The organism is Bradyrhizobium sp., assembly GCF_035935975.1.
Classification (GTDB): Bacteria; Pseudomonadota; Alphaproteobacteria; order Rhizobiales; family Xanthobacteraceae; genus Bradyrhizobium.
Window position 1 is genome coordinate 1 of the sequence record NZ_DASYWN010000057.1, and the last position, 230,686, is coordinate 230,686.

The following is a 230,686-nucleotide window of genomic DNA, read 5'->3' on the forward strand; positions in this document are numbered from 1 at the left end:
ACCTTCGTAACCCTCCTGCAGGGCATAAAGGTTGCTCTATCGACCTCTTGGCGAATATTCCAGCCCCAGATCGCAATCGCCCGGTTCGCTACGGCCTAGGACAGCCAACAAACCAATTCTTGCTCAGCCTCGTCGGGCAAAGCAAAGTCCCGTAGCCCGGATGAGCGACTTGTCCGACGTAGCTCGAAGAGCGAAGGCGGAAGCGACATCCGGGGTCTTGCCACAAGCAACAGCGGCCCCGGGTGTCGCTTCGCTCACCCGATCACGCGCTCGGACGGGAACCGAACGATACGGATGGTTCTTGAAGACCAGCCGTCGGCCGACTGCGCCGACTTCACGGAACGGTTGTCACGCCATCCGGCGCTCGGCCACGCGATCCACGTCTAGGCTTTATCCGTTCAGGGCGCCTGCGGCGCCGAGCCTTGCGCGTCGCCTGATCGGCGATAGACGTGACCCGGCTCGGCCCACAAGAACCCATTCGAGAAGGCCACGCCGGGATAGGCCGCGGCAAGGCGGCGGTTGCCGCCATCAAAATCGTCGCGACCGTCGAGCACGTCGCGAAAGATCCTGGTGACGGCGACCATATCGCAATCCTGCGGCGACAGGCGCAGCGAGCCGACCTGGCTCTCGCGCAATATATCAGCCTCTCCCAGCAAATTGGCGCAGGTGTGAGACAGGGTTTGCACGCCGTTGATGGTCAGGAAGTCCTGCTGCTCCAGCGTGTTCACGAGCAGGCCATCCGGGTCCTTCTCGCAGACGAAGCGGCAATTGTCCTTGGCGAGCTTGTGAAGGCGCGCATGATAGCAGCGGGCGGAGATCGCCAGCGGCACCCTGCCGAACGCGAACACCTCAATCGTGACGTCGGGAATCGCTCTCGCGATTGCCGCCACCGAGGACAGCGGCAACTCCGGCGGCAGGCAGATGCGCGTCGCCCCGCGCGCGGCGTGAAACGCAGCGCTGGCCTCGTTGTAGATGTTGACGAACGGCCCGATCGCGTGTGGGCGGCCGGTCAGCGCCCTGAGACAGGTCAGATCATTCACCTCGATCGATACGCCTTCGGCCGCGGCAAGCTCCTCGGTCTGGCGGCGCTCGCGCCGCTGCGAGACCAGGATCAGCGACCCCAGCAGAACCTGCTTGCCCGCCTTTTGCAACCGTTCGACCACGGCCGGGATGTGGTCTGCGAAGAACGGCGAGCGTTTCGAGCAGACGATCTCGCCGACGGAGACGACATCGACCGGCGCCTCGTCGGCGATCCGGAAATAGAAGTCGCGCCAGCGTTCCGGCGCCCAATTGTAGAGAACTGGACCGAGGCTGAGTTGCATCGCTGGATCTCGCTTGTTCGACGGGTTAGCGCCACGTCTTGCGATAGGCGCCGAGCGTGGAGGCCTGCCCTTCGGTGAACGGCTTCAGGCTCGCAATGTCCGCCTCGCTCCCGCTCTCGAGCGCGGCGAGCGCATGGCGGAAATGGCGCACCACGCTTTCGACATAGGCGCGGCCGCGCTGGCGGCCCTCGATCTTGAGCGCGGTCACGCCGGCATCGCGCAAGCCCTTCAGCAGCGTCGTGGCATCGAGGCTGACGGGATCCTCGAAAATGTAGCCGGCGCCCTGCGCGGTCGAGAAGCGCCCCTTGCACAGCGTCGGATAGCCCGTAGGCTCGCGTGGCCCGAACCGGTTGATGGTGAAGCCGCCCAGCCTGGAGTTCGTCCCCTGCCCGGTCTGCTCGTAGGCCACATGACTTGGCGGCGAGCAGACGCCCTGCATGTTCGGCGATTTGCCGGTGGCATAGGACGACAGCGAGCAGCGTCCCTCGGCCATCACGCAGAGGCCACCGAACACGAAGACCTCGGTCTCGTAAGCCGACTCCCGGGTGATCTCGGCGATCTCCGGCACGCTCAGGACGCGGGGCAGCACGACGCGCCGCGCGCCGAACGTCTCGGCATAGAAGGCGATGGCATCCGGGTTCGCGGCCGCCGCCTGCACCGAGACATGCAAACGCTGGTTCGGATGGCGCCTCGCCGCATAATCCATCAATCCGACATCGGCGAGGATCAGCGCATCGGCACCGGCCCCCGCCGCATCGTCCACCGCGCGCTCCCAGATGTCGACGGCGGAGGCGCGTGGAAAGGTATTGATGGCGACCAGGACCTTTGCACCGCGGCTATGCGCAAGGGCGATCCCCTTGCGCAGCTCGTCGCGGCTGAAATTCAGCCCCGGAAAATTGCGCGCGTTGGTTTCGTCGTTGAAGCCGCAATAGATGGCGTCGGCGCCGGCATCGATGGCGCTCCTCAGCGCAGCCGGCGTCCCGGCGGGACAGATCAGCTCCATCATCTCGATTCCTCGCCCTGACGCGGCGTGCCGATCACGCGACCACGCGCGACCTCGAAGGCACGCCGCGCCGGCGCCCCCAGCGGGCCAAACAGCGATGACAGCTCCGCGGCCAGATCGAGCTCGGCGTCGTCGATCGCATTGCGCAGCGCAAGCACCGCCTCGACATCACCCTCGACGACGAGCTCCCGCGAAAACAGTAACGCATCGCCATCGACCCTGCCTTCGAGCAGGGCCATGAGATTGGCGAGCGAGGCCGAGATCCGCGCATCCAGACCGCGCGGCAACTCGCGCACGACGGACAGGCGCGGCGGCATGGCCTCGACCACGAAGGCAAACGGCAGGTCGGTCGGCTTGATGCCGAACCGCGCCCGGGCGTGATCGCCGAGCCGGTCGAAGAGTGCAGGATTGCGCCGATGGATCCGCTGCAGGACGCCGGCGAGAACGAGCTGCAACGGCAGCAGAGGCAGGGGACGCATGGCAAGCGCGACGAGCGGCGGGATCGTCGGCAACGGGCCGGGCGGTGCGGCGATGGGATCATTCATGGGCCGACATCTGGACGGATTGCGCGCCGTTGTATTTGAGCCGGAACAATGAAGGCCGAGATCAACATCGCTAGCTCTGACTTTTTGAGGAGCTGGTTCAGTTGCAACGTGATGTGCCGCGCTTTCGCGACCTGCCCGACTTTCTGCGCTTCATCGAAAGCCGCGGGCAATTGCGACGTATTCGCGAGAAGATCTCCGTCGTCCACGAGATCACGGAAGTCCACCGGCGCGTGCTCGCCGCGGACGGACCGGCATTATTGTTCGAGCAGCCCGTTAGGGCGGACGGCCGTCCATCGGAGATGCCGCTCCTTACCAATCTGTTCGGCACGGTCGAACGGATCGCATGGGGAATGGGCATCGTGCCAGATCGTCTCGAGCAGCTTGGGACGCTGATGGCCGAATTGCGCGCGCCGCGGCCGCCGCATGGCATCAGGGATGCATGGGACAAGATCTCGCTTGCGCGCGCCGCGCTTTCGACACGTCCACGCACACGCGCGGCGGCGCCGGTGCAGGACTGCGTCGTCATGGGACCGGACATCGATCTCGAAAGACTGCCGGCGCAGATTTGCTGGCCCGGCGAGCCGGCACCGCTGATCACCTGGCCGCTCGTCGTCACCATGCCGCCTGAAACCGCGGCGGCCGACCAGGAGGAGAATGTCGGCGTCTACCGCATGCAGGTGCTCGGCCGCGACCGCGCCATCATCCGCTGGCTCGCGCATCGCGGCGGCGCCCGCCATCACCAGCAATGGAAGGCGATCGGACGTGACATGCCCGTCGCGGTCGTCATCGGGGCCGATCCCGCCACGATCCTTGCCGCAGTTCTGCCGCTGCCCGAAACGCTGTCCGAGCTGCGCTTTGCCGGCATCCTGCGCGGCGAACGGCCCGACCTCACACCATGCCTCACCGTCTCGCTGGCCGTTCCGGCCGCGGCCGAAATCGTCATCGAGGGCTTCGTCTCCGCGAACGAAACCGCGCCTGAGGGACCCTATGGCGATCACACGGGGTATTACAATTCCGTCGAAGAGTTCCCGGTGATGCGCGTGACGGCGATCACCAGCCGGCGACAGCCGCTTTATCTCTCGACGTTCACGGGCCGGGCGCCGGACGAACCGTCGCGGATCGGCGAGGCGCTCAACCGCCTGTTCGTGCCGCTGATCCGGCAGCAATTCCCGGAGGTGACCGACTGCTGGCTGCCGCCGGAGGCCTGCTCCTACCGGATCGCGATCGCTGCGATCAAAAAGCGCTATCCCGGCCAGGCGCGGCGGCTGATGCTCGGCCTGTGGTCGATGCTGCCGCAGTTCAGCTACACAAAACTCCTGATCGTGGTCGACGACGACATCGACATCCGCGACTGGCGTGCCGTGATGTGGGCGGTCGCGACGCGCAGCGATGCCTCGCGCGATCTGGTGACGCTGTCAGACACGCCGATCGACTATCTCGACTTTGCCTCGCCGAAATCCGGCCTCGGCGGCAAGCTCGGCATCGACGCCACGACGAAGATTCCGCCGGAGACGGATCGGGACTGGGGTGTTCCCCTGGCCATGGATCCTGCCGTGGTCGCGCGCGTCGATGCGATGTGGTCAAGTCTCGGACTCTCCGGCATGCCGGCACGCGCGCCGGTGCTCACATGACCGAGCGGCAAGGCATCATCGTCGGCGTCAGCGGCGCATCGGGTGCTGCGATCGGCGCGCGCATCGTCGAGCTGCTGGCCGACAATTCCGACTATGCGGTGCACCTCGTGGTCTCGCCGGCGGCCGAGCGGACGCTGCAGGAAGAGATCGGCGATGGCGCGCTCGCGCGGCTTCGCGCCCTCGCCTTCCGCCACCATCCTCATTCGGACATCGGCGCCTCCATCGCCAGCGGCTCCTATTCGGTCGCGGGCATGATCGTCGCTCCGTGCTCGATCCGAACGCTCTCGGCCATCGCCTGGGGACAGCTCGACAATCTCCTGGTCCGTGCGGCCGACGTGCAGCTCAAGGAGCGCCGCAGGCTGGTGTTGCTGGTCCGCGAGAGCCCGCTGCATCTCGGCCATTTGCGGGCGATGGTGCAGGCGACCGAGATCGGCGCGATCATCGCCCCGCCGATGCCGGCCTTCTATCTGAGGCCGCAATCGCTGTCCGAGGTGATCGACCAGATCGCCGCCCGGGCGATCAACCTGCTCGGCCTGCCAAGCCTTCGCGCACCGGCAGCCGCCTGGCCCGACACGAGCGTCGAAGGCGCGTAGAGAGCGAAGTCCTTAACTCAGGCTGGCTGCAAAACGCTCGATCTCGCCGATCTCCTCGGACAATTCGACGGAGAGCGTGCCGGCAAAATCCCGCCAGGCCTGCAAATTCGCCTTCGGCACGCCGATGACCACCGTAATCTCACGATCCATCGCGCTGGCGATCAGGTCGAGCAGTCCGCCGCCGGAGCACTCGGCCTTGCCGAATTTGTTGAGGACCAGCAGGTCCGGCCTGTTGTCCATGTTTCCCTCGATGCGGGCCGCGGCTTCGGTCAAGGCCGCCTCATCCAGCCTGCAGCCCGCGGCGCCCGCGCCGCGATCCTCGAAGATCGAGGTGCAGCGACCGGTGCCGAGATCTTCCAGCAGCACATCGCATCGCCGGTCGGGAGCCTCCGACACGCGGCGCTGGAGCACGCCGGCCAGCGACAGCCCAAGGCTGCGGCATCGCGCCACGAGGGCGGCAAAGGCCGCATCGGGATAGGCGTTGTCAGTGTAAACGATCGCGGCAAGCGATGGTGCAGTCATGGGAATTCACCTCGGTCCAAGTCACTTCGGCAGAGCCGATTGTGGCCGCGACGACGATAAGAGGTTGCAGCCACGACCTCTTTGTCGAGGCACAAACCCCGGCGCCTTTCGCGATGGTCTTTGCGCCGGCGCAAGGATCGCTGCGTGACAGCGACCGATGAATGGCTGCTACAGGAATCGGGAGGGCGGATTGCGAAAATTGCGAAGGCTGCGCTGGCGGAGCCGCAAGATCGCCAGGATCGAACGGAGGCTGTTCGAGACCGTCATCGTTGGTCTATTGCGCGAGCTGACCGTCGAGATCGAGCCTGGCCGTCTGATCGACCCGGCCGGAGCCGCTGCCGAGCGCGTGCCCGACAAACCAGCGAACTGACCGATTCGTCGCCACAAGCCTTTGGCACGCGAGAAGCCTTTGGCACGCAAGAAGCCTTGGGCACGCGAGAAGCCTTGCGCACAGCATCCGCGAGGACGCCGCGCCAGCTTCGCGCCAGCCTCACGCCATAAACAATCTCGACGGGACGCTGCGGTCGCGCTCGGTGAACTCCGTTGGCATAGCGGACGCCCCTTCCCGTGACCGAGAACCGGCTAGTATTTTTATAGTCATCTTCTGGTCAGCTTATGAATCGCCAAGAGCGCCCGGCCGCGGTCAAGCCATCTCAAACGGTCGTACCTCAACGTCTGCCGCAACATTTCGAGGCGTTGAGACAGGGCCAGTCGCTGTTCAATGTCGGCCGGTATGCCGAGGCGCTGGAATGCTTCAACCTGTTCGAGAGGCATAATCCGGATATCGCACCGCTCTATCAAACGCGCGGCCTTTGCTTCCAACGGCTGGGCCGGTTTGCGGAAGCGCAGGCCGACTTCGAGAGGTCCATTGCGCTGAGCCCGGGCGAGGCGGAGACGCACAAGAACCTCGGCACGCTTCATTCGCGATTGGGGCGGATGGAGCAGGCCTTCGCGAGCATCGACCGCGCGCTCAAGCTACGTCCGAATTTTCCCGCGGCGCTCAACGAGAAGGCGCGGGCGCTGTGGAGCCTGCAATTGCTGGATGAGGCCCTCGCGGCCTTTCACCAATCGCTGGCGCTCGACCCGCACAATGCGCACACGATCTGGAACCTCGCACTGCTTCAGATGCTGACCGGCGATTTCGAGCGGGGCTTGCCCGGGCGCGAAGCCCGCTGGAAGGCATCTCTCGGCCTCATCGAGCGCGGCTTTTCCGCGCCGCTCTGGCTTGGTGACGAACCGATCGAAGGCAAGACCATATTGCTTCATGCCGAGGAGGGGTTGGGCGACTCGATCCAGTTTGCGCGCTACGCACCCCTCGTGGCCGCGCTTGGGGCTCACGTCATCCTGGAGGTGCAGGCACCGATCCAGCAATTGCTCGGCGGCATCACCGGCGTCGCAAATTGCATCGGCCGATCGTCGACGCCGTCGCTGGCGTTCGACCTGCACTGCCCGCTCGGAAGCCTGCCGCTGGCGCTCGGGACGCGGCTCGATACGATCCCGTTCGCGGATCAGTATCTCCCCGCGCCCCCGGAGGCCCGCGTGAAAGCGTGGGACGACCGGCTTGGCCCTCACGATCGTCTTCGCGTCGGCCTGACCTGGTCGGGCAATCCGGACCACAACAACGATCACAACCGATCGATGGCGCTGCGCACGCTCGCACCGCTGCTCGATTGCGACGTCCAGTTCATCAGCCTGCAGAAAGGCGCGCGGGACCAGGACCGGGCTTTCCTCGGCGAACACCCCGATATCGTCGACCTGACCGAACATCTCACGGATTTCAGCGAAACAGCGGCGCTGGTGTCCTGTCTCGATCTGGTGATCTCGGTCGACACCAGCGTCGTTCATTTGGCCGGCGCGCTGGGCGTCCCGGTCTGGACGATGTTGCCTTTCAACCCGGATTGGCGCTGGCTGGTCAACCGCGACGACAGCCCATGGTATTCGTCCATGAGGTTGTTCAGGCAGCCGAAGCGAGACGACTGGGCGAGCGTGGTGGATCGTGTTCGCCTCGAACTCGGGCAGTTGGTTTCAGCATGGCGGTCGGGAACACCGCAACACCGGAGCAAGGCGGCGATACCACAGGATGCGGCCGCCTCTCATTGCCTCGGCAATCTGCTCTGGCAGCGCGGGCGCATGGACGAGGCTGTGCGGCATTTCCAGCGGGCGCTGCGGTTGCATCCGCAATACCTCAAGGCGGCGACCAACTGCGGAAGACTGTTGTTCAATCTCGGCCGGTATGCGGAAGCCCTCGACTGCCTGGACGTGGCCGCGAAACTGGATCCGAATTCCGCCCCCCTGTATCAAATGCGCGGCGCTTGCCTCCAGGAGGCGAACCGGTTCGAGGAAGCGGCGGCCGACTACGGGAAGTCCATTGCACTGGACCCCGGCCAGGCGGAAACGCACAACAATTTTGGCTTGCTTCATTCGCGACTTGGCCAAGCCGAGCAAGCACTTGCGCGTTTCGATCGGGCGCTTGAACTTCGTCCGGATTTTTATGTAGCGCTCAACAACAAGGCATTGGCATTGTTGAATCTGCAATTGCTGGATGAAGCCTCCGCGACCTTTCACAGATCGCTGGAGGTCAACCCGGGCAATGCGCCGGCGACGTTCAACCTGGCGACGCTTCAGCTGGTGACCGGAGACCTCGAGCGAGGTTGGCCTGGGCGCGAAGCGCGCTGGAAACTTCCTGTCGGCTTGCCCGATCGCGGCTTTTCCCAGCCACTCTGGCTCGGTGACCAGCCGATCGAGGGCAAAACCATATTGCTTCACTCTGAAGAGGGGATGGGCGACGCAATCCAGTTTGCGCGCTATGCGCCCATGGCGGCCGCACGCGGAGCGCGAGTCATCCTGGAGGTCCAGCCTCCGATCCAGCAGCTCTTGGGTGGTGTCGCCGGAGTCGCTGCGTGTATCGACCAATCCTCTTCAACGTCGCTGGCGTTCGACCTGCACTGTCCTCTTGGAACTCTGCCACTCGCGTTCGGGACACGGCTCGATACCATCCCGCTCGCGGAAGGCTACCTTCCTGCGCTTCCGACGGCGCGCGTGAAAGCCTGGGAAGACCGGCTTGGCCCCCGCAATCGCTTCCGCGTCGGTGTTGTCTGGTCGGGGAATCCGGGTCACAAGAACGATCACAATCGATCGATGGCGCTGCGCACGCTTGCTCCCGTCCTGGATTGCGATGTTCAGCTCGTCAGCTTGCAAAAGGACGTCCGGGATCAGGACCGTGCCTTCCTCGGCGGACACCCCGATATCGTCGACGTGACGGCACATGTCGCGGATTTCAGCGACACGGCCGCGCTGATGTCCTGTCTCGACCTGGTGATCTCGGTCGACACCAGCGTCGTTCATCTTGCCGGCGCGCTCGGCGTTCCGGTCTGGACGATGTTGCCGTTCAACCCGGATTGGCGCTGGCTGCTCAATCGCGACGACAGCCCTTGGTATCGATCGATGCGGCTATTCAGGCAAAACGCCTCGCGCGACTGGTCTGACGTCATCGCGCAGGTGTGCGCCGAGCTGCACAAGGTCGTTGCGGGCTGGAGCCCGGCGAAAAGGACGGTCGGCGCGGACTAGGGCGTGCACTCATAAATCCGCGATGTCCGCTTATCCCTCAACAGCGGCCATAGCACGAGGTCCGAGAAGGGCCAACAGGCGACGTTCGTTAGCCGGCACGGCGACCGTCAGGGAAAGGCCACTCTGGTGTCGGTCCCCGAAGGCCATCTCCGGAGATGGCGAAGTTTATTTCTGCCCGCCCTGAGGTAGTCTCAAGGCCATCGTTGGATACTGGCTCGCCTCTTGCGGCGCGGACGATCTGGGGGCAGCTTTCACGGGTCAAGCAGGTACCGGCGGACGATGATTTCTGTTGTTGTCCGGTCACAACAGCATGCCGGTTGACCGACGATCTTTACGTTGGAGGGTCGAACTATTTCGCTTCGCACGCCTCTGGCGCTTCTCATCATATCCCTGGGTGCGATCGCCGCGGTGTGGTGGTGGCTGGCCATACCGATCAACCTGGCGCGCGCACCGATCGATCCGGATGCCAAACTGCAATGCATATCCTACGCGCCCTTCCGCAACAACCAAACGTCAGAGTCGCCGACACCAGTGCCGCGAGACCAGATCGCGGAAGATCTCGCCCAGCTTGCCAAAATAACCGACTGTATCCGTACCTATGCGACTGATCTTGGTCTCGATCAGATCCCCGAACTCGCGTCCAACGTGGGGCTGAAAGTCATTCAGGGAATTTGGCTCGATAGGGACCGGCAGAAGAACGCGACGCAGACATCCACGGGCATACGCCTTGCCCGGCAATATCCGGAAACCATCATCGCACTCGTAGTCGGCAATGAGGTTCTGTTGCACCGGAAGATGACGCCTTCCGACCTTGCTGCCTTAATCCGCTCGGTCAAGGCACAGGTGCCGGTCCCGGTTACCTATTCCGACGTCTGGGAGTACTGGCTGCGCTATCGGGAACTCGATGACGCCGTCGATTTCGTCACCGTTCATATCCTGCCATATTGGGAAAATGTCCCGGTCCCGGCGAAATCTGCCGCTGCTCACGTCGACGCCGTCCGGAAGCAGGTGGCGTCAGCGTTTCCGGGCAAGGAAATCCTGATCGGAGAGACAGGTTGGCCGAGCCAAGGGCGGATGCGCGATTCGGCGCTACCGTCGCGTACCAATCAGGCGCGGGTGATCTCGGAGATCCTCGATCTTGCCCGGCGCGAGAATTTCCGCGTCAACCTGTTCGAGGCGTATGATGAATTGTGGAAGCATGAGTTCGAGGGCACCGTCGGCGGATCGTGGGGCTTATTCGATTCCGCGCAGCGCACGCTGAAATATCCGCCCGGCATCCCCGTCAGCAATTATCCGCTCTGGAAACTGCAAATGAGCAGCGGAATGGCGCTGGCGATCCTGGTGTTCGGAGTTGCGTGGCTGACCTCGCGCCGGAAGCCCTCGCAGCCAAGGCTCGTCTCATGGTTTGCGGTCGGAATATCGGCAACCACCGCCGGGGTCCTGTTTGGGGTGGCCGCTCAAAAGATGTTCTATGAAAGCTACGACGCGGGCGGCTGGCTTCTGGGGGGCGCACTTCTGGTGGCGGCAACTGCCTCGCCGCTGTTCGGTGCCAACGCCCTGATGTCCGGGCGCGCACCGCCCACCTTTCTGGAGTTGCTGGGTCCGGAGGACTACCGGACCCCATCGGGGCTGGCGATCATGCACGGATTGATCTTGATCGTAACCATCGTGATCGGCACGCAGACCGCGCTGGCCCTTGTGTTTGACCCGCGCGAAAAGGATTTTCCTTTTGCGGCCCTCACTATGGCGGCGGTCCCTTTTGCGGCTATGACTCAGCTCAATCGCCCCAAGAAAGGAATCCGCCCCATGGCGGAAGCGATATTTGCCGGCGTATTCCTGGTGGCGGCCATCTATGCGGCGCTGAACGAAGGGCCGGACAATTGGCAGTCGCTGTGGACTTGTGCTGCCTATATGCTGCTTGCGGTTACGCTGTGGCGGGCGCGCGCTTGAGAAAACCTGGTCGGCCGACTTTCGTTTTGGGTCAAAATCGGAAATGCTCTGATTGAGCAGAAAATTTCTGCTTAGGCCCCAAAGGCTGACGTCTTCGCGTTTATGAGTACACGCCCTAGGCGCCTGCCCGCCATTACCTCTTATCGGCCCTCTTCAACCGATCCGCCATGCGCTCGGCGATGGCGACCGTGGTCAAATGGGTGTTGGCGCGCGGCACTTCCGGCATGATCGAGGCATCGATCACGCGCAATCCCGTGCATCCGATCACCCGGCATTCGGGATCGACGACCGAGCGCGTATCGTCCAGCGCGCCCATCCTGCAGGTTCCGCTCGCGTGCTGCGCGTCGCTGCACTCGGCGAACAGCCAGTCGTCGAGCTCTGCGTCGCTGAAGGGCTCGTCCATGGAGCGTCCGCTGGCGCCATAGTCGACGCGGTCAGCAATCTCTTTCACTGCAGGCCGCAAACAGATTTCGCGCAGGCGGCGGACGCCGTCGCGCATGCGCGCGAGATCGCTGGGGTCGGACAGCATCCGCTCCTCGACTTCAGGATCGACCCCGGGGTCGATCGAGACGATGCGGACGTGCCCCTGGCTGAAAGCCTGGTAGACGGAAACGGCGATGCGTCCCAGCGCGACTTCCACCATCGATTGCTGGGATCGGGCAAGATTTCCGGCGATCATGATCATGTCGTTCTCGCCGGCGCCCGCGAGGCCGGACGAGTAGCGCAGGCAGCAATTGGTGTGCCGGTGCATCAGCGTGCTGACCTGGCTGCCGTCGCGCAGATGCAGCAATGCATTGACGATGGGATGATCGAGCAGATTCTCGCCGACCGGCAAGTCGGCGCGGACGGCAATGCCGAGCTTCTCCAGCAGGGCGGCAGGCCCGATGCCGGAGCGCTGCAAAATGGCCGGCGAATGGATGGCGCCTGCGCAGAGGATGACGTCGCGCGTTGCGCGCGGTGTGTAGGACCGGCCATTCACGCGGACGTGGACGCCATTGGCGTGCAGCCGGTTGCCTTCGAAAGTGATGGTGTCGACCAGCGCATGACCGACGATGGCGAGATTGGCGCGATCGCGCACCGGCTCCAGATAGCCGTCATTGGTGGAGATGCGTAAGCCCGCCTCGCTGTTGATGGCGTAGGGCGAGACGCCGGTGCCCACAGGCGCGTTGTGATCCTCGCACCAGCCATAACCGAGGCCGAGCGCCGAGGCGCGCAGCGCGCGGTCGACATTGCCCCAATCCGGAATCGGCGCGCGATACACCGGGATCGGGCCGCGATCGCCGTGATAGGGCGCGTCGGGGAAATTCTTGTCCGTCTCCAGCTTGCAGAAATAGGGCAGAAGCTCGTTCCACGACCAGCCCGTGCAGCCCGCGGCCGCCCAGCGGTCGATGTCTTCAGGGACGGCGCGGATCGCGATCTGGCCATTGATGGTCGAACTGCCGCCCATGGCGCGGCCGCGCCAGAGCAGCAGCGGCTGCTGCCGCTCGGTGCGTCGCGCCAACAATTTCGGCCAGCGGAAATCGTCGTCACCGATCGCGCGCATCGGATTGGGGATGCGGATATGTTCCGGTGTGGTCGCGGTGCGCAGATCCTGCCCGGCCTCGAGCAGCAGCACACGATGCGACGGATCTTCGCTGAGACGGGCGGCCAGCGTCGCTCCGGCGGAGCCTCCGCCGATGATGATCGTGTCGTATTCCTGTTCAATCACGTCCTGCGCGCTCCTTCGGCCGCCCCGTGGGACGCGGCGATCATTCCTTCAAACCTGTTCCAGCGACGCCACGTACGAAATTCCGGCGCATCAGCGAGAAGAACAGCGCACTGGGCACGAGGGCGACCGCGGCGGCCGCGCTGAGATGACCGATGTCCACGGTGAAGCCGGTCTGGAACAGCGCGAGCCCGACTTCGAGCGTATACGTATCCTTGTTGGTCGTCACGACGAGCGGCCATGCGAACGCGGTCCAGGCCTGGAAGAACGCCAGCACGCCCAGCGCTCCCAACGGCCCCCGCATCAGCGGCAGCACGATCCGCAGAAAGATCCAGCCCTCGCCTGCCCCATCCACGCGCGCGGCCTCCAGGAGCTCGTCGGGGATCGATGTCGTCACATATTGCCGCACCAGGAAGATGCCGAAGCTCATGACGAGGTAGCCGACCAGCAGCCCGGGCAGCGTGTTCAACATCCCCGCGGCCTGAACGTTCAGATAGAGCGGGATCATGTAGACTTCGAACGGCACGACCGATGTCGCGATGATGACACCGAAGACGGCGGGGAACCAGGGCAGATCGAACTTGCCGAGCACGTAACCGGCGATTGCCGAGGTGCAGACGATGCTGGCCGTCGAAATCCCGGCAAAGATCAGCGTATTGCCGATCCAGTGCAGCAGCGGTGTCTCGTGCAGCACACCGAGAATGTTCTCCAGCGTCGGCTGGTTCGGAATGATGGTCGGCGGCCAGGCCAGCAATTCGGGCGGCGTCTTGAATGCATTGCTGATCAGGAAGACCAGCGGCAGCAGCATCGTCAGCCCGACAACGGAGAGAACGACGTCGGTCGCAAGGCCGGCCGGCGTGTTGCGATCGATATCGTTGGACGGATGATCTGGATCGCTCACGCGCGGCTCCGATCCCGAAACAGCCTGAACTGCGCGCCCGTCAGAACAAGCACGATCACGAGAAGCACCACGGCTTCGGCCGCGGCATAGCCGACCCGGTAGTTTCGAAAGCTGTTTTCGAGCATGTCGAGCACGAGCACGCGAACCAGATGTCCCGGCGCGCCTTGCACGTCCGATGCCAGGACGAAGGCCTGCGCATAGATATTGTACGACGAGATCAGCGTGATCACCGACACGTACAGCATGACAGGCTTCAACAGCGGTATCGCCACGTAGCGGAAGGCCTGGAACGAGGACGCGCCGTCGAGGCGCGCCGCCTCATAAAGCGCCTCCGGAACGTTCTTCAGGCCGACGAGGAAGATCAGGACGGCGTAGCCGATCGCCTGCCAGGAGCACAGGACGATCAGACACACCACCGACAGGACGGGATCGAACAGCCAGGACTGCGCCGGGATTCCGAACCATCCAATGAACGCATTGAGCGGCCCGAGCCGCGCATCAAAAATCCATTTCCAGGCCATCGCCGCCGGCACCAGCGACACCACGTGGGGCAGGAAGATCGAGGTCTCATAGAAGCCGCTGCGCCGCAGCCCCTGCCGGCTGTTGATCAGCGCGGCGAGCGCGAGCCCGACGGGAATGGTGATCAGCAGGACACCGAAGGCGACGACAGTGGTGTTGAAGATCGCCTCGAGAAACAGCGGATCGCTCATCAGCTCGACAAAGTTGTCGAGCCCGACGAACGGCTTGCGCCGCGAGATGATGTTCCACTTGAACAGGCTGAGACGCAGCGTCTCCGCGATCGGGTAGATGCGCAGGCAAGCATAGAGGCCGAGAACCGGGAGCAGCGCCAGAACCGGAAACAGCCATTTCGGCTTGGAACGCATGAAGTCTCCCGGAGGGCGCCGGCTAGTGCTGCAATTGTGTCGTCGTGACCATTGATTGCGAGCTTACTTGGCCAGCAGATCTTCCCGGGCGAGGATCTTGTCGCTTTCCTCGGCCGCAGATTTCAGGAAGGCGTCGATGGCGGCATCGTTTCCTGCGAGCGACTTATCCGTGTATGCCTTCTCGAGACGGGCAGCGAGCCGGGTGAGGATTTCGCTGGCCGGGCTGATCGCGGGAACGGTGAAGAAGACGTGGTCGGCGGGGGTGTTCACGAACGCGCCGAGCTGCGGGATCTTGGCGAGGACCGCGGAGTAGTCGAGGCCCTTGCGATTGGGCACCCACGCCGTGTTCTCGAGCAGCCACAGCAGGTTCTCCGGCTCGTTCGCCTTCTGGACGAAATCCCAGGCGATCTGGCTCTTCGGCCCCTTGTTGGGAACGTAGAGGTCCACCGGGACCATCAGCGTTCCCTTCGGCAACGGCGCCGTCGCATATTTCAGGTTGGGCGCCTTCTTGGCGACGTCGCCGATCACCCAGGATTCGCGGATGAACATCGCGGTCTGGCCGAGCTCGAAGGCCTCGGCGTCCGCCTTCATCTCGGGCAACACCGTCCGGTAGGTCACGACATTGTCGAGATATTGCTTGAGCGCGTTGCGGCCGGCCTCGTTGGCATAGGCCGCGCGCCACTTCCCGCCCTTCTCCTCCAGCAGCGTGCCGCCGAAATTATAGAGGATGGTCCAGTATTTCTCGGCGATGCCTGAGCCGCCGCCGCTGAGACGCAGGCTCCAGCCGCTGACCGTCGGCGCGCCGGACGCGTCACGCTGAACGAGCTTCTGCGCATAGGCCGTGTATTCGGCCATCGTCTTCGGCGGCGAAGTGAGACCAGCCTTGGCAAACATCTCGGTGTTGTAGAACAGCGCGCCCTGCCCCTGGAACAACGGCACGCCGTAGATCTTGCCCTCGTACATGGCGGTCTTCACGCGCGTCATGTCGTAATTGGCCTTGACGAAATTCACGATCGAGGCCGGCGGCTCCGGAATGAGGCCCGCCTCCAGATATCGCGCCGCCTCGACCTCCATCTCGATGACGTCTCCGGCCGCGCCGGATGGAAGCGACAGCGCCAGCCGCTTCTCGTGCTCGCGCAAGGCGATGGCTTCGACGCTGACATCGAGATCGGGATACTTCGCCTTCAACTGGTCGCCGACGCGCTTGTAGAATGGGGCGAGATCAGGCCAGCCGCTCCAGATGGTCAGCTTCTCCGCGGATGCGGGCGAGGCCAGCATCGGCAGGGCGGCAGCCAGCACCAGCAAACGCGCAGCCGACAACCATGAGCGGCGCTTCTTCTGGGGAGAGGTTGGATATCCAAACGTGCCGACCGATGTCGCGATGAAGGCCATGTCCCCGCTCCCAGAACTACACAAATCCCGACCAAAGGCTGTCATGCAACCGGTTGCGTGTCAATTGCGATCCGTTGCCGCTTTCCAAGGCGATTGACCAAATCGTCAGCGGCTTTTCCGTTTGGCGGGAGCCGGACCGGTGCTCGCGCGAACGACGAGATGAGAGTTCAGCTTGTGACGGATCTCGCCCGATGCGCCGTCATTCATCTGGCTGAGCAGCAGTCCAACCGCGACGTCGCCGGCATCGGCGCAGCGCGCCGACACCGTGGTGAGCGGCGGATACGTGGTCTCGCCGAGCACATCGTCGCAGCCGACCACGCTGAACGATCTGGGCACGTCGACGTCGAGGGCCGCAAGCCCCGCCAGCAGACCCTGGGCAACGAGGTCGTCGAACGCGATCGCGGCGGTCACCCCGCTGGCGACGATCGGGGCAGCGGCGAGACGGCCGGTGTCGTAGGACGGCGGACGTGCCGGAATGGCGATCACCTTGATCCCGCGTTTTGCCGCCTCTTTCCGGACCGCGTTGCGCCGCTGCTGGTTGGACCATGAGGTCGTGGGGCCGCTGACATAGGCGATGTGCCGATGCCCGAGTTCAGCAAGATGTGCGATCGCGGCTGCAACGCCGGGCGCCGTATCGATCAGGACCCGTGTAATTCCTTCGATATCGCGATTGATCAGCACCAGCGGCCGGCGCGCTGCATAGGTCCGGATCTGCGCTTCGTCGAGACGGGACGAGGCGAGCACGAGCCCCTCCACCTGGCCGATGAAGCGGCCGAGCAGCAATTCCTCTCGGGCGGGATCCTCGTCCGAATTGCCGAGAAAGACGCACAGCCCCGCTTTGTCCGCATGAAGCTGTGCGGCCCTGATCAGCGGCGGAAAGAACGGGTTCGCGACGTCGGAGACGATGAGCCCGACATTGCCGTGCCGTCCGGTCGAGAGCGCGCGCGCGACCTGGTTCGGCACATAGCCGAGCTTGTCGGCGACCGCCTTGACGCGCCGGACGGTCTCCTCGCTCAGCATTCCCGGTCGCGTGAAGGCGCGCGAGACGGTCGCGCGCGAGACCCCGGAGAGCTTCGCGACCTGGCTGATGGTCGGCGCGACCTCTGGGCGCTGCTCCCTGCCGTCGGGATCGCATTTCACCGGGGGCGTCTCCTGTGCGGGATCTCAAGACTACACATGCCCTAAATCATCGCTCGCGCGCAAGCTTGACATGCAACCGATTGCATTACATCCTTGAACGCGCGGAGTGACAAGGCCCCGGCAAGAACCACGGATGAGCATGATGGCTTCGGTCGCTCCAGGAATCCCGACATCAGGAATCCCGACATCGGGGATCGCGATATCAGAGACGCGGGACGCGATGGGCCGGGCTGCGGCGTCGGACGTCGCCGCCGCGCTGCGCGAGCGCCTCGCCCGGCAAGGTCGTGTGCGGATGGTGTTCGCCGCCGCGCCGAGCCAGGCGGAGATGCTGGATGCGCTTGCGGGCGAGCGCGATATCGACTGGCGACGCGTCACCGCCTTCCACATGGACGAATATCTCGGGCTTGCCGCGCAGGCGCCCGAGCGCTTCGGCGCCTGGCTGACCCGCCATTTCTTCTCGCGCGTCCCGCTCGCCGCCGTCCATCTGATCGGACAAGAGCCGGATCCGGACCGCGAAGCGACGCGTTATGCGGCGCTTCTCAGCGAGGCCCCGATCGACCTCGTGTGTCTCGGCATCGGCGTCAACGGGCATCTGGCGTTCAACGATCCGCCCGTCGCGGATCTGCGTGACCCGAAGCAGGTCAAGATCGTCGAGCTCGACGCGATCTGCCGTCAGCAGCAGGTCGACGACAAGTGTTTTGCGACACTGGGCGACGTCCCGACGCATGCGATCACCCTGACGATCCCCCGGTTGCTGGACGCAAGCCAGCTCTTCTGCGTGGTGCCCGGCGCGGCCAAGCGAGCCGCCGTCGAGCAATCCCTGTACGGCCCGATCGGCGAGGCCTGTCCGGCCAGCGCATTGCGGACGCATCCGCGATGCACGCTGTATCTCGACCGGGATTCGGCACCGCCCCGGCTGCAAGCGCCGGCACGCGCATGAGCAGCCGGGCGACACACATCTCGGGCCGCGATCCCGAAACCGGACAACCTCACACGATCACGATTGCCGATGGCCGTATCTCAGCCATCGTCCCTGGTGGAGCCGACGACGGGCATTGGTTGTCGCTCGGGCTGTTCGATCTGCAACTGAACGGCTTTGGCGGCCACGACCTCAATGGCGGCACCGATCCACAGACGGTTCGCGATCTCGCGCTGACCGTCCATGGCAGCGGCGTATCGCGCTTTGCGCCGACGCTGATCACGGCATCGCGCGCGGCATTCATCGATGCGTTGAAGGCGATCGCGCAGGCGCGCGACAGCAATCCGCTGGTCAGGCACGCAATCCCCTTCGTCCATGTCGAAGGGCCCCATATCGCACCGGAGGACGGCCCGCGCGGCGCGCATCCCGCCGAGCATGTCAGGCCGCCTGATCTCGATGAGTTCGACGCCTGGCAGGCGGCCTGCGGAAACCTGGTTGGCCTCGTGACCTTGTCACCGCATTGGCCGGAGACGGCCGATTATGTGCGAGGGCTCCGGGCGCGCGGCGTTCATGTTGCGCTCGGCCATACCAACGCGACGACGGATCAGATCTCCGCCGCGGTCGAGGCCGGCGCCATGCTGTCGACGCATCTCGGCAACGGCATCGCGGCGCAGTTGCCGCGGCATCCCAACCCGATCTGGACGCAGTTGGCGGAGGACAGGCTATGGGCGAGCTTCATCGCCGATGGCCATCACCTTCCGTCCGAGACCTTCAAGGCCATGCTGCGTGCCAAGGGCCTCGAACGATCCATGCTGGTCTCGGACGCCGTCGCGCTCGCCGGTTGTCCGCCCGCGATCTACGACATGCCCGTGGGCGGACGCGTCGAGCTGAAGGCAAATGGCCGGCTCGAAGTCGTGGGCACGCCGTTCCTGGCGGGCGCAGCGGCCAGCCTGCCGCTCGGGATCGCGACGGCGAAACGCATGGCCGGATTAACGCTGGCCGAGGCATTGAGGCTGGCAACGATCAATCCCCGCGCGCCATTCCAGCTTCCGGCTCTGGCAGTCGGCGCGCCCGCCGATCTGCTGCGATTTCGTCTCGGCGGTGATGGATCCATCATCCCCGAGACCACCTATGTTGCCGGTCAGCCCTTTCCAGCGAAACCTTGAGGAATTGAGATGAGCCAGCTTCGCATCGGGTTGGTCGGTCCGGGCGCGATCGGTGAAACCCACGCGCGTGCAATCAATGCACTCGACGAGACCGTTCTGGCCGCCGTCGCCGGCGGCACGCCCGAGCAAATCGCCGCCTGCATCGACGGCAAACCTGTTCCGACATTTGCAACCACCGACGCCATGCTGGCCGGTGCAGACATCGACGCCGTCGTCATCTGCACACCGAGCGGCGCCCATCACGACGCAGCCCTTGCCGCCATCCGCTCCGGCCGGCATGTGCTCGTCGAAAAACCGCTTTGCGTCGATCCGGCCGAGGCCGCATCCCTGGTCCGTGCGGCCGAGAGCTCGCAGCTGACCTGCGGCGTGGTCTCGCAGCGCCGGCTCGAGCCGCAACATCTGGCGATCAAGGCGCTGCTCGATGCGGGCCAACTCGGGCAACCGCGGCTGATCGAGGCGGCGATCCATTGGTACCGCTCCGACGCCTATTATGCGGAGAAGCCATGGCGTGCCGAAGCCGATCACGGCGGCGGCTCGCTGTTCAACCAGGGCGTCCATAATCTCGACCTGATGCTCTGGCTGTTCGGACCGGTGACGAGCGTTCAGGGCAAGACGGCGACGCTCGGACATGCGCACGCGATCGAGGACACCACGGCGGCGCTGCTGTCCTTCGCGTCGGGCACGCTCGGCGCGATCGTGACGAGCACCGCGCTGCCGCCGGGACGGCCCGCCATGCTGCGATTGTTCACCGATCGCGGCAGCTGCGAGCTCGCCCACGACAGCATCGTTCGCTGGGATTTTCCCGGCGTCCCACAGCCGGCGAGCGCGACGGGACCTGGAAGCGCCGCCAACGATCCCAAGGCGATCGGCATCGAGGGACATATCGCGCAATGGCGCGACTTCGCCCAGGCGGTCCGCGAGCGACGGGCCCCCGCCACGCCGTTCAGGGATGGGTTCGAGGCTACGCGCGTCGTCACCGCCATCTATCGCTCGGCCGCGGACGGCCGGGCCGTCACCCCCAACGACATCTCGCCACTGGTGTAGCCCGATGGCCGGCAATGCTTCTTCCACGCTCGACATCGCCATCATCGGTGCGGCTCATCCGCACGTCGAATACGTTCTCTCGGAGATCGCTGTCAGGGCCGATGTCAGGATCGCGGCGGTCGCCGATCACGACGCGGCACGCCTCGCCGAGCTCGAACGACGCACCCAGGCACCCGGCTACGCCGACCCGATCGCGCTTCTGGACGCGCACAAGGTCCAGGCCGTCGCTGTTTTCACCGAGTTCGGTCTCAGGGCTCCGCTCGTGGCGGAGCTGCTGCGCCGGAACATCTTCGCGATCGTCGACAAGCCGATGGCGGTGACGCTGCCACAGCTCACCCTGATCGAGGACGCCCTTGCCGGGCGCAACCTGCTGACGCTCCTGCTCGAGAAGCGCTTCTATCCGGTGACGCTCGCGCTTCGTTCGGTGCTCGCGAGCGGCGAGTTGGGCGACATCGTCTCGATCAGCTCGACCGGGCCGCACAAGCTCGTGCCGAGCCGCCGTCCGGCATGGATGTTCGATCCGTCCATCTATGGCGGCATTCTCGCCGACCTGACCGTCCACGACATCGACCTGGCGCTCTGGCTGACCGGGTACACCAGCGGCACGATCAGCGGCTGGGTCTCGCCCACCCCGGCAGCCGGCACGACGAACTTTCCCGCACTGGGACGCGCCATCCTCGCCTGCGACAACGGCCCGCAATTTTCAATCGAGGTGGACTGGATCCAGCCGGAAGCCTCTCCCCGCCATGGCGACTACGCCATGCGGATCTCGGGGACACGCGGGCGCGCGGACGTTCTTTTCGCCGAGAACCGGCTTCTCGTTGAAACAGCAACACGACCGCGACGCGAGGTCGACCTTCCCCAGGGCGCCTCGCCTGCCGGCTTTGTCTTCGATCACCTCGCGCGCGGCGAGGCCCTGCAGATTTCGGCCAAGGACGCACTTCGAGCCACGCGTATCGCGATCCTCGCCGAGGACAGTGCGAAACAAGGCGGCAAACCCATACGGTGGGGTTGAGAGGCAAGGCCGCGGGCATGGCGGGAGAGACCGCCAAAGCTATCTGGACAGCAGCGTTCCAATACTCGAAAGAAGTACCCCCGGCAGGCAGCCTTCGCATTCCGGTGCAGCAGCAGCCCCGCCAACGCGCTGACAGTATGGCGGGGCCGCCTGCTCTACGGACTTCAGTGCTTAGCCTCGACCCGAAAGCCAACACATTCTACGCTCGGCGGCCGATAATGAGGATTGCTCCGAAGAGGCAGCCCGTTTGGAGCACTTCAGTCCGTCGCGCGGGCATGCTTCGGACAGCGCCTCGCCTTGCGAGCCGCGGCGCTGCGGAATCGGCGCAACCGGACGGACTATTCGACAGTCACGGACTTGGCGAGATTGCGCGGCTGGTCGACATCGGTCCCCAGGATCGCGGCGCTGTGATAGGCGAGAAGCTGAAGTGGCATCGCAAAGACCAGCGGCGTCACGATCTCCGGCATATCCGGCAAGCTCAGGACCGTGTCCGCACTGGATGCGGCGAGTGAAGCACCTCGCTGATCCGTCAACAGTACTGTCCGGCCGCCACGGGCGATGACCTCCTGCATGTTCGACATGGTCTTTTCGAACGTCGCACCGCTCGGCGCTATCACGATGACGGGCATGTCCTGGTCGATCAGGGCGATTGGCCCATGTTTGAGTTCGCCGGCCGCATATCCCTCCGCGTGAATGTAGGTGATCTCCTTGAGCTTGAGGGCTCCCTCCAACGCCAGCGGATAGTTGGTGCCACGGCCAATGAACAGCGCGTCGCGCGCCGTACAGATCTTGCGCGCGAGCTCCAGGACCTTCGGCTCCAGTTCGAGCGCGCGGTTCATATAGGTCGGAAGCTGGGCGAGAGCTCGAGCACATGAGCTTTCGTCTTCCGCCGAAAGCACGCCGCGGCTGCGGCCCGCCGTGATCGCGATGCAGATCAAGGTCGCCAGCTGACAGGTAAACGCTTTTGTGGATGCAACCCCGATCTCAGGGCCAGCCAGCGTCGGCAGCACGGTATGGCTCGCACGCGCCATCGTCGAGGTCTGCACGTTGACGACGGAAAGAACACGCTGATCGTGGCTCTTCGCGAATTCCAACGAGGCGAGCGTGTCGGCCGTTTCACCCGATTGCGACACGAAAATCGCCAGATTGCCCGCGCCAAGTGGAACATCGCGATAGCGGAACTCCGACGCGATATCGACCTCGACCGGGAGCTTGGCGTAGCGCTCAATCCAGTACTTCGCGACCAGACCAGCATAGAAGGCAGTGCCGCAAGCAACGATCGAGATGCGGTTGATCGCCTTGAAGTCCACATCCACGCCTTCCGGCAGCCTGATTGTACCGTCGCGCCCGACATATTGCGCAAGCGTCTCCCCGACCACCTTCGGCTGCTCGTGGATCTCCTTGGCCATGAAGTGGCGATGCTCGCCTTTGTGAACGATCACAGCCGACCGGCCGATTTTGGCCGACGCACGCCGCAGAGTAGCGCCATTCACGTCGAGAAACTCGATCTGGTCTCGCGTCACGACGGCGAGATCGCCGTCCTCGAGGTAAGCCACGATGTCCGTCAGGGGTGCGAGCGCGATCGCGTCCGAACCCAGGAACATCTCGCCGCGCCCATAACCCACGGCAAGAGGCGAGCCTTTCCGGGCGCCGATCAAGAGATTCTCATGCCCTTCGAACAGAAAGGCGAGCGCGAACGTTCCGTTCAAGCGGGGAAGCACTTTACGTACCGCGGCGACCGGCTCGCATCCGTTATTCCGCTCGCGGCTGACGAGATGCGCAACCACCTCCGAATCGGTTTCGGTCGTAAGGCGGGCGCCGGCCGCCTCGAGCTCATTGCGCAACTCGCGATGATTCTCAATGATTCCGTTGTGCACAATCGCAACGCCGTCGACCATATGAGGATGGGCATTGTTCTCATCCGGACGGCCGTGCGTCGCCCAGCGCGTGTGACCGATTCCGATCTGCCCCGACAGCGGCTCCGAAACGAGCAGGCTTTTGAGGTTGACGAGCTTTCCGACGGCACGACGCCGGGTCAACGAGCCGTTCTCGAGAGTCGCAATTCCCGCGGAGTCGTATCCGCGATATTCAAGCCGTCTCAACGCATCCAGGAGAACCGCAGAGGCAGGGCCACGCCCGACGACACCAATGATTCCGCACATATTCCGCCTCCGCGCATTTAACGGCCCGACCAATTGCAGGCCAAAGCTCACTGCGTCACGCTGCTAAGGCCCGGCTTCCTTTCGGCCGTCCGCGCGCTTGTCGATATCGTGCCACGCCCTGATCAGCATCCCCCAACCCGTAGTCCATTCGAAGAATCAACCATGCGCTGGGTTTGCTGCGGATCGCTCGCGAGCTCGGCCGCGATGCGATTCAACGGCTGAAACATCGGCAGTTGCGCCAAGCGACGCAGGTTGAACGCAAGGTGCTCCTGCTGGAACATCGAGAAAAGCGCGACCCCTGACGGATTTGCCGCAAGCGCATAATCCACCGCGAACGCGGCAGCAATTTCGGTGAGATCGCCCCGGTATCCCAGTTCGTGCAGCTCTTTCCGTAGCTGTTGCCTCGCACCTATTCTCGAGGCGAGCTCACCGACACACGAAAATGATCCATAGGTCACAAACGTCCTGTTCCGCGCGAAATGTCCCGATCTCAGAAGATTCGGCTCGAGCGGGTTGTTGGCGGTCTGTACCAGGCGGTATGGCAATGAATCATTCAGGCCATCTATTCCCGCCACGTCGTTTCCCGCAATCGAGATTGCAAGGGCTTTCCCATCCTGGACGATGCGCTCAACCGTCCGAATGATGTCTTCGCGAACAACTTCCTCGCGAGTGGGACGGTGGAGAGCCAGCACGTCCACATAGTCCGTCCGAAGACGTCGCAAGCTTTCCTCGAGGCTCGTCCTGATCAGTTCGGCCGAAAGCGGCACCTTGAACGGCTTTGGCTTGACTGCCGAGAGACGCGATTTCATCCCGGGAAACATCGCCAGACAAGCGCGCGCCATCGGCTTCAGGGCCCGTATGGTGGCGCCGGCAGCACTCGGGCGCATTCCGACCTTGGTGCAGATATGAACACTGCCGCGCCTCCTGGAGGCGAACTGGCCGCAAATCGATTCTGCCGTCCCATCGCCGTACGAAGGCGCCACATCGTACCAGGTTATTCCGGCCTCGTATGCGCGCTCCAGCGCCTCGATGCCGGCGCGCGCCCCAATGCGCCCTCCGAGAGACGCACAGCCGAAGCCGATGCGCGATACGCTGGTGCCGAGAGCATCAACATAGACCGTCTTCATCGCAGGCACTCTTGATAGGTCGCGGCCACGCACACTCCAGGCAGACCGTCACGTCATTCACGCCGGCCGTCGCACAACTCTGCAGGTTGTGCGCGGCCTATTCCTCATGCAAATGGAGGATGACCGGCTCGTTCAGGACATTATACGCGTGCCCATCGAATTCACGACGGTGGCAATGATGTGCGGAGTAGTCCGTTCGAGCAATCAGCCGCCGGCTGACTCGACCGCCATCGTCGGCTGCGTGCATTTGAGCACTGGCGAAACGGCAAGATTGAGCGTCCATTTGCGCGATCGATGAACTCCGACCGTTTCGACGAACGACATAACCTGGACATCAAGTGTCATTGCGCTCAGAACCAGCCTCCAACGACGTCCTGGTGACGGGAGCCGCCGGCTTCATCGGCTTTCATGTTGCACGTCGATTGCTCGATGAGGGACGCCGGGTCGTCGGATTGGACAACCTCAACGACTATTACGACCCCGCCTTGAAGCGCGCTCGTCTCGACATTTTGCGGCGCGATCCGCGTTTCTCCTTCATGCAGATCGACCTCGGAGATCGGTCGGCAATGGCGGAGTTGTTTGAGAATCATCGCTTCAAGCGTGTCATCCATCTTGCCGCCCAGGCCGGCGTTCGGCATTCGATCGATCAGCCGCACGCCTATGTCGACGCCAATCTAGCGGGTTTCCTGAATGTCCTGGAGGGATGCAGGCATCACGCCTGTGGTCATTTGATCTACGCCTCGTCGTCGTCCGTCTATGGCGCCAATACCGAGCTGCCGTTTTCGACGCGAGACAAGACCGACTTCCCCATCAGCTTCTATGCCGCGACCAAGAAAGCCAATGAGCTGATGGCCCACTCTTACAGCCACCTGTATCGTCTCCCGGTCACCGGCTTGCGGTTCTTTACGATCTACGGCCCGTGGGGCCGGCCCGACATGGCGATATTCCTGTTCGCCGACGCCATCGTCAAAGGCAGGCCGATCAAGCTCTTCAATCATGGGAAGATGCGGCGCGACTTCACCTATGTCGACGACGTCACGCGCGTTATTTCACAGCTGATTGATCGCGCTCCGGAAGACGGAGCTGATACGGCGGCCGCACCGGCCAAACTCTATAATGTCGGAAATCACCGCCCGGAAGCGCTCATGCATGTCGTCAACTTGCTCGAGAAGGAGCTTGGACGAACGGCCGACAAGGAGATGCTGCCGATGCAGCCCGGAGATGTTCCGGAAACCTTTGCCGACGTCGGCGATCTGATGCGCGATGCCGGCTTTTCGCCGTCCACACCGATCGAAACGGGCGTACGTAACTTCGTCCGCTGGTACCGCGACCACTATGAAGTATGACGCGTCGGCGATCCGCGGTCGCGCCCTCACGGGGCATCAGGACGGAACATCTGCGCGGCGGATTGCGATGGATGACCAGGCTCACCTGCAAAAGATCGCGGCCCCGGCGGGGGGCTAGGATTAGCAGGCCGGGGCCGCAACGCTGCGCCGAAGTGGGCTCCGTCGACGCACCACCATCGTAAACATGGAGGAGCGACCGTTCATGTCGAATTCGTGATCATTCCCGTTAACATTGGGGGTACCCATCCATGATGATGTATCCTCCTAGAATAGCGACTTGCCACGTGTGCCATTGTGGTGCGATGAGCCCACTCGATGCATAGGGCTCGGTGCAGTCATCGGGATGTGGGCGTGTGGGATGTGGGCGTTGTCCGGAGACATCGATGCCGCGGTATTTCTTTCATATCCACGACGGCGCTTCCGTGCTCGACGACGTCGGGCTGGATCTGCCGGACATTTTCGCAGCGCGCTCCGCGGCTGTTGAGCTGAGCGGCGAAATACTCAAGCATGACCTGGCGGATCCGCTCTTGCCCCACGTCTCCTGGCAAGTCGAGGTCAGCGACAGCCCCAGGCTTGGCGGCCGGTCGCTGCTCATTCTTCAGTTCTCAGTCGCAGGGTAGCCGACAAGAAGCTGAAGAGGCTGCGAATGGGACGGGTTGTCGCATGTTGCATTGCGGTCAGCGCGGAAAGGCATGCTAGCGCTCTCCCGTCACTGGATCTGATCCTGCCTGCGCGGGCCTGTCCTGCGCGGAATGGCCGCGGTCATCGTGGGAGATGGCGAGAGCAGCAAGCGCCGTACGATTACCGACCTCGAGCTTCTGGAAAATGTTGTGGAGATGCACCTTGATGGTGCCGTCGGCAATGTTGAGTCGGCGGCCAACTTCCTTGTTGGAGAGGCCGCGTGAGACGAGGCGCATGATCTGCCGCTCACGATCGGTGAGCACCGCGAGTGCAGTTTCCGGATTCGGACTCTGCTCCCGAGCCTGGGCCTGATCGGTGGGCGGTCCTGGAACGACGGTCTCGCCATTAACGATCGCGCGCAAGCATTGCAGCAAGTCCTGCCCCGCCGTCTCCTTCAGAAGAACACTGTGCCCCGCAGGAACGGCCGGCAAAACGAGATCACTATCGTCGCCGGACACGAAGAACGCCAAGCGCGTCGATCGAGCTTCCGAACCGTTGAACGAATTGTTCAACAGCGCCGCAAGCTCCGGCATTGCCGCATCCACGATGGCGACGTCGGGTGCGAGAGCCAAAATTGACTTGATACAGCTCGCAGCATCGAGGCAGGACGCAACGATCTCAAAATCGGATTCTGAACCAAGTATGCTTGCGAGACCTTGCAGTACAACGGGATGACGATCCGCAATAACTACAGTCGCTCGAGACATCGGGCGCTCCTGAATCTGCCGCCCCCCAAATTTTGCCGAAACAAGCAACAGACCCCAGCCGTTGCCGCTTCGAAATTGATTGATCACCAAAAACTTTTTGCCGAACCTAAAAAACAACGTCCCGCCAGAGCCCAGTGTTCCACTCGATTGAGTAAAACCTATGACGCGGTGGCGGTATGGGTCCGCAACCTCAGATAATACACCAAATTGCCTAACCCGGAGACAGTATGAAACCGGGGGTAGCCCGGATTCCGGTAAACCAAATTAACCAATTGGCCCCTCCAAATGCACGGAGACGGGAATATGCAGGCGTCGACTGGTCGTTATCTTACGACCGACATTCAAAGGTTGAACAGGTATTCCCGTTCGATCCCAGATCAAATCTTAACTGCGGCAACATAGCTCACCCAACACGCAGAAAGCCGTAGAATCCGGACGCGGTCTATAACGAAAGGTATATAGGCAACATCGAACAATTGAATCTAACCTTCGGCAAAGGCTAACAAAAGCCCCACTTCTATAAATCGGTAATCCCGGCGGCTTATTGAGCTTTGTTCTTTTTATCCGGGCTTCGTTTCAGGTCGCGTCATTGCGTTAGTTGCGGAGGTAAATATGAGGAGGCGACAATCTGGTCGAGTCGTTTTAATCGGTCGGAACATTTTACTTCGAGAAGGAATTTCAAGAATACTGCATTCAGCAGATTTCCACATTGCGATGTCGGTCTCGAGCACCGATGAACTCCCAAGCGCACTACAGGGATGCCAGCTCCTATTTGTGATCGTCCACAATCCCGACGAATTCGAGCTCGCACTGAAGCATATCGGATTTGTAAAGGAGCATTATCCAGAGGCCCGCGTGGCGATCGTCTCGGATCACCACCGGCCGCATGAGCTGATCTCGGCCTACAAGGCCGGGGCGAGTGGCTACTTCGTCGACGTGAATTCCTGCGACGCTTTTGTTAAATCCATAGAGCTCGTGACCATGGGCGAAACCGTGTTTCCGCCCGCATTTCTATCATTCGTGCTCGATGGTAGTCCCGATCGCGAGCCTCAATTGCAACCGACGGGTGATACGAGCGAGGAGCGATCGAGCTTCATCGTTACGGCTGAGCAACGGATTGCCCCTCATCTGTCGCCGCGAGAGCAGGCAATTCTCTCGTTTCTGATCGAAGGCAATTCCAACAAGTGCATTGCGCGAAAGATCGATATCGCGGAAGCAACGGTGAAGGTTCACGTCAAGGCGATCCTGCGCAAGATACGAGTCCAGAACAGGACGCAGGCCGCCATTTGGGGAATGAACAACGGATCGCTGGTCAAGCCTTCCAATGGTCACGCCCTGGCACTGGCGATCGATCGGACCGATGCTCCTGACCTGGCGCCACACAAGCGCGGAGGTCACGAAGCCGGCATCTCCAACCTGGACTAGGCTGGACTATCGGCTCTGACGTTCATCGAGTCCTCAAGGAAGCACGGGGCGGCGCCCGCCCCGTGCTCTGCAATGAACTTCGCCGGAATGCTCCATCAATCGAGGATCTGCACTTGCGCGAGGATCACGAAGCTTCGCGAGGTGGTTTTCCTGCATTCAGATGATGCGCATCGAGATGTGACGGATACAACGGATCAACGCGACCTATCCCAGGTCGCGGTGAGAGCGGCATGGCCGGCGGGCCCCTCAGCTCGGCCGTTTGCCCGCCTGAATGATCCCTGCCGCTGCTTGCTGTGGAGCATGAATCGATGTCTCCGTCCGTCCGCATCAAAGTTGGCATCGCCGGAGTTGCGGTGGTCGTGCTCGCATTGGCTGGCATAGCCGTCGCGCAGACGCTGGCAAAGGCGAAGCTTACAACACCCAGCAGCCTGGACCTGCCCGACTATCTCGTTCCGGTCACCGACCCTGACACCGGCGCCACGATCGTCCGGGTAACGACCCCCGGCCCTCTGGGCGCCGGCCTCGCCTGTCAAAAAAACTATTGCACCCACCGCTATTCGAGCGCGCAGGCCTGGAACGCCGACCAGACTCTGCTTCTGATCGCCAACGGCTGTAACGGTCTCTGCTTTCTCGACGGACGGACCTACGCTCCGTTGTTCCGCCGGCAACGCGAGGACGAGTGCGAATGGCACCCGCGGGACCCGGAGCGCATGATCTGCGTGATCGGGCGCAAGATCTCGCTCTGGACGCCGCGAACCAATGCCGAAGAGGTCTTGTTGATGGCCGAGGGCTATCGCAGCCTCCAGTTCGGACCAGGCAAGGGCAATCCTTCTCAGGACGGCGGACGCATCGCCGTGCGCGGCACACGTGTTGCCGACGGCGCGGTCGTCGCATTCGCGTTCGATCTCGTGAGCCGGCAGAAGTTTCCTGATATCGAGGTGGGAAAACTGCCCGGGCGAGACGGTGTGTGCGAGATATCTCCTCTGGGCCGCTACGTCAGATGCAGCCGTTGGGTCGACGGCAAGGATGAAGCATTCATCTTCACCGTCGCAGGCGATCTGGTGCAGAGCTGGACCGAACATCATCGGCCGAGTCATGGCGACATGACCGTGGACGCGGATGGACGCGAGGTCTACGTCGGAATCAGCAAATCTGATCCGTACATATACCAGGTGATCAAGCGCCGGCTGGATGACGGCCTGGTTACCGCCCTCGCTCCGCGCGGAGAGGCCTCACATGCGTCCACACGCGCGATCCACTCGCCTGGCTGGGTGATTCTGAGCTATGGCGGCGACCCGGCCGAGATTGCGCAACTCCCGACGTTTGCCCCCTTCGCCCGGGAAGTCATTGCCCTGCGCATTGACGGCAGCGGCCAATTCAGGCGCATCGCGTACACACGCAACGTCCCGTACAATTACTGGAACGAGACCCACGCTTCGCCGTCGCCCGATGGATCCCAAATCATCTGGTCAAGCAATTGGGGGGTACCGGGCGGCCCTGTATACGACTTTGTAACGCGCCTCGATCAACCTGGTCAGACCAGCGCTTTGTCCCGATAGCAGCCTACGGCGGCTGCGTCAGGCGCGACTCACGCGAGCCGGTGAGCCGCCGTCGGTGTATGCGTTCGCGCCCGCATGGCCTTTCTGCCGGCCTTGATCACCGAAGGACGCAGGATCTGGAACGCGTCTCCGACCGATGTGAGCCAGGATTGGTGGCGAAATCGTCCACGCAATCTTGCGACCCGCAACGCACGTACGATCGTGTCGGGATCCGGAAGCCCTTGCTTGTCCTCGAGGAGGCTCCACGTCAGATGCTTGAGATCAAGGGTCTCCTGATCGATCTGCGAGAACGATTTGGCACCGCTAATGCTCGCGTGAGACGTCATGTCGTAGAAGATCAGACCGTCGTCGATCGCCACCATGTCGCCACGACAGGCGAGATCGACGAAAAACAGCTGGTCCACTCCCCACGTGATCGACTTGTAGTTTCGCATCAGGCAACCGGCCCGGATGACCTCGCTGTTGATCAGCAGAGTCGACGGAACAATTCCCAGCGCTCGGGTCTTGCCGACCAGGTAGAGATCGGTCAGGCATTGCTGGCCCGAATAGAGCGTGACGCGCCCTCCACGTCGGTATCTTATTCCGCTGTCCAGGAGGAGATGAGATGTGGAGGTTATGAACGCGACAGTGGGGTACCTCCTCGCCAATTCCGCAAAAGTCTCGAGCGAACCTGGCGTCAGCCAGTCGTCGTCGTGCAGCACTTTGATCCAGTTGCCGCGGCCTGCGAGCATCGCGTTGTTCGTATTCTCGACTTGACCTGGAGGACGGAGGTTCTCGACAACCCGAATGCGCGAATCGATCCGCGCGTATTCGGATAGAACATCCCAGCTCATACCATCCGGCCCTTCGTCGTCGCTGATCACCATTTCCCAGTCGGAGTACGACTGCTGCAGCACACTTTCGATCGTGCGGCGCGCCAGGTCCGGCCGACGGAAAGTCGGAATCGCGATCGAAATAAACGGGCGAACCTCCCGAGCTCGAATGCTGTCGGACTCGTCGAGCTGCAACGGGTTCATCGCTTTTCCCTCAGGCTCAGTTTATCAAAGTGTCGGGCCTTGACGAACCCGCAATGCCTTTCGACTCTGCGAAGAAGTCTGGCCTCGTCACGCGGCAAGAAGGCACGCTAGTAGCTGGGTGGCGCCGGTCATCCTTCATTCGCATGACGCGATCATCGCGAAGCGCGACGCTTCGAAGCGGTCAACTCGGGTGGGGGAATGATCGTCAAACCGCCGGATTTCAGATTTCATGCAAACGAAGGATGGCCGGTCGCTCCTACGAGCTTACGTTCCGCAGCAAAGCCCACCGCACGAGATAAGATAGGTGAAGAACCCTTTGCGCAGATTGAATCAAATGCTCACGCGAATCCGTCAGGAGCCTGACAAGATTCGGTTCCTGCTGTCGCGCGCACTGTGGGTGACCGGATTGTGCCGGTTCATCACCTTCGGCTTTCCGGCCGGATACAGAATGCGCTTCTATCCCAGCTCCATGTCTGCGGGACTCTGGCGAAACCGGAACTTCCGCACTGAAGACGCCGACTTCGTGGCTGCCTACCTGCAACCCGGGGAGACCTTCGTCGATGTCGGCGCGAACGTAGGACAGCTGAGCCTCGCCGCCGCCATGCGGGTTACAGGATCCGGACGAGTCATCGCGATCGAGGCCCATCCGCGCATCTGCAAATATCTGCTGGGCAACGTTCGCCTGAACGGATTCGCGATTGAAGTCCACAATACCGCCATCGGCAGTACGGATGGAGAGATCGTTTTCACGGACTTTCGCAGCGACGACATGAATTTCGCATGCGCCAATCCTCCGCCCGGCAGCGCAGCGCTCCGGGTTCCGGTTCGTCCCCTCGATTCCATCATTGGAAATCGGACGGTGGATCTCCTGAAGGTCGATGTCGAAGGGTTCGAGGTTGATCTTCTCAAGGGCGCCGTGAAGACCATTTCCAATTGCCGCTGTCTCTACATCGAGGATTCCGAGCTCAACCTTCGGCGGGCCGGCACCTCGCGTGCAGAGCTATACTGCCGGCTGATCGATCACGGGTTCGAGCTCTTTCATCTCAGGGCGGGACAACTCGAGCGGGCCTCTCCGGACATTCCGGGACCCGACGACGATAACCTGATCGCCGTCAGACAACCTGCCCTGCTCGACCTGCTCGCGCGGACCGGCCTTCGACTTGCGCAGTCCACAGCCCGATGGCCGGTCGATAGCCGGCTGCGGTCCGAGCGGCTTGCTTGAATCACGATAGGGCTGCCCGCATCGTCTGCGAGCGCAAGCTGATCGTGCAAGCTTTCGATCGATTCCGGCGACAACTCGGTGATCTTCCTGCAAACGAATGATGGCGCGCGCCGCGCCCCATCCTACGATCCGACAAGAGCAGATCGCTCAGCCGTACGATCCTGCCTTGAACTTAATTCTGGGACTGAGGAAACTTCTCATGGCGGCGAAAACGGCTACCGCTCCGTCACGGACAGGGGCTCTCGTTCGTGCAGCGGCGGGCGTCTCCGCCCTTGCGCTCACCGGACAACTCACGCTCGTCGCGGCCATTCCCGTCCTGACTCGGCTGTATTCGCCGGAAGAGTTTGGCGTCTTCACGATCTATCTCTCGATCGTGAACATCCTTGGCGCGATAGCAGGGCTTCGCTTCAGCACCTCCCTGTACGTGGTCGAGGACAGAGCCCAGGCGCTGGTCGCCCTCAAGCTCATCTTTCTCGCGATCTGCGCTACGGCCTCTGCCGCGCTTGCCGGCGGATACCTGTTGTCAACCGTGATACCAGAACGACTGCAACATCTCGTCTACCTGATACCAGTCGGTATGGCGGCGGTCGGCGTTGCCGACGCCATGAACTGCTGGTGCTTGCGGTTCAATCATATCCGCGACTTCGGCATGGGCCGCTTGATCCTGCCGGCGACGATGGCAGTGCTCCAGGTGGCCTTCGGCATCGCCCACCTCGGGGACGATGCCATGATCCATGCGCACATCCTGAGCCAGGCTGTGCTGATCGCATTTCTGTGGGCTCGGCTTCTGAAGCGGGATGACATCCGCCGCATCATGCAAGTCTCATGGGAGGCCGTCGTGGCGACCGCGCGGCGAGAGTACAAGTTCCCCTTGTTCGAGCTGCCCTCGGCCCTTGCCGGATTTGCGATCATCAATCTCCCCGCCATCTTCATCGGCTCGTTGTTTGGTACAGCATTTGCCGGGCACTTTGGCGTCGCAGCCCGTCTCGTGACGGGTCCAGTCACTCTGATCGCCCTGCCGCTCAGCAATGTCTTCGTCGCCGAAGCCAGCAAAGGTTTTGATCGTCAGCATCTGATCGGCACCGCATTGGGCCTGTTGGCCGTTGCGGCCGGCCTGATCGCTCTGCCGGTACTCGGCCTTGGGTTCGTTTCACCCTATGTCGTCGTTCCGTTGCTCGGGCCGTCCTGGATGCCTACGGGTCAGATCATGGCCGCCCTGGCGGTCATGTGCGCTGCACAGGCCCTGTCGACCCCCATTCAAGAGGTTCCGACGCTCTTTCGTCGCCAAGAACTGCGCCTGCTCGTCGACCTGGTGCGGGCCCTGCTTGTATTTGCTCCGCTCCTCATCGGGGCACGTCTAGGCCACGATCCGTTGCAGGTGATCTTCACGATGGCTGCCGGAGGAGCGACCGGCTACGCCTTGGGAATTGGCGTGGCGTTATTCCTTTTGAACGGCCCCGGCGGCGCGCAGCGGTCGAGCGCACCGGTCAATGGGCCTGTCTGATCCGGAAGGTTGCGGGGGCGCATCCTTGGTGTGAGGCACGACAATGGACGACGGATGTACTCGGACCAGAGCAAACAATTCACAAGGTGCGACGATATGCATCATGCATATGAACGATGAGAGGATTCCGTCCGTCTCCATACTGCAACTTTTGAAACCCTGTCGGTCGGTTGTATTCTGATGACACTGCGGCCATTGATTGATGCGGGGCAGACTCCGGATTCTCCGCCTTCCCGTGTCGTGGCGGCGGCGCTACCCGTGCTTTTCCTGCTGCCCGGATCACTTGGTTATGGAGCGAGCCTATCGGCTCTGGCCGCCTCGATGCGGGAAATGGCTCATATCGTTCCGATTCGATATCCAGACCTCGGCAAGATGTTGCAGGGCCAGGACAGCGTTCGCGATATGGCCGCTGCCGCGCTGGAGCAGATCAATTGCGTCCAGCCGCGCGGCCCCATCAGGCTTCTCGGCCACTCCCTCGGTGGGGCTGTCGCTTTCGAGGTCGCAACGCGACTGTTTGCCTCTGGCCGATCCGTGAAGTTCTTCGGGATTCTCGACACCAGCCTCATGGGCGAGCGCAGTTCCGCATGGGACACGTTGAGCCGGACAGTTCACCGAATCCGCAACAACCGGGTAACCGCGTCCCGGATGGCGTGCCGGGCCGTCGCCAAGGCAACCGTTGCGATCGGCCGCGAAGCCAAGCTGGCTCGACTGATTGATCAGCGCGCGAACCGCCAGTTCAATCTCACGTCTTTCAGGCTCAAGCAGGAGTTGCAGGAGGTCTTGCGCGCCAAGGCCTACTTCCGCTGGTTGGCGGAGCCGAAGTCGATGCTGCCTATTTCCGCCGTTCTGTTCCGATGCGAGCGGAAGGAGATGCCGCCAGCTCTGGGGTGGGACCGTGCGTTTGCCCAGGTCGACGTCGTCCCAAGCGCAGGCAGTCACGTTGACCTCGTCGTGCCACCTTACCTCGCAATGAATTTGCACCTCGTACAGAACGCGCTGACGCGAACCTACTCCCTGGCCGAGTTCTCCAATACAGACGGATTGTTCACGTGACCATGCAGGCAGCTCCCGAACGGACCGAACGACAGTTCAGTGAGGACGTCCTGACCCTGGACGCGCCACTGGAAGTGGCGCGCATTGTCGCGTTCTTGCGCGACCGGGTTCTTGGCGCGCTTGGCCGACGCGGCGCCGTTGTCGGACTTTCAGGCGGCATCGACAGCTCCGTCGTCGCGGCGCTGTGTGTGCGCGCATTTGGAAGTACGAAAGTGCTCGGGCTGCTCATGCCCGAGCGCGATTCGTCCTCGGATTCACTGAGGCTCGGCCAGGCCGTTGCTGCGCAGCTGCGCCTGACGACGGTTGTCGAAGACATCGCGCCGGCTCTCGAAGCATTGGGTGCATACCGCCGGCAGCGGGAGGCAATCCAGGCGGTCGTACCCGAATACGACAACGATTGGAAATGCAAGTTGGTTCTCGGCTCGGTTCTGGAGCGCGATGGCATCAACATCACGCGCCTGACCGTACAGGACCCGACCGGCGAAACTTCCAGCGTGCGTCTCCCCCCCGAGGTCTACCTGCAGATCGTCGCCGCGACCAACTACAAGCAACGTGTCCGCAAGATGACCGAGTACTACCACGCGGACCGCCTGAAATACGCGGTCATCGGCACGCCAAATCGGCTGGAGCACGATCAGGGCTTCTTCGTCAAGCAGGGCGACGGCGATGCGGACGTGATGCCGATCGCGCACCTCTACAAGAGCCAGGTCTATCAACTGGCCGAATACCTCGGCGTCGACGAGGAGATCAGGCGACGACCGCCGACATCCGACACGTTCTCGATGCCGCAGAGCCAAGAGGAATTCTACTTCGCCGCTCCCTATCGCTTGACCGACGTCTGCCTGTACGCGGTCAATCACGGTGTTTCCGCCGATGACGTGGCCGAGGCGGTCGGCCTGCCGGCACGGCAGGTACAGAAGGTATTCAACGATATCACTTCGAAGCGTCGAGCGACACGCTATCTCCACACGCCGCCCCTGCTTGTTGACGTGGCGATCGAGGACTTGACGGCATGTGCGGTATCGCAGGCATCGTTGCGCTGAACGCAAACGCTCCGGGTCCTTCGCGGAACGCGCTGTTGCGCATGGTCGGCGCGCTTGCACATCGCGGGCCCGAAGAGCAGGGCCTGTACCGGGACCAACGCGCGGGCTTGGCGCATGCCCGCCTCTCGATCATCGACATAGCGGGCGGACAACAACCACTCGCTGATCCCGACGGGCCCTCCTGGATCGTGTTCAATGGCGAGATCTTCAACTACGTCGAGTTGCGCGAGCAGTTGATCCGGCTCGGCCATCGCTTCCGTACCCGGAGCGACACCGAGGTCGTCATTCAGGCCTATCGCGCCTGGGGCGAGGCAGCCTTCGAGCGGATGAACGGGCAATGGGCCGTCGGAATATGGGACGCCTCCGCCCGCCGCCTCGTCCTGTCGCGTGACCGGACCGGAATCTGCCCGCTCTACGTTTGCAGCCATCAAGGTCAGCTCTACTTCGCCAGTGAAATCAAGGCGATCTTCGCAGCAAATCCGGCAATTCCGCGGGCGATAGATCCGGCCGGCATCGACCAGACCTTTACGTTCTGGAGTACCGTGCCGCCGCAAACCGTGTTTCAGGGGATCACGGAAATTGAGCCGGGACACGTCCGCAGTTACATCCGCGGCGAGGTCAGGGATCGTGCATTCTGGGCTCCACGCTATCCGCCTCGCTCCGATCGGCATTTGATTTCATCCAGCGCCTGCAATGACGATGTGATCGATGCCGTGCGTGCCGCACTTGAAAGGGCTACTGCGCTTCGCGTGGTCCGCTCCGACGTCCCCGTGGGAAGCTATCTCTCCGGCGGGCTCGACAGCTCGCTTGTTGCGGCATTCGGGAGCCGATGCGCAGGCCGGCGGTTCCAGACGTTTTCCGTACGCTTCGCCGACGCCGAGTATGACGAGACGCCCTATCAGCGCCTCATGGCCCGCACGATCGCGAGCGAGCATCACGAACTCATGGTCACGCGGCAGGACATCGCCGAGGCATTTTCCAAGGTGATCTACCACACCGAGCGCCCCATCCTGAGGACCGCTCCCGTGCCACTGTTTCTGCTCTCGAAATTCGTACGGGAACGCGGCATCAAGGTTGTCCTGACCGGCGAGGGCGCCGACGAAATGTTCGCCGGCTATGATTTGTTTCGCGAAGGCAAGATCCGTCGCTTCTGGGGCCGCAACCCGGCCTCAATGCGGCGAGCCGCTCTCCTGAAACGACTCTACCCCTACATCTCCCGATCACCCGTCCATATGCAGGCCATCTCGCTCAAGTTCTTCGGCCACGGCATCTCTGACGTTGATATGCCCGGCTTTGCTCACCAACCGCGTTGGCGCAGCACGAGCACCATCAAGCGCCTGCTCTCGAGCGACATGCGTGATGCGTGTTCGCGGCGGGACCCCGTGTCCGAATTGCTCGACGAGCTGCCGGCGGATTTTTCCCGCTGGACACCGCTTGCACAAGATCAATATCTCGAGAGCAAGACCCTTCTGGCCGGCTATCTGCTCTCCTCGCAGGGAGACAGGATGCTGATGGCGCACTCAGTCGAGGGGCGCTTTCCATTTCTTGACAATGACGTCGTCGAGCTCGCGAACTCGCTTCCCGACGCCTGCAAGCTTCGTATCCTCGACGAGAAGCATGTCTTGAAGCGTGTAACGCAGTCGCAGGTTCCCCACGAGATCCTCAAACGCAAGAAGCAACCCTACCGCACCCCCAATGCACTCTGCTTCGCCGGCAAAGACAGCCCTTCATACGTGGACGAAGTGCTCTCAGATACAAGCATTCGCGCCGCGAACATCTTCGATCCGACGGCCATTGAGCGGTTACGCAGCAAGTGCCGAGCGCACGCGCAAACCGGCGATGGCGACCTGTCGAATTTCGATAACATGGCGCTGGTCGGCGTCTTGTCCAGTCAGCTGCTGTTCCAGCAATTCGTCGCAGACCGCCCGGAGGGACGTCACCGCCTCCGGCTCAGCGTGGACGTCGACCGCCAAGAGCTATCGGGAGCTTATGCCTGATGAACGATCCTGTACCGCTGCTGCACGATTACCTGATCCATTCAGCGCGGTGCAAAGGCGCGAAGACTGCACTCGTGTGCGACGGCCACCGGGTCACCTACAACCAGCTCGAGGCGTGGTCGAATGCGGTCGCACATCACCTGGTCGCGGCCGGCATCGAGCGCGGCGACCGCGTGATGATCTTCGCCGACAACACGGTCGAGGCGGCCGTCAGCTTCTGGGCCGTGCTCAAGGCCAATGCCGTCGCATGCATCATCAATCCGCTCACCAAGAGCGACAAGCTCGGCTATCTCCTGGACGACTGCCAGCCGACCGCGCTGATCACACAGTCGCGCCTCTACGTAACGTTCTGCGAGCCTGCACGACGCTGCCCGTCCTTGCGCCGTGTCATCATCTCCGGCGCTATCGGCGACGCCGACTTGAACGCATTGCCTCATGCCGTGCGATGGAGTGCGGCAACAGCCACCGAGCACAACACGGCACCCGCACGGCGCTGCATCGATATCGATCTCGCCGCCATCGTCTACACTTCCGGCTCGACCGGCGAGCCGAAGGGCGTCATGTTGACGCATCGGAACATGATGGTCGCTTGTACGTCGGTCGCGTCGTATCTGGATGTGCGCGACGACGACATCATCCTCAACGCCCTGCCACTCGCGTTCGACTACGGCCTGTATCAGATGATCATGGCCGTCCGCGCCGGCGCCCGTCTGGTTCTCGAACGCTCGTTTGCCTTCCCCGCCGAAGTGCTCCGGCATGCCGCCGAAGAGAGGATTACGGGTTTCCCGGGCGTCCCGACCATGTTCTCGACCCTTCTGCAGCTCGAATCGCTGAAGAGTTACGATCTATCCAGCATTCGCTACGTGACGAACACCGGCGCCGCATTGCCGGTTCGGCACCTGTTCCAGCTCAGGGACAGATTCCCCGGCGCACGCATCTACTCCATGTACGGCCTCACCGAATGCAAACGCTGCACTTACCTGCCGCCGGAGGATCTCGATCGGAAGCCCGAGAGTGTCGGAATTGCCATCCCGAACACCGAAATGTGGATCGTCGACGAGCGTGATCAACGGGTCGGCGCCGGCGTCGTCGGACAACTCGTGATCCGCGGCGCGACGGTCATGAGGGGCTATTGGCGAAAGCCCGAAGCTACTGCGCGGAAACTCAAGCCCGGACCGTTACCGGGCGAGCAGGTGCTGTACACGGGCGACTACTGCCGGATGGACGCCGACGGATATCTGTACTTCGTCAGCCGAAGCGACGAGGTCATCAAGTCCCGCGGCGAGAAGGTTGCGCCCAAGGAGGTGGAGAGCGCGTTGCTGGACATTCCCGGCATCAGGGAGGCCGCGGTCATTGGCGTCCCTGACGAGCTGCTGGGCCACGCGCTCAAGGCCTACGTGGTGGTCGACCAGGGCTGCCCCATCGGCCCAAAGCAGATTCAGCGAGAGTGTCAGAAGCGCCTCGAGAGCTTCATGGTGCCAAAGCATGTCGTCATCGTGCCGGAGCTGGCGCGCACCGACACCGGCAAGATCAACAAACGAGAACTCATCGCCGCATCGCTCTTGAGCGACCAATGAACCCAGTGCTTTTGTATGGAGCCCGAATGCAATGACACTCGCCTTGGCACCCGACCGCTGCAAGGAACAGATCCGCGCTTTCCTGACATCGAATTTCTACATCAGCGACGTCAAGACGTTGGAGGACGACACCTCCCTTCTCGACCAGGGCATCATCGACTCAACCGGAGTGCTCGAGGTGGTCGGGTTCATCGAGACGACCTTCGGCATCGTCGTCGACGACAGCGAGATATTGCCAGAGAACCTCGATTCCATTCGAGGCATGGCGCATTACATCGCCAGCAAGGTTCATGCGGCCGCCGATACCTGACCGGCCAGCGACCTCCGCAGGCATAGCGAGCGAGCTCTCGGGAGCTCGGATATCGGCGCGCCGCCCGAAATTGGCTTGGCCGCCCAGGGCTACCCTTTTGCTTTCACGCATGATCCTTTCCGCGCTGGCCTCGTCGCCAAGATCACGCCCGTGTCTTTCGAAAGGTATACGTCTCCGCTGCGCGGCGGCATGGTCCAACTGACGGAATGCGCTTCCGTCAATCGCGATGCTCTCATGCAAACGCACGAAGACGCAGGTTCGGTTTTGCTCCTAATTTTACTCCAGCGCGACGATACCCGTTTTTAAAATTTTTTTGAGTACAAGGAGGTAAAGATGAAGGCGGTAGTTCAATGCGGCGGCAAAGGAACTAGGCTTCGCCCACACACGTCCATTTTGCCGAAACCTCTCATGCCGATCGGTGCGCGTCCCGTGCTTGAGCTCGTTCTCAAGTGGCTGAGACGAAACGGGATCCGCGAAGTTTTCGTCACGACCGGCTATCTCGGCCACCTGATCCGCAGCGTCTGCGGTGACGGCAGCCAGTGGAATATGCAGATCACCTACACGCAGGAAGTCGAGCCCCTCGGCACGATCGGCCCGTTGTCCCTGCTGCGCGAACAGCTCAATGAGCCGTTCCTGGTCCTCAACGGCGACGTGTTGACTGACCTGAACCTGAACCAGCTCATCCACAATCACCGAAAATCAGACGCCAGCATCACCATCGGCACTTCCGTTCGCAGCACGAAGATGGACTTCGGCGTGATCGACGAAACGGACGGCAAGGTGACCGGATTCCGCGAGAAGCCGGAGCTGACCAACCTCGTTAGCATGGGAATCTACTGCATCAACCCCGTTGTCCTCGAACGTATTCCGTCGGGCGTTCCGTTCGGCTTCGACGATCTGATGTTCCAGATGCTCGAGGACGACGTCCGCGTCAACGTCTTCAAGCACACCGGCCTGTGGCTCGACATCGGCCGCGTCGACGACTTCCTCAAGGCCCAGGACATTGCCTGGGACGAGCAGTCGCCTGCGTTCGCAACTGCGGCTGCGTGACGCAGCGCCGTCTTCTGCACAAAAGAATGAACGGGAAGAGGAAGCCATGCTGTTGGTATCAGAGCCGACATTAGGAAGCGATGAGAAGGAAGCCCTTGCCGCCGCAATCGAGAGCGGATGGATCACCATGGGCGACCGGGTGCGGGAGTTCGAGCAAACGTTCGCCAGCATGCATGGCGCCGATGAAGCGATTGCCGTCGGCTCGTGCACGGCGGCACTTCACCTGATCCTGCATGCGCTCGGGATCGGCCCCGGCGACGAAGTGCTCGTTCCATCTCTCACGTTCGTCGCCACTGCCAATGCCGTGCTCTACGTCGGAGCACGGCCGGTATTTGTCGACGTCGAGTCCGGGGCGGTTCCCCTGATGTCGGTGGCAGACGCGAGGCGCAAATGCACTTCGAGGACGAAAGCCGTGATCCTCATGCACTTTGCCGGCTACCTCGCCGATCGGGACGAGTGGCAAACCTTCGCTCGCAGCAAGGGCCTGCTCTTGATCGAGGACGCCGCACATGCGCCCGGCGTCAAGGGCGTCGGCACGTACGGCGACGCAGCCGCATTTTCCTTTTACGGCAACAAGAACATGACGACGGCTGAAGGCGGCGCAATCATAACGCGTCACCGGATCCTGAACGACATGATCAAGCGTGCCAGATCGCATGGCATGAGCAGCAACACGCGCCAGCGTCTGGTCAGCCGCAGCCCCGAATACGACGTGACGCTCCTGGGATTCAACTATCGCATGGACGAATTGCGCGCCGCGGTCGGCCTGGTGCAGCTCAAAAAGCTGCTTGGTTGGAACGACACGAGGCGCCGTCTGTCGCTTCACTATCGGCGGCGCCTTGCCGAGCGTTGTCCGTCGGTCCTGGTGCCGTTCAAGGGGTCATGGGTATCGGCTCACCATCTGCTCCCGGTCGTGCTCCCCGCCGCAAGCGCGCGGCAGCCGCTGATCGAGCACCTCAGCAAACGCGGCGTTCAGACGACGATCCATTATCCTCCTGTTCATCGATTGACGTTCTACCAGGATCTTTATCCAGGCATCAGCCTGCCCAACACCGAGGATTTTTGCGGACGCGAGCTCACCTTGCCGCTCCATCCCGCCATGACCCCCGCCGATGTCGATCACGTGGCGGACAGCCTCGCAGAGGGACTTCAGGCAAGCTATCCCGCGGAGGTCGTCCAAGCATGAGTGAAACCGTAAATGCGGGATGCGCACAGGCGGCAGCTCCGGCCGTGCGCTTGCGACGCCTCGTCGATGTCTTCGGTGCCGCAGCCGCGATCACTGTCATGCTGCCGGTCCTTCTGCTCATTGCGCTCGCAATCTGGATCGAAGGCGGGCGACCAATCTTCTATTCGCAATTTCGCCTCGGACTGAACGGGACGCCGTTCCGCATGTACAAGTTCCGGAAGTTCAGAGCCGATTGCGATGATCGCGGAAGTCCGCTCACGATGGTGAACGACGACCGCATGACAACGATCGGCGAAGTGCTGGCGGCATTCAAGCTGGACGAACTGCCGCAGCTCTGGAACGTCCTGCGTGGCGACATGTCATTCGTCGGTCCGCGGCCCGAGTCGCTCGCATTTGCCGATTGCTTCAGAAACGGATTTGAAAAGATTCTCGAGCACCGGCCAGGCCTTATCGGGCCGTGCCAGATTCTGTTCCGGCACGAAAATACGCTATTCCCGCAGGGCGGCAATGCGGCGGATTTCTATCGCGAGGTCCTGTTTCCCGCCAAGGCGAAGATCGACCTGGCATACTACCCCAATCGAACCGTCGGGTCGGATCTCAAGTGGGTCCTTCATACCGCCTGGATCATTGTCGGGGAGCCGCTTCTCCGCCTCGCGCGAAAACCCCGGCACAACAACCAGAGTGGCATGGCGCCAGGATCTTTCGGTACGAACCTTATTTCAAAAGCAGACGGGTGCTCAAATGGCGATTGATAGGCGAACTGTGCTGCTCGTTGGTGGCGCTGGCTACGTGGGCTCGGTGATCACCGACCATCTCCTTCGGAATGGTTGGCACGTTCGGTGCCTCGATCAGCTCATCTACCGAAACGAGAGTTGTGTCTGGCCTTATCTGAGCTATCCGCACTACGAATTCATGCACGGTGACATTCGCGATCCGCATATCACTTCCCGGGCGTTGAAGAACGTGGACGCTGTCGTCGTCCTGGCCGGCCTCGTTGGCGACCCGATCACGAGCAAGTATCCCGACGAAAGTCATGCCATCAATCGAAACGGGGTCGGGTCCTTCGTCGACGCCATCCAGCGTCACCCGGTCGACCGGCTCATCTTCGTCTCCACCTGCTCGAACTATGGACTGGTGGAGGAAGACAAGGCCGTCGATGAGAACTACCCTCTTGCGCCACTTTCTCTTTACGCCAAGCACAAGGTGGAGATGGAGCAGAAGATCCTGGGTCTCAAGGGAAAGGTCGGATTTCATCCGACGATCCTCCGCTTCGCGACCGCCTTTGGTCTTTCCTCGCGGATGCGCTTCGATCTCACGGTGAACGAGTTCGCGCGGGAGCTTCATCTGGGGAAGGAACTGCTGGTGTTCGATCCCAACACCTGGCGTCCATACTGCCATGTTCGCGATTTTGCTCGCGCAATCGAGGAAGTGCTCCGCGCGCCTGCCGATGACGTCGGCTTCGAAGTCTTCAACGTCGGCTGCGAGGAAAACAACTTTACCAAGCTGATGGTCGTCGAGGAGATCTTGAAGCACCTTCCGCGATCGAAGGTGACCTATCAGGAGCGCGGCGCCGATCCCCGGAACTACCGCGTGAATTTCGACAAGATCCGCCGCGTGCTGAATTTCACCCCTGAAATCGGCGTTCAGCAAGGCATCGGCGAAATACTCGCCGCCTTGAGCCAGGGTCTGTTCGACCACGTCGAAGAGCGGAAACACTTCTTCGGAAACTACCGGATATTTCTTCCGACCGCCCACATCCCGGACCTGAAGAGGGCCGTCTAGGAAGGGCTGCAGTCAGCATCGCGCAAAGCGTCCAGGATCGTTGCAGTGGGAGTTTGTTCGTGAAATCCAAGAAGCGAGGCAAGCCCTCAGGAACGCTCCTGTTCACTCCTTTCGCGGCGCTGCTGTTTGCCGCCGCGAATGGGACATCCCTTGCCGCTCCGTACAAGCTCGGACCGGGCGATACGATCGAGATTTCGATCGGCGGCCTCCCCGATCAGCGTAACCGTACGCAGATCCAGATCGACGGCACCATCCCGCTTCCGGGAGGGGGGACCGTAGAAGTTGCGGGCTTGACCCCGGCGCAGTTGCAGAGCCGCATTGAAACGCTGCTGCAGGCCAGGATACTGCGTCAGCGACTAACTGATGGACGCGATCAGGCGTTCGTGGTCAAGCCCGGCGACGTCATGGCAAGTGTCGTGGAATATCGCCCGGTCTATGTATCCGGCGATGTACTCACGCCCGGGCAGCAGACGTATCGGGCTTCGATGACGGTGCGTCAGGCCGTGGCGGTTGCCGGCGGTTTCAGCCTGCTGCGATCGCGCGGCGTGCAACCGGGCGCCATCGACCCGGCGGATCTCGTGCGGGACTACCAGTCTCTCGCGACGGAATACACCAAGGAATACTTCCATATCGTTCGAACCGTCGCAGAGCTCGACGGCCGCGACACATTCGATGCCACGCCCCCAAACGACATTTCGCTGCCTGCGAACGTGATCGCTTCAGTCGTGCAATCCGAGAGGGACTCTCTGAAAACGTCGCAAAACGACTACCGCACGGAACAGCGCTTTCTGGAGGACGCCGTCAAGCAAACGGATGCGCAGTTCGCGACCCTGAAGAAGCAACAGGAAGGTGAAGAGAAGGGCGTACAGGCCGACGAGGAGGAACTCGAACGGGTGATGAAGGCTTTCGGCTCCGGTTTGCTGGCAAGCCCTCGCGTGAGCGAAAGCCGGCGCGCCCTTCTGCTGTCCTCAACCCGGCGCCTGCAGACGAGCGTCGAGCTCATGCGGCTCCAGCGCCAACGCGAGGACTTCCTGCGGCAAAACGAGCGCGTGACGAGCCAGCGGACCATCAATCTGCTCAGAGAGCAGAAAGACTCCAACGTTCGGTTGGCAGATCTCCGCGTCAGAATGCAAGCGCTCAGTCAAAAACTGCAACCGATCGGCGGCTCGGGCGCCATCCCCGTCAATGCGGGCGAGCTCAATCCCGACGTGATCGTCGTGCGGCGGCTCGGTCAGCAATGGGACAGGATTCCGGCGTCGGTCGACTTCGATGTCGAGCCCGGAGACGTGATCGAAGTCACGTTGCGCCCGGCCCCCAGGCTCTCGAACTGACGTTGCGAGAATAGGTACCCCCTTAAGGGTAAGCTCCACGCCCTCCCTCCGGAGTAGGCTGCCAGTACCCTGCGGGGTGTAGACCCGCCTCGTTACCCCTTCCTTGATCAGAACAGGTCGAAGCCCGAACGACGGACCGACCGCCGCCCTCTCCTGCCCCGCGGAGTACCCCCCATTCAACGTTTACCGCTCGGGGGAATTTTGGAATCTTTGTGGCACATTCACTCCATCGGCTGGGGAATAACAATGTTGAGCTTGAGCCAATCGGCGCCAAGGACCATTGCATTGCAAAATCATTCGACTGAATCGATATTCAACATTTCAACTGCTCTACCGTCCGTTCATTCTGAAGCTAGCAACAAATACGACGGTCTGCGCGGAGTGCTCGCGCGGATCGGATGCGGGCAGGTCATGCTCAGGCGCGGTCGGGTCGTCGAACTCAGTCCAGCCGGACGCGCAATTCTGGAACGTGAATCGCGTGCCAATGCGAGCAACGAAACCCTCTATGGCGCGGTGAAACAACTGGTCAGCCGCGCAGGCGCTCAGTTTCCGGCAGGCTCGACATCCTGGCTGGCGACCTCCACCAAGGAAGGGTTCACCTCCCTGATCAACCAGGTCGCGAACGCATGGTCGGACGAGACCATCGCGTTGATCCTGTTGGATCTTGACGCGCATCCGGAGCCTTCGCCGCGAACCCTGCAGCGCCTGTTCGGCTTCACCGCCGCAGAAACCCAGCTCGCCATCGAGTTGGCGCGAGGCAACAATGTGATCGACATTGCGCGTGCTCGAAAACTAAGTCGAACGACAGTACGTTCCCAGCTGGCTTCTCTGTTCGTCAAAACGCAGACACGCCGGCAGGCCGACCTGATCGCACTGCTCGGACGCCTCGCCGTCCTGCCGTAGCCGGGCGCGGCATGCGATATCGCGCTGCCTCGAACAGGGGGCATCGAAGTTACTCGTGGCGCGTGCGGAAAACACGCACGCGCTGCGTTGTCCGCGCGAAAACCCCTATCCGAGCAGGTTCGTGAAGCGCGCGTCGCTGCTGTCATTCGAACGCATGAAGACAGGGCACGGACACGTCCTAACCTGCTTCTGTGCAAGCTTTGCCGAGAGGGTTAGCGCCCTTCGCAAAGAACCGATGCCTCGGCGAAATTGCTCAAAGGTCTGAGAGAGGAACGAACATGGCGCTGCACTTGCTTTGCGTAGGAGGCGAGGATCACGCGCTGCGTATCCCGTTCCTGGCGGCGCTGCAGAACCGCGGCCTGCGCGTGAGTGCGGCCGGCACCGGTGCCGTATCCGCATTCGCGAAGAATGGCATCCCGTACCATCGATATCAGTTCGACAGATTTGGCGTCAGCCTCTCCGATCGCGCTGCCATGGGTCAACTGGCACAGGTTGTGAAGCACGCTCGTCCCGACGTGATCCAGACGTTCGACACCAAGCCAAACCTGTTTGCACCGTTGGCCCTTCGCGGTTCCGTCCCCATCGTGCGCACGATCAACGGAATGGGATGGGTGTTCTCCTCGACGGAGCTGAAAGCCCTCGCCTTTCGTCCCGTCTATCTGGCCATGCAACGCCTGGCGGCGTGCTGGACCGCAGCGACAGTATTTCAGAACAAGACGGACAAGAACTTCTTCCACCGGTACGGTCTGCTTGGAAAGAGCTCGTCTGTCGTGATCGGAGGCTCGGGGATCGATGTCGGCGCTTTCGAGGCAACACGAGCGCACATGGCCTCGCCTGCCGAGCTGCGCGCCGAACTCGGGCTGGGCGATGCCGAAATCGTCCTGACGGTAAGCCGGTTAACCGTACAAAAGGGCATCGCGACGCTGCTCGAAGCAGCGAAGATCGTTCATCAGGCACGCCCCAAGGTTCGCTTTCTGCTCGTCGGTCCGCGCGAAAGCGAGGGTCCGTTCGCGATAGATCAGGCACTGATCGAGGGGCACGCGCCCTACGTGGTTGCGACCGGTGCCAGAACGGATATTCCCGCTCTTCTGGGACTCGCCGACCTCTTCGCCTTTCCAACCGAATATCGGGAGGGTATTCCCCGCGTTCTGCTGGAAGCCGGATTGGCCGGCGTGCCGATCGTCGCCTCCCGCATGCCGGGATGCGACGACGTGGTCACCGATGACTGGAACGGCCACCTTGTGCCGCCGCGCGACCCGCGCGCGCTCGCGGCCGCGATTCTCGACCTTCTCCAGGATTCCGCGCGGGCAAAGACAATGGGGCAGCGCTCGATCGGCGTGGTGCGCCGCGAGTTTGACCTGAACTTCGTGGCGGATCGCTATGCAGAGCTTTACAGGCAGCTGCTTTCCCGAAGCCGTTCGAATGACATGCCGGCGGCAGCCTGCAGCAGCAGTGAAGTACAATGATCAGTAGTGCTCTTCTTGCGCTTGGCCTCATACTTGGGACGGCTTCGCAGCTGCGCCTCCCCGGCGTTCCCTTGGGGCTCGGTGAGGCCTGCCTCGTGCTGTGGATCGGTCTCGCATCCCTGCGTCTCCTGGCCGATTCAAGGATTTCAAACCCCAATGCGCTGCTCTGGCTCCTTGCATTCTGGGTCTGCTTCATCTTCATCCAGAGTTTCGGGGCATTCCTGGCGTTGCTGCGCCCGGAGATCATCGACCCCGAGCTCGTTGCGCACGATATCTTCGCATACCTCCTCGTGGCGGCCATCACTTGCCTGGTCGCGGCCACGTTGAAACCCGAAGGCACGCTGCGCCAAGCGCTGTGGTTCCTCATCGGATTCTGGATCATTGCCATGGTTGCGCAGCTGGCATTGGGCTGGGAATACGTCCGCATAGCGTCGGTGGATCCATGGTACTGGGACCGCTTTCGCGGATGGTCGGAGAATCCCAACCAGCTTGCGATCTACTGTGCGGTCTTGACGCCGTTATCGCTTCACATGGCTCTGACATCCAAGGGATTTGGCCGTCTCGCTGCGGTGTTCAGCTGTGTCGCCACATTCGTCGTAGGCCGGCTGACGAAGAGCGATACCTTCCTCATCTCGATGTCGCTCTCGATACCCCTGTTCGTTGGGCTGCGGTTGCGAGGCTGGCTGACGTCACCCGAGCATCGATTGAGTCTGCGTTTTGCGGCCGCAATGCTCGCCGTCGTGGCCTTTGTGCCCCTTGCTCTCTCGCTGCTCCCCTACGGGGTGGCAACGGCGAATGACGTCGAGGGACTGGCTGCCGGCATGATGAAGGATCGTGGCGGTGAGGCAACGAAAGCCACCGCCAACCTGCGGCTGAGCCTTTGGCAGGACGCCCTGCAAGCCGGACTGGAGTCCGGATCGCTTGGGCTTGGTCCCGGTCCGCACTTGGAGAAACCAACCGGCATCACGGACAAGGGCGTACCGCTTCCGGTGGAAGCTCACAGCACTATTCTGGACGTGTTCACCCAGGGCGGTCTGCCCGGGGTGATCATCATTTTCGGCCTGCTGGCAGGAACGCTTCTGCTCCTGCTGCGCGCGCGGCTTGACGCCTTGGCCGTTCTGATCTTTGCGCTCGCCATCTTCAGCATCAGTCATTTCGTCCTTCGGCATCCGACCGTGTGGTTCGCAGTCACACTGGGCCTCGTCCTGGGCTCGGCGCGGCGATCACCGGCGCATGCGCGCATTGGAAATTAGGCCATGTGTGGGATTACCGGAATACTTCAGACGCAGCAGGCTTCTCGATCCGCCGACCTGGCGGCGATCGGACCGATGACGGCTCGCCTGCGCCACCGCGGTCCCGATGCGGACGGCTTCTGGAGCGACCGGGACGCCGGAATTGCGCTCGGGCACCGCAGGCTCGCCATCGTCGATCTGTCCGATGCCGGGCGACAGCCGATGCTTTCGAGCGACGGGCGCTTCGTCATTACATTCAACGGCGAGATCTACAACTACAAGCCCCTGCGCCGGGAGCTCGAGCGCGAAGGCAAGCACTTCACCGGCAATAGCGACACGGAAGTGTTGCTGGCCCTGATCGAGAGATGGGGGCTTGAGAAGGCGCTCCAGCGCACCAACGGCATGTTCGCGATCGGCTTGTGGGACCGCCGGAACCGCATGCTGCATCTGGCCCGCGATCGAATGGGAAAGAAGCCGCTCTATGTCGCGCGGACGCCAGGTGCGATCGTGTTCGCATCCGAGCTGAAGGCCATCGCTGCATTCCCCGACTTCCACCAGGAGATCGACTCTCGCGCGGTCGCGGAGTTTCTGGCTCGCGGATGGTTGCCGGAGGATCAGTGCATATGGCGAGGCGTCTTCAAGCTTCCCCCCGCCGGCGTCCTCTCCATCCGTGCCGAGGACCTTTCGGTCATGCGGGACGTCGCCGCGCTACGGGAAAACACACGCTCGTGGTGGTCGTTGGCCGATGTCGCGCGCGCGGGTCGCGCAGCACTGGCAACCGCGGATGACCAGCAGCTCGTGTCCCAGCTTCACGGTCTGCTGGAAGCCGCAGTCGCCGACCGAATGGTTGCCGACGTACCGGTCGGGCTGTTCCTGTCGGGCGGGATAGACAGCTCGACCGTCGTAGCCCTGATGCAGGCCCAGTCGGCCCGGCCGGTGCAGACATACACGATCGGTTTCGGTGAGCGCGCCTTTGATGAGACGGCCAACGCCGCGGCCGTGGCGCGGCATCTCGGCACCAGCCATACCGAGCTGCGTCTCACCCCCGCAGAAGCCAGAGCGGTCATTCCCGAACTTCCGACCATCTGGGACGAGCCGTTTGCTGATGAATCGCAGATCCCGACGCTGCTTCTGTCCCGGCTTGCAAGACGGGAAGTCACCGTTGCCCTGTCCGGCGACGGAGGTGACGAGTGCTTCGCCGGATACTCCAGACATGTTCTGTCGGCCCGCCTGGCGCCTCTGCTGAAGTCCAACCGGCCAATACGGACGATGGCCGCAAGCGGCGTGGCGCTGCTTGGACGCGGCATGCGCGAAAGCGTCGTCGAAGCGCTTCGTCTCCCGGATTGGTTGCAGCGGATGACCCACGGCGACCGGATCAACCGCCTGGCAGACCTTATCGGCAGCAATGACGTCGACGAGATGTACCGCCGATCGACACGACTTTCCGAACTACAGTTGACGCGCGAGCAGGCGGAGGCCGATTCCGATGCGATCCCTCCGCTCAACGATCTCCTGTCCGATTTCATCGTCCGGGATATGCTTGGATACCTCCCGAGCGATATTCTCGTGAAACTCGATCGGGCCAGCATGGCGACCAGCCTGGAGGCTCGCTGCCCGATTCTCGACCATCGCGTTGTCGAGTTCAGCTGGACGCTGCCGAACTCCGCGAAGGTGCGTCACGGCCAGGGCAAATGGCTCCTCCGCCAGGTTCTCGGCCGCTACGTGCCCCCTCACCTGTTCGAGCGACCGAAACAGGGCTTCGACGTACCGATCGGCGCCTGGCTGAAGGGACCTCTTCGTTCATGGGCATCGGACCTCATTTCCGAGTCGCGTCTTCGTAACCAGCAGCTTCTGGACGTCGCGCGCGTGCAGGACTGCTGGCAGCAACATCTTAGCGGGCGCCGCGATTTCTCACGACCGCTATGGGCCATCCTGATGCTGCAGTCCTGGCTCGATTCATCAGTTGCTTCCGAAACGTCCCGAATGGCGGACGCGATGGAACCGGCGCAGTAGAGGAGCACGCGATGGACGCGTACGCAGGTAAACGAATTTTGCCGGTAACTGTCCTGTCCCAGGGACGGTCGAGCGCCGACGAGCCTCCTCCCGATGACGCCATCGCGGCCTTCAAGCACGTTCTGGAGAGCATCAGGCGATACCGGCGCTTCATCATCAAGATGATCAGCGCAGGCGCGCTGCTCGCGGTGCTGGGTAGCCTTTTCATGTCCCCGTCCTATCTCGCGACGGCCCAGCTTGTCGTGAACGCCCCAGGCGCAACCATTCCAGGAGCGCCGGGGAATGCCTCTGCGACCGGCGGCTCGGACGATCCGACCATCGACACGCACGTGACCGTCATGTCGTCCGACGCTTATCTGCGGCGGCTTGTCCCGGCAGTGAGGCTGCTCGACAACCCCGCCGGGGGCAAAGCGAGCGAGTCGCTTCTCGGCTCCTTATGGTCGAGGGTGAAGGTGCTGCTCCCGTTCCGGAAACATCAACCGAGCGATGGCGCGGCGGTGGGGGCCTTGAAGAGTCGCTTGAAGATCAGTCAGGAACGCAGGTCCAGAGTCATCAGCATCATTGTCAGCGACGCCAATCCGCAACGGGCCGCCGATCTCGCGAACCTGGTTGCACGATCCTACGCCGACGAGCTGGTCCGGCAAAAACAGGCTGTGGAGCAGCAAGCCCTGGACGCGATCGCAACACAATCGGCCATCGTGCAGAATGACCTGTCCAAGGCGAAGGAGGAATGGGACGCCAGCCATTCAGGTCAGGCCCCGTCATCACAGAGTGCCGCTGCGTTGGAGTGGAAGATCACCACCCTGGCGCAGCAATATGAAACCCTGCTGCGCAAACGGCAGGAACTGACCACGAAGGGCGTCGTCGCCGAACCGGACATCACGGTCATCGCGGATGCTACGGCATCGGACTCCCCCAGCTCGTTGAATCCGCTCCTCCTCGTTCCCCCGATCACGATTGTCTTCGCTCTCCTTGCTTGTTTCGTCGCCATCATCCTGCGTCACTTCGATCGAAGCCTGCACACGGAGGCCGAAGCTGCTGAAGCCCTGGATATCCCGTGCGTCGGGTTGATACCTTCGATCCCTCTGGAACTGAGCAGCTCGCCGCGGCGGTTCATAAAGGACTCGGCCATCTCGTATGACAGGGCCGTCCGCTCTACTGTCGTATCCCTCATGGCCGCGGATCGGGTCTCGCCACGGGCGCAGCACGTTGTCCTGGTGACGTCCAGCTTGCAGGGTGAAGGCAAGAGCGCGATCGCCTGGAGTTTCGGCTCTTGCGCGGCACAGCTCGGACAACGCGTCCTGTTCCTGGATTTCGCCCAGATACCGCGACGCGCCGGCGGCGAATCTGCCGATCTGTTCAAGCTGCTGGCGCACGACGGAGCCGCGGCCAAAGCCATCCAGCACATCCCGGAGCTCGGTATCGACTACATATCGTCGAGCCTGTCCGAGGGAAGCCGCCTGGGGCCGCTGGCGGGGCCGAAGGTCGCTTCGCTGTTCGAGCACTTCAGAAATGCCTACGATCTCGTCGTCATCAATGCGCCTTCGCTGGATGATGCGCCGGAAGTACGACTTCTCGCCTCCTGGACCGATCACGTTCTACTTTGCGTCCGCGCCGGAAGCACGAGCCGGGACGTCGTACGGAGCGCTCTGAACCGCTTCGCCCGGTCGTCGGACCTGGATAGCCATATCAAGTTCTGGTGTGTCCTCGCGCACGGCGTGCCGACCGAGGTCGCCCCGTCCGACACCACGCGATCGTCGACTTCGACTCTCATGCTCTACTTCCACCGTTTCACAACGGCGGCGGCACGGTGGATGAGCATAGAGCCGGTCATCAATGCTGCCGAGCGAGCCGAACCTGGTTTGAGGGCACGGAAATGATCAAGCTGGGTGAACGTTAATCACCCGGCCCATTAAGGCGGCAAGAAACCGATAACCAGGCGGCGACGGCGGGCCGTCTCCTGGATCCGATGCCGTGTAGTTCTCAATCACACAACCGCATCCTTCGTTTGAAGTATGCGTCCCCAAGCCGGGGTGGCATACGTTAGGGCAGGAACATGACGGGGACGGTGATGCAGCTTCAAACCCTTAGCGGTAGCCATCCGTCTGGTGGTTCAAGCGACGCTCTCGACACGCACCCGTCCTCGACCGTTCAGCAACTTCCTGAGCGCTGGCTGAGCCCCGTGGAAGTGCCTCTCGATCTGAACGGCCCGATCGATCAAGCATTCGATCCTCTTGGCGCAGGCTTTGCCGACATCTGTGCGCTCGACCACCTGATCGCGGTGAATGCGAGGTTTGGCAACAAGATCGCACTCGACGACGGCACCTATTCCTTTACGTACTCACAACTGTTGTCCAGGGTCCTGACCTTGGCTCAGGCGATCGAGGCTCTCATCCCGGAGGGCGAGGCCGTTGGATGGCTGCTGCGCGCATCGGCCTGGCAGCCAATCGTCATGCTCGCCTGCATGGCGGCCGGACGAATCCTGGTCCCGCTCAATCCACGCGATCCGGTTCAGCGGCTCATCGGCATCGCCACTGCCGCACGAATTTCCGTACTGGTCGGACGGGATCCTGGCGATTCCGCCGAGTGGGTCGAGCAAACGGGCTTGCTCTGGCTTGACGCTGCGAGTGCCAGCGAACGTTCCGCAGAACACTCCGCGATCGCGAAGGTTTCCGTCGATGCGCCCGCCGTCGTGCTCTACACCTCCGGCAGCACCGGTGCGCCAAAGGGCGTCGTGAACAGCCAACGCAACCTGCTCCAGCGCGTCCAGCAATATGTGGACGCATGTCACATAGGCGCCGCCGACGTTTTCATGCCTCTGAGCGGCCCCACGACGATCGCCGGTTGCCGAGAGATGCTGTCAGCCGTGTTGACGGGGGCGAAACTGCACATCGTCGACGTCGAGCTCCTCGGGTTGCGCGGCGTTCTTCGCCAGATCGTTACGCAACAGGTGACGATTACTTACGTTGTACCAGCCTTGGTTCGCGCACTGATCAGCGCAAGCCGGCAAGCCGACTTCGAATCGCTTCGCTTGATTCGCATCGGCGGCGAGAAGGTGCTGTGGACCGATATCGCGCTGGTTCGAAAAGCGGTGAAGCCGAGTTGCTTCATTCAGGTCAGCTATCTGTCGACGGAAACCACCGGCACCCAGTGGTTTCTGCCCAAGGACTGGCCAGAGGACGGCGCCAGCGTTCCAGTGGGCTATCTTCTTCCGGGCATCTCCTATGCCCTGGTGGACGAAAACGGAAAGAACGTCCCGTGCGGTGAAGTCGGCGAACTGGTTATCAAGAGCAAGTACGTCATGCTCGGATACTGGGAAGGCGGACGGCTTTCTCCGGCATTGCCGGCCCCGAACGGCCCAAAATGCCGCATCTACCACACCGGCGATCTCGCCGTCGTGGATAGCCATGGGCTGATGCGGATCGTTGGACGCAAAGGGCGGCAACTCAAGATCAACGGTCAGCGTGTCGAGCCGGCCGAGCTCGAGAGTGCGCTACGCAAGCTCGCTTATGTGAAAGATGCTGTGGCCGTCGTGACGGATGCGAACGAACTGGTTCTTTTTGCGTCGCCGGTCAATCCACTGAGGCCCCACTTCAAGACCGAAATTCGCGACTCGATCCGACAGGCCGTTCCTGCGGCCTTGCATCCGACCAGGCTGCACGAAGTCATGGAGATTCCCCGCCTTCCGGGAGGAAAGATCGATCAGGCCAAACTGAAACTGCTCGATCTGGAAAGCAAGACGAGCTCGCCGGCGCCTGCGCCGGCTGCGCCGAGAATGGCCGATGCCAACAAAGCCGTGCAACAGGTGTGGAGCAGCATCCTCGGCGTCCCGGAGGCTGCCGGACGCTGGGACGAGGCCGGCGGCGATTCCCTGAAGCTTCTGCGCTGCGTCATGGATCTCGAAGAGCTGATCGGCCGAGAACTCAACATGGCAGCGTTCACGGTCGATATGAGCGCTGAAGACATGATCCGGGCTGTCGCTTCGGTGGATGGACCGGCGCAGCAGCGTCCCGACCACCAGCTCCTCCCAAGTCTGGTCATACTGCCGGGCTCCATGGGGTACGGCCCGAGTATGGCAGCCTTTGGCGCTCAGCTGGGCAAGGTGGCGCGGGTCATACCTATTCGCTATCCAGACCTGAGCTGGAGCCTCGCTGGATCCGATTCAGTCCAGGAAATGGCCGCCCTCGCGGTTGAACAGATCAATGCGGCCCAGTCACTCGGCGATGTTCGCATGATCGGCTACTCCCTCGGCGGCGGCGTCGCTTTCGAGGTTGCAAGCCGATTGATTGAACAGGGGCGCGCGGTCAAATTCCTGGGCATCCTCGACACCAATGTGGGTCCTCGCAAAGCAAATCACCGCGAAGCTTTTTCCCGCACGCTGCAGCGGATTCAATCTCATCGCGTGACGATCTATCGCATGTTTTGCCGCTCCGTAGCCAAGCTTGCCGCTCGTACGGGCCAGGAGGTTCGATTCTGCAGGCTGATCGACGCCATTCATTGGTCTCGCCTGGCAAACACATCTTTCATGCTCAAGCTGGAACTGGAAGAAATCCTCCGGATGCGCGCGTTCGGACGATGGCTTTCGGATAGCAAAGCTCGTCTGCCCATCAAGGGAACGGTCTTCGCCTGCCATCGGCCGGGCGTAACGCCGCGCCTCGGATGGGACTCTCTCTTTGAAGAACTCGAGGTGATTCCGATCGCCGGCGGGCATCTCGACCTGGTGGTCGAGCCGCACCTCTCGGTCAACCGACCCGTGATCGAGCGCGCGATCACGGCGTCCTGCCCTTGATCCACGACAAGTGCGTTTGAGGTTGCGCTCGTGGCGCGACAGCAAGATACGGAACAGTTGCGCCGGCAGCCCTCGAGCCGGCTCCGAACCGTCTTCTCCTCCGCGTGCGGCGTGCGACCGTCAGGGCCGCAGGTAGCTCCAGCCTTGCTCCTGAAGCTCCATCAGGCGGACGACCCCGGATTTGGTCATCTTCGCCTGGGAGATGATCGGAACGTCCTTGCCCTCGTTCTTCGTCATGTTTTCGCGCGTATTTCCACATGCCGAAAACGTAAGTCCGGGCGTGGTCTCGCTCATCGCCTTGATACGCCCTTTTACGGGGGACGTGTCATCTCGCAGCATGTGCAGTCCCGGCCCGTACGCGACGACTTCTATCTCCACCTTCTGGTTGAGATCGCTGTAGTACTGAGCCACGTTGCTGGCGTTGTTCAGAGCGAGATTCATCACGGCCGGATCGTTGACGTCGACATGGATGACAAGCCGGTGCGGAAGCTGCGTCCGCGACGTCGCCCTGGTCATTGCGGCATTTGCGTTTCTGGCTGAAGCGCCGGGAGGCCTGGTCGAGGGGGCGGATTGCGCAGAACCGGAGGCTTCGATTCCGCTGACGAGGATCAGTGCGACTGCCGTCACGCCGGCAACAATGGCGAATGATCTGCTCATGTCGAGCTTCCTGCGCGTGTGATGAATTGTGCCCGCAGGCTATTGAAGCTGGATCGCCGGGGTCAATACGATTTGGACACGGATCCGGTTCATCTACTTAATACCCTTATGCTGCTCCCCTACTCCATTTTGGCTACCGCGACTGCGATATCGACAGCACGCCAATGAAAGCGGTGTCATGAACGCAATGTCATGGTCTCCATCGAGCATTGGGCTGCAGTAATGGGGGTGCACGGATTCGATTCGCCGAGACAAGCAGCTGTCGCGCCGACCACCGCGCGCCGGCCGCACGCATGCGCCCTGGCTGGCACGTTCGCAGTGCTTCTGGCGACCTGTGTTCTGCCGCTTCCGATTGGAGCCGCCGACGCAAAATCCCGGGACGAAGGAGACCGTGGCGCGCACTTGATCGCAATGGCCGAGCTGGAACGAACGAGCTCCGCCCCCCCACAACGACAGATCGACGGGATCGTACGGAAGTTGATCCTGGCTCAACGCACAGACAAGGCGCAGCCTGCCGAAGCACAGCCAGTCCGCGGGCCCGCGGCAGCCGGCCCCGACGGGGCGCTGACTGCGAAGGAGAGGCAACCCGCTCCGGCTGACAGTCCTGCGCGCGAAGCGGCACCTTCATTGCCCGCCAACCCAAGCGCCGTTCAATCGGCTTTTGAAGCGGAGCGGGTCAGCCAGAGGCTGTTGCTGGATCAGGAGCGGGAACGAAGGGACCAGCTTGCGCGCGAATTGGCCGCGGTCCGAGCGGAGCTCGGCTCGATGCGGCAGGTCCAGGCGCACAACGCCCGCGCCATTGAGATCGGCATCCAGCAGACGCAGGCGCTCGAACAGGAACGGGAGAAGACGAACAATCTATCGCGTGAGCTCTCCTTCCTGAAAGCGGAACTCGAGGTCGCGCGGGTCGCGGCTTCGAAGGCTATGCAGGCGTCCGCACCCGAGCTCAAGCAAGAGCTCCCCCACGACCGGCGGAACGGAGCGAAACGTTTTGCGCTCCAGCTTGCGTTCCTACGCTCTGAACTGGACGCTGCGCGAGGCGCAGCATCAGAATCAGCGAAATCCACCGCGACCGAGATTGCACAAAAACAAGCTCTCGAGCGCGAACTGAAGCAGGAACAGGACAAGACGGAGGCCCTGATCAACGAACTTGGCACCCTCCGGACCGCAACCTCGGAGACCGCCAAGGCGAACGCGGCAGATGCCGATCAAAAGCAGGTCCTGACACGCGAACTCGAGACGCAGCGAGACAGAGCGGAGAGCGCTGTCCGCCAGCTGACCTCTCTTCGCTCGGAACTGGACGCCGCGCGGAGCGCAGCATCAGAATCCACGAAATCCAATGCGACCGAGGCTGCGCAAAAGCAAGCTCTCGAGCGCGAACTGAAACTGGAACGGGACAAGACGGAGGCCCTGACCAACGAACTCGGCCCCCTCCGGACCGCAGCCTCGGAGACCGCCAAGGCGAGCGCGGCAGATGCCGGTCAAAAGCAAGAACTGACACGCGAGCTCGAGAAGCAGCGGGACAGAGCGGAGAGCGCTGTCCGCCAGCTGACCTCTCTTCGCTCCGAACTGGACGCCGCGCGAAGCGCAGCATCAGAATCCACGAAATCCAATGCGACCGAGGCTGCGCAAAAGCAAGCTCTCGAGCGCGAACTGAAACTGGCACGGGACAAGACGGAGGCCCTGACCAACGAACTCGGCACCCTCCGGACCGCAGCCTCGGAGACCGCCAAGGCGAACGCGGCAGATGCCGGTCAAAAGCAGGCACTGACACGCGAACTCGAGAAGCAGCGGGACAGAGCAGATAACGCTGTCCGCCAGCTGACCTCTCTTCGCTCTGAACTGGACGCTGCGCGGAGCGCAGCATCAGAATCCACAAAATCCAATGCGACCGAGGCTGCACAAAAACAAGCACTCGAGCGCGAACTGAAACTGGAACGGAACAAGACGGAGGCCCTGATCAACGAACTCGGCACCCTCCGGACCGCAGCCTCGGAGACCGCCAAGGCGAACGCGGCAGATGCCGGTCAAAAACAGGTACTGACACGCGAGCTCGAGCAGCAGCGCAGTCGTGCGGACACTCTCGCACGTGAAGCGGCGTCGCGACAAAATGAACGCGACGCGGCACGGATCGAAGCATTCGAGGCCACCGCACGTGCGGACAGGGCGGAAGCAGCACGCGAAAAGGAGCCAGCAAGCAGCGGCAAGGCGCCGCCGCCGGCCCTTGCTTCCGCCGGGGATCGTTTGGCCGCATGGAATGCGTCCGCGGCCGTGGTGGCGCCCTCGCCTGGCGGTTCGGCGCGCGCACCGAGCCAAGGCGTCGTCCAGCCTCCCGCCTCACCTTCACCCAAGCCTCCCGCTTCGGCCGCAACGCCGCCGGAAGCCAAGCTGACAACTGGCGCCTCGTCCGCCCCTGCTGCGACAAACATCGCGGCGGCGGAGCGATCGATCGGCACGACTGCAGCGCCGCGTGCGCTTGCCAATGAGGAGCGGCTGCTCGCTCGCGCCAGCACATTGCTACGTCAAGCGGACATCAACGCTGCTCGCGGGTTGCTCGAATACGTTCTTGAACGTGGCAGCGCAAAGGCCGCCTTCATGCTGGCCGAAACTTACGACCCTCACGTGCTGCAATCCTGGGACGTCCGCGGTGTCGCCGGCGATCCGGTGAAGGCGCGCGAGCTGTACGAACGAGCTCGGGCTGGCGGCATTCGCGATGCGGACGGACGGATCGTGGGGCTCAGATAGCTGCGGGAGCGAGCCCTCGAAAACTTTTGCCAAAAGAGTGGAGAGACTCATGTCCCTGAGCAAGCTCGCATTCGTGGTCGCCCTGGCAATCCTCGGCTTGCAGCCGACCGCCAGCGCCCAATCTCGTCAGGCACGCGAGTCACAGGCGCCTGCGGCACAACGATCGGCCGAGGCGATCGCAAAAGAACGTATCAATGCATGGACGGTCGGGCTCGCCGGAGGATTGATCGAAGGCGCGCCGCTTCGCCTCGCCGCAGAAATCGCCCGGGTCGTCAATGAGGACGACAAGCTGCACGTCATTCCGATCGTGACGACCGGTGCAACCGAGAACGTCAATTCACTGCTCTATCTCAGGGGCGTCGACGCGGCGATCATCAACACGGATGCCCTCGAAGAGTACAAGGCACAGGTGCCGACGATCCAGCAGCGCATCGTCTATGTCCTCAACCTCTTCCCGGCCGAACTGCATGTCTTCGTGCGCCCGGAAATCAAGTCCCTCGACGACCTCCGGGGAAAGAAGGTCAACTTCAACACCCAGGGTACGGCGGCTGCCTATTCCGGACCGCTGATCTTCAGCCGGCTGGGATTGAATGTCGAAAAGATGTTCATCCCGCATCAAGTGGCATTGCAGCAGATGAAAAGCGGCGAAATCGCTGCGGTCGTCTTCATCACATCGAAGCCGGTCGACGCATTCCTGAAGGGACGCTGGGAAGAGGGCTTCAAGTTCCTGCCGATCGAATATGACCCCAGGTTTGAAGACTATTATCTTCCGTCATCCCTCGATTCAAAAGATTATCCAAACCTGGTTCCGGAGGGCAAGCGGATTGCAACCATCGCCGTTCCCACAGTTCTTGCCGCCTACAATTGGCAGCCGCAGACCGATCGCTATCGGCGCATGGCGCGCTTCGTGGAGCACCTGTTCGGACGGCTCGACCGGCTGCAATCTGCCGGCTTCGATACCAAATGGAAGGATGTGAATCTCCGCGCCAGTGTGCCCGCCCTGGCCCGGTTTGCTCCGGCGCAGGAATGGCTCGATCGCTCGCCGGGTGCGACAGTCGGATTATCGCGATGAAGCGCGCAGGTACCCTCGCAGCCTTCGCGCTCGCGGGTATCGGGTATCTGAACTACGCACTGGCGGAAGATAGGCCGGATCCTTTGAGAGCTTGTGCGAAGTTTGAGGGGATGGAGCACATGATATGCGTCGACGATCAGATCGGGAACGCACTTGGGCAATTCGTCGAGGCGCCGCCTCCAGGTCCGAACTGGATCGTGAGCGAAACCACGTCGCCGGTGGACTACAAACCACAGATCGCCGCGCAGACGACTTCACGGGCCGGCTCGAATAATCCGTCGTCCTCGCTCGCTATTCGTTGTCACGCCAATCGGACCGAGCTGTTGCTATCCGCGGCGAATTCCTGGACCAAGACCCCGGCCACCGACATCAAGGTCACATTCCAGTTCAATGGCCAGCCGCCGGTCGACGGGCGCTGGAGGGTTGCCGACGGCGGACGAAGTCTTGCTTTCCCGGGCGACGTCGTCCGCCTCGTACGCACCATGCCGAAAGCCGGCCTGTTTCTGATCAAAGTGTTTGCCGAAGCGGCTCCCGCTTACGAGAACCTGTTTGAACTGACCGGTATCGACGCCGTTCGCCGGCGATTTGTAGAGGTCTGCAGTTGGCCGCCAGGCTGAATAGCCTCGGGTTGGACTGAACGCTGTAGTTGACGCGTCACGTGGGAGATCTGACTGCGATGAGCGAAACGATCAATGTCGCCGAGGCGTATGAGCGAGGGCGCAGCCGGTTCATGGGCATCGAGCTTCTGGTTGGTCCTGGCGCACTGGTGCCGCGGCCGGAGACGGAGCTGCTCGGCAGGACCGCGATCGAAGCCACGCGCATCCCCGCGCCGCGGGTCGTCGACATGTGCTGCGGCGCCGGCAACCTGGCATGCGCGATCGCCCTCAATATCCCCGGCGCTCGCATCTGGGCCAGCGATTTGACGGACGGGTGTGTCGAGCTCGCCCGGCGCAATGCCACGTATCAGGGCGTCGCGTCCCGTATCACCGTGCTCCAGGGCGATCTGTTCGCGGCTCTGGCAGGTCTGCAGCTCGAACGAACGATCGATATGATCGTCTGCAACCCGCCCTATATCTCGGAGTCCCGGCTCAAGGGTGATCGCGCTTCTCTGCTCGCAGACGAGCCGCGCGAGGCGTTCGCCGCCGGGCCCTACGGGCTGAGCATCCATATGCGCGTGACGAAGGACGCGCCTCGCTACTTGCGGCCGGGAGGATCGCTGCTGTTCGAGGTGGGCCACGGTCAGGATCGACAAGTGGCAACCCTGCTCGAACGCAACGACGCCTACGAGAACGTTCGCATCATCATGGACGAGACGGCCACCGGTCGTGTCGTCATGGCGTATGCAAAGGGATAGCGAGGTTTGCGCGCTAAAGCGCGATGAGATGAGGATGAATCGTCATCACGCTTTAGGCTGTTGTTTGAGCATGATCTCTTCGGAAAACCGCTGCGCACTTTTCCGGATCATGCTTTAGTCAGCTCTCCCGCATGCCGCGCCGGATCGCGTCCGTGATCGGCTGGGTCAGATAAGCCAGGATCGTGCGTTCACCGGTTGCGATCAGAACGTCGGCCATCATGCCCGGCTTGAGCTTCTCGCGGACCTTCTCGGGGAATTGCATCACCTGGACCGAGACCTTCACCTCGTAATAGGGTTGATGCGTGGCATCGTCGCGCGTGGCGTCTGCCGCGATCGAAAGAACCTCCCCGACGGCGATCGGGGTGGAGCGCGCCTTGAACGAGGGAAGCCGAACCTCGGTCGGAAGGCCGAGCTGGACGTGGTTGATATCGAGCGCCGACACCCGTGCAGCCACGACGAGAACGTCGTTGTCCGGCACGATCTCCATCAACACGTCGCCCGCCTTGATCACAGCACCAATCGTGTGAACCTTGAGGTTAACGATCCGGCCGGATCGCGGCGCGCGGACTTCCATCCGGGCCAGGACATCGACCGCGACGCGCAGTTTCTCTCGCGCGTCGGCAAGCTGGGCGCGCGTGTCGGCGAGCTTTCCGGTCGCTTCCTCCAGCACCTTCTGTCCGACCTGGTCGATCTGGAGCCGCGACTCGTCGACGACGCGGCCGTAGCGCGCGATGTCCGCTTCATATGCTCCGATCTTGCCCTCGAGATCGGCCTTGGAGCGCTCCAGCGTGGCGACGCGCGCGAATGGCACGATGCCCTGGTCAGCGAGCGGCTTGAGCTTGGTGTATTCCTGAGTCACACTGTCAAACTGCGCGAGCGCGCCCTTGTTTTGCGCAATATTCCCCTGGATCTGCCGCTGTGCCTGTGCGATTCGCTCCTCCAGGATGGAGACCTCGATCTTTCGCGCAGCACGGCGTTCATCGAAGCGCCGCTTCTGGTCACCCATGGCGCGCATCGCGCTCGGATCGGACGTCTTCTGCAGCAGCTCGGCCGGAAATGCGATGCTGTCCTTTCCTTCGGCTTCCGCCTGCAGGCGTGCCTCCTCGGCAACCGCCGAGTACACCGCCGAGCGGGCGATCTCTTCCTTGGCCCGCTCCTGGGTCGGGTCGAGCCGCAATAGGACCTGACCTTCCGCAACATGCGCATCACCCGTCACCAGCAGGTTCTGGACGATTCCACCCTCGAGGTGCTGCACTACCTTGCGATCGCTCTCGACAACGACGGAGCCGTTCGCCACCACGGCGCCGTCGATCGACGCGAGGGCGGTCCAGCCACCGAACACGCCAAAGGTGAGGAAGACGATCAGGAAGCCCCGGCGCGCGGGTGTCTTCCAATCGCCGGACGGGCCCTCATTGTCGCCCGTTGAGTCCCTTCCGGACCAGAGGGCCGGCAGACTCGTCTTTGCAAGATGGATCAGCGACTTTGTCATGGTCTCCGCCCTCCCAAACAGTTTAGCCGGAGCGTGCGGCGCGCGCGCCGGTTCAACGGTTCTGTTGAACTGTCTCAGAAGCTCCGCCAGTTCATCGTGAATGGCGTCAGCCCCCCGTCGCAACATATTGTCCATTATTGCCTCGTCGCGTGCGCCGGACGCACTTGATTTGAAAGCTGCACGGGGCCGTGAGCACCGTCGGCATGATGATGGCGGTCGGCCTGATGTTCGGCGGGCCCGCGTACGTCGCGCCGCATCGGCGCAACCGTTTTTCCAAGCAGCGCAGGCAGCATCTCCTCGCGCGTGCCGATTTGCCCGATCCGCCCCTCGTGCATGAACACGATCTTGTCGACCGCGGCGAGCAGGTTCGGGCGGTGATTGATGATCACGATCGTCACCTTGTGCTGCCTCAGTCGCTGGATCGCGTCGGCCAGCGCGCGATCGCCGTCGCCGTCGAGATTCGCGTTCGGCTCGTCGAGCACGATGAGCACCGGCTTGCCGAACAATGCGCGCGCGAGCCCGATGCGCTGCCGCTGACCGCCGGAAAGGCCTGCGCCGTTATCCCCGATCACGGTGTCATAGCCCTTCGGAAGACGCTGAATCATCGCGTGCGCCGAGGCCAATTGCGCCGCTTCGATGACAGCCTCGTCGGAAGCGTCGTCGCGGAAACGCGCAATGTTGTCGCGCACGGTACCGGCGAACAGCTCGACGTCCTGCGGCAGGTAGCCAAGATTCCGGCCGAGGAAATTGGGATCGAAATGCCTGATATCGTTGCCGTCGATACGCACGCAGCCGTGTACCAGCGGCCAGGCACCGACCAGAGCCCGCGCCAGCGACGACTTTCCGGAGCCGGACTGGCCGACGACGGCGACGACCTCGCCGGGCGCCAGACGGAACGAGACGTCGGCAATAGCCGGCAATTGCGATCCGGGAACGAGAACCGTCGCGGCCTCGAGCGAGACCTCGCCCACCAAATCCGGCAGCCTCGTCGGCCGTCCTTCCGTCGCGCGCGACTCGAGCGCGCGATTGAGCCGGGCATAGGAGGTCCGCGCTGCGACCAGGGCCTTCCACTGCGAGACCGCAGCCTCCACGGGTGCGAGGGCGCGTCCCATGATCAGCGAAGCGGCGAACAGCACACCGCCCGAGACCTCCTGCTGGATCGCGAGGTAGGCGCCCACGCCCATGATGCTCACCTGAAGCGCCATGCGCAGGAATTTGGAGATTGCGAGCAAGGTCCCGCCGCGCTCACCGGCCGTCGCGCCTTCCAGCAGGCCCTGCCCGTGAGTTTGCGCCCAGGCCGCGCGGACCGCGGGGGCCATTCCAAGCGCCCGGATCGCTTCGGCGTTGCGCAGCGACGAGGTCAGGCGGTCGAGGGCATGGAGATTCTTCGACGCAGCCGCATTCAGCGGCGCCTTCGTCAGGCGCTCGTTGAGGAAGGCCAGCGTCAGGATGATGGCTGCTCCGATCAGGGCGACGAGGCCAATGAGCGGATGGAGCAGAAAGCAAATCGCGAGGAAAATCGGCGTCCACGGCACATCCATCAGCGATGTGATGACACCGCCCGACAGCACCTCTCGCAAGGTGTCGACGTCGCGCAGCAGCTGCACATGATGCGAGCTGCTCGTGCTCAGCGCCTGTCCGAGTGCAGTCTCGAACGTGTCCCCCGAAATGAGCCGATCGAATTGAAGGCCGGTTTGCACCAGAACCCGGCTACGAAAATGCTCGAGCGCCGCGTAGCTGATGAAGAGCACGAGCGCGATCACCGAGAGCAGCAACAGCGTCATCCCGTTGCGGCTCGTCAGCACCCGATCGTAGATCTGCATGCTGTAGAGCGGCGAGACGAACACCAGCAGATTGATGAAGATGGATAGTCCGCCGGCCGCGATCAGGCCGGGACGTATCCGACGGAAAGCGTCCGTGAGCGCAGATTGTTTTGCCGAAGCGTGCATGTGCATATCCGGGCCGCCCGTGATCGGGGCGGCGGTAAGCGGGTTGAAAATTGCATGCAATCGAGCGTCAGGACGCCCGCATTCCAACATTCCGCCGCGCGCGGAATGGCACCCCACCTCTCGACCACTGCGGTCGCGAGGAATTCCCCCAAGATCGAGCATACGCGCGGCGAACCGCGCGTATGCTCTTGTTGCAAACTACGCTACGAACTCACGAATGCCAGGCGTGATGGTCGTGATGGTGGGACACGAAGTCGGCCAGCTGCCCGACGAAGGATCCCGTGTCCGCCGTCGCCGTCTGGTCGGTAGTTGCCGCATCCGATGTCGCGGATGCCGCCGTGCTCGCACCTCGCCACGACCCATGACCTCCGGTCCAGGACGACGTGGCGTCACTGATCCACTGCGAGAAGTCGAAGCTCCCGTGGTGTCCACCGGTATCACCGCCCGTCGACGCAGACGACCAGCCACCATGGTGACCGGAGCCCGTCGTACCGCCAGTCGTCGGATCCGTCGTGCCGGTCGTCGGGTCCGTCGTACCGCCGGTCGAGGGGGCCGTCGTTCCGTCCGAACCGGAAGCCGTTGTCGTGCCCCCGTTCGAGCCGGTCGTCGGCGGGGTGGAGCCCGTCGAATCACCGGTGCTTCCGCTGGAGCCGGTCGTGCTGCCATCCGTCCCCGTGCTTCCATCGGAAACCGGAGTGGTGCTGCCGTCGGTGGGGTCCGAAACCGGCGTGGTCGGATCCGTCGCCGGAGGAGCACTCACGACGGGCGTCGCTGTGCTCGTATTGTGCGCGAGGAACACCTGCTGCAATTCCGGCAAGTCTTCGAGCGCCGTATCGCCGTTCTGCGAACCCCAGGCATAGGCATAATCGAACGCCGGGTTGGGAACGAGGTCCGCCCAGTGATTGATCATCGCCTGCTCTTGCTCGGCAGTGGGCACAGCGACCGAGCTACCGGTTTCGGTCTGCCAGCCGCCGCCGCCGAACGCCTGGTACACAGGAACGATCGAATCGAGCGGAATCCCGGCCTGCTCTGCAGCAGCAACGTACTTGTCGATCGTGCTGAGATCGACATTCGGACGGTCCGACCACACCGGATACCAATCGAGACCGAAGTAATCGATGTGGGTATTCGCCTGGTTGTAGCTGTTCATGTAGCTCGGATCGTCCGATGAGCCCATGTTCATCAGGACGGTGAACGTCTTGAGGTTGGGATCGTGCGCGTGAATCCAGTCGGATTCCGCCTTCAAGTCCGCCGCGCTGGCCTGCGGCCCCCACTGTCCGGTGGGATCCGGCTCGTCCACGAGGTAGAAGCCGAACACCTTCGGATTATTGAGGAAAGGCGTCACCTGATCGATGAAGTCCTGAGTCACGCCTTGGTACTGATCGAGCCAGACCAGACCCTGCACGCCATCGGGCAGTGCATTGACCTGATCGACATACGAGACGTCTGCAAGGTTGAAACCAGCTGCTGCTGGTGTGAAGTTACCTTGATCGTCCAGGCCCCCGCCCGCGGCGTAGTGTAAGGTAGCCAATGATATTCCCCTCTCTGCGTTGAAACCCCCAGTGACCCCTTGGGGTCAGAGCGCCGACAACCGATCGGGCGTCCCACGAAGGTGAACGTATGTTTACGTTTGAGGCGGTAATTTCTGTATCGTTGGGCAGAACCAAGGGATTGTTGTGCCCAAAATCTGCACAACCACCCGTTGGCCCCCGCTGCGTCATTTACGGGGTCTAGCCGTTTCAAAAGACGCTTCAATGATATGCGGCAGATTGAGCCGAGCAGATTCACACAAGACCCGGGCACAACGCCGCCCAAATTGCTTCAAGTGCCGAGGGCTGACGGCGAACCGGATGCCCGCGGAGTACTCCCGATGACGGATGTTCTCATCGACGCGTTTCCGTTGTTCAGTATCAAATGGTGCTCGACGGATTGAACTCATTGCGGACCCGCTTCGCTATGAATCGGTACTGAGACACCGAAGTCGATTTCGAGCCACAGTCGTGAACTTGCGGAAGCAAGGAATTCAGTCTTAGGCGCCGGGTTGCGTTTCGTCTTCAGTCCCTTTGTTGAAGAGTTCTTTTTTGCCTGGCGCTCAATCGAACAGGCCCGGTCCAATGCGCCCGTTCGCTTTGCCTTGGCGCGTCGTCGCGATTGTTCGAGCAGGGTAAGCTTATTCGCTGCCGAGGACACGATGTCAGGATCGGCCCAAACCGAGCGCAAGTTTCCGCCGAGCTCACGAATTCAGGTCAAGCCAGCAGCTGGCCCTCGCTTGGCCGGAAGGACCGGGACCGTGATTGGGGCCGGATACTACCCCAAGAGCCTCCGCGTGATCTTGGATGGCTCGAAGGGTCCGATCACTCTTCACATGGACTACGTGGCCATGATCAACACGTGACGCGGACCGCATCTTCAGCCCACCCGCAAGCATGAGGTCTTCTTCAGCGAACGGCGCCTTGGGAGTTACCCCAGAGGTATAGTCGGCCTCTCGTCCGGCGTTAGGCCGCATTTCCGGCCGATTTCAGCCAATCTGTGTTGGTTGCTCATTGGCCGGGGGCAGGATCCTTCAATCCGGAGCCTGCGATGTTCAAACAAGTTATTGCTGCGTGCTGCTTCGTTGTAGTCACCTCCCTCAATTCGGAAGCAAGACCTTCTCGACTAGAGCGCGCCTCCGAATGCAACGTTACTATGCCGTGTGACTTCTCATACTCCTCGCAAGTCTTGAATCAGCGAAAGGAGTTGACGCATTCATTACGGACTTACCGTTCAAAACAACTCGCCGTCGTGGCGGTTACAGATACTGCTGCAGATACTGCGTCGCCTGGTAATCCCGTCAACGCTCGGATCGTTGGTGGCCGCCCCGCGGGTTGCCCCTCGTCATTCTGCGGGTGTGGCGCCGCCCTGCGCCTGTTTGGCCGCATCGTGCCGGAGTTGAACCTCGCGGCCAACTGGCTGCGGTTCCCGCGCACGTCGCCGGCACCAGGGATGGTCGCGGCAAGGCGCGGGCACGTCTTCGTCCTGGAGCATCACATCGCGGGCGACGTGTGGATGGCATACGACGCCAACTCAGGTGGACACACAACGAGAATACACGCGCGCTCATTGAGAGGGTACACCGTCGTGAACCCGCGTGGCGCGTGACGTGAACCCTGATCGATCGGCAACACAACTGCCGAACACCGGCATGCCTTCGCCGGGGTTCCAAGCGATGACGTTCTGAGCGGGGATCATTCATCAATCTCCGGATAACGGCACAATCACGCGCCAACGCTCGCTGCGCTCAACAGGCGTGTGCTGCGCTGAATGCCGGCGTTTCGGAGGAGCGCCAGCACCGCCTGCGGATACGCGCTCGGCACCATCTTTCAATCCTCTAGAACTGAACACCGCGCGTCAGGGCACCGTCGACGACGAGGTTCGTTCCCGTGATGAAGCTTGCAGCGCGGCTGGCGAGGAAGACGACTGCGTTGGCCATTTCCTGCGGCGTGCCCATCCGCCCCGTCGGATTGAGAGCCAGCGCGGTCTTGTAGAGCTCGGGATTGTTGTCCTTGATCATGTTCCAGACGCCACCATCGAAGTACGTATTGCCCGGCGAGACCGAGTTGGCGCGAATGCCCTTCCCCGCGAGCTGATTGGCGAGTCCCTGAGTGTAGTGGATGATCGCTGCCTTGAAAGTTCCGTAAGGACCGGCCGCGAAATCGACCTCCCGCCCGGAGACGCTCGATATGGTGACGATCGCGCCGGCGGCGCTCTTCTCCAGATAGGGCATGGCCGCGTTCACCAGCCGAACCGTGCCCATCATGTCGGTCGAAAACTCCTTCTCCCAGCTTGCGTCGTCCTGTCCGATCGCAAGCGCGCTCACGTTGGCGACGACGACATCGATACCGCCGAGCTTTGCCGCCATATCGGCGACCCAGGCCTTCAACACGGCCGCATCGGCGACGTCGACCGCGCCGCCATGGGCCGCGACGCCCCTGGCCTTGAGCGCAGCGACCGTGCTCTCGACTTCAGACAGATTGCGCGAGCACACGCCGACATCGGCACCTTCGGCGGCAAATGTCTCGGCGATCGCGCGGCCAATCCCCTTGGTGCTTCCCGTGACGAGAACTTTGGCGCCCTTGAGTCCCAGATCCATGGTCGGTTTCCTCTTCCTGGCTTAATGGTTGTTTGCGGCAGCCTTGACCAATCCACGATAGCTGTGCGGCATTCGCATCGAAACCAAATCCTTTCGTCGCACGACATTGGTCGGATAGAGGCTGTCAAGATTCGTGGTGTCAACCAGCGCGGTAGCAAGGCCCATGCCGCCGGTCGCGATCGCCTCCCGCCGTGGAAACGCGAATGTATCAGGGCCAAATACACCGCTCAGCCCGGGATAGCCGCGCTTGGGATCAACGACATTGGCGAAGGCGAAAAACAGGTTGTTTTCGCCGGCGCGAACGCGGAAATGATGCCAGTGATGCGGATCCGGACCGGTCGGAATCGGCCTTGGCTGCTCGACTTGCGTGCCGGCATGCGACGAACTGAAGCCTCCCTTGATCGCGGCAGGACACGCAATGAGGTCGCAGCCGCGCAGCGCGAGAATCCGGCCCGCTTCCGGGAACGATGCGTCGTGGCCGATCAGCAACCCGATGCGGCCGATCGGCGTGTCGACGACGGTCCAGCCATCGCCGGACGTCGCCCAGCTTCGTTCGTCGGCAGCGAGATGCGTCTTCCGGTAGACCGAGATCTCCCCATCAGGCGCGACGAGGCAGGCGCTGTTGTAGATCAGATCGCCGTCCCGCTCGGCGAGGCCGCAAACCAGATACAGGTCGAGCTCCTCTGCGAGCTTGGCCAGGCTGTCGGTCGCCGGCCCCGGAACCGGTTGCGCGGATGTCGCGGGATCCGCAAGTCCCGTCAGGGCAAGCTCCGGAAAGACGACAAGCTCCGCACCGTCGGCCTTCGCCTCGCGCGCGAGCGCTGTGATCTCTCCGAGATTCTGGCGGCTGTCATCGCCAGGTGAAAACTGCGCGACGCTGACCCGCGACGTCTTGCCGGCCGGCCAAGGCTCATGGCCGTAGAGGCCGAAGAAGTCGCGCGGGTTCCAGCTGAAAGTATCGGTCAGCAGTTCCGGATAGAGCTCCGGCCGCCGCTGCGCGAATACCGTTTCACCGAGCACGCGGCGCGCGCGCGCGGCGTCGAGGTCGATCTCCGACATCAGCACTCCGTCGCCCTTGTCAAGCACGGCCGTCACCTGCCCGTCCGGCGCAATCACGCAACTGCCGCCGCTGAACTGCACCGTGCGCTCGAGACCCCATCGGTTGCTCTCGATCACATAGCAGCCGTTCTCGAATGCGCGGCTGATCCAGTATGGCGCCGGCGTGCGCTCCGCCAGCCAGTTCGAGATGTGGCAGATGACATCCGCCCCGCCCAAGGCCATCAGCCGCGCAGTTTCGACGAAATGGATGTCCATGCAGATCAGAAGCGCGATCCGCCCGATCGGCGTCTCAAACACCTGATTGTGCAAATCGCCGGCCGCCGCCCATTTCGGCTCGGAAATATAGGGATGCGTCTTGCGGTGGCGGCCGACGATGCCGTCGGGCCCGATCAGGACGGCCGTGTTGAAGTAAATGCCGTCCTCGTCGACCTCCGGCATGCCGACCACGATGTAGCAGCCATGCTTGGCCGCCAGCTCCGCAAAGCGGTTCGTGGTCGGGCCCGGGATAGTCTCGACGAAAGGCGCAACCTCGGCGCGGTCGAACCAGCAATAGCCGGTCGTTCCCATCTCCGGGGTGACGATGAGTTTTGCACCGGCCTCCGCCGCCTGCTCGCAGAATTCGAGCAGGCGCGCGATGTTACGCTCCTTCTCGAACATGGTCGGCTCGAACTGGACGGCGGCGACCTTGTGCCTGGTAGACATGATCCGGCTGGCCTCAGACGAGATAGGACTTCTTGATGGAAGCGCCGAGCGTGTATTTGGGATCGACCATGTTGCCGAGGCGGACACGACCGGCCTGGGTCAGCAGCATATAGGCGTCGATCTCTTCGAAGCCGTAATCTGCGGCCATCCAGCGGCAGAGCTCGCGATAGGCGATGCGGGCCGCATCCTCCATCGGCCGCGCCGAACCGATCGTCATGATGAAGTCCTTGGTCTCGAGCCTTGGCCAGGCGATGGTCCAGTTCTTGATGAGGTCGATCTGCACCGTCGTCACGGTCGGGTGCTCGATGGCGACGCCGCAGAGCTCGCCATCACCTTGCGCGGCGTGGCAATCGCCGAGGTAGAGCAGCCCGCCCTTGGTGTTGACCGGCAGGTAGATGACGGCGCCGACGCCGACATCCGGCAGGTCCATGTTGCCGCCATAATAATCCGGAACCAGCGACGAGATCGCCTCGATCTCCGGCGAGGTGCCGATGGTGCCGATGAAGGGCTCATAGGGGAGCGTGATCTTGTCGTTCCATTTCGTGCCCGTCTTGGCGTCGATCTCGAGCTTCTTGACGCGCTCCGGGAGCGCCGGATTGAGCAGCGCAGTGTTACCCGTGCTGACGAGACCGCCAAACTCCGGCATGATCACCGTCGTGCCGCGCGGCTGCGGCCCACGTGGCACGATGCTCTCGATGTAGACGGCAAGCGCATCGCCCTTCTCCGCGCCGTTGACGTGGATCGGCCCATTCTGCGGGTTGAGGAACGGGAAGTTGAGGATTTTTGACGGGCTATCCGTCTCCTTCTTGATGGCGCCTTCGAACGCGTCGTGCGTCTCGGCCGAGACGACCGCGCCGGGATCGACGGTCAGCACCGGGCTTACATAGGGCCCATAGACATAGTGGTATTTGCCCTGCTCGATCTCGGTGATCGTGTATTCCTTGCCGCGCTCGCCCCTCGCGACGCCTTTGCGTGCCATGATGGAATTGTTTTGCCAGGCCATTGCCGTTCTCCTTGGTTGGGCGTCGTTTCTTTCAAACTGCCAGATGCCGGCGCATTTCCGCTTCGTCGTCGAGCGCGGAGTGATCGAGACTTGCGACGATGCGGCCCTTGTCCATGACGTAGCAGCGCTGCGCCATGGCACGGATCATGTCGAGATTTTGCTCGACCAGGATGACGGTCACCCCTGTCCTGCGATTGAGCTCGACCATGTTGCGCGCGATGTCCTGGACGATATTGGGCTGGATGCCCTCCGAGGGCTCGTCGAGCAGGATGAGATTGGGATCGGCGATCAGCACCCGTCCGATCGCGAGTTGCTGCTGCTGGCCTCCGGACAAGGTGCCGGCGCGCTGATGCCAGCGCTCTTCGAGGATCGGAAAAGCCTCGACGATCTTGCGCCGGCCAGCCTCGGGAATGCCGCCGCTCTTGATCGCAGCGCCGACGGCGACGTTCTCGCCGACGGTCAGGCGCGGAAACACGTCGCGCCCCTGCGGCACATAGCCCATGCCGAGCCGCGCCCGCTTGTGCGCCGGCAGCGATTCTACGGCTTCACCGCGATAGACGATCGATCCGCTCATCGCCGGCACCAGCCCGATCAGGCTCTTCATCAAGGTTGACTTGCCGACGCCGTTTCGTCCGATCACGGCAACGATCTCGCCTTCCCGCACCTCGATCTCGAGGCCCTGGAGCACCGGCTTGCCGCCGTAGCCGGCGCGCAGACCCAGTGTCGAGAGGATCACTTCCTTGCGCGGCATATCAAGCATGGGCCTGCCCCAGATAGATCGCCGCCACGCGCTCGTTGGCCACGATCTCGTCGATCGAGCCCTGCGCAAACACCTGGCCGAGATGCAGCACCGTGACGCGCTGGGCGACCTGGCGCACGAACGCCATGTCGTGCTCGATCGCCAGCACCGTCATGCCGTCGGCATTGAGACGCTGCACCATCTCGCCGGTCATGTGGGTTTCCTCCGGTGACATGCCGGCGGTCGGCTCGTCCAGTAGCAGCAGGCGCGGCTTCAGGCTGATCGCCATACCGATCTCCAGCCATTGCTTCTGGCCGTGGCTGAGATTGCCGGCTGTCTGCGCCTGCTCGGCTTCGAGGCCAAGGAAGCCGAGCAGCCGATCGATCTCGGCTTCGAGCTCGGCGCCACGATGCCGGCTTTGCAAGGCGATCTCGAGGTTCTGACGGACCGACAGGCCCTTGAAGACACCCGGCACCTGGAACTTGACCGACAGGCCGCGGTGAATCCGCGCAAAGGATTTGAGTGACGTGATGTTCTCGCCGGCGAAGAGAATCTCGCCGCTACCGGGGTGATGCTCGCCCAGGATCAGACGGAACAGCGTGCTCTTGCCGGCGCCGTTCGGGCCGATCAGGCAATGGATCTCGCCAGGCTCGAGCGTGAGGTTCACGGCGTTCGTGACGTGCAGCCCACCAAAATGCTTGTTCAGTTCGCGCAATTCGAGCAGCGACATCAGCCGCCCCCCTGCGTAAAGCGGGCCGCGAGACGGCCAAGCCAGTTCATGAGCCCGAGCACGAGGCCGTTGGGCGCGATCAGGACCGTGAGCACGAGCAGCACGCCCATGAAGATCAGCGCATACTGGCTGCCATAGATCGTCAGCGCCTGGAACACGGCGAGCACCACCAGCGTGCCGATCACGGTCGAGGTCAGATCGCTGCGGCCGCCAACGGCCACCCAGATCAGCGGCAGCGCCGCCGCCGTCATGCCCATGCTCGACGGCGTGATATACTGCCCCCACACCGTGTAGAGCACGCCGGACAGACCTGCGAGCGCGGCGCCGATGACGAAGGTGATGAGCTGGTATTTTCGGATGTCGTAGCCCAGCATCTCCGCGCGCTCCGGATTTTCTCGGATCGCAACGATGACGTTGCCGAACGACGAGTTCATCAGGATGCGCAAGGCCAGATAGACGAAGACGAGCAGGCCGAGCACGAGGTAGTACAGCCCGACATCGGCGAACAGCACGATCGGCTCGCCCGGCCACGGGATGGTCAAGGGCGGCATCGCGCTCATGCCGTTGAAGCCGTTGAGCCGCGCGCTGCCGATGTGCCATTCCGGCCCGGCGGTCTGCGCCATGAAGCGTTCCAGCATCAAGGTTACGGCCAGCGTGACGATGCCGAGGAAGACGCCGGCGATGCGGCCGAAGAACATGAAATAGCCGAGCAGCACCGCGAACAGCGCGGCGATCGCGACCGCAATCACCAGCGCCAGCAGCGTGAAGCCGTAGGCCGAGCCGAAATTGATGGTGAGGACGCCGTAGCCATACCCTGCGATGCCGAAGAACGCCGTCTGGCCGAAGGACAGCGAACCGCCATAGCCCCAGATCACGCAGAGGCTGAGGGCGATGAACACCCAGACGAAGAAGTAGACGGTGTTGCCGACCGTGTAACCGTCGCTGAACAGCGGATAGGCCAGCGCAACAACGAGCACGAGTGCAAACAGCCCCCAGAAGGCCGGACCGCGACCGACGGTCTGCGGGCCTTCGAGACGGCGAAACAGCGAGAGGAAACCGGTCACGACGCCATCACTCCGTCAGGTGCGCTCGCGCAGCACGAAGCCGGAGATGCCTTTCGGCAGAACCCGGACCACGATGATGACGGCAACCAGGAGGCCGATCTGGCCGAACAGCTGCCCCTGCCAGGACGTCATCACCGATTTCACCACCGCAAGCACGGTGCCTGCCGGCGCCGTGCCGAGGAACACATCCGCCCCGCCGATCACCACGGTGACGAAGGCCTCCATGATGAAGGTCGCGCCCATGGTCGGCACCAGCGTCATGGTCGGCGCATAGAGCCCGCCGGCAAGGCCGGCGAGTCCTGCGCCACAGGCGAAGGTGAGGCTGTAGATCAGGCGCGTGTCGACACCGAGCGCGGCCGCCATGTGCGGCACCTGGATGGTGGCGCGGGCCAGCACGCCGAAGCGCGTCCAGTTGAACAGTGCATAAAGCGCCGCGAGCACACCAAGCGCAGCGCAAAACAGCACGATGCGGTAGATCGAGTAGGAGTAGTCACCGACCTGGAAACTGCCGAATGGCGTGCCGACACCCGCCATGGTCGAGCCGACCATGATCAGCGTGCCCTGCGTGGCGATCAGGCTCAGCCCCCAGGTGGCGACGATGGTGTCGAGCGGCCGGTCGTAGAGATGGCGGATGACCGCGAGCTCTACCAGCACACCGACCAGCGCCGACACGACGGTGCCCGCCAGAATACCCAACGGCAGCGGCAGGCCGGCATGCACCGTTGCCGCCGTCACATAGGCGCCGCACATGATGAACTCGCCGTGGGCGAGATTGATCACGCCCATCATGCCGAAGATCACCGCCAGTCCGCAGGCCGAGAGCACCAGGAACGCAAAGGCGTCACCAAATTGATAGAGCGCCGAAAAGACGTGGGTCGCGATGTCCATGAGCCAACCGATATCTGGGAAGACGCGACGTTGCCGTCGCAGGTATCCGTGATCGCCCCGGCCCGCCGGCTGCGCCAGGCGCGTGCCGGGAGGGCCGGAGCGATCAGCCGCCGGGTCAGGGTTTCGGCGGGGGATTCGACGGCGTGTACTGCGCCATCGGATCTTTCTTGGTGAGATCGCAGCCGGCTTCACCGAGCCAATACGGCTTGATGTCCTCCCAGACCTTCGGGAAGGAGATCGAGTGATCGGCACCGACCTTGGCGAGGTAGATCGTGTGCGACATGTGCTGGCTCTTCGGGTCGATGCAGACCTTGCCTTCCGGCGCATCCATGCAGACGTCGCCCATCGCGATCACCTTGCGGATGTCTTCGCGCTTGGTCGATTTCGCCCGTTCCACCATCTGCTTGTACAGATAGACGGCGAGATAGGAGTTCTCCGCCTCCTGGTTCACATAGGGCTCGCTCGGGAATTTCGCCTTGAACTTGGCGTAGAATTCCTTGCTCTTCGGCGAGTCGATTTCTTCGATGTAGTTGGTGGTGACGTACATGTCCTTCAGGCTCGGCGGCTTGAAGCGCTTGTGCTCGTAGCCTTGGCCGACATTGACCGAGGAGGCCATCGGCAGGTTGACGTTGGCGGAAGCCGCCTGCTCGTAGTAGGAGGCCTGCGCGGTGCCGACCAGCAGCGTGACCACGAAGTCGGGCTTGGCCTTCTGGATGTTCTGGATGCTCTGGGAGAACTGCGACACGCCGAGCGGGATGAACTCCTCGCCGGCCATCTTGCCGCCGTTCTCCTTGACGATCTTGCGCACCCATTCCGCCGAGATCTGGCCGAAATTATAGTCGGCGGCGAGCGTGTAGACGTTCTTGCCGTACTTCTCCATCATGTAGGGAATGAGCGTCGAGAACTGCTGCTCCGGCACCGCGCCGGTGACGATCATGTGGCCGTCGCAGACGCCGCCTTCGTACTGGTTGTTGTAGAAGGCAAAGCCGTTGAACTGGTCGACGATCGGGCGATACGCCTCGCGCGAGGCCGAGGAGAAGCCCGCGAACACCACGTCGACCTTGTCGCGCTGGAGCACGCGTCGCATAAACTCCTGGTAGCGGGTGTTGTCAGACTGCGTGTCGTAGGGAACGAGCTCGAGCGGCCGGCCCATGATGCCGCCGGCCTTGTTGATCTCGTCGGCAGCGAGCTGGATCGCGTGGACCTTGCCGATCGTCGCCGCGGCGAAGTCGCCGGATTGATCCTCGAGCACGCCGAGCTTGATCGGGTTTTCCGCCGCGAGTGCCGAGTGTGATCCAATGGGTGATCCGAGGACAAGCGTCCCCGTGAGGGCTGCGGCACGCAGCCCCCGCAATACAGACTTGCTCATTTTGCTTCTCCTAGATGGCTTGCTTGTTGCCGCCTTGCAGCATGGTGCCGGTCGTGCGGCCGGTCGTGTCGGGCGGCTTAGCCCGCTTGCTCAGAAACTCCTCGCAATAGAGTTCCATGTTCTGCCGCGCGCGCATGCTTTCGCGACGGAGCTGGGAATAGGCACCTTCCTCGTCGAGGGCGCCCTGCTGCATCAGCAGGATCACGGCCCGGATCACCGCGCGGCGACCGCGACGGCGTTCCTCGAGGTCCTGCAGCCGCTCGCTCATTTCGGTGCGCAGCAGGAACTGGTTGATGCCCATGAACAGGGACGTGTAGACCGCGCCGCCATGCACCGGCTTGCGCAGAAACGAGGTCGCGCCGAGATTGACGAGCGCCTTCAGCCGGCTTGGAGCCTCGACGCCAACGAGGCCGATCACCGGAACCGGCGGCAGCCGCGAGGCCGGATTGACCTCGATCGCGACGGCATCTTCGAGATCACCGTCGATGAACAGGATATCGCGGTCGGCCTGAAGGCCTGCAATCTCGATCTGCGCGCGGCCGTCGATGATCTCGGGATATTCGGTGGAGACGCCGAGCTTGGCGAGCGTCGTTTCGAGCGCGCTCTCCCATCCTCCACGACGGGTGACGACGATGGCGCGGCCGCCCTTGAAATTCTGCAGCAGTCGAGAGCTCATGATTGCACCACTTTCAACAGCGGAGCGCGCATTGCGCTGGCAAAGCGCGGCGACGACTGGACGAGATAGGGATCGGGCGCGATCGGCTCGCGGGACTCCAGCAGAACCTCGAACTGCCCGCTGGGAGATGAGCGGCCGATCCGCGGCGTGAGCCAGGCGTGAAAGGTCTGCCGGTCGATACGGACTTCGCCCTGCGGAGCACGCAGCCGCTGGTCGGCGACGGCGGCGCGCACCTTGCGCGCGTCATCGGTCCCGGCCTGCGACAACGCGGCTGCGAGCAGCTTGACGGCGATGTAGGACGACTCGGCATCAGCCGACGAGACCGGCCCGTCCGGAAAGGATCGTGTATAGGCATCGATGAAGGCGGCATTCTCCGGCGAATTCAGCGACGAGAAATAGACGCTCGACGACAGATGCCCGTCGACCGCATCGGGCCCGATCTCCGGCAATTCGGGCTCGGACAGCGTGCAGCTCGCAACCGGAATTTCCGCAGCCTGATCGATGCCGCGCGCCCGGCAGGCGGCCCGGAACGCACGGAAGAAGGCATAGGCACTCGTACCGATCAGATTGTTGAAGACGAAGTCCGGGCGCTGGTCGATGATCGCGGCAATGACCTGGTCGACCTCGGTATCGCCGACCGAGAGATAACGCTCGGCGAGCACGCTTCCGCCGCGCGCAATCAGCGCCTCGCGAAAGATGCGGTTGTTTTCCCAGGCCCAGATGTAGTTCGACCCGATGCAGAAGGCGCGCGAGCCGACCCGGGACGCCAGATAATCGACGAGCGGCAGCACGTGCTGGTTGGGTGCGGCGCCGGTATAGATGACGTTATCGGAGCTCTCGAAACCCTCGTAGTGCGAGGGATACCACAACAGCCCGTCGAACTTCTCGAAGCAAGGGATCACCTCCTTGCGGCTCGACGAGGTGTAACAGCCGACCACCTGCCGGATGCCAGAGCCAAGCAGTTCGAGGCTCAGCGAACGATAGCGCGCGAGGTCGCCGGAGGGATTGACCACGACCGGCTCCAGCTCGATATCCTGGCTGTTTGCATTGACCTCCTGAAACGCGAGCAATGCGCCATTGAGGATCGAGCGCGCGACGACGCTGTAGGAGCCCGTCGTCGAGAACATCACACCGATCCGATAATGCTTCCGCGTCATCACTCGATCCAAAAACAAAAAAGCGCCCGCCGGCTGTGAAGCCGAGGGCGCCCTCGCCGCCAACCAAACACGCTTGCGCGTGGCGTTGGAAATGGTTTGAACTTGTCGCGTTGACGGGCTGGCTTGCCCGACGCTTGTCCGTTACGGTCGTTGAGATCGATTGCGATGTCAAGCGCGTTGTTGCAGCGGAAATTGCCGCAATTCTTATCGGCCTGTAGCAAATCTGTGCAAGCGAGCGGCAAACCCGGCGCCGGCCCGATCAACGCGATCGTCGGTCAGCAGCAAGGATTGGGAGCGCGAGGCAAGCGCCTCAGCGAATCTCGTTCACATAATGATGGTGCTCAGTCGTGGCCCGGTGCTCGCTCAGAAGCGCAAGCGCACCGGCCTGATCGTACGCCTCCTCGCGGATCACCAAAACGGCGCTCGGAGAAGGTAGACCAAGCAGACGCCGATCCTCCTTGTCCGCAAGCTCCGCCAAGAGCTTCTCTCGCACCGCAGCGATGCGAATGCCGTAGGCATCGAGCAGGTGGAGATAGAGCAGCGCGGGCACGCTCGCCGCCTTGCGTGGAAACTCGGGCACGCGGCGCGCAACTAGCTGAATCCGCGAATGCATCACCGGCACGCGGCCGACGCGTCGGACGCGATGAAGACAGAGCAGCGGCTCGCCGACGGCTTCCGCAAACAGCACCGCCTCCTCCGCACTGGCAGGCCGCAGCAGCACGGACAGGACTTCAGGAACGGAACGCTGGAGGCTTCCGTTCTCGCCATGCAACCGGAAATACTGGAAGAAAAAGCGCAGACTGTGTTGCGGCGCGCGGCCCGTCACCACCGTCCCGGTCTTGCGCCGGCGCACCAGCATGCCGTCGGCCGTCAAGTCCGCCAATGCGCGGCGGATGGTCCCGACCGCAACGCCATATCGTGCGGCGAGCGCGACTTCACCGGGCAGCACCGTGCCGGGAGACATTTCGCCGACCAGGATCGCCTCGGCGATCTGCCGCTTGACGTGCTCGTACAACGGAACTGGCAGGCTCGATGGCTCGCTCATCGCTGCTTTTGCCTGTTTACCGGTCACGCCTGCCTCATTCTTTGGAATTGACAGCCATCGGCTTCGCCTATTTCTATATAGAATATAGAAATGAGCCAGTGCAAATGGTTTCTCCGCCGCCAAGTCCAGGACAAGCGAACCCGACACTCGTCGACGGTTTCGCCGAAATCGAGCGCACCGCCGAACATGCGGTCGACGATCTCGCGCGGATGGTGGCGGTCGACACGACCTTCCCGCCGGGTGCAGGATATGAGGCCTTTGCGGGACTGATGCAGAGCGCCGTTGCGGCGCTCGGTCTCGACTGGCAGCGCGTCGATGTGCCCGAGCATTTGTGGCGCGTGGCCGGCGGCCCCGCGCATGGGCGCAGAACCAATCTCATCGGGCGTCGCCGCTCCGGCAAGCCGGTGCTCGGACTCTATTTCCACATCGACACCGTGCCGGCAGCACCCGGCTGGACCACCAACCCATTCCGGTTGACCCGTGACGGCGATCGCCTGATCGGCCTCGGCGCCGCCGACATGAAGGGCACCATCGCAGCCGTGCTGCTGGCACTGCGCGCGGCCGACACGATCGGCCTTCCGCTCGGTTACGACCCGATGCTGCTGCTCTGCACCGACGAGGAAGGCGGGCTCTACCCGGGCGTGCGCTATCTCGCCGAGCAGGGCTTGCTCGAGGGACATATTCTCAATTTCAATGGCGCAGCCGCACCCCGCATCTGGGCCGGATGCTTCGGCCTCTTCACGCTCCTGCTGCGCGTCCACGGCAAGACCGTTCACGCCAGCGCAGCGGGGAGCGCGGGCGCGAGCGCCAACGCCATCGAGGCTGCGCTGCCGATTCTCAATGCGCTTGCGGCACTGAAACCCAAGATCGCCGCGCGAACGTCCACCCTGCCCGCGCCACCGCAAGCGACGCATCCGCTCGCGGCCCAGCTCGATATTTCCGCCGCCCATGGCGGCCAATGCGGCGGCCAGATTCCGTCGCTGTTCGAAATCCTCGTCTGCCGGCGCTATGCGCCGGAGGAAGATTTTCAAACAGCGCGCGCCGAGATCGAGAACGCCATCGCCGCGGCGGCGCCTGGAGCCGACGTCGAGGTGCTGCTCACCGGTCATCTGATGCCGACCTCCGACCCTACGGGCCCGCACTGGCCGCGCTGGCAGGAGGCGATGTCAGCCGGGTTCGGCTACGCGCCGGACGAGTTCGCCAAATGGGGCGCGACGAGTTGTTCCGATTTCGGCTGGGTGCAGCAGACCGGCATGCAGGAGATTCTGCTGACCGGGCTCGGCCGGCCCGACAACAAGGTTCACGCCCCCGGCGAATTCACCACACGCGCCGACATCGTCGCACTGGCGAAATCGGTCCTTGCCTATCTGTCCGCCGAATTCCGTCCCGACCTGTCTCCCGAGACAGCCGTCATCCACTCATTCTAGGGAGCACGCCCCCATGCTGTCCGTCACGCGCCGTCACTTCCTCGCCGGAACCGCAATCGGCCTCGCCATCCTGCCGAGGATCGCCCTTGCCGAGGCCCCCAAGCGCGGCGGTGTCCTGCGGATGTCGATCGACCAGGCGGCATCGGTCATCCATCCGATGCAGGCACGCGTCAATCCGGAATACCTCGTCACCGAACTGCTCTACTCCAACCTCACCCGGCTGAAGCCGGACATGACCGTCGAGCCGGACCTCGCTCTGTCATGGGAGCCGAACGCGGCACTGACCGAGTGGACCTTCAAGCTGCGTCCGGGCGTGACGTTTCACGACGGCTCGCCGCTGACCGCCGACGACGTCGTCGCCACCATCAACGCCATCCTCGATCCGAAGACCGCCTCCCCCGGCCGCACCAATGTCGGCCCGATCAAGGAGGTCGCAGCAGTCGATCCCTTGATGGTCAAGTTCACGCTCTCCGGCGCCTATGCCGACCTGCCCGTGGCTCTCACCTATCTCAACGCACGCATCGTCCCGGCCAAGGTCGTCACCGGCGACCTCGCCAGTCTCTCGACCAGCGCCAACGGCACCGGCCCGTTCAAGCTCACCTCCTACGAGCCCGATCGCCGGATCATCGTCGAACGCAACCCCGCTTACTACGATCCGGTACGCCCCTATCTCGACCGCATCGAGCTGCTGGTCTATCCGGATCGTACCGCCGAAGCCTCCGCAATGATCTCCGGCGAGATCGATTTGCTGCTTACGACGACGCCGGGCGAGTATGAGCGCCTCGTCAAGGCAAACGGCGTCAAGGCGCTGCGCACGCCCTCCGGCCAGTTCCTCAACGTCAATCTCGGCTGCGACCAGAAACCGTTCAACGACGTGCGCGTTCGCCAGGCGCTGGCCCTGGCCGTCGATCGCGAGGCGACGGTGGGCTTCGTTGCGGGCGGTTACGGCACGCCGGGCAACGACACGCCGCTCAGCTCCGCCTATCACTTCTACAAGAACATTCCGCTGAAGAAGCCCGATATCGCCAAGGCGAAGCAGCTTCTCGCCGATGCAGGCTACCCCAACGGCATCGACCTGACGCTGGTCGCCTCCGACCGGCCGGCAACCCGCACCCAGCTCGGCGTTGCCGTCCGCGAGATGGCGGCGGCCGCGGGCTTCCGCATCAACGTGCAGACCATGCCGCACGCCACCTATCTCGACCAGGTCTGGAAGAAGGGCAATTTCTACGTCGGCTTCTACAACATGCAGCCGACGGCGGACGCCATCTTCAACCTGCTCTACACGTCGAACGCGGCCTGGAACGAGACGCGCTGGAACAACAGCGAATTCGACGCCGTCATCAATGCCGCGCGCGTCGAGAACGACGAGGCCAAGCGCACCGCGCTCTACGCCAAGGCGCAAGACCTGATGAACGCCGAAGTCCCGACGGTGATTTCAGCGTTCTTCGACCTGCTCGCTGCGCAGCGCTCCTACGTCGACGGCTACGTCCTCCATCCGCGCGGATCGGTGTTCCGCCTCGACCTGGTCTCGCTCGGTGCCGGCGCGCCGAAGCGCGCCTGAGGCCGGAGTTGTCTGGTGTCGCTGGCCTGGTTTGCACGCCGCTTTCTGCTGATGGGCTACACCATCATCGTGGTCTCGATGCTGGTGTTCGCCATCACGCAGGTCCTGCCGGCGGATGCGGCCCAGTCACTGCTGGGGGAAAACGCGACGCCCGAGGTATTGGCTGCACTCCGGACCAAGCTCGGGCTCGGTGATCCCGCCTGGCAGCAATATGCGCGCTGGGCCAGCCACGTCTTCACCGGCGATTTCGGCGTCTCGATGCGCACGAGCCAGCCGGTCGGCCCGGAAATGCTCGCCGCGCTGTCGCGCTCGCTGCTGCTTGCGGCCTCATCCATCCTGGTCACGCTTGCGATCGCCGTGCCGCTCGGCGTCGTGGCAGCGGTGCGCCAGGGCCGGATCGCCGACACCGGCGTCAGCCTGATCGCCTATCTCGGCGTCTCGCTGCCGGAGTTCGTCACCGCAACGCTCCTTGCCCTCCTGCTTGCCGACACACTGCATTGGCTGCCGGCGACCGGTTATGTGTCGCCACTGGAGGATTTCAGCGGCGGCATTCGTCATCTGGCGCTGCCGGTTCTGACCGTCTCGGCGATCCTGATCGCCCACGTCATGCGCATGATGCGCTCCGAGACGCTCGACGTGCTGAAATCCGACTATATCCGCGCCGCACGATTGAAAGGGCTGCCGGGACGAACCGTGCTGTTTCGCCACGCCTTGCGCAATGCGCTGCTGCCGGTCATCACCATCATCGCGCTCGATGTCGGCTATCTGCTCGGTGGCATCATCGTGATCGAGGAGATCTTCGCCCTTCCCGGCATCGGCCGTGCGCTGATGGTCGCCATCACCACGCGCGACCTGCCGTCGATCCAGGCCGGCGCGTTGATCATGGCAACAACCTATGCCCTCACCAATACGCTGGCCGATATGGCCTATGCGCTTCTCGACCGGCGGATCCGCTATGACTGAGCTGTTCCGCCGCCTGATCCGGAAGCCGCAGGGTTTTGTCGGCATCGCGCTGCTCGCGCTCATCGCGTTCACCTGCCTGTTCGGGCCCGCGTTGACGCCTTATGCGCCGGAGAAGATCGATTTTCTCGGCAGGTTCCGCGCACCCGGCTGGCAGAACTGGCTCGGCGCGGATCAGTTCGGCCGCGACATCCTGAGCCGCTTGATGATCGGAGCACGGTCGACCGTGCCGATGGCTCTCCTCGCCACCCTGGTCGGCAGCGCGGCCGGTGCGGTCATCGGCGTCGGCTCTGCCTATCTCGGCGGGCGCGCCGACGAGACGATCATGCGTACCAACGATGCCGTGATGGCGATCCCGGGCCTCCTGATGGCGCTGCTGCTGGTCTCCACCCTCGGCAACGGCACCGGCAACGCGGTCATTGCGATCGCGATTGCCTTTGCGCCCGGCATGGCGCGGGTGACGCGCTCGGTCGCGCTCAACATACGAAATCAGGACTACGTGAAAGCCGCAATCGCGCGCGGCGAAGGCGCGCTCTGGATCATCTTCCGCGAGATGCTGCCGAACGTCATGGCGCCGATCGTGATTGAATCCACCATCCGCGTCTCCTTCGCCGTGATGCTGTTCGCGACGCTGAGCTTCCTTGGCGTCGGCGCCCAGCCACCGGCATCCGAATGGGGGCTGATGGTGGCGGATGCACGCCAATACATGCACCAGGCGCCGTGGGGGCTGATCGCGCCATCAGTCGCGATCGCGCTCACCGCCATTGCTTTCAACCTGGTCGGCGACGGCCTTCGCGATGCCCTCAATCCGAAGGACGAGAGATGACCCCGGCGCTTTCGATCCGGAACTACACGCTCGACTACATCACGTCCGCCGGGCCGGTGCGTGTGCTGGACGACATCTCGCTCGAGATCGCGCCGGGTGAGGTGCTCGGGCTCGTCGGCGAATCCGGATCCGGCAAGAGCTCGCTCGCCTGGGCGTTGATGCGCCATTTGCCCGCCAATGCCCGGGAAGTCGCAGGCTCCCTGCGGCTGGGCAATGTCGATCTTCAGCATCTCGGACCGCGCGAGCTGACCGGAATCCGGGGACGCCGGATCGGCATGGTGTTTCAGGACCCTTCGACCGCGCTCAACCCGACGCTCACCATCGGCGCGCAGATTACCGAGGCGCTGGTCCGGCATCGCGGCCTCAAGCCGCGCGAGGCCTCCGCGCTCGCCATCGACCTGCTCGGTCATGTCGATCTCAACAATCCGGCCGCGGTGATGCGGCGCTATCCGCACGAAATCTCCGGCGGAGAAAAACAGCGCGTCGTCATTGCCACCGCCTTTGGCTGCCGGCCCGACGTGATCCTGTTCGACGAGCCGACCACGGCACTCGACGTCATCACCGGCGCGCGCATCCTCGAATTGTTTGCGAGGTTGCGACAGGAGACCGGCGTTGCCGCGCTCTATATCTCCCACGACCTCGCACTCGTGACGCGGGTCGCCGACCGGATCGCGGTCCTCAAGCACGGCCGCCTGGTCGAACAGGCGGCAGCCGCCGAGATTTTCCGCGCCCCGCGTCACGCCGAGACGCGCGCCCTCGTCAACGCCGTTCCGAGGCCCGAACACCGCATGGTCCATGACAGGCCGCACGGCGATATCCTGCTCGCGGCCGCGGACATCGAGGTTTACTACGGCAGCGCCGGGCTGTTCCGCAAAGCGTCCCCGCCAGCGACGAAGAAGATCGGGCTGGACGTCCGCGCCGGCGAGATCCTCGGCCTCGTCGGCGAATCCGGCTCGGGCAAATCGTCGATGGCGCGCGCGCTCACCGGGCTTGCCCGCTTCTCGGGCAGGATCTCCTTCGACAATCAGCTGATCCAGTCTGCGCGCGACATGAACGCCGCCTATCGCCGCGACGTGCAGATCGTGTTCCAGCATCCGGATTCTTCGCTCAATCCGCGTCACAGGATCGACGAGATCCTGTCACGCCCCCTCAAGCTCTACGGCGGCAATCCAGCCGATATTCCGCGCCTGCTCGACCAGGTCCGCCTGCCCGCATCCTATGCCGGTCGCTGGCCGCACCAGCTTTCGGGCGGCGAGAAGCAGCGCATCGCCATCGCTCGAGCCTTCGCGGCGCGGCCAAAGCTCGTGATCTGCGACGAGATCACCGCGCCGCTGGACGTTTCGGTGCAAGCCCAGATCATCGAATTGCTGCTCGCACTGCGCGCGCAGACCGGCACCGCCTTCCTCTTCATCACCCACGATCTCAACCTGATCCGCCAGATCGCTCACCGCATCGCGGTGATGCGGCGGGGTGAGATGGTCGACCTGCTTCCGATCGACGAGTTCGATGCGGATCACATTCATCCCTACACCCGCGAACTGATGGCCGCCTCCCCCGTGCCGGTCGGCTGACGACAAGGATTTGCTTCGATGGATCACAACGAACTGCTCGCCCGGATCGACGTTCCCGCCGCCCTCGATCTCTTGTCCCGCATGGTCCAGCACAAGAGCTATTCGAAGTCGGATGGGGAGAAGCAGCTCGCCGCCTTCATGGCCGGCCGCATGCGCGAAATCGGCCTCGAGACGGAGCTCACCTCCTTCGGCAATGAAGGGCGGGTCAATGCCGTCGGACGCTGGAAAGGCGCAGGCGGCGGCAAGAGCCTGCTGTTCAACGGCCACGTCGACACCAACCCGGTGACCGAGGGCTGGACCGTCGATCCCTGGGCCGGCAAGGTCGACGACGCCTTCATCCACGGCATCGGCGTCTCCAACATGAAGGCCGGCGATGCCGCCTATTTCTGTGCCGTCAAGACGCTGGTCGATGCCGGCGTCAAGCTCAAGGGCGACGTCATCCTGACCTATGTGGTCGGCGAATTGCAGGGCGGCGTCGGCACCTACTCGCTGGTCGAACAGGGGCTGCGCGCGGACTATTTCATCAACTCGGAGCCGACCGATCTGAAGGCGATGACCATGCATGCGGCCGCCTTCATGTTCATCATCGAGCTGACCGGCAACACCCGTCACCTGTCCAAGCGTGAAGAGGCAGTCGACGCGATCGCCGCCGCGTGCGACCTCATTCCGCGCCTCAACGCGATGAAATTCTCCGGCGCGCTTTCGCCGGAACATGAAGGTATCAACCGCGTCCATGTCGGTGTCGTCCACGGCGCGCTCGGCCGCGAGCTGCACGAATGGCGCGCGCCACAGGTCGCCGATTATGTGCGGATCAAGGGCTCCGGCCGCTATGCGCCGGGCCAGACCGAAGCCGGAGCGCTCGCCGACATGCGCCGCGAGCTCGACGCGCTGGAGGCGCGCTTTCCCGGCCTCAAGGCCAAGATCATGTCGGAGGACCGCGCCGGCGTGCCGACCATGCCGCCGTTCGAGGTGGCGCGCACGAGCCCGATCGTGGCCGCGGTCAACCGCGCCTATCGCACGGTGCGCGGCGAAGACCAGCCGACCGGGCCGGTCGCGCCGAGCTGCTTCTATGGGACCGACGCCGGTCACCTGCACTATTTCGGCGGCATGGAGGGCATCGTGTGTGGACCGGGCGGCCGCTACAACACGATGCCCGACGAACGCGTCGACATCGTCGATTTCGTCGACATGATCCGCATCTACATGCTCGCCATATTGGACGTTTGCGGCTAGCGCTCCGGGGCGCATATCCGATCACGCAACAGGGTGACATACTCGATGCTGTTCCCGATCGACGAATATCAGGCGCGAGTGGCGCGCGCACGCCAGCACATGGCGGCGCGCGACATCGATGTCCTGATCATCGACCAGAGCGAACTGCTCGCCTATCTCACCGGCTTTCTCATCTCGGAGAACATGTACCGGGCATGCGTTCTGCCGCGCGCAGGCGAGCCGATCATGATCCTGCGCGCCGTCGATCTCGGACCATTCGCCGAAAGCTCGTGGGTGACGGAGACCGTCGCATTTTCTGATTGGGAGGACCCGGTCGAGGTCCTCGCCGAAACGATCGCCCGCCGAGGTTACGGGACCGCGCGCGTGGGCATCGACGAAGATTCCTATTGCATGCCTCTGCGCCGCTTCAAGCAGCTCGCGAGCAGGCTGCCGAACGCAAATTTCGTGGACTTCTCAGGCGTCATGGCGACACTGCGCGCGCGAAAAAGCGACAGGGAGATCGCCGTGCTCAGGCGCGCCGCCGAGATCGGCGATCTCGGCATCGCGGCCGCGCTCAGGTCCGCCGGCGCCGGCAAGTCGGCGCGGGATACCGCGGCAGCCGTCTACCAGGTTTTCATGCAGGAAGGCGCGGACGCCGGGCGCCCGGGCATCATCACGGCGGGCGTCGGCAACGCCTTCCTGCATGGCGGGCTGACCAGCCAGCCGTTCGCCGAGGGCGATATCCTGCATATGGAGCTGCTGCCCTATATCGGCGGCTACAGCGCCCGATTGATGCGCTCGGCGGTGATCGGCGAAATCGAGCCACGCCGCGCGCAACTCGCCCGACGCCTGATAGGGATCCAGGACCGGCAATTCGACGCAATCAAGCCCGGCGCCAGGGCTGCCGATGTCGACGCGCTGGCGCGGAAGGCCATGCTCACCGACGGATTGCGGCCGGACTATCCGAACATCACCGGCTATTCACTCGGCTGCTACCCGCTTCATAGCCCGCGTACCAGCGACTTCTCGCGCGTTTTCTTGCCCGCGGCGGAATGGATATTGGAGCAAGGCATGGTGTTTCACATGTATGTGTCCGCCGACGGGATTGCGATCAGCGAGACGGTGCTGGTCACGGAGACCGGGCACGAATGCCTGACGCGATCTCCGCGGCAGGTTTTCCAAGTGTGATGCCGCGCGGCCGGCCCGCCAGGGTTTACTCAGCCCGACTGGGGATCCAGGGCAGGCAGGCGCATTTCCGGCACCGGGGACACGACAGCACCTGCGCGAAGGAATCCCTCGATGTTCTGCAACAGCAGCTTCGTCGAGACCGCATGCACTTCAGGCGCGAATGCCGCCACGTGCGGCGTGAGGATCACATTGCTGAGGTCCCGCAACGCAGACGGGATCGAGGGCTCCTCCTCGAAAACATCCAGCGCCGCGCCTGCGATCACCCCCGCTCTCAACGCGTAGACAAGCGCGTCGGTGTCCACCAGACTTCCCCGGCTGACGTTGACCAGGAAGCCGTTTGGCCCAAGCGCCGACAGCACCTCCTCGTCGATGATATGAAAAGTGTCGGCCCCTCCCGGAGCAGCCACGATGAGGCAGTCGACATTCTTGGCCAGTTCCTTGATGGACGCGTAATATCGCCAAGCGAGGTCCGGCTTCTCACTGCGGGAATGATAGCAGACCTCCATGTCGAAGGCCTCCAATCTGCGCGCAATTCGCTGCCCGATCGCTCCAAGCCCAATTACACCCGCGCGCTTGCCCGTCGGGATAGGGCGCGGCCCGAGATTGCCACGCCACAAATCCTGCTTCGCCACCATGTTGAACATGTGGATGTTGCGCATGATCGCAAGGAGCATCGCCACCGCATGATCGGCGACCGCTGATGCGTTCGATCCGGCGCCATGGGTAACGATCACGCCGCGCCGACGCGCGGCGGAAATATCGACGTTTTCGTAGCCGGTGCCGATGCAACAGATCAGCGATAGGTTCGGCATCATGCGGATTTCATCTTCCGACGCGCCAGCGAAGCCAGTCGTCACCAGGACCTTGGCTTTCGCCAGAACGTCGCCGCTCACGGGCGGCCGTCCCGACATCATGTCGTGGATGCTGTATTTGCCCTTTAGCGCCTCGCGATATTCGCGCGCCTCGATCTTGAAGACCACATCATTCAATGCCGCAGATTCCATCGTTCTCGCCCTGATGTCATTGGCGCCGGGCGGCACTTCCGCCACCTCGCGCGCTCCATTCGCCCTTGTTGAATAAGCCCCTGCCCGCAGTGCGCTCACGCCGGCCGCCACGACTGCAACGGCCGCGCCGAGGAACAGACAGATCGAGGGAGCACCGCCGGGGCCGAATTCCGTAAGCGCGATCGCCACGATGGCGGCCCCGAGCGATTGCCCGACCAGCCGCGCGGAGTTCAGGCTGCCGCTCGCCGCCCCGCTCCTGGCCGGAGGCGCCGCGCTGATCAGGGCCCAGTTGTTGGGCGACTGGAACAGGCCGAAGCCAACCCCGCAGACGGCCATGCTGCAGGCAATGCGGAGCGGGCTCGCTCCCGTCTCGAGAATGGCCAGCGAAGCGAGACCGGCCGCGAGCAGCAACAAGCCGCCCGTGCACAATTGCGCAGCCGACAATTTGCCGACCAGATTGCCGGCCACCAATGCGGTGACAATGACCGCCGCAGGCCACGGCGTGATCAGCAGACCGATCATGGCCGGATCGTGATAGCCGATATGCTCGATGAAGAACGGCAGGACGAGGATCGCCGACATCTGCGCGATGAACGAGCAGATCGATGTGAGCACCGCCATTCGAAACAGGGGCAGCCTGAGCAGGTCGATCGGCAGGAGCGGCGTCGACTTTCCACCCTCGCGCCGCAGATAGGCCCACCAGAGCAACGCCGTACCGAACACCAGCGCGGCCATGAGCCACCACGGCTGTTCGTGCCCGAACCCATTGAACGAGAACAGCAACAGGCCGAATGCCGTCGAATAGAGGAATGCGCCGCCGAGATCGAAAGGCCGCGCAAAGACCGGGGTTTTGGGAATTGAATAGAGCGCGACCAGGAAGGCGATGATGCCGGTCGGCACGTTGACCGCGAACAGGCCGTGCCAGCCGAAATATTTGATGATCAACGATCCGACCGGTGCGCCGGCCGTAAAGGCGGAGGCTGCCACGAACGAGTTCATGCCGATGCCCTTGCCGAGTTCGTTCTTGGGATAGACGAACCTGATGAGCGCGATGTTGACGCTCAGAATTCCGGCAGCGCCGAGCCCCTGCATGCACCTCGCCAGCATGATGGTGAGGAAGCTGTCGGACGCCGCCACGGCAGCCGACGAGATCGTGAACAGCGTCAATCCGCAGAGATAGATCCTGCGATAGCCGAAGATCTCACCAAGATTCGAAAGCGGCAACAGCGTCACCGCAAGCGCGATCTGATAGATGCTGACCAGCCAGATCGCGCTCGCCGGCGGGATATTCAGGTCACGCGCGACCGCGGGAACGGCAACATTGACCATGCTGTTGTCGAGGCTGCTCATGGTCACGGCGAGCGTGATCGTGGCGATCGACAGATACCTCAGAGGCGTGGGGACCCCATCGCTGAGATCCACGCGGTTCATCCAACCCGGCGTCACTTGTCTTGTCTTTCGTGTCTCTATGTCTCGACCGCCGGCATCATGAGTCGAGAACGACCCGCGCGCGGTCGGCCGACCAGCTTGCTATGACGTCGGTGCCGGCGACGAGGCTCGGCACCAGACGCGAGGCTTCCGTTCCGGACAGGTTGGACAGAAGCACTGCTCCGTCACGCATCTTCATGTGCACGTGAGTCGTCTGCCCCTTGAAGACGACGTGCTCGACTGTCGCAAGGACCTCATTCAAGCCCGGCGCCTCGCCAGTCGCAGCGACCCTGAGCATGACCGACTCGGGGCGGATCGACAGGAGACGCTCGCCGTCACTCACCCCCGCGCCGCAGACCAGAGCCTCCGTCCCGCACGACATTCTCATCTTTGTGCCGGTGGCATCCGCTGCAACGACGGATCCCTCAATGAAGTTAGAGACACCGATGAAGCTCGCAACGAACCGGCTCACCGGGCTTTCATAGACTTCCTTCGGTGTGCCTACCTGTTCGAGCCGCCCTCCGCGCATCACCACGACCCTGTCGGCCATGGTCATCGCCTCCTCCTGATCGTGGGTGACGAGGACGGCGGTGATACCCAGTCGCTTCTGGATTTGCCGCACCTCGAACTGCATGTTCTCTCTGAGATTCTTGTCCAACGCCCCCATTGGCTCATCGAGCAGAAGAAGTGCCGGCTCGATCACGATGGCGCGGGCCAGCGCAACGCGCTGCTGCTGGCCGCCGGAGAGTGCGGCCGGCAACCGATCGCCGAACTCCTTCAGGCGGACCATGGCCAGCGCCGCGTCGACCTTGGCTTTCATGTCCGACTTCCTCAGCCCGCGCATTTGCAGGCCGAAGGCGACGTTTTGAGCGACGGTCATGTGCGGAAACAGGGCATAGTTCTGAAACAGCATGCCGATATTGCGCTTGTGCACCGGCACATGCGTGATGCGGGTGCCTCCGATCAGAACCTCCCCCGAGGTGGGAGGTACGAGGCCGGCGACCATGCGCAGCGTCGTGGTCTTCCCGCAGCCGCTTGGCCCGAGCAGCGCGACCAGTTCGCCCGCTGCGATCCGCAGCGTCACATTATCCACCGCGGTGGACTCGCCGAACGTCTTGACCAGCCCCGACAGCGCCAAATCGGTTGAGGGCGACCTCATGATCACGCTCCGAACGTCTGATTGTACTTTTCGATGATCGCCCCGCGCTGCGGGTTGATCTTTTCCCAGTCGAGGATGATCAGGTTCTTGACCCGGTCCTCTCCGTACGGGATCGCCGCAGCGACCTCCTTCTTCAGGTCGACGCCGCTGACGGAGGGCGCGCCGTAAGTCTCTTCCGCCAGGATCTTCTGGACCTCGGGCGACAGCAGGCGGTTGATGAAGGCCGCACCGAGATCGGGCTCCGGCGCGCCCTTGACCAGCGTCACGCAATTCACACCCGCGAACGATCCCTCCTTCGGCCGCGACTGCACGATCGGCGCGCCCTTGAGAATGTAGGGCTGGACGACCTTGGAGAAGTCCGGTCCGCCCGCGTCTGCCTGCCCTTGCGCGGCCTGCAGCAGCGCGGCACCCGAGGTGTCGTAAACCGTCTGAACATTGGGCTTGAGTTCGGCCATCTTCGCCCAGCCCTTGTCGAGCTCGTACTGGGCTTGCTGGATCGGCTTCCCCGTCGCAAGCGAGGATGCCAGAGCCAGCAGCTGCACGCTCTGCGACTGCTTCGGCGTGATCAGCATGAAGCGGCCCTTGAACCGGTCGCTCCAGATATCGGTCCAGCTCTCGATCGGCTGCGACAGCGAGCTGACATACCAGGGCGAGATCTCGGAGATCGCAAAGGCGACGCCATGATCGTCGTTGTAGATGAAGCGCGAGAACGCCTTCTCGAGGTTCGGAATCTTGTCGCGCGGCAGTTTGTCGATGAGACCTTCGGCCTTTGCGATCGGGATACCCAGATCGTCCATCATCATGACGGAGTAGTTCGGATTGGCCTTCTGCGTCCTGAGGATCGCGATGTTGCCGAGCGTCACGTTCTCGGTCTGGAAGACCTTGCAGTCGAAATCCGCCTGGAATTTAGGGATGACCTTTTCCTTGATCACCTGGCCCTGGATGGACGTGTAGGTGCCGATGAAGAGGCTCTTGCCCGCGGCCCAGGCATTGCGCACGAAGAAGTTCGGGCTCGCGAGGCCGACGGCGGCTGCTCCCAACAGCGTGCGACGCGATACCGGACGGATGATCTTGTTAGCCATGGCTCATACCCCTTGTTGATCAGACACCCATTGCACGTCGAAGTCCGACGATCTTCTCCAGGCCGACGACGGCCAGGATTCCAGTCAGGATCATCAAGCTCGACGTCGCCGCGATCGACGGGTCGAAGATCCTCGTGAGGCTGTCGTGCAGATAGACCGGCAACGGCACGTATTCGGCGTCGCCAAGCCACATCGAGATCGGATAGTCATCGAAGGAAATCATGAAGGCGAACAGGCACCCGGCTGCGATGCTGGGAACGAGCTGCGGCACCGTCACTCTCATGAACGCGCGGACGGGAGACGCTCCCAATGTCAGCGCCGCTTCCTCGAGGGTCCGGTCGACCAGCTCGAGGCTCACCGTGATCGTGCGGACGACATATGGAAGCGTGACCAGGATGTGACCGACGAGCAGATTGATACTCGCATCGCGCATCTTGGCCTGCGAGAAGAGCTTGAGCAGTGCAAGTCCGGTGATCAGGATCGGCAGGATCATCGGGGACAACAGAACTGTCCGGACCACGCTCGCGCTCGGAACCTTCCAGCGATCGAGCGCGTAGGCCGCGGGAAGTCCGAGGCACAGCGACACCGTCGTCGCGCCGAGCGCGATCAAGATGCTGACCACGAACGAATGTCGGAAAGCGTCGGCGGACAACACCTTTCCGTACCAGGCGAGCGTAAAGCCCTTGGGCGGGAAGGTCGCGAAATTCGCTTCCGAAATCGACAGAGACACGATGACCAGAAGCGGCGCGACGATGAACAAGAGGATCGCGATCGCTGCCGTATAGGTGAGGAAGCCGCCTCCGCCTGAAAGCCTGCCGGTCGTCATTTGCGGCCTCCTGGCTGTCCATGCCGGGTCAACAGACCAATGATCCATGTGGACGCCGCATTCGAGCAGAGCGCGATCGCAACCATGACCGAGGCGATGGCGCCGGTCATGGGCCAGTCGAATACCGTCATGGCCTGCTGTTCGAGCAATATTCCGAGCATCGACGCATTGGTGCCGCCCAGCATTTGCGGCGTCACGAACGACGAGGCCGTGAGCGCGAAAACGATGGTGACGCCGGCTGTGAGACCGGGCACGCTGAGCGGCAGGGTCACGCGCAGGAACGCTCGCCAGGGCGGCGCCCCCAGCATGCGGGCCGCCTCGACCAGATATGGATTGATACGGGCAAGCGAGGTTGCGATCGGAAGCACGATCAGAGGCAGGAACACGTGGACGGAAGCGATGATCACCGCCCATTCCGTGTACATCAGCTTGATCGTCGCCGGATTTCGGCTGAGCGAGGCGATCAGCCAGTTCAGCACGCCGGCCTTGTTGTTGCCAAGCAGCAGCTGCCAGCCGTAGCACCGCACGATGACGCTCACCACCAGCGGCGCGACCACCAGTATCATCGTCAGTCGGCTCAGCGACGGCCGCCCGTAAGCGATCACCATGGCCAAAGGATACGCCAGCACGATCGATATGACCGAGGTCCATATCGAGATGCTCAGGGTTCGCAGAACCACCTTCTGGTAAGCCGGACTGAACAGCAGCCGATCGTAATTCGCCAGGGTGACGGGCAGACCGATATCACCCGTGCTCGACTGCGTCAGAACGCTGGCGCTGAGGAGCGACAGCGAGGGAACGATGAGAAAGATCAGGAGGAAGCCAATCGCCGGCAGCAGCAGGATGGTCCCGATCGAAACGCGGAGAGCTTGACGTCCACGGCGAGGCCTGGCGCTCGCAATGCTCTGATCCGCTGTCGATGCGAGGGTCATGGCTTGCGCTCCGTCGGGTCGGAGGCATGCTGCGCACGGTCCCGCAGCAGCTTCTCCAGAAAATGAATGTCGATCCCGCCGTGCACGAAATCCGCGTCGTCGAGAACCAGCCGATGCAGCTCGCGATTGGTGCTGACGCCCTCGACCCTGAGATGACCGAGCGCGTCCTTGAGCCGCGCGATGCATTGAGGCCTGTCGTCACCGCGAACGATCAGCTTTCCAATCAGCGAGTCGTAATAGCTGGGCACGATCGCGCCGGCGCGCATGTGGCTGTCCATGCGGATCCCTTCGCCCTTGGGCACATCCCAACCTGTAACTGTGCCCGCCGACGGCACCGACTCGAATGGCCGCTCGGCGTTGATGCGGCATTCGATCGCATGCCCCGCAAAGGCGATATCCTTCTGGCGAATGCCAAGCGTGAGGCCGCCCGCCACCTTGATCTGCTCGCAGACGATATCTACCCCTGTGATCTCCTCGGTCACGGGATGCTCGACCTGAACACGGGTGTTCATCTCGATGAAGGCGAAGGCACCATCCTGATAGAGAAACTCGAAGGTGCCGACGCCGCGGTAGCCGAGTTCGCGGCAGACGTCGGCGCATCGCTCGCCCAGTTTCGCGATCAGCGCGCGGTCGATGCCGACCGCGGGCGCCTCCTCGATCACCTTCTGATGCCGCCTCTGAACGGAGCAATCCCGCTCGCCGAGCCAAACGCAGTTGCCGAACTCGTCGCAGAGCACCTGGATTTCGATGTGCCGCGGACGTTCGAGGAACTTCTCGATGTAGAGATTTCCGTCGCCAAAGGCCTTGGCGGCGACGGCGCGCGTGCTGGCGATCGCCGGCGCAAGCTCGGGCCTGCTCCTGACGATGCTGATGCCGCGGCCACCGCCCCCGCCCGCGGCCTTCACAATCGCGGGATAGCCGATCTGGTCCGCGATCGCTTCGCAGGCCACGATGTCCACAGGGAGCGCACCGACACTGCCGGGGACGCAAGGGATCCCTGCACGCAGCATGGCCTCCTTTGCCGCGATCTTGTCACCCATCAACCTGATCGACCGAGAACTCGGCCCGATCAACGTCAGACCTGCGGCCTCGACAGCCTCCGCGAAGTCGCCGTTCTCCGACAAGAAGCCGTAGCCGGGGTGAATGGCCTCCGCACCCGTTGCCTCCGCCGCTAGCAGGATGGCACCGATGTCGAGATAGCTGGCGGCTGCGGCTGCGGGCCCGATGCAGACCGCCCGATCGGCAAGTTCAAGGTAACTCGCACCGCGGTCCCCTTCCGAATAGACGGCGACCGTTCTCAAGCCCAACCGCTTGCAGGCGCGGATGATGCGCAAGGCGATCTCTCCGCGATTGGCTATGAGAACGGTCTGGAACCGCATCGCGATCAACTCCCGCTGTCAGCTCGCCAATTCCGTCAGGGGCACGATCTTTCCTCCCCCCTTCTCGACGGTGGCGCGAACCGTCCTGGCAATCTCGAGGGCACCGGCGGTATCGCTATGAACGAGGACGCAGGCCGCTTCCATCTTGATGCGCTTGCCGGACATCGCCGTGATCGTGCTGTCATGCATGAACTGCTCCATGCGCTGCGCGACGGCGGAGAGATCGTTGATCAGCGCACCCGGCAGCTTGCGACTGACGAGGTGCCCCTCATCGTCATAGGCACGGTCCGCGAAGATCTTGCCCACGGTCCTGAGACCGATTTTCCTGGCGTACTTCATCGAGCTGCTGTTGGGCTGAAGGGCAACAATCAAATTCTTGTCGAACGCCGCGAAGACGTCGAGCATCAGCTGGCCGTATTCCGGGTTGCGCTTGGTCATGTCGCCGAGCGCGCCGTGAGAGCCTGCGTGCGTCACTTCGTAACCGCCGACCTTGGCGATCGCCGAGAGTGCGCCGAGCTGATACAGCGCGTGCTTCTGCCAGTCCCGCGGGTTGATATCCATTGCGACGCGGCCGAACCCGAGCAAATCCGGCAATCCGGTATGAGCACCGAGGGCAACCTTGTTTTCCTTTGCCGCCTCGGTCATCCGCGTCATGATCACGGCATCCCCGGCATGAAAGCCGCAGGCGACATTGGCGGAGGAGATCACCTTCATCAGGGCTTCGTCATCGCCACCCTTCCAGCGGCCAAACCCTTCGCCCAGGTCGGAATTCAGATCGATCTTCATGACATTTCACTCCATGCGTCAGACGGCTTTGCCGCGTTTGAGAAGGAACAACGGGCGCGCGTGATCGACGACGTCACCCGGATTGGCCAGCCGCTTCACGATCGTGCCCTCGACTGGCACGACGACTGGCCGGTAAATCCTGCCGCTCTGGATCAGAGCGACGCATTCGCCTTCCTGCTTGGTCTGTCCGACTGTCACGAGCTCTGCAGACATCGCCGGATGTCTCGCAACAAGCGTGCCAACTCCCGGAGACAGGATCTCGACCATGTCCGCTTCAACGCTTCGCGAGGACGCGGCTGCTTCGCCGGCACTCGCATGTCCCGTCGGTTCGAAGGAAAACTTGACGATTTCATCGGGGCTCGACAGCTCGAACGCATCGATCCCATGCCTGCGCATCAAATCCACAAGCGCCGCGATCCTGTGCAGCTTCTCGCTCATGCTGTCACCCGCATCCGGCAATAGCTGCTGAAGCGAGCGACGTCGTTCAGGTACTGCGACACCTGTTGCCGCGCGCGCGCGGCTTCGTCGAGTGACACAAGCGAGAAGCGCAACATCCGGCCGGGCGTGGATTGCGCCAGGCGCCATAGATCCGACTGAAGCACGTAGGCAATCTTGGGATATCCCCCGGCCGAATTGCCGTCCGCCAGCTGAATGATCGGTTGCCCTGACGGCGGCACCTGGACCACGCCCTGCACAATCGCCTGCGAACGCATCTCGGTCGGATCCGGCCGTCTCAAGGTTGGACCAGCGAGCCGATAGCCCATGCGATTGCTTTGCGCGGTGATCGTCCAGGATGCCTTCTTGAAAGCCTTGAGCGAGGCGTCGTCGAACTGCGGCGCTTCGGATGCGAGGATGGCACGCAGCACGACGTCGTCGTCCACGGACCAATCGTGGAGATTGGGTTCGAGCGCGGAGGCCGGCGGCTCGATGCCAAAGCCGAAGGGATCGCGAATGCGAAACGGCGCATGTGGACCGGCCGCCAGAACATCGCCTGCGGCCAATTGCCGTCCCGACAACCCACCGAAACCGTCGCGCATCTGAGTGCTGCGCGATCCGAGCACCTCCGGCACATCGATCCCGCCTGCCACAGCGAGATAGGAACGAGCGCCGCGCACGGGTGCGGCGAGCTTCAGGGTCTGCCCTTCTTGCACCGGCATCACCCACCAGGGCGGAAGCGCTCTGCCATCCAGCGTCGCCGCACAGTCGGCACCGGTCAGTGCGATGGCGCCGTCCTTTTGAAAACGAATGGTCACCGGAAACAGCTGAAACTCGATTCCGGCTGCATCCTGCGCATTTCCAAGCGCACGATTTCCAGCCGCAAGCGCCAGCCGGTCCATGGCGCCGGCAGTGCCGATGCCGTAACGACGGTAGCCGAACCGTCCGAGATCCTGAACGGTATTGAGTGGAGGTGTATGAAAGATCTCGATCATCGCTCGATCCGCTCCACGCGAAACCGAATGCGATCGCCCAGCGACACGATGCTCATCGGGTCGCGCGCAAGATCGAACGGCTCCGGCACGTCGGGCGCCCGGCCGATCACGTGCCATCCAGTCGGCTGGGTGTCCGCACCGTTCGCCTTTCTGGGCGAACCCAGAATGGCCTGCGCGCCGGCAATCGACACCACCCCGCCGACCTTTCTCATCACCGGAACGTTCCGGCGCGGAATGAAGAGGCGGCGGTTGAGTCCGAACAGATACCCGAACCCGGGGCCCGTCCCCGGTGCGAAGATCGTGTATTCGGCATCCGAATGGAGCTTGACGATATCCTCGGCGTCGAGGCCGTGGTAGCGCGCGACATCAGGCAGATCGATGCCGCCTTCGCCACCATAAACGACGCCGATCTCCAGCAACCGGCCGCGACGCGTGACACTGCGCGTTTCGATCCATCGACGAAGCAGCTTGTCCGCGGTTTCAACGAGGTCGCTCTTGTCGGGATCGAGCAGCACCAGGAGGCTGTTCATGCCTGGTTGCGTGTCGAGGACGCCTTGCCATTCAAGAACACGATCGTTGAGAGCCCAGATCCGCTCCTGCGTCGGAAGCGCGAGATCGCCTTCCGCTTCGAGAAGCAATCCCTGGTCGCCGCAATGTGTGACGCGGGGCTCGGCGAGGATATTGATCCGACCGCTCAAGCCGCATCTCCCGCTCCGGCGGGTGTAACGATCATGAGCGCCTGCCCGACGGAAACGTCGGTTCCGTTCTCGACGCTGATCTTGGCAATCGTCCCATCGATCGGCGACACGACAGGCATGAACACCTTCATCGCCTCGAGAATACCGATCTGCTGGTCCTTCGTGACCTTCGTACCGATCTCGACAAAGGGCTTCTCGCCAGGTGCCGGCGCCCGGTGAAACACACCATGCATGAACGCAGGTACGATCTCTTCCGTCTTGGCCCCCGCCAGCGCCACGCCGGCCATTGCGCTCAAAAGCGATGATGCCGGCGCTGCGGCGGTCGCGACGATCGCTGGGCCCGCCGAAACACCCCTGCGCAGCTTGACGCTGACATCACCATCCCTGAACTCGAATTCCGTCGCCCCCGACCTGTTGAAGAGATCGACGACACCTTCAATGAAGCTGATCGATGGAACGGTCATTTGGGGCCCTTTCGCGATCTCGATTACCTGAGGGCCGAAATCGCCGATGTGATGCGGCGACAGGCTTCTTCCAAACGTTCGAGCGATGTCGCGATCGAGATCCGGAAGTGCGGCGAGAGACCGTAAGCTCCGCCGTTGACGACCATCACCTTGGCGTATTCGACGAGGAACTCGGCGACGTCCGTATCTGCAGCAAGCACCTTGCCGTCCGGCGTGCGACGTCCAAGCAAATCCGCACAGCCGACGAACAGATAGAAGGCGCCCTGGGGACGACTACAGCTTAGGCCGGGCACCCAGTTGAGCATCCCGATGACGCGGTCCCTGCGATCCTGGAACGCGGCCGACCGCTCGAGAAGAAACTCCTGGGGCCCGGTCAATGCCGCGGCCGCGGCGGCCTGGCTGATCGAGGAGCTGCTGCCGAGCGATTGCGATTGAACACGTCGCATCGAGTCGATCAGTTCGGCCGGTCCTCCGGCGAAGCCAACGCGCCAGCCTGTCATCGCGTACGCCTTGGACACGCCATTGATCGTGAGCGTCCTGCTCTTGAGATCCGGCGCGACGGCCGCGAAGCTGTGGAACTTGAGCCCATCGAAGATGATGTGCTCGTAGATTTCGTCGGTCATGACGTGAAGGCGGGGATGACGCCTGACGACTTCGGCAAGGGCCTCGAGCTCGTCGCGGCTGTAGATCGCGCCGGTCGGATTGTTCGGTGTATTGAGAAGCAGCCATTTCGTGCGCGGGGTGACGGCCTTCTCGAGGCTCTCGGCGTCAAGCTTGTAGCCGTTATTGTGCGAGCAACTGACGACGACCGGGCTGCCTCCGACCAGCACCGTCATATCCGTGTACGACACCCAATGCGGGGCCGGCACGATCACTTCGTCGCCAGCATCCAGACTGGCCATGAGTGCGAGGAAGACGACGTTCTTCGCACCGGCGGTGGCGAGGATCTCGTTGGGCGCATACTGGATGCCGTTGTCACGCTCGAACTTCGTGGCGATGGCACGCTTGAGCTGAACGGTTCCGTCGGACGACGTGTAGCGCGTCTGGCCCGCGCGCATCGCTGCGATCGCGGCTTCGATGACATGATCAGGGGTATCGAAATCAGGCTCGCCGGTCGCAAGCGAGATCAGGTCGACACCTGCCGAGATAAGCTCTCGCGCTTTTCTCGATGCTGCTTCGGAAGCGGAAGCTTTGACGCGAGACAGGCGAGCGGCAGTGAGTTGCATACGACGACTCCGGGATTCGTCGCTTACAAGGCGACGATTAGATCTGCTCCCGTGCCGTTCCCTCACCTCTGCGCTGCGGCCACTTCGTTGTGGCTCGCCACGACGAAATGATGCATCGTCCAAACCAAGGAGCGCGAATTTAATCGCTCTGTCATGCGATAAGTTTCTGCTAACACCCTGCTTAGATGCGACACATCCGCCTAAAAGAGGATCATCCTCTGCCTAATCTTCGGCACGTGCGCCTATTGACGCTCGTCGCCGAAGGGCTGAGCCTGCGCAAGGCCGCACAGCGATTGAGACTGAGTCAACCTGCTGTGACCCTGGGTCTTCGCGCACTCGAAGAGCACTATGGCGTGCATCTGTTCGAGCGGCGTGCGACGGGGCTCGTCGAGACGGAATTCGGCTCGGCGCTGGTCCGGCGCGCCGGGCGATGCATCTTCTATCTCACGCGCGCATTGTCAAAGTTCTGTCCGGATCCCGATCGCCCCTCGACCGCGCGCCTGGAACGCTTGCTCAATCTGTTGACGGTGTCACAGGTCCGCGCCCTGACGGCGATGGATGAGTTCGGTGGCTTCCGGAACGCCGCCGAGCACATCGGCTTGAGCGTGCCGTCGGTCCATCGCGCGATCGGCGGCCTTGAAGCTGCCGTCGGCGCCAAGCTGGTCCATCGGGCGAAATACGGCGGGTCGCTCAACGACGTCGGCCACGAGATCGCGATCCTGTTCAGCCTGGCGCTGCGGGAGCTCCGCTTCGCTGATGCCGACATGAGCGCACTCAATGGGCAGCTGGAAGGCACGATCGCAGTCGGCTGCGTCCGCGTCACGGCGGCCGTGCTTCTCCCAACCACCATCCAGAAATGCGTCGAAGCGTTTCCCCGCATCCGCTTCCTGGTCGAGCAGGATCACTACCAGGACATGCTCGAACACCTGAGAGCCGGCCGGCTCGACTACCTCTGCACCACGGTTCGGCCCGACATCCCGCGCGAATTCAAGTCGGAGAAGCTGTTCGCCAGCGAGCTTTGTATCGTTTGCGGGCCGAACCATCCGCTGGCGAACGAAACCAACCTCGACGGCAAGACGCTTGCATCATTTCCCTGGATCGGCGCCCAGCCCAGTACCGGCGCCGCGGCGCGGATGGCAGCGATGTTCGAGCTGGAAGGCATGCCTCCACCAGCCGCGGCCGTGACCACGCTTGAATTTTCGCTAGTCCAGTCTCTCCTGTTCCAGACCAACTTCCTGGCGCTGGCCACGCGCAGCAATCTCGGCGTTGACTATGCCTTGTCCGGTCTGCGCATCCTGCCAAAGGCGGTCCCGAACTCTCACCGCGATGTCTGGTTGCTGTCGCGCCGCGACCTGGAGCCGACTGCGATCCAGAAGGAATTCGTACGGGTACTTCGCGCGACAGCAGATCTGCCCTGAGCGAAGTACCGGAGCATCCGTCATCCAGCCGCCAACTCCAGAATCCGGCCTGGCTCTTCGCCCTTGGTGGCAAACGCAGAGCCACGAAGCTTGAGCCGAGCGACGACGCTCTGATTCCATTGCGGGACGGCAGAACCATCGCGCTTCGTTTCGGCTTGCGGCTAGTGCATGATCTGTCGCAGGAATGCACGCGTGCGCTGGTGCTTGGGATTCGAGAAGAACTCCTGAGGCAATCCCTCCTCGACGATGAGGCCGGCGTCCATAAAGACGACCCGGTCCGCAACGGTGCGGGCAAATCCCATCTCGTGCGTCACGCACACCATGGTCATCCCCTCTCGCGCGAGCGAGACCATCACGTCGAGCACCTCCTGGACCATTTCTGGATCCAGCGCTGACGTCGGCTCGTCGAACAGCATGATCTTCGGCTTCATGCAAAGTGCTCGCGCAATCGCGACGCGCTGCTGCTGTCCGCCCGACAACTGACTCGGATATTTGTCCGCATGCTCGGCGATCCGCACCCGCGCCAGAAACTGCCGCGCCGTTGCTTCGGCTTCCGGCTTGGGGATCCTGCGGATCTTGACCGGCGCGATCATCAGGTTCTGCAGCACAGTCAGATGCGGAAACAGGTTGAACTGCTGAAACACCATTCCGACATCGCGGCGTACCAGGTCGACGTTCTTGGTGGAGTGATCAAGCTCCACCCCGTTCACGATAATCCTTCCGTCCCGATGCTCCTCCAGCCGGTTAATGCAGCGGATCATGGTCGACTTGCCAGAGCCGGATGGACCACACACCACCACGCGCTCGCCCCGTGCCACCGAAAAATCGATTCCCTTCAACACCTGGGTCGCACCGTACCATTTGCTGACGCCCCGCAGAGCGATCACGGGGGCCGCGGTTTCAGTGTCGCCGGTCATCGATGTCTCCGTGCCTGTCATGCGGCCATCCAGCCGCCGTCGACGAGAATGTTCTCTCCGGTGATGAAGGTGGCATCGTCGGAAGCCAGAAACAGTGCCGTGTTTGCCACGTCGTCAGGCACGCCCAGGCGCGGCATCGGCGTCCGGCTGCTGGAATAATTCATCCAGCGCGGCTCCGCCGCACGCCCCGGCTTGCCGGTCACGATTTTCCCAGGCGCGACGGCGTTGCAGACGATATGATCCTTCGCGTAGTCCACCGCGATCTGCCGGGTGATGTAGACCACGCCGGACTTCGAAGTGCCGTAGGCAATATCCTCCGGGCAGGCGATCATGCCGTGCTGGGACGAGATATTGACGATCCGTCCGCGTACGCCGTTGTGTACGTCCTGCCTCAGCATCGTCGCAATCGCTGCCTTGCTCATCAGGAATACGCCGGTGAGATTGACCGCAAACGCCCGGTTCCACTCCGCGAGGCTGGTTTCGAGCAATGGCTTGCCGATGCCGATGGCAGCATTGTTCACGAGACCATCGAGCCGGCCAAATTTCTCCACGGCGAGCGCAACCGCCTGCCCCGTATCGGCCTCGGAGGAAACGTCGGTGCGAATGAACTCCGCCTCGTAGCCGTCTGCCCGCAGCCGATCGATGGTCGGCACGCCGCCCTCGCGAACATCGGTGGTGACATCGGCGATAACCAGCCGCGCGCCTTCGGCCGCGAACCGACACGCGATGGCACGCCCGATGCCAGACGAGGCGCCGGTGATCACGATGGACTTGCCGAGTAACCGCCCCGTCATGACGTACCTCCAGAGGCTGGGCCATCGAGACCCATCCAAGACAGATAATCCGCTGCCGCCGCGTCCACGGGATAGGCCGGGTTGAACCCGGTATCGCACACGAGACGCGCAATGCTCATCGGCGCGCGGTCAACAGGCAGGTTGTAGCGGATGCCGGCAGCCTCGCCCGGCTCGGCGTAGCGCCAGCGGAAATCCGGAAAGCGGGCTGCCAGCGCGCGGCACCAGTCCTGCAGATCTGACGGGCAACCGCCACCGACGTGATAGATCGCATGGCCCAGGGCCGCATCGATGGCGACCGCAGCGATACCGGCGGCGGCATCGCGCGAGTAGATCCAGTCGGCACGCATCGCGCGCGGCAGCACTGCTTCGTGGCCAGACCTGAGCGCCTGCAGGACCTGGTGGTGCGGGCTGAGCGCATCGCGCACCTGGGTCGGCCATTCCCAGGGACCATAGACCGGCCCGAGCCGGACGATCCGCGTGTCACAGCCGTGGAGATGCGCGATCCTGATCGCCGCCTGTTCCGCCGCAAGCTTGCTGATACCGTAGAGTGCGGCTGGCGCCGGATGACTGATCTCCTCCTCAAAACAGCCTGAGGGGGCAGGTGCAGAAAACCCGTAGACGGCCACGGAGCTCACCACAACGATACGTCGAATTCCGCCATGCGCGATCGCGCGCTCCATCAGGTTGACGGTGCCCCCGATATTGATGTCGACGATCCGGCGCGCGTCCTTGCGCTCGCGCTGCTCGTTCGGTGTCACTGCGGCCGCGTGCACCACGCGGTCGATCGGCGCGGCCGCGAGCGCCGCGTCGAGATCGGCCCGGTTTGTGACATCGCCGCTGACATACACCGCGCCCGCAAGCTCGGGTCGCGCGAGCAACTCAGTCGGAGCCGCCGGCAAGTCGAACAGCACGACGCGCTGACCCGCCGCCAGCAGACGCTCTGCCAGCGCAAGCCCGACGAATCCGGCACCACCCGTGATCAGCGTGGCCATGGCTTACCGTGCCGCGAGGGCCTGCCGCTCCAGACGCGCAACCCAACGCGCAATCGGATACAGCAGGACGAAGAAGATCACCGCAGCCGCCATCAGCGGCGTCGGATTATAGGTCTGCTCCTGAGCGACACGCGCCGAGCGCAGAAGTTCGGGCAACGCGACCAGCGCGCCGATCGAGGTGGTCTTGACGAGCTCCAGTGAATTGCTGGCCAGCGGCGCCAGCACATTGCGTACGGCCTGCGGCAGGACGATGTAGAGCACGACATGCAAAGGCCTGAAGCCCAGCGCGCGCGCCGCGTCGTACTGGCCGCGAGGCACGGACTCAATGCCCGCGCGAAAAATCTCGCCATAATAGCCGGAATTGTTGAGCACGATCGCGAGAACGGCGGCAGCAAAACCGCCCAGGGTCAACCCGAGGAACGGCAGGCCGTAGAACACCAGAATCAGCAGCACGACCACCGGAAACGCCCGAAAGAGATCGATATAGACCAGCAGGGCAACGTTCAGCCAGCGATGATGGAAGCTGTAGGCCACGGCGATGGACAGGCCCAGCAGGAGGCCGAGCGGCAGAGCCACCAGCGCCAGCGCGATGGTGTAAAGCACACCCTGCAGCAGTAGCGGATAGACCCGCATCAGTGCGTCGACATCGGCAAAATTGTCTAGCAGCGCTTGCATGGTCTTTTCAACGTCCCTGCGCTGATCGCCGCTCGATCCAGCGGCTGGCAATCACGAGTGGCAGAAAGAACAGCACGTAGAAGGCCGCGGCGAGCGTGAGTGGCGAGGGATTTGCGACCATCGCAGTTACGCTCTGCGCCTGCCCCAGCGTCTCCGGCAACGACACCGCGGTGCCCAGAGCAGTGCCCTTGCTGATCGAGATCGCCCGGTTGGTCAGAAGCGGCACCGACAGCCGGAAGGCCTGAGGCAGGATGATCTGCAGCAACGTGCGCACCCGCCCAAACCCGAGAGCGCTCGCGGCATCCCACTGTCCGCGGGGCACGGCCATGATAGCCGACCAGAATATCTCACTGCTGAACGCCGACAGCACCATCGCCAGCGACAGCACCGTGGTCACGAACGGCGAAAGGGTGAGCCCCACATACGGCAGGCCGAAATAGATGAACACGATGATGACGAGTTGCGGCAGCGTCCGCAGTACGTCCACGTAAACAACGATCAACGCATTCAATGGCCGCAGGTTGGCACAACGCAGCAGCGCCAGCAGCAGCCCCGTCGCGATGCCGAACACGATAATCAGCAGCGCGACGGCAACGGTCACCCGAAAACCCGCCAGCACGTCCGGAAACGCGAGCGCGATGACCTTCGGGTTGAAATAGTACTCGAGAATGCGGTCCATCGGCTGTCACCGTGTGGCAGCCGGACCGCTTCCGCGATCCGGCCGTGATGCCAGCTACTTCTTGCAGGCTGGAATATGGGCGGCCGGCTCGAAGCCCTTGAAGCCGGGAGGCCCGTAGCCGAAATACACCGTCTCGATTGCCGAGCCGGCATCCGGAGCGCCCCCGTACCACTTCTCGTGCAGCTTGCGCAGCCGCCCGTCGAGTTTCATGCATTCGATCACGTTCTCGACCTTGTTACGATACTCGGTGTCCTCCAGGCGGAACGCATAGGCGAAGTTGCGCCCATTGAAGTCCTTGTAGCCAACCTTGATCGCCTTGTTCTGACTGGCGGCATACACGGTTGTGGGGATTTCGTTGAGCGCAGAGAATGCGCGCCGGGTCAGCACGGCCTGCACGCTGTCCGGAAAGGTGTCATAACGCTGCACCTCGAATCCGTACTTCTCGGCATTCGCTGTTGCCCAGGTGTCCGAGATGGTGCCGCGGTTCACTGCCACCGCCTTGCCCTTCAGATCGTCAAAGCCCTTCATCTCGTCGGCGGAGCGAACCAAAAAGCCGTTTCCGGTAGTGAATAGCGGCTCGGTATAGAGCATCCGCTCGGAGCGTTCGGCTGTCAGATTCAGCGGGTTGACCAGGAATTCGACCCGCTTGGCAAACAATGCCGCAAATAATCCGGAGAAGTTGATATCCACGATCTCGACCTTCGGACGGCCGAGCTCCTTGCCGATCTCGTTGATCAGATCCACGCCGAAGCCTTCAGGACCGCTCGTGCCTCGCACCATCCATGGTGCGACACCGAAATCAGACGCGACAACCAGCGGCTTGTCCGAGGGGTGATCGGCCTCCTGGGCACGAGCCTGAATCCAGCCCGCGAACTGGACCCCGGCCATAGTCAGCGCGATTGCAAGAAGCTTCGATCGGAGCGTCATCGGTCGGGTCCTTCCATGGGTCAAGACTTTCGGGGTTGTGCGGGATGGTTGGCAATCCAATGCCGGGCGATATCGGCGCGTCGGCACACCCACACCGCGTCACGCGTCGCAACGTGGTCAAGAAAGCGCGCGAGACCCGCAGCCCGGCCCGGATGACCAACGATCCGGGTGTGGAGGCCTACCGACATCATCTTCGGCGCGGTCGTGCCTTCAGCATGGAGCATGTCAAAGGCGTCCTTCAGATAGACGAAGAAATCGTCGGCGGTCGTCATCGCGCCACGGATGAACTTGGCGTCGTTGTTGACCAGACCATAGGGGACGACCAGGTGCGGCTTGCCGACGACCGTGGTCCAGTACGGCAACTCGTCATTGTAGGCATCGGAATCGTAGAGGAAGCCCCCCTCCTCGGCCACCAGCCGGCGGGTATTCACTCCGGCCCCGTAGCGGCAATACCACCCGAGTGGTCGCTCGCCGGTGGTCCGGGTCAGGCTTGCCACTGTCTTGCGGATCCGCTCGCGCTCCTCATCCTCGCCAAGATGTTGATGTCGCTCCCAGCGCCAGCCGTGCGCACACACATCGTATCCAAGCTCGCGGATGGCCGCTGCCGCCTCCGGATTGCGCTCCAGCGCAAGGGCGCACCCCATGACGGTGGCCGTCATGCCGCGCTCGGAGAGCAACCGGATCAGCCGCCAGAAACCGACGCGGCTGCCGTACTCGAACATCGATTCCGCAGCGAGATCGGGCCCTTCAAAGCCTCCCCCGCCGCCCTCCGTCAGCGCAGCCTCGGTGACGCCGTCGCCATCGGCAAACGAAGCCTCCGATCCTTCTTCGTAATTGAGGCAGATGTTGAGCGCGATGCGAGCGCCGCCGGGCCACTTCGGATCGGGCGGGTTGCGCCCATAGCCGATGAAATCGCGATTCTGGTCGGCTTGCGCGGTCATGATCGTTACCTTCTACGAAGCTGCCGGCGGCATAACGATGGTCACGGCGACATCGAGACCGAAGAAAACATCGTCGTTCTGCTGGCCCGTCACACCCATCGCCACCGCGAACTCCATAGGGGCGTCAAGCACGGTCATCGGATGATGCCACACATTGCGCGCGTAAGTGACGATCTGGTCGGGACCCGCGATGAATCCGCGCAGCGTCGCCAGATCAGGATCTCCGTCGGATGTCGCAGCGCAGACGACGGCGAGATAGCGCGTGGAGCCGAGCGGCACGAAGGTCTGCGCCGAAAAGGGGTGGCGCTCGAGTGTGGTCGCCCGCAGCGGAAGCTGACCGAGCGCGGCCGCGCCGCTGATCCAGAGTGAAAATGACTTCGCCTCGTCGGCACAGTTCAGCATGGTCGGAAGGTAACGCCGTCGCTCGCCTGTCGGGCGCGAGACCACGTCGCCGAAGGGCGCAAAGGCCGCCGCGGACAGCGGCTCGAGCGAAACTGTGTACGAAGGAGAATAGTTCACTGAAAGCTCTGGTCCGGACACCGATGCAGATCAATCTGGTTTGTAATACCAGTGGTATACCATAGGAGCTTAGAGGTATCGCCTTGTCAAGGCCGCGAGCCGTGACCTCAACGCAGGGCAGCAATCGAGAGTTAAAAGCCGGGAGGGAATGCGGCGGGCCAAAACAGCCTCGCGCCGGCCGGGACGGGGCAGAGGCGATCAGCCGTGACTGTCGGGCAAAAATATCCCGAACGTCTCCAGCATCCCCTGGCGGACGTTGGCCAGATGCTGGATCATCGCGTGGCGCGCCACTGCGGCGTCCCGCTTGATGATCGCATCGACAATCGCGAGGTGTTCACGACAGGCGGGCAACAACCGCTCGGGACGGCGCTCCACATTGCACATCCTGATCTTGCGGCGGGTCTCTCCAATGAGCGTGGCAAGAGAGCGGTTGCCGCAGTGGCTGGCAATCTGGTCGTGAATCTCGTCATCCAACGTCCAGTGCCTGGCCTTGCTGATCTCGGCGGTGGACAGGATCTTCTCGAGGCTGGCCTTGATCGGCTGCAGCACATCGAGGCCGATACGGGTTGCAGCCAGCGAGGCTGCCTCGCTTTCCAGAATGAGCCGCAGATGAATTAATTCGAGCAACTCGGCGATACCGATGTTGCGCACGATCACCGAGCCGTTCGAAAGTTGTTCCAACCTGCCCTCGCCGAGCAGACGGCTGATTCCGGCGCGTAGCGGAGTGCGCGACACCTTCAGACGAAGCGCAAGCCGTCGCTCCTCGATGACCTCGCCCGGCGCAAGTTGTCGCGATTCAATCAGATCCAGCAGCTTTCGATAGGTCGTGTCGGTGACGTTGCCATCCGACCGCAGACGCTTCGGTGCCTCTGCTGCCGTTGCACGCGAAGGATTTGTCGCGGATAAACGTTTGCGCGCAATCGACTTGGTCACGTTCAATCCTCAGGGCGCCGTTCGCCAATAGCGGTTAATAATCGTGCTACCGCGGCTTGTCGAGATACAACGCGACCCTGGCTCTGCGATAAGCCGGGTGTATCCGGTTGGGATACCGCTGGTATGTTCTTCTCCGTTCCCCGCGCGCGACCGGCGGCAATCGTCGTCCGGCGCGCCGCGCTCATAAAGGGCGCAAGGTCGGCGCCATCGCCGGCGGCAATGATGGCGAAAAGCCAGCTCGCGCCACGGAAGCCGAGCTTGGCGCGTTTGCCGCTTTAAGGGATACGCCGGCTACGCCGAGATATTGGCCGACCTCGCCATCGGCCGGCCCATCAGATACCCCAGCGTAGCGCCGCGGTGTGGACTGGGGCGTCCCACAATTCTTTCGCCTGACCGTCGAGCACTGAGACGGTGATCGAGGCACCGGCCATGTCGAGAGACGTCACGTAGGAACCCGTCAGGAAGCGCGTCGCCGTGATTCCTGCTCCGTCCAGAATGCGCTTGGCGCTGTTGACCATCAGGTACAGTTCGATCAGCGGCGTTGCGCCAAATCCGTTGACCAGAAGCAGCACTTCGCTGCCCTTGCCCGGTGCGAGATCGCCCAGGATCGCGTTGAGCATCTCGGCAGCAATGGCATCGGCGGATGCCATCGGCACCCTGCGGCGACCCGGCTCGCCGTGAATACCGACACCCATTTCCATTTCATTGTCAGCCAGCGTGAAGTTCGGCCGGCCCGCCGCCGGAACGGTACACGGCAGCAACGCCACGCCCATCGAGCGGGTGCGCTGGTTGACGTCATCGCCGAGCGTCTTGAGCGCGGCGAGCGGCATCCCCCTTTCAGCAGCGGCGCCGACCATCTTTTCAACGATCAGCGTGCCTGCGACGCCACGACGTCCGGTCGTGTAGGTCGATTTCTCGACCGCGACATCGTCGTTGGTCACGACGCTTGCAACCTCACGCCCGGCCATCTCGGCGGCCATGGTGAAATTCATGACATCGCCTTCGTAGTTTTTGACGATGAAGAGCACGCCTGCCCCTGTATCGACCGCCTCCGCGGCCTCTATCATCTGATCCGGCGTTGGCGAGGTGAAGACCTGGCCCGGACAGGCGGCATCGAGCATGCCGTGGCCGACAAAGCCGGCATGAAGCGGTTCATGGCCGGAGCCACCTCCCGAGACGAGCGCGACCTTGCCCGGCTTCAGACTGCGGCGGCGTACGAACTTCCGCTCGGCGCCGAGCAGCAGGATATCGGCATGAGCTGCCGCCAACCCATCGAGACTCTCTTCGAGCACCGTGTCGGCGCTGTTGATCAGCTTTTTCATGGCGTCCTCCCGGTTATCGTTTTTTGCAGTTTCGAATTCGTCAGCCGATGCTTTCGGCGTAGCGGGCGAGTTGGGCAGCAAAGTCGACGATGAGCTGCTCCAGCGCGCGGTTCTTCTTGTCGTCGCCGAGATCAGGCACCGTCACGGTCACGACGCGGGTGCGCGCCTCGCGGTGGGCGCCGCGCAGCCGCCCCGGATGCGCGCGCCCATAGGCTTCGACGAACGCGGCACGCTCGGTACCGGAGAGATGGCAGACCTCGAAGATGATCGCGACATGCTTGGCCGGGATCGGCACCAGATAGGCCGGATTGGTAATCTGGCTGACGAAGGAGCGGTTCTTGCCGAGCGCCGCCGCGAGCTTCAACCGTGTCCCCGATGGCCGGTTGTCGAGGGCCCGCTGCAGGATGAGCTTGTAGTCCGCGACATTGCTGTCGCCCGGCCGGCTTGTGTCCTCGCCTGCGTCGTCGCTCATGCGGTCACCCCGGCAATGGCGGCCTTGAGCCGCGCCACCGCAATCGGCGAGACCGAGAGAGTCGTCAAGCCTGTCGCCAGCAGCGCGTTCGTCAAGCGCGTCTCCGCCGCGGCATCGCCGCAGAGCGAGACCTCGACACCACGCTTGCGTCCGGCCTCGACCGTCCGCGCGATCAGTGCCAACACCGCAGGATGGCCGGCATCGTTGAGGCCGGCGACAGCGCCGATGTCGCGCGCCGCAGCCATTGTGTACTGGGTCAGATCGTTCGACCCGATGGAATAGAACGCCGCGCCGAAGTCCTCTGCACACAACGCGGCCGACGGGACCTCGACCATGATGCCGAGCGGCGGCCGGGCGCAGGCGATACCCTCCGCCGTGAGGGCCGCAAACTCCGTGTCCAGCATGGCATTGGTGCGATCGAGCTCCGAGGGGATCGCGACCATCGGCAGCATCACCTTCAGCGTCCCATGGACGGCCGCCCGGCACAACGCCCGCAACTGCACGCGAAACACCTCCGGCCGCGCCAGCGAGAGCCGGATCCCGCGCAAGCCCAGGAATGGATTGCGCTCGCCATCGACCGTCACGCCGGGGATTGGCTTGTCTCCGCCGGCATCAAGCGTGCGGATCGTCACCGGCCGCCCTGCGGCCCATTCGAGAATGCGGCGGTAGACCGCGTATTGCGCATCCTCGCCGGGCAGGCCTCTTGATCCCTCGAACAGAAACTCCGTCCGCACGAGGCCGATGCCGTCGCAGATGGCGGGATCAAGGCCCGCGAGATCTTCTGGCGCAGCGACATTGAGAAGGACGGCGATACGCCGGCCATCGGCCGTCAGCGCCGGCTTGAGACGACCCGCGTCGGCAGCAATCTGCGCCGCATTCGCTGCCGCCATGCGGTGCTCGAACAGGCGGCGCGTTTCGGGCTGGGGATCGAAGATCACCGTGCCGGTATCGCCATCGACCATCGCCAGCGACGGCGGCTGTCCATTCCATGGCAATGGCCCCAGTCCGACCACCATGGGAGCGCCGCGCGATCGCGCGAGCATCGCGACATGCGACGACGGCGACCCGCTAGCGAGTGCAATGGCGCCGCCGCGGGTCCAGTCAACGGCGAGGAACGTCGACGGGGAAATATCATCACCCGTAACGACGGAATCACCGGAGATCTTTGCGATCGTGTTTGCGCCAGTCAGCCCGGCAAGCACGCGGTCGCGAATGTCGACCAGATCGGCAGCACGAGCCCGGAAGTATTCTTCATCCGCGGCGCGATAGCCGGCGATCTCCGCATCGAGTGCTGTGCGCCAGGCCTCATCGGCAGCCGTACCGGTCGCGATAGCTTCGTAAGCCCCCTCCGCAAGCGCATCGTCACCGAGCATCGCGACCTGGAACTCCAGGATCTCCGCAGCCTCACCATGAACCGTCGCGATCAGCTCTGCGAGCTCTGCTGCAGCCCCATCGATCGCCGCCTTCAGCGCTGCGGCCTCCTGCGCGGAATCGCCCTTCGCCGCCCTGCTCGCCACTTCAGTCGTCAGCACGGAGACCGGACCGATGGCGAGGCCTGGCGAGGCGGGATGGCCGGTGAGGTAGATCTCGCCCACGATTCTATGCCTCGCCGAAACCGTCATGCACCAGCGCCAGCATGGCCGCGAGCGCCGCGTCGCCATCGGGACCGGCGACACGAAAATGCAGCGTTGCGCCCTGCGGCGCCTTCACACGCATCACTTTCACCGGGCTCTTGGCATCGGTCCAGGGACCCTCGGCAGCAAGCGCAATTTCGATCTTTGCCGTAAAACCCTTCGCGCATTGCGTGAGCTTCACCGATGGCCGCGCGTGCAGGCCGACCGGATTGACGAGGACCGCCGAAGCGGTCAGCGGCGCAAACGTCTGGGCCGCCCGGTTGGCGTTGGCATCATGCATAGAATTCCTCCGCACTGCGCTTGACGGCGGCAAGCGACGAGCCGCCCGAAGATTCGGTCGCCGCGATCACAGCCCCCTCGACCACCGGGGCATTACAAACCAGCACGCGCGCGCGCCGGTCTTCAGGGAGCATCTCGACCGCCATTTCCGAATTGGTCTCGGCACCGCCGAGATCGACAAGGATCGCGACGCCTGCCGGTGACCAGGCCGTCTCGATCGCCTCGAGGATTCCTGCAACGTTCGTACCGAGCCCGCCATCGACATCGCCACCGGTCCAGGCCAGCGGCACTGCGTCCCCGACCATCTGGCGCACCATATCGGCCGCGCCTTCCGCGATCTTCGGCGAATGCGACACAATGACAATTCCGACGTTGCTCATGTATTGACCTCGAATTCCAGTGTCTCGACTGCTGCGCCGATCAGAAGGGACGCCGAGCGCGAGCCCGGGTCCATATGACCGATGGAACGTTCGCCAAGAAACGACGCGCGGCCGCGAATCGCCTGCATCGGCGTGGTGCGAACGGCCGCTTGCGCAGCCTCCGCCGCGATTGCCTTGGCATCGCCGCCTCCCGCCAGAACGGCGTGCACAGGCACCAGGACATCCAGCAGCGTCTTCTGTCCCGCCTCCGAACGGCCACGCGCCTTGACGGCCTCGATCGCCTTCTCCGTCGCCGCGATCAGATCGGCCCGGCTCGGTCGTTCCGGAAGCGCCTTGCCCAGTTCCATGAAGAAGGTTCCGACCAACGGCCCTGAAGCACCGCCGACCTTCATCACCAACGTCATTCCAATCGCCTTCAGCATTTCCGGGAGCGACTTGTCGGCAAGGCCCGGCAATGCCGCGAGCACGGCCTCGAAACCTCGCTTCATGTTCAGGCCGTGATCCCCATCGCCAATCGCCTGGTCGAGGCTCGTCAACTCGTCCGCGTGCTCGATCACTGACCCTGCCAGCGCTCGCACCAATCTCTCCCTGGCTACCCGATCAAGGCTCATGCCGCTACCCTCCCGCCCTTCGCATCGAAAAACAGCGGCTTGTTCAGACGGAGTGACACAACGTCTCCGGCGCCAAAGCCCGCCTCGGGATCCGCCAGGGTCACAACCGGCCGACCGGCGAGGTCGAGATGGAGATGGCTCTGGTCGCCAAGATGTTCGACCCGCTTGACAGTCGCCGAGACGTCGCCGCCACCGCGCGCGATCGTCAGGTGCTCGGTCCGCGCGCCGATGGTCTCGACGCCGGTTGGCGCGCCGGCGAACAGGGCCGCCGGCAGCAGATTGATCGTCGGCTGGCCCAGCCGCGCCGCGACATGCGCGTTGATCGGGTTCTCGTAGATCTCCCGCGGCGTGCCGATCTGCATCAGCCGCCCGCCTTCGAGCACGCCGATGCGCGACGCCATGGTCATCGCCTCGGTCTGGTCGTGGGTGACATAGAGAATTGTCGCGCCGAGGTCGACCTGGATCCGCTTGAGCTCGAGGCGGAGCTCGCCGCGCAGCTTGGCATCCAGCGAGGAGAGCGGCTCGTCCATCAGATAGATCGAGGGCGAACGGACCAGCGCCCGGCCGATCGCGACACGCTGCATCTGCCCGCCCGACAGCTGCGTCGCCTTGTTATCCAGCTTGGTCTCGATGTGAAGCAGACGCGCCACCTCCTGCACCTTCACGCGGATGTCAACTTCGGGCACGCGGCGGGTCGGCGCACGCAACGCGAAAGCCATGTTCTCGAACACGGTGAGATGCGGGTACAGCGAATATTGCTGGAAGACGAAGGCGACGTCGCGATCCGCCGGCGCATCACCGGTCACGTCACGCCCGTCGATACGGATCGAGCCAGAGTCCGGCTGCTCCAATCCGGCGATCAGGCGCAATGCCGTAGTCTTGCCGGCACCGGTCGGCCCGAGCAATGCCACGAACTCGCCATCGCTCACGGTCAGCGACAGATCGCTCAGGGCTTGAGTCTTGCCAAACGCCTTGGAGACGGCCTTGATCTCGACCTCAGCCATGCGCACCTCCTTCGTGCAGCGCGGTGCGAATCGCGCGGCCGGATGCCTTATCGAAGATCGACAGCGTATCGGGCCGAAAGTCGAGTCCGACAGTCTCGCCGGTCCGAAACGATCTGCTGCTGGGTGAACGAGCCTTAAGCGCACCGTAATGCGTCGTCACAGTCACGATCTGCGTCGTACCCAGATATTCCGTGCCATAGACCTCGCCGCGCACCATGCCGCGATCGGTGAAGCGCACATGCTCGGGCCGCACCCCGAGCACGAGTTCACTCTCCACCATCGCCTCGCGCGCCGCAGGAATGACCACATCGCGCTCGCCGAGCCTGATCGCCTCTGCACCGGTCTGCAGACCGCCGCGGAACGGCAGGAAATTCATCGGCGGCGAGCCTATGAAGTCGGCGACGAAGAGCGAAGCCGGCCGGTCATAGATGTCGCGCGGGCTCGCGACCTGCTCGACGACGCCGTTGTTCATCACCGCGATCCTGTCAGCCATCGCCATGGCCTCGAGCTGGTCATGGGTGACATAGACGGTCGTCGCTCCCAGGCGGTCATGCAGGGCGCGCAACTCATGGATCATGGCCTCCCGCATCTCGGTATCGAGCGCGCCGAGCGGCTCGTCCATCAGGAAGCATTTTGGCTTGCGCACGATCGCCCGTCCCAGCGCGACGCGCTGCCGGTCGCCGCCGGCAAGGCCTGAGACGGAGCGGTCGAGCAGGTGCGATATCCGCAGGATGCGCGCGGCCTCGACCACCCGCCGGTCGCGCTCGGCCGCACCGATGCCCTCGCATTTCAGGGGAAAGCCGATGTTGCGCCGGACATTCATGTGCGGATAGAGCGCGAAGAGCTGGAACACGAAGGCGATATCGCGCGCAGATGCGCGGTTCATCGTCACGTCTTCCCCGTCTAGCCTGATCGTGCCTGCTGTCGGCAGCTCCAGGCCGGCGATCATGCGGAGCGTGGTCGTCTTGCCGCAGCCGGAAGGTCCGAGCAGGCAAAGGAACTGGCCGTCCTCCACCGTGAAGCTGGCGGACTTGACGGCATGAAATGCACCGAAGGACTTGTCGAGCGCCTCGACCTTGATCTGTGCCATCGCCCCTACTCCCGGACCTTCGACACGATGGTGAACATCACCGTGCCAAACAGGGTCGTGGCAAACGACCAGGAATACAGCGTCAGAGAGAATGGCTGCATCAGCATCACAACACCGGCGGCGATGATCGTTGTCGCCACGGCTTCGAGCGGACCACGCCGAAGAACACGGTCCGCAAGACCGCGACGCACGATGGATGAAGTGGCATCGATGCTCATTTGCGGACCGCTCCAAAGGTGATGCCGCGAAGCAGATGCTTGCGCAGAAGCACCGTGAACACCACGATCGGCACCAGGAACAATGTCGTGCCGGCGGCCACTGCGGGCCAATCCTGTCCACCCTCGCCGATGATGATCGGAATGAATGGCGGCGCCGTCTGCGCGTTACCTGAAGTGAGAAGCACGGCGAAGGCGTATTCGTTCCAGGCGAAGATCAGGCAGAAGATTGCGGTTGCCGCGATTCCCGTGGTGGCCTGCGGCAGCACCACCTTCACGAAAGCCTGGAAGCGGGTGTAACCGTCGATCATCGCCGCTTCCTCGTACTCGCGCGGGATTTCGTCGATGAACCCCTTGAGCAGCCAGACCGCGAGCGAGACGTTGACCGAAGTGTAGAGCAGGATCATGCCGAGCCTGGTGTCCGACAAACCGATGGTGCGGTACATCAGATAGATCGGGATCGCGACCGCGATTGGTGGCATCATCCGGGTCGATAGAATAAAGAAGAGCAAATCGTCTTTCAGCGGCACGCGGAACCGCGAGAAGCCATAGGCCGACAGAGTACCGAGCGCGACGGCGAGCACCGTCGAGCCGAACGCGATGATCAGCGAATTGACGAAGCGCGGCACATAATTCGACGGACCGGCGACCACCATGTTGCGGTCGCGTGCGATGCTGTCGCAAAGCCCCTGCGGCGGCCCCAGCGAGCGGATGAATTCCGGCGTCTGGCGCGAGCGGGTCGTGAACAGATTGCAGAAGCCTTCGAGCGACGGCTTGAACATCACCTTCGGCGGATAGGAGATCGCATCATCAGGCGACTTGAATGCGGTGAGCATGATCCAGACCAGCGGGATCATGGTGATGATGGCGTAGAGCACGACGAGCGAGCCGGCAAAGCGCCGCGTCGTGGCCGACGGCTCGACGACCGAATGGGCTGTGGTGGCTGATGTCATCGGCTTTTCACCTTGTTCAGCGCCTTCACATAGATATTGGCGAGACCGAAGACCGTCACGAACAGGATGATCGCGAAGGCCGAGGAATAGCCGGTGCGCCAGCTCTCGAACGCCGCACGCTTGAGCGTGATCGAGGCGACTTCCGTGGTCGATCCCGGCCCGCCGCCGGTGAGCAGGTTGACCATGTCGAACATCTTGAAATTCTCGATGCCGCGGAACAGCACCGCCAGCATGATGAACGGCAGCGCCATCGGCAGCGTAATCGACCAGAACTGCCGCCATTTCGACGCGCGATCGACCTCGGCGGCCTCATAGATGTAATCCGGGATCGAACGCAGACCGGCAAGACAAATCAGCATCACGTAAGGAGTCCACATCCAGGCATCGACGATGACGATGGCCCAGGGGCTCAGCGTGACGTCGCCCAGCATCTGGAAGGACGAGGCGGCGCGGCCGGTGAAGAAGGCGACCACGTAATTGAACAGGCCGATCTGCGGCTGGTACAGGAACGTCCAGAAATTGCCGACGACGGCGGGCGACAACATCATCGGCAGCAGGATGATCGTGGTCCACATCCCGTGGCCGCGGAACTTCTTGTCGATGAGATAGGCCAGGCCAAATCCGAGGACGGTCTCGATCACCACGGTCCAGATCACGAAATGCGCGGTGACCTGCATCGCCGCCCAGATATCGGGGTCGGTCAGGATCGACTGGTACCAGTCGGCACCCAGCCAGATCGTCGGCACGTTGGCCCTGTTGGCGCGGTAGTTCGTGAACGACAGATAGATCGTCCAGAGCAGCGGGAAGATATTGATCGCCAGCAACAGCACGATCGTCGGCGTGATGAAGAGCCAGGCGAGCGTCCTGTCCGACAGGCCCCGGATACGACGCGCCACGCCTGGGCGGACCATGACGGCCCGATATGTGATCCGCGATGAGGCACTCAATTCGTTCATTGCAGCGACCGATCCTGGCACCCGGAGCCGACGATGCGACGGTTCCGGTCATCTCGAAGGAAACCCGGAGCGCGAGCGCACGCGCGCTCCGGGCAGCTACTTCAGAACTTCTTGCCTTCTTCCTTGAAGATCGCCTTCCAGTCCTTCACCAGACCGTCGAGCGCTTCCTGCGCGGTGCCTTTGTCGGCCACCACATAGTCATGCACGCGCTTCTGCTCGGCTTGCAGCAGCTGGGCGTAGGATGGCTCGGCCCAGAAGTCGACGACCATGCCCATCGATTGCAGGAACTCCTTGGCGAAGGGCGCGCTGTTCGGGAAGCTCGGGTCGTTCAGCACGGACTTCGCACAGGAATAGCCACCGAGCGCCCACCACTTCTTCTGGACGTCACCGCCGGAGAACCACTTGATGTATTGCAGCGCCTCGGCCTGGTTCTTGGAGTAGGAGACCACCGAGATGCCCTGGCCGCCGAGCTGCGTCGCCTGCGCGGCGGGACCGGCCGGATTGACGAAGAAGCCGATCTTGTCGCCGCCGACATTCGGGTCCTTGTAGAGGCCCGGGAAGAAGGCGAAGAAGTTCATCTGCAGCGCGACCTGGCCGGACTTGAAGGCATCAAGTCCCTCCGACATGTAGGAATTGGAGGCGCCGGGCGGCGTGCAGCACTTGTAGAGCTCCTTGTAGGCCTCGAGCCCCTTCACGGCGCTTGCCGAGTTCACGAACCCGTCCATCGCGTAGGGCTTCTTCGGATCGTCGTATTTGAAGCCGTAGTCGTAGAGGTAGTTCGACACGCCCATGGTGATGCCTTCCGAGCCACGCTCGGTGTAGATCGAGGCACCATAGACCTTCTTGCCGTCGATCTCGCGGCCCTGGAAGAATTGCGCGATGTCCTTGAGCTCATCGAGCGTCTTCGGCACGGCGATCTCGCGGCCGTATTTGGCCTTGAAATCCTTCTGCACGTCCGGCCGCGCGAACCAGTCCTTGCGATAGGTCCAGCCGACAGCATCGCCCATCGCCGGGAGCGCCCAGTAGTTCGGCGTGTTCTTCGGCCACTCGGAATAGCCGACCACCGTGGCCGGCATGTAGTCGTCCATGCTGATTCCTTCCTTCTTGAAGAAATCGTTGAGCTTGACGTACTGGCCGTTCTCCGCGGCGCCGCCGATCCATTGTGAATCGCCGATGATGAGGTCGCACAGCGAGCCGTGCGAATTGAGTTCGTTCAGGAATCGATCTGCGTAATTGGTCCACGGCACGAATTCGAACTTCATACCGATGCCCGATTTGGCGGTGAAGTCCTTCGACAATTCGACCAGCGCGTTGGCCGGGTCCCATGCGGCCCAGCACAGCGTGATGGTCTTGCCTTGCGCCTGCGCGGGCGTGGTGCCCGCTCCGACACTGAGCGCGGCGGCAACTGCCCCGCAAGCCACTACAAGCGTCTTCATTGTCCGTTTCATTACACGTTCCCTCCGAGTGGGCCGGCCATCGACATGGCGCGGCTTTCCTACCCGCTCGAATGCTTCGAGCGGAGCGACACAGTCCATGACGAGCTGAACAACTAAACTGGCGTTTCCTCGCGCCACCCGGATTCTATAGGCCCGGCAGGCTCGATTTGTTTAGTGAACCACCAATTACTAAACATTGCAAGCGGAGTCGGCCGATTCTTCGACACCGCGCCCGATCCAGCGCTCGAGCTTTGTGTTGGTCCGGCGATCCCACCAATCCATCATTGGACAAGCGCGGCGCCACTCCTGGCCGTCGTTTGTGCCGAGTTAAGCCGCGACCGAGCCCATCGCGTCGTCGCGCGCTGGCTGATCGCTGGTCGCAAGAAAGGACCGTTTGAAAGCTCTGCTGCGCAAACGCTTTGTCTGGGTAAGTGATCGATATGGTGGGCGCACCAAGGCTCGGACGCCTCTTGGCTTGAAGAGTCGCAGCGACTCACGCCAAATCGCCGCGCACAGGGGGATTTTCAACGATCATGCATCAGCGTCTACACGACCTTCCGCTCGAAGGATTTGCGATCATTGTAGATGGCCGCACAAAGACGACATTTACGACCAGAGAAGGCGCGCACAGAGCGGCCATCGAGCTGAAGGACCGGTTTCCGGCCATTCAGATCAAGATCTATGACGCGGCAGCCAAGCAGGCCGAATTTGCGCGTTGAGGGAATGACCGACGCTTCCTTCACAGTATGAGGCCCCGGCAACTCAGGCCGGGATGCCGCGCACGGTTATCGTGTCGGTATTCTGAGCGATCGTGTTGTCCACGAAGTTCAGCTTGCCAGATTTGCCGTACATGCGGCCGTTGGGCAGCCGGAGCCGGATGACCACGGCCTCCAGACCTCCTTGCAGACCGTAGCGTTCGCGCAGTTCGATCGCGTCAACCACGCCGACAGCGGGCGGAGCGCCCGGGGGGGCCTGTGGCCAGGCCGCGCCGCCAGCGGCGAATGTCAGGAAACCCGCCGCCAGCACCGTGACTGAGACTTCCGCAAGGTCCATTGTCGCGCGAGCCTCCGGTTCCGGGATGAGCCGCTATCGCCTTCCGCGCGCGCCGAGAGTCAGATTCGTCACGCCCGCCGCAAGGTTCAATCCAATCGACCGTTCGATCGACAGGGGCTGGAGTGCAATCGACCGGCGCGAGCCTCCGATCAGAACATTCGCGCCAAGCCCGGGGCCGAGCGCAAAGTTGCCGCTCGCTCCGACGTAGTTCCCCCGCAGCGTGCCGGGTCCGACGCGCGAGTTCCTGGCGAAGACCGCCCACGAGAGCGTCCCTGCGCTGGTCACGCCTATGTCGATACCAACCCGCCTGATCCGCCCCTCGTAGACGTATTGCCGGGTCGGGCGCGTCGTAGTGAAGACGCAGCGAAGCTCCTGTGCAGAACCAAGCACCAATCCGACGCGCGGGGTACTGGCACATACGAGCCGGCCGACCCTGAACGTCGCGGCGTGCGCAGGCAGCGTATCGACGCAGATCAAGGCGGATCCGCAGACGATCGTGAGCAACAGGTGGATGCGCATTCAGGCCTCCGTTTGGCTTCCCGTGTTGGCAGGCGAGCTCCCTGGGCTGCGATCCTGGCTAAGCCAGAACGTGATGCCGAGGCCGATCAGCAGGACGGCGCCCAACAGGAAGAAGATGATGGATTGCTGCAACCAGGAGATCGCCGGAACCGTGACGCCCATCGCCAGGCCGAGGAAGGCAATCTGCGGCGACAGAAGACTGACGCCCGCGAGGAAGGTGCCGAGTGCAAGCAACGTGAGAAGAACGAGGCTGGTTGCCGGTGTCGGCAGCAATTGCTGGACGCCTGACATCAGCACGATGTTCATCGCGACCAGGACGGCAACCCAATGCATCGCCTGGGTCCAGATTAGCCGCCACCGGTCCGCCTTGCTATCGAGCTCCGGCCATTTGGTGACGACGCACACGACGCCGATGGCGAGGGCGAGAAATTCCCAGTAACCGACGAGCGGCTGGTGCGAGGCGTTGGTATAGGCGACGCCAGCGACGGCAAGGACCAGTGCAATGATGTAGGGCAGTTGCTGCCACAGAAAATGCGTCATCCCCGAATGCTTCGCGGATGGCTCCATTCCACCGTCCGGTTCGGCTCCGATCTCGGTCATAGCGCACCCACTTGCGATGGTTCCTTGTTGAACATCCCTCCGCAGTCATCGCCGAGGTAATCCTCAACGTAGAATCTGATGATTGCGACCCGGCCGACGGCGACGAGCGGCATGGCGAGTGCGATACCCATCACCCCCAGCGTCGCGCCCAACAGCACGATCGCGACCAATGTCCACGCGGGGGGCGTTTCGACCGCCTGGCGCTGGATCAGCGGACCGATGACGTAGCCCTCGATCGATTGAATGACCGTATAGACGACGAGAGCCCAGAAGAGCAGTGAGGCGCCGAGCGGCATCGCGACGAGCGCGATCGGTATCGCGGCAAGGATGGGTCCCAGATACGGAACGAAGTTGGACAGGCCGGCCTGCAGCCCGAGCACGAACGGACCGGGAAGTCCGATGAGATAGAGTGCAATCCAAACGCACAGCGTCATCAGGAGGATGCGGATCAACTGTCCGACGAACCACAACCGCAGAACGCTTCCCATCTCGTTCATCACGGCGCGCATTCGCGCACGGCTGGACGGCTTTGCCAGTATCACGAGGCTTTCGCGATGGCTGGTGGGATCGAACGCAAAGAGGATACCGAGAAACACGATCACGAGCACGCCGGTCAGAAAGCTTGAGGCCCTGCCAAGGACGAGTTGGGCGTGGCTGAAAAACCGGCCTTGATCGGACAACAGCCACTGCGCAAGGTCTCGGCCCCATTCCGGACCGAGAAGATCGACACCGTAGGTCAGAAGACGTTCCTGCAAGACGTCGAACTGGGCATCCATGACCTTCAGCAAGATGCGCGTTTGCTCCGGCAGCTTTGCGCCGCCCCAGACGAGGCCGAGCCCGATCACGGCGGTGAACAGCAGCAGCACCAATGTCAGCCGCCAGATGCGATTGAGCGGCATAACCGACGCCAGCGCCCGCGCGGCGGCGTCCAGAAAGGCCGCAAACAGCACGCCTGCGAAGATAATGAGGAGGCTCGAAAGCGTCTGCCATACCAGGAAGAGAGCAACGCAAGTGGCGAGCAAGGCGAGCCCCGTTGCGAGCGCGCCGCGCCGCTGGCCGATCCCGGCCCGGCTTGAGGGCTCACGGACCATCACCTCGCGTGGCCGCTCCAGGTCTGTCCTCTCGTCGCTCATCGGTAGATGTCTCGGCGGGTTACGATGACGAACCGTCGTGCCGGGCTCAGGTGCGAACGCGGCGGCTTCCATAGTGCGGATGCTGGCCGCCGCGATGGCGCCAGTAGCGATGCTTTGTCGGGTTCGTATTCATATTTGGCGCACTCGGCACAGGCGTCGTGACCTGCTTTGGCGCGACGGCGGCCGGATCGGCCGTCTGCGCCTAGGAGCTCGGCGGCTGCGCGGCCGCGATTGATCCGGCAAGGATCAGAGTGCCCCAAGCGGTCCGGACATTCATGTTGGCCTCCATTCGAACACACGACGTCAGATCGAGATAAAGCCAACGGCAAGCGCATAGACACCCCCACAAGCCGCGAACGCGAGTATCGCAAAGATGACGACCTCGAACGGCTGGAAGACGGCCTCCTTGCGCTCGCGCTTGGCGAGGAAAAACAGAAACGTTCCCGGCGCATAGAGTATCGACGACAGCAGCAGAAACGTCGGGCCGCCCGCGTAGATCATGCCGATGGTGTAGAGCGTTGCGATCGCCGAGCGGATCCCGTCGACGGTGCGGGCACGTTCGCCCGCATGGTAGGACTTGCCGACACACGCCAGCTTGAGGCCGTACGCCGCGACCAGAAAATATGGGACCAGCGTCATCGCGCTCGTCATTTTCAAGGCGAGCGTAAACGCATATTCGGCGAACCAGGTCACGAGAAGAAATGCCTGGATGACACAGTTGGTGAGCCAGAGCGCGCCCGAGGGAACCTGGTGGGTGTTAACGATCGCGAGAAAGGAAGGCATCGTGCGGTTGATGGCCGCGGAGTGCAGGACCTCCGCCGCAAGCAGTGACCACGACAGGTAGTTGCCAAGAATGGAGATGAGCAGGGCTACGCTGATGAAGAGCGCGCCCCAACGCCCGACCATCGCTTCCATCACGCCGGCCATCGACGGTGTCGGCAGGCCCATCAGCTCCTGGCGCGGAAGGACGCCATAGGACAATAGCGTCACGAGAACGAGAAGGCAGAGAACCGACAGGAACCCGGCGACCGTCGCAAACCCGATGTCGGAGCGATCCCTGGCGTAGCGCGAGTACACGCTTGCGCCCTCAATTCCGACGAAGACGAATACGGTGAGCAGCATGGTGCTCCGGACCTGCCCGGACACCGCTGCCACGCTGGGCTGCTCCGTTCCCCAGAAATTCTGTGAGATCAAGTCCGGATCGAGGACGATAAAGCCGACGACGATGAAAATCAGGATCGGAATGATCTTGGCGTAAGTCGCAACCGTGTTGAGGGTCGCGGCGCCCTTGATACCTCGCAGCACCAGGAAATGGACGGCCCATAGCAACACCGATGCCGCCGCGATGGCCGTCGGCGTCGTGCCATCGCCGAAGACGGGAAAGAACTGTCCGATCGTCGCCTTGATCAGGATGAGACAGGCCACGTCGGCGAGGCAACATCCGATCCAGTAGCCGGCCGCTGAAGCAAATCCGACGTACTCTCCGAACCCGGCCTTGGCGTAGGCGTAGATGCCTGCGTCCAGATCCGGCCTGCGGCGGGAGAGCGTTTGGAAAACCAAGGCGAGCATGAGCATGCCGGTGCCGGCAATGACCCAGGCGATCAGCGTTCCGAGCACACCGGTGAAGCGGCCGAACGACGCCGGCAGCGCGAAAATGCCGGAACCAACCATCGACCCGATCACGAGCGCAACGAGCGCGCTGCGCGAAAGCTTCTGGTCGACCTGGTTCGTCGAAGGAGCCATGACGACACTGGCTTTCCGGCCGGCAAAAGCGGAGGCGCAATGATCGCGCGAGCGGATGGGCCGGCCACCCTTTTGCAACCTTAGAGGCGAACTCCGGCGCCGGACATCAGGGAATCTATGTAGAGGGCCCAGCCGGAAATCGGCCGTCGTACCCTAGTGCCGCCTGGTCGAGCCAGGCGCTCCGGCACTGGCGACCAACACGAAGCTGGACCGGAAGAACTCGCCCGCCTTGGAGAGTTCCATCGCGATATGCCGGGCGTGCAACGCGGCGGCTTCATGGTTCGCGCATTCGTGGCCTGTCCCGTCCCGGGACAGGCCATACTTGTCGACGATATGAAAGAAATAGCGCATCGAAACGGATTAGGCCGGCGCGGTCCCGGCTTCCAGTGACAACTCGGAAAGAAAGTCTCAGCAAAAAGGGTGAAGAGCGCTTCCCGATTATCGCGTTACCTCCCGGCAAGTTTAGAAGCTGCGCAGCATTCATGGTAAGGTGATGCATCTCACCCTACTCGGGTGATCATCCGATTTTCTCGCCGGGAGCAGGCCCATAGCCTTGTTTCTTCCTGCGGAGAATATGAGGAGGCGGGTGATGACAAATTACGACCCGAACGCGACGGTCTCAGCTCCTGTTGGCGGCTCGCTCGCGATTGATCCCGGATTGCGCGCCTACATGCTGCGCATCTACAACTATATGGCCGCCGGCGTCGGCCTGACCGCCCTCGTGGCGTGGGTGACTTATCAGGTCACGGGTCCTGCCTTCCTTCAGAGCCCGCTGATGTGGGTTTTCATCCTGGCGCCGATCGGGCTGGTGTTTTTCATCGGCGCGCGCATCAATACGCTGTCGGCGGGCACGGCGCGGCTGTTGTTCTTCGTCTATGCCGCGCTGGTCGGAATCTCGCTTTCGATCCTGCTGCACATCTATACCAGCTCCTCGATCACGCGCGTTTTCTTCATCGCCGCCGCAATGTTCGGAGCGCTCAGTATCTTTGGCTACACCACGCGGCGCGATCTGTCCGGGATCGGCAGCTTCCTGTTCATGGGCCTGATCGGCGTCATCATCGCGAGCCTGGTCAACATCTTCCTGAGGTCGACAGGACTCGACTGGCTGATCTCGATCGTCGGCGTTGGCGTCTTTGCCGGCCTGACCGCGTACGACACGCAGCGGATCAAGGCAATGTATGACAGCCGGGATGATGAGACCGCGACAGGCCGCAAGTCGGCACTTGCGGCGCTGTCGCTCTATCTCAACTTCATCAACCTGTTCATGATGCTGCTGCGCCTGATGGGCGGTCGGCGATAGGCGGCTCGGCCGGCGTCTGTTGGGCTGCGCTCGCCAGCGCGTCGCGCAGGATCTTTTCCTTGCTCTCGTCCAGGGACGTCTTGAGCACGATCCCGCCGGCCCCCTTGATCTCCTTGAGCACCTTGTCGGCTGTCATGTTCTTGATCAAGACGAAAAGGGCTGCGTTGCCCGGCTGGAGTGATGCGGACAATTCCTTCACGAAGGAATCGTTGATGCCGAAGTCCGACAGCGCACCTCCGATCGCGCCCGATGCGGCGCCGACCGCGACCCCGATGATCGGATTGAGGAAGAGTACGCCGACCAGGAGGCCCCAGAAGCTGCCGGTGATGGCACCGGTCGCTGTCGTATTGACAAGCTGATTGAGCTTGATGCTGCCGCCTTCAGTCTTCACCGCGATGACGGCGTCACTGATGGTGATCAAGTACTCCCGTTGCAGCTTGAGCAATTGTTGACGAACCTCCTCGGCCTTCGCCTCGCTCGGGTACACGATCGCGACCAGATCAGACATGGGAGATCTCCTGATATTTCTCGCGAGAGCTGTCGCCCTCGGCAAGACCGATGCAAGCGACATATGCGGGTCGAGACTAAGGGGGCATCGGTGCCCCTGGCATCCGGGAAAACCCTCGGGCGCCGCAAGAATGTTCCGGACGTCAAGGCGACACCAGCTTCTTGCGAATGGCATAACGCACGAGCTCCGCGGTCGATGACATCCCAAGCTTGCGCATGGCTGCGGCCCGATGAGTCTCGACAGTCTTCACGCTGAGCTTCAAGATGGCGCCGATCGACCTGTTCGTGTGGCCCTCCGCGATGAGCTGGACCACGCTCTGCTCGCGCGACGAGAGCGGTACGTCGGACCTGTTCTGCTTGTTTGCCTGGTAATCGTGCAGCAGCTTTTCCAGGAGGACACTGGTGAAGTAAGGCCGGCCGTCAAGCAAGGCCTCTATTGCGGAAATCAAGTGCTTCCTGGCGTCCGACTTGAACAGGAAACCGCGCACGCCGGCCAGGATTGCCTCGGTCAGGAGTTCCTCGCTCTCGTGCATCGTAAGAATCAGCACTTCAGTTCGCAGATGCATCAGCCTGAGACGGCGACTGACCTCGATGCCGTTCATCAGCGGCATCGAATAGTCGACGATCACGATATCGGGGAGCGTTTCCAGCGTCAGCGCCACAGCCTGCTCGCCGTTGCTGGCTTCTCCGCTGACAATCCAGTCGGAGCGCGTGTCGACGATTGCGCGAAGCCCGGACCGCACGACTTCATGATCATCGGCTATCACGATGCGCTTCACGGCGTCGTTCCCGCATGTCGACCCGGAACTGATCGGGCAATCAACGGTGATGACCGGCAGCCAAGTCGGCTGAACATATCGATCATCCATCCAGGAGTTATCCTACAAAACCCTGATCCTTCCCGGCGATTTTACCAACGGCAGGCGCTCCGTCACTCGTCGACCAGTCTCGCCCGAACCGCATATCTGACCAGACCGGCCGTCGAACTCACATCGAGCTTTCGCATCGCTGCGGCCCTATGAGCCTCCGTCGTCTTCACGCTGAGGTTCAGTATGGCGCTAATGCCCTTGTTGCTGTAGCCGTCAGCGACCAGCTTGACCACGAGCCGCTCGCGCGGTGTAAGCCCCCGATAATCGGTCGCGTCCTCGGACATTCGCCGGTCCAGTTCGTGCTCCCCGTTCCTGCCAAGAAACGGCCTGTGTGCCAGCAGCGAATCCACGGCGGCGAGCAGCAGCTTATTGGCGTCGGACTTCACCAGAAACGCCCGCGCTCCGGCCTGATAGGCCTGCTGCGCCAGCAGGCTGGAATTGTGAACCGTGAAGATCAGGACTTCGGTCAGCAGCGGATAATCCTTGATTCGTCGGGCGACTTCGACACCAGTCATGCGCGGCATGGAAAAGTCGACGATCGCGACATGCGGCTGGCTCTCGATCGCGGCCGCGACGGCCTTGCTGCCGTCGCTCGCCTCCGCCACGACCTCCCAGTCGGCACGTTGCGCAAGCACCGCTCGGAGGCCCGAACGGACCGCCTCGTGATCATCGGCGATAAGGATTCGCTTCATGGAAGGAACTCCTAGCCTCTGGCCCCAATGTCTCGCGTATGGAGCCGTGGTCAGACGCAGCTTTGGCGTCGAATAGCTATCCCTCTGTCGGGCAGCCGCGTGGGTACTCACGATTGCAAGGAAGCTCGCCGCCTGCGCCTTTTTGTTTCATCGCGATGCGGGAACACCGCGCACAATGTTGTACCGCCGCGCCCCGCTTCCGGATTGGATTGAATCTCGAGCGAGCCACCGAGCTGCTTCAGTCTCGCCCTCATGGCCGGAATGCCAACTCCCATGGACGTAGCCCGATTGCTGTCCTTGGCTCGGCGGACCGGAAGGCCGCGGCCATTGTCGCTGATCGTCAAGCGGAACTGTCCGTCGGTCGCGATGACAACAATTTTCACCTCGGTCGCCTTGGCGTGGCGGAAAATGTTCGCGAGCCCCTCCTGAACAACCCGCAGCAGCGAGCGCTGGCCATCGTAGGACAGCCGATCAACCGTCCCATCGATATCGGTGCGGACACGCAACGCCGTTCGTGTTGCAAAGCCTTCGGCGTAGGATTCGATCGTCGCCTTCAATCCCTGCAGCATAGGGTTCTGGGGATGCAGCACATAGGTAAGCGAGCGTATCTCTTTAAGGGCCTGATCGATCGACGCATCGACGTCGTCGCAAATGTGCTCGAGCCCGTCGTTCGCACCAAGACAGCTGCGGATTCGCATCATGCCAAGGCTTGCAGCGACCAGATGTTGGCACGTCGAATCATGAAGCTCGGCTGCGATCCGCTGCTGGATGTCTTCCTGAATGTCAGCCAAGTTGACACTATCACCGGGATCAGCTGCCTCGTCGAGGCCATCCGGGACAATCAGCCGCTCCGCGATGCTGGGCCGCACCCGGGAGCTCGCAGCAGAACTGTATTTCACGGCACGCACCCAACTTTCCGGGCCGTTCCCGGCATCGGCTATCGGCGTCGATTACGAGAACTGCCCTCACGGTGGGGCCTCGCAGCTAAGAACGTCCGCAAGGGCCACCCTTAGGGGTTTGCCCCAGAGTATACCTCCGCATTTCTTCCACAACCACTGGGCTATATTCCATGCGCGCTAAACCACGCATAACTGACATGAATTTCAGCATATGGATATGCAGTTCGTGCCAGCGGACGGCCGGACCGGCGTGAAGCCCGACAACAATGATTAAAACTCTCGACAAGCCGCGCTTCGCATCCAACGGTCTTGAAGCAATCAACAGATGCCGAACGAGTTCGGCGCAAGCGAGCGATGGCCGCTGTCAGTTGCTACTGCCGCTCGCACTCTTTTTCTTCTTTCCTTTGGAAATCGGAGTGGGCTGGGGCTGCGGCGCGATCACGAGCGGATGAGATGGCACTCGAAGACGATTTGTCCTGATGTCGTCTCTGAGCGCATCAGTATCCAGGCGCTGACTTCGTTCGACGGCATCACGAGGTTCGGCGACTGCAACGATCGGCGCAATCGTTCCGAAAACCATTCCTGACAGCACGATCAGGCGTCTCGCAAGCATTCCTGAACTCTCACAATTCTTGGACTCTCTTGATTCCCGGGCTCTCTCAAAAGGCGAAGTCCAGTCGGGGACCGATCCGAAGATCCCTGTAATGCCGAAGCGGAACATTCGACGTCCGCAATTCGTACAATACGGTGGTGGTGAGCGAAACATTGCTGGCGAAATTGTACTTCAGCCCGACATCGGCGGAATAGAGCTGGTCTTGCCGTCCCGAGTTCAATCCGTCGGTGAACCAATAGGCTTCGAACAGCGGCGCGCTCACGATCGACCATCTGGAATCGAGTTTGACCTCGATGCCGAGGACAGCATCAAAGCGCCAGCGGCGCGCCTCCGCCAGATCCGAGAACCGATAGGTCAACAGCAACAGGGGGGACAGGGTCACATTATTGAGCTGGAAATCGCGAGCCACGGACCCCATCACGTCGTTGGAGGTGAAGGCGAGATCACGATAGACGCCGTCGAAATCGTAGCGGTTTTCGTAAATGGCCGAGAACCGCCAGCCGTTCCAGTTCTCGGTCAGCCGCCCCCCGAGGCGGGCGACAGCGAAGTTTCCGTCCTTCTCCTGCGCGAACGCTTCGTACTGCGAACGCGCATAGAGCCGATATGACAGGTCCCCTGTCAAATAACCGTCCAATCTGACGCTGACGTCAGGCTCGTAATAGGCGTCGGACCTGCGGACGTCGCGGCTGAACAACGCATTGTCGGTAAACGTTGGCAATACCGAGCCAACGACGCTCCAGGAGGGCAACGGGACGCTGCTTTCCCTCATCTCGGCGCGGTCGAGTTCAGCCGCCCACGCGCTGCCTGAGCTGAACATCGCGATCGCCGTCAGCACGGAAAACGAGCGTCGCATGGCCAACCCCATCGCTCTGCGAACACCACGACTTGTCCAAATTGGGCAGTAATTGTGGCGTGTTAATGTTCCTATTTTATATCCTTGGTTGTGCACACGGAGCGAAGCCGGCTTCGCCTCGTGTCGAAGCGAAAACACGAACTGGCCGGTGCGCCTAATAATCCACCGCGTCCCTGATGATCGGGCACGTCATGCAATGACCGCCGCCGCGACCACGCCCCAGCTCCGCCCCCGCAATGGTAATGACCTCGATTCCCTCCTTGCGCAGCAAGGTATTGGTGTAGGTGTTGCGGTCGTAGGCGAACACGACTCCGGGCGAAGCGCAGACGAGATTGGCACCGCTGTCCCATTGGGTGCGTTCGCGCATATAGGCATTGCCGCCCGTCTCGACGACACGCAGCTTCTTCAGACCCAGCGCTTCCCCGACGACATCCACGAACGGCTTGTCATCCTTGCGGAGCTCGACGCCTGCGGAGTTGTTCGCCGGCCGATAGGAGAACGCCGTGATGCCATAGACGATGTCCGGATAGAGCAGGACGCAATCGCGGTCGGCGAAGGTGAACACAGTATCCAGATGCATTGCCGCACGCAGCTTCGGCATCGCGGCTACGATGACACGCTCGGCCGCGTTCTTCTCGAACAGCGCCGCGGCAACCTGGCTGATGGCCTGCCGTGAGGTGCGTTCGCTCAAGCCGATCAGGACGTTGCCCTTCCCGATCGGCATCACGTCGCCGCCTTCGAACGTTGCAAGGCCGTGGTCCTTGGTCGGATCGCCCCACCAGACATTGACCTTGCCAGCGAAATCCGGATGGAATTTGTAGATGGCGGTCGCGAGGATCGGCTCTTCGTGTCGTGCCGGCCAGTACAGCGAATTCAGCGTGACTCCGCCGTAGATCCAGCAGGTCGTGTCCCGCGTATAGAGCGTATTGGGAAGCGGCGGCAGCAGGTATTCGGTCATGCCGGCCGCCTCGCGCACCAGCTTGAGCGCTTCCCCGCCATGAGCGTCGGGGAAGTCGTGGGTCGATACCCCGCCGATCAGCGTTTCCGCCAAATCGCGCGGCTTGAGACCCTCGAGATAGGAGCGCAGCTCATCGACCAGGCCCAGACCGACCTGATCGGGAACGACCTGGTTGTCGAGGATCCACTTCCTCGCCTCGGGAATCGCGACGGTCTCTGCGAGCAGATTGTGCATTTCGACGACATCGATGCCGCGATCGCGCATCTTCTGCACGAAGTCGAAATGGTCGCGCTTGGCATTTTCGACCCACAGCACGTCGTCGAACAGCAGCGTGTCGCAGTTGGAGGGCGTGAGGCGCTGATGGGCGCGGCCCGGCGAGCAGACCATCACCTTCCTCAGTTGGCCGACCTCCGAGTGGACCCCGAACGGGGCCGAGGAGTCCGAGGCGTGATTTGTCATGGCAGTTCTCCCGGAGGTCATCCGCTCAGATGGTGATGTAGCCCGTTGCCAATCCGTGGATTCCGACTGCAGCGGCGACGGCGACTGCGATGAAGATGCCCCACTCGATCGAGGTGAAGACCCTGGCCTTCTGCTCGAAGCGAGCCCACAGATACAGCACCGTACCGGGCGCGTAGAGAATGGCGGCCAACAGCAGGTATTTCATTCCAGCCGCATAGATCAGAAAAAGAGTGTAGACGACGGCGATGCCCGTGAAGATCAGGTCGCGTCTGCGTTGGTCCGGCTGCTTCTCATAGGTCTCGCCGCGCCTGACCAGTAGGAGTCCGTAGGCGGCAACCAGGAAAAACGGAATGAGGTTCATGACGCTGGTCAGATTGAGCATCAGCGCAAAGGCGTCCCGCGACCAATAGGTGCTGATGACGAAGAGCTGAACGACCACATTGGTCAGCCACAGCGCCGGCGCGGGAACCCTGTTCGCATTCTCGGTACCGAAAATGGCCGGCATGTCCCTGGTCCGGCCGGCCGCCGAAAGCACCTCGGCACAGATCAACGACCAGGCAAGATATGCCCCGAGCACTGAAATCAGAAGTCCGATGCTGACGAAGACGGCGCCCCAATGGCCGACCACCGCTTCGAGCACGGTTGCCATGGATGGTTGCCGCATCGCGGCGATTTCGGCCCGGGGAAGCACCGCATAGGGCAACATCGTGACGAGCACCATGAGGGTGGTCACGACGACAAAGCCCAAGATCGTCGCAGCGCCGACATCCGATCGCTCCCGTGCGTAGCGCGAATACACGCTGGCACCCTCGATCCCGAGAAAGACGAAGACGGTGACCAGCATGGTCGCGCGGATCTGATCGAACAGACTCGTGTCCGGCATGCCCTCCCCGCCCCAGAAATTTGCGCGGAACATGTCGGCCTTGAATGCAAAGATCAGAATGACGATGAAGATCAGGATCGGTACGATCTTGGCGATGGTGACGATCGTGTTGATCGCTGCAGCCTGCTGCACACCGCGCAGGATCATGAAGTGGAATAGCCAGATCCCGACCGACGCAACGATGATCGCGATGACCGTATTGCCGTCACCGAACACGGGAAAGAAGGCGCCCAGCGTCGACTTGATCAGGACCCAATAGGATACGTTGCCTATGCAGCTTCCGATCCAGTAGCCAAGCACGGACAGGAAACCGGGATAGTCGCCAAATCCCGCCTTCGCATAGGCATAAACACCGGCGTCGAGATCGGGCTTGCGCTCGGCCAGCAGCTGGAAGACGCGGGCCATTGTGTACATGCCCCCACCGGCGATGCACCAGGCGAAGATGGCGCCAAACGGGCCAGTGGCGATACCAAACGTTCTGGGTAGCGAGAAGATGCCCGAGCCGACCATTGAGCCGACCACCATCGCAGTCAGGGCGAACAGCGACAGTTTCTGAATGGATGGCGTCCCGGTCATGAGAAAACCTCGAACCGCAGCCGACCGGCACCCTGGCCGGGCAGCGTTCCTCGACACCATGCGCCGCGGGCAGGAACCACGACATCGGGTGGACTACCGAGCCCGTCGTGAGGAATTTCCCGCGTCCCGCAGCTAGGCGGGAGGCGATTCCGTTGGAGGCCGCCATTTTTCGTCGCGACCAAACCAGGTGACATACAGTGTCGGAAGGAAGATCAGGGTAAGAACGGTCGCAGCGAGCAATCCCCCCATGATCGCGAAGGCCATCGGCCCCCAAAACACTGTCGGCGCGATCGGGATCATTCCAAGAACAGTCGATATGGCGGTCAACATGATCGGCCGGAACCGGGAACTGCTGGCGTCCATCGCGGCCTCCCAGGGAGTCTTGCCCAACGCGCGTTCGGCATCGATCTGACCGATCAGAATCACCGCGTTCTTGCTGATCATGCCGAGGAGAGCAAGCACGCCGAGAATGGCGACGAAACCAAGCGGCCTGCCCGACAGCATCAATGCCGCGACAACTCCGATCAGGCCGAGTGGCGCGACACTAAGGACCATAAACAGCCTCGGAAAGCTCTGAAGCTGCACCATGAGGACCGTAAACATAGCGAACAGCATCACGGGCACCACAGCGAGCACGGACGCTTGTGACTTCTGACTCTCCTCCACCGTCCCGCCCACGACCACCTTATACGAAGGTGGAAGCGTCATTCTAAGGCCATCGATCCCTGCCGACAGCGACGTGACCACGCCCTCCGGCAACTTGCTGCCGCCGATGGCAGCCTGGACGGTCAAAGTCGGAACGCGATCGCGCCTCCAGATCAGGGGAAATTCCTGGTCATATTCAAAGGAGGCGAACTGGCCGAGAGGAACGGTCTTCCCGCCCGGCAGCGCCACTTGCAGATTACGCAAACCGTCCAGCGAGCCCCTCTGCTCATCGGTCGCGCGGGCCACGACGTTGACAAGGTAAATATCGTCGCGAACCTGGGTGACCGGCGTTCCCGTGATCACCGTGTTCAAGGCGGATGCAACCGCCTGCGAGCTGAGGCCGAGTAGACGCGCCTCGTTCTGGTCGACGCGAATGCGCACCTGTCGATCGGGCTCCATCCAGTCGAAATTGACCTGCTTGATATCAGGACTGGATGCAACGATCTGCCCGACCTTGAGCGCTATCTCTCTTACCCGCTCCACGTCTGGCCCGCTGACCCGGTACTGCACCGGCCATCCAACCGGTGGTCCAAGCTCGAGCGGAGAAACGAAAGCGATCGCCTTCGGGAATTCCTGCGCCAGCAGCTTTTCAAGCTTGGCATGCAGACGCTCTCGTGCGGCAACATCCTTGGCGACCAGCACGATCTGCGTGAAGAAATCGTTCGGCAGCTGCACGTTGAGGGGCAGGTAGAAGCGGATGGCACCACGGCCGACATAGGTGCTCCATTTCGCCACGTCAGGATCGGACGAGAGGACGGCATCCAGGCGCTTCGCAGCGGCTTCGCTCGCGTAGATTGACGCGTTTTGCGGCAGGCTGATATCCACCAGCAATTCCGGACGATCCGACGAGGGAAAGAACTGCCGCGGGATCAGCGGCATCACAAGGACCGAGGCGACGAAGAGCGCCGCCGAGAGCGCGATCGTCAGCCATCTGACCCGCATCGCGGATATCAGAAACTTCCGGTATAGGCCGAAGATCCGTCCCGGATCTGTCGTGCTGCTCTGCCTGGGCGGAACGAGGATCGCAGCGCCAAGCAGCGGCGTGAAAATCACCGCAACGAGCCACGACACCAGCAGGGCAATCGTGACCACGGCGAAAAGCGAGAACGTGTATTCGCCGGCCGAGCTCGCCGCGAAGCCGACCGGGATGAAGCCCGCGATCGTCACCAGCGTACCGGCGAGCATCGCCATCGCGTGAGTTCGATAAGCGAAGGTTGCCGCTTCGACCTTGCTCGCTCCCTCCGCCAGCTTGGCCAGCGTGGCATCCGTCGTCGTCATCGCATCGTCAACCAGCAGCGCAAGCGCGATGATCAGGGCCCCGAGCGATATGCGTTGCATGTCGATGCCGAGAAGCCCCATGACAGGAAAGACGATCGCCAGCGTGAGCGGTATGGCAAGGGCGATGATCAGGCCGGGCCGCACGCCGAGGCTGATGAAGCTGACCGCCATGATGATCGCGATCGCCTGGATCAGCGAGACCATGAATTCACGGATGGCCAGGTCGACCACGACAGGCTGGTCGGCAACCAGGATCGGCTCGATTCCGATCGGGAGCTCCGCGGTGATCTGCTTCATCGCCCTTCTGATATTGGCCCCGAGCGCCAAAATATCGCCGCCATCCCGCATGGCGATTGCAAGTCCGATTGCGGGATGCCCGTTAACTCGAAACATCGGCTTGGGCGGGTCGGTGTAGCCGCGCCGCACCTGCGCAATATCGCTCAGGCGAAGCATCCGGCCGCCCGCCGAGAAATTGATATTGGCAATGTCCTGCTCGGACTGAAAGCTGCCCGATACGCGAATCGAAATGCTTTCGGAACTCGTCTGTATCGCTCCCGCCGGACGCACGACATTTTGGGATTGGAGCGCGGCAATGAGGGCCGACCTGTCGATTCCGAGGGCCGCAAGCTCCTTCGTGGAGAACTCGACGAAGATCACCTCGTCCTGCTCGCCCAAAAGTTCGATCTTCGACACATCAGGCACGAGAAGCAGCCTCGAGCGAATATCCTCAACCCGATCGCGCAGCTCGCGCTGGCTGAAGCCATCGCTGGTGAAGCCGTATATGATGCCGAACGTGTCTCCGAATTCGTCGTTGAACCCCGGTCCGATCACGCCGGCGGGCAGCGTATGCCGCATGTCGCCAATTGACTTGCGCACATGATACCAGGTGTCTGCGACCTCCTTCGCGTTGGCACTCCCCTTGAGGTTCACGAAGACAGTCGAGACGCCGGCCCTCGTGAAACTGCGCAGGAAATCGAGATGCGGCGTTTCCTGCAGGTGCCGCTCGAGGCGCTCCGTCACCTGCTTCATCGTCTCTTCCACAGTTGCGCCGGGCCAGGCAGCCTGAACAACCATTGTCTTGATGATGAAGGCGGGATCTTCGTTGCGACCCAGCCGAAAGTAGGAGAGTACACCCGCGATCACCGCGACGATCATCATATAGACGACCAGCGACCGGTGTCTGAGCGCCCAGTCGGAAAGGTTGAATCCGCTCATTGGCCTGATCCGAGAACCCGTACCTTCTGCCCCGGATGCAGCGCCTGGACTCCCGCGGTGACCACCACCTCACCGGTGTCGAGGCCCTGCGAAATCACTGCCTGGGCTTCGTCGAAGCGCAGCACGTCCACATTGCGCACGGCGACCGTACTGGTGGCCGGATCGACGATCCAAACAGCGGGGCGTTGGTTCATCCTGGTCAGGGCGGAGGACGGAACATCGATCATCGGGCCTGCTCGCGTGCTCACGCGTCCGACAACCGTTGCGCCAAGGCGCATCGCTGGCGGCGGATCGGTCAGACCGACCCTGACCTCAAATGTCCGGGTCACGGCGCTGGCCTGCGCAGCAACTTCCCGAATGCGCCCCTTCGCGCTTATCGCCCGATCATCCGCGAGGCTGACCTCGACTTCCGGATCGGCAGACGCCGATCTGATCAATTGAGAGGGGACATCGAAGACGGCATCGCGGCCGTCCTGCCGCGCGATCCGTGCTATCATCTGCCCGACCTGAACCACTTCGCCAGCCCCTGGCCCGGTAGCGGTGATCACGCCGGGGGCATCGGCCTTCAGTTCAGTGAAGCCGACGAGATCATGTGCGGCGCTCAACTGCGCTTCAGCCGCCTCGACCTGGGATTGCGCTGTTTGTTGCGCCTGGGTCGCGGCGTCGAAATTGGCGCGTGTTGTCCATCCCTGCGCCAGCAGAGTCTCCTGACGGTCGAAATGATTGCGTGCCTGCGTCAGTTGCCCCTGCGCCGCGGCGAGAGCCGCCTGTGCCTGCCGAAGCGTATTCAATTCGTTCTGGGACTCCAATCGCGCCAGCAGCTGGCCTGCCGTGACCCGGTCGCCAATCTTGGCGTCGTTGTTCAACAGCCGCCCGGATATGCGGAAGGACGCGTTCACTTCGTCTTCGGCTTCGATGCGTCCCGAGAATGTTAGCGGCGTCTCGATCTTTCGCTTTTCCACGGTCGTCGTCCGCACAATTCGCGGTGCAGGCGGATCATTCGTTGCTTCCTCCCTTCCGCAGCCCGCCAGCATCGGCAGCGATGACGTCGCGAGCGTCAAAGTCACGAACGTGGCAATGTATCGGGGCGTGCGGCGGCTGCGCATGAACATGATCTCTTCCGTTCCGGGAGTGAGACGTTGCGGGGCAGATCGTCCTTCCTGGTTGCGGTATCCCAGATGTCGCCGTGCCGATTTTTGCCAAACGGGTCCGCTGCCGACATCGGTAAATCTACTCGATGCAAGCGGATGAAAATAGTGGTTTGCCGATGTCCGCGCCTCGGGAGATTCCCAGGACCTGATCAGGCAATCACCCGATATCGCCGCCTGCGCCAAGAACCGATGATCCAATCATCAGGTGAAGCACACCGCGCGCAGCAATGTCGCCGCGGGCGACTTGCGCTTGGCCTGATCGGCGTCATCGATCCCAGGTGTCGCGGCTAACGCGGCTCCGATCTGCCTTGCTGCCGCCAAATCGATATCTGGCACGCCTGGCCGGTATGTCTGCTTCCGGCAAGGGCGCGTCGTCGAGGCACCGTAAGGTTCGACAATGCAGATCGGGGCCGAACGAGGAAGCCGACATGACAAGAGCTTCAATTGGTGGGGACGGGCGCGCGGCCGTCGCGGACGGACGATTGTGGCCGATCGCGACGTTCCGGGCGGTATTGTTCCTCTGCCTCTGGCTCATCCTATCCGGCGCCAATCCTGGCGATGTTCCGGCCGCAGCGGTCGCAGTCGCGGCAGCAACATGGACAAGCCTGCGCCTCCTCGCACCGAACAACTCGCGGCGGTCGCTCCCGGCGCTCGCCCGCCTGGCGTTGCTTTTCCTGTATCACTCCGTCGTCGCCGGAATAGACGTCGCGGGACGCGCGCTGAATCCGCGGCTGCCGCTCCATCCGGGATTGATCGCCTATCCCACCGGTCTTTCACGCGGCGTGCGCCGGAACGTGTTCACCACACTCACCAGCCTGTTGCCGGGTACGGTGCCTGCCGGCGAGGAGGATGGACAGATCATATATCATTGCCTCGACGTGACGCAGCCGGTCGTTGCCGATCTTGCCGCCGAAGAAGCGGCGCTGGTTCGAGCCCTCTACAATGACTGAATTCCTGACCGCCGCAGTCGGCCTGATCCTCGCGCTTCTCGGGCTTGGGCTGGTGTCGATATTGCGCGGTCCGGGCGATGCCGACCGGATGATGGCGGCACAATTGATCGGCACCGCGGGCATCGCCGTGTTGCTTCTTCTCGGCACCATAACCGGCGTTCCGGCGGCTATCGACGTGGCGTTGATCCTCGCATTGCTCGCCACTTTCGCCTCCATCGCGTTCGTCAAGAAGGGGCTTTCCCGCCTCGAGGCCGATTATGCCGGTTCACCGGAGGACCAATGAACATCGCCGGCGATATCCTGACGATTGTCGGCGTGTCGGCGGGCGCGTTCTTCTTTTTCGCCGGCACCGTCGGCCTGCTTCGCTTCCCCGATACTCTGACCCGCCTGCACGCGCTGACCAAGGCCGACAACCTCGGCCTCGGCTTCGTGGTGCTCGGGTTGCTCCCGCAGGCAGCAAGTCTGCGCGACGGGTTGAAGTTGATCAGCATCTGGATGTTCGCACTCCTTGCGGGCGCCACGGTCTCCCAATTGATTGCACGCGCGGCACGCCAAGGCGGATCAGGCAGATGAGCATCGCAACGGTCTTCGAGATCGGTCTCGCCGCCGTGGTGCTGGGCCTTGCTGTCTGGACCATCGCCGTGCCGGAAACCTATTCTGCAACGGTCGGATTCGTCGCCTATGGTCTTCTGGTTGCGCTGATATGGGTTCGTCTCGATGCGGTCGACGTCGCCCTGACCGAGGCGGCTATTGGTGGAGGCCTGGGAGGTGTCCTGCTGTTGAGCGCGACCGCGCGGTTGCGCGATGGCGAGGCGATGGCAACCGAGCGAGCCGGCCGGATCGTGCATCTGGGCGCCGCGATATTATCTGCTGCGATCACGGTGACATTGGCCCTCGCGATCCTGCTGCTGCCTGATCCGGCACCGACACTCGCGCCGGCCGTCGTCGCGAATGCCGGAGCGACCGGAATGGCCAACCCGGTCACCAACGTGCTGATGGCCTTTCGCGGACTAGACACGATGCTGGAGAAGGTCGTGCTCCTGATGGCGATTGTCGGTGTCTGGTCCCTCGCGTCGGAACAAGCCTGGGGCGGCCGTCCCGGACCGCGGCACGAGGCCGATCCAAACGGCGTCCTCACGTTCCTCGCCCGGCTATTGCCTCCGGCCGGGATCGTCATCGGAATTTATATCCTTTGGGCAGGCGCGGATGAACCCGGCGGAGCATTCCAGGGCGGCGCAGTTCTGGCATCCATGTGGCTGCTGGTCATGATGGCCGGGCTGGCGGATACGCCACCTGTGAGCAGCCGGCGGCTGCGGCTCGTCCTGGTCGCCGGGCCCGGCTTGTTTCTTGCCGTGGGCATCGGTGGGCTCTGCTTCGCGCCGGCGTTCCTTGCCTATCCGGTTGCGTTTGCCAAGCCTCTGATCCTGGGCATCGAGGTCGCGATGATCCTGACGATTGCCGCCACTCTCGCCCTCCTGCTCGCCGGCGTACCGGAAAGGGGAGCGTCGCAATGAGTGCCGTTACGGTATTCGGCCTGTGCGCGGCTGCAGCGGTCGGACTTGGACTCTACGGTCTGATCACCCACCCGCAACCGCTTCGCAAGATCGTCGCGTTCAATGTGCTCGGGAATGGCGTGTTTCTCCTGTTCGGCGTCGTCGGACGGAGAGGTGCTGCGGCGGGCGTTGGTAACGATCCAGTGCCACAGGCCCTGGTGATCACGGGAATAGTGGTTGCCTTTTCCGCAACGGCGTTGGCGATCGCCTTGCTGCTCCGGTGGTTCAACATCGCCGCCACGACGGCCGACGACCGCGCGACGGAGCATCTGCGCTCTGATCCGTCCGGTGGCTGATGCCATCCTCTGCCCCCGCACTGGCGACGACCGCATCCGGCCTCCTGCTCGTGCTGTCGATCATCGTGCCGGTCGGAGGCGTCCTGCTGGCATTTGTTCTCGGCGACCGTCACGTCCGGCAGATTGCCTTCGCGGTGATACCGCTGGGGCTGGCGATCGCCGGGGCCGTTGTCGTGACCTCGGCGCAGACCAGCCCCCTAGTCTATCTGCTCGGTGCCTGGCCGCCTCCGTTGGGAGTGGCCCTGCGCGCGGACGGACTGTCGGCGGTCATGCTCGCGATAACCGCTGTCGTGATCTGTGCGGTAGCCGTCTCTGCCGCACCGGTCTTCCGCCCGGCAGCAGCGGATGCGCAACGCACATCCTTCGCATTCTGGATCCTGTTGCTCGCGATCTGGGCGGCGCTGAACATCATCTTCGTCGGCGGCGATCTCTTCACTCTCTATGTCGCCCTGGAATTGCTGACATTCGCCGCAGTGCCGATGGCCTCTCTCGAAGGACGTGCGGAAACGGTTCAAGCTGCGCTGCGCTATCTTCTTTTCGCGTTGCTCGGTTCGGTCCTCTACCTGCTGGGCACGGCCCTGCTCTATGGCCTCTACGGCACGCTCGACATCATGCTCTTGTCGCATCGCGTCCGTGCAGAGCCCGGCGTCTACGTCGCGGCGGCCTTGATGACGACCGGCCTTCTCGCCAAGACCGCGCTCTTTCCCCTGCACCTCTGGCTGCCACCTGCTCACGCAGGCGCACCTGCGGCGGCGAGCGCGATCCTGTCCGGCCTGGTCGTGAAGGGCTCGTTCTTCATCCTCTTGCGGCTTTGGTTCAACGTCCTGCCGGGCCTGTCCGGCTTTGCCGCGGCGCAATTGCTGGCGGCCCTGGGAGCGGGCGCAATCGTGGTCGGAAGCGTGGTCGCCCTGCGGCAAGAGCGCCTCAAATTGCTCGTCGCATATTCGACGTTGGCCCAGATCGGATACCTCTTCCTGATGTTTCCGCTCGCCGCCAATGCCTCGGGTCGCCTCGAAAGCGGATCGGCGCTTGCGGCCGGTGTGCTGCAGGCGATCTCTCACGCCGCCGCAAAGGCAGCAATGTTCCTGGCCGTCGGATCGATCTATGCCGGGCTGGGCCATGACCGCATCACCGGGCTGAGCGGTGTCGCACGGGTCCTGCCTATCAGCGTCCTGGCCTTCGCAATCGGCGGCTTCGCACTGATGGGTGTCCAACCCGGCGGCGCGGCCCTCGCAAAGGAGTTATGGCTTCAAGAGGCGGCGAGCACCGGACAATGGTGGTGGGTCGTCGTGCTCCAGGTCGGCGCAATGTTCACGACAGCTTATGTGGTGCTGGTTCTGGCCCATGCACTCGCGCCCTCCGATCAGCGCATCTCGCTCGTCCGAACATCGCCGCCGGGCCGCGATCTGGCAGCGCTCGCCCTGGCAACCTGCTCGCTGTTGCTCGGCCTGGTACCGTGGGAAGCATGCCTGCCGATTCCCCCGGACGTGACGGCGAAATCATTCGGCATCGATGCGCTCGCCGAGCTGCTCCTGTCCGTGCTGGGAGGTGCGGCGCTCGCAATCCTGTTCAGTCCCTGGGCACATCCACCGAATTCTTCGGACGCCTGGAAACAGCTGACAAGGCCGATCGAGCCGTTGCGGCGCACCTGCGTCGAACTGGGCAGCCTTGTCGAAAGAGGCGACGGCGTCCTTCGTCAATGGTCGACGGCGGGTATTTGCCTGCTCCTGCTCGTGCTGACGCTCGCTGCATTGACGTACGCCGCGAACTGAACACCCCGCACGCTCGATTCGAACCGTGCGATGCCATGGCGCGTCTTCCGCTGACAGGTCAACTCCATCGCGAACTCGATCGACGCCGGCTCGAGAGGCCGCCCTGTGCAACTCGTCGGTGTCTTTGATCGCATCGCGTATTGGTGGTATGAGGATGCGCGCTGAAGCCCGTGGAAAGCCGAAAGTGTAAGCCAAGGTTGTCGTTGCAATGCGGACCAGGCCCCAACTTCGCGACGTGACCAAACGCCTGGGCCAAGCGACGGTGGGCGCGTTGACGATCGGAATACTGCGTACCACTCGCTATTTCGATCCAACCAAGACCGCCAACTTGTTCGCTCGGATCACTCGCTCAATCGGGCCCATGATGCGGGAGCAAAAGATTGGTCGTGCCAATCTAACCGCCGCATTTCCGGAAAAGTCGCCTGCAGAGATCGAGACCATTCTCGCGGGCGTCTGGGACAATCTCGGTCGAGTCGGCGCCGAATTCGCGCATCTTGATCACATCTGGAACTATGATCCCGCGCGGCCCGAGGATAACCGGATCGAAATCGACAAGCGCTCGTATGATTTGTTTACGCAGCTGCGGCTCGACGGAAAACCGGCGCTGATCTTTGCGAGTCATCTCGCTAACTGGGAACTTCCAGCCCTGGCAGCCGTCGCGCACGGGCTGGATACCGCGATCCTGTATCGCCGACCCAACATCGCGTCCGCCGACCGCATCATCCAGGATTTGCGCGCCGTGAAAATGGGCACGCTCATTCCAGCGGGTCGTAGCGCGCCCTTAAGACTTGCCGAGGCCCTTAAAAGTGGCCAGCACGTTGGAATGCTGGTCGATCAGTATCTGACCAACGGCGTCGAGGTCACTTTCTTCGGCCGCAAGACCCGGGCCAATCCGATGCTTGCCCGGCTGGTACGGCAGATTGAGTGCCCAATTCACGGCGTGCGCATCATCCGTCTGCCCGGACACCGCTTTCGTGGTGAACTATCTGAAGAAGTGAAGCCGGTCCGCGATGCCTCAGGACAAATCGACATTCAGGGAACGATGCAGGCGGTTACATCGGTCATCGAGGGCTGGATCCGCGAATATCCCGATCAATGGCTGTGGCTACACCGTCGCTGGAGGTAGCACTTGACTGACTGCGGTTGCCCTTAATGGAGGCACATCGTCCAACTCGGCAATGCGGCGGTCAATCTCGCCGATCACGCGCTCCGAGAACGGCCCGAGGTGTATGTACAGCGCCATCAGCATCACGACGTAACGCAGCGCGCCCGGATTGGTCTTGGCGACTTCGACAAAGGTCTTCCAGAACGGCTCACGGACTTTCGGCAGAGACCGCATGATCTTGTGTAGGCTGTCGATGCCACCAAGCCTCTTGCGCACATCGCCATCCGGCAGATCGCGGCGCCGGTCGGACCGGTCGAGCATGGCTGCGAGACGGGACAGCCTTCCCGCATATGCCGCAGGACTGTAGACGTGCCCGAGCACGGCTTTGTAATCGGAAAGGATGTCACGAAGCGGACGCTTGGTATCGAAATTGCACCCGAGCGTGCACTGATCACCCGCCTTCTCGACGTTCATACGGTCATGGCCCCGGTGCAAGCGACCTTCCGTGGCCAACCGCCGTGTGAGCTGCGTGCCAGGCAGCGCATAAAGAAGTCCAACGATGGAGACTGGAATGCTCGCCTCCTCGATGAGGTCGGCCATCGCCTGTCCTATCGAGGCCCTTTCATTGTCGAACCCGACGATGAAACCAGCGGTGACGAACATTCCGTAGCCGTAAATCTTGTGAATGCACTCGGCGATATTGCGCTTGGTGTTCTGTTTCTTCTTCATCTGCACGAGCGTCTCGGGATCCGGGCTCTCGATGCCGACGAAGATCGCGAAGAAGTTTGCATCCTTCATTGCCTGCAACAGCTCGCTGTCGTCCGCGATATTGATCGAGGCTTCGGTTGAGAACTCGAATGGATAGTCGTGCTCTTCCAGCCAGGCCTTGAGCCGCGGCATCAAGGTGCGGAGGTTCTTCTTGTTGCCGATGAAATTGTCGTCGACGAAATCGACATGCCCGCGATAACCGTGATCGTAGAGCGCCTGCAGTTCGGCGAGAATCTGATCGTTGGTCTTGGTACGCGGCACGCGACCATACAGCTCGATAATATCGCAGAACTCGCAGGTGAACGGGCAGCCACGCGAATACTGCATGCCGATGTATAGATAGTGATCGAAGTTAAGCAGATCGTAGCGAGGCATCGGGCTCAGCGTGACGTCTATCTTGAATTTCTCGGCGATGAACACGCCCTTGCGTTCGCCGCTTTCCCAGGCGGCGATGAACTGCTCGATGACATGCTCGGCCTCGCCGATCACCTGAAAGTCCGCGTCCGCGTAAAGATGCGGGCTGGAGGAGACGTCCGGCCCACCAACACATACTGGCTTGCCGCGCAGGTGGGCGAGGTCGATCAGGTAGATGGCATCCGGCTGCTGGTTGAGCATACCACCGATCATCACAAGATCGGCCCAATCGAGGTCCGCATCCGTCAACGCCTCGGTATTGCGGTTGACGAGCCGGATGTCCCAATGCTTCGGCAACATAGCGGCGACGGTGATCAGGCCGAGTGGCGCCGTGGGGTACTTCGCACCGACGAGTTCGCAGGCCTCCGCATAGTTCCAAAACGAATTCGGAACGAACTTCGGATAGATCATCAGGACGCGGCACGCGATTGTCATGCTGTTCCAGCCCCGGGCGTTGATGGCACAATGCCCCGCTGTTTATCGGGGCTCAAGGGTTCGCTTCGCTCGTCGATAAGGCGTTTGAGTGCTGGTCATGGAGGTGAGCACTGCGATTCAGTTCACGCACCTCGATGGTAGTGCATTGCGAATCAATCAGGACTGACACGGACATCGCAGACCGTGAGGCTAGCATCGGCAGCCACAAATACGCGTTTTAATTTGTTTTTTTGGGGGCACGCTTTTTCGGGCCAGTTCCGGTGGACGGCCCGTCCCCGCGGCAGGGCCAGGCATCCCTGAATGCTTCAATAGCGACGGTGATCCCCGGTTCATTCACTCGATCCGGATTGTTATCAAGGTACTGCAGAAAAACCTTCGCACTTTGCAAAGGGCTGCCTTGCGCGGGGGGGCACGCACGCACATCAGCGGGCAGATTTGGTGAAAAGAGCATCGCGGTCTCGATCATTCCCTCACATGCGCCTGCGGACCGAGCTTCGTCCTGACTGCGAAGCGAGTTCTTGACAAGCAGTTCGCAAGACTTTTGCGCGTCGGTTCCCTTATCGACAACAGTGGCACTGGCCTTCCCGATGATCGCTAGGATAAGGCCGGCAACAATCATATGGACCCGCATCCACGTCCCCCGAATTCCGGCGCGATAGCTTGCGGGCATTGAGTATGCCGCAATAGAGCGGCCGCCCGCGCCGTTCCAGGCGGCTCAGACGGCTTAGCTCAAAAAATGCGCCTGATCCATCGCGCTCGAATACGAGCGACGTGAACTCAACTCTTCCATTTCCACAAAGCCGAAAGAGCGCTTGTCGACTTGACAGCACGCAGATTTCCACGCCGTGACCGCCGCAAAGGTCGGTTACACCGCGATCATGATCGCGGATCAACATAGGCGGCAAGAGTGTAGACATGACCAAGAGGAGGCATGCACCTATTCTCCCCGCAAGGAAAATAGAATGAACCCTATCCGAAGGTGCTAGCCGCGACCGGGTTCAAGCTGAACCGTTTTTCGTCCGCCGTTCAGCTCTCTGAGCCTGTTGACGTATTCCTCGGGCTTTAGCAGATGAAAAGGAGCGTTGAGGCCCATAAACGTTGCTATGCGGCCGATGAAAGCAGTGCAGTTGGTTGTTGCTGCATTCCAGAGCGGCGAAGTCTCCTGCTGGCGCTTGATATAAGCAAAGACCTTCTTGGCGTCTGCCTCAGACAAATAGACGCGATAGCTGGCCGTCAGATATTGCTCGTCAAGATCACCGTAGGTCGCACCAGTCTCGGAAGGGACAAACATGAGGTGTCCCAGGATATAGGGCACCTCGTCGCCGGCCGGAGCCAGACCAGCGACCTCGACCTGCTTCTCGCCCGTCTTTCCGTACCAGACAAATGCATGACCGTACGTTGCCGCCGTGCGGGCACGAAAATCAACGTAATAGGGGCCCGTGGCGGCAGCTCTTCGGGCTGGCTTTACATCAGATATCGCCGGCGTAACAGCAGCCATGCTCGCCGCATGCTTCGTCGCCGAACTTGGGAGAGCATCCCGTTGCTGCTGGTCGGTACGCGCCACGATTGGTTGCGCGCTACTGATCCCGGTCCCCAAGCCTACAAAGGCCGCCAGCATGGCGGCCTTTGCAAGAAGCTTTAGACCCGGATATTTCCGAATCACTTCCGCCATCTTCGAATCCCCTTGGATCCAAGATCCGATGCCACAGGTAACCTGCTACCCCAAACGTACGCCGCTGGCGTACGTTTGGGTAGTCAGATCAGCCCTTGGTCACCAACGGAGCCGGGGCAGCGACCGGGTATTTGCCCACGGGGCTCTTACCCACGGGATATTTGCCGATCGGAGCTTTGCCAACCGGCGCGGCGGCGGCGACCGGCTGAGGCCGTGGCAGGTCGGCAGCAACTGCGGTTCCCACGAAGGCCAAAGAAGCGATTCCCAGTACAACGAATTTCAGCATAGGTTCCCCACCATTGTTCGGGAGCGATTGGAATTCACCCTGAGGCCCATAGGAATAACCCGACACTCGCCACGACACCAACGAATAGACCGGGGAGTCCGCGCCTCCGACAGCTTTTTCTACCGTATGTTGCGGAAATGGCACGCAAATTGAGGCATAGGGTTCCATGTCGATCTTCGCGCAATGGATCGAGGCGCGCCGGAACCTACTTCAGAGGACCCGCGGGAAGACCCGACCGGTCCGCGCCATATACTCGCGATAGCTGTCGCCAAACGTCTGCAGCATCATTCGCTCTTCTCTTGCGACGCGGCCAAAGAACAAAATCCCGAAGCCGACCAGGCCCGCGAAACCGGCAATCCAGTTAGGCAGCAGCAATGCCTGGGCGATAGCCCACAGCCAAAACGCCGAATACATCGGGTGTCGAACTCTCCGGTAAATCCCCTCCGTCACGAGTTCATGGTTCTCCCGCACGTCGAGACTTACCGACCAGTTCCGGCCGAGTGCACGGTGAGTGAGGTGAAACACGCCCAAAGCCGCAATCGCAAGGAAAGACCCCAGCCAAGCCAACGAGGGATAAAAGCTGTGATCTGCGAAACGAGGCATTCCTGTCGCTACGTAGACAAGCGGAATAAGCCCGAGTCCCGAAAGAGATATGAGCAGGAGGGCAATTTCCAGGGGGCCGCGAGCGCTCCACACGACCCTGGCACGGCGCGAACGCCGCGCGTACTTATAACGTATGACGTACCAGCCGATCGCCAACGCAACGAAGATGATTTTCGAAATGGTGGGCGTCATTTGAACCCGGCTACCGCGCCCGGAATACCTGGCAGTTCGCTTGCTGACGGCGGCACGCTCGCAATAAGTCTTCCGTCGTCAGCGATCATCGACAGGGCGCCATCCGGCGCGAGCGTCTGGGATTTGGCTGAAATAGGTCCGCAAGTCAGCATGAAGTAGTCATACGATGTTCGCTTATCATTTCCGCTGACGAACTGGTTGTGCACGCGGAAGTAGTCGAAGCGGATGCGTCGATAGATGTCGTCGTCAAGCATTCGACTAAGTCTCACGATCCTAACGATCGCCTCGTTTTCTGTCGACAAGCCCATTTCGGCCATTGGCCGGCTTTTGTAAAAGTTCAACAGGTCGACGAGGGCCTGATAGTCGCCCCAGAAGATCGCACGTGACTTGGCGACGCGGTCCATAGCCGTGCGAAAGCGTATTGCCTTCGGGTGCAGGCCGATCTTGAGTATGGATGATCCAACGCTCAAGAATGTCACGGGAGTTTTGTTCCGATCGAACGCAGGGTCCAGCCTCAAGGCGCGATCAAGTAGATCGACCGCAAGTACGGCGCCAAGACTGTGCCCTATGACCAAAATTTCGTCTGCGGCAGAGTTGCTCGCCGCAGCCACGAGCTCGGCGGCCAATCTGTCTAGTCTCTGCTCAATTTCCGAATTACCGCATCGAATATACTCGCGAGAGAAAATCCAGTCGTCGAACAAGTTGCCTAGGTGGAGCCAGCGCCACGGGCCTGCAAAAACGGCGACGATCCCGAAGAAACCGCCACCGGCAGCGACAGGAATGGATCCGGTGATCTTGAATGCAGCCAGGGCAATCAAAAAGGCGGCCGCGATGAGCACTCCAAACATGACCAATGGATAGAGAAAGAACAATGCGTAGCGCCAGTTGGTCAGCAAGTATCGCCAAAGCGTGCCGGTCAGAACGAAATCCAGAAACGCAAGAATCCCGACGGAAATGCGTGAGCCGATGCTTCGACGCCCGAAGGCCGCAATTACGTCGTGCCATTGGACCAGACGGTAGTCGGTTTCGACGAGCCAATCGGGGCCAGTTGTCGTCACATTCCATCGGATCTGGTCGGCGGTATCATGCAAACCGTCAACGGCCGCTTTCACTGACCAAGTACGTTGGAACCTCGCAATTTCGCGCACAAAGCGTCGTTGCGCGCTGGCATGCGACGTGATTGGATCATAGCCGCCGATATGGAATACCAACCGTTTCGCCACAGGCTTGCCGGACATTGCCTTATCCCCGGACTCATGCGAACTGCTCGCCGCCCACGCGTCTATCGATCTGCAATCGAAGACAGACGTTTGAAGCCAAGGGTTGTCAAGAGAGAATCGACAAGTTATTGGGGAACATGGGTCGATTTGTCCTGCCATGCGGAAGCCGAACCGCTCGAACAATAGCGTCGATTGGTGCTGCCGTGATTGTCGGTTTGTTCAGCACGTCGCCCTCTCGAGCGCAGGACGAGGCATCATCTGGCGAGAGATGCCTTGCTGCAAATTTGGCTGTCTCGCTGGGCGCACAGTTGCCCCGCACGGCGGCGCGTTTGAAATCTGGTGAGCCGCTAAAGATTGTCGCGATCGGATCATCGTCGACGGTGGGGCTCTGGGTACTTAGGTCCGCAGCCACATATCCGGAAGTGATGCGCCGAGAACTCTCGAGACTGAGATCCAACGCCACGATCGAGGTCATCAACAGCGGTCGGGTCGGCGATACGATTCCGAACAACATCGCACGGTTCGGGCGTGACGTTTTCGCGCACACGCCTGATCTCGTTATCTGGCAATTGGGTACTAATGACGTCGCCTGGGGCGGCCGGCCGGACCAAGGGCTCAAAAGAAGCGTTCTTGAAGGGGTAAGGGCACTTAAGGCGGGGTCTGCCGATGTCGTGTTGATGGATCTGCAATATGCGCCACAGGTACTCGCTTCCGCTAGCTATTCAGTGATGGAGGGCATCATCGCCGATGTCGCGAAGCAGGAACGGGTCGGGCTGTTCTCTCGTTTTGCGCTGATGCGAAACTCGATCAATGCCGGAGTTGCGCAGAGCGCGCTCGTAACGTGGGACGGACTGCACAACACCACCGATGGTTATGATTGCATTGGACGAGCCCTTGCCCGAGCTATCTCAACGAGTGCGCGTTGAGAGGCCCCAGCTTCGAAGGCTGTGGGTTCGCACGAGTTTGGGCACCGGCCGTGACAGCGATGCCGAGCGTGCAAATGCCCACCAACGCGAACGAAGACCAATTATCGTCGACAATCACCGCATCTCGCGCAGCGGTGACAGCAAGTCGCGCCGACGCTGTCAGGAGGTGCGCTCGTGCACCATTATGCCAGCCAACTTGTTGACCTGTTACTGGTGCTTGTCGCCGCGTGGATGGTGCCGGCCACCATTTTTATCATCTACGCCTATTTCGCTCGCCTTAAGAATCCGGTCAGCGAATCGGTCTTTGGACGTGTGGTCATCGTTTCCTTGTTCATCATAACCACGTCGATTTGGCTCCCGATAATTGTGGCTGCCATAGTCCTATCACTGATCGGTCATTTGTGGTTCCGCTTCAAGGGACAACTCCGCAAGTAGCTGGATCTTGAAAAAGATGGAGTCGGATTAGAGCGGCCCCTTAGCAAACTAAAAAAGGGAAGCGAAGCAATGTCCGCGTTTCTCCCAGCTCTGGCGATAGCTGCTATCAATTTTATAACAATCGCCACGGCCGCAGAATGGCGACCGCAGTTTCTCTCAGCGTGTCGAAACGGTTGCGGGCAGCAAAGCGGCTTTTCGACAGACGCTTGCTTGCAGATTTGCATCTGCATGGCTTCAGAATTGGAGACGAAGTTTAGTACCGAGACTCTAGGCTCCGTTGATCCCCCGAGTGCTGAGCAACTACACCAAACTAACGAAATCAGAATGCTATGCGTCCGGCGAGTGCTAGGACGTTAGAGCTGTTGCCTTTGGCGCGGAGGTCATCAGCTTGACCCTGACGTACTCTCCGTCCTTCCAAAGCCGCAAAATTGGCTGCCCCGGTTGTTCGAGGACAATATCGCGCCGACGGCGCATCCGGGTTCTCCTTGCGAGACCATCTCAGCCCTGAACTCGAAAATGGTCTTTGAACCGACGCTCCCATCGTTGAGCGCGCAAGCTCCAAGAAGCTGATCCACGGCGTCCCGCTCAAGAACGTCACCTCGCACTTCGCGATGGAGAAGATCAAGTCGATCACGGGCGCTGCCGATGTCGGCCCTGATGGCCGAGTAAACACCGGACCGTTTGCAGGACGCGATGCTCCCCGGGGACAGGCAGAACTGATTGTCGGTTTTGCTCGCCCGAATATCCTACTTCACGACGAGTCCCCGATCGACCCGTACCATCGAGTCTGCATACTCTAGGACGGGTCTTGGTACAAAAGCGAAGGAGAAGTCGTACAGCGATGGCGATGCGGTCGACATAGGAAAGGTCGCACGAGACCCATTTTGTCTCGGCGATCACTTCGGAAAGGTCTTGGAAAGTATGACCTTTCTAATGGTGGGCGCACCAGGGCTCGAACCTGGGACCCGCTGATTAAGAGTCAGCTGCTCTACCAACTGAGCTATGCGCCCGAAAGGCGGTCAAATGCCTTGCGAGGCCGGTCGTTTAGCAAAGCGATCCGGGGATGGCAAGCGATGTGGTGAAGGTTTTTCCACAGTCCCCAAAAAGCGAAAAGCCGCTGGATTCCAGCGGCTTCGCCAAGGCAACCCGAAGGTTAATCCCGCGGGAAATACGGGGTGGCTCAGAGCCGGCCCTCGCGATCCCGGTCCGGGCCGCCATCGCGGTCGAAACGGTCGCCGTGGAAGCGGTCCATGCCGCGCTCCATCATCCGGTCCATGCCGCGTTCCATGAAGTGGCGGGGCGGGCCGTCCTCGCCGCCGCCGAACGGGCCGCGGTGGCGGGTCAGCACGGCGAGGCGCCGCTTCTGGCCCTCGTCCAGGGTCTTGTAGAGGGGATCGGCGGCATCGGCGATCTTCTTCAGGGCCGCGGAGGTGGCGCCCATGTCGTCGGCGCGCTCGCGCAGGCGGGCGATTGGATCCTCCGGCTTGTCGCCGTCCTTGGCGCCGCCGGGGCCGGCGTTCATCCGCGCATTGGCGCGGTCGATGCGCAGCTTGGCGAAGTCGCGCACGGCGGCCTCGACCGGCGGCCACAGCTTCTCCTGATCGGCGTTGAGCTTCAGCCCGGCATGGACGGCGGCGATCCGCGCGTCGACGAAGGCGGCGCGGTCTTCCGGGTTCATGCGGATGTGGCGGAAGTGCTCCATCCACGGGCGATGATATTGGGCATAGACCGCGCCCGAGCCGGCGATGCTCAGCACGGCGATGGCGGCGATGGTGAACTTCCTCATACGTACCTCCTCTGGAAGGATGCACTGAAGATGAGCGCCGAACCGCTGACGCGCAACTTACAACTTGGACAGGGAAGCCATTCTTACAGAGATGTAACTACCGTGAATGCCTGTTCAGATGCAGACTGAAACGATTTGCAACAAAAAGGGCTTCCGTGCCGGCACGGAAGCCCTTTGTTCATTGCACTATATATCCACGCAGGATGTGAGCTGGTTCGTGGCGTTCTCAGTTCGTCATACGCTCAGTTCGTGGTGCTCTCAGTTCGTGGTGCTTTTGGCTTCCTTCAGGAACTCGTCGATCAGCGGCTGGCCGACGCGGCCTGCGGCGTCCTTGTAGACCGGCTCCATCGCCTTGCGCATCGCCTCGTCCTGCTCCGGCGTGAGCTTGATGATCTCGCTCTTGCCGCTCTTCTTGATCTCGGCGAGCGCGTCGTCGTTCTCTTTCTGCGACTGTGTGTTGTTGAAGTCGGTCGCTTCCTTCATCGCCTTGCTGAGCTGGTCGCGGATGTCGGCCGGCAGATCGTCCCAGAACTTCTTGTTCACGATCACGACGTAGCCGATATAGCCGTGATTGGTCTCCGTGATGTACCTCTGCACCTCGTGCATCTTCTGCGTATAGATGTTCGACCAGGTGTTCTCCTGGCCGTCGACGACGCCGGTCTGCAGCGCCTGATAGACTTCAGAGAACGCCATCACTTGCGGCAGCGAGCCGAGCGCCTTGAACTGGGCCTGCAGCACGCGCGAGGACTGGATGCGGAACTTGACGCCCTGATAATCCGCCGGCGCGACCAGCTTCTTGTTGGCGCTCATCTGCTTGAAGCCGTTGTCCCAATAGGCAAGGCCGGTGATGCCCTTGGAGTCGAGCAGCTTGAGCAGCCGCAGGCCGAGCGGGCCTTCCGTCACCTTCCGCAACGTCTTCAGGTCGGGAAGGATGTAGGGCAGATCGAACACCTCGAACTCGCGGATACCGAGCGGGCCGAACTTGGAGTTGGACGGCGCCAGCATCTGCACGCTGCCGAGCTGCAGCGCCTCGAGCTCCTCCTTGTCCTTGTAAAGCGTCGAGTTCGGGTAGACCTCGATCTTGACCTTGCCGCCGGTGTATTTCTCGGCGAGCTCCTTGAACTTCTCCGACGCCTTGCCCTTCGGCGTGTCGGTGGCGACGACGTGGCTGAACTTGATGATGATCGGCGATTGGGCCGATGCCGGTCCGGTCGACGCCAAAGCCCCGGTCAAGGCCGCAACCGATGCCGCAGCCAGAATGAATTTCCGCATGCTTCCTCCCGCATATTATCGTGGGGCGCGGATCGCCGGCCCCCAACACTTGAAGTCGAGACTTAAAGTCGAGACTTGAGGGCAGGATTATAGAGAAGCAGGCACAGGCGCCATTGCCCCTTAGCAGGGGGCGGCTTGCAAAAATGCGGTATCCGGAGGCGAAATCCGCCGGATCAGCGGACGCAGAAGGATGGCGACGGCAGGGACCCCCGCCATCGCCGGTGTCGTCTCTCGCAGCCTCAGCCGTGCAGCGCCGGCGCGAGCTGGGCCTGCTGCACCACCGCCGGATCGGTGATCAAGGTGCCGCCATGCCCGTCCGCGGACAGGGCGAAGTCGGCGGCGCTGTACTGGCCGAGCAGGCTCAGGGAGGCGGTATGGGTGCCGTCCGAGACGGTCAGCGTGCCGCCGCTGTTGTCGCCGTTCGCAGCATAGGCGAGCGAGGTCACGCCGTCGCTGAACAGGATATCGCCGAGATCGATGCTGTCATGATCCTGCCAGCCGGAAATCGTTCCGGTGAAGGCCGACGCCTGGGCAAGAACCAGCGACGCATTGGAACCGGCGAAGATCACATCGTCGATCGTGCCGCCCGCATGGACGAAGGCGAGCCCGCCCGAGCCGATCGTGGTGTCGTCCGCGCTGCCGCCGGACTGCACATATTGCGTACCGGACAGGACCGTCGTGCCGGTCGCGCTGCCATACACAAATTGCACGCCGCCGTTGACGATGGTGGCGCTGGCGGCGCCCCAATCGACCTGGACGCCGCCGGCGTTGACCGTGGTGCCGGTCGCGACACCGTCGGCATAGACGCTCTGCTGGCCGCCGGCGTTGACCGTCGTCATCGACGCGCTGCCGTGGAGGATCTGAAGGGCGCCGTTACTGATCGTGGTCTGGACCACCGTGCCGCCGGAGACCGACTGGATGCCGCCATCCATCGTGGTGTTGATCGCGGTTCCACCCAGATAGACATCCTGCCCGCCGCCATGGATCGTCGTGTCCGAAGCGATGCCGCCGCCTTCCACGGCCTGCAGGCCCGAATTGATCGTCGTAAGGCTCGCCGAGCCGAACACGTACTGGGCGCCGCCGCTGATCGTCGTGACGATCGTGAAGCCCCAATCGATCTGGATGCCGCCGGCATTGATGGTGGACCCGGTCGCACTGCCTTCGACATAGACGTTCTGCTCGCCCCCGGCATTGACGGTGGTCGAGAAGGCGTTGTTGTGAACGTGCTGCATTCCGCCGTTGGCGATCGTGGTGTCGATCGCGACGCCGAAGACGTTCTGGGTGCCGCCGTCCACGGCGGTGTTGCTCGCGATACCGCCACCGAGGATGTCCTGCTCGCCGCCGGTCACGATCGTCGAGCCGTCGGCCGAGCCGCCGATCTGGATGTATTGGTTGCCCGCAATCACGGAGTTCGAGGCCAGACCGAACACCGCCTGCGCGGCGCCTGCGGCAACCACCATTCCGTCGGCCGTGCCCTCGAGCACGACCACCGCGCCGCTTTCGACCTTGATGTCGGAATAGCCGGTGGCGTCCTCGATCGTCCAGACCCCACTCTTGACGTCGAGCTTCTCGACATTGACCACGGCGCTCGCCAGTACGCCGCCGCCCGAAAGCGTGAGCGTGTCGAACCCGTCGCCGCCGTCGATCGTACCGGCGACGGTCGAGCCGGTGAAAAGGTCGATGGCGTCGTCGCCTGCGCCCATCGAGACGTCGCCGATGATGAGGCCGCTGTTGGTGAGCGTGTCGTTGCCGCCGTCGGTGGTAACGCTGCCGAAAATGCTGCCGGTGTTGGTGACGCTGTCGCCGAACGTGCCGACGATCGAGATCGCCTCGCCGTTGTTGCCGCGAATGGTGCCGTCGTTGATGATCGTCATGATGCCGAAGGCGCTGCCGTCATTGCTGTCGTCGACGGTGATCGCCCGCTGGTCGCTGACGATGACGCCGCCCGCCTCGTTGTGGACGAAACCGCCGCCGATCGCGAGCGCCTCGTTGAGGCCGTTGGCACCGCTGGTCAGGCCCACCGCTCTGATCGTCCCGAAATTGTCGATCGAGACCAGGCCGTCCACATCGATACCGTCGGCGTCGGCACCGCCGACCGCCGTGCCGGTGATTGTGCCGGTGTTGGTCACGATTGTCGTCGTGCTGGCGGCGCTGTCCATGTTGATGCCGGAACCGCTGCGGCCGATGATCGTGCCGTCGTTGCTGACGGTGATCGGCTGGTCGCCGGTGATGCCGTGACGCGCGCCGTCGATGATACCGCCGGCGAAGTTGTTGACGACCCCGCCGGTGTTGACCGACTGGAAGTCGATCGCGTCGTTGCCGCTCGAAGCAGCCGAGGCGTTGTGGCTGACGATCTGGCCGTAATTGTTGATCGTGGCGTTGGCACCGGCCCGGACCGAATCGGCATCGGCCGCCGAGATCACGCCGGTGGCCGCGTTGTTGATGACGGTGTGCACGCCGGCCGAATTGATGTCGTCGAGGTCGAGCGCCTGTCCGGCATTGCTGCCGGTTCCGGTTGAGGAGATCGTGCCGTCATTGTTGATGGTGAGGGTACCGCTGGTGCCCGAGACCAGATTCGAGATCTTCACCGCGTCCTTGGTCGCGGTGATGGTGGCACCGACCTTGTTGTTGATGGTGAAGCTGCCACTGGTCGAGCCGCTGGTGGCGATCGCGCGGCTGGTGCCGGTGATGGTGCCGGAATTGTCGATCAGCGCGCCCGGCGAGGTGCTGCCGCCGATCCAGGTGACCGGTGTCGAGCCCGATAGGGTCGCGCCGGCGAGGACGGCCAGATGATCATCGTTGGCGAGCGTGATCGGGTTCGACGAGTTGCCGGAGACCAGGGTGCCGTCGTCATTGGCGATGGTGCCGGTCGCCGTTGCCGTGCCGATCGTGACCGCTGCGCCCGGATTGCTGGCGCTCGTCAGCGTCAGAGTGAAGCTCTCGTCGGGCTCCGCGGTGGTGTCGCCGGAGATCGTGACGGTGATGGTCGCCGAGGACGCGCCGTCGGCGAAGCTGCCGCTGAAGGTCGAGGCCGGCAGCGTGCCGCCGAAATCGGCTGCATCGGTGGTGCCGGCGGCGAAGCTGCCGGAGAAGCTCAGCACGCCGGTGGTGCCGCCGGTGCGCACGATCGTGAAGGTCATGGTCTTGGTGCCGCTCTGCCCCTCGGCAACCGACACGCTCGCCGGGGAGAACGAGACCGTCTGCGTGGCGGGCGCGGCCACGGTGAAGGCGGTGGTCGGGAACGGCGCGTCCGGCGCGGTGCCGTCGGTGCTCTGGTCGCCGCTGCCGTTCTGGGTGACCCAGTTGGCGGTGTTGCCGATCGCAGCAAGATAGTCGGCGAAGCTGGCAAAGCCGGAGCGCGGGCCGTTATAGCCGACGATGTCGAGGCCGCCGGTGAAGCTGACCGCGGTCTGGCCGGCGACGAGGCCGGTGCCGGTCAGCGTGCCGTCGGAGGTCGCATAGCCGACATTGGAGATCGCGGCGAGGAAGGTCGGCGCGGTCGAGGAGCCGACATAGGCGTAGACGACCTCGCTGTCGTTGGACAGGCCGGTGTTGTTGGCATTGGTGAACGTGGCCGAGCCCGCGCTGGTACCGAACGTGCCCTTGCCGATGTTGTTGATATCGATGACGGTGCCGGCGGCGATAGCGCTGGTCGCGGTCCAGGCGATCGTGCTTTCGGCACTGCTGCCGGTGGCAAAGCTGGTTCCGTTCCAGTTGCTGTCGGTGAAGTTGATCACCGTGCCCTGCGGGATGTCGGTCAGGGCGACAAAGGACAGATTGTCGTTGCCGTCGCCGTTGAATCCGGTGAAGGCGATGGAGCCAGCAGTAAGGGGCATTTCAATTCTCCAGCAGCGGGGCGCGGCCCGTGACACTGCCGGTTAATGATATGATAACGTGACATGTTAATAACATATTTGTTGCGATACACCCCCACATGACGTGATCGTGTGCCAAGCGAAAAACGCGGCGCTGAGGGCGCCGCGATCCCGCAACTACGGCACCTTGGCCTTCCCGGCCTCAGCCATGCAGCGCCGGTGCAAGTGCAACCTGCGGTGCAAGCCCCGGATCGGTGAGCAGGGTGCCGCCATGTCCGTCCGAGGACAGCGCGAAGTCGGCAGCACTGTACTGGCCGAGCAGGCTCAGCGTCGCGATATGCGTGCCGTCGGAGACCGTCAGCGTGCCGCCGGTGTTGTCGTTGTTCTGTGCATACGCGAGCGAGGTCGCGCCGTCGCTGAACAGGATATCGCCAAGATCGATGCTGTCATGATCCTGCCAGCCGGAAATCGTTCCGGTGAAGGCCGACGCCTGGGCAAGAACCAGCGACGCATTGGGACCGGCGAAGATCACATCGTCGATCGTGCCGCCCGCATGGACGAAGGCGAGCCCGCCCGAGCCGATCGTGGTGTCGTCCGCGCGGCCGCCGGACTGCACATATTGCGTACCGGACAGGACCGTCGTGCCGGTCGCGCTGCCATACACAAATTGCACGCCGCCGTTGACGATGGTGGCGCTGGCGGCGCCCCAATCGACTTGAACGCCGCCGGCATTGACCGTGGTGCCGGCTGCCGTGCCGTCGGAATAGACGTTCTGCGCGCCGCCGCCGTTGAGGATCGTGGTGACGGCGGTGCCATGGAGATGCTGGATCGCGCCGTTGCCGATCGTGGTCTGGGTCACCACCGCGCCGTAGACCTCCTGGCTGCCGCCGTCCATGGTGGTGCCGGTCGCTGTTCCACCGCCGAACACGATCTGATCGCCGCCGTGGATCGTCGTAGCGTTGGCCGCGCCGCCGTTCTCAACGACCTGCAGGCCCGAATTGAGGATCGTCGTGCTTGCCGTGCCGAACACATATTGAGCGCCACCTTCGAGCGTCGTTCCGCTCGCCGCGCCCCAGTCGTTCTGAACGCCGCCGGCATTGACTGTGGTGCCGGTCGCCGTGCCGTCGGAATAGACGTTCTGCCCGCCGCCGTCGTTGAGAATCGTGGTGACGGCGCTGCCATGAAGGTACTGCACCCCGCCGTTGCCGATCGTGGTCTGGGTCACGACCGCGCCATAGACGTTCTGGCTGCCGCCGTCGAGGATGGTGCCGTTCGCTCTGCCGTCACCCACAATCCACTGTTCGCCGCGCACAGTGGCGCCGTCCGCTTTGCCGTACACGTAGAGCGCAGCGCCCTGCGCCACCGTGCCGGCTGAGCTTGAACTCTGGCCTTGCATGAAAAGGTTGGCTCCGGTCTCGACCGTGACAAATGCATAAGTCGTGCCGGCGCTGGTCGTCCAGTTTCCGCCACGCACATCGAGATTTTCGATGCCGATCGTCTTTCCAAGCGTCCAGCTGCCCGACCCCGACAGATTGATCGTGTCGTTGCCATCGCCGCCGTCGAGCGTAACGGCGACGATCGAACCAGTGACAAGGTTGATGCTGTCGTTTCCGGTGCCGCCGTCGACCTTACCGGCGACGGTCGAACCGTTGAAAAGGTTGATGGTGTCGTTTCCGGCACCCAACTTCACATCGCCAGAAACGGTTCCGCTGTTGGTAAAGGTATCGTCGCCGTCGCCAAGGTCGATCACGGCAACGGGATACAACAAGATCGAGCCGCTGTTGATCAGCGTGTCTGCGCCGCCGTCCGTAGAGATGCCGCCGGACATTCCTCCCCTGTTGATGATGGTGTCCTCAAAGTCGCCCAAAGTGCCGATGGTGGCCGAGATCCCGCCCTCGTTGTAGATGGTCTTGGCGCCGAGCGATGGGGCTGGGGCCGTATCAGTGAAGACCACCCCCGCTCCTGCCTTGACCTTGACAGAGGAATAGCCGGCGATGGCTTGGGTGAACCAGCTCCCGCTCTGTACGTCGAGATTCTCGACGTTGATCACGGCGCCGAGTTGGTTGAAGTCCCTGCCGGAAAGCTTGAGCGTATCGGTGCCCGCACCGCCATCGATCGCCCCATTCAGGGCGGAGTGCCCCGTGGTCAAATCCGCACCGTTGAAGAGGGAGATGCTGTCGTCGCCGGCTCCCATCGACACGTCACCGGTGATGATGCCCCAGTTGCTTAGGACATCATTGCCGCCGCCCATGTCGATGCTGCCGACGATGGTGCCGGTGTTGGTGATGGTATCGTCGAACGTGCCGGTGATGGAGATCGCCTGGCCGTTCTTGCCCTGGATGTAACCATTATTGACGATGGAGACGGCGGCGAAGGCGCTGCCGTCGTTGCTGTCGTCGACGGTGATCGCACGCTGGTCGCTGACGATCAGACCGTTGGCCTCGTTGTGGACGTAGCCGCCGCCGATCGCGAGCGCCTCGTTGAGGCCGTTGGCCGCGGCTACGAGCCCGATTGCCCTGATGGCTCCGAAATTGTCGATCGAGACCAGGCCGTCGACGTCGATGCCGTCGGCGTCCGCACCGTTCACGGAGGTGCCGGTGATGGTGCCGCGGTTGGTGACCACCGTCGTCGTGGTGCCGGCGCTATCCATGTTGATGCCGGAGCCGGCCTCGCCGGTGATCGTGCCGTTGTTGCTGACGGTGATCGGTTGGTCGCCGGTGATGCCGTGGCGCGCGCCGTCGATAATGCCGCCGTCAAGATTGTTGACGACACCGCCGGTGTTGGAGCGGAAGTCGATCGCATCGTTGCCGGACGAGGCCGCCGAGGCATTATGGCTGACGATTTGGCCGTAATTGTTGATGGTGGCGTTGACGCCCGTCCGGATCGCATCGGCATCGGCCGCCGAAATCACGCTGCTCGCCGCGGTGTTGATGACGATGTTAGCGCCGCTCGAATTGATGTCTTCGAGGTCGAGCGCCTGGCCGGCATTGCTGCCGGTTCCGGTCGAGGAGATCGTGCCCGCGTTGCTGATGTTGAAGGTGCCGCTGGTGCCGGAGACCAGGTTCGAGATCTTCACCGCGTCCTTGGTCGCGGTGATGGTGGCCTTGCCCCTGTTGTTGATGGTGAAGCTGCCGCTTGCGGACCCGGCGGTGTCAATCGCGCGGCTGGTTCCGGCGATGGTGCCGAAATTGTCCAGCAGTACGCCGGGCGAGGTGCTGCCGCCGACCCACGTGACCGGGGTAGAACCGGATAGCGTCGCGCCTCCTAGAATGGTGAGATAGTCGTTGTTCGCCACCGTAATCGGGGTCGACGAATTGCCCGACACCACCGCCCCATCGTCGTTGATGATCGTGCCGGTCACGGTCGCGGTGCCGATCGTGGCCGCTGCGCTGGGGTTGCTGACGCTGGTGAGCGTGAGCGTGAAGCTCTCGTCGGCCTCCGGAATGGTGTCGCCGTAAACCGTAACGGTGATGGTCGCCGAGGTCGCACCATCTGCGATGCTGCCGTTGAAGATCGACGGCGGAAGCGTGCCGCCGTAATCGGCGGCGTTGGTGGCACCGGCGGCGAAGGTACCCGAGAAGCTCAGCACGCCGGTGGTGCCGCCGGTGCGCACGATCGTGAAGGTCATGGTCCTGGTACCGTTGTCGCCTTCTGCGATCGACACGTTCGACGGCGAGAACGATATCAATTGCGCCGCCGCGGGCGCCACGGTGAACGCAGTGGTCGGGAACGGTGCGTCCGGCGTATTGCCGTCGGCGCTCTGATCGCCGCTGCCGTTCTGGGTGATCCAATTGCCGGTGTCGCCGATCGCGGCGAGATAGTCCGCGAAGGTGGCGAGGCCGAAGCGCTGGCCGATATAGCCGACGATGTCGAGGCCTCCAGTGAAGCTGACTGCGGTCTGGCCGACGACGAGGCCGGTTCCGGTCAGCGTGCCGTCGGAGGTCGCGTAGCCGACATTGGAGATCGCGGCGAGGAACGTCGGCGACGTCGAGGAGCCGACATAGGCGTAGACAACCTCGCTGTCGTTGGAGAGGCCGGTGTTGTTGGCATCGGTGAAAGTCACGATTCCAGCACTGGCGCCGAGCGTACCCTTGCCAATGTTGTTGATGCCGATGACGGTGCCGGCGGCGATCGCACTGGTCGCAGTCCAGGCGATCGTGCTCTCGGCGTTGCTGCCGGTGGCGAAGCTCGTTCCATCCCAGTTGCTGTCGGTGAAGTTGATCACGGTGCCCTGTGGGATGTCGGTCAGGGCGACAAAGGACAGATTGTCGTTGCCGTCGCCGTTGAACCCGGTGAAGGCGATCGAACCAGCGGAAAGCGACATTTCAGTTCTCCAGCAGCGGGCGCGCTTGCGGGCCCACGCGGCAGAGCGGGCATGCTCTGCTGCGTCAGGACACGAAGCGGGAAAGACCGGCACGATCAGCCGAGGGCACGGCCCGTGACACTGGTGGTTAATGATATGTTAACATGACATGATAATAACAATCTTGCGGTGATGAGCCCTTGCTCCACATCTTCAAGGCCTCAAACGAAAAACGCGGCGCCGAAGGCACCGCGTTTCCGCCGATCTAATAGAAGCGTGAGCCTCAGCTCGCCGCCGCCGTCGTCACCGCGTCGCGCTGGCGCTTCATGACGATCTTGTTCAGCGCGCCGAGATAGGCCTTGGCGGACGCCACCAGCGTATCCGGATCCGCCGCGCGCGCCGTCATCGCACGTCCCTCATGCGACAGCCGCACCGAGACTTCCGCCTGCGCGTCGGTGCCTTCGGTCACCGCGTGGACCTGGTACAGCTCGAGCTTGGCCTCGTGCGGCACCAGGCGCTTGATGCAGTTGAACACCGCATCGACAGGACCGTTGCCCTCGGCCTCCTCGATCTTGATCTGACCGTCGACGTCCAGCTTCATGGTCGCGCGCTGCGGGCCATGGGTGCCGGCGATCACGGTCAGCGAGGTCAGCTTGATGCGATCGTGCGAGGCCGCCATCTCCTCGTCGACCAGCGCCTCGATGTCCTCGTCGTAGATGTCCTTCTTGCGGTCGGCGAGCGCCTTCATCCGCGTGAACGCATCTTCCAGCTGGTTCGGGCCGAGCTTGTAGCCCATCTCCTCCAGCTTGTGCACGAAGGCGTGGCGGCCGGAATGCTTGCCCAGCACCAGCGAGGACTGCTTCAGGCCGACCATCTCGGGCCGCATGATCTCGTAGGTGGAGGCGTCCTTCAGCACGCCGTCTTGGTGGATGCCGCTCTCATGCGCGAACGCGTTCCGGCCGACGATGGCCTTGTTGTACTGCACCGGGAACGAGGTCGCCGCCGACACCACCTTCGAGGCGCGGGTGAGCTGCGTCGTGTCGATCTTGTTCCAGTACGGGAATTTGTCGTTGCGCACGTTGATCGCCATCACGATCTCTTCGAGCGCGGCGTTGCCGGCGCGCTCGCCGATGCCGTTGATGGTGCACTCGACCTGGCGCGCACCGCCGACCACGCCGGCCAGCGAGTTCGCCACGGCCATGCCGAGGTCGTTGTGACAGTGCACGGAGAACACCGCCTTGTCGGAGTTCGGCACGCGTTCGATCAGCGTCTTCATGAAGTGGGTGTATTCCTCCGGCACCGTGTAGCCGACGGTGTCGGGGATGTTCACCGTGGTCGCACCGGCCTTGATCACGGCCTCGACGATGCGGCACAGATAGTCCATCTCGCTGCGGGTGCCGTCCTCGGCCGACCATTCGACGTCATCGATCTGGTTGCGGGCGCGCGCGACCATGGCGACCGAGGTCTCGAGCACTTCTTCCGGCGTCTTGTTCAGCTTCACCCGCATGTGCAACGGCGAGGTCGCGATCACGGTGTGGACGCGGCCGCGCTTGGCAAACTTCACCGCTTCGGCGCAGCGGTCGATGTCGGCCGGATGGGCGCGTGACAGGCCGGCGATGACGGAATTCTTGGAGCGGCGGGCGATCTCGCTCACCGCTTCGAAGTCACCCTGCGAGGTGATCGGGAAGCCGGCTTCGATGACGTCGACGCCCATATCGTCCAGCAACTCGGCGACCTCGAGCTTCTCCTCGAAGGTCATTGTGGCGCCGGGGCACTGCTCGCCGTCGCGCAGCGTGGTGTCGAAAATGATGACGCGGTCCTTGTCGGACTTGTTCACGGAGGCCATTGCAAATTTCCTTTTGAGCTTTTGCGCCGTCGGTGTGCTGGGCGCTTGAGGTGTCTGGTGATCTCGACCAACCCCTGAGTGCCCAGGCGCGCAGCGCCCAGCCGGCCCTCAGGGGCAGCTAAGAAGAAGCCCGCCAAGAAGCAGGGTGGGCAGCGCGGCCGGGATCGTGGCGGCGGCCAGAGCCACCTCCCCCGAAAATCCCTCGATTTGGCCGCGAATCAGCATTGCCAGACCCTTTTGAGCCCTCAAATCCTCGGTCAAAACCGTTGACGGTTGGTTGCCGGGAGGCTCGATGCGCCTGTTTCTAGACGAGAAACGGGCGCAACTGCAACGCCAAAAGATGGTCAGTATAGGTGACCTAGTTTCGGATCGGGAGCTGGCGATCGCGCCGGCCCGAGATCGGTGACGTCCCAGTTTTGTGCTCCGCAGGACGCTGCCGCAAGCAAGGATCGAGCGTGCGCTCATCGCACGCAAAGTTGCATGCGTCGCCTCGACAGAGAGACAGTCCGAGAGATTGCGACCACGGGAGGTGGACGGCGTCGGCAGCTGTGGGCACCACTGCGCGTCACGGGTCGCGCTACGACAGCGCACGTCTCATTGGACTTCGAGATTGAACGCGGCCGGCAGGGCGGCCGCTCGTCACGCCAGGGCGGCGGCTAACCGGTCCGGCGGGCGCGGGCGCGGCTCTCCCAGCGGTCGAGCATCTGGCCGAGTTCGCCGACGGCCGGGACCGGCGGGGTTTCATTGGTGTTGGCGGGCGGTTTTGCAGTGAGCCAATCCGGCTGCTGCTCATAGCCACGCCAGCGACGGGCTTCGGCACGTCGCTGGCGGGACATATAATCGCGCAGGAAATAGCCGGCCGCGAATGCGATCCCGGGCAAGATGATCAATATGGCAACGCCAACCACACGCAACTCCAGCCTTTGCTTCTGAATGTTTCTGCGCGGCAAACCGCGCGAAATCAAGGCTTGTAAATGCCGCGAGGCCGGTCTCGTTCCATCCGTACCAAGCGAACGAGTGGTTATTCACAAGCGCGGAACAGCCCGATGCGGGCGAGCCGCATCTCGCCGCTCACCGTTTTGGGCAGACCTGCGACGAATTCACGGCACCACGCCGACATCGCGCTGAGGATGCGAACCGCCCCCTCGCAACCGGACGCGGACCGGACTAACCTCAAGTTGCTCGGCCGGAGCAACCGGCCAGCCAACATGACCGGGAGGACGCGATGACACGCCAACAGGCTTGTGACGACGCGGCTCGTGACCACGGGCCGCGTGACCATGAACTTGCGCTTTCACGACGAACACTTGTCCGGGGCCTTGCGCTCGGCGCCGCCGCCACGGTAGCCGGCCCCGCACTGGCCCAGACCGGACCCGCGGCACCACCGACGACCATCACCACCCCGCCGCGTGATTTCGGCCCCAACGGCGCGCCGACCACCTATTTCTGGGACCCCGACATCATCGCGGTCGATCCATCCTTCAACGACCTCGCGCAGCCCAACACGGCGATCAAGCGACTTCACACCGGTCTGTTGTGGGCCGAAGGGCCGGCCTGGAGCGCCCAGGGACGGTATCTGTTGTGGAGCGATATCCCCAACAACCGGCAGATGCGCTGGACCGAGGACGACGGCCGCGTCAGCGTATTCCGCTCGCCTTCGAATAATTCCAACGGCAACTCGTTCGACTTCCAGGGCCGCCAGCTCTCCTGCGAGCATCTGACCCGGCGCGTGACGCGCTACGAGCACGACGGCACCGCCACCGTGCTTGCGGACTCCTACCAGGGCAAGCGGCTGAACTCGCCGAACGACATCGCCGCGCATCCCGACGGCAGCTACTGGTTCACCGATCCGCCCTATGGCGGCCAGCTCTATGAAGGCGAGCCCGACGTCGCCGGAGGCCCGAGCAATTCCGGCGGCAAGCTCAATCCGCGGATCGGGCAGCCGGCCGGCTTCGTGCCGGGCAAGCGCGAGTTGCCGACCAATTGCTATCGCATCGACCCCTCCGGCCGCATCGACCTCGTCGTCACCGAGGACCAGGTCCCCGATCCGAACGGCCTCTGCTTCTCGCCCGACTACAAGAAGCTCTACATCGCCTCGACCGGCAAGGGACCCGGCGACACCGGCCCCGGCGGCAACGGCGATATCTTCGTGTTCGACGTCGGCACCGACAACAAGCTCTCCAACCTCAAGAAGTTCAGCGATTGCGTGATCGACGGCGTCAAGTGCGGGCCCGACGGCTTGCGCTGCGACGTCAACGGCAATGTCTGGTCCTCCAGCAATGCCGGCCGCGCTGTCGGCTATAGCGGCGTCACGGTGTGGTCGCCGGAGGGCAAGCTGCTCGGCCGCATCCGTCTGCCGGAAGTGTGCGGCAATGTCTGCTTCGGCGGACCCAAGCGCAACCGCCTGTTCATGGCCGCGAGCCAGTCGCTCTATGCGGTGTACACGGCAACGCAAGGCGCAGGCCCGGGCTGAACGGCACGGGTCCTTGACCGCGACACGGCGCCGGCGGGCCTCGCCGGCGCCGAATTGTTTGGCCAGTGCGTCAATCGGGAGCAACAGAGGTGACTTCCGGACGGAGCGCGTGATAATTGAGCCATGGCAGACAAAACGCGCGTTGTTGTTCTCTATGGCGGCAGGTCCGGTGAGCACGAGGTCTCGCTGAAATCGGCGGCCTCTGCGTTCAGGCATCTCGACCGCAGCCGCTTCGAGGTGATCCCGGTCTCCGTCGACAAGGCCGGACGCTGGCAATTGAACGATCTTCATGCGCTCGATCTGGCGCAAACGGTGTCCCTGCCGATCCTGCCCGACGCGCCCGAGATCCGGCTCGCCAGGGGACCTGACGGACGCGGCGTCCTCATGCCGATCGCGCAAGGAGCCCCCGTCGAGATCGACGTCGTCTTTCCGGTCATGCATGGGCCGCTTTGCGAGGACGGTACCGTGCAGGGCCTGCTGGAATTGGCCGACGTCGCCTATGTGGGATCGGGCGTCCTCGCCTCCGCCGTCAGCATGGACAAGGATGTCGCCAAGCGGCTCGCTGCATTCGCCGGCATTCCGGTCGCGCCCTATCGCGTGCTCACCCGCAAGGAATTTGCGCGGGACCGCTCCTCGTCGCTCGCGAGGGCGGCCGAAGGCCTGAGCCTCCCGGTGTTCGTCAAGCCGTGCAACATGGGCTCCAGCGTCGGCATCCACAAGGTGAAGACTTGGGATGCGCTCGGCGCGGCGCTCGACGATGCATTTCGCTATGACGTCAAGGTGCTGGTCGAACAGGGCATCGACGCGCGCGAGATCGAGGTCGCGGTGCTCGAGGGCGAGACGCTGTTCGCGAGCCTCGCCAGCGAGCTCAATCCCAACGCCCATCACGAATTCTATTCCTACGAGGCCAAATATCTCGATCCCGATGGCGCCCGGGTCGACCTGCCGGCCCGGCTCGACGCGGCGCAGATGGCGCGCGTGCAATCGCTGGCGACGCAGGTATTCGCGGCGCTCGAATGCAGCGGCTTCGCGCGCGTCGACTTCTTCCTCGACCGGAAAAGCGGCGAGTTCTGCTTCAACGAGATCAACACGCTGCCCGGCTTCACGTCGATCAGCATGTATCCGAAGATGATGGAAGCCTCGGGCGTGCCCTATCCGGAGCTGTTGACGCGTCTCGTCAACCTGGCGCTGGATCGGCACGAGCAGCGGCAATCCCTGGAACGGGGTTACGTGAGCTAGGTTGTTTCCGCTCAAGCTCTCGGAGTTGACCGGGACAAGGAGAAACCATGCGCGTGGTGATCTGCGGCGGCGGCGTGATCGGGGCCTGCATCGCCTATTTCCTGCGCCGCCGCGGCATCGACATCATCGTCGTGGAGCGGGCAGAGGTCGCGGCCGCGGCCTCCGGCAAGGCCGGCGGCTTCCTGGCACGCGACTGGTGCGCCGGCACGCCGCTCGATGCGCTGGCCCGGCGCAGCTTTGCGCTTCACGCCCAACTGCCGGAGGAGATCGCGGGCGATTGGGGCCACCGCCCGATGAGCGCCTATAGCGGCTTCGTTGCCGCCGAGGGCGATCTGCGTCGGACAGCGCCATCCGCGCTCGGCTGGCTCAGCGACGGCGTCGTCATCGCGCAGCGCATCGGGACGCCCGAGACGACCGCGATCGTCCATCCCAGCAAGTTCACATCGGGCGTCATGAACGCGGCGATCGCGCAGGGCGCCGAGCTTCGCGTTGGCCGCGTCACCGGCATCGTGCGCGACAGAGACGGCACGCGTGCGAAGGGCGTCGCGGTCGACGGCCACGTCATCGAAGCGGACGCCGTCGTGATCGCGATGGGACCGTGGTCGCTGCTCGCGGCACAATGGATGAGCCTGCCCGCCGTCTACGGCCAGCGGAGCCCGAGCATCGTCTACGATCTCGGCCCGAACGCGCCGGCCGATGCATTGTTCCTGGAGCACGAGAACGGTGACGGCGCCGTGTCGATCGAGGTCTTCCCGCGCGCGGACGGCAGCACGCATATCGTCGCCCTCTCCGACATCGCGCCGCTGCCGCTCGATCCGGCGGCCGTCACACCGGATCAAGATGCGATCGCGCGCCTGCAAGCCATGTCGGAGCGATTGTCGCCATTGTTCGCACCTGAAAAGATCATCGCACGGCAGGCCTGCTTTCGTCCCGTGACTCAGGATGGCCTGCCGCTGATCGGCCGGGTCCCGCAAAGCGAAGGGCTTTATGTTGCGACCGGACACAATGTGTGGGGCATCCTCAACGCGCCCGCGACCGGCGAGGCGATGGCGCAACTGATCGCCGATGGCGAGGCACGCGACTTAGACCTCTCGGCGTTCGATCCTGCGCGACTCGAGCCGCTCGATCCGTCGTTGCTGCAGGCACGCTGAACCAGCAGCATCATCGCTGATCGACCGCGCTGTTTGCGCCCGCGATAGCGACGCATGCCCGTCGGCGAAATCTGCATGCCTGCGCGCGAAACGGGTCTCACACCTCCCCTGCCCGCAATTTGCGCAGCGGTAGACTTTAGTCCTCTCTCACAATCCTGAACGCGGTTTCACTTGCCGAGAAAGTCTCCGCCGTTATAGTTGCGACACAATGGCTCACAAGAGGCCTGTTCGAAGGGAGAGAACAATATGAATAATGCACTCTCTGTTGCATTGCGAATAGCGCGCGACACGGCCGCGACCAGCGCGCCGAAGGATGTTGCAACGGCCGACGCAAGAGCAAGAGCCACCGTCAGGCTCCCCGGCCTCGTCGAACCCATCACAAGCTGATCGGGACTGCTTCCCCGGGCGAAAGCCCGGAAGCATTCACATGCGCCTCCACGCAGCACCTTCCCTCCAGAGACAGCTCGTCTGTCCGGCCAATCATTCATGCGAGTCTTCCAGATCCTGATCGATGGCTTTGCCATCAGTGCTCTCTACGCTCTCGGTGCCACCGGCTTCACCCTGATCTTCGGCGTCTCCGGCGTGCTCAACCTCTCCCACGGTGCTATCATGGTGGCCGCAGCGGTCGCGGCCTGGGCCGCCGCCAGCGTGCTCAACGTCGGCACTTATGCCGGCGCACTGATCGGCGTCGGCGTCGCCCTCCTCACCGCCTTCGCTACCTATTTCGCGGTGGTGAAGCCGATCCAGGACTCCCGGCGTATTCCCAATGAAGAGAAGGAGATCTTCGTCCTCACGGGAACGCTGCTCTGGGGCATCATGATCCAGGAGCTGATCGCCTATTTCTTCACCAACAACGCCAAGACCGTGCTGCCGATCGTCGAGGGCGTGGTCGAGATCCTCGGCGTGCGCACTCCAAAGAACGAGATTTTCACCGCGATCGTGTGCTGCCTCGTCATCGCACTCTTGTGGCTGCTGGTGAACCGCACCCGCACCGGCAAAGCGGTGCTGGCGGCCTCCATGAACCCGCGCGGCGTCACCCTGCTCGGGCTCGAGCTGACCAACATCTACATCGTGGTGTGGGCGATCTACGGCATCCTCGCCGGTATCGCCGGCGTGCTGCTCGGCATGTTCCTGGGCGTCAGCTCCTACAGCGTCGGTCCGCTCACCGCGAGCGCATTCTCGATCGTCGTCCTCGGCGGCCTCGGCAGCGTCTCCGGCTCTCTGATCGCGGCCTTCGTGGTCGGCTATCTCGAAACGCTGACGGCCTATCTGGTATCGCCGGCCTATCGCACCATTCCGGCGCTACTGCTGCTCGTCTTCGTGATGTATATCCGGCCCCAGGGCCTTCTGGGGAGGCGCTGAGATGTCGAACTTCTTCACCTCGCGCCTGTTCTTCGTCTCGCTCGCGCTCGTCGTCATCGCAGCGACGCTGCCGCTCTATGTCTCCGGCTATGTGCTGGGCCTGCTCACCGTCGCGTTCTATTTCGGCGTGTTCGCGATGGCCTGGGACCTGCTGTTCGGCTTCGCCGGCGAAGTCAATTTCGGCCCGACCTTCCTGATCGGTGTCGGCGCCTACACCGCCGGCATCCTCAATGCACAGTTCGGCTGGTCGGTGTATCTCTGCATCGTGCTCGGCGCGCTCGCCTCCGTTGTCGCCGGCCTCGTGCTGGCGCTGCCGGCGCTGCGGGTGCGCGGGCCGTATTTCGGCCTGACCACGCTGGTCGCGGTCTTGATGCTGCAAAACTTCATCGTCGTGTTCGCCGACCTCACCGGCGGCGAGATCGGCCTCACCATCCCCGACGTCATCAGCATCAATGCCGGCACGAATTACTGGATCGCGCTCGGCTTCATGACGATCTCGGCCGCGATCCTCTACGGCCTGTCGCAATCGCCGATCGGCCTCGTGCTCCAGGCCAGCGGCCAGGACCCGGTGCAGGCCGGCGCGCTCGGCTTCAACATCGTCAAGCACAAGCTCGCCGCCTTCATCGTCAGCGCCTTCTTCTCGGGATTGTCAGGGGCGCTGCTGGTGTTCTATTTCGGCACCGCCTCGGTCGGCACCGTCGTCGACGTCGCGGTCGGCGTGAACGTCATCGTCTCGGCCGTGCTCGGCGGCCGGCGCACCGTGCTTGGCGCGGCGCTGGGCGCGATCTTCCTGATCGTCGCCGGCGAATTCCTGCGGCCGACCGGTGAGCTCGCGACCTTCATCGTCTCGGCGGTCGCACTGCTCGTCGTGCTGTTCTTCCCCGGCGGCTTCCTCGGAGCGGCCCTCTCACGCGAGGCTCGCTCGTGATGGATATGAGGCTTTCAAACCGGGCCGTGCTCGACGTCCGCGGGCTGACGAAACGCTTCGGCGGATTGACGGCAGTGAAGAACCTCGGCTTCGAGGTCAACGCCGGCGAGATCTTCGGCCTGATCGGGCCGAATGGCTCGGGCAAGTCGACCGCGATGAAGAGCGTGATGGGGATCGAACGGCCCAGCGCCGGCGAAGTGATCTTCGAGGGCGAGAACGTCGCCGGCCTTCCCGCGCACAAGATCGCGCGAAAAGGCTTCGGCATGGTGTTCCAGCACTCGCGGCCGCTGAACCGGCAGACGGTGCTGGAGAACATCCTGGTCGCGCTCCTGCCGGACAGCCTGTTCATGCTGTTCCCGGACAAGGCGCTGGTCGAGAGGGCCAAATGGATCGCCGATCGCGTCGGCCTCGGCAACGTCATGAACCGCCGCCCGCCGACACTGCCTTTCGCCGATCTGCGCCGGCTCGAGCTGGCCAAGGCCATTGCCCGCGATCCCAAGGTCGTGCTGGTGGACGAGCCCTTCGCCGGCCTGACGCGGGCCGAGGTCGATGTCTTCTCCGACCTGATCCGCAGCTTTCGCGACGACGGCCGCGCCGTGATGCTGGTCGACCACAACGTCAAGAGCGTCGCGGCGCTCGTCGACCGCGTGCTGGCGATGTATCTCGGCGAGGAGATCGTCACCGGCAAGGCCGAGGACGTCATGAAGAACGAGACCGTGCGGCGGGTCTATCTCGGCGGCGCGATCGAGACCCATGCGCGGCCCGAGACCAGCTTCAAGGACAAGGTGCCGCTGCTCCAGGTCGAGAATGTCAGCGTGTTCTACGGCAAGGCACAGGCGCTGGAGAACGTCTCGATCCACGTCCATGAGGGCGAGTTCGTCTCGGTCGTCGGTCTCAACGGCGCCGGCAAGACCACGCTGTTCAACACCATCTCCGGCTTCCTGCCCTATAGCGGCGAGATCGTGCGCGGCGGCGACAAATTGCGCGGCACCAGCCCGGCGAAGATCGCGCGCAGCGGCCTCGTGCAATGTCCGGAATCGCGCGAGCTGTTCGGCGAGATGAGCGTGCGGGAGAATCTCGATCTCGGCGGCCAGCACCTTGCCGACGACAAGCGCGCCGCGCAGCTGGCCTGGCTGTTCGAGCTGTTCCCGATCCTGAAGGAGCGCCAGGGCCAGATGGCGCAGACGCTCTCCGGCGGCGAGCAGCAGATGCTCGCGATCGGCCGCGCGCTGATGATGCAGCCGCAGATCCTGATCCTGGACGAGCCGACACTGGGCCTTGCTCCCGTCATCCTCGAGCAATTGTCCAAGGCGCTGACGAAGCTGCGGCAGACCACGTCGATCACGGTGCTGCTCGGCGAGCAGAACGTCACCTTCGCGCTTCCGCATGCCGACCGCGTCTATGTGCTGGAGCATGCGCGGATCGTCTGGGAGGGCGATCCCGGCCGCTTCGCAAGCGAGGCCGGCGCCGATTTTCTTTAAGTAACGCATACCAACAACAAACAACGAAAGGGAAACGACCATGCGACCTTCAATTCTCGGCGGCGGCCTTCTCACCTCCGCGCTGGCACTGTGCCTTGCCGCGCCCGCCTACGCGCAGTCAGGCGACCCGATCAAGATCGGCGTCATTGCCGAGGTGCAGTCGATCGCGGGTGCGGCGACGCCGGGCGGTGCGCAGATCGCCGCCGACGAGATCAACGCCAAGGGCGGCATCCTCGGCCGCAAGGTCGAGATCGTCACCTATGACAACAAGAGCTCCTCGGCCGACTCCGTGCGCGCGTTCCAGCGCGCGGTGAGCGAGGACAAGGTGTCCGCGGTGATCGCGAGCTACATCTCCGAGGTCGTGCTGGCGCTGGAGCCCTGGGCGGCACGGCTGAAGATGCCGCTGATCACTCCCGGCGCCGCGTCGAACGAGATCACCAAGGCGATCCACAACGACTATGAGAAGAACAAATACACCTTCCACGGCTACCTGACTTCGGCCGCGCAGGCCCAACTCGTCTGCGACGCCGCCAAGGACCTGCTGGTCGACAAGCTCAAGTTCAAGACCGTCGCGATCATGAGTGAGGACGCGGCCTGGACCAAGCCGCTCGACGTCGGCTACGAGGCCTGCCTGCCCAAGGCCGGCCTGAAGGTCGTCGAGCATGTCCGCTTCTCGCCTGACACCACCGACTTCACGCCGATCTTCAACAACATCGAGGCCAAGAAGCCGGACGTGATCGTGACAGGCATCTCGCATGTCGGCGTGCAGCCGACGGTGCAGTGGAAGAACCAGCAGGTGCCGATCCCGATGTTCGGTATCAGCGCGCAGGCGCTGAGCCCGACCTTCTGGAAGGACACCAATGGCGCCGCCGACGGCGTACCCTCGCTCGCAGTCGCAACGCCCGACGTCGCCGTGACCTCCAAGACGAAGCCGTTCGCGGCCGCCTTCAAGGCCAAGTTCGGCGCGCCGCCGGCCTATACCGGCTACACCGCCTATGACGAGGTCTACATCATCACCGACGCCATCAAGCGCGCCGGCTCGACCGATCCCGACAAGATGGTCGCCGAGCTCGAGAAGACCGACTTCGAGGGCACGATCGGCAAGATCCAGTTCTACGGCAAGGACGACGAGTTCACCCACGGCATCAAGTCCGGTCCCACCACCGTGACCGGCCTCGTCTTCCAGTGGCAGGACTCCAAGCAGGTCGTGGTCTGGCCGGAGAAGATCGCCGAGGGCAAGCTGAAGTTTCCGAGCTTCGTGAAGCTGTCGCAGTAATCGGCTCGCACCGGCATCTGCCCATCGCTCATTCGCGAGCGGTGGGCTTTTCTTTGCCTTTCGCAGATGCGTTCGGTCCGGCTGCTGCGTCGTATCGACCTTGTGCGATGTTGACTTTCCGCAGTCCCCCTCCCCATACTTCGCAAAAAAATAACAAAACCAATCAACCGACAGGTTTTGAGGGAGGATAGGATGCCGACTTCACGCAGGCAGCTGCTGAAGAGCTCGGCGGCTGCCGCCGCCGCACTCAGCCTCGATTGGACAAGGGCACAGGCGCAAGCCGAGAATTTGCGCATCGGCCTGATCTACGACCTCACCGGCCCCTTCGCCGCCGGCGGCTCGGTCGCCTCCTCGGTCGGCGCGCAGATTGCCATCGACCTCGTCAACGAGAAGGGCGGCATCGGCGGCAAGACCAAGATCGTGCCTGTTGCGGCCGACTCCCAGAGCAAGGCCGATGTCGCGATCAACGAGGCCGAGCGGCTGATCAACCAGGAAAAGATCGACATCATCAACGGCGTCTATTCCAGCGCACACGCGGTGCCGATGGCGGCGAAGGTCGAGCAGCAGAAGAAGATCCTCTGGATCACGACCGCGGTCTCGACCGCCGTGTTCAAGGACAAGAACCTGCAATACGTGTTTCGCGCGCAGATCCATTCCGACCAGTATGGCCAGGCGTTCGCCGGCTTCCTCACCGAGCATGCGCAAGGCAAGCTCGGCATGGATCCGAAGGACGTGAAGGTCGCGCTGATCCACGAGGACGGCCCCTATGGCGTCGGCGTCGCCGCGGCCGACGAAGCCTATGCCAAGCAGGCCGGCATCCAGGTGGTGCTGCGCGAGGGTTACTCGGCTTCCGCGCCCGATCTCTCGGTGCTCGTCACCAAGATCAAGCGCGCCAAGGCCGACGTGATCTCGCATGCCGGCTACAACCCCGACATCACCCTGTTCCTGCGCCAGGCCCGCGAGAGCGGCTTGCGCTTCAAGATGCTGTTCGGCGCCGGCGCCGGTTACAGCCAGCTCGACAAGCTGCGTGCGACCTTCGGGCCCGACATCGACAATTTCTGCAACATCGATCCGGTGCCGGCGCAACTGCTCGACCCCGCCAAGCTCGCGCCGGGGATCGGCGATCTCACCAACGCCATGGTCACGCGCTACAAGGCCAAGACCGGCGCCACCGACGTGCCGCCGCACTGCTCGATGGGCTTCAACCAGACCTGGCTGCTGCTCAACAACGTGCTGCCGGTCGCCAAGGAGAAATACGGCAGCTTCGAGCCCGAAGCGATCCGCAAGGCCGCGCTCGACGTCGACATTCCCGCCGGCGGCACCATCCAGGGCTATGGCGTCAAGTTCTTTCCGCCGGGCACGCCGATGTCGGGCCAGAACGAGCGCTCGACGCCGGTGGTGATGCAGAATGCCGGCGAGCACATCTCGGTGGTGTGGCCGACCAACATCCGCACGCAGGACCCGGTGTTTCCGCTGCCGAAGGGCTCGACTTACGGAGCGTAGTTTTACCCGTCACGGCGACGGTGCTATCCCTTCTCCCCTTGTGGGAGAAGGTGGCGTAGGCGGCCTTCGGCCGCCGTTCTTAGGAACGCCGAAGCTAAGCTTCGGCTATGGCGCCGGATGAGGGGTATGTCTCCGCGAGTTCAGTAGTGAGAGAGTCGGGTACGGAGACAGACCGCTCACCCGTCTCGCCGCTAAGCGGCCAGCCACCCTCTCCCACAAGGGGGCCCACAAGGGGAGAGGGTGCTCCGTGCGTGCGGCATTCAGCGCGACTCAAACCACCAATCCCACCAATCGCGTTGCAGCCGATGATGCTTGCATCCACTGGTCATCCCTTTCGCGCTGTAGTTGGATTTTTCGCCATGCAGCAGCGCGCTCTGGTTGTGAGACGAAGTCCAATTGAAACAAAAGCTTTCTATGATGTGTGAACTGGATAATGAAAGCTGCTCCATTTTCGGACGTATAAGCCGAATAGCCACCTCGTTCAGCTTTGGGCTGACGTAAACGGCAAACCGCTCGCATCACCGAGCCGTCGAGCAGAAAGCAGAAAATTTCAGAACGCGAATTCCGGCGATGGGGGTGACGATGCCCGCCATACTCGAATTGCTCTACCAGGAATTTTGTCGCGCCCGCCTCGCCGAGATGCGCAAACAGCTTCAGCTCACGGGCAAGCATCCCGAACTCTTTCAGATGGTCGACGATCCCTCTGATCCGGATGGCACTGACGGGACGGACGCGCAGCACGAAGCAGAAGCGAAACGCTTCGAAAAATAGGCGGCAATGACATTTTGGAAAGGAAGCACTTTTCCAGGAGGCAACAATGAACACACCCGAGTTCTATACTGCATTGACTGCCTGCCTCTCATGCATGACCATCGCCATCATGATGGCTGTCGGGACCTGGTAGCCGCGCCTATAAAATGGAATCGTGCGCAGCGTTTGCACTTCCCCTCTCTCCTTGCAGGTCCTTGCAGGAGAGGGTGGCTCGCAGCAAAGCGGCGAGACGGGCGAGAGTATCTCCCCACGAATGAGCCGATCGGTGGGCATTCAGGTGACGGGGCGGAGCCCTTCCAGCCCGACGAAATTCTGGATTTGGTCAGCACCACTGTCGTCCTCGTAACTCCACGGCAACTATAAGTAAAAAAAGTGGGATTGCCGCAATTGGCCGCCATACTTGCGGCGATTCCTTTGCTGACTGTGGCAATGGCTTTTGTAAACCAACTGATTCTGAATTTGCGCGTCATCGAGTGGCGCGAAACAAGGACTACTTTTTTCGTTCCCAACCGACCCGGGCAGCCCCGGTATTTGATTTGGTCGTCTAACGTTGGGGAAAGCGATGAAGTACAGCGCCATAGCTCTCGGCGTTCGTGCGCCGCATTCGAGCATCTGGACTGCGCCAAATTCTACGGGCTATTTTGCGATCATCACACGCCACGACTTGGCAGGTAGTCTTGGCCGATGTCACTCACCTCGCTGCCGGCTGCTCTCCAGCGTTTCGTTAGCTTTTATTGTAACTGCCGCCGCCGCGCTCGATTCGGGCCAGTCGCCGGCGCGAGCAACCAACGAGTGCGGGTTACTCGATGCCTCCGGCAGCGCAACCTGCACGACCGCAGGCAATCCTTATCCCAACGGCATCAACTACGATCCCGCCGACTCCCCCATTCATCTCACGCTTCAGCCCGGGGTCATCGTCACCATCCCGCCGGGTCTAGGCAGCGTTAACGCTGTTAACGGTGCCAACACGGGAGGCGTGTCCAGCCCCGCTGACGTCTCCATCGCTGCGGATGGTGTGACCATCAACAATACAGCCAATCCCGCGACCAGCAACAATACTGGGCTTCGGATTCAGTCCAGCGGGGACGCCATCATCAATGCAACAAACACAACGATTAACGTGAGTGGCACCGACAGCACCTGGGCGATACTGGATTTTTCGCACCGAAACACGTTACTGCGGCCTGATTTGGCGAGCGTAATCTTTCAAGGCACAATCATAGCCACTGCCGGAAGTGAAGGAGGCGCCATACAGGTGGACAACCGCGGCACCGGCAACGCGAGCCTCGTCGCTTCGGGAGATATCAGAGTCCTGTCAAACGCTGGCGCCGGTACCACCCAGTACGGCTTGCTCGCTCATGCCGGCGACCCACTCTTTGGCCCCTCGGGGCCCGGCGATGCGTCCGTGACATTCAATAGCGGTGCGCTCAATGTGAGCGCTGTCCGGCCCCGTGGTATCCTCGCGTGGGTTGATGGCAACGGGTCGGCTACGGCCAGCACCGCGGCCGGCACCGTCATCAACGTCAGCGGCACGGAACGTGGGGGCCCCGGCGTCTATGTATTTTCGGGTTTTGACTCGTCCACCGCGGCGAACAAATTAACTGCGATCGTGGCATCGCAAATTACGAGTTCCGGGCCAGACACCACGAATCCCAGCAGTCTGCCGGCTGGTATTCGCGCCGTGGCGGCTGCAGGTGCACAAATCGATGTGACCTATACCGGTCCGGGGATTACAACCTTCGGCGGGAATGGCACCGGCATCACAGCCCTTTCTTCCGGCGCCGGCAACATAACGGTGAATTCGGCAGGGCCGATCAACACGACGACCGGCTCAAACGCAGTCGGCATACTCGCCGACAGCAGCGGCACGGTACTCCGTCGAAGCCCTGGATTACTGACGGATATCGAATCAATAAATCCGGTGCCGACCGCGACAACCGGCTCGGTGCAAATCAATACGAGCAACGATGTGCTCGTCCGGGGAGAGTTTGGCACCGGGATCAGCGCGACGAGCGGCAGTGGTGGCGTGACTGTCAAGGTTCAGGCCGGATCCGTGATGGGCGGTTGGCAGGCTGATCTTGCCAGCTTCGGCCCGACCTACGGTCTGCCGGCTGCTGGTGTTATCCTCGGTTCGTCGATTGGCGCGGCGACGTTGATCAACGATGGCACCATCGGCGCCCTGTCCGATCGGGCCGTCGCCAGCAGTCCACTCTTCGCCAGCAACAACACCAGCATCATCAACCGCGGCACCATCACGGGCTTCGTGCAGCTTGTCGGCGACAACAACAGCTTCGAGAACAATGGCCTGTTCAACCTGCGGCACTTCGCGGACACTGCAGGAGCCGTTGACGCAAGTGGCAACGGCGTACGCGATACGTTGCGCGTCGCCGTTACGGACCTTGGCCCCGGCACGTTCACCAATAATGGAACGCTGGCGTTGCTGGGAGGTCCCGGCGCGACCAAGCTCGATTCCACTGGACAATATCTGCCGCTGAATCTGACCTTCAACAGCATGGCGCTCGGCGGTCCCGTGCAGGGGCAGATTCTTGGCGCAACCAGCTTCACCAATTCCGGCACCATCGATCTGCAGGCCAATCCCGTTCCCGGCGACGTGCTCGTGATTACTGGCGGACACCAGGTTGGCCTGGCGCCCACGCCGCTCATCGCGGGTAACGCCGCTGGAACATTCATCTCCAACGGCGGCACGCTGAAGCTCGACACCGTGCTGAACCAGGGCGGCCCCGCCTCACGATCCGACGTGCTGGTGGTGGATGGTACCTCCCTTGGTTCCGGCGGCTCGACAAAGCTATCAATTCGCAACGCCGGGGGCACCGGTGCGCTGACCGTCGGTGACGGCATCCTGGTGGTGCAGGTGCTCGACCCCAACCGTTCGGCACCCGGCGTTTTCTCGCTCGCGCCTTCCGTCGAAGTCCGCAGCGGCTTCTTCAGTTATGATCTCTTCCTTGGTGGCGTCAACGGCAGCAATCCCGCAGACTGGTTCCTGCGCAATACCTTCATCGTCGGACCAATCCCGCCCGAGGAGATCATGCCGCCGGAGACCACCCTGCCGCCCGATCCACCGCCGACGGTGCTGCCGCCGGGCGTCTACCCGATCATCGGGCCGGAGGTTGCGACCTACGGCGTGGTCCAGCCGATCGCGCGGCAGATGGGACTGACCACGCTCGGCACCCTGCATGAGCGCGTCGGCGACGCTGCGGCAGACGCCGCCTGCCTGAACACCGCACCTGACTATGGCCTCATCACCAAAGCGCCAGCCATCACCAAGGCTCCGCCCATCCCGTACGGCAACTGCCAGCTGGCCGTGTGGGGCCGCCTGTTCGGCCAGCAGATCGACAACCACTACCGGGCCTTCGCCGACCCGCGCGCCAGCGGCCAGGTGGCGGGCATCCAGACCGGCGTGGATCTCTGGCGCGGCAGCCTGATCCCCGGCCACAGCGATACTGCCGGCCTCTACTTCGCCTACGGCAATGGCAATGTGAGCGTGGATGGCCTCGTCACCAACGCGGCCGTGAGCGCGTATATCCTGCAACACACCGGCTCGCTCAATCTCAATGCCTATTCGGTGGGCGGCTACTGGACCCACTATGGCCCCGGTGGCTGGTACATCGATGCGGTGCTGCAGGGCTCGTTCTACAACGGCAACGCGTCAACGCAATTTGCCCGCCTGTCGACCAACGGCACCGGCTTCATCTCATCGCTGGAAGCGGGCTATCCGATTCCGCTGCCGTGGCTCGGGCCTCGCTTTGTGCTGGAGCCCGAAGGCCAGATCATCTGGCAGCGGGTCTCCTTCGATGACGCCAATGACGGCTTGGGGCCAGTCGGGCTCGGCACGACGTCCGGCGCCACCGCGCGGCTCGGCCTGCGCGGCAAGTGGACCATCAACGATCCCGCCGGGCGGGTGTGGCAACCGTACGCGCTCGCCAATGTCTGGCGCGACTTCGACGCCAATGCCACCACGATGTTCGGCACCGACGCGGTGCGCTTGCTCGAACAGGCGACACGGCTGGAGTTTGCCGGCGGTCTCAGCGCGAAGATCCTTCCCGGCCTGAGCCTCTACGCCCAGGCCGGCTACCAGTTCGCAGTGAACGGCACCGACGGGGGCAAGCGCGATGGCGTCAAGGGTGACTTCGGCGTGCATTACCGGTGGTAGGCTCCGCCGATAGCGAGTACGGCCAACAGGATTGCAGCCTGCTCTACAGCACCACGCGCCGCCCCTCCTCCGCCGCCGAATAGCCGGCGTAGTTCACCTTGATCGTCTCGTAGGCCAGCGCCAGATCCGACAGCGGCTGTCGTCCGGTCGCGGCACATTCCATGAAATCCTGGATCTCCTGCAGATAGCCGCGCGTCCATTCCTCCTCGAGGCAGACATATTGCCAGCCGGTTTTGCGATCGACCTTCTCGGTGATGTAGACGCTGGCGAGCTTTTCCTCCGAGGTCTGGTAGCTCATGAGGTGGTTATTCGGCGTGATGTTGGCGAACAGCGAGCCGCCTGACGTGTAGGTCTCGATCAGATTGCGCACGCCGCCCATGATCATGTCGCCGGAGAACACGGTGGCCTTGGTGCCGTCGGAGAAGGTGGCGGTGAGCGTGCCCCAATCCTCGACATCAACAGGATTGGCCTTGATGTAGCTGCGCTCCTCCGGCTTCAGGCTGGCCGTGACGTTGCCGACGTCACCGGTGACACTGGCAACACGGATGGTCTCACCGCGCGCTTTGGCCTCGACCTGCTTGAGATAAAGCACCGCCGAGAGCGGATGGCAGCCCATGCGGATCAGCGAGCCGCCGCCGGTCATCGCCCATTGCGCGGCATGCGCGGCGTGCGAGCCGGAATGGCTCTCCTCGCCCTTCATGAACAGGATCTTGTCTTTGGTCGCTTTCAGGATTTCCGCGGTTTTGGTCACGGCGGGCGCGTAGATCCAGTCCTCGGCATACATGAAGAGTTTTCCGGTGCGCTCGATCGCCGCGCGGGTCGCGTCCATCTCTTCCAGCACGCGCTCGTACATGACGGCCTTCGGCACATGCCTGCCGATCGGCTGCGCGTCGCCGTCGCGGCCGAAATAGCCGGCGAACGGCTTTTCGCAAATGACATGCTTGCCCGCCTGCATGCTGGCGACGATCATCCCGGTATGGAGATTGGGCGGGGTGCAGATGTCGACGACGTCGATATCGGCGTCCGCGATCAGATCGGCAAAGCTGCGGTAGACCCGCGGGATGCCGTGATGCCCGGCGAATTCGACGACGCGGCCGCCGCGCGCGGCCACCGCCGTGACCTCGACATCCACGCCATAGACGCGCCGGAACGCATACATATGCAGCTCCGACACGAAGCCGCAGCCGACGAGTCCCACCCTGATCCTGGCCATAGCGCCCCCTCACCCTTGCTTTGGGCGGCACTATAGCGTGCTTATAGGCCTATTCCACCGAGACGCGCACCACGCCGGCGCTCATCATGCCGAGCGCGCGGGCAGCGGGCACGGAGAGATCGACGATGCGCCCGCGGATGAAGGGACCGCGATCATTGACGCGGCACTGGATGGTGCGTCCGCTGTAGGACACTTTGAGCACTGTGCCGAACGGGCGCGTGCGGTGGGCGCAGGTCAGCTCACCTTTGCCGGCTTTTCCATATCCGTAATATGAGGCAAGCCCGCTCTCGGCATTGGCAATCGAGATGAGGGCGAAAGAGGACGTCGTCAAACAAAGCAAAAATGTCGTTTGCGCTCGCACGGCACCGCTCCCCGGTTGACCCCGCCCAGCGCTGCAAACGACGATTTGTTCCCCAAAGTTCCCCAAACACCGCCGGGCGATGCCCGGCAGTGCCATCACAGTTTGTTACTGTTTGTGGAACACCAGCGTGCGGATCTCGATGCTTTCGCGCGGCGCGGCATCTTCAGGCGTGGTCGGATCGATGAAAGCCGTGTGCGGCCCGAAGCGGGTGCGGCCGTCGGTTGCGGAGTCGTAGCATTTGAGCAGCAGCGCCTCGTCCGGCGTCATCTCGGGGAAATAGAACCAGCGATGGTTCGGATTGTATTTCACCGAATAGGTCTCGCCGCGGCGGTTGGGATAGATCAGGTCGGACGCGACGAGATCCTCGGGCGCGACCGTGGTGCCGTCGGCCATCGCCAGCGGTGAATCGCGCAAGGGACCGCGGATCGGCCGCCACAGATTGATCACCTGCACGCGGCCCTTCAAGAGCTCCTCGGCCTCGTCAGGCAGATGCTCCCGGACGCGGTTGGCACCGGAGACCGCGGTCTGGTCGACATGGACGCGCGTCGCCGGCTGGCGCGGGCCGCCGTCACGGATGTCGGCGGCACCCTCGACGCGCTTGCGCACGGTATGATCGAAGACGACGACGCGATCGGCCTTCAGCGTCGCACGCAGAAACGCCTCGACCGCGGGATAGTAGACCGCCCTCACCTCGGCGTCGTTGTAGAAATCCTTCACCTGGGTCGGATGACGCACCAGCGCAAAACCCTCGCGATCGAGCGAGAAATTGTCAGCGATCAGCCGCGCATCGAAGATCGGCACCTGATGCGGCTCCGGCAGCGAGGTGCTTTTCGGCTCGCCCGGCGGCGGATCGAACGCGTAGGTGCGCGGCTTGCCCGAAACGGGCGCGAGATAGTTGAGTTCGGCGGTGACGAAGGGAAGCGATTCGATTCTTGTTTCTTGCAGGCCCATGGCCGGTCTCCCGATGTGGTCGTCGGATTGATTTTTGCGGGGTTGTGACGTGGTGCAAGGGTGGGGATGCAAATAGCAATGAGGGTGTTGTCACGCGCTTGGAATGCAGAACAAAAATTCTGGAGAGACCATCGGAATGGAAGGCATTCTCTTCGCTTCACGGATGCTTGAGAGCCCCGTGAAGTCTCGTGCCCCGGACGCAGCGCATCACGCAGTGGTGCGCTGCTGAGCCGGGGCCCATCTCACCGAGAGCATCATGCTTGGCATGGGTCTCGGCTCTGCGGAGCAGCGCTGCGCGCTGCACCGCGTCCGGGACACGAGTGCGCCGCTACAGCCCCGCCTTCGCATCCGAAAACGAGCGGTCCACGATTTCGGCGGCATCGAGCTTCTGCTTGATGAGGCCCCAGCGGAAATAAAGATCGATCGTGCTCTGCTCGTCCGCGACCACGCCGTCGTCGATCGGCGCGACCCGGATCTTTGCACGTGACAGCCAGTTTTGCGGCACGGCCACCGGGATGTTCATCAGCCGGCCCCAGGTCTCGGCATAGCCATTCACATTGTTCAGCGACCACGCCCGCGCCGCGGTCAGGCGTCGCACGAAATCCGAGAGCTCGGCGCGCTTGTCCCTGATGGCGTCGGGCCGCGCGACCTGGAAGCTCAGCCCCGGCGTCACGCCCTCGGAGGTGATGATCCGGCGCGACTTGAACAGTACCTCTTCCTGGCTGACATAGGGCTCCCAGGTCGACCACGCATCGACCGAGCCTTGCGTGTAGGCGATCTTGGCGTCGGATGGCGCCAGGAACGCGATCTGCACGTCGCTCGCGCTCCAGCCGTTCTTCTCCAGCGCGGCGAGGATGAGCTGATGGCCGATCGAGCCGCGGCCTGTCGCGATCTTCTTGCCGCGCAGATCGGCAAAGCTCTTGATCGGCGAATTCTCGGGCACGAGGATCGCGAGGCCCTCGCGCGTCTGCCGGATCGCGGCGATCGCCTTCACCGGCGCGCCTGAAGCGGCGGCGAAGGTGAAGGGCGCATCGCCAACCAGCCCGGTCTCGATCGCGCCGGCGCTCAGCGCCTCCAGCAGTGGAGCTGCCGCCGGAAACTCCTTCCACTCGATCTTGTACGGCACGTCCTTGAGCACGCCGGCCGCTTCCATCACGGCCTGCGAATTGCCCTTCTGGTCGCCGACGCGCAGAGTGGTCTGCGCCGCCGCTAGCTCGAAGGAGGCGAACAGCAGCGCGCCGGCCAGCATGAGGCGGATCATTCCGCCGCCTCGCCGCGCACGGCCTGGCGCTTGGCGATCAGCTCGCGCGTCAGCGGGATCAGCGCGCGGCCATAGTCGATCGCATCAGGAAGCGGATCGAAGCCGCGGATCAGGAAGTGGCTGACCCCGAGCTCATAGTAATCGGCAAACACTTCGGCGACCTGCTCGGGCGTGCCGACCAGCGCGGTCGAGTTGCTGTTGGCGCCGGTGAGCTTGGCGATCTCGGTCCACAGCCGCTTGTCGATGCGTGCACCCTGGTCGGCCAGCGCCAGCAGCCGCTTGGCACCGTCGGTGGCGTGGTTGGGCCGGCGGTAGCCGGTCTGGTCTTGCAGCGCGGTGGCGCGTTCGAGGATTTCGTCGGCCTTCTTCCAGGCGGCCTCCTCGGTGTCGGCGAGGATCGGCCGCACCGACAGGCTGAAGCGGGGCGCCGGCCGCCCGTGCCTGGCCGCCGCCGCACGCACCCGCGCGGTGACGTCACGCACCTGCGCATAGGATTCGCCCCACAGCGCAAAGGTGTCGGCATGCTTGCCCGAGACCTCGATCGCGGCATCGGAGCCGCCGCCGACGAAGGTGTAGATCCCGCCCTTCTGCTGCGGCTTCACCTGCGAGAAGCCGTTCTCGACGGTGTAATATTTGCCGCTGTAGTTGAACGGCTTCTCGCTGGTCCATTCCAGCCGGACGATGTCGAGGAATTCGCTGGTGCGGGCGTAGCGCTCGTCCTTGTCGTCGAGCGCATTGCCGTCCTGCTTGAGCTCGACGGCGTTACCGCCGGTGATGACGTGCAGTGAGACGCGGCCGCCATAGAGCTGGTCGAGCGTGGCGAGCTGGCGCGCCAGCACCGTCGGCGCGGTGAAGCCGGGCCGCTGCGCGATCATCACCTTGAGCTTCTTCGTGATGGTCAGCACATGCTGGGCGACCTGCAGCGAATCCGGCGTGGTCGAATGGAACGCCAGCAACGCGCGGTCGAAACCGGCGAGCTCATGCGCCTTCGCCACGGTCTCGATATAGGCGGGATCGAGCACCGGCCCCCGGCGCACGATGGTCTCGGAAGCATTGCTGTTGGCGATAAAGCCGATGAACTCGACCGACATGATGGTCTCCCTTTTGTGTTCTAAAGTCCGAGCGCGGTGCGGCCGAGGCCGGTGCGCGTGGCATCGTCCTGCGGCGTGTGAACGCGCCCGCACAGGACATCACGATAATGCCGCTCCAGCGGATTGCTGCGGGACAGGCCGTGATTGCCGGTCAGCGACAATGCGTCCTCGACCACGGCGACGGCATTGTTGGTCACCGTCAGCTTGATGGTGTTGGATTCGCCGGTGGAGAGATCGACACCGTCGTCGAAATCGCGGGCGAAGGTGTCGAGCAGCCGCGCATTGACTGCGAGCCTAGCCTCGATGGCGCCGAGGATCTCCTGCGCGCGCGGCAGCGTCGCAAGCGGCGCGCCGAGGCTCGCCGGCACGCGCTGCTTCAGGAATTGGACGAACCAGTCGCGCGCCGCGCGGGCGACGCCGTCATAGATCGCGGCAACGAAGACCGTGTGGACGGTCGCCTGCGCGACGTCGGGCGCGCGCCAGTCGACAGGCTTGCGGACATCGACCTCGGCATCGAGCGGGATCACGACCTCGTCGAAGATGACGTCGTGGCTGCCGCTGGCGCGCAAGCCGTGATGGTCCCAGGTCTCGACGATGCGCGTGCCCGGCAGGCCCGCCGGCACCAGGAACTGGCCGACCCGCGGCTCGGCCTCGTCCGTCCGGGCCCAGACCAGATACCATTTCAGGATCGGCGAGCCCGTCGAATAGATCTTGTGGCCGGAGAGGCGCCAGCCGGTTTCGGTCCGGCGCGCGATCGTCGCCGGCAGTCCGCCGCGTGAGGGCGAGCCGAGCTCGGGCTCGACCCGCAATGCGTTGACGAGCGCGACACCCTCGACCGTCTCGCGCGCGAGCTTGCGCGACAGCCGCTGCGGCCAGGTCGGGCTCCGCCCCATCACCAGATGGTTGATGTAGTGCATCGACAGCACCAGCGCAGTCGACGGATCGGCCTTGCCGATGATGCCGAGGACACGCGCGGTGTATCGTGCGCCGGCGCCGGCCCCGCCAAGGGCCGCCGGCACCGTCAGCGACAGCAGGCCGGCCTCGGAAAGCTCGCGAAAGTTCTCGAAGGGGAAGCTCCCCGTGCGGTCATGCTCGGCCGCACGCGCGGCAAAGCCCGGCGCCAGCGCCTCTGCGCGCGCGATATAGTCGGGCTCGCTGTGAGGCACCCGTCCCTGAGCTACCGAAGTCACCATGTGGCATCCAATCCCAACAAGCCCAAAATCTGGCGGCGCAGGTCGGCGAGATACGGATCGCCGCGATGGCGCGGATAGGGACGATCGACCCGAATGTCGGCCTTCACGCGCGCTGGCCGGTCACTGAAGACGATCACGCGGTTGGCGAGCACCAGCGCCTCTTCGGCGTCGTGTGTCACCAGCAGCGTCGTAAAGCCCTTGCGCTGCCAGAGCGAGACGAGCTCGGCCTGCATGGTGATGCGGGTCAGCGAGTCCAGCTTGCCCAGCGGCTCGTCGAGGATCAGGATCTTGGGATCGTTCACCAGCGCCCGCGCCAGCGCGACGCGCTGCGCCATGCCGCCGGAGAGCTGGTGCGGATAGGCATTGCGGAACGACGCCAGGCCGACGAGATCGAGCGCGTCGTCGACGCGCCGGCGTTGGCTCTTGAGGATGCCCTGGGCCTCGAGGCCCAGGGCGACGTTGTCCCAGACCGACCGCCAGGGAAACAGCGTCGGATCCTGGAACACGACCACCCGCGAAGGATGCGGCCGGGTGATGCGGGCCTCGTCCTCGCGCAGTGTTCCGACCTTGGGCTTGTCGAGGCCGGCGACCAGCCGCAGCAAGGTGGACTTGCCGCAGCCGGATGGGCCGAGCAGCGCGACGAACTCGCCGGGCTCCACGGAGATGCTGACGTCATCGAGAACCGGCAGCTCGGCGCCGTCGATGTCGAAGGCGTGGCTGACCTGCTCGATATCGAGCGCGGCGCCCGCGGCCAGCGGCGCTGCGACTTCGGCCAATGCGGCGGCGGCTACCATTTCACGGTCCCCTTCTGCCAGACCAGCAGGCGGTCGCGGATCGCGAACAGCAGCGTGATCGCGCCGGAGCAGAGCAGCGACATCACGATCAGCGCCGCATACATGTTGGCGTAGGCGGCCCAGCCCTGCGCCCATTGCAGGTACCAGCCGAGCCCGGCCTTGACGCCGATCATCTCGGCGACGACGAGCACGGCAAAGGACGAGCCGAGCCCCATGAACAGGCCGACGAAGACGTGCGGCAGCGCGGCGGGGATCGCGACCTTCAGCACCAGGAAGGTCGGCTTTGCGCCGAGCGTGCGCGCGACGTCGTAATAGGCGTTGCTGACGCTTGCGACGCCCGACCAGGTCAGCACGGTGACCGGGAATCCGGTTGCGAGCGCGATCAGGAAGGTCGAGGCGCTCCAGCTCGACGGAAACGTGAAGAACGCGATCGGCAGCCAGGCGGTCGCCGGCAGCGGGCCGATGAAGCGCAGCACCGGATGCACCCAATAGCCGACCGCGCGCGACCAGCCGATCGACACGCCGGTCAGGAAGCCGACCGTGGCGCCGATCAGATAGCCGCCGAGCTGCAGCTTGACCGAAGCGAACACGCTGTCGAGCAGCTTCGGCAGATCGTCGGTATAGACCTCGATGATCGACTGCGGCGGCGGGAAGAACGGCAGCGGCAGCCAGGCAAACTTGGCAGTCGCCACCTCCCACACCGTCAGGAACGCGCCGAGCGCGACCAGCCAGGGCCCGCGCTTGTGCAGGGCCTGTCCCGCCGAGCCGAGATAGTCGGCAGCGACGGTTCCGAACAGCGCGATTGCCGCGATAACGAAGGCGGCGATGCCGAGCGAATGCGTGCGCGACCAGTCGCCGACATCCTCCCACCACAGGCAGGACGCGCCGAAGGCGATCCAGGCAACACTGGCGAGAATGCCGACGCCCGACTCCCGGAGCCAGCTCGCCAGCAGCGGCGCGCGCGAGGTACGCGGCGCGCCGGAGGTGAGGCCGTCAGACAGCGAATACGTCGACATAGATGCGCTCCGCGAATTTGGCCGTGTCGGTGCTCGCCTTGAAGACCTGCACGCTCTTCAGATCGTCGGCATAGCCCTTGAGCTCGCGCTTCAGGACCTCGCCGACGGGATGATGATGGTGGGTGTGGTAGCGCACCATGCCCTCGATATCGGCAAGCGTTGCCGTCTTCGGCGCGTAGGGCTGGAACGACTTTGCCGTCACCGACGGGTTCTGCGCGGTGAACATCGCGGCGTCGAGCAGCGCCTGCGTGATCGCGCGCGCGACCTGCGGCTCCTCACGCACCAGGCTGCCGCGCAAGCCGAGGATGCAGCAGCTCTTGTCGCGGTATTCGCCGTCGAGATTGGAGGCAACCTCCTTGTACTGGCTGTCCTTGAGCCAGAGATAGCCCAGCGGATCGGACGACAGGAACGCCTGGACCTCGCCCTTCTCCACCGCGACGTTCAGGAGATTGCCGGGATAGGCACGCCAGTCGACGTCCTTGTTCGGGTCGATACCTAGCCTGGCCAACTGGATCGAGAAGAAGTTCTTGTCGGGACCGGCGAGATCGCCGACCGCGACGATCTTGCCCTTGAGATCGGCGAGCTTGCTCACGTTGGAATCGGCCCGGGTCAACACGCGCATGCAGCCGCCATGGGTGCCGGCGGCGATCTTGACGTCAAAGCCCTGCTCCAGCGGCTTCAGCCAGCGCAGCGCCATGCCGAGGCCGGCATCGCTCTTCCCCGTCGCGATCGCCTCGAGCAGCTGGTCGGTCGAGCCGGAATAGTTGACGAGCTCGACGTCGAGATTGTGCTTCTGGAAGAAGCCGTGCTCGATGGCGACAGGCACCGGCGCAAGGCACACCGCGCCGGCATTCCACGACAGTTTCAGCTTGCGCGGTGCACCGGTGAGTACGGGGCCATCCGCAGCCGTCCGACACAGCGGAAACTCCGAGAGGTCGACGCCGGGCGCGATCGCTTGCGGCGCAAAGGCCTGCGCCGTACCGAACGCACCGAGCGGCGCGGCGAACGCAGCCGCCAGCCCTGCCTGGAGCAAATGCCGCCGGTCGAGGCCCGATCCGCCGCGCTTGTTATCCTTGTCCATCAGCCCCGCTCCTGAGTTGGCACAGCTCCGCCGTTGGCGCAGCGCTTCGCGTTGCGCATGTTCCGTGTGGAGCTGCGTTGAGAGAATATTCTTCATCGGCGCTTCACGCGCCGCTTTGATGCGATGCGCAAATCATGCGGCGCGGGTGCTGCATCGTCAATGAAATGGAATTTCGAATGTGGCGCGCAGCGAAGTCATTCTCTCCATCAGCCCGCTCGACGGCGATGAAACGATTTTCACTGACGCATCATCGTGCAAGCAGGCAATGCTGCTCCCTCTCCTGCTGCATCCGTACGCATCTTCGGCCGCGCACGCCGCTCGTTCTCGAAAGCGGCGCGTTGCTGAAACGTCCTTGCCGGATTCGCGCGCAATACGAATGGCCATTTCATTGACTGCGCATCGCGCGATCATAGACTTGATCGTCCCGCTCAATCGTTCGCTCACAAATCGTGAGCAAAGCAACAAGACAGGCCACATGAGCACCAACTTCGACGATCATTCCATCACCCGCCGGCTTGCGGCATCGCTGCTCGCGGCAGCCATCACGCTGTCGACGGCCGCCGCATCCTTCGCCGCCGACACCGTCGTGCTGCGCGTCGGCGACCAGAAGGGCGGCAACCGCTCGCTGCTCGAGATCTCCGGCTATGCCAAGGACCTGCCCTACAAGATCGAATGGTCGGAATTCCCCGCGGCAGCGCCGATCCTGGAAGCGCTCAACGCCGGCGCGCTCGACGTCGGCTACACCGGCGATCTCTCGTTCCTGTCGGTGTATGCGGCCGGCGCGCCGATCAAGGCGATCGGCGGCACCAAGTCGGATGCGAAGACGCAAGCCATTCTCGTGCGCCAGGATTCACCGATCAAGTCGGCGGCTGATCTCAAAGGAAAACGTCTCGCCGGCACGCGCGGCGGCTGGGGCCAGTTCCTGATCGACGCGACGCTGGAGAAGGCGCAGATCAAGCTCGAGGACGCGACCTTCGCGCCGCTCGGCCCTGTCGATGCCAAGATCGCGCTGGTCGCGGGCTCGATCGACGCCTGGGCGGTGTGGGAGCCCTATGTCTCGTTCGCGACGCTGAAGGACAAGGCCCGTGTCATCGCCGACGGCGAAGGCCTGACGCCGACCATCACCTTCATCGTCGCCTCCGACAACGCCATCGCCACCAAGCGCGCGGCGGTGCAGGACCTGGTGCAGCGGCTGAACAAGGCAAGGCTGTGGTCGCTGGATCACCTCGCTGAGTACGCGAAGAGCACGGCCGAGTTGACCAAGTTGCCGGAGGACGTGCTGCTGTCAGCCTACACCGCGCAGCGCACCAGCCCGATCGTGATCGACGAGAACGTGGTGAAGGAGGTGCAGGAAGCCTCCGACCGCTCGACGCGTTACGGCATCCTGCCGAAGACGCTCGATGTCAGCAAAGCCGTCGACCGCAGCTTCACGGCTGCGGCCGCGGGATCGAACTAGCGCGGGGGCGCGGCGGGATGCACAGGCCTCGCTTCAAGGCCGGTCCGTTGCATCTCGCCGCGATCGTGCTCGCGCATTTCGCCTGCATGAGCCTGATCGTGTGGCTCTCGCTTTAATCTAACCGCACTTACCAATAGCCGCGATAATATGGCCGGTAGTACGCGCGAGGCCGGTAGTAGCCATAGCCGTAATACGGGCGGTACGGCCGATAGTAGCGCGGATAGGCATAGGCCGGCCCGTAGCCGTAATAGGCGGGCGCATAACCATAGCCGTAGCCATAGCCGGGGTAACCATAGCCGCCGTAATACGGTCCGTAACCATAGGCCGCGCTGCTGGCGATGGCGCCGCCGATGATCGCGCCGGCTGCGAAACCGCCGAGGCCCCATCCCCAGCCGCCCCCACGCCAATGCACCTGCGTGACGTCGTCACCGACGGCGGCCTTCATGGTCGCGACATTGGTCGGCAGCGGCGCCGCCGTGGCCTGCCCGATTTGGCCGGCCAGGACCGCGCCCGCCAGAGACCAGGCAATCGCCGATTTCCAGATCCTCATCGTCTTGCTCCCTGTCTGACGTTTCGCTTGGGAAAAAGGATCGCATTCCCATGATCGGGCATCCTTGCGCGAAGTCAAAGACTCCATTTTGCGTGCGGCGCACAACACAATCCGCGCATGCCTTAATCGTGGTCGGCCTCGCCGCCCCGATGTGACACCGATGCGACGCGGCTGGAGGTCGCAGACCACGGCAAAGCGTTAAGCTTCCCATCCGTTCGCAACCAACAAGCACCTTCCCGATTTACTATTCGTACCGTTACTATCGGTTCCAATGGCGCGCGGCCGGAAGGCACTTCGCGAAAGCCTTGGTTTACGCCAGAATTTGGCTTGCGCCAGACGAGTGGGAGGATGACATGAGTGCCGCCGGAAATGAGCCGCTTGCCCGCCAGGCCCTGGCATTCGTCCTGGCCGGCGGACGCGGCAGCCGGCTGCTGGAATTGACCGACCGGCGCGCCAAGCCCGCGGTCTATTTCGGCGGCAAGTCCCGCATCATCGATTTCGCACTTTCGAACGCGGTCAACTCCGGCATCCGCCGCATCGCGGTCGCCACCCAGTACAAGGCGCACAGCCTGATCCGGCATCTCCAGATGGGCTGGAACTTCTTCCGCCCCGAACGTAACGAGAGCTTCGACATCCTCCCGGCGAGCCAGCGCGTCTCCGAGAACATGTGGTATGTCGGCACGGCGGATGCCATCTACCAGAACATCGACATCATCGAGTCCCACAACTGCCGCTTCATCGTCGTGCTCGCCGGCGACCACATCTACAAGATGGATTACGAGGTGATGCTGCGCCAGCACGTCGACAGCGGCGCCGACGTCACCGTCGGCTGCCTCGAAATGCCGCGCGAGGAATCCTCCGGCTTCGGCATCATGCATATCGACGAGAACGGCTGGATCCAGCAGTTCCTCGAGAAGCCCAAGGATCCGCCGCCGATGCCGGGCAAGCCCGATGTCTCGCTCGCCAGCATGGGCATCTACGTGTTCGACATGAAATTCCTGTTCGACCAGCTCAAGCGCGACGCCGAGGACCCGAACTCGAACCACGATTTCGGCAGGGACATCATTCCCTACATCGTCAAGAACGGCCGCGCGATCGCGCACCAGTTCTCGACGTCATGCGTCCGCTCCGGCGAGGACCCCCGCGCCTATTGGCGCGATGTCGGCACGGTCGATGCCTATTGGGCCGCCAATATCGACCTCACCGACGTGGTGCCGGAGCTCGACCTGTTCGATCGCGCCTGGCCGATCTGGTCCTACGCCGAGATCACGCCGCCGGCGAAATTCGTCCATGACGAGGAGAGCCGGCGCGGCCAGGCGGTGAGCTCGCTGGTCTCGGGCGGCTGCATCATCTCCGGCGCCTCGCTGCGCCGCTCGCTGCTGTTCACCGGCGTGCGCATCAACTCCTATGCCAATGTCGAGAACGCGGTGATCATGCCTTACGTCAATGTGGGGCGCGGCGCGCGGCTGAAGAACGTCGTGATCGATCGCGGCATCGAGATCCCCGAAGGACTCGTGGTCGGCGAGGATCCCGAGCTCGACGCAAAACGCTTCCGCACCACCGAGCAGGGCATCTCGCTGATCACCCAGCCGATGATCGACAGGCTCAATACATGACGCCCGTTCGCGTCCTCGCGGTCGCCTCTGAGGTCTATCCCATCGTCAAGACCGGCGGCCTCGCGGATGTCGCCGGCGCGCTGCCGATTGCGCTGAAGGCGCACGGCGTCGAGATGCGCACGCTGATGCCGGGCTATCCCGACGTGATGCGGCTGGTCTCGAACGCGGCCGAAGTCTGGCGCTGGCCGGATTATTTCGGCGGCCCCGGACGCCTGCTCGCCGGCTCGTATGACGGGCTGGACCTGTTCGTGCTCGACGTGCCGCATCTCTACGCGCGGCCGGGCAACCCCTACGTCACCACCGAGGGCGTCGACTGGCCTGACAATGGCGTGCGCTTTGCGGCGCTGGCGCGCGTCGCCGCCGATATCGGTTACGGCCTCGTACCGGCCTTCGTGCCCGATGTCGTGCACGCCCATGACTGGCAGGCAGGTCTCGTGCCCGCTTACCTCCACTATGACGATCGCCTGCGGCCCGGCACGGTGATGACGATCCACAACATGGCCTATCAGGGCAAGTTCGACCGCGAATTGACGAGCGCGATCGGCCTGCCCCGGGAAGCCTCGTTCGATGTTCACGGTCTGGAATATTTCGGTGGCATCAGCTTTCTCAAGGCCGGCCTGCAGTTCGCCGATCGCATCACCACGGTGTCGCCGACCTACGCCCATGAGATCCAGAGCGATGAAGGCGGCATGGGGCTCGGCGGCCTCCTGCGCGAACGCGCGGGCGTTTTGAGCGGCATCCTCAACGGCATCGACACCGAGGTGTGGAATCCGCAAACCGATCCGCACATCGCCTATCGCTTCGGCGCGGAGGACCTGACGTTCCGCTCGGCCAACAAGGCGGCGCTGCAGCAACGGTTCGGCCTCGACCCGCGGCCGGATGCGCTGCTGCTCGGCGTCATCAGCCGCCTGTCGTGGCAGAAGGGTCTCGATCTCCTGCTCGAGGCCATGCCGATCGTCCTCGGCGAGGGCATGCAATTGGCCCTGCTCGGCAGCGGCGATGCCGAGTTGCAGGATCGCTACCAGGGCGCCGCGCGGGCCTGTCCCGGCCGGATCGCGGCCATCATCGGCTATGACGAGGCGCTCGCGCACCTCATCCAGGCGGGCGCCGATGCGCTGCTGGTGCCATCCAGGTTCGAGCCCTGCGGCCTGACCCAGCTCTGCGCGCTACGCTATGGCGCCGTGCCCATCGTCTCGCGCGTCGGCGGCCTCGCCGATACCGTGAGCGAGCCGGCGACAGGATTTACGTTCGGGCCGGTCTCGTCCGAAAATCTCTCGGCGGCGTTGCGGCGTGCGAGTCTTGCTTTCCACGACAAGGCGGCGTGGCGGCAATTGCAGTTGACTGGCATTGCCACCGACGTCTCCTGGCGTCATCGGGCCGGCGAATACGCCGCGCTCTATCGCAGCCTGATGGCATCGCACCGCCCCTGAGGCATCACCATCGTCGAATCCATGTTATAGAGCGCGCATGGACCCGTTCGTGATCAAGCTGATCGGCTTTGCCGCCGCCACCTGCACCACCGTGGCCTACGCGCCGCAAGCCCTCAAGGTGTGGAAGACCCGCTCCACCGGAGACATCTCGCTCGGCATGTTCCTGGTCATGGTGCTGGGCCTGGCGCTCTGGCTGATCTACGGCCTGCTCAGCGGCGATGCGCCCCTGGTCGCCGCCAATGCCATCACCATGGTGCTCGCCGGCGGCATCCTGTTCATGAAGCTGAAGTACGGCTGAGCTTGAAAGCTGCGTAGGGCAAATTAGCCGAAGGCGTAATCCGCCATCCTTGTTGCGGCCCGACGGCGGATTACGCTTCGCTAATCCGCCCTACGAGACTGATCACGCTGCCACGGCCATCATTGGACTCTGCTCCTGTTTTGCCCGACGAGTCAAATGTCGCCAGGACGCCGCCTCGTTATCCAGACCGGCAAAAGCCCCCCGCTAACCCATTCAAATTGCTCAGCCGTTCTACTGTGCATGGGGTTGTTTTCGTGGTTTTGCGTCAGAGGCATCATCCGAACACGTACGACGCCATCGCAACACTCGCGACCTCGTCGACGAAGACACGCTTGCCGACATCGCTGCCGGCCGCACCCGACGCCACCATCAGCGGCAGCAGATGGTCCTCGCGCGGATGCGCCAACCGCGCGCTCGGCGCGCTCTCCCAATCGACCAGCATCGCGTTGCGGCGCGCCGCATCCGGATTGCTGATGGCTTCGTTGAGATAGGCCTCGAAGTCGTAGGAGACGGGCTTGGACTCCGGTCGGTTGAAGCCGCGCATGTTGTGGTAGGTGAGCCCGCTGCCGACGATCAGGATACCTTCGTCGCGCAACGAGGCGATCGCCTGCCCGGCCTTGATGTGCTCGGCCGCATCGTAAGTCGACTTCAGCGACAACAACACGATCGGCATGTCCGCGTTCGGATACATCAAGCCGAGCGGGACGAAGGTGCCGTGATCGAAACCCTGGTTGGGATCTTCCCGGCAATCGAGCCCTGCGTGCTTGAGCAGCGCCCTCACATCCGCTGCGAGCTCGGGCTTGCCCGGCGCCGGATATTTGATGTGATAGGTATGCTCGGGGAAACCGTAATAGTCATACACCATCGGCGGATGCGCCGAGGTCGAGACGGTGAAGGCGTCGGCCTCCCAATGCCCGGTGATGACGAGCACCGCCTTCGGTCTTTCAGGGAGGAGCTGCGGCAGCCGACCGAACTCCTCGGCGGTCTTGGCATATTGCACCCGCCTGTCCTCCATGAAGGGCCAGGGGCCGCCGCCGTGCGACAGAAACAGGGTCGGAAAGCGCGTCATGGATACTGGGCTCGTCTCGTTGGCAACATGCGCGTGTAGCTGTGCGCGCGATCGGCGGCGAGCATAGGCAAACCGGTATGGTTAGCAAGTCGTTAACGATTTGCCGCCCAAAATCGCCCCTATGGCCGAAGGAGTCGGCCTGAAGACAAGCGAGACGTGAGATGAAGAAGTTTGCGCTGGGGGACGTCGTCAACAGTGACAAGGGCCGCCGCGGCGTCGTCCGTGCCGCCTACCGGTCAAAGGAAGGCCAGCAGTTCTATGCCGTCGAGAAGGACGGCGCGATCGACTATCTGGAAGAAGACCGGCTGACGCCGGCCCCGCGCGTCGAGCTCGCAGCCTAAATCCAATTGCTTTCGTCGCGCTAGCGCGCGATCCGGTCGAGACGCTCCGCGAAGGGATCCTCGCCGCTCGCGATGCGCTCGTTCGTCATCAGCAGCAGGCGATCGTTGCCTGCGGCAGCATCCCAGCGTGGCAGGTCAGGACCGTTGGGATCGCCGCTCCTCGCGAAGTTGACCCAGTAGGCGCGCATGCGGCTTGCGACCTCACGATCGCGCCGTGAGAAGATGCCCGCGCCGGGCACCCCCTCCACGCCGAAGATGAACTGCAATTCCCGCCCGTGACCGCCTTCTAAAGTCTTGCGCCGGGCTTCCGGCACATAGGCGAAGCGATAGCGGAAGACCGGTGCGCCGGTTGCGGCATGCAGGCGCGCGAGCAACCTCACCGGCTCGGAGAAGACCTTGTCGGTATAGAACCGCGCCGCAAGGTCCGAATCCTGAGCGAGGTCGGGATAGAGCGTGCGCAACTCATCCGTGGTGATGCCGGACGATGCGAGCGCCTGCGCGATGTCGGGTTCGCTGTCGAAATCCGTCTCGTCATCGTTGGCGCCGATGATCAGCGGAATCCGGCTTTCATGTCCGGCCGCAAAGCCACTAGCGATATCTTCCGTCACGAGGCTTCCGTCGATCACCGGCGCAAAGCTATGCGGTGATGTCGCGAGCAGCTTCTTTTCGGCGGCCAGAAGACGCCGGGGCTCGGCGCCGCGCAGATCTGCGGGACGCCCAAGTTCAGTCGCGAATTGCAGGCCTGCAGCCCCCGCCTCCTGCCGCGAGCGCAGATGCACGCGGCCGGGCACCGATTGCAGGACGGCTTTGTGAAACAGACCGCGCGCCGCGTCGCAGAGCATCAGCAGCGCAATCGACGTCGCGCCCGCGCCACTGCCGAACAGCGTGACGTTGTTCACGTCGCCGCCGAACGCCGCGATGTTGTCGTGGACCCAATGCAGCGCCGCGATCTGGTCCATCAGTCCGTAATTGCCGGAGCCGCCTTCCGACAGTGCGGGATGAGTGAGCCAGCCCAGTGCGCCGAGGCGATAATTCACGGTCACCACGATGAGGCCGGCCTGCGCGAGCCTGGCACCATCGAACAGCGGATCGTTCGCGGTGCCGCTGACGAACGCGCCGCCATGAATGAACACCAGCACCGGCAGCGGACCGTCGACGCCGAAGGGGCGGAACACGTTCAGCGTGAGGCAATCCTCGCTCGCGTCAGCCAGCAACTGTTGGGCACAGGGCGCGCCGTACTCGTAAGCGGTGCGCATCTCGGAGCTTTCCTCGACCGTTGCCTGCGGCGGCCGCCAGCGCAGCGGTCCGATCGGCGCGGCGGCATAAGCAAGCCCCCGGAAGAAAGCCACCTCGCCTTCGACGGCGCCAAGCATCTGGCCTTCGCGCGTCAGCGCAAACGGGAATTGCCCGACCGGCTGGGCCACGACGGGGCCAGCGAGGCAGAGCAATGCGGCAACCACGATGAGCGCAAACACGGACCGCATCTTGGAATCTCGATGCGTGGACAGATTCCCGAGAGGTTAAGTCCGCGGCCTGCGGCGAGGCAAGTCTGGCTGAGGCGCCTGACCGCTCTTCTAACCGCCCTTGGCGCTGATCTCCGCCAGCGCGCGCCTTGCGATGATGCCGAGCTCGCCGAGCGTCGAGTGTCCCGCCTGCGCCGCCTCGATCAGGCGCTCGGCAATGAACCGGCGGCTGTCGTGATCGCCGCCATGCGGCAATTGGCGGCACGTCTCCTCGAGGACGACGTCCATGTTGGCTCTGGTTCGCTCACTCAACTCTGTCATGACGCCCGGTCGGCACGCGTGGCTTGTAACCGCAAGCATACACAGAAGGATGTGGTCTGATAGACCGGGCAATCCCGGCGATTGTGCATCGCAGTGCGTGTATCGCCGCAATCTTCGCGCGGCCACGACTGCGCCGCAAACGACTACCGAAGATTGCACTTGTCCTGATGACAGAGAAAACCTGCAGGGCTAGCCTGCCGGCAAAACAAAATACACGGGAGGAATACCATGCCAGACGCAATGGTCGCCGCACGTGAGTCCAAGGCGGCGAGTGGAACAGCCCAACAGGTCGACGTCGCCGTGGTCGGCGCCGGATTTGCCGGCCTCTATCTTCTCCATCGCCTGCGCAAGGCAGGCCTCTCGGCAGTCGCGCTCGAAGAAGCCGGCGATGTCGGCGGCACCTGGTACTGGAACCGCTATCCCGGCGCGCGCTGCGATATCCAGACCATCGACTACAGCTACACGTTCGATCCGGAGCTCGACAAGGCCTGGACCTGGTCGGAGAAATACGCGGCCCAGCCCGAGATCCTGCGTTACCTCGGCTTCGTCGCCGACCGCTATGATTTGCGCCGCGACATCCGTTTCAACACCAAGGTCACCGAGGCCAAGTGGGACGAGACGGCCGAACGCTGGCAGCTCACCACCAGCAACGGCGCGCCGGTTTCAGCCCGCCACTACATCATGGCCACCGGCTGCCTCTCCGCGCCCAAACCGCCGGAGATCGACGGCGTCAAGGATTTCAAGGGCGAGATCTATTTCACCGGACGCTGGCCGCATGACGGCGTCAACCTCGCGGGCAAGCGCGTCGCCGTGATCGGCACCGGCTCGTCGGCGATCCAGTCGATCCCGCTGATCGCCGAACAGGCAGCACACCTGACCGTCTTCCAGCGCACGCCGAATTTCGCGCTGCCTGCCCATAACGGCCCCTCGCCGGCCGATCGCATGGACCTGTTCCAGAGCGACCGCGCCGCCTATCGCGAGCAGGCCCGCCAGTCGATGACCGGTGTGCCCTATCCGCAGCAGACCGTCGTGAGCTGGCAGCTCAGCGATGCCGAGCGTCGTGAGCGGTTCGAACGCGCCTGGGCCGCCGGCGACCTCGTCCACATCCTGACGCAGCTCTGGGCCGATCAGGCCGTCGATGTCGACGGCAACAAGATCGTCCAGGACCTGATCCGTGAAAAGATCCGCACTGCCGTGAAGGATCCCGAGACGGCCGCGGCGCTGACGCCGGACGATCATCCGTTCGGCGCCAAGCGTCCCTGCCTCGATACGAATTACTACGCGACCTACAACCGGCCGAACGTCACGCTGGTCAATCTGCGCCAGGAGCCGATCAAGGCGATCACCGCGAGCGGCATCACGACGGCGAAGCGTAGTGTCGACGTCGACGTCATCGTGTTCGCGACCGGCTTCGATGCCATGACCGGCGCGATCCGCGCCGTGCATCCGATCACCGGGCGGGGCGGCAAGTCGCTCACCGACGTCTGGGCGCACGGACCGCAGAGCTATCTCGGTCTCACGGTCGAGGGCTTCCCGAACTTCTTCATGATCACGGGGCCCGGCAGCCCATCGGTGCTGTCGAACATGGCGGTCTCGATCGAGCAGCATGTCGACTGGGTCGTCGACCGCCTCGCCGCGCTGCGCGATGCCGGCTTCACCACGATGGAGCCGACCGAGACGGCGCAGGCCGGCTGGGGCCGGCACATGGCCGACTGCTCGATGGTGACGCTGCACCGGCTCGCCAACACCTGGTACACGGGCGCGAACGTGCCCGGCAAGGTGCAGGGCCTGATGCCCTACACCGGCGGCGTCGGTCCCTATCGCAGCATCTGCGACGAGGTCACGAGCCGCGGCATGCTCGGCTTCAAGCTGACCGGCCCCAACGTCGCCGCGCAGTGCAATGACGGCGAGGTGGTGAAGCTGCAGCCGGACGTCCGGCTGGTGCTGAATCTGCTGGCCTCGCTGAACCTGCCGCCGATCGAGTCGATGGGCGCGATCGGCGCGCGTGCCTTCGTCAACGAGTTCAACAAGGGCCGCCCCGCGGGACGGCTGATTGGCGAGATCGTCGACGGCACCCTGCCCGGCGCCGATGGGCCGCTGCCCTATCGCGTCTACAAGCCGGCGACGCCTGGACCGCATCAGGTCGTGGTCTACTTCCACGGCGGCGGCTGGGTGCTCGGCGACGAGCAGTCGGACGAGCCGTTCTGCCGCGACATGGTGCGGCGGACCGGCATGATGTTCGTCAGTGTCGGCTATCGCCACGCGCCGGAGCATCGCTTCCCGACCGCGGCCGAGGACGGCTATGCGGCCGCGCGCTGGATCGCCGAGCACGCCATCGAGCTCGGCGGCAAGCCCGGCCCGGTGCTGGTTGCCGGCTGGAGCGCCGGCGGCAACATCGCCGCCGTCACCTGCCAGCTCGCGCGCGACCGCGGCGGGCCCGAGATCGCCGGTCAGCTGCTGGTGTGCCCGGTCACCGACTGCACCTTCGACCGGCCGTCCTACAACGACAATGCGACCGGCTACTTCCTGACGCGATCGCTGATGTACTGGTTCTGGGACCTCTACTGCTCGCCGGCCGACCGCACCGATCCGCGGGTCTCGCCGCTCCGTGGCAAGGTCGCCGGCCTGCCGCCGGCCTTCGTCGTCACCTGCGAGTTCGATCCGCTGCGCGACGAGGGCATCGCCTATGCCGAGGCGATGGCGGCCGCCGGTGTACCGGTCGAGCAGCTCAAGGCGCGTGGCCATTTCCATTCGTCCTTTGCGATGGTGGACGTGGTGATCACCGGCGTCCAGGGCCGGGTGCAGATGGCCGAGGCCCTGCGGCGCTTCGCCGGGCTTCCGCCGGAGGTCAGTCGCGGCGACGAGACGAGCCACAGCCAAACCAGCCCGGGGCACAAGATCGCGGCAGCTGCGAGCTGATCTCAGCGAGGCGGCCGGGAACCTTTTCCCGGCTGCTGCGTTGGGCGGTCGTGGCATTGAGATGCAGCGATAGGAGTGAGCCCCGGCGCGCAAATCCGCGAGCTGGGGTTCTTTTTTTGCGTGAGGTTCTTTTTTGCGTGAGGTGGCGTGATGAGGGATGTAGTCGCAGACTCAAAGGTTGATTTCGGTGCGCTCGCGGCGCTGCATAAGTGGCCGTCACTGGCCAACCAGCGCCGGCCGGACAGGGAGCCTTATCAAGTCAGCCAGGGCACCCTCGACGAGTGCATCTCGGCGTTCATGGGCAAGCCGGCGAAGACCCGGCATCTCTATGAGATTCACACGATCTCGCAGCCGCCGCTGGTCACGGATGTCCTCTCGCCTGAGCACGTCACCGAGCTTTCGCGGCTGAGAGAATTTCTCTGACTGCACGACGATTCCGGTATTGCACGCACACGACAAGCGTCTCGCTTGCATCCTGTGATTTCCGCAGGAACCTTCTTCCGGTTTTTCCCGTTAACGGTGATCGGAAGCCAAAGGCGTGAGTGTCCAAGATGCTTGAAGCTGGCGTGCCATCCCCGGTCGTGCCCTATGGCGCTGACCAGACCTTGTTCGTGGTGATCGATCGCCTCGACAAGGCAACCGAAATCCGCATCGAGCGGAGCGATCTCGAAGCCACCATCGGCGAACTCGTCGCCGGCTGCTTCAACGATCCGATCAAGGTGATCTCGTTCAACACGCTCGAGCACTGGATGAAGGACATCTCGACCGATGTCGCCGGCGAGATCCAGGCGCGTTGCGACATCGATGGTGTGACCTTGCCCGACTATCTCAGCGACTTCGTCGAGAGCCACACCTGAGCACGCATCACGCTCGATGCAGTCTCGATGCAGGCAACAAAAAAGCGCCGCTCCCGCGGCGCTTTTCGTATTGCAAGTTTAGTGATGCCAGAACAATGCCAGCAGCAGAACGATCGGCAGCGGCACGCCAAGCAACCAAAGCAAAGCACCTCGTCCAAAGCCCATGATGTCCTCCTCCTCATTCACTGCGCAGATGACGCAGCAGAGAAGAAGAAGTTCCGCGCCTCGCGGCGAGGTGGAATGCGTTCAGTGCATGGTTTGAAAGCGTTATGCGCGCCGGTATTTACCGGCGATGACTTCGATCTCGCGGCGGCGGTCGCCGGCGAAGGTCAGGAGCTTTTCGATCGTCAGCGTATCCGTGATCCGTTTGGCAAGGCGCTCGGCGCGTGCAGCCTGATCTTCGAGATACTGGATCGTGTTCAAGCGCCCGCCTCCCCAAAAGCCCGATTTGTTTGGGCAGCCATGGTGCTTGAGAAGCGCCTAACAGGCGGTTAAGCGCGGCGCTTCAGATCGGCGAAACGCGGCTCATCGCACGACGTCGAGCCGGACATTGGCGAGGCCCTTGTCGACCATGCCGAGCGCCTCGGCCGCGGATGGCGAGATGTCGACGACACGCCCGCGAACATAGGGGCCGCGATCGTTGACTCTGACGGTGACGAAGCGGCCGGAGGAGACATCGGTCACGCGCAGCTTGGTGCCGAACGGCAGCGTCGGATGGGCCGCGGTCAACTCGTTCTTGTCGAACTTCTCGCCGCTCGCAGTCTCGGTGTCCGAATAGAAGCTGGCGACACCATGCGCGGCGTGTTGTCTTGCCTCACCGTTGGCGATGCGCGCCCGGCGGATCGGCCGCGGATGCAGCGCTGCGACCCTGTGGGGGCGCTCGACCGCAGCCTGTCTGCTGGTGCCGAGATCCGCCCTCTGGCGACCGACCGGTGATTGCGCACACGCGGCGAGCGATGCGGCACTGACGATTGCGAGCAGCAACCGGCTCGAGGTTCCCAGGGAGATCCGGGCAGTTTCGGCACTTGCAATGCGAGACATGATGCGCCCTCCGAACAACCCCAAGTTTCGGTGGGCAATGAGGGCAGAACCTTGTCGGAAGAGAAGCGGGCCTGAGGCCGTGGCCGTTTCGAGCCGGCTGTGACGATTCCACCACAGTCGGTGTCCTGAATCGGGACAGGTCGACGGAAAATCAGCCCGATACGACGCGCCAGAGGATCGGGCGCGCGCCGGGCTGATCCTCGCCGGGCTCGGCGTTGCCCTTCAGCAGCCGCATCAGCTCGCGCCGATAGAGCCTTCGCCAGCCGGTCTTGAGGCTGGCGAGAAAGTCGAGCTCCCGTTGTGTCAGTGTGCACATCATGAACCCGGTTCCAGTTGCGAGGACTGCCCGTCAGCCGACGAGGCCTCCCAGCGGCTTGACGTCGGCGCTGCCCGGGAACACCGCTTCGGCCAGCACCTTCTCGTCGACGCGCAGATGATCCCTGAGCAGCCCCTTCAGCACGGCGCGCAAGTCCGCGGTCGGCTTAAGATCGCGATCCTCGAGGAGCTGCGCCGGCTTCAGGCCCGGCCAGTCCGCGATCACGCGGCCGCCGGTGAGCCCGCCGCCGATGAGGAAGGCGACCGTGCCGGTGCCGTGATCGGTGCCCTGCGTCCCGTTGATGCGCGCGGTCCGGCCGAACTCGGTGACGACGGCGACGACCGTCTCGCCCCACGCTTCGCCCATATTGGTCTCGATCGCGGCAAAGGCGCCGTCGAGTGCGCCGAGCAGATTGTAGAGTTGCCCTGAGGCTGCGCCTTCGGCGATGTGCGTGTCCCAGCCGACGAAACCCATCGCACCGACGCGCGGGCCGTCGGACTTCGCCAGATAGCGCGCGGCCGTGCCGGCGGCTTCGGCAAAATAGGCGCGCACGCGTGCCGCACCCGGCGGCATCAGCGTCGGATCGTCCGACATCGGATCGCCGGCACCGGGAGCGCCGCCGAGCGAGGCGAGCTTCATGCGCGCCTGCAGCACGGTCGCAAGCTTCGGATCGGTGTGCTGGTAGAGATCGAGCAGGCGGCTTTGCGTGTCCTCGCTCGCCGGCAAAAGCTTTTGCGGCACCCACGTCATGACCGGCGCCGAACCGCGCACCACGAGCGGCGTCACCGAACCGATGCCGAGCGCGCGGCTGCCGCGCGGGTCGACACGGCCGCCGGATTCCATCGCCAGCAACGCGCGGTTAAGCCATCCCGAAGCGGTCGCGCCGGGCTTGGTGAAACCGCTCTCCAGCACGTCCTGCCCGTCGAAATGCGAGCGTTCGCGATAGGGCGTCGCGGTAGCGTGCACGATCGCGGCCTTGCCGGTCTTGTAGAGCCGATGCAGGTTCGGCATCGCCGGATTGAGCGCGAAGAAGGCATCGAGCGGCAGCGCCGGCGGCTTGCCATCCAGCATGAGCGCACGATCCCCGCGCAACGAGATCCAGTCGGGATCGCCGACCGGCGCGACCGCACCGAGACCGTCGAGCGCGCCGCGCAGAACGATCACGAGCAGGCGCGGATCGCGGCCCTCGGCGCGCGCAATGCGCGGCATCTGGCTCCATGCGAACAGCGCACCGGAGCCGACCAGAAGCTCGCGCCGCGTGGGCAAATGAGTGACGACGCCCATGCTCACCTCCTCTGAAAATCAGCCGACATGAACAGCAGCGCGAGCGCTTGCTGCCGGCTCTCGGCGCGGCCGACGGCCTGCTTCACTTCGGGTGCGATCTCGGACGCGAAGACGTCCTCGATGATGACTTGCGGATCCGCCAGACCAGTGATGCGCTCGGCGAAATAATTGGCGATGTCGAGCCGTCGGCCGACGCCGTCGATCCAGCTCGCCTCGTCATCCGGATAACCCTTGGGCGCGGACGGACGCCACAACGCCTCGCCGAGCAGCTCCTGCCCCCCGGTGTAGCGGACGGGATCGACGGTCGTGATGCCGGTCGCGCGCACCATGCCGACGACCCATTCGCCGGGACGCTTGAGCTTGGTCGGTGGTCCGCGCCAGGCCTCGTCCGACGACACCATCGCGATCGCGACCTGCTTGAGATCGCCTTCGGTGTCGCGAAAACTCTTCGCCATCTGCTCGACCAGCACCGGCGGCGGCACGTCGGCCACGAAGTGCCGCGCGAGCTTGGTCGCGACGTGGGTCGCGGTCGCCGGGTGCGCGGCGAGATCGCGCAGCACCGCGCGGCCCTGCTCGACGTCCTCCTGCTCATAGCGCTTGCCGAGCACGGTCTGCTCGCCAGGCTCGTGCAGCCGCGGATTGAAGGTGAACTCGCCGCCATGCTGGGGATCGGCGCCCGGCGGCACCAAGGTCCACCCGGTCATGACATTGGCGAAGCTGATCACGTCATCCTGGGTGTAGCCGGTGCGTACACCGAGCGTGTGCAGCTCCATGATTTCGCGCGCGATGTTCTCGTTGAGGCCGCGGCTGCGGTTGATGCCCGCGATCGAATTCGCGCCCATCGATTCGAGATTGTCGAGATAGAACAGCATCGCCGGATGGCCCTCGACCGCCTGCAGCAGATCGACGAAACGGCCGAGCGCGTTGGCGCGAACCGCTTCGCGCTCATAGGCGCCGGACATGCTCTGGATCTTGTTGGCCGAGATGCAGAAATGGTTCGACCAGAACCACACCAGGCGCTCGGCAAAGCCGATGTCGGCGGCAAGCGCGGCTTCCATGCGCAGCTTGGCTTCCTGCAGATACATTGGACGTCCGGGATCGGGGACGGCGTCGGCAGCCTGCTTCGCTGCCATCTCGGCGGCGTCCTTCTCCTGGCCCTGACCTTGCGTCTGGCCCTGATCCTCCGACATGGCCTGCGCGGCCGCGACCTGCTGCTTCTTGGCCTGCTGCTGCGCCTGCTTGGCGCGCGCGGTCCGCCGCGCATTGGCATCGGCCACGGTGCGATAGGCTTTCGCGCTGGTGGGAAGGACAGCAGCGGCGGTCAGCGCGAGCGGCCGGTCGAGCTCGGCGATCAGCGCGCCGCGCGGGTCGGTGCCGACTGCCGCGATCGATCCCGGCCGCGGCCCCATGCCGAAGCGATGAAGAGCCAAGACAGCTTCGGCCTTTGCAGGATTGCTCATGGCGATCGCCCAATTCTGTCGTGCCCACCGGCAGCGGCTGAGGCTACGAACCGTAATGCTACAAACCGTAACACTAAGCGCGTGACCCGGCAAGCGGAGATTGTTGGATCCCAGTCCACATGCCTGAGCCGCCCATCCGACGCGACGGATGGGCCACAAGCGATCCTAGAAGTTGGGCCCGAGCGCGATCTTGGTGATCGTGCCGTTCCTGACACCGATGCGCCATTCCGCCGAACCGTTGGCGAACTGGGCGATGTAGATGTCGCTGTCGAGCGCGGTGACGCCGCGGAACGAGACCGCACGCAGCGCACCGAGCCGCGCCAGGATCGCCTGGTCGAACGGAAGCTGCTGGCGCGTGATGTCAGCGACCTCTGGCGTCATGTGCTCGTAATCGGGCTGCCCTTTGCCGATGCCATCGATGTAGTGGCGCAGCATCTCCTCGCCATTGGCGATCGGAATGGCGCGGCGCGCCGCACGCCCCGGCTTTGCCCCGATGTTCGAAGCCTCGACATTGTGAAAGCGCGTCTGCCGGCCCGGCACCAAGACTTCAAGGCACCGCCCCGACTTGTCGGCAATCACCCAGGGATTGTTCACGGTGGTCGTGGTGGCCCAGCTCATGTTGGGCCTGACCACGCTCTGCGATTTGCGATTGCCGTCGGCATCGAGATTGAAGACGCGAATATCGTCGCCCATCTCGTTGTAGACCATGATCCGGATCGGCGAGGTGGCGGCGCGGCCACGCACATTCGCCTCTTCGGCGCAGGAAACGATGCCGCCGAGCTCGTCATTGCCATCGGCCCGGAAGATCACGTCACCGACCTTGCCGTCGGGTTCGAGCAGCAGGCGGAATTCCGCCGTGCCGTTCTCGAACTTGGCACCATAGATGTCGTAGCCACCAGGGCCGACGCCGCGGAAGAAGATCGATTCCACCGCACCGAGCGCGACGAATGTCGCCTGCGTTTCAGTGAGCAGACGTTGGATCTTGGCAGCCAGCGGCGCGCTCATACGATCGTAGTTGGGTGTGCCCCGACGCATATCCTCGATCCCGCGCAGGATCATCTCCTTGCCGCCGGCGACCGGAACCTGCTCGCGGAAGCGGTCCGGCACTTCCGCGACCCGTCGTGCGAAATCGGCCTCGATCGCCTGCGCCTGCGCAGCGTCGATGCGCGGTGCGATACGGGCGCCGAAGACGGCGTTCTGGACCAGCACGCTCGAGACCTTGGCCTGCTCGTCGCGCAGGAACACCAGGAGATTGTCGCCATGGATGGAGAAGACGTCGGCCCCCTCGGCGAGGAGCGCGGCCCGGCCCTGCACGGTCTCCTGCACCTGCAGCCGGTCCCCGTCGCGGCGCACGGTGAGCACACGGTTCGGCGCGGCCCTGTACCAGCCGACATACTGGTCGAGCGAACCGGGCTCGCTGGCGGCCACCGGCATCTCGAAGATATGAGCCGCACGGATGTCGCGTCCGTTCATGCGCAGCGTCAGCCCGCCGGAGCGGCGCTCCGCATCGAGCGCGAATGTGATCTCGCCGGACGAGGCCGGATAGGACGCGGTGCCGTCGCTGCCCACCGTCAGACGCAATTTGCGCTGCCCGGTGAGCTGGCCATAGACCTCATCACCCTCGCGGAAGATCGCGAACACCGAGGCCGGGCCCATGGCGTAGAAATTGACGAAGGGGCGGTAATGCTGGGCCGGTACCTCGCCGAGGTCGGCCACGGCGGGCGCGGGATCCGGCGTGCGATAGGCGATCATGCCGGCGGACACGACCACGACCGGAACGATCGCCGCGGCAATCCACAGCCGCTTGCGCCAGCCGACCGCAGTCGGCATTGCGGCGGCCGCGATGATGCGCTCGACGCGGGCGCGGACGGTCGAAGCCCGCGCCATCGCGAGCTCCACGGGGCGAGGTTTCACGCTGCTGGCAAAGTCGAGCAGGATTTCCGCGTAGGACAGCCGGTCGTCGATGACTTCGATCGCCTGGGCGTCGCTGATGATCTCGGCGAGCTCGGCAAGACGCGCGAGCTGCCACCACGAGAACGGGCTGAACCAGAACACCGCGCGGTTGAACGCCGCGAGCAGGAGGACGTAGAAATCGCGGTTGGCGACATGAGCCCCCTCATGCGCGAGCACCGCAAGACGCTTCTTGGCGTCCCAGCCGGCGAATTGCGGCGGCACCAGAATGGTCGAGCCGAAGGTGACGGGACCGCCGACGTCGCGGCTGACACGCACGTCGGCACCGATCGTCTGCGCGCCCTTCATCGGCTTCGCCGCGCGCGCCAGCCGCCAGGTCAGGCAGAGGCCGATCGCAAGCCGCAGCAGCAACATGCCGGCGACGCTGGCATAGACCACGGTGGCCAGCAGCCACCAATTGATCGAGACGACGCTCTTCACCGGCGGAGCAACGATCGCACCGGGCGGAATCGGCAATGCCGGCTGCGGCGTCTCCAGCGACGAGAGGTCGGCCTGCCACGCCTCATCCGTGACAGGCACGGACAGAGGCAGCCGATCGATGGTGAGCGTCGGCCAATGCATCACGAATGGCATCGCGAGCGAGGCCATGAGCACGACGACCCATGCCGTCATGTGGACGTGCGGATTGCGCACGCGAAACAGGGTGAGTCCGAACCAGACGACGCCTCCCAGCACAAAGGAGCGCAGCGCCGCCTCCGCCAGAGTTGCGATCATTCTTTCTTCACTCCCCTCGCTTTCTTCGCCTTGGCCACCTGGTCGGCCAGCGTGCGCAATTGCTGCTGGTCGAGCATCGCATTATCCACCATCCCGACGAGGACCTCCTCTATCGAGCCGTTGCAGAACCAGTCGACGATCCGCTGCACCGCCTTGGCCGCGACCTTCGCGCGGGGTTCGGCAGCCTGGTAGACGTAGGTGCGTCCGTTCACGGTGTGGTTAGCATAGCCCTTTTCCTCGAGCCGGCGCAGCACCGTGCGGACGGTCGATTCCTTCAGACGCCGCGACAACCGCTCGCGAACCACCTCGGCGGTGACAGGACCATGGGCCCAAACCAATTGCATGACCTCGTGCTCGAGGTCGCCCAGTTCGGGCAAACGATCGTCCATGGTGGCGTACCTTGCGGTTGGATTTTTTCTTGTAACGCTACAGATCGTCGCATAGACGCCCGCGCGGCGCAACGGCGATTCCACTGGACATGGTATCGCCGTGCCGACCTGACCGCGGTTTGCGTCAGACGGTCGTGATGCCCGGGCCCGCTCCGGACCCGGCTTGCTCAGTATTTGGGCTCGTACATCTGCGACTGGACCAGCCCTTTCACATCGTTCGGCGCGGGTCCGTCCGCAAGGCCGCGCTGATAGGCGACATCCGCGACGGCTGCCGCAATGCGGGCTGAAACCTCGCGGATGCGCGGCAGTGCCGGATAGAGGCTGCCCTGCGCGAGGTCTTCCTTGCCGACGCAATCGGCGAGGGTGTGGGCGGCCGCCATGAACATCTCGTCGGTGACGAGGCGCGAGGCGCTGGCTATGACGCCTAGGCCAACACCGGGGAAGATGTAGGAGTTGTTGCCCTGGCGCGGCACGAAGGTGCGGCCGTTGAGCTTCACCGGATCATACGGGCTGCCGCAAGCAAACAGCGCGCGGCCCCCGGTGTAGCGATAGGCATCCTCCGCCGAGCATTCGGCCTTCGACGTCGGGTTCGACAGCGCGAACACGATCGGCTGTTCGTTGAGCTCTGCCATCGCCTTGAGCACGTCGGGGGTGAAGGCGCCACCGACCGCAGCGACGCCGATGATCGCCGTCGGCTTCAGCGTCTTGATCGCAGTGAGGAAGTCCGAGATCGGCGCCTGGTCGGTATGGGCGTAGCGGAGCTTGTGGCCGTGAAGGCCGTCGCGGCCGCTGACGACGAGGCCGCGGGAATCCACCAGCCAGTTGCGCCGCAGTGCGTCCGCTTCCGACGCGCCCTCAGCCATCATCGCGGAGACCACGAGATCGGCGATGCCGGTTGCCGCCTCGCCCGCACCGAGGAACAGGATCCTCTGATCCTTCAGCTTGCCGCCGGAGACGCGCAAGGCCGAGAACAGGCCGGCAAGCGCCACCGCCGCGGTGCCCTGGATGTCGTCGTTGAAGACGCAGGCCTCGTCGCGATATTTATGCAGCAGCTTGAACGCCGAGTGATTGGCGAAATCCTCGAACTGGATCAGGACGCCCGGAAAGGTTTTTCGCGCAGCCGTCATGAACTCGTCGACGAAGCTGTCATAGGCCTCGCCGGTAAGCCGCCGCTCGCGCAGACCGAGATAATAGGGATCGTTCAGGAGCTCTTCGTTGTTGGTGCCGACGTCGAGCACAACAGGCAGGCACTGCTCGGGGTGCACGCCGGCGCAGGCCGAATAGAGCGAGAGCTTTCCGACCGGAATGCCCATGCCGTTGGCGCCGAGGTCGCCGAGGCCAAGGATGCGCTCACCGTCGGTCACGACGATCAGCTTGGCCGGATAGGGCCAGTTCTTCAGGATATCAGCGATCTGGCCGCGATCGCGCGAGGAGATGAACATGCCGCGCGGCCGCTGGAAGATCAGGCCGTATTTCTGGCAGGCGAGCCCGACCGTCGGCGTGTAGATGATCGGCTGGATCTCGTCGATATTGTCGACGACAACGCGGAAGAACAGCGCCTCGTTGCGGTCATGCAGCGCGTTCAGCGCAACGTATTTTTCGAGATCCGTCGGCAGCGTACGCAGATTGGTCAGGACGCGCTCGGCCTGGGTCTCCATCGTCAGCACGCAAGGCGGCAGCAGGCCGCGCAGGCCGAGCGAATCGCGCTCCGCCTCGGTGAAGGCGGTGCCCTTGTTGAGCAAGGGATCGCGCAGCAATGTCATGCCATGCGCGGTGTCGGATGATGTTGAATGGGCGCTGACCCGAGCCGGTCTATTCACGAAATCCCCCAGGGAGTTTCTTATTGAAGGGCTGACATTGTCGGCCAGCGGTCCCCTGAGATCAAGGACGTAGCACTCCGCGCATCGATTGTGATCTCGCACCGCAGCGAGATTGGCACGAGAGCTGCCGAGACAATGGTTAATGCGGCAAGACTCCCGCCCCTCATGGTGAGGAGGCGCGTCAGCGCCGTCTCGAACCATGCAGACCCCCGATATCACCCGCGGCGCATCCTTCGAGACGGCCGCTGCGCGGCCTCCTCAGGATGAGGGCGTGTTGTGCGACGACGGCGCTACTCTGGCTTGATGTCGGCAGCCTTCACGATCGGCCACCATTTCTCGGTCTCGGCCTTCTGGAAGGCGGCGAGCGCTGCGGGCGTTTGCTGGTCGGGCGGCGGGATCTCCTGCCCCAATTCGCCGAAGCGCTGCTTGACGGCGGGATCGGCGAGCACGGCGACGATGGCCGCGTTGAGCTTTGTGACAATCTCTTTCGGCGTGTTCTTCGGTGCCCAGATGCCGTGCCAATAGGAGATGTAGAGGCCGGGCAGGCCCGCCTCGTCCACGGTCGGCACATCAGGTGCGGAGGCAAGCCTTGTCGGCGAGGTCACCGCGAACGCCTTGATCGCACCGTTCTTGTATTGCGGCAGCGAGTTCGAGGCCTGGTCGAACATGATGTCGATCTGGCCCGCGACGAGATCGATCATGGCGGGCCCGGCGCCGCGATAGGGCACGAACTGGAAGTCGGTGCCGGTCTTCTCCTTGAAGAAGACGCCGGCGACATGTGCGCCCGTCCCGGCGCCGGCCGTGCCCGCAGTAGCCTTGCCGGGATTGGCCTTGAGCCAGGCGATCATCTCTTTCAGGTTGTTCGCCTCGAGCGATTTCCGGCCGACGATGAGCTGCGTGCCCATCGCGATGGTCGCGACCGGCTCGAAATCGGCGATCACGTCATAGGGCAGCTTGAAGATCGCCCCGTTGAGCACATGCGTGCCCCAATGGCCGATGGTGATCGTCGTGCCGTCGGGCGCGGCGCGCGCAACGCGAGCACCGGCGATGCTGCCGGAGGCTCCGGCTACGTTCTCGACCACGACAGTCGTGTGCAATTCCGCAGCGATCCGTTCGGACAGGATGCGCGCCAGCGTGTCGGTCGGGCCACCCGCCGCGAACGGCACCACGAGGGTGATGGGGCGGGACGGAAACGGCTGGGCGCCAGCCGGCGAGATCAACGCACCGCAAAGCAACGCGCAAATGACGAACACATGACCGCGAAATCCGGCCCACAGCCCCCGCATCGTTCTCTCCACCCTTTTTGCCGCCCGCATGTCGTCAGCGGGCTGGAGCCGGAGTGAACGCTGCTGGATGAGCGGAGGCAAGCGGTAAGTTGACCGGACTGTTATCCGGCGGCGCGCCGCGGCGTGAGGTTGGCGGCACTGTCGGCCGGCGGAGCGATGTGCATCAGGATGGTCTGCGTGGCCGATGCGACCTCGATGCCGTTCTGCTGGAAGCGCTGCTTCATGCGACGGTTGAACTCGCGCTGGACCGGCCAGCGGCCGGCCTCGGTGCAGCGGATCTGGCCGACGATCGACACCATGGCGCCGTCAACCTTGTCGATGCCCCAGAGCTCGAGATCGCCGCGGATCAGGGCACGGAAGTCCGGCTCGCGGCGCATCTCGTCGACGATGTCCTTGAGGATCTGACCTGCCCGGTCCGTATCCTCCTTGTAGGCCACGTTGACGCTGACCGAGGCGTTGCCGGCGCCGCGGCTCGCATTGGTGATGGTCGTGACCGCGCTGAACGGCACGATATGCACGGCGCCGTCGCCGGCGCGCAAGCGGATGGTTCGGATCGAAACATTCTCGACGACGCCCGAAAGCCCCGACACGCTGACGGTGTCGCCGACCTGCACCGTGTTCTCCAGCAGCAGGAACAGGCCGGTGATCAGATCCTGCACGAGTTTCTGCGAGCCGAAGCCGATGGCGATGCCGACGATACCGGCGCCCGCGAGCAGCGGGGCGACATTGACGCCGATTTCGCTGAGCGCAGTGAGGCCCACGACGGTGGCGATCAGGCAGAGCAGCGCGGTGCGCAGCATCGGCTGGAAGGTGCGCAGGCGCGCGGCGCGGGCATAGTGGCCGTCGCGCGACAGCGCGTTGATCTGGCGGTCCAGCAACGCGTTGGCGATTTCCCAGATCGCCGCCGCGACGAACACCGCGATGCCGATCGTCACCACCGCCGAGATCAGCCGGCTGCCGATCTGCCCGCCATAGAACCAGACGATCGCGTCCACGCCCCAGACCTCGAGCACGGCCACGAAGCCGATGAAGGCGATCACACCGGAGACGACCTTGCGCAGCAGCGGCAGATAACGGTTGGCGCGGATCTCCAGCCCCGGAAAGCGCTGGAGGATATCCGGCTTGATGCGGAAGCCGCGGTCGATCAGGCCCAGCGTCAGCATGATGGCAACGCGCGTGAGCAGCGCCACCACGACGGTGCCGACGAAATACTGCAGCAGCAGCGAATAGCCGTTGCGGATGTTCAACGCCCACACCGCCCACAGTGCGAGATCGAGCGCGATGGCAAGATAATGCCAGCCGCCGGCGATGCGGTTGCGCAGCCGCGCCGCGATCCCCTGCCGATCGGCCGGCGCGCGGATGGCTTCGGCGACCTGACGGCGGCACTGCAGGATGATGACGACGATGAAGAGATGCACGATCAGCATCACCATGCGCAGCAGCGCGGCATAGCCGGCACGGTGCAGGCCGAGCAGCAGCGCCACATTGGCGAAGGCGATGCCGGAAACGCCGACGCCGACGATGCGGCGCGCCCAGATCTCGATATAGGCTGCGGTCTCGGGGCGAACCGGAAGCAGGCCGAACGGCCCGGCCAACGCCCGGACCACGCAGATGAGACCGCGCGAGAACGCGTAGGCATTGACGACCGCGAGGATAACCAAGCGGACAGTTGTGGGCTCGCCGATCTCCGTACCCAGCAGCGCGGTCGAAACGCCCATAAGGACGAATACGGGAAGCAGCTCGAGCACGAAGCGCCCGAGCACGAAGGGCAGCCGCAGCATCACCTGCCAGATCCGCGCCAGATTGTGGCGGCGCCTGTGCAGCTCGGGCGCGGGAGTGACGTCCGCCACCGATGACGGCGGATCGGCAATCGGCAGCACCTGCGTCGGCAAATGCGCGGCTTGCGGCACGCGTCCCTCCAGGAACGCGACAGGACGCCGGATCAGGCGGAAGATCAGCCATTCGGCCGCGAGCGCGCAGCCGAGCACCAGCGCGAGCTTCCAGGCGATTTCGATCAGGAGATTGTAGGCCGCCGGATCGTTCGCGGTGCGCACGATCCAGTAATAGAAGGCCGGGAAGTGCGTGAGGGTTCGCGCCATGCTCGCGATCTCGCTCGAGATCTCGCCGATCTGCTCCGAGACCGTGAGCAGAAGCTGGGCACCGAGACCGTCAGCCGAGAGCGGGATCGGCGATTTCACCTCCGGCGCGGGCGACTGCTGACCGGACGCGCTCGCAATGGCGCGCAGCGTGTCGATCATCTGCGCGCGCTTCTTGTCGTCCTGAAGGGTGTCCAACGCCCGCTTGGCCTCGTCGGGCGACAGCGCGGCCGTGCTATTAGCCACCGACGCAGGCGGCTCTGCGTGGGCCGGAGAGAAGGCGAGAAAAAAGAAGACAGCGAGAAGCGTCGAGGCAAGTTTATGCGACACGCGGATTCCCCAAAATAAATGAAATGCGCCTGCGGAATCGTGACCGCGCGAAGCACTGCGTCATGTCGGATCGTTGGTATTCGCCCCTATCCTGTGTCGGAAGTTTGCCAATGAGGCGACATTCTCTTGGCATTTGCTGCAACGCAGATGTGATGGAACCCCGCCATGGTCTGTGTTCCAAAAGCATGCGAAATTGCCGCGGGAATTCGGGGGTATCACGTGACAGATTTCGATCGGCGCAGGCTCGTGCTTGCGGGAGCTGCGGTCCTGCTCGGCACGCGATCCGCGATCGCGCAGAGCGGACCGACTTTCACCTATCGCGGCATCGCCGTCGACGCCAGCGCCGCGCAGGCCGCGCCTGACATCAAGGACGTCGTTGCCTCGCTGAAGCACCAGATCGACATCGTCGTCGGTTGCGGGGCCAAGCCCGAGATCATGACCTTCTTCAAAAGCCAGCCGGTCGCGGTCAAGCCTGGACAGGGCGACGGCGGCGGACATTTCTCGTCGAAGGTCGAGGGCGTGACGGTCGATGCATCAGTCGTTCCGCCCGAGAAGCCGGTGCTGCTGCACGAGCTGCTCCACGCCTATCATTTTCGCGTCCTGCCCGGCGCGTTACAGAACCCCGACCTGCTGCGATTCTACGGTATCGCACGGCAGAACGAGCTCTACCCGCCGGACGCCTACGTGCTGAAGAACGTGCAGGAATATTTTGCCGTGACGGGATTGGATAGCGGATTGAGCGGGATGTAGCGGCTAAAAAAGCCTTCGGCCGCCGTCACCACTGATATCTTGCGACGGCCTTGCCGGCGTAGCTGCTGGAATTGCCGGAGAACTCGCCGTCGAAGGTGCCGGCGAGCGAGAAACCGTTGCGCCAGACGAGTTCGGCGGCCAGGGTCGTCAGCGCCTTGTCCGGCAATTGGGCCGCTCCGCTCACGACGAAGGAGGCGCCCGGCAGCGTCTGGAAAGTGGCGCCGATGGCGCGGTCGTTGCCGTAGTCGTGCGCCCAGGCGAAACGGCTGCGCAGGGTCAGCGTCGTCTCCGGCAGCGTGCCGACCAGGATCCAGGATCTGTCGGTGCGGAAGCCGAGTTCCGAGCGCGGTGCCGTGACGTCTCTGGCGCCATAGCTCAGCGCAAAGGCGTTGCTGCCGATGACGGCCGCCTCAGTGTAGGCCGGCAGGTTGAAGGTAGTGAACTGGCCGGCCGCATAGGGCGTGATGGCGACGCCCATCCAGGGACTGACGAAGCGATAGCCGCCTTCGAGCCGGCCCGACCAGGCGTTGGCCTTGAACCGGGCCTGCAACTGGTCGAGGCCGGCCAGGGTCACCGTGCGGTTGGTGGTGATATCCTGCCAGCCATAGGCGAGCGCGGCTGCGACATAGGCCGCCCCCATCGTATGCCTCGCATAGGCGCCGGCCTGGAACAGGTCGGAGCGGCCGCTGCCGAGAGCGCCAGCAACAGTGAAATTGGTGCCACCGCCGGCAAGCGCGAAGCCGGCGATCGTGTTGGGCGCGATCAGATAGTCAGCGCCGACCGCGCCGGCCGCGATGCTACTGGTGGTCGAATTGCTGCCGACTGCGGCATTGCCGCCGGTAGTCTGCGAACCGCCGAAGCCCGCGGCCCAGACGTTCCAGCGTGCCGCGAAGTCCTGTTGCATAGGCGCCTTGGTGACCATCGCATAGGCCTCGCGCTCGGCCGCGGTGCGTTGCCGTCCGGCCGAGGCATAGGCGCCGGCCTCGCCTTCGGAGGCGTAGCCGCTGACGCCGCTGCCAGCCGGTGTGACGGTGCCGCGATTGAAGGGATCGAGCATCACGCCGACGAACTGGCCCATTGCATCGAAGGTGACCTGCTGAGTGCCGGTGGCGCTTTGGCCGGAGAGCTGGTTGAGCATGCCGCGGTAGCCGTCCAGCGATGTCGGGCCGTTGAGCAGCAGGTTGAAGATTGGCCCGCCGAGGCCCGAGCCCTGCGCCGCCCCGTTGAGCGCATTGCCGAGCAATGTCTGGTTGCCGTTGAGGCCGGAGGTCACGAAGTTGATGGAGGTCCTGATCGCGACGTCGTTGGCGTTGGGATAGACCAGTTCGATGTGCAGGACCGGGCTCGCCTGCAGCGCCTGCAGCGACAAGCCGTTGTTTGTGACGCCGCCCGCGGCCGACACGATGGTCTGCTGGGACACGCCAGCCTGCGCGTTCAACAGGCGCAGCTGCACGGTGCCCGCCAGGTTGGCGGTTCCCGACACGTTGACCCGGTCAGCGCTGCCCCCGCCGGCCATGTTCAAATCGATCGCCAGGCGCCCGGTCGCGGTCTGCACCAGGTTGCCGGTCAAGGCCGTGGTCAGGACCGTCCCGGCGCCGCCGGGCGACAGGGTGCCGGCATTGGTCAGCGCGTTGCCGGCGCCGAGACTGACGGTGGCGCCGGAATTGAACAGGCCGCCCGCATTGTTGTTGAAGACGTTGGTGCCGGTGCCAAGATCGACATTGCCAGTCACGGTGCCGAAATTGCTGACGGCGTCATTGCCCGTGCTGGCCGCGATCGCCAGCCCCGACAAGGCCATCACGGTGCCGCCGTTGACCAGCGTGTTGTCGGTGCCGCCGATGAAGGAGACACCCGTTCCGGAACCGGTGCCGCCGGACACCGTGCCTGAATTGATGGTGACCGCGATCGGCCCGCCCACGCTTTGGGCGGACATCCCGCTCGCGTCGGAGCCCGTAGCGGTGACGTCGCCGGTCGAGGTCACCGTCACTACGCCGTTGCTCTGGGCAGAAATGCCGTTCGAGCCGGCGCCACCAGTGATGATGTTGCCGATCGAGGTCACCGTCGCCACGTCGGAGCTGTTGGCCAGGGCAACAATCCCCCGCGAGTTGTCGCCCGTGGTGGTGATGTCGCCGGTCGAGGTCACCGTCACCGCGCCGTTGCTCTGGGCAAAAATCCCGTTCGCGCCGGCGCCCGTGGTGGCGATGCTGCCGGTCGAGGTCACCGACGCCGCCGTGCCGTAGCGCGAGTTGTTCGCGGCATAGATCCCGTGGGCGGCCTTGCCCGCGGTGGTGATGTCGCCGACCGAGGTCACCGTCAGCGGGCCGTACAACGGGATGCCCACCGGCAAGAGGCTGGCGACGGCCTCAATCCCGATCGAGAAGTCGCCCTTCGTGGTGATGTTGCCGGTCGAGGTCAGTATTACAAAGCTGCCGCCGCTGGCAGAAATCCCGTTCGAGAACCAGTCCGTCGTGGTGATGTTGCCGGTCGAGGTCACCAGCATCCTGCCGGCCTGGCTCTGGGCAAAAATCCCGGCGCCCGTGGTGGTGATGCTGCCGGTCGAGGTCACATACACATTGTTGTGGGCGCTGGCCTCAATCCCCTTCATGGAGGAGCCCGTGGTGGTGATGTTGCCGGTCGAGGTCACCGTCACGGCGGTGTTGGCGTGGGCATAAATCCCCCGCGAGTTATCGCCCCTGGTGGTGATGTCGCCGGTCGAGGTGACCACCGCCGTGGGGCCGCCCCGGGCATAAATCCCATCCGCGCCGACGCCACCAGTGGTGATGTTGCCGATCGAGGTCACCGTCGTCGCGCCGGAGCCGAAGCTGCTGGCCAGGGCAAGAATCCCCCGCGCGTTGTCGCCCCCAGTGGTGATGTTGCCGGTCGAGGTCACCGTGACATCTTCTGTAGAGTGAGCAAGAATCCCGACCGCACCTTTGCCCGCGGTGCTGACGTCACCGGTCGAGGTCAGCGTTACAAAGTCGGCGCCGTCGGCCAGAATCCCACGCGCGTAGGCGCCCTTGGTGGTGATGCTCCCGGTCGAGGTCAGCGTTATCCCGCGTAGGCCGCCGGCATAAATCCCGCTCGCGTTGTAGCCCTCGGTGGCGATGCCGAAGGCACCGGTGTCGCTGCTGATGGTGAGGTTGGCGGCGGGGGAGTTGAAGCGGATGCCGGAGGTTCCACTGGCGGGCGCGATGGCCTTGGTGAGATTGTTGACGTTCAGCGTGGTGACCGGCGGGACCGAAAAATCGGTCCCGTTGGCGATGCCGGCGGATTGATCGCCGCTGCAGGTCGCGACCGCGCCACTGATCACGCAGGGCGTCGGCGCCGCCGCAGCCGGGTCGCCGACCGCGAAGCTGAGCGCGCCGGCGGCAGTGGTGCCGAGCAGCGCCGCGCGCCAGCTCGCGCCGGGCCAGCGCAGGAGCCGCAGCGTCGGCGTGTCGACACCGCGATCGAAGGCTGGATTGGCTTGCCGCGTGGTCTCAGGCTTCGAAATTCGTTTAAGTCTGCCCCGACGCTTCATGCTTCAGCCCACCACGATATCTGCATTGCAACCTAAGAAACATCGAGTTGCCCCCAGACATGCTCTATCAAGCAATTGTTTGCTCAATATTTGAGGGGCACGGCCATATCCGCCTCGGGTGGCGTTTGTACGCGAGCATGTTCAGCCGGAGAGGTCAGACCGATACTCCGGAGAACAAAGGCAGGAATCACCTGCTCGCCGTAACGCCTCGTCACATGCGCGATCAGGTTACGCATGAGGTTGGCCCGCGCCTGCTCCGAAACGAGGTGACGCGCCGACGTGAAATAGAGATATTCGACCGCGCCGATCGCGCCCTCGGGGCCGATCGCGGCAAGCGCATCCGCGGACGCCCGCGGCAATTCCTGATCGGCCGGCGCGAACGTCCAGGCAATCATCATGGCGATTTCGGGCGGGCAAGGTATCTCGGGATCGATCGTGGGGACGGCGCCTTCAAGCGCCGCATGGTTGCCGGCAGCAAGGAGGGCAAGGCATTTCAGGACCCGGATATGGATGTGGTACAGAGGGTTCAGTTCGACCATCGCGATGCCGCGGTCAAAGCATTGGACAGCTTCGTCGAATTGACCGCGCGCATAGCGCAATTGTCCCATGACCGGCAAGGCCGCGGCAAAGTCCGTTGTTCGGGCGAAGGCGCGCTGGACGATATCTTCCGCCAATTCGAGATGACCTCGATTGATGAAATACAGCAACTTGGCGGCTGCCAGCATCAGTAGCGGGTTCGCCTCGATGGCTGGCAGGCAGTCCAGCACCGTGGCGTCGATCTCGCTTTCCATGCGGTAGCGTTCTTCAAGGCTCATCTCGCCGAACGGATTGCTCGTCGTGAGGCGCGTGAACAGATGCAGGCACCATTGCAGGGCGATATCGGCATTGTCCGGATCCTGCTTGCGCTCCCTGTCCAGTTGCTCGCCACCTTCCACCCACCTCGGATTGGTCGACAGCAACACGCTCGAAGCCTTTTGAAGGCGCGTTTCAGCTGGTTCCTCGGCGCGGATACCGAGCCCTGTCGAGGCGTGGCCGAGCGCCTTGCGCAGCACCTCGATGACGCCATTCGAAACCCGGCTGGCCTCATTCGTGATCGATGCGGCGTCGGCCATGTCGAGTTGGAGCCGCAATGCTTTTGCGATCCGCCTCGACGGCATTTCCCTCAAGGTGGCCGCGCAATCGAGGTGCCCGTTGCGGGCAAAAAAGCTCACTTGCAGGAAATAACGCAGCCTGTCGGTGGGGGTCCAGTCCTCGGCAACGATGACGTTGTGGCCATCGCCAACACCCTCAGCAATCATCTCGCGTAGCTGATCGATGAGCGAAGACGCCTGCCGGCTGAAGGGAGATCCGGGCAGCCCGAAAGCCGGTGCGATGACCAGGAGAGCGTCTATTGGCGCTACCGAAGATGGAACGGCGATCCAGACGTAACCCTCGCCATATTGTGTGGCGATAAAATTCGGCGATTTGGCGCTATCGCCGAGCTTGGCCCGCAACCTGTTGACCAGAAAATCGATGTTGCGGTCGGATACGTTGGATTCCGACGCGATCTCGTCGAGCAGACGGTCGCGGGGCATCAGGCGACGAGGGTTGCGCGTCAGAGCCAGCAGCAGCGCGCGCTCGTTTCTGGTGAATTGAATCTTCCGCCCGTTGCGGTGCGCGAAGAGGCATGTTTCGTCGAGGACCATGTCCCCGAAACGGACACCGCTTGCCTTCTCCAACTTCCAAGCCCCACTACAGCAATCAAGCAAATGTCGACCAAAGGCTAATATTCTGGTCGATGGCCCTGTCGCAAGCATAAAGAAGCAGTGCACTCAATTCACTGGCGACCAGAAGTCCAGACGGTTCAGCGACCATACCCCACAAACAAAAACGGCCCGCATGATGCGGGCCATTTTCGTATCGAACCGGTCATTCCGAATTTGGTTGCGGGGATAGGATTTGAACCTATGACCTTCAGGTTATGAGCCTGACGAGCTACCGGGCTGCTCCACCCCGCGTTAAACCGTTGCTTTGCCTTGGCCAGAATGCCGGGGACGGTGGATGGAGGGCCGACGCTGTTCGCGTGGCTTGCTTCGTCCGTCCCAAAGGCTTGCTTGGAAGGCAACCGGGGCAAAGCCCGTCGGGTGCGGGGCGTATGTATCAAGGCGGGCTGCCTTTGGAAAGGGCTGCGGGGACGTTGCCGCGCCTCGATGCCCGATCACCGACGCGATCGTCCGACACCCGGAAATGGTCAGATGAATCGCGCTTCCAGACCGTGCCACACAGCAGGACGAGTCCGATCGCGAGACTTGCTTCGCAGCAAGAGATGCCGCATAGCGAGACTTGCCGGAACAAGACTTGCTTGAGCGAGACGCCGCCTGATGTTGCTGCAACGAACGGCGCGTTCCCGAGAATCAAGGACCTGAATCATTGAGCGACGCTGCGCCCAGCCCCACATCATCAGCCGCCACGCTGCCGCAACTGACGGCCGCGCACATCACCTGTTCGCGTGGCATGGCGGGCTGGCTCCAGGCCAATCAGGTCAGCCTCGTCTTCACCTCCTATCAGACCGGCCGGCTCTATCTCGTGGGCGTCGATGGGGCCGGAGGGCTTGCCATTCACGAGGTCGGCACCGGCCGCGCCATGGGCGTGTGGGCCGATCCGCAGCGCCTGGTGTTGGCGACACCGTTCCAGGTCTGGCGTTTCGAAAACGTCCTGGCGGCCGACCAGACGGCTGATGGCGCCGACCGCTATTATGTGCCGCGCGTCGCGCACACCACGGGCGAACTCGACATTCACGATGTCAGCGTGCTCGGCGACGGCCGCATCGTGTTCGTCAATACGCTCTATTCATGCCTGTCGCTGCTATCCCCGGTGCACGCCTTCCGGGTGTTTTGGAAGCCGTCCTTCATCTCGAAACTGGCGGCCGAGGATCGCTGCCATCTCAATGGCCTTGCGGTCAGGGACGGCGAGGCGGCCTTCGTCACCGCGACCAGCCGCAGCGACGTCGTCAATGGCTGGCGGGCGCGGCGGGCCGAAGGCGGCATCGTGATCGACGTGGCGAGCGGCGCGGTCGTCACCGAGAAACTCTCGATGCCGCACTCGCCGCGCTGGCACGGTGACCAGCTCTGGGTGCTGAACTCCGGCACCGGACAGCTCGGCACCGTCGATCTCGCCAGCGGTAGCTTCGCGCCGCGCGCGTTCTGCCCGGGCTTCCTGCGCGGGCTGGCGTTCCACAATGGCCACGCCGTGGTCGGCCTGTCGCTGTCGCGCGACGGATCATTTTCCGGGCTGGCGCTCGATGACGAAATGAAGAAGCGCGATGCCGACGGCTGGTGCGGCGTCCAGGTCGTGAACCTCGCCTCCGGCGACATCGTGCAATGGATCCGCATCGAGGGCGCGGTGACGGAGTTGTACGATGTCGCGGTGCTGCCCGGCGTACGCCGGCCGATGGCGGCCTCGTTCACCGGCGCCGAGATCAACAATCCCTTGACCTTCGAGGAGTGAACTGCAATCAGCCGCTCGCGCGGAGGCCGCACGACAAGAATCCATACGCTGAGCGAACCGCTCGGCTGGAAGCCGAATTGATCGACCCTTCGGGTCGATTTGCACAAACAACCTTGAAATTGTCGTCCGGCTCTTCCGGCTTTTGATCTTCGATGTACTTCTTCCAGACTTCATCGGTAACATTTCGACCGGTTGCCACCCAATGTCCCCGCGATCACAGATGCTGACCCCAGTAGCGCTTCCTCAATGACTGGTACTCCGTCAGAAGCTTATGGGAACTCTTTCCCTTCAGATACTGCACCGCGCGCGACATCACCATCAGCATGAGCAGGCCGGGCAATCCCTTCGACAACGCCAAGGCTGAAAGCTTCATGAAAACGCTCAAGGCTGAGCAGATCAACGGCAAAGCCTTCGCCGACCTGGTCGACGCCCGCGCCACATCAACAGCTTCATCGCGGAGGTTTACAGTAAAGAGCGCCTGCATTCGGCGCTCGGATACCAGTCGCCTCTTGAGTTCGAAACTGCGTTCGCGCAAAACAAAGCGCGGTAACGCATCGTGACAACCCCACTGTCACTGAAATTATCGTGTCTCACCTAAGGGGTGCAGTCCAGGAAGCCTCTATCTCTGGGGCAATGTCGACCGTCCGCCGATCAACCGCGTCACGCTGCATGACAAGCAGCCGGTCTACTATCAATGGCTCGGTGATCTCTTCGGCGTGCAGAAGAAGGCGTAGCGCGCTCCTCCCAAAACGCACAGCGCCGGGTAGGTAGGGGCTTTGCCTCACTGATGCAGCCCTCTAACCAGTCCCCGGCGTGCCGTTCGCGGTTTCCGCCGCTATGCGATAGTCCGAACGAGCTCCATCGCACTTAACGCGGCTGGATTTGCGGAGGTGGCGTCATAGACCTCCCCTTGCTCAGAAGGTGGACGTTACGCGTCGCGTATTCGCGACCATCACGATGCTCCTCCCGTGACATAAAACTGTCAAGCGGGATCAATTGCTTTCGGATCACTTTTGCGGACGTGTTCCATGCTTTGCCGCGACAGATTGGCCGTGAAACAGCGGAATAAATCCCTCGACGCAGCGTTTGTGTCGAAGAGAATACTTCGCCTCTTCCGCCCTTATCATTTTTCCAGAAAGCCAGAGATGAAAGCATCATTCTGCATCGCCGTTCTCGCTGCTCTCGTGACCGGGTCAGCGTTCGCGCAAAACCCGCCGCAGACCTCGACCCGCAAGGTCGATGGCACCGACAACGTCTACATCTTCCGCTATGGCGGCCATCAGTCCATGTTCGTGGTGACGCCGCAGGGCGTGATCGCGACCGACCCGATCTCTTATCTGCGTCCCGCAAAGCCGTATATCGACGCGATCAAGGCGGTCACCGACAAGCCGATCAAATACGTCATCTACAGCCATCACCATTACGACCACATCGCGGGCGGCCAGCCCTTCAAGGATCTCGGCGCCACCTTCGTCGCGCACAAGCGGACCAGGGAGCGCCTGCTCGAGCTGAAGAAGCAGAATTCGCTGCTCGCCGACGTCGTGATGCCGGACCAGGTGGTCGGCGACCAGAAGATCATCAAGCTCGGCGGCACCACGCTCGAGCTCGACTATGTCGGCCGCAACCATTCCGACAATTCGCTGGTGATGCGGCTGCCGAAGGAGAAGATCGTCTTCGTCGTCGACTTCGCGCCGATCGAATCCGTCCAGTTCCGCAACATCCCCGACAACGCCTCGCCGCTGGAATATATCGCCTCGCTGAAGAAGCTGGCCTCGCTCGACTGGGAGCGGATGATCCCCGGCCATCCCTATGCCGGCGGCCGCTTCGGCACCAAGAAGGACGTCGAGGCCGACATCGCCTACATGGAGGATCTGTCCGCCGAGGTAAAGAAGGCGGCGGACGCCGGCAAATGCTTCGACACCGCGATGAAGGAAGTGAAGCTGCCGAAATACGAGAAGTGGGCGAATTACGAGGCCAGCCTTCCCGCCAATGTCGAGCGCTTCTGCTACTGGTGGGGCCGGGGGTACTGACGCGCGGCTAGCTTAGGAGCGTAGAGTGGGCAAAGGCGCGTCAGCGCCGTGCCCACCACCTCTATCCAATCGAACATTGGTGGGCACGCTTGCGCTTTGCCAACCCTACGAGAGCGGGGATCGCGGCACTCACCGCTTCCCCTTCCCTTCCCGCTCGAGCGCCTTGCGCACTGCCTCGAACTCCGCCAGCGACGCCTTGTCGGCGCGGGGGAAGCGCAGGTCGAGCTTTTCGAGCGCGGCATTGATCACCGAGCCGATCACGACGCGGGCGAACCATTTGTGGTCGGCGGGAACGACGTACCACGGCGCATGGGACGTTGCGGTGTGGCGGACGATGTCCTGATAGACCGCCTGGTAGCGCGGCCACAAGGCGCGCTCCTTGATGTCGTCCATCGAGAACTTCCACTGCTTGGCCGGGTCCTCCAGCCGGTCGAGGAATCGCTGGCGCTGCTCTTCCCTGGACACGTTGAGAAAGAACTTCAGGACCACGGTGCCGTTGCGGCAAAGATAGCGCTCGAAGGCCGAGATGTCCTCGAACCGCTCCTTCCAGATGTTCTTGGTGACGAGCTTCGGCGGCAGCTTCTCCTTGGCGAGGATCTCCGGGTGCACGCGTGTGACCAGGCATTCCTCGTAGTGGGAGCGGTTGAAGATACCGATATGGCCGCGCTCGGGCAGCGCGATGGCGTGGCGCCAGAGGAAGTCGTGATCGAGCTCCTCGCTGCTCGGCGCCTTGAAGGCGTGGACCTCGCAGCCTTGCGGATTGATTCCCTCGAAGATCGCCTTGATCGCAGAATCCTTGCCGGCCGCGTCCATGGCCTGGAACACGATCAGCAACGACCAGCGGTCCTGGGCGTAGAGCTTTTCCTGGAACGCGACCAGCCGCTTCTTGTTGGCGTCGAGGATCTCCTGCGCTGTGTCCTTGTCCAGATCGTCCTTCTCGTCGGTCTTGTAATTCTTCAGGTGGAACTTGCCCGAACCATCGTAGCGGAACGGCGTGATGTAGCGGTCAAGTTCCTGGGCGAGCGATTTGGACGGCTTCTTGCTCATGAGCGCGGGGCACCTTGCGTTGCGGCTTCAGTCGGTCGAGCAAGCTACCAAGGATGCCCTTGGGAAGGAATATGATGAAAAGCACGAGCAGCACGCCGTAGACGAGGTTGTCCCAGCCGACCGCCTTGGTGCCGAAGCCGATGCGCAAGGTCTCCGCCAGCAGGATGGTGATGATGGCGCCCACGGTCGGGCCGAGCGAGACGAACAGGCCCCCGACGATGGCCGCGAACACCATCTGGAGCGACACCGCGATGCCGCTGACGGTGTCGGGCGTGATGAACATCTGGTACTGGCAATAGATGGCGCCCGCCAGCGCCGTCATCAGCGCGCTGAGCAGCGTGATCTTCAGCTTCTCCGCGGTGACGTCCACGCCGGCGGCCGCCGCCGCGTCCTCGTCCTCGGAGATCGCCTCCAGCGCATAGCGGGCCATGCTGCGGTCGATCCAGTGCCAGACCACGATGCCGAACAGCCAGACCGCGAGCGCGATCAGGTACCAGGTCGTCTTGTCGTCGAATTGCAGCGCCAGCAGCTTGTTGCCTGTGGCCCGGTTCGGCGTGTAGCCGAGCGAGCCGCCGGTATAGTCGCGCGTTGCGGTGATGACCTGGAGCACGATGCCCGACAGCGCCAGCGTCACCAGCACGAAATAGTGCCCGGTGATGCGGAATCGGAAGCAGGGATAACCGACGATCAGCGCCAGCGCGCCGGCCGCGACCATGCTGATGGGGATGCCCACCCAGGGCGATAGTCCCAGATGATTCCAGAGCAGCGCCGTGACATAGGCGCCAATACCCATGAAGCCGCCATGGCCGAGCGAGACGAGACCGAACCGCCCCATCATCGACCACGACGTATAGGCGAACGACCAGATCAGGATCAGCACCAGGATGTGGAGATGATAGGGATCGCGATAAAGGAAGGGCAGCGCGACCAGCGCCGCCAGTCCGATCCCCCAAGCTGCAAGCCGCCCCTGCCCCGTCATCGGCGCCTCGCAAGCAGGCCCGCGGGCCGGATGAACATCATGACGATGAAGAAGGCGAAGGCGAGCACGTAGCCCCATTCGAGGTCGGAGAACAGGCCGCCGAGCGAGATGATCTCGGCGAACACGAAGGCGGCAATGAAGCCGCCGATGAAATTGCCGAGCCCCCCGAGCACGCAGATCAGGAAGGTGATCGGCCCGAAGGACAGGCCGACGAAGGGATGCACGTCATATTGCAGCACCAGCAGGCACGCGGCGAGCCCGGCCAGCGCGCCGCCGAGCGCGGAGGTGATGAGATAGATCCGCTTGGTGTCGACGCCCATCAACGCCATGATCTGCCGGTCCTGCGAGATCGCGCGGATCGCGGTGCCGGTGAAGGTCCGCGTCATGAACAGATAGACCGCGACCATGCCGACCAGCGCGGCCAGAAACGAAAGCAGCCGGGCGTAGCTGAAGTTCATGTCGCCGAAGGCGAGCACGGGCAGGCGGATGCCGAGATTGCGAAAGTCGATGCCGAAGGCGACGGTGGCGAAGCTCTGCAGCACGAACAGCACGCCGCCGGTTGCCAGCAGCTGGTTGATCGGCGGCGCCGTGAGCAGCGGCGCGATCACGAGGTAATGCAGCGCCGCGCCGAGCACCGCGACCAGCAGGATCGTCAGCGGCGCGGCAACGAAGTAGCTGACGCCGTAATACTGCACCATGAAATACATGGCGTACATGCCGATCATCACCAGCTCGGCGTAGCAGATCCAGGTCACGTCGATGACGCCGAAGATCAGGTTGAGCCCGAGCGCGAGCAGCGCCAGCACACCGCCGAGCAGGATGCCATTGATGACAGCCTCCAGCAGATAGATGTCGAATATGTCCAGGAACGCCTGCATGAACCTCACACCCCCAGATATGCTTCCTTGACGGTGTCGCTCGCCAGCATCTCGGCCGAGGTGCCCGACGCGCGGATGCTGCCGGCCTCGATCAGATAGGCGCGGTCGACCACCTTCAGCACCTGCTGCACGTTCTGCTCGACGATCAGCACCGTCAGCCCGCTGGCGCGGATCCGCTTCACCAGCTCGAACACCTGCTGCACCACGACCGGCGCCAGTCCCGCCGAGGGCTCGTCGAGCAGCAGCAGCTTTGGATTGGACATCAGCGCCCGGCCGATCGCGCACATCTGCTGCTCACCGCCGGACATGGTGCCGGCCATCTGGTGACGGCGTTCCTTCAGGCGCGGAAACAGGTCGAACACGACCTCCAGCCGCTCGGCATAGTGATCGCGCGCCTCCTTCATGAAGGCGCCCATCTTGAGATTGTCGTCGACCGTGAGCTGCGGAAACAGCCGCCGGTTCTCCGGCACATGCGCAATGCCGAGGCTGACGATCTTGTGCGGCGGGGTCGCGACGACGTCGACGGTCTCCATCTTGATCGCCCCGCGCGAGGGACGGATCAGGCCGGAGATGACGCGCATCAAGGTGGTCTTGCCGGCGCCGTTCGGGCCGATGACGCCGACGGCCTCGCCCGCCTTCACGTCGAGATTGACGTCGAACAGTGCCTGGAAGGTGCCGTAGCCGGCATTGACGCCGCGGAGCTCCAGCATCACGGCCCTCCCGCGCGGCGGCGCGCTTCAGCTGCCGCGGCCTGCGTGGTCTCGGCATCGGTGCCGAGATAGACCTCGATGACGCGCGGATCGCCCGCAACCGCACTCGGCAGCCCTTCCGAGATCTTCTCGCCGTGATCGAGCACCATGACGCGGTCGACGACGCGCATCAGCACACCCATGATGTGCTCGACCCAGATGATGGTGATGCCGAGCTCGTCGCGGATGTTGCGGAGCATGTCCGCCGCCTGGTCCATCTCGGCCTCGTCGAGGCCGCCGAGGCTTTCGTCGGCAAGCAGCAATTTTGGCGCGGTGGCGAGTGCCTTGGCGAGCTCGAGCTTTTTCAGCCCCGCAGCGCCGAGGCCATCGACGCTGGCATGGCGATCGGTCGGAAGTCCCACCATGGCCAGCGATCGCTCGGCCGCCTCCTCGGCCTTGATGCGGCTGTGCCGGCCCTGGCCGTAGAAGCCCGCGAGCGCGACGTTCTCGAAAATGGTCAGGCGACGGAAGGGGCGCGGGATCTGGAAGGTGCGGCCGATGCCGCGGTTGATGATCCGGTGCGGCGCAAGGCCCGCGATCTCGTGCCCGCCAAACAGGATCGAGCCGGAGGTCGGCGCCAGCGTGCCGGAGAGCATGTTGAAGATCGTGCTCTTGCCCGAGCCGTTGGGGCCGATCAGGCCGAGGATCTCGCCCTGATCGACGCGAAACGACACATTGTTCACGGCGGTGAAGCCGCCAAACCGCTTCACCAGCCCGCTGACTTCCAGCACCGCCCCGCTCTCCTTGTTACAAGTATTGCGCTACTGGTTGCTGTAGGTGGTGCCCTTCGGCAGCGGCAGCACGGCTTCGCGCTGCGCCTGGCTCTTGGGCCACACCACATGGGACTTGTCGTCGATGTACTGGATCACGACCGGGAACGAGCGCTCGTTCTGCCCCGCCATCGGCGTGCCCTCGCCGTAGAACTTGACGCCGAAGCCGAGCATGGTGCCACCCTCGGGGATGTCGGTGTCGAGCGCGGCCTTGCGCAGCGCATCGGGATCGACCCCGCCGTACTTCTTGATCGCACGGGGCAGCACGTCGCTCATGAACACATAGGTGTTGGACGCACCGATGCCGACATGGGCCGAACGGATGGCGACGCCGGGCCTGATCCTGTCGAACTCCTCACCGACCATCTTGATCACGGCCGGGAGCTTTGGATCCATCGTCTTCTGGTTGGCAAGCCAGATCGAAATCGGATCGGTGTTGAAGATGTAGGTGGCGTCCGCGCCCATGCCCTCCTTGAGCTTTTCATAGACGCCGTAGCCCGCGCCATGGCCCATCAGCGCGCCGAACTTCAGCCCCTGCTCACGGGCCTGCCGCAGCAGCAGCGTAATGTCGGGGTTGTAGCCGGTGTGGAAAATGACGTCGGGCTTGGCGCGCTTCAGCTTGGTCACGAGCGCGGAGAGATCGGGCGCGGTCGCCGAATAGCCCTCCTTCATCACGACGTTGAAGCCCGCCTTCTTCGCGCCGGCTTCGTTGCCCTTGGAGACGTCGACGCCATAGGCGCCGTCCTCGTGGATGATGGCGACGCGCAGCTCGCTCGGCTCCTTGCCGAACTTTGCCTTGGCATTCTGCGCGATGAAATCCATCGTCATCATGCCGAACTGGTCGCCGCTCGCCTGCGGGCGGAAGACGTATTTGTAGCCCTTGTCGTTGAACACGGCCGACGAGATGCAGGTCGTCATCCACATGAACTTCTTGAGCTGCTCGACGCGCGCAGCCACCGGCACGCACTGCGCCGAGGAGAAGAAGCCGAGCACCATGTCGACCTTCTCCTGCTCGAGCAGGCGGACGGATTCGTTGATGGCAATGTCGGGCTTGCTTTGCGCATCGGCATAGACCGCCTCGATCTTGTAGCCCTCGACGCCGGTCTTGGCGAAATGGTCGAGGACGATCTTTGCGCCGATATAGCCGAGCTCAGATCCACCACCCGCGAGAGGCCCGGTCAAATCAAAGACGACGCCGATCTTGATCTTCTTCTCCTGAGCCTGGGCGGACACCGCCAAGCCCGTCGCTGCTATCGCGACCAACAGCCCACGTACCAAGCGGGCAGCCATGCGCAGGCGCATCTAAACCTCCCTGGACGATTGTGCATTGCATTCTTTTTGGTTTACTTTTTGCCCATCACATGGGCTGCGCGCAGCGATGTCAAGCCTCGGCATCAGCGCGAGGCGAACTGCTGCTCGACGAAGGCCGTGACAAATCGCGGCATGGACGGCTTGAGATCATCGATCCCGCGCACGAGATGGATGGCCGACAATTCGGGCTCGGCCTCGCGCGCGAGATTGGCTTCGATGCGGGCACGGGCGACGTCGCCCGGCACATCCAGGTTGAGGACCCGTATCATTGCAAGCGACGGACCGGTGAAGACGCAGTGCCAGTCCGGCTCGGCCCGGCAGTCGGCCGCGGACAGGCCGGTCTCCTCGGCGAGCTCGCGGACGACGCTGCCGGGAATGTCGAGCATCCCGTCCCTGACGTCGTCGAGATCGGGCGTGCCGGACGGGAAATAGATGCGGCCGCCATTGGAGGTGTGATGCGCCATCTCGCCCATGATGAACGCGCCATCGGAGGCGCGCAGCGCGCCCATGCCAAAACCGTTGAACACGGCCTTGTCGGGATAGCCCCAGTCGCGCCAGGCGAGGAAGCTGGCGAAATCGGTCTCGAAATAGGTCGCGGAGAGATGGCCGTCCGTGAACACGGCATCGCGCCCAAGCAGGACGCGGCCGTTCCAGATCTTCGGCCGCTCGCGCTGCTGCTGGGCAAAATGCGCCGCGATCTCGTCGCGGCGCTCCTCCGCGAACGGCCAGACGGCCGGCCGCACGGCAAGATCAAGCGTCGTGACGCGATGGATGGTGAGTGACGTCATGACGCCTGATTACAACGCGTTCGCGTCAGTTATTTGGCGCTTCCGGTGGTCTTCTTGGCCTGATCGACGAACTTGTTGGTAAAGGTCTTGCTGACGTCGATCTTGGCGTTGGCGACCTCGGGCGAGCCGACGCTGAACACCGCGAGCACGGCGTCCGCGCCCTTCGGGTCCATCTTGCCGGTCTCGGAGAACATCGGGATCGTGTTCTTCAGCGCGGCGAGATAGAGGTCCTTGTTCTTGCCGACCATCTCCTCCGGCATCTTCGCCATGATTTCCTCGGGCGAATGCGAGTGGATCCAGGCGATCGTCGCGAGCATCGCGTTGGTGAGCGCCTGCGTCTCCTTCTCGTGGCCGTTGATCCAGGCCACGGTCGAATACAGCGCCCCGCCCGGATATTCGCCGCCGAACGTCTCGAGCGTGTCCTTCTGGGTGCGGGTGTCAGAGAGGATGCGCAGATCCTTGTGGCT

Annotated in this window: 198 protein-coding genes, 2 tRNA genes and 3 pseudogenes (1 of these 203 cut by a window edge); 77 read left to right on the forward strand and 126 right to left on the reverse strand. The window is 63.2% G+C overall.

The annotated features are described in order from the left end of the window. Positions 1-398: 398 nt before the first annotated feature. The 3 genes from ubiV to ubiT are packed head-to-tail and all read right to left on the reverse strand — an operon-like array spanning position 399 to position 2,870. Positions 399-1,322, reverse strand: a complete 924-nt coding sequence (gene ubiV, locus VGR99_RS36105; protein ID WP_326904721.1) for a ubiquinone anaerobic biosynthesis protein UbiV — start codon at positions 1,320-1,322, stop codon at positions 399-401. A gap of 25 nt (positions 1,323-1,347) precedes the next feature. Then, positions 1,348-2,325, reverse strand: a complete 978-nt coding sequence (gene ubiU / locus VGR99_RS36110; RefSeq protein WP_326904953.1) for a ubiquinone anaerobic biosynthesis protein UbiU — start codon at positions 2,323-2,325, stop codon at positions 1,348-1,350. Further along, positions 2,325-2,870, reverse strand: a complete 546-nt coding sequence (gene ubiT / locus VGR99_RS36115; RefSeq protein ID WP_326904722.1) for a ubiquinone anaerobic biosynthesis accessory factor UbiT — start codon at positions 2,868-2,870, stop codon at positions 2,325-2,327. Before ubiT ends, ubiU begins: the two co-directional genes overlap by 1 nt. A 101-nt stretch (positions 2,871-2,971) precedes the next feature. Here ubiT and VGR99_RS36120 point away from each other — a divergent pair, with 101 nt between their 5' ends. Continuing rightward, positions 2,972-4,501, forward strand: a complete 1,530-nt coding sequence (locus tag VGR99_RS36120; protein ID WP_326904723.1) for a UbiD family decarboxylase — start codon at positions 2,972-2,974, stop codon at positions 4,499-4,501. Beyond that, positions 4,498-5,094 carry a UbiX family flavin prenyltransferase gene (locus VGR99_RS36125; RefSeq protein ID WP_326904724.1) on the forward strand — a complete coding sequence of 199 codons (597 nt, stop codon included), beginning with the start codon at positions 4,498-4,500 and terminating at the stop codon, positions 5,092-5,094. Before VGR99_RS36120 ends, VGR99_RS36125 begins: the two co-directional genes overlap by 4 nt. 12 nt (positions 5,095-5,106) lie before the next feature. On the opposite strand, the gene VGR99_RS36130 is transcribed toward VGR99_RS36125, so the two are convergent. After that, complete coding sequence (locus VGR99_RS36130) at positions 5,107-5,616, reverse strand: DUF2478 domain-containing protein (RefSeq protein WP_326904725.1); 510 nt, start codon at positions 5,614-5,616, stop codon at positions 5,107-5,109. Between the two features lie 190 nt (positions 5,617-5,806). Here VGR99_RS36130 and VGR99_RS36135 point away from each other — a divergent pair, with 190 nt between their 5' ends. The 3 genes from VGR99_RS36135 (at position 5,807) to VGR99_RS36145 (ending at position 11,133) form a co-directional block, all read left to right on the forward strand. Further along, positions 5,807-5,986, forward strand: a complete 180-nt coding sequence (locus VGR99_RS36135; protein WP_326904726.1) for a hypothetical protein — start codon at positions 5,807-5,809, stop codon at positions 5,984-5,986. 245 nt (positions 5,987-6,231) lie between these two features. Beyond that, complete coding sequence (locus VGR99_RS36140) at positions 6,232-9,183, forward strand: tetratricopeptide repeat protein (RefSeq protein ID WP_326904727.1); 2,952 nt, start codon at positions 6,232-6,234, stop codon at positions 9,181-9,183. A gap of 336 nt (positions 9,184-9,519) precedes the next feature. After that, a complete protein-coding gene (locus VGR99_RS36145; RefSeq protein WP_326904728.1) occupies positions 9,520-11,133 on the forward strand; it encodes a glycosyl hydrolase family 17 protein in 1,614 nt (537 codons plus the stop codon). A 133-nt stretch (positions 11,134-11,266) separates the two neighbouring features. Here VGR99_RS36145 and VGR99_RS36150 read toward each other — a convergent pair whose 3' ends face one another. From VGR99_RS36150 to VGR99_RS36170, 5 genes are all read right to left on the reverse strand, one after another. Further along, positions 11,267-12,841, reverse strand: a complete 1,575-nt coding sequence (locus tag VGR99_RS36150) for a GMC family oxidoreductase (protein WP_326904729.1) — start codon at positions 12,839-12,841, stop codon at positions 11,267-11,269. A 40-nt stretch (positions 12,842-12,881) separates the two neighbouring features. Continuing rightward, positions 12,882-13,739: a carbohydrate ABC transporter permease gene (locus tag VGR99_RS36155; RefSeq protein ID WP_326904730.1), complete on the reverse strand. Its 858-nt coding sequence runs from the start codon at positions 13,737-13,739 to the stop codon at positions 12,882-12,884. Then, positions 13,736-14,623, reverse strand: a complete 888-nt coding sequence (locus VGR99_RS36160) for a sugar ABC transporter permease (RefSeq protein ID WP_326904731.1) — start codon at positions 14,621-14,623, stop codon at positions 13,736-13,738. Before VGR99_RS36160 ends, VGR99_RS36155 begins: the two co-directional genes overlap by 4 nt. A gap of 63 nt (positions 14,624-14,686) precedes the next feature. Continuing rightward, positions 14,687-16,015 carry an extracellular solute-binding protein gene (locus VGR99_RS36165; RefSeq protein WP_326904732.1) on the reverse strand — a complete coding sequence of 443 codons (1,329 nt, stop codon included), beginning with the start codon at positions 16,013-16,015 and terminating at the stop codon, positions 14,687-14,689. 105 nt (positions 16,016-16,120) lie between these two features. Continuing rightward, complete coding sequence (locus tag VGR99_RS36170) at positions 16,121-17,155, reverse strand: LacI family DNA-binding transcriptional regulator (protein WP_326904733.1); 1,035 nt, start codon at positions 17,153-17,155, stop codon at positions 16,121-16,123. A gap of 133 nt (positions 17,156-17,288) precedes the next feature. Here VGR99_RS36170 and VGR99_RS36175 point away from each other — a divergent pair, with 133 nt between their 5' ends. The 4 genes from VGR99_RS36175 to VGR99_RS36190 are packed head-to-tail and all read left to right on the forward strand — an operon-like array spanning position 17,289 to position 21,299. Then, positions 17,289-18,095: a glucosamine-6-phosphate deaminase gene (locus VGR99_RS36175; RefSeq protein WP_326904734.1), complete on the forward strand. Its 807-nt coding sequence runs from the start codon at positions 17,289-17,291 to the stop codon at positions 18,093-18,095. Next, complete coding sequence (locus tag VGR99_RS36180) at positions 18,092-19,240, forward strand: N-acetylglucosamine-6-phosphate deacetylase (RefSeq protein WP_326904735.1); 1,149 nt, start codon at positions 18,092-18,094, stop codon at positions 19,238-19,240. Before VGR99_RS36175 ends, VGR99_RS36180 begins: the two co-directional genes overlap by 4 nt. A 9-nt stretch (positions 19,241-19,249) precedes the next feature. Continuing rightward, positions 19,250-20,284, forward strand: coding sequence for a Gfo/Idh/MocA family oxidoreductase (locus tag VGR99_RS36185; RefSeq protein WP_326904736.1), 1,035 nt, complete (start codon positions 19,250-19,252; stop codon positions 20,282-20,284). A 4-nt stretch (positions 20,285-20,288) separates the two neighbouring features. Continuing rightward, entirely contained in the window at positions 20,289-21,299 is a 1,011-nt protein-coding gene (locus tag VGR99_RS36190; protein ID WP_326904737.1) for a Gfo/Idh/MocA family oxidoreductase, read from the forward strand. Between the two features lie 338 nt (positions 21,300-21,637). On the opposite strand, the gene glmS is transcribed toward VGR99_RS36190, so the two are convergent. Together glmS and VGR99_RS36200 are read right to left on the reverse strand one after the other, a co-directional pair. Next, positions 21,638-23,461 (reverse strand): glutamine--fructose-6-phosphate transaminase (isomerizing), encoded by a 1,824-nt coding sequence (glmS, locus tag VGR99_RS36195; protein ID WP_326904738.1) that lies wholly within the window; start codon positions 23,459-23,461, stop codon positions 21,638-21,640. A gap of 122 nt (positions 23,462-23,583) precedes the next feature. Further along, positions 23,584-24,588: an aldo/keto reductase gene (locus VGR99_RS36200; protein WP_326904739.1), complete on the reverse strand. Its 1,005-nt coding sequence runs from the start codon at positions 24,586-24,588 to the stop codon at positions 23,584-23,586. Between the two features lie 377 nt (positions 24,589-24,965). Here VGR99_RS36200 and VGR99_RS36205 point away from each other — a divergent pair, with 377 nt between their 5' ends. Together VGR99_RS36205 and VGR99_RS36210 are read left to right on the forward strand one after the other, a co-directional pair. Then, on the forward strand, positions 24,966-25,934 hold the full coding sequence (locus VGR99_RS36205) for an NAD-dependent epimerase (RefSeq protein ID WP_326904740.1): 969 nt from the start codon (positions 24,966-24,968) through the stop codon (positions 25,932-25,934). Between the two features lie 383 nt (positions 25,935-26,317). Next, the gene (locus tag VGR99_RS36210) at positions 26,318-26,554 is read left to right on the forward strand and encodes a DUF6894 family protein (RefSeq protein WP_326904741.1); all 237 of its coding nucleotides are present in this window, start codon (positions 26,318-26,320) and stop codon (positions 26,552-26,554) included. 75 nt (positions 26,555-26,629) lie between these two features. Here the strand turns inward: VGR99_RS36210 and VGR99_RS36215 are convergent, their stop codons facing one another. Continuing rightward, positions 26,630-27,439, reverse strand: coding sequence for a response regulator transcription factor (locus VGR99_RS36215; protein ID WP_326904742.1), 810 nt, complete (start codon positions 27,437-27,439; stop codon positions 26,630-26,632). 657 nt (positions 27,440-28,096) lie between these two features. Here VGR99_RS36215 and VGR99_RS36220 point away from each other — a divergent pair. After that, positions 28,097-28,747 (forward strand): response regulator transcription factor, encoded by a 651-nt coding sequence (locus VGR99_RS36220; protein WP_326904743.1) that lies wholly within the window; start codon positions 28,097-28,099, stop codon positions 28,745-28,747. A gap of 308 nt (positions 28,748-29,055) precedes the next feature. Further along, on the forward strand, positions 29,056-30,306 hold the full coding sequence (locus VGR99_RS36225; protein WP_326904744.1) for a hypothetical protein: 1,251 nt from the start codon (positions 29,056-29,058) through the stop codon (positions 30,304-30,306). A 29-nt stretch (positions 30,307-30,335) separates the two neighbouring features. Here VGR99_RS36225 and VGR99_RS36230 read toward each other — a convergent pair whose 3' ends face one another. Then, entirely contained in the window at positions 30,336-31,322 is a 987-nt protein-coding gene (locus VGR99_RS36230) for a glycosyltransferase family 2 protein (RefSeq protein WP_326904745.1), read from the reverse strand. A 304-nt stretch (positions 31,323-31,626) separates the two neighbouring features. Between VGR99_RS36230 and VGR99_RS36235 the strand changes: the two genes are divergently transcribed. The 18 genes from VGR99_RS36235 (at position 31,627) to VGR99_RS36320 (ending at position 55,780) form a co-directional block, all read left to right on the forward strand. Next, positions 31,627-32,544: an FkbM family methyltransferase gene (locus VGR99_RS36235; RefSeq protein ID WP_326904746.1), complete on the forward strand. Its 918-nt coding sequence runs from the start codon at positions 31,627-31,629 to the stop codon at positions 32,542-32,544. 199 nt (positions 32,545-32,743) lie between these two features. Next, positions 32,744-34,048, forward strand: a complete 1,305-nt coding sequence (locus VGR99_RS36240) for a lipopolysaccharide biosynthesis protein (RefSeq protein WP_326904747.1) — start codon at positions 32,744-32,746, stop codon at positions 34,046-34,048. Between the two features lie 180 nt (positions 34,049-34,228). After that, on the forward strand, positions 34,229-35,101 hold the full coding sequence (locus tag VGR99_RS36245) for a thioesterase domain-containing protein (protein WP_326904748.1): 873 nt from the start codon (positions 34,229-34,231) through the stop codon (positions 35,099-35,101). A gap of 2 nt (positions 35,102-35,103) precedes the next feature. Continuing rightward, positions 35,104-36,144, forward strand: coding sequence for an NAD(+) synthase (gene nadE, locus VGR99_RS36250; protein ID WP_326904954.1), 1,041 nt, complete (start codon positions 35,104-35,106; stop codon positions 36,142-36,144). After that, the gene (gene asnB, locus VGR99_RS36255; protein WP_326904749.1) at positions 36,114-38,141 is read left to right on the forward strand and encodes an asparagine synthase (glutamine-hydrolyzing); all 2,028 of its coding nucleotides are present in this window, start codon (positions 36,114-36,116) and stop codon (positions 38,139-38,141) included. Before nadE ends, asnB (VGR99_RS36255) begins: the two co-directional genes overlap by 31 nt. Next, complete coding sequence (locus tag VGR99_RS36260; protein WP_326904750.1) at positions 38,141-39,718, forward strand: class I adenylate-forming enzyme family protein; 1,578 nt, start codon at positions 38,141-38,143, stop codon at positions 39,716-39,718. Before asnB (VGR99_RS36255) ends, VGR99_RS36260 begins: the two co-directional genes overlap by 1 nt. 31 nt (positions 39,719-39,749) lie before the next feature. Next, positions 39,750-40,028, forward strand: coding sequence for an acyl carrier protein (locus VGR99_RS36265; RefSeq protein ID WP_326904751.1), 279 nt, complete (start codon positions 39,750-39,752; stop codon positions 40,026-40,028). 333 nt (positions 40,029-40,361) lie between these two features. Next, positions 40,362-41,078, forward strand: coding sequence for a nucleotidyltransferase family protein (locus VGR99_RS36270; RefSeq protein WP_326904752.1), 717 nt, complete (start codon positions 40,362-40,364; stop codon positions 41,076-41,078). Positions 41,079-41,124: 46 nt separating this feature from the next. Further along, entirely contained in the window at positions 41,125-42,264 is a 1,140-nt protein-coding gene (locus VGR99_RS36275) for a DegT/DnrJ/EryC1/StrS family aminotransferase (RefSeq protein WP_326904753.1), read from the forward strand. Continuing rightward, entirely contained in the window at positions 42,261-43,016 is a 756-nt protein-coding gene (locus VGR99_RS36280) for a sugar transferase (protein WP_326904754.1), read from the forward strand. The genes VGR99_RS36275 and VGR99_RS36280 overlap by 4 nt, the downstream gene beginning before the upstream one ends. After that, entirely contained in the window at positions 43,006-44,046 is a 1,041-nt protein-coding gene (locus VGR99_RS36285; protein ID WP_326904755.1) for an NAD(P)-dependent oxidoreductase, read from the forward strand. The genes VGR99_RS36280 and VGR99_RS36285 overlap by 11 nt, the downstream gene beginning before the upstream one ends. Positions 44,047-44,105: 59 nt before the next feature. Then, positions 44,106-45,377: a polysaccharide biosynthesis/export family protein gene (locus tag VGR99_RS36290; protein WP_326904756.1), complete on the forward strand. Its 1,272-nt coding sequence runs from the start codon at positions 44,106-44,108 to the stop codon at positions 45,375-45,377. Between the two features lie 246 nt (positions 45,378-45,623). Continuing rightward, the gene (locus VGR99_RS36295) at positions 45,624-46,280 is read left to right on the forward strand and encodes a helix-turn-helix transcriptional regulator (protein ID WP_326904757.1); all 657 of its coding nucleotides are present in this window, start codon (positions 45,624-45,626) and stop codon (positions 46,278-46,280) included. Between the two features lie 278 nt (positions 46,281-46,558). Further along, positions 46,559-47,746, forward strand: coding sequence for a glycosyltransferase (locus VGR99_RS36300; protein ID WP_326904758.1), 1,188 nt, complete (start codon positions 46,559-46,561; stop codon positions 47,744-47,746). Next, complete coding sequence (locus VGR99_RS36305) at positions 47,743-48,999, forward strand: O-antigen ligase family protein (RefSeq protein ID WP_326904759.1); 1,257 nt, start codon at positions 47,743-47,745, stop codon at positions 48,997-48,999. The genes VGR99_RS36300 and VGR99_RS36305 overlap by 4 nt, the downstream gene beginning before the upstream one ends. Positions 49,000-49,002: 3 nt before the next feature. Next, positions 49,003-50,991: an asparagine synthase (glutamine-hydrolyzing) gene (asnB, locus tag VGR99_RS36310; RefSeq protein WP_326904760.1), complete on the forward strand. Its 1,989-nt coding sequence runs from the start codon at positions 49,003-49,005 to the stop codon at positions 50,989-50,991. Between the two features lie 11 nt (positions 50,992-51,002). Then, the gene (locus tag VGR99_RS36315) at positions 51,003-52,871 is read left to right on the forward strand and encodes a hypothetical protein (RefSeq protein ID WP_326904761.1); all 1,869 of its coding nucleotides are present in this window, start codon (positions 51,003-51,005) and stop codon (positions 52,869-52,871) included. Positions 52,872-53,047: 176 nt separating this feature from the next. After that, complete coding sequence (locus VGR99_RS36320) at positions 53,048-55,780, forward strand: non-ribosomal peptide synthetase (RefSeq protein WP_326904762.1); 2,733 nt, start codon at positions 53,048-53,050, stop codon at positions 55,778-55,780. Positions 55,781-55,900: 120 nt separating this feature from the next. Here VGR99_RS36320 and VGR99_RS36325 read toward each other — a convergent pair whose 3' ends face one another. Further along, positions 55,901-56,437, reverse strand: a complete 537-nt coding sequence (locus tag VGR99_RS36325; RefSeq protein WP_326904763.1) for a hypothetical protein — start codon at positions 56,435-56,437, stop codon at positions 55,901-55,903. A gap of 627 nt (positions 56,438-57,064) precedes the next feature. Between VGR99_RS36325 and VGR99_RS36330 the strand changes: the two genes are divergently transcribed. Genes VGR99_RS36330 through VGR99_RS36345 form a run of 4 tightly spaced genes read left to right on the forward strand, consistent with a single transcriptional unit; the run spans position 57,065 to position 61,608 of the window. After that, positions 57,065-59,182, forward strand: coding sequence for a hypothetical protein (locus VGR99_RS36330; protein WP_326904764.1), 2,118 nt, complete (start codon positions 57,065-57,067; stop codon positions 59,180-59,182). A gap of 49 nt (positions 59,183-59,231) precedes the next feature. After that, positions 59,232-60,254: a TAXI family TRAP transporter solute-binding subunit gene (locus VGR99_RS36335; protein WP_326904765.1), complete on the forward strand. Its 1,023-nt coding sequence runs from the start codon at positions 59,232-59,234 to the stop codon at positions 60,252-60,254. Then, a complete protein-coding gene (locus VGR99_RS36340) occupies positions 60,251-60,871 on the forward strand; it encodes a hypothetical protein (RefSeq protein ID WP_326904766.1) in 621 nt (206 codons plus the stop codon). The genes VGR99_RS36335 and VGR99_RS36340 overlap by 4 nt, the downstream gene beginning before the upstream one ends. A 59-nt stretch (positions 60,872-60,930) precedes the next feature. Beyond that, positions 60,931-61,608, forward strand: coding sequence for a HemK/PrmC family methyltransferase (locus VGR99_RS36345; protein ID WP_326904767.1), 678 nt, complete (start codon positions 60,931-60,933; stop codon positions 61,606-61,608). Positions 61,609-61,726: 118 nt separating this feature from the next. Here VGR99_RS36345 and VGR99_RS36350 read toward each other — a convergent pair whose 3' ends face one another. From VGR99_RS36350 to VGR99_RS36415, 14 genes are all read right to left on the reverse strand, one after another. Next, entirely contained in the window at positions 61,727-63,097 is a 1,371-nt protein-coding gene (locus VGR99_RS36350) for an HlyD family type I secretion periplasmic adaptor subunit (RefSeq protein ID WP_326904768.1), read from the reverse strand. Positions 63,098-63,231: 134 nt separating this feature from the next. Next, positions 63,232-65,052, reverse strand: coding sequence for a type I secretion system permease/ATPase (locus VGR99_RS36355; RefSeq protein WP_326904955.1), 1,821 nt, complete (start codon positions 65,050-65,052; stop codon positions 63,232-63,234). 205 nt (positions 65,053-65,257) lie between these two features. After that, positions 65,258-66,577 (reverse strand): calcium-binding protein, encoded by a 1,320-nt coding sequence (locus VGR99_RS36360; RefSeq protein WP_326904769.1) that lies wholly within the window; start codon positions 66,575-66,577, stop codon positions 65,258-65,260. Between the two features lie 1,836 nt (positions 66,578-68,413). Continuing rightward, a complete protein-coding gene (locus tag VGR99_RS36365) occupies positions 68,414-69,175 on the reverse strand; it encodes an SDR family NAD(P)-dependent oxidoreductase (RefSeq protein WP_326904770.1) in 762 nt (253 codons plus the stop codon). A 21-nt stretch (positions 69,176-69,196) separates the two neighbouring features. After that, positions 69,197-70,936, reverse strand: coding sequence for a nitrilase-related carbon-nitrogen hydrolase (locus tag VGR99_RS36370; RefSeq protein WP_326904771.1), 1,740 nt, complete (start codon positions 70,934-70,936; stop codon positions 69,197-69,199). 13 nt (positions 70,937-70,949) lie between these two features. Then, entirely contained in the window at positions 70,950-71,939 is a 990-nt protein-coding gene (locus VGR99_RS36375; RefSeq protein WP_326904772.1) for an acetamidase/formamidase family protein, read from the reverse strand. 31 nt (positions 71,940-71,970) lie between these two features. Next, a complete protein-coding gene (locus tag VGR99_RS36380; RefSeq protein ID WP_326904956.1) occupies positions 71,971-72,690 on the reverse strand; it encodes an ABC transporter ATP-binding protein in 720 nt (239 codons plus the stop codon). Between the two features lies 1 nt (position 72,691). Further along, positions 72,692-73,408: an ABC transporter ATP-binding protein gene (locus VGR99_RS36385; RefSeq protein ID WP_326904773.1), complete on the reverse strand. Its 717-nt coding sequence runs from the start codon at positions 73,406-73,408 to the stop codon at positions 72,692-72,694. Beyond that, positions 73,408-74,472 carry a branched-chain amino acid ABC transporter permease gene (locus VGR99_RS36390; RefSeq protein ID WP_326904774.1) on the reverse strand — a complete coding sequence of 355 codons (1,065 nt, stop codon included), beginning with the start codon at positions 74,470-74,472 and terminating at the stop codon, positions 73,408-73,410. Before VGR99_RS36390 ends, VGR99_RS36385 begins: the two co-directional genes overlap by 1 nt. 15 nt (positions 74,473-74,487) lie before the next feature. Further along, positions 74,488-75,360 carry an ABC transporter permease subunit gene (locus VGR99_RS36395; protein ID WP_326904775.1) on the reverse strand — a complete coding sequence of 291 codons (873 nt, stop codon included), beginning with the start codon at positions 75,358-75,360 and terminating at the stop codon, positions 74,488-74,490. Positions 75,361-75,475: 115 nt separating this feature from the next. After that, positions 75,476-76,729 carry an urea ABC transporter substrate-binding protein gene (locus tag VGR99_RS36400; protein ID WP_326904776.1) on the reverse strand — a complete coding sequence of 418 codons (1,254 nt, stop codon included), beginning with the start codon at positions 76,727-76,729 and terminating at the stop codon, positions 75,476-75,478. 10 nt (positions 76,730-76,739) lie between these two features. Beyond that, entirely contained in the window at positions 76,740-77,405 is a 666-nt protein-coding gene (locus tag VGR99_RS36405) for an ANTAR domain-containing response regulator (protein WP_326904777.1), read from the reverse strand. After that, positions 77,402-78,562, reverse strand: a complete 1,161-nt coding sequence (locus VGR99_RS36410) for a transporter substrate-binding domain-containing protein (protein ID WP_326904778.1) — start codon at positions 78,560-78,562, stop codon at positions 77,402-77,404. Before VGR99_RS36410 ends, VGR99_RS36405 begins: the two co-directional genes overlap by 4 nt. Before the next feature lie 310 nt (positions 78,563-78,872). After that, on the reverse strand, positions 78,873-79,607 hold the full coding sequence (locus VGR99_RS36415) for a GntR family transcriptional regulator (RefSeq protein ID WP_326904957.1): 735 nt from the start codon (positions 79,605-79,607) through the stop codon (positions 78,873-78,875). Between the two features lie 104 nt (positions 79,608-79,711). On the opposite strand from VGR99_RS36415, the gene VGR99_RS36420 reads away from it, so the two are divergent. From VGR99_RS36420 to VGR99_RS36450, 7 genes are read left to right on the forward strand one after another with little or no spacing between them, the layout of a single operon-like run. Further along, entirely contained in the window at positions 79,712-81,034 is a 1,323-nt protein-coding gene (locus VGR99_RS36420) for a M20 family metallopeptidase (RefSeq protein WP_326904779.1), read from the forward strand. Between the two features lie 13 nt (positions 81,035-81,047). Next, on the forward strand, positions 81,048-82,595 hold the full coding sequence (locus tag VGR99_RS36425) for an ABC transporter substrate-binding protein (protein ID WP_326904780.1): 1,548 nt from the start codon (positions 81,048-81,050) through the stop codon (positions 82,593-82,595). Between the two features lie 15 nt (positions 82,596-82,610). Then, positions 82,611-83,558 carry an ABC transporter permease gene (locus tag VGR99_RS36430; RefSeq protein ID WP_326904781.1) on the forward strand — a complete coding sequence of 316 codons (948 nt, stop codon included), beginning with the start codon at positions 82,611-82,613 and terminating at the stop codon, positions 83,556-83,558. Further along, positions 83,551-84,381 carry an ABC transporter permease gene (locus VGR99_RS36435; RefSeq protein ID WP_326904782.1) on the forward strand — a complete coding sequence of 277 codons (831 nt, stop codon included), beginning with the start codon at positions 83,551-83,553 and terminating at the stop codon, positions 84,379-84,381. The genes VGR99_RS36430 and VGR99_RS36435 overlap by 8 nt, the downstream gene beginning before the upstream one ends. Continuing rightward, positions 84,378-85,952: an ABC transporter ATP-binding protein gene (gene nikE, locus VGR99_RS36440; RefSeq protein ID WP_326904783.1), complete on the forward strand. Its 1,575-nt coding sequence runs from the start codon at positions 84,378-84,380 to the stop codon at positions 85,950-85,952. The genes VGR99_RS36435 and nikE overlap by 4 nt, the downstream gene beginning before the upstream one ends. Before the next feature lie 18 nt (positions 85,953-85,970). Beyond that, a complete protein-coding gene (locus tag VGR99_RS36445; RefSeq protein WP_326904784.1) occupies positions 85,971-87,185 on the forward strand; it encodes a M20 family metallopeptidase in 1,215 nt (404 codons plus the stop codon). A 45-nt stretch (positions 87,186-87,230) separates the two neighbouring features. Next, on the forward strand, positions 87,231-88,352 hold the full coding sequence (locus VGR99_RS36450) for a Xaa-Pro peptidase family protein (RefSeq protein WP_326904785.1): 1,122 nt from the start codon (positions 87,231-87,233) through the stop codon (positions 88,350-88,352). A gap of 29 nt (positions 88,353-88,381) precedes the next feature. Here the strand turns inward: VGR99_RS36450 and VGR99_RS36455 are convergent, their stop codons facing one another. The 12 genes from VGR99_RS36455 to VGR99_RS36510 all read right to left on the reverse strand — a co-directional run bounded on the left by VGR99_RS36455 (position 88,382) and on the right by VGR99_RS36510 (position 100,766). Further along, positions 88,382-90,778, reverse strand: coding sequence for an MFS transporter (locus tag VGR99_RS36455; protein ID WP_326904786.1), 2,397 nt, complete (start codon positions 90,776-90,778; stop codon positions 88,382-88,384). Between the two features lie 64 nt (positions 90,779-90,842). After that, positions 90,843-91,943, reverse strand: coding sequence for an ABC transporter ATP-binding protein (locus tag VGR99_RS36460; RefSeq protein WP_326904787.1), 1,101 nt, complete (start codon positions 91,941-91,943; stop codon positions 90,843-90,845). A 2-nt stretch (positions 91,944-91,945) separates the two neighbouring features. Beyond that, positions 91,946-93,025: an ABC transporter substrate-binding protein gene (locus tag VGR99_RS36465; protein ID WP_326904788.1), complete on the reverse strand. Its 1,080-nt coding sequence runs from the start codon at positions 93,023-93,025 to the stop codon at positions 91,946-91,948. Between the two features lie 19 nt (positions 93,026-93,044). Continuing rightward, entirely contained in the window at positions 93,045-93,851 is an 807-nt protein-coding gene (locus VGR99_RS36470; RefSeq protein WP_326904789.1) for an ABC transporter permease, read from the reverse strand. Next, positions 93,848-94,783 carry an ABC transporter permease gene (locus VGR99_RS36475; RefSeq protein ID WP_326904790.1) on the reverse strand — a complete coding sequence of 312 codons (936 nt, stop codon included), beginning with the start codon at positions 94,781-94,783 and terminating at the stop codon, positions 93,848-93,850. The genes VGR99_RS36470 and VGR99_RS36475 overlap by 4 nt, the downstream gene beginning before the upstream one ends. Next, positions 94,780-96,162: an acetyl-CoA carboxylase biotin carboxylase subunit gene (locus VGR99_RS36480; RefSeq protein WP_326904791.1), complete on the reverse strand. Its 1,383-nt coding sequence runs from the start codon at positions 96,160-96,162 to the stop codon at positions 94,780-94,782. Before VGR99_RS36480 ends, VGR99_RS36475 begins: the two co-directional genes overlap by 4 nt. An 18-nt stretch (positions 96,163-96,180) precedes the next feature. After that, a complete protein-coding gene (locus VGR99_RS36485; protein WP_326904792.1) occupies positions 96,181-96,948 on the reverse strand; it encodes a 5-oxoprolinase subunit PxpA in 768 nt (255 codons plus the stop codon). Between the two features lie 18 nt (positions 96,949-96,966). Beyond that, on the reverse strand, positions 96,967-97,386 hold the full coding sequence (locus VGR99_RS36490; protein ID WP_326904793.1) for a biotin/lipoyl-containing protein: 420 nt from the start codon (positions 97,384-97,386) through the stop codon (positions 96,967-96,969). After that, a complete protein-coding gene (locus VGR99_RS36495; protein WP_326904794.1) occupies positions 97,383-98,378 on the reverse strand; it encodes a biotin-dependent carboxyltransferase family protein in 996 nt (331 codons plus the stop codon). Before VGR99_RS36495 ends, VGR99_RS36490 begins: the two co-directional genes overlap by 4 nt. Then, entirely contained in the window at positions 98,375-99,076 is a 702-nt protein-coding gene (locus VGR99_RS36500; RefSeq protein WP_326904795.1) for a 5-oxoprolinase subunit B family protein, read from the reverse strand. The genes VGR99_RS36495 and VGR99_RS36500 overlap by 4 nt, the downstream gene beginning before the upstream one ends. Continuing rightward, a complete protein-coding gene (locus VGR99_RS36505; protein ID WP_326904796.1) occupies positions 99,073-99,540 on the reverse strand; it encodes an acetyl-CoA carboxylase biotin carboxyl carrier protein subunit in 468 nt (155 codons plus the stop codon). Before VGR99_RS36505 ends, VGR99_RS36500 begins: the two co-directional genes overlap by 4 nt. 23 nt (positions 99,541-99,563) lie before the next feature. Continuing rightward, on the reverse strand, positions 99,564-100,766 hold the full coding sequence (locus VGR99_RS36510; RefSeq protein ID WP_326904958.1) for an aminotransferase class I/II-fold pyridoxal phosphate-dependent enzyme: 1,203 nt from the start codon (positions 100,764-100,766) through the stop codon (positions 99,564-99,566). A 185-nt stretch (positions 100,767-100,951) separates the two neighbouring features. Between VGR99_RS36510 and VGR99_RS36515 the strand changes: the two genes are divergently transcribed. Then, positions 100,952-102,184 carry a LysR family transcriptional regulator gene (locus tag VGR99_RS36515; RefSeq protein WP_326904797.1) on the forward strand — a complete coding sequence of 411 codons (1,233 nt, stop codon included), beginning with the start codon at positions 100,952-100,954 and terminating at the stop codon, positions 102,182-102,184. 161 nt (positions 102,185-102,345) lie between these two features. On the opposite strand, the gene VGR99_RS36520 is transcribed toward VGR99_RS36515, so the two are convergent. From VGR99_RS36520 to VGR99_RS36620, 21 genes are all read right to left on the reverse strand, one after another. Beyond that, positions 102,346-103,101, reverse strand: coding sequence for an amino acid ABC transporter ATP-binding protein (locus VGR99_RS36520; protein WP_326904798.1), 756 nt, complete (start codon positions 103,099-103,101; stop codon positions 102,346-102,348). A 17-nt stretch (positions 103,102-103,118) separates the two neighbouring features. Then, positions 103,119-103,865, reverse strand: coding sequence for an SDR family NAD(P)-dependent oxidoreductase (locus tag VGR99_RS36525; RefSeq protein WP_414645210.1), 747 nt, complete (start codon positions 103,863-103,865; stop codon positions 103,119-103,121). A 26-nt stretch (positions 103,866-103,891) separates the two neighbouring features. Then, positions 103,892-104,887 carry an NAD(P)-dependent oxidoreductase gene (locus tag VGR99_RS36530; RefSeq protein ID WP_326904799.1) on the reverse strand — a complete coding sequence of 332 codons (996 nt, stop codon included), beginning with the start codon at positions 104,885-104,887 and terminating at the stop codon, positions 103,892-103,894. Positions 104,888-104,890: 3 nt separating this feature from the next. Next, on the reverse strand, positions 104,891-105,562 hold the full coding sequence (locus tag VGR99_RS36535; RefSeq protein WP_326904800.1) for an amino acid ABC transporter permease: 672 nt from the start codon (positions 105,560-105,562) through the stop codon (positions 104,891-104,893). A gap of 7 nt (positions 105,563-105,569) precedes the next feature. Beyond that, complete coding sequence (locus VGR99_RS36540; protein WP_326904801.1) at positions 105,570-106,241, reverse strand: amino acid ABC transporter permease; 672 nt, start codon at positions 106,239-106,241, stop codon at positions 105,570-105,572. 54 nt (positions 106,242-106,295) lie between these two features. After that, entirely contained in the window at positions 106,296-107,168 is an 873-nt protein-coding gene (locus VGR99_RS36545; RefSeq protein ID WP_326904802.1) for an ABC transporter substrate-binding protein, read from the reverse strand. Positions 107,169-107,188: 20 nt separating this feature from the next. Further along, entirely contained in the window at positions 107,189-108,109 is a 921-nt protein-coding gene (locus tag VGR99_RS36550; protein ID WP_326904803.1) for an allantoinase PuuE, read from the reverse strand. Positions 108,110-108,121: 12 nt separating this feature from the next. After that, the gene (locus VGR99_RS36555) at positions 108,122-108,628 is read right to left on the reverse strand and encodes an ureidoglycolate lyase (protein ID WP_326904804.1); all 507 of its coding nucleotides are present in this window, start codon (positions 108,626-108,628) and stop codon (positions 108,122-108,124) included. Between the two features lie 198 nt (positions 108,629-108,826). After that, the gene (locus VGR99_RS36560; RefSeq protein WP_326904805.1) at positions 108,827-109,561 is read right to left on the reverse strand and encodes a GntR family transcriptional regulator; all 735 of its coding nucleotides are present in this window, start codon (positions 109,559-109,561) and stop codon (positions 108,827-108,829) included. A 332-nt stretch (positions 109,562-109,893) separates the two neighbouring features. Beyond that, positions 109,894-110,883, reverse strand: coding sequence for a dihydroxyacetone kinase subunit DhaK (gene dhaK, locus VGR99_RS36565; RefSeq protein ID WP_326904960.1), 990 nt, complete (start codon positions 110,881-110,883; stop codon positions 109,894-109,896). A gap of 40 nt (positions 110,884-110,923) precedes the next feature. Continuing rightward, positions 110,924-111,355: a hypothetical protein gene (locus tag VGR99_RS36570; protein WP_326904806.1), complete on the reverse strand. Its 432-nt coding sequence runs from the start codon at positions 111,353-111,355 to the stop codon at positions 110,924-110,926. Next, complete coding sequence (gene ptsP / locus VGR99_RS36575; RefSeq protein ID WP_326904807.1) at positions 111,352-112,950, reverse strand: phosphoenolpyruvate--protein phosphotransferase; 1,599 nt, start codon at positions 112,948-112,950, stop codon at positions 111,352-111,354. The genes VGR99_RS36570 and ptsP overlap by 4 nt, the downstream gene beginning before the upstream one ends. 4 nt (positions 112,951-112,954) lie before the next feature. Then, complete coding sequence (locus VGR99_RS36580; protein ID WP_212234470.1) at positions 112,955-113,269, reverse strand: HPr family phosphocarrier protein; 315 nt, start codon at positions 113,267-113,269, stop codon at positions 112,955-112,957. Next, positions 113,262-113,648 carry a dihydroxyacetone kinase phosphoryl donor subunit DhaM gene (gene dhaM, locus VGR99_RS36585; RefSeq protein ID WP_027557143.1) on the reverse strand — a complete coding sequence of 129 codons (387 nt, stop codon included), beginning with the start codon at positions 113,646-113,648 and terminating at the stop codon, positions 113,262-113,264. Before dhaM ends, VGR99_RS36580 begins: the two co-directional genes overlap by 8 nt. Beyond that, on the reverse strand, positions 113,645-114,259 hold the full coding sequence (gene dhaL, locus VGR99_RS36590; RefSeq protein WP_326904808.1) for a dihydroxyacetone kinase subunit DhaL: 615 nt from the start codon (positions 114,257-114,259) through the stop codon (positions 113,645-113,647). Before dhaL ends, dhaM begins: the two co-directional genes overlap by 4 nt. Further along, positions 114,256-115,263, reverse strand: coding sequence for an ABC transporter ATP-binding protein (locus VGR99_RS36595; RefSeq protein ID WP_326904809.1), 1,008 nt, complete (start codon positions 115,261-115,263; stop codon positions 114,256-114,258). Before VGR99_RS36595 ends, dhaL begins: the two co-directional genes overlap by 4 nt. Continuing rightward, the gene (locus tag VGR99_RS36600; RefSeq protein WP_326904810.1) at positions 115,256-116,353 is read right to left on the reverse strand and encodes an ABC transporter ATP-binding protein; all 1,098 of its coding nucleotides are present in this window, start codon (positions 116,351-116,353) and stop codon (positions 115,256-115,258) included. The genes VGR99_RS36595 and VGR99_RS36600 overlap by 8 nt, the downstream gene beginning before the upstream one ends. A 5-nt stretch (positions 116,354-116,358) precedes the next feature. Then, on the reverse strand, positions 116,359-116,571 hold the full coding sequence (locus tag VGR99_RS36605) for a hypothetical protein (protein WP_326904811.1): 213 nt from the start codon (positions 116,569-116,571) through the stop codon (positions 116,359-116,361). After that, positions 116,568-117,521: a carbohydrate ABC transporter permease gene (locus VGR99_RS36610; RefSeq protein WP_194479733.1), complete on the reverse strand. Its 954-nt coding sequence runs from the start codon at positions 117,519-117,521 to the stop codon at positions 116,568-116,570. Before VGR99_RS36610 ends, VGR99_RS36605 begins: the two co-directional genes overlap by 4 nt. Continuing rightward, a complete protein-coding gene (locus VGR99_RS36615; RefSeq protein WP_027536014.1) occupies positions 117,518-118,477 on the reverse strand; it encodes a carbohydrate ABC transporter permease in 960 nt (319 codons plus the stop codon). Before VGR99_RS36615 ends, VGR99_RS36610 begins: the two co-directional genes overlap by 4 nt. Positions 118,478-118,578: 101 nt before the next feature. Further along, positions 118,579-119,913, reverse strand: a complete 1,335-nt coding sequence (locus VGR99_RS36620; protein ID WP_414645211.1) for an ABC transporter substrate-binding protein — start codon at positions 119,911-119,913, stop codon at positions 118,579-118,581. Between the two features lie 533 nt (positions 119,914-120,446). Between VGR99_RS36620 and VGR99_RS36625 the strand changes: the two genes are divergently transcribed. Next, positions 120,447-120,632 (forward strand): hypothetical protein, encoded by a 186-nt coding sequence (locus VGR99_RS36625; RefSeq protein ID WP_326904813.1) that lies wholly within the window; start codon positions 120,447-120,449, stop codon positions 120,630-120,632. 55 nt (positions 120,633-120,687) lie between these two features. Here the strand turns inward: VGR99_RS36625 and VGR99_RS36630 are convergent. From VGR99_RS36630 to VGR99_RS40120, 6 genes and pseudogenes are all read right to left on the reverse strand, one after another. Further along, a pseudogene (locus VGR99_RS36630) lies at positions 120,688-120,843 on the reverse strand (efflux transporter periplasmic adaptor subunit); the annotation flags it as partial. A gap of 156 nt (positions 120,844-120,999) precedes the next feature. Further along, entirely contained in the window at positions 121,000-121,485 is a 486-nt protein-coding gene (locus VGR99_RS36635; RefSeq protein WP_326904814.1) for a DUF992 domain-containing protein, read from the reverse strand. After that, positions 121,486-122,085 (reverse strand): hypothetical protein, encoded by a 600-nt coding sequence (locus VGR99_RS36640; protein ID WP_414645212.1) that lies wholly within the window; start codon positions 122,083-122,085, stop codon positions 121,486-121,488. It lies immediately after the preceding gene. Further along, positions 122,082-123,218: an AI-2E family transporter gene (locus VGR99_RS36645; RefSeq protein ID WP_326904816.1), complete on the reverse strand. Its 1,137-nt coding sequence runs from the start codon at positions 123,216-123,218 to the stop codon at positions 122,082-122,084. Before VGR99_RS36645 ends, VGR99_RS36640 begins: the two co-directional genes overlap by 4 nt. 303 nt (positions 123,219-123,521) lie before the next feature. Beyond that, positions 123,522-124,961 (reverse strand): basic amino acid/polyamine antiporter, encoded by a 1,440-nt coding sequence (locus VGR99_RS36650; protein WP_326904961.1) that lies wholly within the window; start codon positions 124,959-124,961, stop codon positions 123,522-123,524. Positions 124,962-125,114: 153 nt separating this feature from the next. Then, positions 125,115-125,312 carry a DUF6894 family protein gene (locus VGR99_RS40120; RefSeq protein ID WP_414645213.1) on the reverse strand — a complete coding sequence of 66 codons (198 nt, stop codon included), beginning with the start codon at positions 125,310-125,312 and terminating at the stop codon, positions 125,115-125,117. 238 nt (positions 125,313-125,550) lie between these two features. Between VGR99_RS40120 and VGR99_RS36655 the strand changes: the two genes are divergently transcribed. Continuing rightward, positions 125,551-126,261: a Bax inhibitor-1/YccA family protein gene (locus VGR99_RS36655; protein WP_326904817.1), complete on the forward strand. Its 711-nt coding sequence runs from the start codon at positions 125,551-125,553 to the stop codon at positions 126,259-126,261. Here the strand turns inward: VGR99_RS36655 and VGR99_RS36660 are convergent. The 10 genes from VGR99_RS36660 to VGR99_RS36705 all read right to left on the reverse strand — a co-directional run bounded on the left by VGR99_RS36660 (position 126,224) and on the right by VGR99_RS36705 (position 137,874). Continuing rightward, the gene (locus VGR99_RS36660; protein ID WP_326904818.1) at positions 126,224-126,769 is read right to left on the reverse strand and encodes a DUF1269 domain-containing protein; all 546 of its coding nucleotides are present in this window, start codon (positions 126,767-126,769) and stop codon (positions 126,224-126,226) included. The genes VGR99_RS36655 and VGR99_RS36660 overlap by 38 nt on opposite strands. A 142-nt stretch (positions 126,770-126,911) precedes the next feature. Continuing rightward, positions 126,912-127,547 (reverse strand): response regulator transcription factor, encoded by a 636-nt coding sequence (locus tag VGR99_RS36665; RefSeq protein WP_326904962.1) that lies wholly within the window; start codon positions 127,545-127,547, stop codon positions 126,912-126,914. A gap of 152 nt (positions 127,548-127,699) precedes the next feature. Beyond that, positions 127,700-128,329, reverse strand: coding sequence for a response regulator transcription factor (locus tag VGR99_RS36670; protein ID WP_326904819.1), 630 nt, complete (start codon positions 128,327-128,329; stop codon positions 127,700-127,702). Positions 128,330-128,436: 107 nt separating this feature from the next. Then, positions 128,437-129,237 carry a sensor histidine kinase gene (locus tag VGR99_RS36675; RefSeq protein WP_326904820.1) on the reverse strand — a complete coding sequence of 267 codons (801 nt, stop codon included), beginning with the start codon at positions 129,235-129,237 and terminating at the stop codon, positions 128,437-128,439. A 355-nt stretch (positions 129,238-129,592) separates the two neighbouring features. Next, positions 129,593-129,841 (reverse strand): hypothetical protein, encoded by a 249-nt coding sequence (locus tag VGR99_RS36680; RefSeq protein WP_326904821.1) that lies wholly within the window; start codon positions 129,839-129,841, stop codon positions 129,593-129,595. A gap of 46 nt (positions 129,842-129,887) precedes the next feature. Then, positions 129,888-130,694 (reverse strand): outer membrane beta-barrel protein, encoded by an 807-nt coding sequence (locus VGR99_RS36685; protein ID WP_326904822.1) that lies wholly within the window; start codon positions 130,692-130,694, stop codon positions 129,888-129,890. A gap of 154 nt (positions 130,695-130,848) precedes the next feature. Then, positions 130,849-132,111 (reverse strand): arginine deiminase, encoded by a 1,263-nt coding sequence (gene arcA / locus VGR99_RS36690; RefSeq protein ID WP_326904823.1) that lies wholly within the window; start codon positions 132,109-132,111, stop codon positions 130,849-130,851. 25 nt (positions 132,112-132,136) lie between these two features. Next, positions 132,137-133,570 carry a basic amino acid/polyamine antiporter gene (locus VGR99_RS36695; RefSeq protein WP_326904824.1) on the reverse strand — a complete coding sequence of 478 codons (1,434 nt, stop codon included), beginning with the start codon at positions 133,568-133,570 and terminating at the stop codon, positions 132,137-132,139. A gap of 132 nt (positions 133,571-133,702) precedes the next feature. Then, positions 133,703-136,768, reverse strand: a complete 3,066-nt coding sequence (locus tag VGR99_RS36700; RefSeq protein ID WP_326904825.1) for an efflux RND transporter permease subunit — start codon at positions 136,766-136,768, stop codon at positions 133,703-133,705. Then, entirely contained in the window at positions 136,765-137,874 is a 1,110-nt protein-coding gene (locus tag VGR99_RS36705) for an efflux RND transporter periplasmic adaptor subunit (protein ID WP_414645217.1), read from the reverse strand. The genes VGR99_RS36700 and VGR99_RS36705 overlap by 4 nt, the downstream gene beginning before the upstream one ends. A gap of 527 nt (positions 137,875-138,401) precedes the next feature. Here VGR99_RS36705 and VGR99_RS36710 point away from each other — a divergent pair. From VGR99_RS36710 to VGR99_RS36740, 7 genes are all read left to right on the forward strand, one after another. Continuing rightward, the gene (locus VGR99_RS36710; protein ID WP_326904827.1) at positions 138,402-138,869 is read left to right on the forward strand and encodes a Na+/H+ antiporter subunit E; all 468 of its coding nucleotides are present in this window, start codon (positions 138,402-138,404) and stop codon (positions 138,867-138,869) included. Further along, on the forward strand, positions 138,862-139,152 hold the full coding sequence (locus VGR99_RS36715; protein WP_326904828.1) for a monovalent cation/H+ antiporter complex subunit F: 291 nt from the start codon (positions 138,862-138,864) through the stop codon (positions 139,150-139,152). The genes VGR99_RS36710 and VGR99_RS36715 overlap by 8 nt, the downstream gene beginning before the upstream one ends. Then, the gene (locus VGR99_RS36720) at positions 139,149-139,442 is read left to right on the forward strand and encodes a monovalent cation/H(+) antiporter subunit G (RefSeq protein WP_326904829.1); all 294 of its coding nucleotides are present in this window, start codon (positions 139,149-139,151) and stop codon (positions 139,440-139,442) included. The genes VGR99_RS36715 and VGR99_RS36720 overlap by 4 nt, the downstream gene beginning before the upstream one ends. Then, positions 139,439-140,383: an MnhB domain-containing protein gene (locus tag VGR99_RS36725; RefSeq protein ID WP_326904830.1), complete on the forward strand. Its 945-nt coding sequence runs from the start codon at positions 139,439-139,441 to the stop codon at positions 140,381-140,383. Before VGR99_RS36720 ends, VGR99_RS36725 begins: the two co-directional genes overlap by 4 nt. After that, on the forward strand, positions 140,380-140,718 hold the full coding sequence (locus tag VGR99_RS36730; protein WP_326904831.1) for an NADH-quinone oxidoreductase subunit K: 339 nt from the start codon (positions 140,380-140,382) through the stop codon (positions 140,716-140,718). Before VGR99_RS36725 ends, VGR99_RS36730 begins: the two co-directional genes overlap by 4 nt. A 50-nt stretch (positions 140,719-140,768) precedes the next feature. Beyond that, positions 140,769-142,490, forward strand: a complete 1,722-nt coding sequence (locus VGR99_RS36735; protein WP_326904832.1) for a complex I subunit 5 family protein — start codon at positions 140,769-140,771, stop codon at positions 142,488-142,490. Positions 142,491-142,698: 208 nt separating this feature from the next. Next, the gene (locus tag VGR99_RS36740) at positions 142,699-143,616 is read left to right on the forward strand and encodes a lipid A biosynthesis lauroyl acyltransferase (RefSeq protein ID WP_326904833.1); all 918 of its coding nucleotides are present in this window, start codon (positions 142,699-142,701) and stop codon (positions 143,614-143,616) included. On the opposite strand, the gene VGR99_RS36745 is transcribed toward VGR99_RS36740, so the two are convergent. The 6 genes from VGR99_RS36745 to VGR99_RS36770 form a co-directional block, all read right to left on the reverse strand. Beyond that, a complete protein-coding gene (locus tag VGR99_RS36745) occupies positions 143,596-145,212 on the reverse strand; it encodes a B12-binding domain-containing radical SAM protein (protein ID WP_326904834.1) in 1,617 nt (538 codons plus the stop codon). The genes VGR99_RS36740 and VGR99_RS36745 overlap by 21 nt on opposite strands. Before the next feature lie 217 nt (positions 145,213-145,429). After that, a complete protein-coding gene (locus VGR99_RS36750) occupies positions 145,430-145,831 on the reverse strand; it encodes a Rap1a/Tai family immunity protein (RefSeq protein ID WP_326904835.1) in 402 nt (133 codons plus the stop codon). 363 nt (positions 145,832-146,194) lie between these two features. Then, positions 146,195-146,884, reverse strand: coding sequence for a hypothetical protein (locus VGR99_RS36755; protein ID WP_326904836.1), 690 nt, complete (start codon positions 146,882-146,884; stop codon positions 146,195-146,197). Positions 146,885-146,972: 88 nt separating this feature from the next. After that, positions 146,973-147,170, reverse strand: a complete 198-nt coding sequence (locus VGR99_RS36760; RefSeq protein ID WP_282523965.1) for a hypothetical protein — start codon at positions 147,168-147,170, stop codon at positions 146,973-146,975. A gap of 210 nt (positions 147,171-147,380) precedes the next feature. Continuing rightward, the gene (locus VGR99_RS36765) at positions 147,381-147,965 is read right to left on the reverse strand and encodes a protein-S-isoprenylcysteine O-methyltransferase (RefSeq protein ID WP_326904837.1); all 585 of its coding nucleotides are present in this window, start codon (positions 147,963-147,965) and stop codon (positions 147,381-147,383) included. Beyond that, on the reverse strand, positions 147,962-149,203 hold the full coding sequence (locus tag VGR99_RS36770; protein WP_326904838.1) for a hypothetical protein: 1,242 nt from the start codon (positions 149,201-149,203) through the stop codon (positions 147,962-147,964). Before VGR99_RS36770 ends, VGR99_RS36765 begins: the two co-directional genes overlap by 4 nt. A 185-nt stretch (positions 149,204-149,388) precedes the next feature. Here VGR99_RS36770 and VGR99_RS36775 point away from each other — a divergent pair, with 185 nt between their 5' ends. The 3 genes and pseudogenes from VGR99_RS36775 to VGR99_RS36785 all read left to right on the forward strand — a co-directional run. Further along, positions 149,389-150,111: an SGNH/GDSL hydrolase family protein gene (locus VGR99_RS36775; protein ID WP_326904839.1), complete on the forward strand. Its 723-nt coding sequence runs from the start codon at positions 149,389-149,391 to the stop codon at positions 150,109-150,111. Positions 150,112-150,285: 174 nt separating this feature from the next. Continuing rightward, positions 150,286-150,546, forward strand: coding sequence for a hypothetical protein (locus tag VGR99_RS36780; protein ID WP_326904840.1), 261 nt, complete (start codon positions 150,286-150,288; stop codon positions 150,544-150,546). Positions 150,547-151,106: 560 nt separating this feature from the next. Beyond that, positions 151,107-151,215: pseudogene (locus VGR99_RS36785) on the forward strand (transcriptional regulator); the annotation flags it as partial. Positions 151,216-151,480: 265 nt separating this feature from the next. Here VGR99_RS36785 and VGR99_RS36790 read toward each other — a convergent pair. The 7 genes from VGR99_RS36790 to VGR99_RS36820 all read right to left on the reverse strand — a co-directional run bounded on the left by VGR99_RS36790 (position 151,481) and on the right by VGR99_RS36820 (position 164,476). Next, positions 151,481-151,556, reverse strand: a tRNA-Lys gene (locus VGR99_RS36790). 170 nt (positions 151,557-151,726) lie between these two features. Continuing rightward, the gene (locus tag VGR99_RS36795; protein WP_326904841.1) at positions 151,727-152,332 is read right to left on the reverse strand and encodes a Spy/CpxP family protein refolding chaperone; all 606 of its coding nucleotides are present in this window, start codon (positions 152,330-152,332) and stop codon (positions 151,727-151,729) included. Positions 152,333-152,590: 258 nt separating this feature from the next. Further along, complete coding sequence (locus VGR99_RS36800) at positions 152,591-153,604, reverse strand: TRAP transporter substrate-binding protein (protein ID WP_326904842.1); 1,014 nt, start codon at positions 153,602-153,604, stop codon at positions 152,591-152,593. A gap of 239 nt (positions 153,605-153,843) precedes the next feature. Next, a complete protein-coding gene (locus VGR99_RS36805) occupies positions 153,844-157,440 on the reverse strand; it encodes a beta strand repeat-containing protein (RefSeq protein WP_326904843.1) in 3,597 nt (1,198 codons plus the stop codon). Between the two features lie 181 nt (positions 157,441-157,621). After that, positions 157,622-161,743 (reverse strand): hypothetical protein, encoded by a 4,122-nt coding sequence (locus VGR99_RS36810; RefSeq protein WP_326904844.1) that lies wholly within the window; start codon positions 161,741-161,743, stop codon positions 157,622-157,624. Between the two features lie 262 nt (positions 161,744-162,005). Continuing rightward, positions 162,006-163,568 carry a 2-isopropylmalate synthase gene (locus VGR99_RS36815; RefSeq protein ID WP_326904845.1) on the reverse strand — a complete coding sequence of 521 codons (1,563 nt, stop codon included), beginning with the start codon at positions 163,566-163,568 and terminating at the stop codon, positions 162,006-162,008. 656 nt (positions 163,569-164,224) lie between these two features. Then, on the reverse strand, positions 164,225-164,476 hold the full coding sequence (locus VGR99_RS36820) for a hypothetical protein (RefSeq protein WP_326904846.1): 252 nt from the start codon (positions 164,474-164,476) through the stop codon (positions 164,225-164,227). 317 nt (positions 164,477-164,793) lie between these two features. Between VGR99_RS36820 and VGR99_RS36825 the strand changes: the two genes are divergently transcribed. The 8 genes from VGR99_RS36825 (at position 164,794) to VGR99_RS36860 (ending at position 174,981) form a co-directional block, all read left to right on the forward strand. Beyond that, positions 164,794-166,041, forward strand: a complete 1,248-nt coding sequence (locus VGR99_RS36825) for an SMP-30/gluconolactonase/LRE family protein (protein ID WP_326904847.1) — start codon at positions 164,794-164,796, stop codon at positions 166,039-166,041. A gap of 123 nt (positions 166,042-166,164) precedes the next feature. Then, positions 166,165-167,280 carry a D-alanine--D-alanine ligase family protein gene (locus VGR99_RS36830; RefSeq protein WP_326904848.1) on the forward strand — a complete coding sequence of 372 codons (1,116 nt, stop codon included), beginning with the start codon at positions 166,165-166,167 and terminating at the stop codon, positions 167,278-167,280. Positions 167,281-167,327: 47 nt separating this feature from the next. After that, positions 167,328-168,431: an FAD-dependent oxidoreductase gene (locus VGR99_RS36835; protein ID WP_326904849.1), complete on the forward strand. Its 1,104-nt coding sequence runs from the start codon at positions 167,328-167,330 to the stop codon at positions 168,429-168,431. Positions 168,432-168,917: 486 nt separating this feature from the next. Next, positions 168,918-169,793: a branched-chain amino acid ABC transporter permease gene (locus VGR99_RS36840; RefSeq protein ID WP_094891093.1), complete on the forward strand. Its 876-nt coding sequence runs from the start codon at positions 168,918-168,920 to the stop codon at positions 169,791-169,793. Between the two features lies 1 nt (position 169,794). Then, the gene (locus VGR99_RS36845) at positions 169,795-170,721 is read left to right on the forward strand and encodes a branched-chain amino acid ABC transporter permease (protein WP_326904850.1); all 927 of its coding nucleotides are present in this window, start codon (positions 169,795-169,797) and stop codon (positions 170,719-170,721) included. After that, positions 170,721-172,202, forward strand: a complete 1,482-nt coding sequence (locus VGR99_RS36850) for an ATP-binding cassette domain-containing protein (RefSeq protein ID WP_326904851.1) — start codon at positions 170,721-170,723, stop codon at positions 172,200-172,202. The genes VGR99_RS36845 and VGR99_RS36850 overlap by 1 nt, the downstream gene beginning before the upstream one ends. Before the next feature lie 40 nt (positions 172,203-172,242). Further along, the gene (locus tag VGR99_RS36855; RefSeq protein WP_326904852.1) at positions 172,243-173,478 is read left to right on the forward strand and encodes an ABC transporter substrate-binding protein; all 1,236 of its coding nucleotides are present in this window, start codon (positions 172,243-172,245) and stop codon (positions 173,476-173,478) included. Positions 173,479-173,670: 192 nt separating this feature from the next. Beyond that, the gene (locus VGR99_RS36860; RefSeq protein WP_326904853.1) at positions 173,671-174,981 is read left to right on the forward strand and encodes an ABC transporter substrate-binding protein; all 1,311 of its coding nucleotides are present in this window, start codon (positions 173,671-173,673) and stop codon (positions 174,979-174,981) included. A 270-nt stretch (positions 174,982-175,251) separates the two neighbouring features. On the opposite strand, the gene VGR99_RS36865 is transcribed toward VGR99_RS36860, so the two are convergent. Continuing rightward, positions 175,252-175,806: a hypothetical protein gene (locus tag VGR99_RS36865; RefSeq protein ID WP_326904854.1), complete on the reverse strand. Its 555-nt coding sequence runs from the start codon at positions 175,804-175,806 to the stop codon at positions 175,252-175,254. Between the two features lie 508 nt (positions 175,807-176,314). Between VGR99_RS36865 and VGR99_RS36870 the strand changes: the two genes are divergently transcribed. Further along, positions 176,315-179,923 carry an autotransporter outer membrane beta-barrel domain-containing protein gene (locus VGR99_RS36870; protein WP_326904855.1) on the forward strand — a complete coding sequence of 1,203 codons (3,609 nt, stop codon included), beginning with the start codon at positions 176,315-176,317 and terminating at the stop codon, positions 179,921-179,923. A gap of 43 nt (positions 179,924-179,966) precedes the next feature. On the opposite strand, the gene VGR99_RS36875 is transcribed toward VGR99_RS36870, so the two are convergent. The 10 genes from VGR99_RS36875 to VGR99_RS36920 form a co-directional block, all read right to left on the reverse strand. Beyond that, on the reverse strand, positions 179,967-181,136 hold the full coding sequence (locus VGR99_RS36875; protein WP_326904856.1) for a Gfo/Idh/MocA family oxidoreductase: 1,170 nt from the start codon (positions 181,134-181,136) through the stop codon (positions 179,967-179,969). Positions 181,137-181,185: 49 nt separating this feature from the next. Further along, positions 181,186-181,497 (reverse strand): septal ring lytic transglycosylase RlpA family protein, encoded by a 312-nt coding sequence (locus tag VGR99_RS36880; protein WP_414645214.1) that lies wholly within the window; start codon positions 181,495-181,497, stop codon positions 181,186-181,188. 105 nt (positions 181,498-181,602) lie between these two features. Beyond that, the gene (locus VGR99_RS36885; protein WP_326904857.1) at positions 181,603-182,448 is read right to left on the reverse strand and encodes a CmcJ/NvfI family oxidoreductase; all 846 of its coding nucleotides are present in this window, start codon (positions 182,446-182,448) and stop codon (positions 181,603-181,605) included. Positions 182,449-182,776: 328 nt separating this feature from the next. Then, positions 182,777-183,709: an ABC transporter substrate-binding protein gene (locus VGR99_RS36890; protein WP_326904858.1), complete on the reverse strand. Its 933-nt coding sequence runs from the start codon at positions 183,707-183,709 to the stop codon at positions 182,777-182,779. After that, positions 183,706-184,800: an LLM class flavin-dependent oxidoreductase gene (locus VGR99_RS36895; protein WP_326904859.1), complete on the reverse strand. Its 1,095-nt coding sequence runs from the start codon at positions 184,798-184,800 to the stop codon at positions 183,706-183,708. The genes VGR99_RS36890 and VGR99_RS36895 overlap by 4 nt, the downstream gene beginning before the upstream one ends. A 20-nt stretch (positions 184,801-184,820) precedes the next feature. Continuing rightward, entirely contained in the window at positions 184,821-185,993 is a 1,173-nt protein-coding gene (locus VGR99_RS36900; RefSeq protein WP_326904860.1) for an acyl-CoA dehydrogenase family protein, read from the reverse strand. Continuing rightward, entirely contained in the window at positions 185,987-186,787 is an 801-nt protein-coding gene (locus tag VGR99_RS36905; protein WP_326904861.1) for an ABC transporter ATP-binding protein, read from the reverse strand. Before VGR99_RS36905 ends, VGR99_RS36900 begins: the two co-directional genes overlap by 7 nt. Next, positions 186,781-187,803: an ABC transporter permease gene (locus VGR99_RS36910; RefSeq protein WP_326904862.1), complete on the reverse strand. Its 1,023-nt coding sequence runs from the start codon at positions 187,801-187,803 to the stop codon at positions 186,781-186,783. The genes VGR99_RS36905 and VGR99_RS36910 overlap by 7 nt, the downstream gene beginning before the upstream one ends. Beyond that, entirely contained in the window at positions 187,781-188,884 is a 1,104-nt protein-coding gene (locus tag VGR99_RS36915; protein WP_326904863.1) for an ABC transporter substrate-binding protein, read from the reverse strand. Before VGR99_RS36915 ends, VGR99_RS36910 begins: the two co-directional genes overlap by 23 nt. A 156-nt stretch (positions 188,885-189,040) precedes the next feature. Beyond that, complete coding sequence (locus VGR99_RS36920) at positions 189,041-189,316, reverse strand: hypothetical protein (protein ID WP_326904864.1); 276 nt, start codon at positions 189,314-189,316, stop codon at positions 189,041-189,043. A 43-nt stretch (positions 189,317-189,359) separates the two neighbouring features. Here VGR99_RS36920 and VGR99_RS36925 point away from each other — a divergent pair, with 43 nt between their 5' ends. Then, positions 189,360-190,340, forward strand: coding sequence for an ABC transporter substrate-binding protein (locus tag VGR99_RS36925; protein WP_326904865.1), 981 nt, complete (start codon positions 189,360-189,362; stop codon positions 190,338-190,340). 127 nt (positions 190,341-190,467) lie between these two features. Here VGR99_RS36925 and VGR99_RS36930 read toward each other — a convergent pair whose 3' ends face one another. Beyond that, positions 190,468-190,890 carry a hypothetical protein gene (locus VGR99_RS36930; RefSeq protein ID WP_326904866.1) on the reverse strand — a complete coding sequence of 141 codons (423 nt, stop codon included), beginning with the start codon at positions 190,888-190,890 and terminating at the stop codon, positions 190,468-190,470. A 353-nt stretch (positions 190,891-191,243) separates the two neighbouring features. Between VGR99_RS36930 and glgC the strand changes: the two genes are divergently transcribed. The 3 genes from glgC to VGR99_RS36945 are packed head-to-tail and all read left to right on the forward strand — an operon-like array spanning position 191,244 to position 194,234. Next, positions 191,244-192,506: a glucose-1-phosphate adenylyltransferase gene (glgC, locus tag VGR99_RS36935; protein ID WP_326904867.1), complete on the forward strand. Its 1,263-nt coding sequence runs from the start codon at positions 191,244-191,246 to the stop codon at positions 192,504-192,506. Next, entirely contained in the window at positions 192,503-193,936 is a 1,434-nt protein-coding gene (glgA, locus tag VGR99_RS36940) for a glycogen synthase GlgA (protein WP_326904868.1), read from the forward strand. Before glgC ends, glgA begins: the two co-directional genes overlap by 4 nt. 37 nt (positions 193,937-193,973) lie before the next feature. Beyond that, complete coding sequence (locus tag VGR99_RS36945) at positions 193,974-194,234, forward strand: SemiSWEET transporter (RefSeq protein ID WP_326904869.1); 261 nt, start codon at positions 193,974-193,976, stop codon at positions 194,232-194,234. Positions 194,235-194,508: 274 nt separating this feature from the next. Here VGR99_RS36945 and VGR99_RS36950 read toward each other — a convergent pair whose 3' ends face one another. After that, the gene (locus VGR99_RS36950) at positions 194,509-195,303 is read right to left on the reverse strand and encodes a class III extradiol ring-cleavage dioxygenase (RefSeq protein ID WP_326904870.1); all 795 of its coding nucleotides are present in this window, start codon (positions 195,301-195,303) and stop codon (positions 194,509-194,511) included. Positions 195,304-195,464: 161 nt separating this feature from the next. On the opposite strand from VGR99_RS36950, the gene VGR99_RS36955 reads away from it, so the two are divergent. Then, positions 195,465-195,644 carry a hypothetical protein gene (locus VGR99_RS36955; RefSeq protein ID WP_326904871.1) on the forward strand — a complete coding sequence of 60 codons (180 nt, stop codon included), beginning with the start codon at positions 195,465-195,467 and terminating at the stop codon, positions 195,642-195,644. A 20-nt stretch (positions 195,645-195,664) separates the two neighbouring features. Here VGR99_RS36955 and VGR99_RS36960 read toward each other — a convergent pair whose 3' ends face one another. Both VGR99_RS36960 and VGR99_RS36965 read right to left on the reverse strand, forming a co-directional pair. Next, positions 195,665-197,128 carry a carboxylesterase/lipase family protein gene (locus VGR99_RS36960; RefSeq protein ID WP_326904872.1) on the reverse strand — a complete coding sequence of 488 codons (1,464 nt, stop codon included), beginning with the start codon at positions 197,126-197,128 and terminating at the stop codon, positions 195,665-195,667. Positions 197,129-197,218: 90 nt separating this feature from the next. Beyond that, positions 197,219-197,467 (reverse strand): hypothetical protein, encoded by a 249-nt coding sequence (locus VGR99_RS36965; RefSeq protein WP_326904873.1) that lies wholly within the window; start codon positions 197,465-197,467, stop codon positions 197,219-197,221. 189 nt (positions 197,468-197,656) lie between these two features. Here VGR99_RS36965 and VGR99_RS36970 point away from each other — a divergent pair, with 189 nt between their 5' ends. The 4 genes from VGR99_RS36970 to VGR99_RS36985 all read left to right on the forward strand — a co-directional run bounded on the left by VGR99_RS36970 (position 197,657) and on the right by VGR99_RS36985 (position 201,699). Beyond that, positions 197,657-200,347, forward strand: coding sequence for a flavin-containing monooxygenase (locus tag VGR99_RS36970; protein WP_326904874.1), 2,691 nt, complete (start codon positions 197,657-197,659; stop codon positions 200,345-200,347). Between the two features lie 150 nt (positions 200,348-200,497). Next, complete coding sequence (locus VGR99_RS36975) at positions 200,498-200,770, forward strand: hypothetical protein (protein ID WP_326904875.1); 273 nt, start codon at positions 200,498-200,500, stop codon at positions 200,768-200,770. 128 nt (positions 200,771-200,898) lie between these two features. Beyond that, positions 200,899-201,204 (forward strand): hypothetical protein, encoded by a 306-nt coding sequence (locus tag VGR99_RS36980; RefSeq protein ID WP_326904876.1) that lies wholly within the window; start codon positions 200,899-200,901, stop codon positions 201,202-201,204. 27 nt (positions 201,205-201,231) lie between these two features. Further along, entirely contained in the window at positions 201,232-201,699 is a 468-nt protein-coding gene (locus tag VGR99_RS36985; protein WP_326904968.1) for a hypothetical protein, read from the forward strand. A 30-nt stretch (positions 201,700-201,729) separates the two neighbouring features. Here VGR99_RS36985 and VGR99_RS36990 read toward each other — a convergent pair whose 3' ends face one another. From VGR99_RS36990 to VGR99_RS37030, 9 genes are all read right to left on the reverse strand, one after another. Further along, on the reverse strand, positions 201,730-202,245 hold the full coding sequence (locus tag VGR99_RS36990; RefSeq protein WP_326904877.1) for a septal ring lytic transglycosylase RlpA family protein: 516 nt from the start codon (positions 202,243-202,245) through the stop codon (positions 201,730-201,732). A gap of 151 nt (positions 202,246-202,396) precedes the next feature. After that, entirely contained in the window at positions 202,397-202,564 is a 168-nt protein-coding gene (locus VGR99_RS36995; RefSeq protein ID WP_326904878.1) for a hypothetical protein, read from the reverse strand. 30 nt (positions 202,565-202,594) lie between these two features. Next, the gene (locus VGR99_RS37000; protein ID WP_326904879.1) at positions 202,595-203,845 is read right to left on the reverse strand and encodes a DUF1501 domain-containing protein; all 1,251 of its coding nucleotides are present in this window, start codon (positions 203,843-203,845) and stop codon (positions 202,595-202,597) included. Positions 203,846-203,847: 2 nt separating this feature from the next. Further along, entirely contained in the window at positions 203,848-205,305 is a 1,458-nt protein-coding gene (locus tag VGR99_RS37005) for a DUF1800 domain-containing protein (protein ID WP_326904880.1), read from the reverse strand. A gap of 165 nt (positions 205,306-205,470) precedes the next feature. After that, positions 205,471-207,990, reverse strand: a complete 2,520-nt coding sequence (locus VGR99_RS37010) for a M56 family metallopeptidase (RefSeq protein WP_326904881.1) — start codon at positions 207,988-207,990, stop codon at positions 205,471-205,473. Next, a complete protein-coding gene (locus tag VGR99_RS37015) occupies positions 207,987-208,379 on the reverse strand; it encodes a BlaI/MecI/CopY family transcriptional regulator (protein ID WP_326904882.1) in 393 nt (130 codons plus the stop codon). Before VGR99_RS37015 ends, VGR99_RS37010 begins: the two co-directional genes overlap by 4 nt. A 167-nt stretch (positions 208,380-208,546) precedes the next feature. Continuing rightward, entirely contained in the window at positions 208,547-210,199 is a 1,653-nt protein-coding gene (locus VGR99_RS37020) for an NAD-dependent malic enzyme (protein WP_326904883.1), read from the reverse strand. 290 nt (positions 210,200-210,489) lie between these two features. Next, positions 210,490-211,485, reverse strand: coding sequence for a tripartite tricarboxylate transporter substrate-binding protein (locus VGR99_RS37025; protein WP_326904884.1), 996 nt, complete (start codon positions 211,483-211,485; stop codon positions 210,490-210,492). 101 nt (positions 211,486-211,586) lie between these two features. Then, entirely contained in the window at positions 211,587-213,911 is a 2,325-nt protein-coding gene (locus tag VGR99_RS37030) for a mechanosensitive ion channel domain-containing protein (RefSeq protein ID WP_326904885.1), read from the reverse strand. Between the two features lie 219 nt (positions 213,912-214,130). On the opposite strand from VGR99_RS37030, the gene VGR99_RS37035 reads away from it, so the two are divergent. After that, positions 214,131-214,661: a hypothetical protein gene (locus VGR99_RS37035; protein ID WP_326904886.1), complete on the forward strand. Its 531-nt coding sequence runs from the start codon at positions 214,131-214,133 to the stop codon at positions 214,659-214,661. Between the two features lie 25 nt (positions 214,662-214,686). Here the strand turns inward: VGR99_RS37035 and VGR99_RS37040 are convergent, their stop codons facing one another. The 3 genes from VGR99_RS37040 to VGR99_RS37050 form a co-directional block, all read right to left on the reverse strand. Further along, positions 214,687-218,181: an autotransporter domain-containing protein gene (locus tag VGR99_RS37040; RefSeq protein WP_326904887.1), complete on the reverse strand. Its 3,495-nt coding sequence runs from the start codon at positions 218,179-218,181 to the stop codon at positions 214,687-214,689. Positions 218,182-218,264: 83 nt separating this feature from the next. Continuing rightward, positions 218,265-219,866 carry a winged helix-turn-helix domain-containing protein gene (locus VGR99_RS37045; protein WP_326904888.1) on the reverse strand — a complete coding sequence of 534 codons (1,602 nt, stop codon included), beginning with the start codon at positions 219,864-219,866 and terminating at the stop codon, positions 218,265-218,267. 235 nt (positions 219,867-220,101) lie between these two features. Further along, positions 220,102-220,178, reverse strand: a tRNA-Met gene (locus tag VGR99_RS37050). Positions 220,179-220,590: 412 nt separating this feature from the next. Between VGR99_RS37050 and VGR99_RS37055 the strand changes: the two genes are divergently transcribed. Beyond that, entirely contained in the window at positions 220,591-221,667 is a 1,077-nt protein-coding gene (locus VGR99_RS37055) for a TIGR03032 family protein (RefSeq protein WP_326904889.1), read from the forward strand. A 106-nt stretch (positions 221,668-221,773) separates the two neighbouring features. Here VGR99_RS37055 and VGR99_RS40135 read toward each other — a convergent pair. Further along, positions 221,774-221,980 (reverse strand): annotated as a pseudogene (locus VGR99_RS40135) (transposase); the annotation flags it as partial. Between the two features lie 10 nt (positions 221,981-221,990). Here VGR99_RS40135 and VGR99_RS40125 point away from each other — a divergent pair. Together VGR99_RS40125 and VGR99_RS37065 are read left to right on the forward strand one after the other, a co-directional pair. Further along, entirely contained in the window at positions 221,991-222,227 is a 237-nt protein-coding gene (locus tag VGR99_RS40125) for an integrase core domain-containing protein (protein ID WP_414645215.1), read from the forward strand. Positions 222,228-222,812: 585 nt separating this feature from the next. Next, on the forward strand, positions 222,813-223,697 hold the full coding sequence (locus VGR99_RS37065) for an MBL fold metallo-hydrolase (protein ID WP_326904891.1): 885 nt from the start codon (positions 222,813-222,815) through the stop codon (positions 223,695-223,697). A gap of 129 nt (positions 223,698-223,826) precedes the next feature. Here the strand turns inward: VGR99_RS37065 and VGR99_RS37070 are convergent, their stop codons facing one another. The 8 genes from VGR99_RS37070 to VGR99_RS37105 form a co-directional block, all read right to left on the reverse strand. Continuing rightward, positions 223,827-224,744 carry a polyphosphate kinase 2 family protein gene (locus VGR99_RS37070; RefSeq protein ID WP_326904892.1) on the reverse strand — a complete coding sequence of 306 codons (918 nt, stop codon included), beginning with the start codon at positions 224,742-224,744 and terminating at the stop codon, positions 223,827-223,829. Beyond that, a complete protein-coding gene (locus tag VGR99_RS37075; RefSeq protein ID WP_326904893.1) occupies positions 224,704-225,723 on the reverse strand; it encodes a branched-chain amino acid ABC transporter permease in 1,020 nt (339 codons plus the stop codon). Before VGR99_RS37075 ends, VGR99_RS37070 begins: the two co-directional genes overlap by 41 nt. Beyond that, a complete protein-coding gene (locus tag VGR99_RS37080) occupies positions 225,720-226,601 on the reverse strand; it encodes a branched-chain amino acid ABC transporter permease (RefSeq protein WP_211411851.1) in 882 nt (293 codons plus the stop codon). Before VGR99_RS37080 ends, VGR99_RS37075 begins: the two co-directional genes overlap by 4 nt. 5 nt (positions 226,602-226,606) lie before the next feature. Then, positions 226,607-227,311 carry an ABC transporter ATP-binding protein gene (locus tag VGR99_RS37085; RefSeq protein WP_326904894.1) on the reverse strand — a complete coding sequence of 235 codons (705 nt, stop codon included), beginning with the start codon at positions 227,309-227,311 and terminating at the stop codon, positions 226,607-226,609. Next, the gene (locus VGR99_RS37090; protein ID WP_326904895.1) at positions 227,311-228,081 is read right to left on the reverse strand and encodes an ABC transporter ATP-binding protein; all 771 of its coding nucleotides are present in this window, start codon (positions 228,079-228,081) and stop codon (positions 227,311-227,313) included. The genes VGR99_RS37085 and VGR99_RS37090 overlap by 1 nt, the downstream gene beginning before the upstream one ends. A gap of 30 nt (positions 228,082-228,111) precedes the next feature. Beyond that, the gene (locus VGR99_RS37095) at positions 228,112-229,422 is read right to left on the reverse strand and encodes an ABC transporter substrate-binding protein (RefSeq protein ID WP_326904896.1); all 1,311 of its coding nucleotides are present in this window, start codon (positions 229,420-229,422) and stop codon (positions 228,112-228,114) included. A 92-nt stretch (positions 229,423-229,514) separates the two neighbouring features. Continuing rightward, complete coding sequence (locus tag VGR99_RS37100; protein WP_326904897.1) at positions 229,515-230,219, reverse strand: NUDIX hydrolase; 705 nt, start codon at positions 230,217-230,219, stop codon at positions 229,515-229,517. Positions 230,220-230,248: 29 nt separating this feature from the next. Continuing rightward, positions 230,249-230,686: the 3' end of an ABC transporter substrate-binding protein gene (locus VGR99_RS37105; protein WP_326904898.1), read on the reverse strand. 588 nt of this gene lie beyond the right edge of the window; 438 of the gene's 1,026 nt are visible here — the last part of the coding sequence; its start codon lies beyond the right edge, outside the window; its stop codon occupies positions 230,249-230,251.

Coding starts and splice junctions, on each gene's coding strand:
- ubiV (WP_326904721.1), bottom strand. CDS start 1,322: ATGCAACTCAGCCTCGGTCCAGTTCTCTACAATTGGGCGCCGGAACGC.
- ubiU (WP_326904953.1), bottom strand. CDS start 2,325: ATGGAGCTGATCTGTCCCGCCGGGACGCCGGCTGCGCTGAGGAGCGCC.
- ubiT (WP_326904722.1), bottom strand. CDS start 2,870: ATGAATGATCCCATCGCCGCACCGCCCGGCCCGTTGCCGACGATCCCG.
- VGR99_RS36125 (WP_326904724.1), top strand. CDS start 4,498: ATGACCGAGCGGCAAGGCATCATCGTCGGCGTCAGCGGCGCATCGGGT.
- VGR99_RS36130 (WP_326904725.1), bottom strand. CDS start 5,616: ATGACTGCACCATCGCTTGCCGCGATCGTTTACACTGACAACGCCTAT.
- VGR99_RS36140 (WP_326904727.1), top strand. CDS start 6,232: ATGAATCGCCAAGAGCGCCCGGCCGCGGTCAAGCCATCTCAAACGGTC.
- VGR99_RS36160 (WP_326904731.1), bottom strand. CDS start 14,623: ATGCGTTCCAAGCCGAAATGGCTGTTTCCGGTTCTGGCGCTGCTCCCG.
- VGR99_RS36165 (WP_326904732.1), bottom strand. CDS start 16,015: ATGGCCTTCATCGCGACATCGGTCGGCACGTTTGGATATCCAACCTCT.
- VGR99_RS36175 (WP_326904734.1), top strand. CDS start 17,289: ATGAGCATGATGGCTTCGGTCGCTCCAGGAATCCCGACATCAGGAATC.
- VGR99_RS36180 (WP_326904735.1), top strand. CDS start 18,092: ATGAGCAGCCGGGCGACACACATCTCGGGCCGCGATCCCGAAACCGGA.
- VGR99_RS36185 (WP_326904736.1), top strand. CDS start 19,250: ATGAGCCAGCTTCGCATCGGGTTGGTCGGTCCGGGCGCGATCGGTGAA.
- VGR99_RS36190 (WP_326904737.1), top strand. CDS start 20,289: ATGGCCGGCAATGCTTCTTCCACGCTCGACATCGCCATCATCGGTGCG.
- glmS (WP_326904738.1), bottom strand. CDS start 23,461: ATGTGCGGAATCATTGGTGTCGTCGGGCGTGGCCCTGCCTCTGCGGTT.
- VGR99_RS36200 (WP_326904739.1), bottom strand. CDS start 24,588: ATGAAGACGGTCTATGTTGATGCTCTCGGCACCAGCGTATCGCGCATC.
- VGR99_RS36210 (WP_326904741.1), top strand. CDS start 26,318: ATGCCGCGGTATTTCTTTCATATCCACGACGGCGCTTCCGTGCTCGAC.
- VGR99_RS36225 (WP_326904744.1), top strand. CDS start 29,056: ATGTCTCCGTCCGTCCGCATCAAAGTTGGCATCGCCGGAGTTGCGGTG.
- VGR99_RS36230 (WP_326904745.1), bottom strand. CDS start 31,322: ATGAACCCGTTGCAGCTCGACGAGTCCGACAGCATTCGAGCTCGGGAG.
- VGR99_RS36240 (WP_326904747.1), top strand. CDS start 32,744: ATGGCGGCGAAAACGGCTACCGCTCCGTCACGGACAGGGGCTCTCGTT.
- VGR99_RS36245 (WP_326904748.1), top strand. CDS start 34,229: ATGACACTGCGGCCATTGATTGATGCGGGGCAGACTCCGGATTCTCCG.
- nadE (WP_326904954.1), top strand. CDS start 35,104: ATGCAGGCAGCTCCCGAACGGACCGAACGACAGTTCAGTGAGGACGTC.
- asnB (WP_326904749.1), top strand. CDS start 36,114: ATGTGCGGTATCGCAGGCATCGTTGCGCTGAACGCAAACGCTCCGGGT.
- VGR99_RS36260 (WP_326904750.1), top strand. CDS start 38,141: ATGAACGATCCTGTACCGCTGCTGCACGATTACCTGATCCATTCAGCG.
- VGR99_RS36265 (WP_326904751.1), top strand. CDS start 39,750: ATGACACTCGCCTTGGCACCCGACCGCTGCAAGGAACAGATCCGCGCT.
- VGR99_RS36270 (WP_326904752.1), top strand. CDS start 40,362: ATGAAGGCGGTAGTTCAATGCGGCGGCAAAGGAACTAGGCTTCGCCCA.
- VGR99_RS36275 (WP_326904753.1), top strand. CDS start 41,125: ATGCTGTTGGTATCAGAGCCGACATTAGGAAGCGATGAGAAGGAAGCC.
- VGR99_RS36280 (WP_326904754.1), top strand. CDS start 42,261: ATGAGTGAAACCGTAAATGCGGGATGCGCACAGGCGGCAGCTCCGGCC.
- VGR99_RS36285 (WP_326904755.1), top strand. CDS start 43,006: ATGGCGATTGATAGGCGAACTGTGCTGCTCGTTGGTGGCGCTGGCTAC.
- VGR99_RS36295 (WP_326904757.1), top strand. CDS start 45,624: ATGTTGAGCTTGAGCCAATCGGCGCCAAGGACCATTGCATTGCAAAAT.
- VGR99_RS36300 (WP_326904758.1), top strand. CDS start 46,559: ATGGCGCTGCACTTGCTTTGCGTAGGAGGCGAGGATCACGCGCTGCGT.
- VGR99_RS36305 (WP_326904759.1), top strand. CDS start 47,743: ATGATCAGTAGTGCTCTTCTTGCGCTTGGCCTCATACTTGGGACGGCT.
- asnB (WP_326904760.1), top strand. CDS start 49,003: ATGTGTGGGATTACCGGAATACTTCAGACGCAGCAGGCTTCTCGATCC.
- VGR99_RS36315 (WP_326904761.1), top strand. CDS start 51,003: ATGGACGCGTACGCAGGTAAACGAATTTTGCCGGTAACTGTCCTGTCC.
- VGR99_RS36320 (WP_326904762.1), top strand. CDS start 53,048: ATGACGGGGACGGTGATGCAGCTTCAAACCCTTAGCGGTAGCCATCCG.
- VGR99_RS36325 (WP_326904763.1), bottom strand. CDS start 56,437: ATGAGCAGATCATTCGCCATTGTTGCCGGCGTGACGGCAGTCGCACTG.
- VGR99_RS36335 (WP_326904765.1), top strand. CDS start 59,232: ATGTCCCTGAGCAAGCTCGCATTCGTGGTCGCCCTGGCAATCCTCGGC.
- VGR99_RS36340 (WP_326904766.1), top strand. CDS start 60,251: ATGAAGCGCGCAGGTACCCTCGCAGCCTTCGCGCTCGCGGGTATCGGG.
- VGR99_RS36345 (WP_326904767.1), top strand. CDS start 60,931: ATGAGCGAAACGATCAATGTCGCCGAGGCGTATGAGCGAGGGCGCAGC.
- VGR99_RS36350 (WP_326904768.1), bottom strand. CDS start 63,097: ATGACAAAGTCGCTGATCCATCTTGCAAAGACGAGTCTGCCGGCCCTC.
- VGR99_RS36355 (WP_326904955.1), bottom strand. CDS start 65,052: ATGCACATGCACGCTTCGGCAAAACAATCTGCGCTCACGGACGCTTTC.
- VGR99_RS36365 (WP_326904770.1), bottom strand. CDS start 69,175: ATGGATCTGGGACTCAAGGGCGCCAAAGTTCTCGTCACGGGAAGCACC.
- VGR99_RS36370 (WP_326904771.1), bottom strand. CDS start 70,936: ATGTCTACCAGGCACAAGGTCGCCGCCGTCCAGTTCGAGCCGACCATG.
- VGR99_RS36375 (WP_326904772.1), bottom strand. CDS start 71,939: ATGGCCTGGCAAAACAATTCCATCATGGCACGCAAAGGCGTCGCGAGG.
- VGR99_RS36380 (WP_326904956.1), bottom strand. CDS start 72,690: ATGCCGCGCAAGGAAGTGATCCTCTCGACACTGGGTCTGCGCGCCGGC.
- VGR99_RS36385 (WP_326904773.1), bottom strand. CDS start 73,408: ATGTCGCTGCTCGAATTGCGCGAACTGAACAAGCATTTTGGTGGGCTG.
- VGR99_RS36395 (WP_326904775.1), bottom strand. CDS start 75,360: ATGGACATCGCGACCCACGTCTTTTCGGCGCTCTATCAATTTGGTGAC.
- VGR99_RS36400 (WP_326904776.1), bottom strand. CDS start 76,729: ATGAGCAAGTCTGTATTGCGGGGGCTGCGTGCCGCAGCCCTCACGGGG.
- VGR99_RS36405 (WP_326904777.1), bottom strand. CDS start 77,405: ATGAGCTCTCGACTGCTGCAGAATTTCAAGGGCGGCCGCGCCATCGTC.
- VGR99_RS36410 (WP_326904778.1), bottom strand. CDS start 78,562: ATGACGCGGAAGCATTATCGGATCGGTGTGATGTTCTCGACGACGGGC.
- VGR99_RS36415 (WP_326904957.1), bottom strand. CDS start 79,607: ATGAGCGAGCCATCGAGCCTGCCAGTTCCGTTGTACGAGCACGTCAAG.
- VGR99_RS36420 (WP_326904779.1), top strand. CDS start 79,712: ATGGTTTCTCCGCCGCCAAGTCCAGGACAAGCGAACCCGACACTCGTC.
- VGR99_RS36425 (WP_326904780.1), top strand. CDS start 81,048: ATGCTGTCCGTCACGCGCCGTCACTTCCTCGCCGGAACCGCAATCGGC.
- VGR99_RS36435 (WP_326904782.1), top strand. CDS start 83,551: ATGACTGAGCTGTTCCGCCGCCTGATCCGGAAGCCGCAGGGTTTTGTC.
- nikE (WP_326904783.1), top strand. CDS start 84,378: ATGACCCCGGCGCTTTCGATCCGGAACTACACGCTCGACTACATCACG.
- VGR99_RS36445 (WP_326904784.1), top strand. CDS start 85,971: ATGGATCACAACGAACTGCTCGCCCGGATCGACGTTCCCGCCGCCCTC.
- VGR99_RS36450 (WP_326904785.1), top strand. CDS start 87,231: ATGCTGTTCCCGATCGACGAATATCAGGCGCGAGTGGCGCGCGCACGC.
- VGR99_RS36460 (WP_326904787.1), bottom strand. CDS start 91,943: ATGAGGTCGCCCTCAACCGATTTGGCGCTGTCGGGGCTGGTCAAGACG.
- VGR99_RS36465 (WP_326904788.1), bottom strand. CDS start 93,025: ATGGCTAACAAGATCATCCGTCCGGTATCGCGTCGCACGCTGTTGGGA.
- VGR99_RS36470 (WP_326904789.1), bottom strand. CDS start 93,851: ATGACGACCGGCAGGCTTTCAGGCGGAGGCGGCTTCCTCACCTATACG.
- VGR99_RS36475 (WP_326904790.1), bottom strand. CDS start 94,783: ATGACCCTCGCATCGACAGCGGATCAGAGCATTGCGAGCGCCAGGCCT.
- VGR99_RS36480 (WP_326904791.1), bottom strand. CDS start 96,162: ATGCGGTTCCAGACCGTTCTCATAGCCAATCGCGGAGAGATCGCCTTG.
- VGR99_RS36485 (WP_326904792.1), bottom strand. CDS start 96,948: ATGAAGATCGATCTGAATTCCGACCTGGGCGAAGGGTTTGGCCGCTGG.
- VGR99_RS36490 (WP_326904793.1), bottom strand. CDS start 97,386: ATGAGCGAGAAGCTGCACAGGATCGCGGCGCTTGTGGATTTGATGCGC.
- VGR99_RS36495 (WP_326904794.1), bottom strand. CDS start 98,378: ATGATCGAGATCTTTCATACACCTCCACTCAATACCGTTCAGGATCTC.
- VGR99_RS36505 (WP_326904796.1), bottom strand. CDS start 99,540: ATGACCGTTCCATCGATCAGCTTCATTGAAGGTGTCGTCGATCTCTTC.
- VGR99_RS36510 (WP_326904958.1), bottom strand. CDS start 100,766: ATGCAACTCACTGCCGCTCGCCTGTCTCGCGTCAAAGCTTCCGCTTCC.
- VGR99_RS36515 (WP_326904797.1), top strand. CDS start 100,952: ATGCGACACATCCGCCTAAAAGAGGATCATCCTCTGCCTAATCTTCGG.
- VGR99_RS36520 (WP_326904798.1), bottom strand. CDS start 103,101: ATGACCGGCGACACTGAAACCGCGGCCCCCGTGATCGCTCTGCGGGGC.
- VGR99_RS36530 (WP_326904799.1), bottom strand. CDS start 104,887: ATGGCCACGCTGATCACGGGTGGTGCCGGATTCGTCGGGCTTGCGCTG.
- VGR99_RS36535 (WP_326904800.1), bottom strand. CDS start 105,562: ATGCAAGCGCTGCTAGACAATTTTGCCGATGTCGACGCACTGATGCGG.
- VGR99_RS36540 (WP_326904801.1), bottom strand. CDS start 106,241: ATGGACCGCATTCTCGAGTACTATTTCAACCCGAAGGTCATCGCGCTC.
- VGR99_RS36545 (WP_326904802.1), bottom strand. CDS start 107,168: ATGACGCTCCGATCGAAGCTTCTTGCAATCGCGCTGACTATGGCCGGG.
- VGR99_RS36550 (WP_326904803.1), bottom strand. CDS start 108,109: ATGACCGCGCAAGCCGACCAGAATCGCGATTTCATCGGCTATGGGCGC.
- dhaK (WP_326904960.1), bottom strand. CDS start 110,883: ATGAAAAAGCTGATCAACAGCGCCGACACGGTGCTCGAAGAGAGTCTC.
- VGR99_RS36570 (WP_326904806.1), bottom strand. CDS start 111,355: ATGAGCGACGACGCAGGCGAGGACACAAGCCGGCCGGGCGACAGCAAT.
- VGR99_RS36580 (WP_212234470.1), bottom strand. CDS start 113,269: ATGCATGATGCCAACGCCAACCGGGCGGCCCAGACGTTTGCGCCGCTG.
- dhaM (WP_027557143.1), bottom strand. CDS start 113,648: ATGAGCAACGTCGGAATTGTCATTGTGTCGCATTCGCCGAAGATCGCG.
- dhaL (WP_326904808.1), bottom strand. CDS start 114,259: ATGAGCCTTGATCGGGTAGCCAGGGAGAGATTGGTGCGAGCGCTGGCA.
- VGR99_RS36595 (WP_326904809.1), bottom strand. CDS start 115,263: ATGGCTGAGGTCGAGATCAAGGCCGTCTCCAAGGCGTTTGGCAAGACT.
- VGR99_RS36600 (WP_326904810.1), bottom strand. CDS start 116,353: ATGGCACAGATCAAGGTCGAGGCGCTCGACAAGTCCTTCGGTGCATTT.
- VGR99_RS36605 (WP_326904811.1), bottom strand. CDS start 116,571: ATGAGCATCGATGCCACTTCATCCATCGTGCGTCGCGGTCTTGCGGAC.
- VGR99_RS36610 (WP_194479733.1), bottom strand. CDS start 117,521: ATGACATCAGCCACCACAGCCCATTCGGTCGTCGAGCCGTCGGCCACG.
- VGR99_RS36615 (WP_027536014.1), bottom strand. CDS start 118,477: ATGAACGAATTGAGTGCCTCATCGCGGATCACATATCGGGCCGTCATG.
- VGR99_RS36620 (WP_414645211.1), bottom strand. CDS start 119,913: ATGAAGACGCTTGTAGTGGCTTGCGGGGCAGTTGCCGCCGCGCTCAGT.
- VGR99_RS36625 (WP_326904813.1), top strand. CDS start 120,447: ATGCATCAGCGTCTACACGACCTTCCGCTCGAAGGATTTGCGATCATT.
- VGR99_RS36635 (WP_326904814.1), bottom strand. CDS start 121,485: ATGCGCATCCACCTGTTGCTCACGATCGTCTGCGGATCCGCCTTGATC.
- VGR99_RS36640 (WP_414645212.1), bottom strand. CDS start 122,085: ATGACCGAGATCGGAGCCGAACCGGACGGTGGAATGGAGCCATCCGCG.
- VGR99_RS36645 (WP_326904816.1), bottom strand. CDS start 123,218: ATGAGCGACGAGAGGACAGACCTGGAGCGGCCACGCGAGGTGATGGTC.
- VGR99_RS36650 (WP_326904961.1), bottom strand. CDS start 124,961: ATGGCTCCTTCGACGAACCAGGTCGACCAGAAGCTTTCGCGCAGCGCG.
- VGR99_RS40120 (WP_414645213.1), bottom strand. CDS start 125,312: ATGCGCTATTTCTTTCATATCGTCGACAAGTATGGCCTGTCCCGGGAC.
- VGR99_RS36655 (WP_326904817.1), top strand. CDS start 125,551: ATGACAAATTACGACCCGAACGCGACGGTCTCAGCTCCTGTTGGCGGC.
- VGR99_RS36660 (WP_326904818.1), bottom strand. CDS start 126,769: ATGTCTGATCTGGTCGCGATCGTGTACCCGAGCGAGGCGAAGGCCGAG.
- VGR99_RS36670 (WP_326904819.1), bottom strand. CDS start 128,329: ATGAAGCGAATCCTTATCGCCGATGATCACGAGGCGGTCCGTTCGGGC.
- VGR99_RS36680 (WP_326904821.1), bottom strand. CDS start 129,841: ATGCTTGCGAGACGCCTGATCGTGCTGTCAGGAATGGTTTTCGGAACG.
- VGR99_RS36685 (WP_326904822.1), bottom strand. CDS start 130,694: ATGCGACGCTCGTTTTCCGTGCTGACGGCGATCGCGATGTTCAGCTCA.
- arcA (WP_326904823.1), bottom strand. CDS start 132,111: ATGACAAATCACGCCTCGGACTCCTCGGCCCCGTTCGGGGTCCACTCG.
- VGR99_RS36695 (WP_326904824.1), bottom strand. CDS start 133,570: ATGACCGGGACGCCATCCATTCAGAAACTGTCGCTGTTCGCCCTGACT.
- VGR99_RS36700 (WP_326904825.1), bottom strand. CDS start 136,768: ATGAGCGGATTCAACCTTTCCGACTGGGCGCTCAGACACCGGTCGCTG.
- VGR99_RS36705 (WP_414645217.1), bottom strand. CDS start 137,874: ATGCGCAGCCGCCGCACGCCCCGATACATTGCCACGTTCGTGACTTTG.
- VGR99_RS36715 (WP_326904828.1), top strand. CDS start 138,862: ATGACTGAATTCCTGACCGCCGCAGTCGGCCTGATCCTCGCGCTTCTC.
- VGR99_RS36720 (WP_326904829.1), top strand. CDS start 139,149: ATGAACATCGCCGGCGATATCCTGACGATTGTCGGCGTGTCGGCGGGC.
- VGR99_RS36725 (WP_326904830.1), top strand. CDS start 139,439: ATGAGCATCGCAACGGTCTTCGAGATCGGTCTCGCCGCCGTGGTGCTG.
- VGR99_RS36730 (WP_326904831.1), top strand. CDS start 140,380: ATGAGTGCCGTTACGGTATTCGGCCTGTGCGCGGCTGCAGCGGTCGGA.
- VGR99_RS36740 (WP_326904833.1), top strand. CDS start 142,699: ATGCGGACCAGGCCCCAACTTCGCGACGTGACCAAACGCCTGGGCCAA.
- VGR99_RS36745 (WP_326904834.1), bottom strand. CDS start 145,212: ATGACAATCGCGTGCCGCGTCCTGATGATCTATCCGAAGTTCGTTCCG.
- VGR99_RS36750 (WP_326904835.1), bottom strand. CDS start 145,831: ATGATTGTTGCCGGCCTTATCCTAGCGATCATCGGGAAGGCCAGTGCC.
- VGR99_RS36755 (WP_326904836.1), bottom strand. CDS start 146,884: ATGGCGGAAGTGATTCGGAAATATCCGGGTCTAAAGCTTCTTGCAAAG.
- VGR99_RS36760 (WP_282523965.1), bottom strand. CDS start 147,170: ATGCTGAAATTCGTTGTACTGGGAATCGCTTCTTTGGCCTTCGTGGGA.
- VGR99_RS36765 (WP_326904837.1), bottom strand. CDS start 147,965: ATGACGCCCACCATTTCGAAAATCATCTTCGTTGCGTTGGCGATCGGC.
- VGR99_RS36770 (WP_326904838.1), bottom strand. CDS start 149,203: ATGTCCGGCAAGCCTGTGGCGAAACGGTTGGTATTCCATATCGGCGGC.
- VGR99_RS36795 (WP_326904841.1), bottom strand. CDS start 152,332: ATGAGGAAGTTCACCATCGCCGCCATCGCCGTGCTGAGCATCGCCGGC.
- VGR99_RS36800 (WP_326904842.1), bottom strand. CDS start 153,604: ATGCGGAAATTCATTCTGGCTGCGGCATCGGTTGCGGCCTTGACCGGG.
- VGR99_RS36805 (WP_326904843.1), bottom strand. CDS start 157,440: ATGCCCCTTACTGCTGGCTCCATCGCCTTCACCGGATTCAACGGCGAC.
- VGR99_RS36810 (WP_326904844.1), bottom strand. CDS start 161,743: ATGTCGCTTTCCGCTGGTTCGATCGCCTTCACCGGGTTCAACGGCGAC.
- VGR99_RS36815 (WP_326904845.1), bottom strand. CDS start 163,568: ATGGCCTCCGTGAACAAGTCCGACAAGGACCGCGTCATCATTTTCGAC.
- VGR99_RS36825 (WP_326904847.1), top strand. CDS start 164,794: ATGACACGCCAACAGGCTTGTGACGACGCGGCTCGTGACCACGGGCCG.
- VGR99_RS36830 (WP_326904848.1), top strand. CDS start 166,165: ATGGCAGACAAAACGCGCGTTGTTGTTCTCTATGGCGGCAGGTCCGGT.
- VGR99_RS36835 (WP_326904849.1), top strand. CDS start 167,328: ATGCGCGTGGTGATCTGCGGCGGCGGCGTGATCGGGGCCTGCATCGCC.
- VGR99_RS36840 (WP_094891093.1), top strand. CDS start 168,918: ATGCGAGTCTTCCAGATCCTGATCGATGGCTTTGCCATCAGTGCTCTC.
- VGR99_RS36845 (WP_326904850.1), top strand. CDS start 169,795: ATGTCGAACTTCTTCACCTCGCGCCTGTTCTTCGTCTCGCTCGCGCTC.
- VGR99_RS36850 (WP_326904851.1), top strand. CDS start 170,721: ATGGATATGAGGCTTTCAAACCGGGCCGTGCTCGACGTCCGCGGGCTG.
- VGR99_RS36855 (WP_326904852.1), top strand. CDS start 172,243: ATGCGACCTTCAATTCTCGGCGGCGGCCTTCTCACCTCCGCGCTGGCA.
- VGR99_RS36860 (WP_326904853.1), top strand. CDS start 173,671: ATGCCGACTTCACGCAGGCAGCTGCTGAAGAGCTCGGCGGCTGCCGCC.
- VGR99_RS36870 (WP_326904855.1), top strand. CDS start 176,315: ATGAAGTACAGCGCCATAGCTCTCGGCGTTCGTGCGCCGCATTCGAGC.
- VGR99_RS36875 (WP_326904856.1), bottom strand. CDS start 181,136: ATGGCCAGGATCAGGGTGGGACTCGTCGGCTGCGGCTTCGTGTCGGAG.
- VGR99_RS36885 (WP_326904857.1), bottom strand. CDS start 182,448: ATGGGCCTGCAAGAAACAAGAATCGAATCGCTTCCCTTCGTCACCGCC.
- VGR99_RS36890 (WP_326904858.1), bottom strand. CDS start 183,709: ATGATCCGCCTCATGCTGGCCGGCGCGCTGCTGTTCGCCTCCTTCGAG.
- VGR99_RS36895 (WP_326904859.1), bottom strand. CDS start 184,800: ATGTCGGTCGAGTTCATCGGCTTTATCGCCAACAGCAATGCTTCCGAG.
- VGR99_RS36900 (WP_326904860.1), bottom strand. CDS start 185,993: ATGGTGACTTCGGTAGCTCAGGGACGGGTGCCTCACAGCGAGCCCGAC.
- VGR99_RS36905 (WP_326904861.1), bottom strand. CDS start 186,787: ATGGTAGCCGCCGCCGCATTGGCCGAAGTCGCAGCGCCGCTGGCCGCG.
- VGR99_RS36910 (WP_326904862.1), bottom strand. CDS start 187,803: ATGTCGACGTATTCGCTGTCTGACGGCCTCACCTCCGGCGCGCCGCGT.
- VGR99_RS36915 (WP_326904863.1), bottom strand. CDS start 188,884: ATGGACAAGGATAACAAGCGCGGCGGATCGGGCCTCGACCGGCGGCAT.
- VGR99_RS36925 (WP_326904865.1), top strand. CDS start 189,360: ATGAGCACCAACTTCGACGATCATTCCATCACCCGCCGGCTTGCGGCA.
- VGR99_RS36930 (WP_326904866.1), bottom strand. CDS start 190,890: ATGAGGATCTGGAAATCGGCGATTGCCTGGTCTCTGGCGGGCGCGGTC.
- glgC (WP_326904867.1), top strand. CDS start 191,244: ATGAGTGCCGCCGGAAATGAGCCGCTTGCCCGCCAGGCCCTGGCATTC.
- glgA (WP_326904868.1), top strand. CDS start 192,503: ATGACGCCCGTTCGCGTCCTCGCGGTCGCCTCTGAGGTCTATCCCATC.
- VGR99_RS36945 (WP_326904869.1), top strand. CDS start 193,974: ATGGACCCGTTCGTGATCAAGCTGATCGGCTTTGCCGCCGCCACCTGC.
- VGR99_RS36950 (WP_326904870.1), bottom strand. CDS start 195,303: ATGACGCGCTTTCCGACCCTGTTTCTGTCGCACGGCGGCGGCCCCTGG.
- VGR99_RS36955 (WP_326904871.1), top strand. CDS start 195,465: ATGAAGAAGTTTGCGCTGGGGGACGTCGTCAACAGTGACAAGGGCCGC.
- VGR99_RS36960 (WP_326904872.1), bottom strand. CDS start 197,128: ATGCGGTCCGTGTTTGCGCTCATCGTGGTTGCCGCATTGCTCTGCCTC.
- VGR99_RS36965 (WP_326904873.1), bottom strand. CDS start 197,467: ATGCTTGCGGTTACAAGCCACGCGTGCCGACCGGGCGTCATGACAGAG.
- VGR99_RS36970 (WP_326904874.1), top strand. CDS start 197,657: ATGCCAGACGCAATGGTCGCCGCACGTGAGTCCAAGGCGGCGAGTGGA.
- VGR99_RS36975 (WP_326904875.1), top strand. CDS start 200,498: ATGAGGGATGTAGTCGCAGACTCAAAGGTTGATTTCGGTGCGCTCGCG.
- VGR99_RS36980 (WP_326904876.1), top strand. CDS start 200,899: ATGCTTGAAGCTGGCGTGCCATCCCCGGTCGTGCCCTATGGCGCTGAC.
- VGR99_RS36985 (WP_326904968.1), top strand. CDS start 201,232: ATGCAGGCAACAAAAAAGCGCCGCTCCCGCGGCGCTTTTCGTATTGCA.
- VGR99_RS36990 (WP_326904877.1), bottom strand. CDS start 202,245: ATGTCTCGCATTGCAAGTGCCGAAACTGCCCGGATCTCCCTGGGAACC.
- VGR99_RS36995 (WP_326904878.1), bottom strand. CDS start 202,564: ATGATGTGCACACTGACACAACGGGAGCTCGACTTTCTCGCCAGCCTC.
- VGR99_RS37000 (WP_326904879.1), bottom strand. CDS start 203,845: ATGGGCGTCGTCACTCATTTGCCCACGCGGCGCGAGCTTCTGGTCGGC.
- VGR99_RS37005 (WP_326904880.1), bottom strand. CDS start 205,305: ATGAGCAATCCTGCAAAGGCCGAAGCTGTCTTGGCTCTTCATCGCTTC.
- VGR99_RS37010 (WP_326904881.1), bottom strand. CDS start 207,990: ATGATCGCAACTCTGGCGGAGGCGGCGCTGCGCTCCTTTGTGCTGGGA.
- VGR99_RS37015 (WP_326904882.1), bottom strand. CDS start 208,379: ATGGACGATCGTTTGCCCGAACTGGGCGACCTCGAGCACGAGGTCATG.
- VGR99_RS37025 (WP_326904884.1), bottom strand. CDS start 211,485: ATGCGGGGGCTGTGGGCCGGATTTCGCGGTCATGTGTTCGTCATTTGC.
- VGR99_RS37040 (WP_326904887.1), bottom strand. CDS start 218,181: ATGAAGCGTCGGGGCAGACTTAAACGAATTTCGAAGCCTGAGACCACG.
- VGR99_RS37045 (WP_326904888.1), bottom strand. CDS start 219,866: ATGGTCCTCGACGAAACATGCCTCTTCGCGCACCGCAACGGGCGGAAG.
- VGR99_RS40125 (WP_414645215.1), top strand. CDS start 221,991: ATGAGCAGGCCGGGCAATCCCTTCGACAACGCCAAGGCTGAAAGCTTC.
- VGR99_RS37065 (WP_326904891.1), top strand. CDS start 222,813: ATGAAAGCATCATTCTGCATCGCCGTTCTCGCTGCTCTCGTGACCGGG.
- VGR99_RS37070 (WP_326904892.1), bottom strand. CDS start 224,744: ATGAGCAAGAAGCCGTCCAAATCGCTCGCCCAGGAACTTGACCGCTAC.
- VGR99_RS37075 (WP_326904893.1), bottom strand. CDS start 225,723: ATGACGGGGCAGGGGCGGCTTGCAGCTTGGGGGATCGGACTGGCGGCG.
- VGR99_RS37080 (WP_211411851.1), bottom strand. CDS start 226,601: ATGCAGGCGTTCCTGGACATATTCGACATCTATCTGCTGGAGGCTGTC.
- VGR99_RS37085 (WP_326904894.1), bottom strand. CDS start 227,311: ATGCTGGAGCTCCGCGGCGTCAATGCCGGCTACGGCACCTTCCAGGCA.
- VGR99_RS37095 (WP_326904896.1), bottom strand. CDS start 229,422: ATGCGCCTGCGCATGGCTGCCCGCTTGGTACGTGGGCTGTTGGTCGCG.
- VGR99_RS37100 (WP_326904897.1), bottom strand. CDS start 230,219: ATGACGTCACTCACCATCCATCGCGTCACGACGCTTGATCTTGCCGTG.